Origin of the sequence: Bifidobacterium psychraerophilum (assembly GCF_000741705.1) — a bacterium.
Taxonomy (GTDB): domain Bacteria; phylum Actinomycetota; class Actinomycetes; order Actinomycetales; family Bifidobacteriaceae; genus Bombiscardovia; species Bombiscardovia psychraerophila.
Genome location: NZ_JGZI01000009.1, coordinates 115,343 through 346,028 on the forward strand (window position 1 = coordinate 115,343; position 230,686 = coordinate 346,028).

Annotated in this window: 198 protein-coding genes, 9 tRNA genes and 2 pseudogenes (2 of these 209 cut by a window edge); 172 read left to right on the forward strand and 37 right to left on the reverse strand. The window is 59.3% G+C overall.

Features of this window, described 5'->3' with window-relative positions; translation table 11 throughout:
* Together nth and BPSY_RS04370 are read right to left on the reverse strand one after the other, a co-directional pair.
* A protein-coding gene (nth, locus tag BPSY_RS04365; protein WP_033494600.1) for an endonuclease III crosses the window boundary here: on the reverse strand, positions 1 to 332 show its 5' portion. The gene continues 307 nt to the left of window position 1, outside the view; 332 of the gene's 639 nt are visible here — the first part of the coding sequence; its start codon is at positions 330 to 332; its stop codon lies off the left edge, out of view.
* Positions 333 to 380: 48 nt separating this feature from the next.
* Complete coding sequence (locus BPSY_RS04370; protein ID WP_081884250.1) at positions 381 to 1,154, reverse strand: winged helix-turn-helix transcriptional regulator; 774 nt, start codon at positions 1,152 to 1,154, stop codon at positions 381 to 383.
* A 182-nt stretch (positions 1,155 to 1,336) separates the two neighbouring features.
* On the opposite strand from BPSY_RS04370, the gene BPSY_RS10990 reads away from it, so the two are divergent.
* A complete protein-coding gene (locus BPSY_RS10990) occupies positions 1,337 to 2,077 on the forward strand; it encodes a hypothetical protein (protein ID WP_152596765.1) in 741 nt (246 codons plus the stop codon).
* 170 nt (positions 2,078 to 2,247) lie between these two features.
* Here BPSY_RS10990 and BPSY_RS04380 read toward each other — a convergent pair whose 3' ends face one another.
* Entirely contained in the window at positions 2,248 to 2,742 is a 495-nt protein-coding gene (locus tag BPSY_RS04380) for an inorganic diphosphatase (protein WP_033494602.1), read from the reverse strand.
* A gap of 118 nt (positions 2,743 to 2,860) precedes the next feature.
* Positions 2,861 to 5,035 carry a maltotransferase domain-containing protein gene (locus tag BPSY_RS04385; RefSeq protein WP_033494603.1) on the reverse strand — a complete coding sequence of 725 codons (2,175 nt, stop codon included), beginning with the start codon at positions 5,033 to 5,035 and terminating at the stop codon, positions 2,861 to 2,863.
* Between the two features lie 174 nt (positions 5,036 to 5,209).
* Between BPSY_RS04385 and BPSY_RS04390 the strand changes: the two genes are divergently transcribed.
* Complete coding sequence (locus BPSY_RS04390; RefSeq protein ID WP_033494604.1) at positions 5,210 to 7,486, forward strand: hypothetical protein; 2,277 nt, start codon at positions 5,210 to 5,212, stop codon at positions 7,484 to 7,486.
* A 199-nt stretch (positions 7,487 to 7,685) separates the two neighbouring features.
* Here the strand turns inward: BPSY_RS04390 and BPSY_RS04395 are convergent, their stop codons facing one another.
* Positions 7,686 to 10,904 (reverse strand): glucodextranase DOMON-like domain-containing protein, encoded by a 3,219-nt coding sequence (locus BPSY_RS04395; RefSeq protein ID WP_100841076.1) that lies wholly within the window; start codon positions 10,902 to 10,904, stop codon positions 7,686 to 7,688.
* An 87-nt stretch (positions 10,905 to 10,991) separates the two neighbouring features.
* On the opposite strand from BPSY_RS04395, the gene BPSY_RS11605 reads away from it, so the two are divergent.
* A complete protein-coding gene (locus BPSY_RS11605) occupies positions 10,992 to 11,180 on the forward strand; it encodes a hypothetical protein (protein ID WP_156099243.1) in 189 nt (62 codons plus the stop codon).
* A gap of 17 nt (positions 11,181 to 11,197) precedes the next feature.
* On the opposite strand, the gene BPSY_RS04400 is transcribed toward BPSY_RS11605, so the two are convergent.
* Complete coding sequence (locus tag BPSY_RS04400) at positions 11,198 to 12,211, reverse strand: LacI family DNA-binding transcriptional regulator (protein ID WP_033494605.1); 1,014 nt, start codon at positions 12,209 to 12,211, stop codon at positions 11,198 to 11,200.
* Positions 12,212 to 12,413: 202 nt separating this feature from the next.
* On the opposite strand from BPSY_RS04400, the gene BPSY_RS04405 reads away from it, so the two are divergent.
* The 8 genes from BPSY_RS04405 (at position 12,414) to BPSY_RS04440 (ending at position 23,333) form a co-directional block, all read left to right on the forward strand.
* Entirely contained in the window at positions 12,414 to 14,048 is a 1,635-nt protein-coding gene (locus BPSY_RS04405) for a type 2 periplasmic-binding domain-containing protein (RefSeq protein ID WP_033494606.1), read from the forward strand.
* A gap of 149 nt (positions 14,049 to 14,197) precedes the next feature.
* Complete coding sequence (locus BPSY_RS04410) at positions 14,198 to 16,018, forward strand: alpha-glucosidase (RefSeq protein WP_033494607.1); 1,821 nt, start codon at positions 14,198 to 14,200, stop codon at positions 16,016 to 16,018.
* Between the two features lie 13 nt (positions 16,019 to 16,031).
* Positions 16,032 to 16,991 (forward strand): ABC transporter permease, encoded by a 960-nt coding sequence (locus BPSY_RS04415; RefSeq protein WP_033494608.1) that lies wholly within the window; start codon positions 16,032 to 16,034, stop codon positions 16,989 to 16,991.
* Between the two features lie 12 nt (positions 16,992 to 17,003).
* Entirely contained in the window at positions 17,004 to 17,975 is a 972-nt protein-coding gene (locus BPSY_RS04420) for a carbohydrate ABC transporter permease (protein ID WP_081884251.1), read from the forward strand.
* Positions 17,976 to 18,213: 238 nt separating this feature from the next.
* Entirely contained in the window at positions 18,214 to 20,679 is a 2,466-nt protein-coding gene (locus BPSY_RS04425; RefSeq protein WP_033494938.1) for a glycoside hydrolase family 31 protein, read from the forward strand.
* Between the two features lie 181 nt (positions 20,680 to 20,860).
* Positions 20,861 to 21,547 (forward strand): YesL family protein, encoded by a 687-nt coding sequence (locus tag BPSY_RS04430; protein ID WP_033494609.1) that lies wholly within the window; start codon positions 20,861 to 20,863, stop codon positions 21,545 to 21,547.
* 202 nt (positions 21,548 to 21,749) lie between these two features.
* Positions 21,750 to 22,757 (forward strand): zinc-dependent alcohol dehydrogenase family protein, encoded by a 1,008-nt coding sequence (locus tag BPSY_RS04435; protein WP_033494610.1) that lies wholly within the window; start codon positions 21,750 to 21,752, stop codon positions 22,755 to 22,757.
* 189 nt (positions 22,758 to 22,946) lie between these two features.
* Positions 22,947 to 23,333, forward strand: a complete 387-nt coding sequence (locus tag BPSY_RS04440) for a VOC family protein (RefSeq protein WP_033494939.1) — start codon at positions 22,947 to 22,949, stop codon at positions 23,331 to 23,333.
* Here the strand turns inward: BPSY_RS04440 and BPSY_RS04445 are convergent.
* The 3 genes from BPSY_RS04445 to BPSY_RS04455 form a co-directional block, all read right to left on the reverse strand.
* The gene (locus BPSY_RS04445; RefSeq protein WP_033494611.1) at positions 23,330 to 24,547 is read right to left on the reverse strand and encodes an ROK family transcriptional regulator; all 1,218 of its coding nucleotides are present in this window, start codon (positions 24,545 to 24,547) and stop codon (positions 23,330 to 23,332) included. The genes BPSY_RS04440 and BPSY_RS04445 overlap by 4 nt on opposite strands.
* A 258-nt stretch (positions 24,548 to 24,805) precedes the next feature.
* A complete protein-coding gene (gene fucP, locus BPSY_RS04450) occupies positions 24,806 to 26,146 on the reverse strand; it encodes an L-fucose:H+ symporter permease (RefSeq protein WP_033494612.1) in 1,341 nt (446 codons plus the stop codon).
* 69 nt (positions 26,147 to 26,215) lie between these two features.
* Positions 26,216 to 26,605, reverse strand: coding sequence for a VOC family protein (locus BPSY_RS04455; protein ID WP_033494613.1), 390 nt, complete (start codon positions 26,603 to 26,605; stop codon positions 26,216 to 26,218).
* A 233-nt stretch (positions 26,606 to 26,838) separates the two neighbouring features.
* Between BPSY_RS04455 and BPSY_RS04460 the strand changes: the two genes are divergently transcribed.
* The 3 genes from BPSY_RS04460 to BPSY_RS04470 all read left to right on the forward strand — a co-directional run bounded on the left by BPSY_RS04460 (position 26,839) and on the right by BPSY_RS04470 (position 29,185).
* On the forward strand, positions 26,839 to 27,648 hold the full coding sequence (locus tag BPSY_RS04460) for an alpha/beta fold hydrolase (RefSeq protein WP_033494614.1): 810 nt from the start codon (positions 26,839 to 26,841) through the stop codon (positions 27,646 to 27,648).
* Positions 27,629 to 28,192 (forward strand): TetR/AcrR family transcriptional regulator, encoded by a 564-nt coding sequence (locus tag BPSY_RS04465; protein ID WP_033494615.1) that lies wholly within the window; start codon positions 27,629 to 27,631, stop codon positions 28,190 to 28,192. Before BPSY_RS04460 ends, BPSY_RS04465 begins: the two co-directional genes overlap by 20 nt.
* A 177-nt stretch (positions 28,193 to 28,369) precedes the next feature.
* Positions 28,370 to 29,185 carry a YaaA family protein gene (locus BPSY_RS04470; RefSeq protein WP_238556805.1) on the forward strand — a complete coding sequence of 272 codons (816 nt, stop codon included), beginning with the start codon at positions 28,370 to 28,372 and terminating at the stop codon, positions 29,183 to 29,185.
* Positions 29,186 to 29,390: 205 nt separating this feature from the next.
* Here BPSY_RS04470 and BPSY_RS04480 read toward each other — a convergent pair.
* A tRNA-Met gene (locus BPSY_RS04480) sits at positions 29,391 to 29,464 on the reverse strand.
* Positions 29,465 to 30,059: 595 nt separating this feature from the next.
* Here BPSY_RS04480 and BPSY_RS04490 point away from each other — a divergent pair.
* The 11 genes from BPSY_RS04490 to nrdH all read left to right on the forward strand — a co-directional run bounded on the left by BPSY_RS04490 (position 30,060) and on the right by nrdH (position 39,822).
* Positions 30,060 to 31,118 carry a homoserine O-succinyltransferase gene (locus BPSY_RS04490; protein ID WP_033494618.1) on the forward strand — a complete coding sequence of 353 codons (1,059 nt, stop codon included), beginning with the start codon at positions 30,060 to 30,062 and terminating at the stop codon, positions 31,116 to 31,118.
* A 254-nt stretch (positions 31,119 to 31,372) separates the two neighbouring features.
* Positions 31,373 to 32,185, forward strand: coding sequence for a F0F1 ATP synthase subunit A (gene atpB / locus BPSY_RS04495; RefSeq protein WP_033494619.1), 813 nt, complete (start codon positions 31,373 to 31,375; stop codon positions 32,183 to 32,185).
* Between the two features lie 64 nt (positions 32,186 to 32,249).
* Positions 32,250 to 32,480 (forward strand): F0F1 ATP synthase subunit C, encoded by a 231-nt coding sequence (atpE, locus tag BPSY_RS04500; protein WP_033494620.1) that lies wholly within the window; start codon positions 32,250 to 32,252, stop codon positions 32,478 to 32,480.
* A gap of 50 nt (positions 32,481 to 32,530) precedes the next feature.
* Complete coding sequence (locus BPSY_RS04505; RefSeq protein ID WP_033494621.1) at positions 32,531 to 33,061, forward strand: F0F1 ATP synthase subunit B; 531 nt, start codon at positions 32,531 to 32,533, stop codon at positions 33,059 to 33,061.
* A gap of 42 nt (positions 33,062 to 33,103) precedes the next feature.
* Positions 33,104 to 33,934, forward strand: coding sequence for a F0F1 ATP synthase subunit delta (locus BPSY_RS04510; protein ID WP_033494622.1), 831 nt, complete (start codon positions 33,104 to 33,106; stop codon positions 33,932 to 33,934).
* A 46-nt stretch (positions 33,935 to 33,980) separates the two neighbouring features.
* Complete coding sequence (gene atpA / locus BPSY_RS04515) at positions 33,981 to 35,612, forward strand: F0F1 ATP synthase subunit alpha (protein WP_033494623.1); 1,632 nt, start codon at positions 33,981 to 33,983, stop codon at positions 35,610 to 35,612.
* 3 nt (positions 35,613 to 35,615) lie between these two features.
* A complete protein-coding gene (locus tag BPSY_RS04520; protein ID WP_033494624.1) occupies positions 35,616 to 36,545 on the forward strand; it encodes a F0F1 ATP synthase subunit gamma in 930 nt (309 codons plus the stop codon).
* A gap of 8 nt (positions 36,546 to 36,553) precedes the next feature.
* Positions 36,554 to 38,044 (forward strand): F0F1 ATP synthase subunit beta, encoded by a 1,491-nt coding sequence (atpD, locus tag BPSY_RS04525; RefSeq protein ID WP_033494625.1) that lies wholly within the window; start codon positions 36,554 to 36,556, stop codon positions 38,042 to 38,044.
* Complete coding sequence (locus tag BPSY_RS04530; protein ID WP_033494626.1) at positions 38,044 to 38,337, forward strand: F0F1 ATP synthase subunit epsilon; 294 nt, start codon at positions 38,044 to 38,046, stop codon at positions 38,335 to 38,337. Before atpD ends, BPSY_RS04530 begins: the two co-directional genes overlap by 1 nt.
* A gap of 168 nt (positions 38,338 to 38,505) precedes the next feature.
* A complete protein-coding gene (gene nucS / locus BPSY_RS04535; RefSeq protein ID WP_033494942.1) occupies positions 38,506 to 39,255 on the forward strand; it encodes an endonuclease NucS in 750 nt (249 codons plus the stop codon).
* A 330-nt stretch (positions 39,256 to 39,585) separates the two neighbouring features.
* Entirely contained in the window at positions 39,586 to 39,822 is a 237-nt protein-coding gene (gene nrdH, locus BPSY_RS04540; protein WP_033494627.1) for a glutaredoxin-like protein NrdH, read from the forward strand.
* 205 nt (positions 39,823 to 40,027) lie between these two features.
* Here the strand turns inward: nrdH and BPSY_RS04545 are convergent, their stop codons facing one another.
* On the reverse strand, positions 40,028 to 40,996 hold the full coding sequence (locus BPSY_RS04545) for an FKBP-type peptidyl-prolyl cis-trans isomerase (RefSeq protein WP_238556806.1): 969 nt from the start codon (positions 40,994 to 40,996) through the stop codon (positions 40,028 to 40,030).
* Positions 40,997 to 41,099: 103 nt separating this feature from the next.
* On the opposite strand from BPSY_RS04545, the gene BPSY_RS04550 reads away from it, so the two are divergent.
* From BPSY_RS04550 to BPSY_RS04560, 3 genes are all read left to right on the forward strand, one after another.
* Entirely contained in the window at positions 41,100 to 42,365 is a 1,266-nt protein-coding gene (locus tag BPSY_RS04550) for a hypothetical protein (protein WP_052118867.1), read from the forward strand.
* Complete coding sequence (locus tag BPSY_RS04555; protein ID WP_415455184.1) at positions 42,365 to 43,369, forward strand: DUF8094 domain-containing protein; 1,005 nt, start codon at positions 42,365 to 42,367, stop codon at positions 43,367 to 43,369. Before BPSY_RS04550 ends, BPSY_RS04555 begins: the two co-directional genes overlap by 1 nt.
* Before the next feature lie 105 nt (positions 43,370 to 43,474).
* The gene (locus BPSY_RS04560; RefSeq protein ID WP_033494947.1) at positions 43,475 to 44,449 is read left to right on the forward strand and encodes a tetratricopeptide repeat protein; all 975 of its coding nucleotides are present in this window, start codon (positions 43,475 to 43,477) and stop codon (positions 44,447 to 44,449) included.
* A gap of 15 nt (positions 44,450 to 44,464) precedes the next feature.
* Here the strand turns inward: BPSY_RS04560 and BPSY_RS04565 are convergent, their stop codons facing one another.
* Positions 44,465 to 45,097 (reverse strand): CYTH domain-containing protein, encoded by a 633-nt coding sequence (locus BPSY_RS04565; protein WP_033494949.1) that lies wholly within the window; start codon positions 45,095 to 45,097, stop codon positions 44,465 to 44,467.
* A 163-nt stretch (positions 45,098 to 45,260) separates the two neighbouring features.
* Between BPSY_RS04565 and BPSY_RS04570 the strand changes: the two genes are divergently transcribed.
* A tRNA-Arg gene (locus BPSY_RS04570) sits at positions 45,261 to 45,333 on the forward strand.
* Positions 45,334 to 45,365: 32 nt separating this feature from the next.
* On the forward strand, positions 45,366 to 45,761 hold the full coding sequence (locus BPSY_RS04575; RefSeq protein WP_033494629.1) for a Rid family detoxifying hydrolase: 396 nt from the start codon (positions 45,366 to 45,368) through the stop codon (positions 45,759 to 45,761).
* A gap of 84 nt (positions 45,762 to 45,845) precedes the next feature.
* Here BPSY_RS04575 and BPSY_RS04580 read toward each other — a convergent pair whose 3' ends face one another.
* Positions 45,846 to 48,167, reverse strand: coding sequence for a glycoside hydrolase family 3 N-terminal domain-containing protein (locus BPSY_RS04580; protein WP_033494630.1), 2,322 nt, complete (start codon positions 48,165 to 48,167; stop codon positions 45,846 to 45,848).
* 654 nt (positions 48,168 to 48,821) lie between these two features.
* Here BPSY_RS04580 and BPSY_RS04585 point away from each other — a divergent pair.
* The 13 genes from BPSY_RS04585 to BPSY_RS04645 all read left to right on the forward strand — a co-directional run bounded on the left by BPSY_RS04585 (position 48,822) and on the right by BPSY_RS04645 (position 65,157).
* On the forward strand, positions 48,822 to 49,793 hold the full coding sequence (locus BPSY_RS04585; protein WP_081884253.1) for an ABC transporter permease: 972 nt from the start codon (positions 48,822 to 48,824) through the stop codon (positions 49,791 to 49,793).
* A 9-nt stretch (positions 49,794 to 49,802) separates the two neighbouring features.
* On the forward strand, positions 49,803 to 50,729 hold the full coding sequence (locus BPSY_RS04590; RefSeq protein WP_033494631.1) for a carbohydrate ABC transporter permease: 927 nt from the start codon (positions 49,803 to 49,805) through the stop codon (positions 50,727 to 50,729).
* A gap of 210 nt (positions 50,730 to 50,939) precedes the next feature.
* On the forward strand, positions 50,940 to 52,565 hold the full coding sequence (locus tag BPSY_RS04595; protein WP_051921709.1) for a type 2 periplasmic-binding domain-containing protein: 1,626 nt from the start codon (positions 50,940 to 50,942) through the stop codon (positions 52,563 to 52,565).
* Positions 52,566 to 52,617: 52 nt separating this feature from the next.
* Complete coding sequence (locus BPSY_RS04600; protein WP_052118868.1) at positions 52,618 to 53,988, forward strand: glycoside hydrolase family 30 protein; 1,371 nt, start codon at positions 52,618 to 52,620, stop codon at positions 53,986 to 53,988.
* Complete coding sequence (locus BPSY_RS04605) at positions 53,985 to 54,602, forward strand: DUF624 domain-containing protein (RefSeq protein ID WP_033494632.1); 618 nt, start codon at positions 53,985 to 53,987, stop codon at positions 54,600 to 54,602. The genes BPSY_RS04600 and BPSY_RS04605 overlap by 4 nt, the downstream gene beginning before the upstream one ends.
* 114 nt (positions 54,603 to 54,716) lie before the next feature.
* The gene (locus BPSY_RS04610) at positions 54,717 to 55,361 is read left to right on the forward strand and encodes a TetR/AcrR family transcriptional regulator (protein WP_033494957.1); all 645 of its coding nucleotides are present in this window, start codon (positions 54,717 to 54,719) and stop codon (positions 55,359 to 55,361) included.
* Positions 55,362 to 55,466: 105 nt separating this feature from the next.
* A complete protein-coding gene (argS, locus tag BPSY_RS04615; RefSeq protein ID WP_033494633.1) occupies positions 55,467 to 57,245 on the forward strand; it encodes an arginine--tRNA ligase in 1,779 nt (592 codons plus the stop codon).
* A gap of 3 nt (positions 57,246 to 57,248) precedes the next feature.
* Entirely contained in the window at positions 57,249 to 58,814 is a 1,566-nt protein-coding gene (locus tag BPSY_RS04620; RefSeq protein WP_051921710.1) for a diaminopimelate decarboxylase family protein, read from the forward strand.
* 133 nt (positions 58,815 to 58,947) lie between these two features.
* Complete coding sequence (locus BPSY_RS04625) at positions 58,948 to 60,261, forward strand: homoserine dehydrogenase (protein WP_033494635.1); 1,314 nt, start codon at positions 58,948 to 58,950, stop codon at positions 60,259 to 60,261.
* A gap of 11 nt (positions 60,262 to 60,272) precedes the next feature.
* Positions 60,273 to 61,382: a homoserine kinase gene (locus BPSY_RS04630; RefSeq protein ID WP_033494959.1), complete on the forward strand. Its 1,110-nt coding sequence runs from the start codon at positions 60,273 to 60,275 to the stop codon at positions 61,380 to 61,382.
* Positions 61,383 to 61,483: 101 nt separating this feature from the next.
* Entirely contained in the window at positions 61,484 to 62,812 is a 1,329-nt protein-coding gene (locus BPSY_RS04635; protein ID WP_033494961.1) for a Maf family nucleotide pyrophosphatase, read from the forward strand.
* 132 nt (positions 62,813 to 62,944) lie between these two features.
* Complete coding sequence (locus tag BPSY_RS04640; RefSeq protein ID WP_100841078.1) at positions 62,945 to 63,778, forward strand: ABC transporter ATP-binding protein; 834 nt, start codon at positions 62,945 to 62,947, stop codon at positions 63,776 to 63,778.
* Positions 63,775 to 65,157 (forward strand): FtsX-like permease family protein, encoded by a 1,383-nt coding sequence (locus BPSY_RS04645; protein ID WP_033494636.1) that lies wholly within the window; start codon positions 63,775 to 63,777, stop codon positions 65,155 to 65,157. The genes BPSY_RS04640 and BPSY_RS04645 overlap by 4 nt, the downstream gene beginning before the upstream one ends.
* 35 nt (positions 65,158 to 65,192) lie before the next feature.
* Here BPSY_RS04645 and BPSY_RS04650 read toward each other — a convergent pair whose 3' ends face one another.
* Positions 65,193 to 66,137: an AEC family transporter gene (locus tag BPSY_RS04650; RefSeq protein ID WP_033494637.1), complete on the reverse strand. Its 945-nt coding sequence runs from the start codon at positions 66,135 to 66,137 to the stop codon at positions 65,193 to 65,195.
* A 184-nt stretch (positions 66,138 to 66,321) separates the two neighbouring features.
* On the opposite strand from BPSY_RS04650, the gene dapE reads away from it, so the two are divergent.
* The 12 genes from dapE (at position 66,322) to rplA (ending at position 78,798) form a co-directional block, all read left to right on the forward strand.
* A complete protein-coding gene (gene dapE, locus BPSY_RS04655; protein WP_033494965.1) occupies positions 66,322 to 67,524 on the forward strand; it encodes a succinyl-diaminopimelate desuccinylase in 1,203 nt (400 codons plus the stop codon).
* 226 nt (positions 67,525 to 67,750) lie between these two features.
* Positions 67,751 to 70,702 (forward strand): Rne/Rng family ribonuclease, encoded by a 2,952-nt coding sequence (locus tag BPSY_RS04660; RefSeq protein ID WP_033494638.1) that lies wholly within the window; start codon positions 67,751 to 67,753, stop codon positions 70,700 to 70,702.
* Between the two features lie 165 nt (positions 70,703 to 70,867).
* Positions 70,868 to 71,176: a 50S ribosomal protein L21 gene (gene rplU, locus BPSY_RS04665; protein WP_033494639.1), complete on the forward strand. Its 309-nt coding sequence runs from the start codon at positions 70,868 to 70,870 to the stop codon at positions 71,174 to 71,176.
* Between the two features lie 27 nt (positions 71,177 to 71,203).
* The gene (gene rpmA, locus BPSY_RS04670) at positions 71,204 to 71,455 is read left to right on the forward strand and encodes a 50S ribosomal protein L27 (protein ID WP_033494640.1); all 252 of its coding nucleotides are present in this window, start codon (positions 71,204 to 71,206) and stop codon (positions 71,453 to 71,455) included.
* 193 nt (positions 71,456 to 71,648) lie between these two features.
* Complete coding sequence (gene obgE, locus BPSY_RS04675) at positions 71,649 to 73,418, forward strand: GTPase ObgE (protein WP_081884254.1); 1,770 nt, start codon at positions 71,649 to 71,651, stop codon at positions 73,416 to 73,418.
* Between the two features lie 69 nt (positions 73,419 to 73,487).
* Positions 73,488 to 74,621 carry a glutamate 5-kinase gene (gene proB / locus BPSY_RS04680; protein ID WP_033494970.1) on the forward strand — a complete coding sequence of 378 codons (1,134 nt, stop codon included), beginning with the start codon at positions 73,488 to 73,490 and terminating at the stop codon, positions 74,619 to 74,621.
* A gap of 73 nt (positions 74,622 to 74,694) precedes the next feature.
* Positions 74,695 to 75,909: a pyridoxal phosphate-dependent aminotransferase gene (locus tag BPSY_RS04685; RefSeq protein ID WP_033494641.1), complete on the forward strand. Its 1,215-nt coding sequence runs from the start codon at positions 74,695 to 74,697 to the stop codon at positions 75,907 to 75,909.
* A gap of 170 nt (positions 75,910 to 76,079) precedes the next feature.
* A tRNA-Trp gene (locus tag BPSY_RS04690) sits at positions 76,080 to 76,155 on the forward strand.
* Between the two features lie 32 nt (positions 76,156 to 76,187).
* Positions 76,188 to 76,418, forward strand: a complete 231-nt coding sequence (gene secE / locus BPSY_RS04695; protein WP_033494642.1) for a preprotein translocase subunit SecE — start codon at positions 76,188 to 76,190, stop codon at positions 76,416 to 76,418.
* A 29-nt stretch (positions 76,419 to 76,447) separates the two neighbouring features.
* Positions 76,448 to 77,383 carry a transcription termination/antitermination protein NusG gene (gene nusG, locus BPSY_RS04700; RefSeq protein ID WP_033494643.1) on the forward strand — a complete coding sequence of 312 codons (936 nt, stop codon included), beginning with the start codon at positions 76,448 to 76,450 and terminating at the stop codon, positions 77,381 to 77,383.
* A gap of 224 nt (positions 77,384 to 77,607) precedes the next feature.
* Positions 77,608 to 78,039: a 50S ribosomal protein L11 gene (gene rplK / locus BPSY_RS04705; protein ID WP_033494972.1), complete on the forward strand. Its 432-nt coding sequence runs from the start codon at positions 77,608 to 77,610 to the stop codon at positions 78,037 to 78,039.
* A 66-nt stretch (positions 78,040 to 78,105) separates the two neighbouring features.
* Complete coding sequence (rplA, locus tag BPSY_RS04710; protein WP_033494644.1) at positions 78,106 to 78,798, forward strand: 50S ribosomal protein L1; 693 nt, start codon at positions 78,106 to 78,108, stop codon at positions 78,796 to 78,798.
* Positions 78,799 to 78,984: 186 nt separating this feature from the next.
* Here rplA and BPSY_RS04715 read toward each other — a convergent pair whose 3' ends face one another.
* The 5 genes from BPSY_RS04715 to BPSY_RS04735 all read right to left on the reverse strand — a co-directional run bounded on the left by BPSY_RS04715 (position 78,985) and on the right by BPSY_RS04735 (position 84,642).
* On the reverse strand, positions 78,985 to 80,559 hold the full coding sequence (locus BPSY_RS04715) for a PucR family transcriptional regulator (RefSeq protein ID WP_051921711.1): 1,575 nt from the start codon (positions 80,557 to 80,559) through the stop codon (positions 78,985 to 78,987).
* On the reverse strand, positions 80,556 to 82,580 hold the full coding sequence (locus tag BPSY_RS04720) for a DUF6020 family protein (protein WP_051921712.1): 2,025 nt from the start codon (positions 82,578 to 82,580) through the stop codon (positions 80,556 to 80,558). Before BPSY_RS04720 ends, BPSY_RS04715 begins: the two co-directional genes overlap by 4 nt.
* Positions 82,581 to 82,682: 102 nt before the next feature.
* Positions 82,683 to 83,279 carry an energy-coupling factor transporter transmembrane component T family protein gene (locus BPSY_RS04725; RefSeq protein ID WP_238556808.1) on the reverse strand — a complete coding sequence of 199 codons (597 nt, stop codon included), beginning with the start codon at positions 83,277 to 83,279 and terminating at the stop codon, positions 82,683 to 82,685.
* The gene (locus BPSY_RS04730; RefSeq protein WP_051921713.1) at positions 83,276 to 84,010 is read right to left on the reverse strand and encodes an energy-coupling factor ABC transporter ATP-binding protein; all 735 of its coding nucleotides are present in this window, start codon (positions 84,008 to 84,010) and stop codon (positions 83,276 to 83,278) included. The genes BPSY_RS04725 and BPSY_RS04730 overlap by 4 nt, the downstream gene beginning before the upstream one ends.
* A 44-nt stretch (positions 84,011 to 84,054) precedes the next feature.
* Positions 84,055 to 84,642, reverse strand: coding sequence for a biotin transporter BioY (locus BPSY_RS04735; protein ID WP_033494645.1), 588 nt, complete (start codon positions 84,640 to 84,642; stop codon positions 84,055 to 84,057).
* Between the two features lie 222 nt (positions 84,643 to 84,864).
* On the opposite strand from BPSY_RS04735, the gene BPSY_RS04740 reads away from it, so the two are divergent.
* From BPSY_RS04740 to BPSY_RS04760, 5 genes are all read left to right on the forward strand, one after another.
* Positions 84,865 to 85,773, forward strand: a complete 909-nt coding sequence (locus BPSY_RS04740) for a biotin--[acetyl-CoA-carboxylase] ligase (RefSeq protein ID WP_157809778.1) — start codon at positions 84,865 to 84,867, stop codon at positions 85,771 to 85,773.
* Between the two features lie 123 nt (positions 85,774 to 85,896).
* Positions 85,897 to 87,828: an ATP-binding protein gene (locus BPSY_RS04745; protein WP_033494646.1), complete on the forward strand. Its 1,932-nt coding sequence runs from the start codon at positions 85,897 to 85,899 to the stop codon at positions 87,826 to 87,828.
* Positions 87,825 to 89,474 carry an acyl-CoA carboxylase subunit beta gene (locus BPSY_RS04750; protein WP_033494647.1) on the forward strand — a complete coding sequence of 550 codons (1,650 nt, stop codon included), beginning with the start codon at positions 87,825 to 87,827 and terminating at the stop codon, positions 89,472 to 89,474. Before BPSY_RS04745 ends, BPSY_RS04750 begins: the two co-directional genes overlap by 4 nt.
* 92 nt (positions 89,475 to 89,566) lie before the next feature.
* The gene (locus BPSY_RS04755; RefSeq protein ID WP_033494648.1) at positions 89,567 to 98,902 is read left to right on the forward strand and encodes a type I polyketide synthase; all 9,336 of its coding nucleotides are present in this window, start codon (positions 89,567 to 89,569) and stop codon (positions 98,900 to 98,902) included.
* 116 nt (positions 98,903 to 99,018) lie between these two features.
* The gene (locus tag BPSY_RS04760; protein ID WP_193346426.1) at positions 99,019 to 99,492 is read left to right on the forward strand and encodes a holo-ACP synthase; all 474 of its coding nucleotides are present in this window, start codon (positions 99,019 to 99,021) and stop codon (positions 99,490 to 99,492) included.
* Positions 99,493 to 99,582: 90 nt separating this feature from the next.
* Here the strand turns inward: BPSY_RS04760 and BPSY_RS04765 are convergent, their stop codons facing one another.
* A complete protein-coding gene (locus BPSY_RS04765; RefSeq protein WP_051921715.1) occupies positions 99,583 to 100,710 on the reverse strand; it encodes a LysR family transcriptional regulator ArgP in 1,128 nt (375 codons plus the stop codon).
* A 70-nt stretch (positions 100,711 to 100,780) separates the two neighbouring features.
* Between BPSY_RS04765 and BPSY_RS04770 the strand changes: the two genes are divergently transcribed.
* Together BPSY_RS04770 and BPSY_RS04775 are read left to right on the forward strand one after the other, a co-directional pair.
* The gene (locus tag BPSY_RS04770) at positions 100,781 to 101,455 is read left to right on the forward strand and encodes a LysE/ArgO family amino acid transporter (RefSeq protein ID WP_051921716.1); all 675 of its coding nucleotides are present in this window, start codon (positions 100,781 to 100,783) and stop codon (positions 101,453 to 101,455) included.
* Positions 101,456 to 101,593: 138 nt separating this feature from the next.
* Positions 101,594 to 101,667: transfer RNA gene (locus tag BPSY_RS04775), tRNA-Gly, on the forward strand.
* 82 nt (positions 101,668 to 101,749) lie between these two features.
* Here BPSY_RS04775 and BPSY_RS04780 read toward each other — a convergent pair.
* Positions 101,750 to 102,178 carry an ImmA/IrrE family metallo-endopeptidase gene (locus tag BPSY_RS04780; RefSeq protein WP_033494650.1) on the reverse strand — a complete coding sequence of 143 codons (429 nt, stop codon included), beginning with the start codon at positions 102,176 to 102,178 and terminating at the stop codon, positions 101,750 to 101,752.
* Complete coding sequence (locus tag BPSY_RS04785) at positions 102,165 to 102,542, reverse strand: helix-turn-helix domain-containing protein (RefSeq protein WP_033494651.1); 378 nt, start codon at positions 102,540 to 102,542, stop codon at positions 102,165 to 102,167. Before BPSY_RS04785 ends, BPSY_RS04780 begins: the two co-directional genes overlap by 14 nt.
* 430 nt (positions 102,543 to 102,972) lie before the next feature.
* On the opposite strand from BPSY_RS04785, the gene BPSY_RS04795 reads away from it, so the two are divergent.
* The 7 genes from BPSY_RS04795 (at position 102,973) to BPSY_RS04820 (ending at position 107,551) form a co-directional block, all read left to right on the forward strand.
* On the forward strand, positions 102,973 to 103,770 hold the full coding sequence (locus BPSY_RS04795) for a hypothetical protein (protein WP_152596767.1): 798 nt from the start codon (positions 102,973 to 102,975) through the stop codon (positions 103,768 to 103,770).
* A gap of 322 nt (positions 103,771 to 104,092) precedes the next feature.
* Entirely contained in the window at positions 104,093 to 104,410 is a 318-nt protein-coding gene (locus tag BPSY_RS04800; protein ID WP_033494988.1) for a hypothetical protein, read from the forward strand.
* A gap of 71 nt (positions 104,411 to 104,481) precedes the next feature.
* Positions 104,482 to 104,910 (forward strand): holin, encoded by a 429-nt coding sequence (locus BPSY_RS11380; RefSeq protein ID WP_202961775.1) that lies wholly within the window; start codon positions 104,482 to 104,484, stop codon positions 104,908 to 104,910.
* Between the two features lies 1 nt (position 104,911).
* Positions 104,912 to 105,640, forward strand: coding sequence for an endolysin-like domain-containing protein (locus BPSY_RS11385; protein WP_238556809.1), 729 nt, complete (start codon positions 104,912 to 104,914; stop codon positions 105,638 to 105,640).
* A gap of 139 nt (positions 105,641 to 105,779) precedes the next feature.
* Positions 105,780 to 106,514, forward strand: coding sequence for an endolysin-like domain-containing protein (locus BPSY_RS10995; RefSeq protein WP_051921719.1), 735 nt, complete (start codon positions 105,780 to 105,782; stop codon positions 106,512 to 106,514).
* Positions 106,511 to 106,681 carry a hypothetical protein gene (locus tag BPSY_RS11610; RefSeq protein ID WP_156099244.1) on the forward strand — a complete coding sequence of 57 codons (171 nt, stop codon included), beginning with the start codon at positions 106,511 to 106,513 and terminating at the stop codon, positions 106,679 to 106,681. The genes BPSY_RS10995 and BPSY_RS11610 overlap by 4 nt, the downstream gene beginning before the upstream one ends.
* A gap of 135 nt (positions 106,682 to 106,816) precedes the next feature.
* A complete protein-coding gene (locus tag BPSY_RS04820; protein WP_202961776.1) occupies positions 106,817 to 107,551 on the forward strand; it encodes an SDR family oxidoreductase in 735 nt (244 codons plus the stop codon).
* A 26-nt stretch (positions 107,552 to 107,577) separates the two neighbouring features.
* Here the strand turns inward: BPSY_RS04820 and BPSY_RS04825 are convergent, their stop codons facing one another.
* Positions 107,578 to 108,822, reverse strand: a complete 1,245-nt coding sequence (locus tag BPSY_RS04825; RefSeq protein WP_033494654.1) for an MFS transporter — start codon at positions 108,820 to 108,822, stop codon at positions 107,578 to 107,580.
* A gap of 113 nt (positions 108,823 to 108,935) precedes the next feature.
* Positions 108,936 to 109,541, reverse strand: a complete 606-nt coding sequence (locus BPSY_RS04830) for a TetR/AcrR family transcriptional regulator (protein ID WP_051921720.1) — start codon at positions 109,539 to 109,541, stop codon at positions 108,936 to 108,938.
* Positions 109,542 to 109,722: 181 nt separating this feature from the next.
* Between BPSY_RS04830 and BPSY_RS04835 the strand changes: the two genes are divergently transcribed.
* Complete coding sequence (locus BPSY_RS04835) at positions 109,723 to 110,631, forward strand: dimethylarginine dimethylaminohydrolase family protein (protein WP_157809780.1); 909 nt, start codon at positions 109,723 to 109,725, stop codon at positions 110,629 to 110,631.
* Here BPSY_RS04835 and BPSY_RS04840 read toward each other — a convergent pair.
* On the reverse strand, positions 110,608 to 111,429 hold the full coding sequence (locus tag BPSY_RS04840) for a M50 family metallopeptidase (RefSeq protein ID WP_202961777.1): 822 nt from the start codon (positions 111,427 to 111,429) through the stop codon (positions 110,608 to 110,610). The two genes, BPSY_RS04835 and BPSY_RS04840, sit on opposite strands and share 24 nt — an antisense overlap.
* Before the next feature lie 191 nt (positions 111,430 to 111,620).
* Positions 111,621 to 111,863, reverse strand: a complete 243-nt coding sequence (locus BPSY_RS04845) for a hypothetical protein (RefSeq protein ID WP_033494655.1) — start codon at positions 111,861 to 111,863, stop codon at positions 111,621 to 111,623.
* Between the two features lie 210 nt (positions 111,864 to 112,073).
* On the opposite strand from BPSY_RS04845, the gene BPSY_RS04850 reads away from it, so the two are divergent.
* The gene (locus BPSY_RS04850; RefSeq protein WP_033494656.1) at positions 112,074 to 112,583 is read left to right on the forward strand and encodes a hypothetical protein; all 510 of its coding nucleotides are present in this window, start codon (positions 112,074 to 112,076) and stop codon (positions 112,581 to 112,583) included.
* Between the two features lie 198 nt (positions 112,584 to 112,781).
* On the opposite strand, the gene BPSY_RS11000 is transcribed toward BPSY_RS04850, so the two are convergent.
* A complete protein-coding gene (locus BPSY_RS11000) occupies positions 112,782 to 113,705 on the reverse strand; it encodes a siderophore-interacting protein (protein WP_081884257.1) in 924 nt (307 codons plus the stop codon).
* A gap of 487 nt (positions 113,706 to 114,192) precedes the next feature.
* Here BPSY_RS11000 and BPSY_RS04860 point away from each other — a divergent pair, with 487 nt between their 5' ends.
* From BPSY_RS04860 to BPSY_RS04960, 21 genes and pseudogenes are all read left to right on the forward strand, one after another.
* Positions 114,193 to 114,909, forward strand: a complete 717-nt coding sequence (locus tag BPSY_RS04860) for a hypothetical protein (protein WP_051921723.1) — start codon at positions 114,193 to 114,195, stop codon at positions 114,907 to 114,909.
* Positions 114,910 to 115,081: 172 nt separating this feature from the next.
* Entirely contained in the window at positions 115,082 to 115,351 is a 270-nt protein-coding gene (gene rpsO / locus BPSY_RS04865; RefSeq protein WP_033494657.1) for a 30S ribosomal protein S15, read from the forward strand.
* 309 nt (positions 115,352 to 115,660) lie between these two features.
* Complete coding sequence (locus BPSY_RS04870) at positions 115,661 to 118,327, forward strand: polyribonucleotide nucleotidyltransferase (RefSeq protein WP_033494658.1); 2,667 nt, start codon at positions 115,661 to 115,663, stop codon at positions 118,325 to 118,327.
* A 173-nt stretch (positions 118,328 to 118,500) separates the two neighbouring features.
* Positions 118,501 to 119,079, forward strand: coding sequence for a LemA family protein (locus tag BPSY_RS04875; protein WP_033494659.1), 579 nt, complete (start codon positions 118,501 to 118,503; stop codon positions 119,077 to 119,079).
* A gap of 240 nt (positions 119,080 to 119,319) precedes the next feature.
* Positions 119,320 to 121,620 carry a DUF2207 domain-containing protein gene (locus BPSY_RS04880; protein ID WP_051921724.1) on the forward strand — a complete coding sequence of 767 codons (2,301 nt, stop codon included), beginning with the start codon at positions 119,320 to 119,322 and terminating at the stop codon, positions 121,618 to 121,620.
* Positions 121,621 to 121,839: 219 nt separating this feature from the next.
* The gene (locus BPSY_RS04885) at positions 121,840 to 122,706 is read left to right on the forward strand and encodes an aldo/keto reductase (RefSeq protein ID WP_033494660.1); all 867 of its coding nucleotides are present in this window, start codon (positions 121,840 to 121,842) and stop codon (positions 122,704 to 122,706) included.
* Between the two features lie 114 nt (positions 122,707 to 122,820).
* Positions 122,821 to 123,435 (forward strand): annotated as a pseudogene (locus BPSY_RS11390) (isochorismatase family protein); the annotation flags it as partial.
* A 57-nt stretch (positions 123,436 to 123,492) separates the two neighbouring features.
* Positions 123,493 to 124,548 carry a purine nucleoside phosphorylase YfiH/LACC1 family protein gene (locus BPSY_RS04890; RefSeq protein ID WP_081884321.1) on the forward strand — a complete coding sequence of 352 codons (1,056 nt, stop codon included), beginning with the start codon at positions 123,493 to 123,495 and terminating at the stop codon, positions 124,546 to 124,548.
* 119 nt (positions 124,549 to 124,667) lie between these two features.
* Positions 124,668 to 125,498: a 2-C-methyl-D-erythritol 4-phosphate cytidylyltransferase gene (gene ispD / locus BPSY_RS04895; protein WP_033494661.1), complete on the forward strand. Its 831-nt coding sequence runs from the start codon at positions 124,668 to 124,670 to the stop codon at positions 125,496 to 125,498.
* An 87-nt stretch (positions 125,499 to 125,585) separates the two neighbouring features.
* Positions 125,586 to 126,263, forward strand: a complete 678-nt coding sequence (locus tag BPSY_RS04900; protein WP_033494662.1) for a pyroglutamyl-peptidase I — start codon at positions 125,586 to 125,588, stop codon at positions 126,261 to 126,263.
* Positions 126,264 to 126,431: 168 nt separating this feature from the next.
* Positions 126,432 to 127,835 (forward strand): coiled-coil domain-containing protein, encoded by a 1,404-nt coding sequence (locus BPSY_RS04905; protein ID WP_051921725.1) that lies wholly within the window; start codon positions 126,432 to 126,434, stop codon positions 127,833 to 127,835.
* Positions 127,836 to 127,958: 123 nt separating this feature from the next.
* Positions 127,959 to 129,296: a C1 family peptidase gene (locus BPSY_RS04910; RefSeq protein WP_033495013.1), complete on the forward strand. Its 1,338-nt coding sequence runs from the start codon at positions 127,959 to 127,961 to the stop codon at positions 129,294 to 129,296.
* Between the two features lie 216 nt (positions 129,297 to 129,512).
* Complete coding sequence (locus BPSY_RS04915) at positions 129,513 to 130,649, forward strand: 3-deoxy-7-phosphoheptulonate synthase (RefSeq protein ID WP_033494663.1); 1,137 nt, start codon at positions 129,513 to 129,515, stop codon at positions 130,647 to 130,649.
* 182 nt (positions 130,650 to 130,831) lie between these two features.
* Positions 130,832 to 132,025, forward strand: a complete 1,194-nt coding sequence (locus BPSY_RS04920) for a 3-deoxy-7-phosphoheptulonate synthase (RefSeq protein ID WP_415455251.1) — start codon at positions 130,832 to 130,834, stop codon at positions 132,023 to 132,025.
* 96 nt (positions 132,026 to 132,121) lie between these two features.
* Positions 132,122 to 132,853, forward strand: coding sequence for a 5'-methylthioadenosine/S-adenosylhomocysteine nucleosidase (mtnN, locus tag BPSY_RS04925; protein ID WP_051921726.1), 732 nt, complete (start codon positions 132,122 to 132,124; stop codon positions 132,851 to 132,853).
* A 373-nt stretch (positions 132,854 to 133,226) separates the two neighbouring features.
* Complete coding sequence (gene rplJ / locus BPSY_RS04930; RefSeq protein ID WP_033494667.1) at positions 133,227 to 133,748, forward strand: 50S ribosomal protein L10; 522 nt, start codon at positions 133,227 to 133,229, stop codon at positions 133,746 to 133,748.
* Between the two features lie 110 nt (positions 133,749 to 133,858).
* Positions 133,859 to 134,239 (forward strand): 50S ribosomal protein L7/L12, encoded by a 381-nt coding sequence (gene rplL / locus BPSY_RS04935; RefSeq protein ID WP_033494669.1) that lies wholly within the window; start codon positions 133,859 to 133,861, stop codon positions 134,237 to 134,239.
* 332 nt (positions 134,240 to 134,571) lie between these two features.
* A complete protein-coding gene (locus BPSY_RS04945; RefSeq protein ID WP_033495017.1) occupies positions 134,572 to 135,933 on the forward strand; it encodes an MATE family efflux transporter in 1,362 nt (453 codons plus the stop codon).
* Between the two features lie 111 nt (positions 135,934 to 136,044).
* Positions 136,045 to 137,523 carry a variant leucine-rich repeat-containing protein gene (locus BPSY_RS04950; protein WP_033494673.1) on the forward strand — a complete coding sequence of 493 codons (1,479 nt, stop codon included), beginning with the start codon at positions 136,045 to 136,047 and terminating at the stop codon, positions 137,521 to 137,523.
* A gap of 7 nt (positions 137,524 to 137,530) precedes the next feature.
* Complete coding sequence (locus BPSY_RS04955; protein ID WP_033494675.1) at positions 137,531 to 141,187, forward strand: helicase; 3,657 nt, start codon at positions 137,531 to 137,533, stop codon at positions 141,185 to 141,187.
* Positions 141,188 to 141,240: 53 nt separating this feature from the next.
* Positions 141,241 to 141,462, forward strand: a complete 222-nt coding sequence (locus tag BPSY_RS04960) for a hypothetical protein (RefSeq protein WP_033495019.1) — start codon at positions 141,241 to 141,243, stop codon at positions 141,460 to 141,462.
* Here BPSY_RS04960 and mscL read toward each other — a convergent pair.
* From mscL to BPSY_RS04980, 4 genes are all read right to left on the reverse strand, one after another.
* On the reverse strand, positions 141,443 to 141,946 hold the full coding sequence (gene mscL, locus BPSY_RS04965; protein WP_033494677.1) for a large conductance mechanosensitive channel protein MscL: 504 nt from the start codon (positions 141,944 to 141,946) through the stop codon (positions 141,443 to 141,445). The genes BPSY_RS04960 and mscL overlap by 20 nt on opposite strands.
* A gap of 103 nt (positions 141,947 to 142,049) precedes the next feature.
* Positions 142,050 to 142,652 (reverse strand): SAF domain-containing protein, encoded by a 603-nt coding sequence (locus BPSY_RS04970; RefSeq protein WP_033494679.1) that lies wholly within the window; start codon positions 142,650 to 142,652, stop codon positions 142,050 to 142,052.
* 240 nt (positions 142,653 to 142,892) lie between these two features.
* Positions 142,893 to 143,096: an FmdB family zinc ribbon protein gene (locus BPSY_RS04975; protein ID WP_033494681.1), complete on the reverse strand. Its 204-nt coding sequence runs from the start codon at positions 143,094 to 143,096 to the stop codon at positions 142,893 to 142,895.
* A 104-nt stretch (positions 143,097 to 143,200) separates the two neighbouring features.
* Positions 143,201 to 143,800 carry a 5-formyltetrahydrofolate cyclo-ligase gene (locus tag BPSY_RS04980; protein WP_033494683.1) on the reverse strand — a complete coding sequence of 200 codons (600 nt, stop codon included), beginning with the start codon at positions 143,798 to 143,800 and terminating at the stop codon, positions 143,201 to 143,203.
* Between the two features lie 85 nt (positions 143,801 to 143,885).
* Here BPSY_RS04980 and BPSY_RS04985 point away from each other — a divergent pair, with 85 nt between their 5' ends.
* The 5 genes from BPSY_RS04985 to BPSY_RS05005 all read left to right on the forward strand — a co-directional run bounded on the left by BPSY_RS04985 (position 143,886) and on the right by BPSY_RS05005 (position 151,558).
* Positions 143,886 to 144,539: a GNAT family N-acetyltransferase gene (locus tag BPSY_RS04985; protein ID WP_033494685.1), complete on the forward strand. Its 654-nt coding sequence runs from the start codon at positions 143,886 to 143,888 to the stop codon at positions 144,537 to 144,539.
* A 54-nt stretch (positions 144,540 to 144,593) separates the two neighbouring features.
* On the forward strand, positions 144,594 to 145,997 hold the full coding sequence (locus tag BPSY_RS04990) for a hypothetical protein (protein WP_162178438.1): 1,404 nt from the start codon (positions 144,594 to 144,596) through the stop codon (positions 145,995 to 145,997).
* A 240-nt stretch (positions 145,998 to 146,237) separates the two neighbouring features.
* A complete protein-coding gene (groES, locus tag BPSY_RS04995; protein ID WP_033494689.1) occupies positions 146,238 to 146,531 on the forward strand; it encodes a co-chaperone GroES in 294 nt (97 codons plus the stop codon).
* 114 nt (positions 146,532 to 146,645) lie between these two features.
* Positions 146,646 to 147,638, forward strand: coding sequence for an AAA family ATPase (locus tag BPSY_RS05000; protein ID WP_051921728.1), 993 nt, complete (start codon positions 146,646 to 146,648; stop codon positions 147,636 to 147,638).
* Between the two features lie 35 nt (positions 147,639 to 147,673).
* Positions 147,674 to 151,558 (forward strand): transglutaminaseTgpA domain-containing protein, encoded by a 3,885-nt coding sequence (locus BPSY_RS05005; protein ID WP_034886662.1) that lies wholly within the window; start codon positions 147,674 to 147,676, stop codon positions 151,556 to 151,558.
* Between the two features lie 67 nt (positions 151,559 to 151,625).
* Here the strand turns inward: BPSY_RS05005 and BPSY_RS05010 are convergent, their stop codons facing one another.
* The gene (locus tag BPSY_RS05010) at positions 151,626 to 152,852 is read right to left on the reverse strand and encodes a trans-sulfuration enzyme family protein (RefSeq protein WP_033494693.1); all 1,227 of its coding nucleotides are present in this window, start codon (positions 152,850 to 152,852) and stop codon (positions 151,626 to 151,628) included.
* Between the two features lie 249 nt (positions 152,853 to 153,101).
* Here BPSY_RS05010 and BPSY_RS05015 point away from each other — a divergent pair, with 249 nt between their 5' ends.
* From BPSY_RS05015 to dapC, 13 genes are all read left to right on the forward strand, one after another.
* A complete protein-coding gene (locus BPSY_RS05015; RefSeq protein WP_033494694.1) occupies positions 153,102 to 154,199 on the forward strand; it encodes a histidinol-phosphate transaminase in 1,098 nt (365 codons plus the stop codon).
* A 280-nt stretch (positions 154,200 to 154,479) separates the two neighbouring features.
* Positions 154,480 to 154,998: a class Ib ribonucleoside-diphosphate reductase assembly flavoprotein NrdI gene (gene nrdI / locus BPSY_RS05020; protein WP_033494697.1), complete on the forward strand. Its 519-nt coding sequence runs from the start codon at positions 154,480 to 154,482 to the stop codon at positions 154,996 to 154,998.
* 143 nt (positions 154,999 to 155,141) lie between these two features.
* Positions 155,142 to 157,328 (forward strand): class 1b ribonucleoside-diphosphate reductase subunit alpha, encoded by a 2,187-nt coding sequence (gene nrdE / locus BPSY_RS05025; protein WP_033494699.1) that lies wholly within the window; start codon positions 155,142 to 155,144, stop codon positions 157,326 to 157,328.
* 523 nt (positions 157,329 to 157,851) lie between these two features.
* A complete protein-coding gene (gene nrdF, locus BPSY_RS05030) occupies positions 157,852 to 158,844 on the forward strand; it encodes a class 1b ribonucleoside-diphosphate reductase subunit beta (RefSeq protein WP_033494701.1) in 993 nt (330 codons plus the stop codon).
* Between the two features lie 233 nt (positions 158,845 to 159,077).
* Positions 159,078 to 159,159: transfer RNA gene (locus BPSY_RS05035), tRNA-Tyr, on the forward strand.
* Position 159,160: 1 nt separating this feature from the next.
* Positions 159,161 to 159,232 (forward strand) — tRNA-Thr (locus BPSY_RS05040).
* Positions 159,233 to 159,236: 4 nt separating this feature from the next.
* Positions 159,237 to 159,310, forward strand: a tRNA-Met gene (locus tag BPSY_RS05045).
* 46 nt (positions 159,311 to 159,356) lie between these two features.
* A complete protein-coding gene (rpmG, locus tag BPSY_RS11395; RefSeq protein WP_081884259.1) occupies positions 159,357 to 159,524 on the forward strand; it encodes a 50S ribosomal protein L33 in 168 nt (55 codons plus the stop codon).
* 244 nt (positions 159,525 to 159,768) lie between these two features.
* Complete coding sequence (locus tag BPSY_RS05050) at positions 159,769 to 160,974, forward strand: FAD-binding protein (protein WP_033494703.1); 1,206 nt, start codon at positions 159,769 to 159,771, stop codon at positions 160,972 to 160,974.
* Positions 160,975 to 161,119: 145 nt separating this feature from the next.
* Entirely contained in the window at positions 161,120 to 161,962 is an 843-nt protein-coding gene (locus tag BPSY_RS11005) for a hypothetical protein (protein WP_051921729.1), read from the forward strand.
* Positions 161,963 to 162,250: 288 nt separating this feature from the next.
* Positions 162,251 to 163,774 (forward strand): amino acid permease, encoded by a 1,524-nt coding sequence (locus BPSY_RS05060; protein ID WP_033495027.1) that lies wholly within the window; start codon positions 162,251 to 162,253, stop codon positions 163,772 to 163,774.
* A 66-nt stretch (positions 163,775 to 163,840) separates the two neighbouring features.
* Positions 163,841 to 164,167 (forward strand): ferredoxin, encoded by a 327-nt coding sequence (gene fdxA, locus BPSY_RS05065; protein ID WP_033494705.1) that lies wholly within the window; start codon positions 163,841 to 163,843, stop codon positions 164,165 to 164,167.
* A 62-nt stretch (positions 164,168 to 164,229) separates the two neighbouring features.
* Positions 164,230 to 165,375, forward strand: coding sequence for a succinyldiaminopimelate transaminase (gene dapC, locus BPSY_RS05070; protein ID WP_033494707.1), 1,146 nt, complete (start codon positions 164,230 to 164,232; stop codon positions 165,373 to 165,375).
* Between the two features lie 50 nt (positions 165,376 to 165,425).
* Here dapC and dinB read toward each other — a convergent pair whose 3' ends face one another.
* Positions 165,426 to 166,730, reverse strand: a complete 1,305-nt coding sequence (gene dinB, locus BPSY_RS05075; RefSeq protein WP_033494709.1) for a DNA polymerase IV — start codon at positions 166,728 to 166,730, stop codon at positions 165,426 to 165,428.
* Between the two features lie 235 nt (positions 166,731 to 166,965).
* Here dinB and BPSY_RS05080 point away from each other — a divergent pair.
* From BPSY_RS05080 to xylA, 50 genes and pseudogenes are all read left to right on the forward strand, one after another.
* A tRNA-Ser gene (locus BPSY_RS05080) sits at positions 166,966 to 167,052 on the forward strand.
* A 173-nt stretch (positions 167,053 to 167,225) separates the two neighbouring features.
* Positions 167,226 to 167,930: a DUF4391 domain-containing protein gene (locus tag BPSY_RS05085; protein ID WP_033494711.1), complete on the forward strand. Its 705-nt coding sequence runs from the start codon at positions 167,226 to 167,228 to the stop codon at positions 167,928 to 167,930.
* A 302-nt stretch (positions 167,931 to 168,232) separates the two neighbouring features.
* Positions 168,233 to 169,582, forward strand: coding sequence for a CapA family protein (locus BPSY_RS05090; RefSeq protein WP_033494713.1), 1,350 nt, complete (start codon positions 168,233 to 168,235; stop codon positions 169,580 to 169,582).
* A gap of 213 nt (positions 169,583 to 169,795) precedes the next feature.
* The gene (locus BPSY_RS05095; RefSeq protein WP_033495029.1) at positions 169,796 to 170,788 is read left to right on the forward strand and encodes an NAD(P)-dependent oxidoreductase; all 993 of its coding nucleotides are present in this window, start codon (positions 169,796 to 169,798) and stop codon (positions 170,786 to 170,788) included.
* Positions 170,789 to 170,799: 11 nt separating this feature from the next.
* Positions 170,800 to 171,453, forward strand: a complete 654-nt coding sequence (locus BPSY_RS05100; RefSeq protein WP_033495031.1) for a YigZ family protein — start codon at positions 170,800 to 170,802, stop codon at positions 171,451 to 171,453.
* Between the two features lie 78 nt (positions 171,454 to 171,531).
* Entirely contained in the window at positions 171,532 to 172,260 is a 729-nt protein-coding gene (locus BPSY_RS05105) for an AbrB family transcriptional regulator (protein WP_100841132.1), read from the forward strand.
* Positions 172,261 to 172,329: 69 nt separating this feature from the next.
* Positions 172,330 to 174,498 (forward strand): 4-alpha-glucanotransferase, encoded by a 2,169-nt coding sequence (gene malQ / locus BPSY_RS05110; protein ID WP_033495034.1) that lies wholly within the window; start codon positions 172,330 to 172,332, stop codon positions 174,496 to 174,498.
* A 357-nt stretch (positions 174,499 to 174,855) separates the two neighbouring features.
* Positions 174,856 to 175,305: a 50S ribosomal protein L13 gene (gene rplM / locus BPSY_RS05115; protein WP_033494718.1), complete on the forward strand. Its 450-nt coding sequence runs from the start codon at positions 174,856 to 174,858 to the stop codon at positions 175,303 to 175,305.
* Positions 175,306 to 175,325: 20 nt separating this feature from the next.
* Positions 175,326 to 175,817 (forward strand): 30S ribosomal protein S9, encoded by a 492-nt coding sequence (gene rpsI / locus BPSY_RS05120; RefSeq protein WP_033494720.1) that lies wholly within the window; start codon positions 175,326 to 175,328, stop codon positions 175,815 to 175,817.
* A gap of 537 nt (positions 175,818 to 176,354) precedes the next feature.
* Positions 176,355 to 179,102: a bifunctional acetaldehyde-CoA/alcohol dehydrogenase gene (adhE, locus tag BPSY_RS05125; RefSeq protein ID WP_415926594.1), complete on the forward strand. Its 2,748-nt coding sequence runs from the start codon at positions 176,355 to 176,357 to the stop codon at positions 179,100 to 179,102.
* Between the two features lie 443 nt (positions 179,103 to 179,545).
* Complete coding sequence (gene rpsJ, locus BPSY_RS05130; protein WP_003827292.1) at positions 179,546 to 179,854, forward strand: 30S ribosomal protein S10; 309 nt, start codon at positions 179,546 to 179,548, stop codon at positions 179,852 to 179,854.
* Positions 179,855 to 179,870: 16 nt separating this feature from the next.
* Complete coding sequence (gene rplC / locus BPSY_RS05135) at positions 179,871 to 180,524, forward strand: 50S ribosomal protein L3 (RefSeq protein ID WP_033494724.1); 654 nt, start codon at positions 179,871 to 179,873, stop codon at positions 180,522 to 180,524.
* 5 nt (positions 180,525 to 180,529) lie between these two features.
* On the forward strand, positions 180,530 to 181,219 hold the full coding sequence (gene rplD, locus BPSY_RS05140) for a 50S ribosomal protein L4 (protein WP_033494726.1): 690 nt from the start codon (positions 180,530 to 180,532) through the stop codon (positions 181,217 to 181,219).
* A gap of 5 nt (positions 181,220 to 181,224) precedes the next feature.
* Entirely contained in the window at positions 181,225 to 181,521 is a 297-nt protein-coding gene (gene rplW / locus BPSY_RS05145) for a 50S ribosomal protein L23 (protein WP_033494728.1), read from the forward strand.
* A gap of 33 nt (positions 181,522 to 181,554) precedes the next feature.
* Positions 181,555 to 182,385, forward strand: coding sequence for a 50S ribosomal protein L2 (gene rplB / locus BPSY_RS05150; protein WP_033494730.1), 831 nt, complete (start codon positions 181,555 to 181,557; stop codon positions 182,383 to 182,385).
* Between the two features lie 15 nt (positions 182,386 to 182,400).
* Positions 182,401 to 182,679: a 30S ribosomal protein S19 gene (gene rpsS, locus BPSY_RS05155; protein WP_033494732.1), complete on the forward strand. Its 279-nt coding sequence runs from the start codon at positions 182,401 to 182,403 to the stop codon at positions 182,677 to 182,679.
* A gap of 21 nt (positions 182,680 to 182,700) precedes the next feature.
* Positions 182,701 to 183,060, forward strand: coding sequence for a 50S ribosomal protein L22 (rplV, locus tag BPSY_RS05160; RefSeq protein ID WP_033494734.1), 360 nt, complete (start codon positions 182,701 to 182,703; stop codon positions 183,058 to 183,060).
* On the forward strand, positions 183,060 to 183,887 hold the full coding sequence (gene rpsC, locus BPSY_RS05165) for a 30S ribosomal protein S3 (RefSeq protein ID WP_033494736.1): 828 nt from the start codon (positions 183,060 to 183,062) through the stop codon (positions 183,885 to 183,887). The genes rplV and rpsC overlap by 1 nt, the downstream gene beginning before the upstream one ends.
* Positions 183,888 to 183,891: 4 nt before the next feature.
* Positions 183,892 to 184,311: a 50S ribosomal protein L16 gene (rplP, locus tag BPSY_RS05170; protein ID WP_033494738.1), complete on the forward strand. Its 420-nt coding sequence runs from the start codon at positions 183,892 to 183,894 to the stop codon at positions 184,309 to 184,311.
* Positions 184,311 to 184,580 carry a 50S ribosomal protein L29 gene (rpmC, locus tag BPSY_RS05175; RefSeq protein WP_033494740.1) on the forward strand — a complete coding sequence of 90 codons (270 nt, stop codon included), beginning with the start codon at positions 184,311 to 184,313 and terminating at the stop codon, positions 184,578 to 184,580. The genes rplP and rpmC overlap by 1 nt, the downstream gene beginning before the upstream one ends.
* Positions 184,581 to 184,582: 2 nt before the next feature.
* Positions 184,583 to 184,849 carry a 30S ribosomal protein S17 gene (rpsQ, locus tag BPSY_RS05180; protein WP_033494742.1) on the forward strand — a complete coding sequence of 89 codons (267 nt, stop codon included), beginning with the start codon at positions 184,583 to 184,585 and terminating at the stop codon, positions 184,847 to 184,849.
* Between the two features lie 112 nt (positions 184,850 to 184,961).
* Positions 184,962 to 185,330, forward strand: coding sequence for a 50S ribosomal protein L14 (gene rplN / locus BPSY_RS05185; protein ID WP_033494745.1), 369 nt, complete (start codon positions 184,962 to 184,964; stop codon positions 185,328 to 185,330).
* Position 185,331: 1 nt separating this feature from the next.
* Positions 185,332 to 185,673 (forward strand): 50S ribosomal protein L24, encoded by a 342-nt coding sequence (rplX, locus tag BPSY_RS05190; protein WP_033494746.1) that lies wholly within the window; start codon positions 185,332 to 185,334, stop codon positions 185,671 to 185,673.
* The gene (gene rplE / locus BPSY_RS05195) at positions 185,666 to 186,253 is read left to right on the forward strand and encodes a 50S ribosomal protein L5 (protein ID WP_034886673.1); all 588 of its coding nucleotides are present in this window, start codon (positions 185,666 to 185,668) and stop codon (positions 186,251 to 186,253) included. The genes rplX and rplE overlap by 8 nt, the downstream gene beginning before the upstream one ends.
* Position 186,254: 1 nt before the next feature.
* Complete coding sequence (locus BPSY_RS05200; RefSeq protein WP_033494748.1) at positions 186,255 to 186,440, forward strand: type Z 30S ribosomal protein S14; 186 nt, start codon at positions 186,255 to 186,257, stop codon at positions 186,438 to 186,440.
* 85 nt (positions 186,441 to 186,525) lie between these two features.
* Positions 186,526 to 186,924 (forward strand): 30S ribosomal protein S8, encoded by a 399-nt coding sequence (gene rpsH / locus BPSY_RS05205; RefSeq protein WP_033494750.1) that lies wholly within the window; start codon positions 186,526 to 186,528, stop codon positions 186,922 to 186,924.
* Between the two features lie 17 nt (positions 186,925 to 186,941).
* Positions 186,942 to 187,481, forward strand: coding sequence for a 50S ribosomal protein L6 (gene rplF / locus BPSY_RS05210; protein ID WP_033494752.1), 540 nt, complete (start codon positions 186,942 to 186,944; stop codon positions 187,479 to 187,481).
* A gap of 2 nt (positions 187,482 to 187,483) precedes the next feature.
* The gene (rplR, locus tag BPSY_RS05215) at positions 187,484 to 187,855 is read left to right on the forward strand and encodes a 50S ribosomal protein L18 (protein WP_033494754.1); all 372 of its coding nucleotides are present in this window, start codon (positions 187,484 to 187,486) and stop codon (positions 187,853 to 187,855) included.
* The gene (gene rpsE, locus BPSY_RS05220; protein ID WP_034886675.1) at positions 187,852 to 188,595 is read left to right on the forward strand and encodes a 30S ribosomal protein S5; all 744 of its coding nucleotides are present in this window, start codon (positions 187,852 to 187,854) and stop codon (positions 188,593 to 188,595) included. Before rplR ends, rpsE begins: the two co-directional genes overlap by 4 nt.
* Positions 188,595 to 188,780 carry a 50S ribosomal protein L30 gene (gene rpmD / locus BPSY_RS05225; RefSeq protein WP_033494756.1) on the forward strand — a complete coding sequence of 62 codons (186 nt, stop codon included), beginning with the start codon at positions 188,595 to 188,597 and terminating at the stop codon, positions 188,778 to 188,780. Before rpsE ends, rpmD begins: the two co-directional genes overlap by 1 nt.
* Positions 188,781 to 188,782: 2 nt before the next feature.
* Positions 188,783 to 189,253, forward strand: coding sequence for a 50S ribosomal protein L15 (gene rplO, locus BPSY_RS05230; RefSeq protein WP_034886678.1), 471 nt, complete (start codon positions 188,783 to 188,785; stop codon positions 189,251 to 189,253).
* 204 nt (positions 189,254 to 189,457) lie between these two features.
* The gene (gene secY / locus BPSY_RS05235) at positions 189,458 to 190,786 is read left to right on the forward strand and encodes a preprotein translocase subunit SecY (RefSeq protein WP_033495039.1); all 1,329 of its coding nucleotides are present in this window, start codon (positions 189,458 to 189,460) and stop codon (positions 190,784 to 190,786) included.
* 191 nt (positions 190,787 to 190,977) lie between these two features.
* The gene (locus BPSY_RS05240; protein ID WP_033494758.1) at positions 190,978 to 191,535 is read left to right on the forward strand and encodes an adenylate kinase; all 558 of its coding nucleotides are present in this window, start codon (positions 190,978 to 190,980) and stop codon (positions 191,533 to 191,535) included.
* Positions 191,536 to 192,202: 667 nt separating this feature from the next.
* On the forward strand, positions 192,203 to 193,990 hold the full coding sequence (locus BPSY_RS05245; RefSeq protein WP_033494759.1) for a SpaA isopeptide-forming pilin-related protein: 1,788 nt from the start codon (positions 192,203 to 192,205) through the stop codon (positions 193,988 to 193,990).
* 26 nt (positions 193,991 to 194,016) lie between these two features.
* On the forward strand, positions 194,017 to 194,247 hold the full coding sequence (locus BPSY_RS11615) for a hypothetical protein (protein WP_152596769.1): 231 nt from the start codon (positions 194,017 to 194,019) through the stop codon (positions 194,245 to 194,247).
* A gap of 24 nt (positions 194,248 to 194,271) precedes the next feature.
* Positions 194,272 to 196,797: a SpaA isopeptide-forming pilin-related protein gene (locus BPSY_RS05250; RefSeq protein WP_152596770.1), complete on the forward strand. Its 2,526-nt coding sequence runs from the start codon at positions 194,272 to 194,274 to the stop codon at positions 196,795 to 196,797.
* Between the two features lie 80 nt (positions 196,798 to 196,877).
* Positions 196,878 to 198,116, forward strand: coding sequence for a class C sortase (locus tag BPSY_RS05255; protein ID WP_152596771.1), 1,239 nt, complete (start codon positions 196,878 to 196,880; stop codon positions 198,114 to 198,116).
* Positions 198,117 to 198,371: 255 nt separating this feature from the next.
* Positions 198,372 to 198,926, forward strand: coding sequence for an Hsp20/alpha crystallin family protein (locus BPSY_RS05260; RefSeq protein WP_033494762.1), 555 nt, complete (start codon positions 198,372 to 198,374; stop codon positions 198,924 to 198,926).
* Positions 198,927 to 199,191: 265 nt separating this feature from the next.
* On the forward strand, positions 199,192 to 200,550 hold the full coding sequence (locus tag BPSY_RS05265; RefSeq protein WP_033494766.1) for an MFS transporter: 1,359 nt from the start codon (positions 199,192 to 199,194) through the stop codon (positions 200,548 to 200,550).
* A gap of 101 nt (positions 200,551 to 200,651) precedes the next feature.
* Complete coding sequence (infA, locus tag BPSY_RS05270) at positions 200,652 to 200,870, forward strand: translation initiation factor IF-1 (protein ID WP_033494768.1); 219 nt, start codon at positions 200,652 to 200,654, stop codon at positions 200,868 to 200,870.
* 22 nt (positions 200,871 to 200,892) lie between these two features.
* On the forward strand, positions 200,893 to 201,006 hold the full coding sequence (gene rpmJ / locus BPSY_RS11405) for a 50S ribosomal protein L36 (protein WP_043164480.1): 114 nt from the start codon (positions 200,893 to 200,895) through the stop codon (positions 201,004 to 201,006).
* 131 nt (positions 201,007 to 201,137) lie between these two features.
* Complete coding sequence (rpsM, locus tag BPSY_RS05275) at positions 201,138 to 201,515, forward strand: 30S ribosomal protein S13 (protein WP_033494770.1); 378 nt, start codon at positions 201,138 to 201,140, stop codon at positions 201,513 to 201,515.
* 78 nt (positions 201,516 to 201,593) lie between these two features.
* Positions 201,594 to 201,992, forward strand: a complete 399-nt coding sequence (gene rpsK, locus BPSY_RS05280; RefSeq protein WP_015022328.1) for a 30S ribosomal protein S11 — start codon at positions 201,594 to 201,596, stop codon at positions 201,990 to 201,992.
* A gap of 76 nt (positions 201,993 to 202,068) precedes the next feature.
* On the forward strand, positions 202,069 to 203,064 hold the full coding sequence (locus BPSY_RS05285) for a DNA-directed RNA polymerase subunit alpha (RefSeq protein WP_033494772.1): 996 nt from the start codon (positions 202,069 to 202,071) through the stop codon (positions 203,062 to 203,064).
* Positions 203,065 to 203,210: 146 nt separating this feature from the next.
* The gene (gene rplQ, locus BPSY_RS05290; protein WP_033494774.1) at positions 203,211 to 203,852 is read left to right on the forward strand and encodes a 50S ribosomal protein L17; all 642 of its coding nucleotides are present in this window, start codon (positions 203,211 to 203,213) and stop codon (positions 203,850 to 203,852) included.
* Positions 203,853 to 204,044: 192 nt separating this feature from the next.
* On the forward strand, positions 204,045 to 204,959 hold the full coding sequence (gene truA / locus BPSY_RS05295; RefSeq protein WP_193346428.1) for a tRNA pseudouridine(38-40) synthase TruA: 915 nt from the start codon (positions 204,045 to 204,047) through the stop codon (positions 204,957 to 204,959).
* 162 nt (positions 204,960 to 205,121) lie between these two features.
* A pseudogene (locus BPSY_RS05300) lies at positions 205,122 to 207,192 on the forward strand (circularly permuted type 2 ATP-grasp protein); the annotation flags it as partial.
* 264 nt (positions 207,193 to 207,456) lie between these two features.
* Positions 207,457 to 208,257, forward strand: coding sequence for a transglutaminase-like domain-containing protein (locus BPSY_RS05305; RefSeq protein WP_033494780.1), 801 nt, complete (start codon positions 207,457 to 207,459; stop codon positions 208,255 to 208,257).
* A gap of 244 nt (positions 208,258 to 208,501) precedes the next feature.
* Positions 208,502 to 208,590: transfer RNA gene (locus BPSY_RS05310), tRNA-Ser, on the forward strand.
* 278 nt (positions 208,591 to 208,868) lie between these two features.
* Positions 208,869 to 210,215 (forward strand): xylose isomerase, encoded by a 1,347-nt coding sequence (gene xylA / locus BPSY_RS05315; protein WP_033494782.1) that lies wholly within the window; start codon positions 208,869 to 208,871, stop codon positions 210,213 to 210,215.
* A 121-nt stretch (positions 210,216 to 210,336) separates the two neighbouring features.
* On the opposite strand, the gene BPSY_RS05320 is transcribed toward xylA, so the two are convergent.
* Positions 210,337 to 211,374, reverse strand: a complete 1,038-nt coding sequence (locus BPSY_RS05320; RefSeq protein WP_033494784.1) for a LacI family DNA-binding transcriptional regulator — start codon at positions 211,372 to 211,374, stop codon at positions 210,337 to 210,339.
* A gap of 424 nt (positions 211,375 to 211,798) precedes the next feature.
* Here BPSY_RS05320 and BPSY_RS05325 point away from each other — a divergent pair, with 424 nt between their 5' ends.
* From BPSY_RS05325 to BPSY_RS05340, 4 genes are all read left to right on the forward strand, one after another.
* Positions 211,799 to 213,088: an extracellular solute-binding protein gene (locus tag BPSY_RS05325; RefSeq protein WP_033494786.1), complete on the forward strand. Its 1,290-nt coding sequence runs from the start codon at positions 211,799 to 211,801 to the stop codon at positions 213,086 to 213,088.
* Between the two features lie 147 nt (positions 213,089 to 213,235).
* Positions 213,236 to 214,243, forward strand: coding sequence for a carbohydrate ABC transporter permease (locus tag BPSY_RS05330; protein ID WP_051921805.1), 1,008 nt, complete (start codon positions 213,236 to 213,238; stop codon positions 214,241 to 214,243).
* Positions 214,240 to 215,136, forward strand: coding sequence for a carbohydrate ABC transporter permease (locus BPSY_RS05335; protein WP_033494789.1), 897 nt, complete (start codon positions 214,240 to 214,242; stop codon positions 215,134 to 215,136). The genes BPSY_RS05330 and BPSY_RS05335 overlap by 4 nt, the downstream gene beginning before the upstream one ends.
* Before the next feature lie 43 nt (positions 215,137 to 215,179).
* On the forward strand, positions 215,180 to 216,811 hold the full coding sequence (locus BPSY_RS05340; RefSeq protein WP_033495041.1) for a glycoside hydrolase family 43 protein: 1,632 nt from the start codon (positions 215,180 to 215,182) through the stop codon (positions 216,809 to 216,811).
* Positions 216,812 to 216,937: 126 nt separating this feature from the next.
* Here BPSY_RS05340 and BPSY_RS05345 read toward each other — a convergent pair whose 3' ends face one another.
* Positions 216,938 to 218,428: a xylulokinase gene (locus BPSY_RS05345; protein ID WP_033494791.1), complete on the reverse strand. Its 1,491-nt coding sequence runs from the start codon at positions 218,426 to 218,428 to the stop codon at positions 216,938 to 216,940.
* A 358-nt stretch (positions 218,429 to 218,786) separates the two neighbouring features.
* Here BPSY_RS05345 and BPSY_RS05350 point away from each other — a divergent pair, with 358 nt between their 5' ends.
* On the forward strand, positions 218,787 to 220,019 hold the full coding sequence (locus BPSY_RS05350; RefSeq protein WP_033495043.1) for an ROK family protein: 1,233 nt from the start codon (positions 218,787 to 218,789) through the stop codon (positions 220,017 to 220,019).
* A gap of 54 nt (positions 220,020 to 220,073) precedes the next feature.
* Here the strand turns inward: BPSY_RS05350 and BPSY_RS05355 are convergent, their stop codons facing one another.
* On the reverse strand, positions 220,074 to 220,970 hold the full coding sequence (locus BPSY_RS05355) for a hypothetical protein (protein WP_156099245.1): 897 nt from the start codon (positions 220,968 to 220,970) through the stop codon (positions 220,074 to 220,076).
* Positions 220,971 to 221,048: 78 nt separating this feature from the next.
* Between BPSY_RS05355 and nusA the strand changes: the two genes are divergently transcribed.
* The 5 genes from nusA to BPSY_RS05380 all read left to right on the forward strand — a co-directional run bounded on the left by nusA (position 221,049) and on the right by BPSY_RS05380 (position 228,373).
* On the forward strand, positions 221,049 to 222,173 hold the full coding sequence (gene nusA, locus BPSY_RS05360) for a transcription termination factor NusA (protein WP_081884325.1): 1,125 nt from the start codon (positions 221,049 to 221,051) through the stop codon (positions 222,171 to 222,173).
* A 207-nt stretch (positions 222,174 to 222,380) separates the two neighbouring features.
* Complete coding sequence (gene infB, locus BPSY_RS05365) at positions 222,381 to 225,224, forward strand: translation initiation factor IF-2 (protein ID WP_033494796.1); 2,844 nt, start codon at positions 222,381 to 222,383, stop codon at positions 225,222 to 225,224.
* Positions 225,225 to 225,413: 189 nt separating this feature from the next.
* On the forward strand, positions 225,414 to 225,929 hold the full coding sequence (gene rbfA / locus BPSY_RS05370) for a 30S ribosome-binding factor RbfA (RefSeq protein WP_051921732.1): 516 nt from the start codon (positions 225,414 to 225,416) through the stop codon (positions 225,927 to 225,929).
* Complete coding sequence (truB, locus tag BPSY_RS05375) at positions 225,916 to 227,001, forward strand: tRNA pseudouridine(55) synthase TruB (RefSeq protein WP_051921733.1); 1,086 nt, start codon at positions 225,916 to 225,918, stop codon at positions 226,999 to 227,001. The genes rbfA and truB overlap by 14 nt, the downstream gene beginning before the upstream one ends.
* Positions 227,002 to 227,158: 157 nt before the next feature.
* Positions 227,159 to 228,373 carry a riboflavin kinase gene (locus BPSY_RS05380; protein ID WP_033494798.1) on the forward strand — a complete coding sequence of 405 codons (1,215 nt, stop codon included), beginning with the start codon at positions 227,159 to 227,161 and terminating at the stop codon, positions 228,371 to 228,373.
* A 56-nt stretch (positions 228,374 to 228,429) separates the two neighbouring features.
* Here BPSY_RS05380 and radA read toward each other — a convergent pair whose 3' ends face one another.
* On the reverse strand, positions 228,430 to 229,833 hold the full coding sequence (radA, locus tag BPSY_RS05385) for a DNA repair protein RadA (protein ID WP_033494800.1): 1,404 nt from the start codon (positions 229,831 to 229,833) through the stop codon (positions 228,430 to 228,432).
* Between the two features lie 99 nt (positions 229,834 to 229,932).
* Between radA and BPSY_RS05390 the strand changes: the two genes are divergently transcribed.
* Both BPSY_RS05390 and BPSY_RS11410 read left to right on the forward strand, forming a co-directional pair.
* Positions 229,933 to 230,544, forward strand: coding sequence for a hypothetical protein (locus tag BPSY_RS05390; RefSeq protein ID WP_033494802.1), 612 nt, complete (start codon positions 229,933 to 229,935; stop codon positions 230,542 to 230,544).
* A 64-nt stretch (positions 230,545 to 230,608) separates the two neighbouring features.
* Positions 230,609 to 230,686 carry the 5' portion of a 30S ribosomal protein bS22 gene (locus tag BPSY_RS11410; protein WP_003817716.1) on the forward strand. 12 nt of this gene lie beyond the right edge of the window, so only the first 78 of its 90 coding nucleotides appear in the window; the start codon lies at positions 230,609 to 230,611; its stop codon lies beyond the right edge, outside the window.

Sequence of the window (230,686 nt, forward strand, 5' to 3'; positions counted from 1 at the left end):
CCCGGCAGACTGGTGAGCTCCTGCATCGTGCGCGGGACCTCGCCGCCGAAACGTTGTTCGAGTGCGGATCCCAGTCCGATCAGATGCCGTGCCTTGGCATGGTAGAAGCCGGTCGAATGGATGATGTCCTCCAATTCGGTGGGATTCGCCCGGGCCAGGTCGGCGGCGGTGGGATAGGTGTCGAAGAGTTCGGGCGTGACCATATTGACGCGCACATCGGTCGTCTGGGCGCTGAGCACAGTGGCGACGAGCAGCTGCAATGGGGTCGAGAAATTCAATGCCGATCGGGGAGCCGGATACATCAGGCACAGTTTGGCATACTCCTCATGCATGCGTGCCAGCCGATGGGATTTCGATTCTCTGACCAAAACCAGCCCCGCTTATTCCCCGTCGACCGGGATGTCGTCAGGCAGCGATGCAATCGCCTGCGCCCGGGCGACATCGTCCTGAAGTTCACCTTCCGGAGGGTCGAAACGGTAGCCGACATTGCGCACGGTGCCGATGAGGTGTTCGTATTCCCCACCGAGTTTGGCGCGCAGGCGCCTGATGTGCACATCCACCGTGCGGGTGCCGCCGTAGTAGTCGTATCCCCAAACCTCCTGCAGCAGCTGAGCCCGGGTGAACACCCGCCCCGGGTGCTGGACGAGGTACTTCAGCAGCTCGAATTCCTTATAGGCCAGATCGATCGGACGCCCATGCAGGCTTGCGGTGTAGCCGTTGGTATCCACCAGCAGGTCGCCGGACCTGATCTGTCCGTCTATCCCCTCGATCTTCGCCCCGGTGGGGGCTGAAGTGTCCGCAACGGAATTGCCCCGTTCGGATACCAGTCGCAAGCGGGCCTCGACCTCCGCGGGGGAGGCCGAGGACACGACCACATCGCTGATGCCCCATTGGGAATTCACCACGGTGAATCCGCCTTCGGTCAGTACCAGCACGATCGGAGTGGAGAGTCCTGAAGCATGGATCAGACGGCACAATGTTTTGGCGGTAGCCAAATCATCTCTGGCATCCAGGAACAGAATCGTGTTCTCCGGCATCTTCACCAGTGAGGCGGCATCCATCGGCAATACCCGAACACGGTGGGAAAGCAGCGCAAGCGAAGGCAACACGGTTGCAGGATCACCCGCAAACGTCATCAACGTCAAGTCGGTCACGCCGGTTCCCCTTTGATCTTAAGGATGGATTGCTGTTGAACGATTGTGTTTCATTGTACAGTCGCAGCAACAATTGCTTTATTTTGTAATAGGTGTGGTGGACACTTCGCGCTAGATTGGAGTCCTACGCAACTCGTGTGACCATCGCGGGGGAAGCAATCGAGGAATCGAAGGGTGCGGTTATGAGTGGAGAAGAGGTACGCGAGAGGGATGTTCGTACTCCTCGCAGCGCAAAAGGAGTGGTCATCACCCAACTCGTCGCGTATGCGGCGCTCCTGATCGTTGCGGCGTTGGTCTCCATATGGCCATCCGATCCGGTCCTTATCGTATGGACGATCCTGGTCGCCGTCACGGGGCTGGGAGCCTTGCTGCGCTGGTGGCCTTTCGATGACACCTTCAGGACGAGTGTCGTCGAGCGCATGGTTTCGGGCCTTGCGGGCATATGCGCGTTCGTGGCAGCGGGAATGGTCGTTCCCCATCTCGTCCGGGATCCGGGAGCCGCCACCTCAAGGGCCTCCATCACTTCGTGGGCGGTTGTCTTCGGCATACTCGTGACCGTTCTGGTGATCGTCGGATTCATAACGCAGATGTTGCGCACGGTGCGCTCCCATCTCATCAGATCGTTGTCGCATGCCGTTTTCGGCGGCATCGCATGCGTATCGGCCGCAGGATGGTGCTTCCTTCCGGTCTTCATCGCGATAGCCCTGACGTCGGGCGGCGGGAAGCATGTCGCAGGTGTGGTCATCGTGATGGCGGTTGTGCTGCTGATTCTGCTGTCCTTGGGGGCTGCTGCCGCATCCTGGTGGCGTGAGGGAGCCGAGGACGGTTCACACGACTATATAGGGGTGGCTCTCCTGCCGGTGATGATCGGTGGCATCGCCATGTATATGGCAACCCTGGCCATGTATTTCCTCATCTTCTGACGATCGGTCCTTCTCTTCGCTGGGATGGTCCGGGATCCTCGGCTCAGGCGGCAACGCACACCAGGGCAAGGCATGGGGAGGTATGCGGCCGAGCATACAGGAGCGGCGGGGAGGTTGCACGGTAATCACCGTCGTGCAACCTCGCCGCCGCTCCTGTATGTCCTGTGTCTCTACCGTTCGGACTCGGCCAGACGCTCCACGGCCTTCACGATTTCCTTCTTCGCGGCTTCGGCATCGGTCCAGAAATCACCTGGCTGCACTTCCTTGCCCGGTTCAAGAGCCTTGTACTGCTCGAAGAAGTGCTTGATTTCAGCCTTGTGGAAATCAGAGACATCGGAGACGTCCTTGATGTCGTCAAAACGGACATCAGCCGGGACGCAGAGCACCTTGTCGTCCCCACCCGCCTCATCGACCATATGGTACAGGCCGACGGCGCGGCATTCGATGATGCAGCCCGGGAACACCGAATTCGGAATCATGACGAGAGCATCCAAGGGATCCCCGTCCTCGCCGAGCGTGCCCTCGATGTATCCGTAATCATCGGGGTAGCCCATTGAGGTGAACAGGGTGCGGTCGAGTTTGATGCGGCCTGATTCATGATCCACCTCGTACTTGTTGCGTGAACCGCGTGGGATCTCAACGACCACATCGAATGTTTCTGCCATGTCGTCTCCTTGCTAATAGTCAATGAGTGCCTTACGGCAACCACAATACCCGTTGCGGGCGAAAGCCTCAGGTGCGTGCCTTCACCCCGTCGTCCTCCCGGATCGCATGACGCGGCGACTATGAAGGCCGGACGGTGAGGACGTGGGCCACATCCGCCCAAGGGGCCAAAGACACGTAGTCATCCCCCGTCCAGCTGAAATCGCGTCCGCTCAATTCGTCATGCACATCGAGGCTCTGTCCGGGGTCGAATCCGAAATCGGCGGGATCGAAATGCACACCGGAGGAGTGGGCGTTATGGCCGTCGAGATTGACCACGACGAAGAGGGTGTCGTCGCGGCCGTTCTCGGTGAAGTCGGCAGGGGTGTGCCTGGCGAAGGCGATGATGGAGGGGTCATCGGTACGCAGCACCGTGAGGTTGTGGTAGCCCTGGCAGCTGGGGTGTCTGCGACGGATATCGTTGAGGGTTGTGAGCAAAACCGATATGCCCAGCCGATCGGCGCTGGACCAATCGCGCAGCTTGATCTCGTACTTCTCATTGTCGATCTGTTCCTCGAATCCGGGTCGCTGCCGGTTCTCGATGAGTTCGTATCCGCTGTATATGCCCCAACTCGGTGAGCCCAGTGCCGCGAGGACCGCGCGTACCGCATGGCCGGCTATGCCGTTGTCGCGAAGATAATCGGTGAGGATATCCGGGGTGGTCGGCCAGAAGGAGTTGTGCTGGTAATACCCCATATCGCTATTGGTGAGTTCCAGATACTCCTGCAGCTCCTCCTTGGTGTTGCGCCAAGGGAAATAGCAGTGTGACTGGGTGAAGCCCACGTAGCTCAGCGCGAGCATCATGCCGGGACGTGTGAAGGCCTCCGCGAGGAAGAGGATCTCCGGGTGCCTTGCGGTTATGGTGGATATCACATCCTGCCAGAAGCGTACGGGTTTGGTATGCGGATTGTCGATGCGGAAGATCGTGACACCCGCGTCGATCCACAGCTCCAGAATCCGTATGACCTCGCGTTCGATGCCGGCCATATCCTTATCGAAATCGATCGGGTAGATGTCCTGGTATTTCTTCGGAGGGTTTTCGGCGAAGGCGATGCTGCCGTCCGCCTTGTGTCGGAACCAGTCGGGATGCTGCTTCACCCAGGGATGATCCGGGGAGCATTGCAGGGCGAAGTCCAAGGCGATTTCAAGGCCGAGGGCGTGGGCTGATCCGACAAAGGAACGGAAATCATCCATGGTGCCGAGCTTCGGGTCCACAGTATCGTGGCCGCCGAGGGCCGAGCCGATGCCGAAGGGTGAACCGGGGTCGGTCGGCCCAGCGATCAGGGCATTGTTGCGCCCTTTGCGGTTACTCCGACCGATGGGGAAGATCGGGGGAAGATAGACGATGTCGAAGCCTTCCTTCCTGGCCCGTTCAAGACCTGCCGCGGCGGAGAGGAAATTGCCCTGCACGATCTGATGGCTGCGCGGATCCAGATAGGCTCCTTCGGAGCGTGGGAAGAACTGATACCAGGATGCGAAGCTCGACTTCGGACGTTGAACCCGGAACACCTTGGCTTGGCTTTCACTGATATGGTCCCTCAGGGGGTTGCTGTCATGCAGCCGGTGTATTTCCGGTGAATCGGCGGCCGCGAATCGTTTCGCGATATCCACCGAAGGATCCGCGATATCTCGGGCAGCCTTCAACAACACCTTCTTCGCACGCGCACCGAGTCCTGCATCAGCGTCCTCAGCCCAACGCGTGAGTATCGAAGCCCCCTCGTCGAGGGCGTTTGCGACGTCGTCATTGACCTGGACCTTGATCGCGGCGTCATGGAGCCATAAGGCATAGCGGTCCTCCCATCCTTCGATGGTGACGGACCACAGGCCGAGTTGCCGTTTGACGGCGGCAAAAGCCTTATCCCAGGGCAATGCATCGCTGTGCTTGCCCGCCTGCAACCGCACGGACCATCTGTCGAGCCCGGCATTGACGCAGCTCATCGCACGACGTTGGACGACGCGGCCCTGCGGGTTGCGGAGCACCGCGGTCGCACCCACCTTCATGCGACCTTCAATGAAAAGCTGAGCGCTGACGGTGATCGTCTCGCCTATCTCAACGCGGGCGGGGAAGGCATCGCCCTCCTGTGAGGGTGTGATGTCCAGAATCACGACACGTCCGAAGCGGACATCCACGGTGCTGTGTGCCGAGGCTTTCGGAGCATGGGCCTTCGTCTTCTTCGCGCGCGAAGAGCTCCTTGTTGATGTGCCGGATGAGTCGGGCTCGGCTGCGTGCGCCCCGCTGCGATGTGGTGCTGTCATACAACCATTGTATGAAGCAAACGAGCGTTTGTCGCCAACTCTTTGACTGCTTGTCCACTTTTTATATGATCCCCGAAGTTCGACCACACCGGAAAGCCTTGTTGGGCGTAGGAATTCGAACATGGAAATCTCTTAGCACCGCGGGCTGCGCGGACTGTCGCAAAGGAGAGAGTTATGGGTATTCATGTCCATCGCCGAAGGGCGTTAAGCATCATATCGATGATCTGCGTGTTCGCAGTGGCATTCGTGTTCGCGGCGTCATCGGCCGCCGATGTGGGTCTGTATCCGGTGGATCCAGCCAATACCGTGAGCTTCATGCATCAGGGTGTGACGTATCGGATCGGCCCCATGGCGGTTGACGGGCAGGGGAGGAAGGCATACTGCATGGAAACCGGCACACCCGACGAGCTGTGGTATGCGCAGGAGCTGCCGATTGAGGATTCGGAGCCGGCACGCTCCGTCGCCCATCTCGCCGGGGCTCTGCAGGATGATGACGATCCACTGAACCAGGCCGCGCTCGCGGTGCTGGTCCACGATCATCTGGACCTTCAGGCGGATGCCTGGAAGAGCCGGCGCAGCAGCCTGGGATCCGATCGCCCCGACGTGCTGGCGAGGGCCGAGCGTCTATGGGAGCAGGCGCGCGAGGAGACTCCGGTCGATGGGCGGCTTGGCGTGAGCTTCACCGAAGGCACGAGGAAGGGGGTCGTGAATGTCCGTGTCACCAACGCGGGAGGAGGGGCCGCTGTTGGTGTCCCCTTCACCCTGACCTTGAAAGGGCCGGCGGTGTTCACCGCCAATGGGAAGTCGACCATCCAAGGCACATCCATCTCCGGCGGTATTGATCTGGAGTGGTCGGCAACGGGGGATGGGACGGTTGAGGCCAAACTGCACTATGAGATCACGGGAGCGCAGCATCTGATCAGTAGCCAGGACTATTTCAGGATTTCAGGGCCCCGTCAGGCCGAGGCCGTGGCGGAGGTCTTCCAAGTGCGGAAATCCTTCTCCCCGACCTTGTCCTCCGTGGTGCCCGACAAAGTCGTGAATCACGGCGCAGCCGTGCAGGACACCGTGATCTCGGGAACCAAGGCCGGGGATGTGTGGGCATCCGGGGTTGATGTGGAGGCGCAAGGTTATTACTTCGACGCGCTCACGCCACAGACCCTGGGCGAGGACTTCAGTGAGACCGGTGCATCCGGCACGGCTTATCTCGATGAGCTCAAGCGGGCCGGGCATACTCCCAACGCCTATGCTTCGGCTGTGTTCGGCCGCTCCGGCGAGTCGGTCACGGTCTCCGCCACCACAGATCGGGAAGGGACGCAGAACTATGTGGCGCCGCTTTCGGGTGGCTTCGGGACCTGGGTATGGATCATAGCGGTGGACGGGCAGCCGAAGCAGACGAGGGAGTTTCTTCAGGAGGATGTCGTCACGCGTTTTCCGGAGCCCTCGGAAACGCTCTCCGCCAGGGCGATGGTGGCTGTCGATTCCACGGTGACGGAGCACTCCGCATCCGAGGGCAGCGTGATCAGCGATACCATCAGCGTCTCGGGGTTCCCTGATGACCATGGCGTTTTCGCGGGGAATGCCGGTTTCGGCTTCGTTGCGGATGTGCCGATAGCCACGGTGAGCGTGGTGTGGTCCGGTGACGTGAATGATCAGGATAAGGATGCGTTGTACGAACCGCGGACCGTTGAGGTCCCCACAGAGGACGCCCATCATCGCGTCATCGGGACCTGGGAGTATCCGGCACGTAACGGTGCGATCAAGGTCGGTGGAGGGGCTCCCGACGCGCATGGCGATCCGGTGAGTATCGTCGCCCAATCGCACGGCTATTACGTGTTTGTGTACAGCTTCCCCGGTGACGATCGTGCCATGGCCGTCACCAGTGCCTATGACGATGCCTGGGAGAGGGTCAGGGTGGATCAAAGGCCACATGGTGCACAACCTTCACTGACCACGATGGTGAGCCCGATGCAGGTGGGCGTAGCGGATGCCTTCCACGACACGGCGTTGGTGAGAGGCAGCGTCGAAGAGGGATCCTATGTGACATTCAGCGCCTATGAAGCCCTTGAAGGCAGCGGGCTGCCATCACCGGCCGGTAGAAGGATCATGAATGAGGAGCGTGTGCCGCTCGATTACTCCCTGACGACGCAGACGGTCCGCAGTCCTGCCGCGAAGGCGCGGAAGGAGGGATCGGTGTTCTGGAAAGCCACGCTCTGGAACAAGGACGGCGACATCCTTGATGCGCATTACCTCGGCATTGATGGCGAGACGACGACGATAAGCTCCGATGAGCGTGCCGAAGGGGAGAGGGCCTCCTCGTCCGTCACGCAACCGGTGAAATCACTGGCGCGAACAGGGGTTGGTCTGCTGATCGCGCTCGCCATCGTGGTCTTGGTCGCTTCAGGAGTGGGGGCGCTTATGGTGGCGGCCATCAGGAGGAGGTCGGGTTGATCGTCTGCGCCTGGCTCGTGCGCTACAGGGCAGGACTCAGGCAGAGGGAGGGGCTGCGGCGATTATCCGCATGAATGCCTGCTCCATACGCGAAAGCCCCGGGACGATGACCGACATCCGGCATCGTCCCGGGGCTTCCATGGGTAACCCGGGCTCTATGACCGCTGAGCTAGCGGTGTTTCACCCTGCAGTGTTCCATCTAGCGGTGCTTCAACTGGCGGATTCGATACGATATGCCCGCCGCGATGACAAGCAGCAGGACGACCGCCAGAATCGATCCGACGCTCACGCCGCTTCGTGCCAGCACTCCTGTCTTCACCTGCGACTGTGCGGTGTCGGACTGTCCGCTGCCGGACTGCGCATTCGCATGTGAACCGCCGCCTGATCCCGTCCCCTTCGAGGACGGATCGTCACTCGGCTGCGGTGTATCCGAGTCCTGCAGATACAGGAAGGGGAGCACGACCTGTGACTTGTCGAGGCTCATCAGCTTGGCCTGGCTTTGCTTCCCGGAGAACACGTCGATGGCATTGCTGTCCGTGGTGATGCTGTCATGTGCCGCATTGTCCGCCACGACGCCGAGGCCCCCGCCAAAGCGGTATTGCTGGACGAAGCTTCCGCATGATTCTTGCCCGTCCCAGCACGCCTTGCTGTAGACAGGCCTTACATTGCCGATGCCTTCCGAATCTTCAGCGCTGCTGAACATCGCAATCTGGTATCCCGCCTTGCTCAGATCGATGCCCGCCAAGGAACTGGCCGGAAGGGAAGCGACGATCGCATTGCCTTGCACGACGCTCACACTCACGTCCGCGGACTTTTCGGGGGCCGATCCGGGATTGTACACGCCGCTCTCATAGCGGGAGCCGTTGTTGCGTCCATCCACCACGATCGCTTTCTGCCAGGCACCCTGGGTGAAGGTGTTCGTGCCGGGAAGCTCGGCTGTGGCGGTCGAAGCGGAACGGGCATTCGCCTTGGCGGCAGCGCGCAGATAGATGTTCAGCCTTTGGGTGCTCATGCCGTTGCCTCCCCATGCGTTGGAGATGGCACCGTCAACTGTGGTCACGAAACGCACCGTATCCCCGTCGCGATAGATGGAGAAGGAACGCAGATCGAAACTTCCTTTGCTGAAGGCCCCGTTGCTTGGATACACATAGCTGCCCGGGCCGTTGTCGTCACCCTTGGGGTCGCTGAGACTTCCGGTCAGACTGCCGAAGGCATAGACGGTGTAACGCTTGACCGTCATCACCCCGTTGCTGCCGACCGCTGTGATGCGCACGGTGTTGGAGACTTCCGGGAGTGTGATCGCAGTGCTGAATTTCCCTTCTCCAAGGGTTACGGGCACATCCTCGCCGTTGTTCACCGAAATGCGCACGCTGGCGGCATCGCTCTCACCGGATACGGGAAGTTTGCGTTGCTCCGCCGTCTCCCCGTCGGTGACGCCGGTGACGGAGAGCTCCGGTGCCTGCCCCTGGGGTTCATCATCGGCGGTGGCGTCCCAGTTGTCCCAGAGCGCGGCGTCGAAGTTCAGGCGTCCGAGTTCCTGGGAGGCCCAATTGTCTCCGGATTTGGTGATCGAAGTGTTGCCGACCGTGTAGTTGTGGAGCAGCAGACCGCTGTTCTCCGTGGTCTGGTTTCCGATGGTGACGGATTTGCCGGTGCTGTCGGTGAAGGCCTTGAAGAAGTTCTGTTGAGCGTCGACGCTGAGCTTGTTCCAGGCATCCACATGCAGCCCATCGATGCGGATGTTCTTCGTGTTCTGCATCGAATATATTCGTGCCACGCAGTTGACCATGCCTTCAACATTGGTATTGGTGAAGGTCATGTTCTGGAAGGTTTTCGAGGTGTCGGCCAGATTCGTCGCCCCCATGTCCAGATATGAGGAGGAGGAGTTGAAGACGCAGGTGTTGTACTTCTGATCGTTCCAATACATGCGGTTGTGGATGATGTCGGTGTCTGCGACGGATACCTTGTCGACATCGCGGGAAGCCCATCCCCATTGGAATACCGGTCCGTTCTCGTTCTTCCAGATCACGTTGTTATTCACCGTGACGTTGGAATGGTAGAGCTTGATCACATCATCATTGGAATGGAAGAAGGAGTTGCTCAGTGTGCTGCCCTTGTACATCTCCAGGCCGTCGGTCTGCCAGTACCAGCCACCGATCTGCTGGTAGTTGTTGACCGTCATGGCGAAGGGGCCATCCTCGTCACCGTACATGACGAAGGTGTGATAGGGAGGGTTGGCCACGGTGACGCCTTGCAGATCCAGGGTCTGAGGAGTTCCTGAGGACTCGAATTGGAGCATTTTCACACATGAGCTGTGGCAGTCGGATTTGTTCGGGTCAAGGTGCTTGTAGCCGTTTTCGGTATCCGCCTCATACACGTACTGTTCCCCGGAGAGGACACCATACCCGGTGACCTTGAAACTCGCGGTATCCGAGAGGAATTCGAATGCACCCTTGACGTAGGCCCCGGGAGCGAGATAGACCCACTTGATGTTCGCCGGCAGTTGAGCACGGTATTGTGAGCCCATCCAATAGGTTCCCGGACCGAAATAGAGTGTGTCGATGTTTTCGTCGATGCTATCGAGGTCGTTGACCGCGCCGGTGCTGATTTGCTTGACGTTCGAAGCGTCCTTGTCCGGAATATGCTCGCTGGCCTTGCTGCCGGTGAGCATCGGCTGTGCGAATACGAGCATCGCGTTGCGTGGTTCGGTGCTGACCGCCATGCCGCTGGACGGGTCGGTGGTCAGGGCGCCTGAGCCTCCGGAATTATCGTTGTATGAGGTGAAGAGCTGCGGTTCGAATTCCACCGAGAAGCGGTATCCCGCATCGCTGTACGGAACGCTGATACGAACGGTGTGATCGTTGATCAGGGTCTTCTTGAAGTTGTCGCTGGTCGGGCGGATGGTCACCTGATCGGGTGACGTGATGCTCTGCCCAGTATCTAGGCTGACATCGACCTGGGCATCGGCCGAGTACTCGAATGTCGACCATGACATCGACAGATTGCTGTCCGCGGCGAATTCGGCGCCGTCCTGCTCCGTGTACCCGACTTTACCGTTGCCACTGCGCGGGAGACTGATGTAGGTGAATGATTTGTATGACGTCTGCTCATCTCCCGACTGGGAGACCGAGGTCGAGTAGTACGGTGATTCGCGGACCGTACCGTCCGCAATGGCGCTGCTGCCGTTCTTCTCGGCATTGTCATGCCACCAGGTGCGCAGGGTGGCGGTATCCGCGGTTTGCGACGGCGACCCGCTTTGAATCGCGTTTGAAACGGCTTTCGTATCGTTTTCCGCTGCCGATGCCGGTGCAGCCAGACCAGCCATCATGACGGCTGCGGCGCATAATGCGGTCAAGGTCACGGCCGGGCGCCGCAATGCATGGATATGACTGGAAATATTCCCAAAGTGGGCGTGCATTAAAGCTCCTTGTTTTCTCTTCTATTTCATCCCCATTGATTACTGTATCCGTATCGCTGCATCGCGAGTCGAATAGCATTAAGTGTAATGAATAGAAAACTTTGCGCAAGTTTTCCTAGTGTTATTCAATACCATTTATGGCAGGATGCAGAATTTCCGGTGGTATGGAAGAGTCGCACCTTGCTGAAGCACCCGATCCGTGGTCGCCCAAACATGGCGATCCTCGATGAATACCTGGCATATGATGCTGGTGCCCGGTACGTCGTGACGGTTTGAATATATGCCGGCTCAGGTCAGAGTTTGCTGCAACGGCCGGTTGATTCGCGAACGATGAGTTCAGGTTCAAAAAGTAACACATCTCGGTGTGTTGCCAGAGTGCGGCTCTCCATCATGGCCATCAATCCGTTTATCGTCGACTGGCATATTTTGTCGACCGGCTGGCGAACGGTGGTCAATGATGGTGACATATAGCGCATGGCTGGCGAATCGTCATATCCGGTAACGGAAACATCCTTGGGAATGCTCAGCCCAAGGGATGCCGCCGCCTTGATCGCTCCAAGAGCAAGCTGATCGCTCGCGCAGGCAATCGCCGAAGCTCCTCGTTCGAACAGCGCTCGCGCCGCCATTTGCCCGGATTCCACACCGTAGGTGGTCCAGGCGGTCAGGTCGTCCGCGTGCTTGATGTGTTCCTCTTTGAAGAATGCCAGTGCCGCCTCATGCTTAAGGATCGAAGGGTAGTGATTCCTGTCCCCGAGCAGTAGTCCTATGTGTCTGTGGCCCAAGTCTCTCAAGTGGCGCAGCGCCATCGTCATCGCGGTCTGGTCATCGGTCCCGGCGTAGAGGCCATCCATGTCCCGTGGCGCTCCGTTGAGGAAAGCTGTGGGGATATTGCGTTCGCTCAGCGAACGATAGATCGTCAGACCGGTGTCCTTGGTGTCGTACTTTCCTCCTAGGAATATGGCCGCAGCCAATTGCTGGCTCTGCAGCATTGTGAGATACCCGTCCTCGGATGTGCCGGACTGGGTGTATGCACATACGATCACCAGGAAGCCTCTCTGGGCGAGAAGGGTGATCAGCGATGTCACGTATTCAGGAAAGATCGGGTTGGACAGGTCGGGAGTGATGATGGCAACAAGTCGTGTGCCATTGCGCTGTAACCTGTCGAGTGGCATGCCCAAGGATGTTATCGCGTCTTTGACGGTGTCGCGCAAATCATCGGAAACACCTGGTTTGGCATTGATGACGCGAGAGACCGTCGCCTGGCTCACGCCTGCTTTTGCCGCTATGTCTGCGAGTGTTGTTGCCACGATCTGATGCTCCGTTCACGATGACGTATCTCCTCTATTGTGCCCCCAGCAGGGTATAAAGCCAGATGAAATGAAAGAAATTGGAAAACTTGCGAAAATGTTTCTTCTGATTTACACTTTTGTTTGCCTGAGGAGCTGAGGGCTCGATAAGGCGGCAACTAAGGCGTTGCACACAGATCGAAGATCAAGGAGGAGACTTCGCATGGTGAAGAAGAGCGCGGTTTGGAAGGTCGGTGCCATGGCTTGCGTCACGGTTCTGGCATTGTCCGCATGCGGTGGTGGCAATGATTCCGCAACCACTGAAGATGGCAAACCCATTGTTACTGTTCAGGTCGTCAAGGATGCGCGAGCAGAGAAAATGGCGAAGATGGGCTGGACGAAGGATCTTGAGACTGCTTGCGATTGCTCGATCAAATGGCAGGAAGTCGCCAGTTCATCCTGGGATCAGCAGAAGCAGGCATCGCTGGCGGCGGGAGAGGTCGCTGATGTGACAATCAGTGGTTTCGGCTCAGGTGATATGGGTGAGTATGGCAGCCTGTTCCTCGATCTCAAACCGGAACTCAAGAGCATGCCGAACCTCTCCAAGGTGTTCAAGACCGAACCGTATTCCCAGGTCATATCCACGACCACCGATGGAAAGATACTCGGTGCGCCGACCGTGGCACGTCAAGTGACCGCACGTACCAGCAACCACATGTTCATCAACAAGCAGTGGCTCGACAAGCTCGGACTCAAGGTCCCAACCACGTGGTCTGAGCTTGAGACGGTTCTGAAAGCCTTCAAAACCCAGGACCCGAACGGCAATGGCAAGGCGGACGAAGTCCCCATGGACTTCAACTCGCCGGGAACGGGAGGGTTCGGTCTGTTCCAGCCCAACGTCCTGCTGGCCAGCGCAGGCATTACAGTGCCCAATGGCGCACTGGGTATGTATGTCAAGGACGGCAAGGTAAAGAATTACCTCACCGATCCAAGCTACAAAGAGTTGATCACCTATTTGCACAAGCTTTGGTCTGATGGCGTCATCTCGTCTGAGGCTTTCACTCACGACTGGTCCAAGTACACCGGTACCGCTAAGGGCAGCGGCAATACCGCAACTGTTGGTTTCACCTGGATGTGGACGCCCTCCGATATCTTCGGCCCGCAGCTGGCCAGCCAGTATGTCACCATTCCGTCGTTGAAGATGGATGCCAATCAGACCGAGACGCCTGTCTGGGCTTACAACGGTGATGATCTTGCCTACCAGGCCGATCGAGCCGTCATCTCTGCCAAGGTCAAGAACAAGGAGGCCGCGCTCAAGTTGGTCGATGCCTTCTACAGCCCCGACATCTCCGTTCAGGCCCGTTACGGTTCATTCGGCACTGCGGTAAAGCGTAATGCTGAAAACAATTACAAGATTCTCGATGCCCCTGCTGATCATGACAGTGCTTCCGATTGGCAGTTCTACCAGTCTCTTGCCGACGGGGCCCCGGGTTGGATCAGCGATGACATGAAGCTCGATCTGCCATCCGCGCACACTGAGGTCAAAGGCGTGGACGCGGTGTATGACAACGACTACAAGAATGTCGACTTCAACAAGGATGTGCTCTATGCCAATATGCCGATGACACCTGAGCAGACAACCACGTTGAATGCCAACAATACCGGCATCACCCAAGGGGCGATGAGCAAATTCGCCCAGTGGGTCACCAAGGGCGGTGTGGACAGCGAATGGGATTCCTACGTAGCGAATCTGAAGAAGAACAAGCTTGAAGAGAACATCAAGCTTGAACAACAGATCTACGATGCGTTCCAGAAGAACATGGACACCATAGGCGTCAATCTCAATAGCACGAACTAGTTTTCGTCGCTTCACATCATCAGGCGAGGCGGTAAACAACCGCCTCGCCTGATGATGTGCAAATCCCCTGCGCAATCCCGATGCATGCAAGACGGCGATGTCCGGTCCGCATGTCTGGTTCGCATCAAAGAAAGTGAAGAAGAGCAGTCATGACCACCAAGCAACGTCATCTCATCCCCGACGCAATTCACACCAATGGAGCGACCCCGAATCCGTGGTGGGCCAATGCCGTTGTGTACCAGATATATCCGCGTTCATTCCAGGACAGCAATAACGACGGATTCGGCGATCTGAAGGGTATCGCATCGCGTCTGGGATATCTGGCGGACCTGGGCATTGATGCCATTTGGTTGAGTCCCGTATACCGCTCACCTCAGGATGATAACGGATATGACATCTCTGATTACCGCGACATCGATCCGATGTTCGGCACTCTTGATGATATGGATGCCCTGCTCGCTGAGGCGCATTCCTATGGCATCAAGATCGTGATGGATCTGGTGGTCAACCACACCTCTGATGAGCATGCCTGGTTCCAGTCCTCGAGGAATCCTGACAGCGATCATGCCGACTGGTACTGGTGGCGCCCTGCGCGCACAGGATGCGTTCCAGGCACTCCGGGTGCGGAACCAAACCAATGGGGCGGATCGTTCGGGGGGTCGGCATGGCAATATGACGACAGGCGCGGTGAATACTACCTACATACCTTTTCGAAAAAACAGCCGGATCTCAACTGGGAAAACCCGGAAGTGCGCAAAGCCGTGTACGAGATGATGAACTGGTGGCTCGATCGTGGTGTCGATGGATTCCGTATGGATGTCATCACGCTGATTTCCAAACAAATCGATGCGAATGGAAGACTGCCCGGGGAAGAGCACGGCTTGATAGCTGACGAGCCTGCAGGCGAGGAAGGATATTCCAGCCCGTGGCCTTTCAGCATGGATGGTCCTCGTCTTGACGAATTCCTGCAGGAGATGAGACACGAAGTCTTCGAAGGCAGACAAGGCTATCTGACCGTCGGGGAAGGGCAGGGTATTTCGCCGAAACGCAATGAGCACATCACGAATCCCGCCAATGGGGAACTCGATATGCTGTTCCTCTTTGACCATGTTGGAGTGGATCAGAACGGCGCCAAATGGAATATGGAAAACTTGCAGCTTCCAAAGCTCAAAAGAGCGATGATCGAGCAGCAGCAGGCAGTCGCGACAAGCGGCTGGGCAAGTCTCTATTTCAACAACCATGATCAGCCTCGTGCGCTGTCTCGATGGGGGGACACCTCCACTCCCGAACTGCGTGTGAAATCCGCGAAAGCACTTGCCCTGCTCCTTCATATGCACAAGGGAACGCCGTACATCTACCAGGGCGAAGAAATCGGGATGACCAACGCGGGATTCACGAAGTTGAAGCAGTACCGCGATCTTGAATCGATCAACGCCTATCATCAACGTGTTGATTCCGCACATGTGCAGAGCAGTGAATCGATGATGCGCTCGCTTGCAGCGGTGAGCAGGGACAACTCTCGCACTCCGATGCAATGGGACAGCACAACCTACGCAGGTTTCATGTCCGCGGATGCGGAATCGACGCCTTGGTTGCAGGTGAACGCCAATAAGAATGAGATCAACGCCGCGGCACAGACGCATGATCCCGCTTCGGTCTTCGATTTCTACCGCAGACTCATCGAGTTGCGACATACCGATGATGTTGTCGCTGCCGGCGATTTCAGGGCGGTCGACGTATCGGATCCTCATGTCTTCGCGTTTTTGCGCAGTGTGGGAGAACGCCGCCTTCTGGTGGTTGGCAATGTGTCTTCCAGTGTTGCCCCTATTGGTGATGAAACCCATGATTTGCTCAAAGGGTTCACGGCTGCCTCGCAGGTGCTGATAGCCAATGAGGATATCGAATCAATCGCACAACACGTTCAGGCGAACGAGCTGGCCCCATGGTCGGCTTTCGTTTGCGAAATTTAGGATGGAGGAAGCTATGAGTGGAGAGAACGACGGAAATTCCGCTGTGATCGACAACATCGAGGCGCGCAGGCACGCGCCCTTATTCAAACGTCTTGCGACGCATTTTCATCAGTATTGGCAACTGTGGGTGTTGGCGCTTCCCTCAATCCTATTCGTGGTGATATTCGCCTATGTCCCGATGTATGGGGTTCAACTTGCATTTCGCAAGTACGACATCACCAAAGGCATGACAGGCGGTGATTGGGTTGGGTTCCAGTATTTCCGTCAGTTCTTCAACGATCCGATGTTCGTCGAGATCATCACGAACACCTTCCGTATCAGCCTGTGGACCCTGGTCATGGGATTCATAGCGCCCATCATTCTGGCTCTGCTCATCAATCAGATAGGCAGCTCCAAAGTCAAGGGTTTTGTACAGACGATCACCTACATGCCGCATTTCATCTCCACGGTCGTCATGGTGTCCATGCTGCAGATCTTCCTTTCTCCCGGTACCGGACTCCTTGGTCGTTTCTTCGGTCGTGAAAGCCTGATGGGGGATCCCAACTCCTTTACTTCGATCTATTGGATCTCAGAAATCTGGCAGCATATGGGATGGAACTGCATCATTTATCTCGCAGCTCTGTCCTCAGTGGATCTGGCCTTGTACGAAGCGGCGAAGATAGATGGAGCCGGACGTCTGCAATTGATTCGTTATGTTGATTTCCCGACTATCCTGCCCACGGTCGGTGTGATGCTCATCCTCAACATGGGATCAGTGCTCGGCGTCGGATTCGAGAAGGTGTGGCTGATGCAGAATACCTTGAATATCACCGCTTCGGAAGTCATATCGACCTATACCTACAGGATCGGAATTCTGGATAACCAGTTCTCGTATTCCACGGCCATAGGACTATTCAATTCGGTGGTGAACTTCGTGTTCCTTGTTATCGCGAACACGATAGCCAAGCGTGCCAGCAATACGAGCATCTTCTAGGGAGCGGGAATTATGTCATTTTTACAGCGTGGAGCTTCAACGATACCGACGGTCATACCGCCGAAGAAGAAAATACGTAGAAACAATTCGCTTCAACATCCTGCGCATCAGCAGAAGACGTTGGGCGACCGGGTGATTGATGGTGTAATCGCCGTGATCGTTGCGTTGATCGTGATCGCGATCCTTTACCCGCTTTGGTTCATCATCATCGCATCCCTCTCCGATCCGACGGCTGTGGCGACAGGTCAGGTGAATCTCCTGCCCAAAGGTTTCAGTATCTCCGGGTACTCGAAGATCCTGACAGATGAGCGCATATGGATCGGTTATAGGAACACCATTGTCTATACGGTTCTCGGTACGGCGGTCAACCTGATTGTGACGATCCCCTCGGCCTTCGCCATGTCACGCAGGGAATTCAAGCCAAGACGCGTCATCATGTTCCTCTTCGCATTCACCATGTTCTTCAGCGGTGGCCTGATTCCAAGCTATCTGCTGATGAAGCAACTCGGGCTGCTCAACAGCATGTGGGTCTTTATCCTCCCGGGGGCGTTCGGCGTCTATAACATGATTATCGCGCGATCCTTCTTTGAAGGGTCGATACCTGAAGAACTCCGCGATTCGGCGAGAGTGGACGGTGTCTCCTATTTCGGATTCTTCTTCAAGATCGTGTTGCCGCTTTCGAGCGCGATCATTGCCGTTATCGGTTTATATTGCTTTGTGGGACACTGGAATGATTACTTCACGGGCCTGATATATATCCGTGACCAGGATCAGCAACCCTTGCAGAACGTGCTTCAGATGATCCTGCTGGCCAACCAGACCGACCAAGGCTCTGCGGGTATGACCGCGGCACAATCGCAGAATTTCGCCGACCAGATCAAGTTCGGGATCATCATCGTCTCGACCTTGCCTCTGCTGGTGATATACCCCTTCCTGCAGAAATACTTCAACAAGGGCGTCATGATTGGTGCGATTAAGGGCTGATGAAATCGGGCATGGCCGGACGACTGTGGGTGGATAACGCCACGCGCATATGACCGGCCATGTCTTCGCATCATCTGGATAGTCTGGTAGCCGTGGATTACAGGAACACAAGAGGCTCGGTCCCTGGCAAAGCGGCAACCACAATTTCCGAGAACGATCTACAGAAAGCAATGTTGATATGACCATCTCATCGTATAGCAATCCTCGTTTTACGTATCCTTCAGGTGCACACCCTCTGATGGACGATGCCTATGTAATCGCAGGGAACCACTGGCGAATCGGGGTGCTTACGGAATCGCTCGTCCGATTGGAATGGTCCGAGGATGGAGCCTTTGAAGATCACTGCAGCCAGACGGTGATCAACCGTGATGTGATGGCGGGCAAGAGCATAGACATGCATGTGTATGAGCAGGATGATCTGCTGGTCATCGAGACGCCTGCGCTCCACCTGAGCTACGATCGTCGGCCATTCAGCAAAGAGGGTCTGCAGATCAGGGTAAAAGGCATGGATGGGTACAGCGGTACCTGGCATTATGGCTTCGACCAGCATGCGAATCTCAAGGGTACCGCGCGTACTCTTGACGGAGCCGATGGAGCTATAGAGCTGGGTGAAGGGCTTATCTCGCGCGATGGGTGGTCGGTGATCGACGATTCCAAGACGAACATCCTTACTGCTGAAGCCTCATGTGTGCAAGATGGCATCGATGGCAACACAGGTCATGCACCTTCGATGGGTGAGATCGTACGAATCATGCCTCGACCTGAGGGCAGAAGCGACTTGTATTTCTTTGGCTATGGCCATCGATTCAGCCAGGCCATCAAGGATTTTTACAAACTGACGGGGCCCACCCCGCTGCTTCCTCGTTTCGCGCTTGGGAATTGGTGGAGCCGGTACTATCGCTACAGTGCCGATGAATATCTCGGTTTGATGGACCGCTTCGAGAAGGAAGGGTTGCCTTTTACCACTTCGGTAATAGATATGGATTGGCACCTCACTGATATCCCTGAGGAATACGGCTCGGGTTGGACCGGTTATACATGGGATCCTGAATTATTCCCCGACCCTCAGGGTTTTCTGGCGAAGCTCCATGAGAAAGGCATGCATGTCACTTTGAACGTTCATCCGCGCGACGGCGTGCGTGCGTTCGAGCGGGCCTATCGCAAGATGGCCTTGAGCATGGGTGTGGATCCCGATGGCGGTGAAGCCATCGAATTTGATTTGACCAATCCGAAATTCGTTGATGCATATTTCGATATGCATCACGATTTGGAGGAGGAGGGTGTCGACTTTTGGTGGATCGACTGGCAGCAAGGTGGTCTGACCAAACAGGTGGGTCTTGACCCACTCTGGATGCTCAACCATCTCCACTACCTTGATTCCGCAAGAGATGGCCGTTGGCCACTGACCTTCTCAAGGTATGCGGGACCTGGCTCTCACCGCTATCCCGTTGGATTCTCAGGCGATACCGTGGTGAGTTGGAGATCGCTGCGCTTCCAACCGTATTTCACCGCAACCGCGTCCAACATCGGCTACGGCTGGTGGAGCCACGACATCGGTGGGCACATGGAGGGCGTGAGGGATGAAGAGCTCGAAGCGCGCTGGTATCAATTGGGGACGTTCAGCCCCATCAATCGTCTGCATTCGAGCGCATCGCCATTCAACGGCAAGGAGCCGTGGAATTTCCATGAACCCGTTCGCTCGGCCATGGTCAAGATGTTGAGGACGAGACAGACTCTGCTGCCATATTTGTACACCATGAACTGGCGTAATGCCGCTGAGGGAGAGGAACTCATCGAGCCGATGTACTGGCAGTATCCGGAGCAGGGCGAGGCCTATGCGGTGCCGAATGAGTACTTCTTCGGATCTGAGCTGATTGCCGCGCCAATAACCGAGGCCGTGTCCAGGGATGTGATGCGGGCGAAGGCCAAGGTTTGGCTTCCTCAAGGGCAATGGTTCGATTTCTTCACGGGAAGGCGTTACGATGCCGATGCCGAATCGGGATTGAGTCTTTATGTGTGGAGGGGTATTGACTCCATGCCGGTATTTGCGAAAGCAGGGGGTATCGTGCCGCTGCAGAGTGACGCCGGTGATAATGAGGTCGGCAATCCGGAGGCGTTGGATGTGTTGGTGTTCCCAGGTGCGGACGGATCCTTCACCATGCGTGAAGATGACGGGATATATGCACCCGGTGGCGATTTGGATGCCATGCATGCAGCGGATACGACAATCCGCTTTGATGTTGCCAGCAGCACGCTGACGATAGGCAAAGCTACCGGTGTTCGGGGAATCGTACCTGAGCAACGTCATTGGACACTGGTGTTCCGTGGAGCAGCTCCGGTGACGAAGGTCCTCGTCAATGGTGCGCCGTACGAAGGGGTCACATATGATGACGAAACCCTAAGTGTCAGAGTGCCTCTGGATTCCTTGCCCACGGGACAGGAGATCGAAGTGGCTTTCCCTGATGGCCTTGCACTGGCGAACGACCCTGTTGAGCAGGATATTTTCTCCATCTGCATGGACGCGCAAATCGCATACCCTCTGAAAGAAAGAGCCCATGATGCATTGCGGCGTAATGGCGTCAGGGCGCTTCCGGGGTTGCGGACGATGACATACCGGAGCAGGGACGAGCAGGGACTGATCCATGAGGAGCGATTGGAGGAAAGCGTGATATCGGCTCTCGAAGAGGTCCTGGTACGCAATTGATGATCGACAGTGTGGGTGGTGAGGGGGTCGGTGTTATGCCCCCTTGCGCGCACATCGTAATGCACCGGGTTCGACCTTAGAGGTGGTACAGGCGGTTTCCGGTGCATGCGCTTGGTGAATACGGGGTGACCGTGTGTGCCGGGAGCGGATATGACGAATATGCACTATGAAAGGTGGACTTATGAAGCGCTTCGCACTTGGTTATGAGTACTTGGCCCGTATTGTCATGATGATTCTGGTGGTGAATATCGCGGTCATCGTCCACACGATTATGGGATTGATCCTCGGGGGGCTCTTCCCGTCGATCGCCGCATCTTATGCGACATACAGGGCTTGGATTTTGAATCCGCAAGACCGCTCATGGACGGTTCGTCAGAGCTGGACGATTTTCCATCGAACATGGAAGAAGGAATTGCTGGCGGCCAATCTCTTCGGATGGCCGCAATCCCTTATTTGGCTGGTGCTCATCTGGGAATACTGGTTCGTCCAGCACAATAATCTGGGCACCATGGGATTCGCCGTATCCGGGATATTGTTGGTGCTGAATCTCCTGTATGCGCTGTTCGTACTGGTGAGCTGGGCGATCAGAGCCAACTTCGACGAAGGTCCGCTATGGATTGTCCGGACTTCGTTCTCCATGGTGGTCGTAAGGCCACTGAGTTCGCTGGTCATGCTGATTCTGCTGGTCGTTACCGTGATGGCATACTACAAGTGGTCAGGATTGATGGTTGCATTTGGGGTGTCCCTCCCGATATTCGTCGTCATGATGGTGCTGTACTCGTGGGCCAAGATCCCGGGGATGGATGTGCATGACATCGAACCGATCGAGAAGGATCAGCGTAAACGCCAGGCGGATACGCGTCACTGACCGTATGCGGTGCCTGCTTGCGGCCCTGTTCCCCTTCGTGGCCGTGGCTGTCATCGCACTTATATAAAACCTATTTGTAAAACTTCTTTCAGTAAGATATCCTTTCAATCAGGTCTGTCGCGCAATGCAGCCGGCAGCCGGCCTCCTTCCAGCCAAGGCAACGCTGTCTTGATCGAGGCCACACCACCGAAAGGATTTTGGCATGAAAGCTCTAGTGCTCACGGGAACCAAGACATTCGAGATGCGGGACATCCCCACGCCCACGATAGCTTCTGACGAGGTACTCATCGATACGGCCTACGCGGGTGTATGCGGAACCGATCATGACCTGTATGCCGGGCGGCCGGGCTCAGCCGCGGCCGTTCCGCCGATCGTGCTGGGGCATGAGAACTCGGGCATCGTAGCAGCGGTGGGGGAGGACGTCACGAATGTGAAGCCCGGAGACAGGGTGGCCGTTGATCCGAACATCTACTGCGGGCAATGCGAATTCTGTCTGACGCAGCGTCCGGAGCTGTGCGATCATCTCAGTGCTGTCGGCGTCACGCGGGACGGCGGCCTTGCCGAACAGTTCAGCGCACCGGCGAGTGTGGTCTATCCCTTACCTGACAATGTATCCCTCAAGGCCGCCGCTGCGGTCGAACCGATATCCTGCGCCGTTCATGGCGTCGATCTGCTCAAGCTGCGGCCTTATCAGAAAGCCCTGGTGATCGGCGATGGTTTCATGGGGCAGCTCTTCGTCCAGGTGCTTCAGGCATACGGTGTGCATCAGGTCGATCTTGCGGGCATCGTCGATGAGAAACTCAGACTCAACGCCGAGCGCTTCGGAGTGGTGAACACCTACAACACCTTGCATCAGAGCGTTCCCGAGGAAAGCTACGACGTGATCGTGGAGGCGGTGGGCTTGCCCGCCACGCAATCGCAGGCGATATCGGCCGCCAAAAAGGGCGCCCAGGTGCTGATGTTCGGGGTAGGACCTCAGGAGGCCTCCTTTGAGATGAACACCTATGACATCTACAAAAAGCAGCTGACCATACAGGGATCCTTCATCAACCCTCTGACCTTCTGCGATGCCATCGCGCTGCTGTCCAGCGGCAAGGTCGATGTGGACGCGCTGATCAGTCATGTGTTTGTATTGGAACAGGTCCAGGATTTTCTCGATGGTCGGATCGCAGGGGTGTCGAAGGCCGTCGTCAGACTTGCCGATCGTTAGGCCGGCGAAAAGCCGTGCCGATGTGGGTCTGTGCGGGTCGGATCACAGGCAACCATGCCCGGCGATGGAGAATATACAGAGACGCCGCCTGCCTCCTCCCGCACCTCAGACATATGGCCCGTTGCGGTTTTTGCCCGCAAGGGTGCCCGGTGGATATCACAGCCCAGGAAAGGAAAGATCATGAATACCATGACCGCATATACGAAGGATGTTCAACACGTGGGCCTGCCCACGACGGATCTCGACAAGACGATCGATTTCTACACCACGATCATCGGTTTCGAACTGGCCGGGGTGTTCAGGAACGGCGATGCCCGATGCGCCTTCCTGCGCTACGGACACATCACCATTGAAAGCTGGGAGGTCGAGGAATCCGTGATGGGGGATGGGGCCTGGAACCACATGGCTCTGGATTGCACCGACATCGATGCGGCCTTCGATAACGCCAAAGCGCTCGGCTTGGATTTCAAGGACACCGAGGTGCAGTCGATTCCATCGTTCTGGGATAAGGGTATCCGGTACTTCAATGTCTACGGCCCGAACCGCGAGATCATCGAATTCTGCCAGATACTCTAGATTGTGCGGATGTTCTGATTCCCGCAGACATGATCGATGAATGGTGACACAAAGCGGAGCGCGGCCCCGACGATGCTTTGATCGGCGACGCACAGGCTGCGCCGGAGGATGAAGTCGTCGTGGAACGCGCTTCTGGCGATGACGAGCCGTCTGATCTCCGCCAGATCCTCGTCGTCCAGGAACGTCGAGGCCTCGCCGCCGATGATCACATCACTGCCGAACACCATGCGCACATTATTCACGGTCTGGGCGATGTATGTCAGCCATTCCCTGAAGTCCTCGGTATGGTCGGCGTCCTCGCCGTGGATTCTGGCGAAGCACTGTGCCAGACTCTCGCCTTCCCTGAGCAGGGCCTCCGGCGAGCAGTAGGGATCGACGCAGCCATGTTGCCCGCAGTAGCATAGTCGGCCATCCGGGACCAGGGTCATATGCTCTATGGTCCCGCTGTTCGAACCCTCGTTTGGGCCGGTACCGGATCCTCCGCCCCTGTGCAGGGCGCCGTCGATGATGACGGCGCCTCCTATCCTGCGCTCCAGATACAGGCACGCTGCGTCAACGATGCCGTCATCGAACCACAGTTCAGCCATCGCCGAGGCGTCCGAATCATGAATCAGCAGTGCCGGATAGTCGATCGAGCGGGAGAAGTCCTCCAAGGTCGCACCCGTATTCCCCATGATGGTGCCGAAGGTTATACGTTGGTCGTCGCCGGATACCAGACCCTGGATGGTGAAGGCGACACCAAGAATCCTGTCGGGCGCCGTTCCCAGACTTGTTGCGAAGGCATTGATGAGATGCCCGACCTCTGCGTAATAGGCAGCGTCCCTGTTGCCGGCGCCGCGCTGGTCGCCTGCGCCCTCATGCCCACCACCCACATAGGGGAGACGGAAGCTGCTGCGCGAAGTCACATGTCCCCGCAGATCCACGGCGCAGAGCGTCACCTCGTCACGTCCCAAGGATGCGCCGATCGCCATGTGGGAGCCGCTGTCGAAAGCATAGCTCTGGGCTCGCCGTCCCCCGGTGGAGCCGAGAAGTTCATGCTTGACGATCAGACCGGACTCCTCAAGTGCACGCAGATTCTGCGTGACGGTGGGAAGACTCAGACCCAGTTCCGTGGCCAGATCCTGTTTGGTGGCCGAATCATGTCCGTAGATGAATGCGGCGATGCGCTGTCGATTGTGTGTTTTCAGCGCCGACGTGGCTGTGGGATCTGTCAATCAAGGCCTCCTTGCACCTTTCATTGTATAAGCAGTCCGACGTATCGAGACATGTCAAAACAGGGAGGCTTTGGGGTGGAGATGGGACGCTGCACGGCATGCTCACCGGCGGTGGTCTGAATATGGCTGTCCGGAATCAGATACGACCATGCCGCATGTCTCAATACATGATGAGAGACATGCGGCATGGTCTGTGGATGGCATCCTTATGGGGTGTCTGCCAGAATCGCAGAGCGCTTCAGGTTATATCTTGGTGCTTCACTGCTTGGACAGCGCAATCTCCTTCTTCTGCTGCGGGGTGAGCGTGTCGTGCTTCATTTCCGTCCAGAAGTACCAGGCGACCGCCAACAACTCAATCGCCGGGAGGATGAAGGAGAATTGCATCGATGTTGCGTCGGACAACGCTCCCTGTAGGGCCGGAAGGACCGCGCCGCCGACGATGGCCATGACGATGATGGCTCCGGCGGTCTCGGTGTAACGCCTGTCCGTCACCGTTTCCAGAGTCCGCGAGTAGATTGTCGGCCAACCGGGCCCGAGGAAGAAACTGACTCCAACGGCGAGCCAGACCGCAATGATGTTGTGGATGAACACCGTGCCGATCAGCATCAGCGTGCCGAGAACCAGGTAGGTGGCGAGTACCCGCGTCTCCCTGAACTTGGAGAGCAGGTAGCTGCCGAAGAAACGGCCGACGAAGAAGAATGCATAGCTCCAGAGCATGAAATTGGAGGCGTCGCGATCACTGAAGGAGGGGAACATATTGAGTGCAAGCCGCATCGTAAATGACCAGATACCGGTCTGGGCGCCGATGTAGATGAACTGCGAGAGGATACCCCTCTTGTACCTATTGTTCTTCATCAGGTATGAGAGCGTCTCCTTCAGGCTGGCGGAAGCCACCTTGCCCTCCGTGGTCTTGGGACGTCCGGACGGGAACTTCGTTATCACGAACAGAACAATGAGCACCCCAAGTGCGATAAGCACGTATTTGTATGGGGACAGGGTTCTGCTGAGCTGCTCGGTGCCATAGGCTTGTGCGGCGGCCTTCGAGAGGCCGGCCATCTCGGTCTTCAGATTCGTGTCCTGGAAGACCAGGTACTTCCCCAGAAGAATGCCGATGATCAGGCCGAGTGCGTTCATCGTCTGGGAGATGTTGAGTCGCAAGGTGCCCAAACGCTTCGGGCCAAGCAGTGTGGCATAGGTGTCGCCTGATGTCTCCAGGAAGCTCAGACCGATCGCTTCGATGAATATGGCGAAGAGGAATATGCCGTATGTCGCGAATTGAGAGGCCGGGAAGAACATCAGGCAGCCCAGGGCGAAGAGCGAGAGGCCCGCGATGATGCCCGCCTTGTAGCTGGTCTTCTTGATGAACAGCGAGGCCGGAATAGCGATGATGAAATACCCGCCATAGAAAGCGCTTTGGACGAATGCGGTGGCGAAGTCACTCAGGTCGAAGACCGCTTTGAACTGGGTGATGAGTATGTCGTTCAAGCTTGATGAGACTGCCCAGATGGCGAACAGGATTGATACGAGAATGAATTGCAGAACTGGTGTGCGGTTGAGATAGCCGTCAGGCTGCTCTACCCAGCGTTGTTTTGTTGACACTACTGCCCCCAAGATTGATGTGTGTCGTGATGATGCCGTGTTGGCGGTGAATTGAAGAATGGTGGTGAATCAGAGAATCTGGCAGAACTCGATGGTCTCCCCGTTCGGCCCGAGCACGTTGAAGTATGCGATGCCCTTATCCCAGAAGGAAGGGATGTGCTGGATCGAACCCTCGACGAAGTTCAGACCCAACTCGGTTGCGGCCTCGAAAGCCTTCTCGATGTCGGTGGTGTTGAGCGCGAAATGATTGATTGCGCCTGCGGTATTGGGGGTGGACTCCACGGTCCAGACCTCAAGGGTGAGATTGGCGAATCTCAGGAATGCGCAGGTGCTGTCACCATTAGGAAAAGTTCCGGCGACGGTAAAACCGAGCTTTTCGTAATATGCGATTGTCTCATCCAGCTTCGTTGTCGGAATGCCCACGTGTTGGATACCTGTGATATATGCGGTCAGATTCATGACGTCTCCATTGTCCGTTCTGTATTAACCTGGTTAATATAATATCACCGTTAAGGAAGATGGATTTATTTTCTGATTTTTGTTGTGCCAGTAGGCGTCAACGGCGATTCTTTTGACGCTTTTTTGCCATGATCCGAAGTCAAGATGTTGTACTGTACAACGGCGGTCGTGGCCGCAGCGCATTACGGTGAATGGCATTGACGACAAAAGCTAATTTGTGTAGCTTATAGGCTATGACTATTAGCTTTTTGCCAATCGACAATGGACGTATCGCCGTGGATATCCACGGGGATGGACCGCTTGTCGTCTGTTCGCCGGCGATGGGGGATACACGTGATGCCTTCGATCCGCTCGCCCGGTATCTCATCGAACACGGATTCCGGGTTGCGCAGCTTGACTTGCGTGGTCACGGCGACAGCGATACCACTTTCCAGGATTATGGGGACGAGGCAACGGCCTCCGATCTCCTTGCGGTCATAGAACGATACGGTGATGGACGGGCGTATGTGATAGGTGCGTCGATGAGCGCAGCGGCCACGGTAATCGCAGCGGGAATGCGTCCCGATGCCATTGCGGGGATAGTGCTTGTGGCCCCGTTCCTGAGAGGTGGAGGGGCCGTCTCAACAGCGGTACTGAGTTGTGTGCTCGCGCGTCCATGGGGTCCGATTGTCTGGAAGGCGTATTCGCGCAGGCTCTGGCCCGGACTCGGAGCTGGTGCCAAGGCGCGGGCGGCTCATGCGACCCAACTGCTTACCAGGCCGGGACGGTGGCGGGCATTCGCCCGCACGGCACGAACCGATCACTCCGTTGTCGAGCCGTGGCTGTCGCAAGTGAGCACACCATCACTCATCGTTATGGGTGCTGCGGACCCCGACTGGAAAAGTCCCGATGATGAAGCACGATGGGCTGCGGAAAAGCTCGATAGCCAGATGATGTCGGTTCCAGGGGTAGGGCATGCACCGATGCTGGAATCGCCTGAATTGGTGTCAGCACGCATCACCGAATTTCTGGAGGGATTGCAACATGCCGCGCGCCGGTCTTAATGCAACGGTCATTGTTGAGAAAGCCATCGAAATCATCGACAGCGAAGGGTTGGAACACCTCACGCTCGCGCGTTTGGCATCGGATTTCAATGTGGCGGCGCCGAGCCTGTACAAGCATGTTCGTGGAACGCAGGCCTTAATGGATCAAGTCGCGACGCAGGCGACCCTTGATCTGGCCGAAGCGATCAACAAAGCCACCCGTGCCGAATACGGGAAACAAGCGCTTGTGGCACTCTGCACTTCGTATCGGGAGTTCGCCCATCGTCGCCCGGGCTCATACCGGCTCACCCAGCGCGCGCGTGATTACCGGCCCTGGGACGAGGCGGCCAAGGAAGTGATCGCGGTCGTGGTCGCGGCTCTTCACGGCTACGGCATCGATGGCAACGACATCAGCCATATTCGATTCGCCAGGTCGGTACTGCATGGTTTCGTCACTCTCGAACTTGATGGTGGCTTCGCCTTGTCGTATCCGATAGATCAGAGTTTCGAACTGCTGATCGAGCAACTCGATTCCTCATTCCAGGCGCTTCACATGAAAGCGTGAACGGCATCGGATGAACATCGGCATTCGGGCGGCAGGCAGCCCCACGCTCTGCCATGCCATATCCATGCATCAGAGTCCCGGGGTCATCCACACCGGCGCATTCCGCATGGCTCGTCTGGGAATCCAAGGAGAACAAGGAGTGCCATCGCGATTCCGGCGATCTGGGTTGTCGATAGAATGAGCGGCGTGCGTATTCTACTTCCACCTTCTGAAGGCAAAACCTTCCCAAGCGCTGGGCCGGCGCTGGAGCTTGGGCGTTTGTCATATCCCGAACTCACCGAGGCACGACGTCAGGTGCTCGAAACGCTGATTGAAGTGTCCGGGAGGGATGACGCCGCGACGATCCTCAAGGTGGGCAAGCGTATCATGCCCGAGGTCACGGCGCAGCGTGGAATCCTCGGCATGCCCTGTGCCCCTGCCCGGACGGTGTACAGCGGTGTGCTGTATCAGGCCGCGCGATTGCATGGCGGTGATGATGTGATGATCTTCTCCGGTCTTTTCGGCGTGACCACGTCCGAAGACTTCATTCCTGCGTATCGTCTGTCGATGAATACCACATTGCCGGGGATCGGCAGCCTCAAGGCATTCTGGCGACGTGAATTGGCGAAGGTGGAACTCTACCGAAGGAATTCCGGTCAAATGGGGCGAACCCCGGAGGGGGCACGTACGGACGACTGCGGAGAGACCACGGTCGATATGCGCTCGGGAGCGTATCAGGTCACGACTCCGCATGGGCCATGGTGGGATCTGCGCGTCGTCGATTCGCGAGGCAAGGTCATCACTCATGCGGCCAAGCACTATCGGGGACTGCTGACACGGGCTCTACTCGATGCCCGGCGGTCGGAGCGGCAAGCGTGCGGCAGCACATCTGCCAGTGCTGACGAGCATAAAGCCTGTATCGATGTGGCGCGGATCGCACGCTCACTCGGTGATATCGAGGTCGCCGACGACGGGTCCCGTCATCACATCACGTTAAGGCTCCAGGAGGGTTGAGGTACGGGCCTTACCCCGTCACGCGGCATTGTTCCGGCATCGCTGGCGCGGATCCGTTAGGGGCGTATCAAGCTTGACTCGCCTATGGGCGGCTGCCTTGTTGCAGTGAAGGAGATTCGCATGCCCGGCAGGATCGTGGAGCTCTTCCTCGACACCGAGGAAACAAAAAAGGTTGAGATTCATAAAGAACCTCAACCCCAAACGGTAGCGGGGTCAGGATTTGAACCTGAGACCTCTGGGTTATGAGCCCAGCGAGCTACCGAACTGCTCCACCCCGCGTCGGCTGCCCTGCGGCAGCTCTATCTACTTTAGGGGCGAAGCTCAGAATGTCAAACCGGTGTGGCGCACTTTGCTGGCAGAGGAAGAACGGACGGCTCAGCAACAGTTACGGGGATGAATTCCATACGACATCTGGGTATGAAGAGGTCACAATGGATACCTGCGTGCGGCCGGGTGGTGTACACCACTGGACGACATTCCCGGATAAGCCCGCCGTATCGACGAAACGCAGTCGTGGTGCGCAGTGTCACGGAAATGCGCTGAGGCATGGCCGCGGTCCCGAAAGTATTGCGAAATGTTTTCCGATATTGATGTGATTGCCATGTTTGCGACCTTGCAGCGTGCAGGAATATTCAGGAATAAGGGAATCCACGATCCCCGGATCCGACATTTCGCAGGCCACCGTCAGGCAACAGAGGCGGAACCAGGATCCGACACTCCCGGCCATCGCATTCCTGTCCCGGCACATGAAGCAGGCCTGGGTGAGGCCGCGTGAACCTTCGTTATGGCTATCACCCCTATCTGCAACCCCTCATAAGCACTGCTGATAGCGAGAGGCCTGTACAGTGCGGCGAAGCTTGCAATAATGGAGGGCATGCCTATCAATATTCCCAGTGGTTTGCCAGCACGTGCGATTCTCGATTCGGAGCGGATCTTCGCTCTGGAGCGTCCCGAAGCTGAACAGCAGGACCTGCGTCCGCTGAGACTGTTGATTCTGAATCTGATGCCCAAGAAAATCGAAACCGAAACCGAGCTGCTCCGCCTGATCTCCAAATCGCCGCTCCAGGTCGAGGTCGATTTCATGAAGATCACCAGCCATGAGGCCACGCATACCAGTCGTGACCACCTCCTGAAGTTCTACGAGCCTCTGAGCGAGGTCAAGGACAATTACTATGACGGCTTCGTGGTCACCGGCGCGCCCGTTGAGCATCTGCCTTTCGAGGATGTCGATTACTGGGATGAATTCAAGGAGATACTCGATTGGGCGTCCTCACACGCTTTCTCGACCTTGTATCTGTGCTGGGGCGCAATGGGTGCCCTCAACTATCGCTATGGCGTGCGCAAGCATGTGCTCGACCAGAAGATATTCGGTGTGTTCCCCCAGTACCTTCAGGATGAATACTGCTTCATCACCAACGGCTTCGATGAGATCATCCTGCAACCGCATTCTCGCCTCGCCTCGATGGATGAGGACGATATCGCCGCGAATCCGGAGCTTCAGGTCCTCACCTGGGGGGAGGAATCCGGACCCGGTCTGATCGCGACCCGGGACTTCTCCGAGATATTCGCCCTTGGGCACTGGGAATACGGGAAGTACACCCTTGCCAACGAATATGCGAGGGATATCAGCAAAGGCATGACCAACGTGCCCTTCCCGAAGAACTATTACCCGCATGACGATCCGAAGCAGGAGCCCCTGTTCGCATGGCGGGCCCATGCCAACCTGCTCTGGCGCAACTGGCTGAATTGGGTCTATCAAACCACGCCCTACGATTTGCGCCTGGTGCCGGAGCTCAGGGCCAATAAGCGCCTGGGCACCGACCGGTCGATTCGTCACGCCCCGGGTAGCCCGCGGCAAGATGGATACACCATATTCAACAAAGACGGGTATGGTGTGATTCAGAACGTGCGGGGTACGAACGAAACAGCATGATTCCGGGCCAGAGGGCGACAGATGGTGCAAAACGCCGTCGAAGCCTTGCAGCACAGGGGTTTAGGGGTCATGTCCAGTTTCGCAAGTAGACCATTCACTAGCCATTCGGAGCAGAGTGTCGGCGTTAGCGGGATTCGCTTCCCAACGGTGCTGACGGGCTGTCCCGTGGGTGATGTGAAGAAACCTTCGCGTCACAATGTCATCGATTACCGGCGTTATATTTAATGCTGGTCGGGAAAAGCAGGAGGCGTTAGATGGCGGGTTTCTACAGTGCGCAAACGCTGGTAGCCGCTTCGAATAAGCCGGATTATCCGACTATCCAAGACTTCCTTCCTCCGGAGATCCTGTTCCAAGGAACTCCTTTCGCGATTAATCGCATCATTCTGGTACGCATCATCGCAACCGTGGTGCTGCTGCTCGTCCTCGGCATCACCGCTTCGCGTGCGAAGCTCGTTCCGGGAAGATGGCAGTCCGCAGTCGAGTGGGTGCTTGATTTCGTCAAGAACAGCATCGTCTACGAGGTCATGGGGGAGTTGCGCGGCAAGCGTTACGTGCCGATGATCACCACGGTGTTCATGACGATCGCAGTATTCAATCTTTGCGGTGAGATTTCCGGATTGAATATCGCGGCCACGGCGACCATAACGATGCCTCTGGTATTCGCAATATGGACCTTCGGCCAATATTGGGGTGCTGCTATTCGTGAGAAGGGTCTCGGGACCTATCTCAAAGAGGAATTAATCCCTGAAGGCGTGCCGGCTCCTGTGCTGATTCTTGTAGCACCGATGAATCTTCTTGAGATTCTCATCATTCGACCGCTCTCACTCACCATCCGACTCTTCGCCAACATGATGGCAGGGCACATCGTGCTCGCCTTGTGCCTGGCCACCACGCAGTTCTTCCTCTTTGAGGTTGCGAACAAAGCGATGGTGCCCCTTGGCGGTCTGATGTTTGTAGCCGGTTTCGCGATGACGCTGTTCGAAATGTTCATCGCATGCCTGCAGGCATTCATCTTCGCAATTCTTTCCACTGTATATATCAACCTCAGTTACCCGGAGAATGACTAGACTTCGGATAGCCACCGGTTTTTCGACGTATCGAGTTCGATAAACCACCCAGAAAGGAATCAACATGGATATGGTTACTCTCGCACAGGTCGCTGGCAACCTGAGTGCCGTCGGATACGGTCTCGCGGCAATCGGACCAGGCATCGGTCTGGGCATTGTCATCGGCAAGACCATCGAGGGAACGGCTCGTCAGCCTGAGCTCGGTGGGCGTCTGCAGACCCTGATGTGGATCGGCGTTGGTCTTATCGAGTTCCTCGCACTGCTCGGCATCGTCTGCGGCTTCCTCTTCAGCTAAGCGACAGAACGAATGGTCAGCAACTGGATATGTGAAAGGAGGGTGACGAAGTGACTATTGCAGCAGCAAGTGGGATTTCCCTGTTCATACCGCAGACTTACGATATCGTGTGGTCGCTGATAATCCTGGTGATTATCGCGGTATTTTTCTACAAGTTCTTCTTACCCAAGTTCCAGGCGATTTTTGATGAGCGCGCCGCCAAGATCGAGGGCGGTATGGCCAAGGCCGAAAAGGCTCAGCAAGAGGCGGAGACCGCGAAGAAGAAGTATGAGGACCAGCTCAGTGAGGCCCGCGTCGCAGCTTCCAAGATTCGTGATGATGCCAGGGCCGAGGCCTCGCACATCATCTCGGATGCACGCAGTCGGGCCGAAACCGATGCCACGCAGATCACCGCCAATGCCCAGCGTTCAATCGAATCGCAACAGCAGCAGGCTTTGGTGAGCCTTCGTGGTGAGGTCGGGGCTTTGGCGACCGCGCTTGCCGGCAAGATCCTCGGATCGAAGCTGGAAAGCAGCGATGTGCAGAAATCCATGATCGACACGATGATCGAGCAACTCAATGATGGTAAGAAAGAGCGTTAACGGACCTGTCAGGGTTCGCTGCATTCTGCTAGAGGAGGTGACATGCGAGGAGAAACATCGCTGAACTCCGACCGGTGTGCCCGGGAGAAGTTCGCGCCCGCATTGCGTGAGGCGAATGTGCAGGCAGGTGTCGTTTCGAGCGAATTGTTCGACTTCGCCAACCTGCTCGACTCCAATCCGCGTTTGGAGCGGGCGCTCACTGATCCTTCGCGTCCGGCAGAGGATAAGAAAAAGCTCGTCGACCAACTCCTGGAGCAGTCGGGGGCTTTGCCCCTGACCAGGCAGATCCTTGAGGACATTGCACAGAGGGCGTGGAGCAAGGTCGATCACATCGCGAATGCCGTTGAGGATATCGCCGTGGACGCGACCCTGTATTACGCAGACGTCAAGTCGGTAACGGCGACGGTGGCGATCGAGCTTGCAATGATTCACTCGGCCTTCCTCAATATGCCCCAGGTCCGTTCCAGACTTTCGGATACCCAGGTCGATGCCGAGACGAGAATCGCCTTCCTCAAGCAACTGCTTGAGGGGCAGCGTCTCAACCCCCTGACGGTGATTCTTGCCGAGCACGCGACCAGGGATCTGCGCAACAGGCGTTTCCTCTCCACCCTGTCATGGCTGATCAATCAGATCTCAAGCCATATGGGTGAACAGGTGGTGACCGTCGTGTCCGCGGTTCCTCTGACCCGTGAGCAGTTCAGCGGGATCATTGCCGCGTATTCGGCAAAGCTCGGGAAACCGGTGCATATCAACTCGGTGGTGGATCCGAAGGTCCTTGGAGGCCTGAGAATCCAGTTCGGAGCTGAGGTGCATGACAATACGGTTGTGGCACAGCTGCAGCAGTTGCGTCGCAAAGTCGGAGTGGGCGAGTGACGCTCGTGCGAAAGACTTACAAACAGTACAAGAAAAAGGAGTGATCATGGCGGAACTTACCATTGATCCTGCCACGATACGCAAGGCGCTCGATAACTTCGTCGAGTCGTACGAGCCATCCGAGACACCGACCCAGGAGGTTGGCTATGTCAGGACGGCGGGTGACGGCATTGCGCATGTGGAGGGGTTGCCTGGCTGCATGGCCAATGAGTTGCTGACCTTTGAGAACGGCACCCTGGGCTTGGCCTTCAATCTTGATGCCCGCGAAATCGGTGTGGTTATCCTCGGCAATTTCGCAGGAATCGAAGAAGGGCAAGAGGTACGACGTACCGGCGAGGTGCTTTCGGTCCCCGTGGGAGACGGATACCTGGGACGCACGGTGAACCCCCTGGGCGCGCCGATCGACGGACTTGGTGACATCAAAAGCGAAGGCCGCCGCATACTTGAGGCTCAGGCTCCCGATGTGATGCATCGTCACCCGGTCGACGAGCCGATGTCAACCGGTATCAAGGCCATCGACGCCATGACGCCTATCGGCCGTGGCCAGCGTCAGCTCATCATCGGTGATCGCCAGACCGGAAAAACCGCCCTGGCCATCGATACGATCATCAACCAGAAGCAGAACTGGGCATCAGGCGATCCCAAGAAGCAGGTTCGCTGCATCTACGTCGCCATCGGGCAGAAGGGATCGACCATCGCTTCGGTGCGTTCCTCACTCGAGGATGCCGGAGCCATGGAATACACCACGATCGTGGCTTCACCGGCTTCCGATTCCGCCGGTTTCAAGTACATCGCACCGTATACCGGTTCGGCGATCGGCCAGCACTGGATGTACAACGGCAAGCACGTTCTGATCGTGTTCGATGATTTGAGCAAACAGGCCGAGGCCTACCGCTCGATTTCCCTGCTGCTGCGTCGTCCGCCGGGGCGTGAGGCGTACCCAGGTGACGTCTTCTACTTGCACTCCCGTTTGCTGGAACGCTGCGCCAAGCTTTCCGACGGTCTGGGCGGTGGATCGATGACCGGACTGCCGATCATCGAGACGAAGGCCAATGATGTTTCGGCCTACATCCCAACCAACGTCATCTCGATCACCGATGGTCAGATCTTCCTGCAGTCGGATCTGTTCAACGCGAATCAGCGTCCCGCCGTGGACGTCGGCATCTCGGTCTCCCGAGTCGGTGGCGCCGCGCAGACCAAGGCCCTGAAGAAGGTTTCGGGTACGTTGAAGATCTCCCTGGCCCAATACCGCTCATTGGAGTCCTTCGCCATGTTCGCGTCCGATCTGGATGCCGCTTCGAAGGCCCAGCTGACACGTGGAGCAAGGTTGACCGAGCTGCTCAAGCAGGCCCAGTTCACGCCCTACCCGATGGAACAGGAAGTGGTTTCGGTCTGGATCGGCACGCACGGCAAAATCGATGACCTCGATCTCAAGGATGTGCTGCCCTTCGAGAGGGGTCTGATGGACTATCTCGATCACAACACCGACATCCTCAAGACGATCCGCGACACCGAGGACTTCACCGCTGACACGGAGAAGGCCCTTGAAGCAGCGGTCGAGGAGTTCCGCGGTACCTTCGTCACCCACTCCGGTTCTCCTTTGGAGGGTGCGAAGAAGAACAACGAGGCTGGTCCCGCTCCTATCGAGCAGGAGCGGATCGTGGCGGGGGCGAAATAACTTATGGGCTCCCAACTCGCATTCAAGTCAAGGATCGCCTCAACAGCGTCATTGGAGAAGATCTTCAACGCGCAGGAGATGATCGCGTCCTCGCATATATCCAGGGCCCGCAAGGTGGCCTTGGATGCGAAGCCGTATACTGATGCGATTTTCGATGCAGTCCAGTCCTTGGTGGCGCATACGCATATCACCCACCCGATCGTCGAGAAGAAGGAGGACAACGACCGCGTCGCTGTCCTCGCCCTTACGGCGGATCGAGGGATGGCCGGCGCATACACATCATCGATTATCCGTGAGACGGAAAGCCTGCTCGCAGGTCTTGACAAGTCGGGCAAGCAGCCTGAGCTGTATGTATACGGTCGCAGGGGCGTTTCATATTACAAATACCGTAATCGTGATATCGCCGGCACCTGGGAAGGCAACAGTGACCAGCCGGGCGTCGAGGTGGCCGAAGAGATATCGAAGGCTCTTCTGGATGCCTATATGAAGCCTGCGGCCAAGGGCGGTGTTGCGGAGCTGTACATCGTGTTCACCGAATTCGAGAACATGGTCGTACAGAAGGTCCGTGTGCTGCGGATGCTGCCGGTTGAACTCGTCCATGCACCCAAGACGATTCACATCGACAGCAAGCCGATCACTCCGGAGGAGCATGACAAGACCGCCCCGCTCTATGCTTTCGAGCCTGGTGTGGACGAGGTCCTCGATACGATCCTGCCGAAGTACATACAGTCCCGTATACACGAGTGCCTGCTGACCTCAGCGGCCTCGGAGACGGCCAGCCGCCAGAACGCCATGCATACGGCAACGGATAATGCACGAAATCTCATCGACGATTTGACACGCAAGCTCAACGCTTCGCGTCAGGCTTCGATAACTCAGGAACTTACCGAAATCATCGGCAGCGCTGATGCGTTGAACAAAGAGGAAGAGTAGGAACGCCAATGGTTGAAGAGCAAAGCACTCAGACCACAGCGGCACCTGACGAGGTCACCGAACCGACTCAGGGTCGTATCACACGCGTCCAGGGCTCGGTCATCGACATTGAGTTCCCGGTGGGTCATCTGCCGGATATCTACAACGCCTTGACCGTGAAGATCAATTCGGTAGGCAATACCGAAGGCGAGACGCTGCATGAGATCACCCTTGAGGTGGAGCAGCATCTCGGTGATTCCATCGTCCGCGCCGTGGCTCTCAAGCCTACGGACGGCCTGGTTCGAGGTGCGCTGGTGACGAACACCGGCGGCCCGATCGAGGTTCCTGTGGGTGATGTGACCAAGGGGCACGTCTTCGACGTCGCCGGGCACATCCTCAACGCCAAGGATGATGAGAACATCACCATCTCCGAGCGTTGGCCGATCCATAGGAATCCACCGGCATTCGACCAGTTGGAATCCAAGACCCAGATGTTCGAAACGGGCATCAAGGTCATCGATTTGTTGACCCCGTATGTTCAGGGCGGCAAGATCGGCCTCTTCGGCGGCGCCGGCGTCGGCAAGACGGTGCTGATCCAGGAGATGATCCAGCGCGTCGCACAGAACCACGGCGGTGTTTCGGTGTTCGCAGGGGTCGGTGAGCGTACCCGTGAGGGTAACGATCTGATCGGCGAAATGGCCGAGGCCGGCGTTTTGGAGAAGACCGCGCTGGTCTTCGGACAGATGGATGAGCCCCCGGGGACGCGTCTTCGCGTTCCGCTGACCGCACTGACGATGGCGGAGTATTTCCGTGACGTGCAGAACCAGGATGTGTTGCTCTTCATCGACAACATCTTCCGGTTCACGCAGGCGGGTTCCGAGGTTTCCACACTGCTCGGGCGCATGCCTTCCGCAGTGGGCTACCAGCCGAACCTCGCCGATGAGATGGGCGCTCTGCAGGAGCGCATCACCTCTACGCGTGGGCATTCGATCACCTCTCTGCAGGCGATCTACGTGCCTGCGGATGATTACACCGACCCGGCCCCAGCGACGACATTCGCCCACTTGGACGCGACCACGGAGCTTTCCCGTGACATCGCCTCCAAGGGCATCTATCCGGCTGTGGATCCACTGTCCTCGACATCGCGAATCCTCGATCCGCGTTACGTGGGACAGGCCCATTACGACTGCGCCAATCGTGTCAAGGCGATTCTGCAGCGTAACAAGGAGCTGCAGGACATCATCGCGCTGATCGGCATCGATGAGCTCTCGGAAGAGGACAAGACCACGGTCAACCGTGCACGTCGCATCGAGCAGTTCCTCGGACAGAACTTCTATGTCGCCGAGAAGTTCACGGGCAGGCAGGGATCCTATGTGCCCGCTGATGAGACCATCGAGGCCTTCACGCGCATTTGTGACGGCGTCTATGACGATGTTCCCGAGCAGGCCTTCACGGGCATCGGCGGCATCGAGGACCTTGAACAGAAGTGGCATGCGATGCAGAAGGAATACAACGCATAATGGCCGGCCAAGAACAGTCCACGATGCAGGTCAACATCGTCGCCTCCGATCGTCCGGTGTGGTCAGGAACCGCCAGGTCCGTGACCATACCGGCCTCTGAAGGCGGCATGGGGATACTGCCGGATCACGAGCCTGTGTTGACTGTCATCCGCGAAGGCACCGTCACGGTCACCGAAGCGGAGGGCACGCAGCACGCCTTCCAGGTCAATGACGGCTTCATCGCATTCGACTCGAATAAGCTGACCGTCGCCGTCGAGCGCGGCTCACAGGTGGATGAAGGTCAGCATGAGTGATTGATATCCGGATCCCGGCACTCAGGTGACGGGATCCGAAGTCAATACGCGCATACGGGGTGCCGGAGCGCGGGTATCAGCCGATTTCGGCGTGTTGCCCGGGCCCCGGCACTTTTCTCTTTCATCACGGCTGTGTCATGAGCCATGCTTCGCGCTATGGTGTCTCTCATGCGCATAATTGTTGCCGACTGCTCCGCCGTCTATTCCGGACGGCTCAACGCCTCATTGCCGCTTGCACGCCGGGTGCTGCTGATCAAGGCCGATTCCAGCTGTCTGATTTTTTCCGAACTGGGCTCCTATAAACCCTTGAACTGGATGGCCGCACCCTGCACCCTGCGCGAGCTGACACCGTCACAGGACGATTCACCGGACGCTGCGGCCGCCGGGGCCGTGGAGGATGCCCGAATGGAGGCATCGGCGGAGCCCCGCCCCGAGAGAATCATCCGGGTCAATGCGGCGAAATCCGATGATGTGCTCACCGTCTCGCTGATGAGGATCGTGAGTGATGAGCAGTATGAGCTCGGTGCCGACCCCGGACTGGTCAAGGACGGTGTTGAGGATCATCTCCAGCGTTATCTCGCCCAGCAGATCGAGCGCCTTGGAGAGGGCAGCACCTTGGTCAGGCGTGAATATCCCACGCCCATCGGTCCCGTTGACATCATGGCGGTCGATGCGGAGGGCACGCATGTGGCGGTGGAGATCAAGCGGCATGGTGGCATCGACGGGGTCGAGCAGCTGACCAGATATTGCGAGTTGCTGAACCGTGATCCCCTGTTGGCGCCGGTCCGCGGCGTATTCGCCGCACAGACCATCACACCGCAGGCGAGAACACTGGCTCAGGATCGTGGCTTCTCATGCCTGATCCTCGATTATGAGGAGATGAAGGGCACCGAGAGCGATGCCCTGACCTTGTTCTGAAGTGGTGATGCGAGGCCTGTGGGCAATTCATACAGGCGCTGCGTGGCGGCCCTTCCGGGTGTGCCGTGATCCGGCACGCGGCTTGCGGTGTGTATCCGGTCATCATGAAAATGTCGTCTTCATCACATATGGCCTTGCACCCTCAGCTCCCGCAGATGGGCGTGCATGCCCAATTGCCTGCAATATCAAGGAAATGTGCCTTCATGCACTAGATGTAGTGGTCGGTCTCCCAACACGCCACCATAAACAGTGGTTTGGTTTTTGGATTACATACGTGTAATCTCCAAGAACACGAGTGAATTACAAGAATGTCTTTTGGGAGTGATTACGATGTCGATTACCGTTTTTGCGAAGCCTCATTGCGCGCAGTGCGATGCCACCAAGCGTCAGTTCAACAAGCTTGGCGTGGAGTATGACGTCGTTGATCTCACTCAGGACGCCCAGGCTCTTGAGAGCTTCCGCGCAGCCGGATATCGCCAAGCCCCGGTCGTCGTGGCCGGTGAGGATACCTGGACCGGTTTCCGTCCCGACATGATCAAGAAGGTCGCTGAGCTCATCAACGCCTGATACCGGGCGGTCCTGAGGCCTCAGCTGCCCCGGGTCCATATGGTGCCGGCGAGGCATACAAGCCCTGGTCCTCGGCCCATCAATCAAGAATCAGTCCTTATAACGACAGTGTGCATATCCCCGCACCGGACGCCTGATGTTCAGCGTCCCGTACGGGAATATGCACACTGTTCGTATGTGGGGAAGGTCCGTGCCTTCGGTGGGCTCAGTAAGCCGCCAGGATATCCACGACGAAGACCAATGTGGAGTTCGCGGGGATGCTGGATTGCGCTTCGGAGCCGTATCCCAGACTTGGCGGGATGATGAGCAGGACCTGGGAGCCGACGGTCTGTCCGGCCAGCCCCTGCTTCCAACCGGAGATCACCTGGCTCAGGCTGAAGTCCGTGGCGGTCCCGTTGTCCCATGAGGAATCGAACTGTTTGCCGGTACTCGCGAGCCATCCCGTGTAATTGGCGCTGACGGTCTGCGTATCGGTCACCTTGGCTCCTGTGCCCTTGATCAAGGTCTGCACCACCAGCTTGCTGCCGGGCTTGTAGCCGTTCATATCAAGGGAGGGTTTGCCGGTTTTGTCCAGCGTGACCTTCGGGAGATCGGCGGGGATATCCTTCACCGTGGTGCCTTCGGCCCTGGTCAGTGCCTTGGTTTTGGAAACCAGGGTCATCACCATCAGATAGGTGGTTGCGTCCGAGGACGTCGTGGCGGTGCTCGTGGAGGTGTCTTTGATGCCGAAAGCGATCGTGGTATTGATCTTCTGGCCCTTGAGCAGGTTGTAGTAGGCGGAATTCATCGATGATGTGCTGATGACCATCGAGCAGTCAGGAGTGTTCTTCGTCCATGTGGAATCAAGCTCGGATCCGTTGATCGCGCTGATCGCGATGCTTTGCGCGCAGACGCGGTCGCCGTCCTGGAGGGTTTCGCCGTCACCCTTCTGCAGAATCGAATAGGTGTTGTTTTGGACGTCAAAGGGTTTCGAGAAGGTCACGGTGGGCTTCTTGCCGAGCTCACCTTTGGCGCTGACGCCCGACATCTCCTTGAGGGTGATGGAGCTGCTGGAGGAGGCGGTTGAGGAAGTGCTTGCTGAGGAGCTGCTGGAGGCATCGCTGGAACTGCTGCCACATGCCGCCAAACCAAGGCACATCGTAAGGGCGCAGCACACCGAAAGTGCTCTGCTCATGCTGTGTTTGCTGAGTATATGTCGCATAATGGCTAACTCTAACGCCCTGTCCTGATTTTGCCATTCCGGCATGAGAATGGGGAACCTGTAGAATAGCGGTGTTATGGATGGAAATACACACGAAAAAGACGAAGACTCGGGGACCGCAGTGTCTTCGCGCCGCAGCAAGGTGATGAGGGGCGTGGTCACTCCCATCCTCGCTGTGCTGGCCGTCGCATGCATCGTGTTGGGGGTTATGAACGCGACCATTTGGAAGCCGAGCAGTGATGTCTCGGCTGGTGCGCAGCTGAATTCGCGTTATATCACCACGGATCCGGGTGTGCTGAATCTGGTTGATGACAAGGTCGATGTGACGTTGAAAGCCTCCAACGCCGATGCCACGGTCTGCATGGCCCTTGGCTACGCCCAGGATGTTTCGGGCTGGCTGGCGGGTCATAGCTACCAGCGAATCACCGGTTTGCAGGACTGGACGGTTTTGGAGAAGCAGCGGAGTACCGCCGCGACTTCAACGGATGCGGGGGATGCCGTCGCCTTCCAGGATTCCGACATGTGGACCAGCGTCAAATGCGCCACAGCTTCCGTTTCGATGCAGGTGAATAACAGCAACGACCGCATCGTGCTGCTTGCGGATACGGATGCCAATGCCGCGGATGATACGCAGAGCAGCGGCACACAGCAGCTCACGATGAGTTGGGTGCGCACCGAGCTACCTGATTTCGCGATGCCTCTTTACTTTGCCGGCGGTCTGCTGGCTGTTTTGGCAGTGATGACGGCTTCGGTGTTTGCTATGGAACCGGAACGCAGGCGTAAGCGCATCGACGAGAACGCCGAGGAGGTGCAGGAGCCGGAAATCACCGTGATGCAGGCCGTCACCGGCACGCTGTCCCCGATCGGCCGCAGCATTCGATCCGCAGTGAAGCCAAAGCCCAAGAACAGACGGCACAGCAGGCATTCAGGCGGAGAGCACGATGCCGAGGAAGCGATTGAGACGGTCGAAACGACGGAGGCAGAGACTCTGGGAACACCCAAGATCATCGACACCGGCGCCAGGAATATGCTTGCCGCCCAGCAGCGCACCCATGAGCATAAGGCTCTGTCTGTTGAGGAGCCTGAAGAGGTCGAAGAGGTCGAGCATGAGAGCGGCAGCAGACGCAGGGAGCGTTCGGAGCATAGTGAACGCCGTTCCGACAGGGCGGGCCGCACGCGGTCGCAGCGCGCGACGCATACGGAAGAGACCGCAGTGATCAGCACCGACGATCTGGCTTCATACTTCGCCAGGCTCTCCTCCGAAGACACGCCTGCAGACGAGAAGAACGATGCCGGAGACGACAACGCCAGGAAGCAGGAGCAGGCGGGAGAGGCAGACTGATGAGAATGAGAAAAACCACCACGGTGCTTTGCGCGGTTCTGGCCTCGTCCATGGCTGTGACACTGGCAGCATGCGAAGGGCAGGTCCCGCAGGTCTCTACGGCCACATCAACCTCGCAGGCGCCGGATCTGACCCAAAGCCAGGAGAAAACCATCCGAGGGAAGATCCTCGACGTGCTTAACCAGGCCAATGCCGCCAAAGACCCTTCCAAACTCTCCACAAGAGTGACCGGGCCCCAGTTGCAAATCCGGACCAGCGAGCTGAATGTCGCGAAAGCGACCGGCACCCTGGATGCGAAGACGACGATTCCCAGCGAGATCATGCAGACGGTCATTCCGACCGACAGTGGTTGGCCGCGTTCTGTGTTCACCATCACCACCACGACCGAGGATCAGCAGTCCAAGCGCCTTCTGGTCCTTGATCAGGATTCCGCCCGTGACAACTACAAGCTCTGGGGTGTGGCGAGATTGTTCCCGGGCGCGCAACTCCCCAAATTCCAGGTGCCGAGCATAGGCTCGCAGATGGGGCAGGCGGATGACAGCGGATTGGAGACCACGCCTGCGCAGGCGGTGGAACACTACGCCGACGTGTTGCAGAACGGCAGTTCCAGCAAATACGCCGGCGACTTCGCGGCTGATTATTTCCGCCAGGATCTGGCGAAGCTCACGGAGAATGTGCAGGCCGGCATGGCGGCCAACAACGGTACCCAGCAGCAGACTTTCAGCGCCGAAGCCGACGACATCAAGGTGATGCGTTCCTCCGACGGGGGAGACCTCGTCGTGGTGCAGATCAATTCCGTCTGGACGAGAGCTGCCGGAGAGGGCCGTGAATCACTGCCGGCCTCGGATGCCGAGAAGGCTCTGTTCGGTAGCACCAAGGCCACCAGCACCATCAAGGCCACCTATGTGAATGTCGTGGCGATGTATATTCCCGCGGCGGGTTCGGATGCCAAAATCCAGGCCGTCGGTGCGGAACGTCAGCCGATCAAGGTCGAAGCCGTCTGACGGCTTTGCTCAAGGCAATGACCCACCCGATGAGGGTAGGGTGAGCATGTGAGGCATCGTGCACGTGCCGGCATCGACAGGCATGCGGACAAGCAGGAGGATGATATGGCAACAGGCAATCAGCAATTCCAACCGGGGGTCTCCCTGGCGGGTGCGGTCGATCTCGGGGCGATCAAACATCAGGTCGACGCGGAACCAGGGCAGCAGGGCGGTGCACCTGCGGCGGGCGGCTATGTAATCGATACCAGCTCGGCAGGATTCCAGGCCGTGATGCAGACATCGGCGACCTTCCCGATTCTGTTGTTGCTGTGGACTCCGGGCGATGATCGTTTGTTCCCGCTCGCCAAAGCCCTCGGGGATGCCGTGAATGCCCAGGAAGGCAAGGTCCAGCTAGCCCGCATCGATATCGCTGCCGAGCCGGAGATCGCGCAGGCGTTCCGTGTGCAGGGGGCACCTGCCTTATTCGCCTTGATCGGTGGGAGGCCCATGCCTGTCCTCCAGGGGCTTCCTTCGGCGGAGGAGCTGACGCAGCTGACCGATGAGCTGATACCTCAGGTGATCACCCTGGCGCAGCAGTCGGGAATCACCGGCACCGCCCCGTACCAGGAGGGCACGCCCTCCGCCTCCGATCAGGAGGGTGACGCGGATGCGCCGGCCTCGGAGCCGGCCGTTCCTCCGGCCCATGAACAGGCCAATCGTCTGGCACAGGAGGGTGATTTCGAGGGAGCGGTTGCCGCATACGACCAGGTGCTCCAGGCGGATCCGTCGGATGCTCTCGCCGCCCGTGAGCGTGCCAAGGCTTTGCTGCTGGCACGTTCGGCGCAGCTTGATGTGCGTGTGGTGCGCCAACAGGCGGCCGACAAACCTGATGACGTCGAGTCCCAATTGGCCGTCGCCGATATCGATATGATCGGCGGGCAGATCGCGGATGCCTTCGGACGTCTTCTTGATTATCTGGCTGGTCACCGCGATCAGATGGAGCCAGTGCGCAAACGTCTTCTGGAGTTCTTCCTGATCCCCGAAGCGAATGACCCTCGTCTCAAAAATGCAAGGCAGCGTTTGGCGACCTTGATGTACTGACGTTCGGGAGCGGCGTTACTGCTGCTCCCTGCGGTTGGTGCCGAAGCCCTCAAGGAAATGGGGGCCCTTGGTCAGCAGTTCGTATTCAAAGCGGTCATTCCACTCGGCATAAGGATGTTCCGCAAGTCCATCGTTGGAGAATCTGCTGTCGTCGGTGATCTCGGTGATGCAGAAATCAGGTATCACCAGATCGGTCACGGGACCGCGTCGCTCCGCCTCGGCGACGATCAACGGGGCATTGCCTCCGCCGAACACGTCGATATCCCAACCATCTTCACCCAGCCATGCGCCGTAACGGTTCTTCACGATCACGGAGCCGCCACGTAGCACCAGTTCGACGGCGACATCAGGATCGATGTCCCGCTCGGCCTCGTATCGGGTGCCGCCTATCGACGGGCCCTTGACTGTGACGAATGCATCGGTGAAGGCATCGCGATAGCGCCCGAGCGTGGCGAGGGCGTTCGTCTCCGCATTCATCGGAACACGCACATTGTGGGCCTGCAGCCGCACACGGAGTGCGAAATTATCCTGATGGACGTAATAGCTTTGGATGATGAGAATCGGCGCGTCGCCATCGTTCAGGTCGTCGGGGAATGTGTGGCAGAAGAATCTGCGTTCGTATTCGAAGTCGCTCAAATCGTCTCTCATGCCACCATTGTAGGGTCTGACGGCGCTGATGGCAGTCTTCTGCGGACTTTTTCGACAGGCGGTCGAAGGCATCGCCAAGGGGGCGGGATGGCGCCGTTACGATCCGATATGTGCATTTGACCCGGCAATGGCATAGTATGGTCGGGTTGCCTGACTGGCATACGGGCTTGTAGCTCAGTGGATAGAGCGTCTGCCTCCGGAGCAGAAGGTCGTGGGTTCGAATCCCATTAAGCCCACATCTGATGTCATCTTCGATTGAGGAGTCTCAATGAGCACAGCAATCCAGGAAGTCGCGACGGCATTCGCACCGGCGGCATTGGGCGCATACAGCCAAGCTGTGAAGGCCAACGGTTTCGTATTCGTTTCGGGGCAGCTCGGCATCGATCCCGAGACCGGCGAGCTTGCCGGGGAAAGTGCGGCGGAGCAGGCCACGCAGGCTTTGAAGAACATCAAGAACATCCTTGACGCGGCCGGATGCGGCATGGACAGCATCGTACGCGCGACCATTTACCTCAAGGATGTCGAGGACTTCGCGGCCGTCAACGAGGAGTACGCCAAGGTCTTCCTCGCCTCGGTCAAACCAGCGCGCGTGGCCTTCGGCAACAACATGATCCCCAAGGGCGCACTCGTCGAAATCGACGCCATCGCGGCCGTCGCCGAGTAGACGGCATAGGTATGGCGGCACCTCTGTGGATGTCACCGCCATACCTTCCTGCACATGCATCCGCAAACACGGGGCATAGGGGCGCTAACGTACGGTGAAGCTCAGGCTCTGGCAGTCAGCGTTCTTTGATGACGAGCCGATCAGCACTTCGAAATCACCGTCTTCGACCACACGTTCCTCACGCTCATTGACGAGCGTGCAATCCGATACCTTGAGATCAACCGTTGCGAGCGCCTGCTCGCCCGCAGGCACGGTGAGCTGCGTGAAGCCTTTGAGCTCCTTGTTCGCCCAGCTGACCGAGGTCACCACATCGTGGACGTAGAGCTGCACGGTTTCGGTTGCCGGCCTTGTTCCCTTATTGCTCAGCAGCACCTGGGCGCGAAGCGTGTCGCCGATGTGCACGTTATCGAGTGAGCGTTCCGCATCCAAGGTGCCCGCGTCGTCGAGCACATGAAGTGAGGCTTCGCTGTACTCAACGGTGGAGTAGGACAGCCCTTCCCCGAAGCAGTATTCCGGTTCCTGGGTGAGATCGGCGTAGCGCAGGCCATGCTGCCCGCGGATCTGGTTGTAGTAGGTCGGCTGCTGCCCGCTGTGGCGTGCGAAGGAGATCGGGAGCCTGCCTTTGGGCTCAATCTTTCCAAGGAGCAGCTCCGCCAAAGCCCTGCCGCCCTGCATCCCGGGGTTTCCGGCCCAGATGATGGCCGAGGCATCCTTGCAGCATGGGGGCAGAATCAGCGGTTTTGAGGCCATCAGCACGATGATCAGTGCTTTGCCCTGTTCCCTGGTTGATGTGCTGAGCGCTTCGAGCAATGCATTCTGCGCGCCGAAGAGCTCAAGCGTGGCTGTGGACCTTCCCTCACCAATCAGCTCGATGACGTCCCCGACCACGGCGATGGTGACGTCGGAGGAACGGCTGGCCTCCAGCGCCTCCTCGATCAGGTGCGGATCCGGCTCGCAGGCCCGTTGGATCGGTGGCCGTGGCTGTCCGTCAGGGAATCGGGCACCGTCCGGATCCGTTTCCAAGGTCAGCACATCGGCTCCTTTGGCGTAGCGAACCTGCCAGTCGGACGGAACCGTCGCCCGCAAGCCGTCCAGAGCGGTGACGACGGTTTCGCGAGGTTCCTCGCTGATCCATCCGACCTGACCTGATCCTCCGGCCCAATCCCCGAGCTGGTTGTTCGGGTCATCGGCCAGCGGGCCCACGAGTGCGATGCTCCTGGTCTGCGCAGGCTGCTGCTTGTGTTCAGACTGCAATGGCAGGGTGCCGTCATTGCGCAGCAGCACCAGTGAGGCGCGTGCCATGTCGAGGTTCTCCCGGGTATGCTCCGCTGTGCCGATATCACTGCTGATTCTCGCGGAATCGGGGATTCTGGGATTCTCGAACAGGCCGAGTTCGAATTTGAGCCGCAGGATGCGCCCGACGGGGGCGTCCAGATCGGATTCGGCGATCATGCCTTGGGAGAGGGCCTGCAGTGCGCCTTCGTAGAATCGCGGGGTGCTCATGATCATGTCGTTGCCGGCTTTGATCGCGGCCGCCGCGGCATGTGTGTAATCGGGTTGGATATTCTGTTCCCAGACCATGCGACCGACATTGTCCCAATCGGTGACGAGCATGCCCTGATATCCCCATTCCCCTCTGAGCACATCGTTGAGCAGCCATCGGTTCAGCGTGATCGGCACGCCGTCGGTGCTCTGGTAACCAAGCATGAAGGTGCTGCATCCTTCCTTCGCCACCCGCTCGAAGGGGGGCAGGAACCATGAACGCATCTTGCGATGCGAGATATCCGCCTCCGAGGCATCGCGTCCACCCTGTGTTTCGGAGTATGCGGCGAAATGCTTCGCGGTGGCCAGAATGCTGCTCGGGTCGTCCAGTCCCTTGCCTTGGTATCCACGCACCATAGCGGATGCCAATTCGCCGATCAGTGTGGGGTCTTCGCCGAAGGTCTCGCCGACACGTCCCCATCTCAGATCGCGTGCGATGCACAGCACCGGTGAAAACGTCCAGTGAACGCCTGTGGCGGAGGCTTCGATGGCTGTCACTCTGGCGGCTCGTTCGAGCAGTTCGGGGTTCCATGAGGCTGCCATCGTGAGCTGGGTGGGGAAAATAGTGGCACCTGGCCAGAAGGAATAGCCGTGGATGCAGTCCTCTCCGACGATCAGCGGGATCTGCAGACGTGTGCGACGCACCAGCTTGGCCGCTTCGATGAGGTTTTCGGGAGATGCGTGCAGGATGGAACCCACATGGGTCTCCAGGATGCGGCTCTCCAGATCCTGCTGGGCGTCCAGCTGCATGAGCTGCCCGACCTTCTCCTCCACGCTCATGCGGGAGATCAGGTCCTTGATTCTTGTTGCTACGGTGTTCTCCGGATTCTGATAATCAGGTATCCGCGCGCTGCGATCGGTCATATGTCCGTCCCTTCGATGTCTGGTGTTTTGCTGCCCAGGCGCTTTGCCGGCTGTCCGAAGGAGAGAAGGAAGCAATCGCATCGGTGCCGCATAACGAGATTCTTTCACATCCTGCACCTGTATCGGCTGCGGTCGGCGTCTTCGCCGCTCCGCCCTCAACGACGGCCGAAGCAGTGGGCATTGAAAATTAGATTACTTATAAGTAAGTAAAAACTCAACTTGGAAAACGGGGGAAACGCCGTACTTGAGATTGTATTCCCTTTATTTGCAACAGTTTCAGCATCGGCAAGTGATGGATTTGACACATAACTGACCAGTCAGTATATTCGAGGCTGTACAAGGCAGGACGAGGACGTTCCGATCAATTGCACACGCATGAAGTCAACGTAGAACAGCCATATAGCGAATGCCGCATTGTTGTGGCGCCATGTCGACAGGTATAGGCATCGGCGACAACGCACTGTGGCTGCAGGATGTGGCGCGCTGTGCGGGAGCGACCACCATGCATCGCCTATTCGTTCCGGCGACGCGGTACTCGCCACGAGCTCCGTGGCCTTCGTCGAAATCCTGTACATGCAACGCGGCGCAGCGGAGCGTCGCACCCGGCATCAGGCGTCGGGAAGGTTGCGAAGAGCTTTACGGAAAGGGGTCTGGATGCAAACCTCGGCAAAATCCATGCCGCGTGCCACACACCCGGAATCGGGAAGAGTCGCCCGCATCCGCCAATGGTGGAGTCAGTTCGTGTATCAGTGGCAACTCCAGGCAATGGTCGTTCCCGGCATCGTGTTCATGATCGTGTTCAATTTCATTCCGATCTATGGCCTGGTGCTGGCGTTCAAAAGCTACACGGTGGTCGACACCATCTCCAGCGCGCCTTGGGTGGGGTGGGAGAATTTCCGCATCATCCTGAGCGACAAGTATTTCTGGAGCTCGGTCTGGAACACGATGGGTATCAGTGCCATCAAACTCTCCCTCGGATTCGTGCTGCCGATCATACTGGCCGTGATGATCTATGAGGTACCTTGGGGGCCCTTCAAACGCATCGTGCAGACCCTGACCTACCTGCCTCACTTCTTCTCCTGGATCATTCTCGGAGGCATGCTCATCAACTGGCTTTCCACCAATGGCCTGCTGAACGAAGTACTCAACTTCGTAGGTATCAATGCCTCGTCGAATTACCTGCTCGATGCCGATAAGTACTGGGGGATCGCGGCCCTCTCCGATGTCTGGAAGGAAGCGGGCTGGGGGACGATTCTTTACCTGGCGGTCATGGCGGGAATCGATCCCTCCCTCTACGAAGCGGCTGAGATGGATGGCGCTTCGAAGATCAGGCGCATCTGGCATATCACGATCCCCGAGCTTGGAACCATGATCACCCTGAACCTGGTGCTGTCGGTCTCTGCGCTCTTCGGATCGAATCTTGACCAGACGCTGATCCTGATGAACACCCAGAACCAACCGAAATCCGAGGTCATCAACTCGTATGTCTATCGGATCGGTCTGACGCAGGGGGACTTCTCCTATGCGACCGCCGTCGGGCTGGGTGTCTCCATAGTCTCGGTCATCCTTCTGGTCATCACCAATGTGGTGAGCAAAAAGGTCAATGACAATCAGTCGGTGTTGTAGGAGGATGAGATGAGCAGGAAAACAGCCGTCAAATTGGGCAACCCTCAGGCAATCGGCGCAGGGCGGGCCGTACGGCACGGATCCATGACCTTCAATGTGGTGAACACGATGGTGCTGGTCGCGTTCACGTTGATCATCGTGATACCGGTCTGGAATGTGGTCATCTCCTCATTCGCCTCCAACCAGTCCCTGAGCGAAGGCAATTTCATATTCTGGCCCAAGGCACTGTCCTTGGATAATTACCGCTCCGTCTTCCAGGACGATCAGCTATGGCACGCGCTGCTGATTTCGGTGCTCAAAACCGCGATCGGCGTGGTTGCCCACACCCTGTTCTGTGCGGTATTCGCCTACCCGCTGAGCAAGGCGTATCTGAAGGGGCGCAAGCTGTACTCCGCAATGGGAATCATCACGATGTTCTTCAGTGGCGGCATGATCCCCACCTACCTGCTGATCAAATCGCTCGGTCTGCTGGATTCATTCTGGGTATACATCATTCCCGCTTTGTTCAGCTACTACGATGTGATCATCCTGATGAATTTCTTCAGGCAGGTGCCCTCATCGCTTGAGGAATCGGCGAAGATCGACGGCGCCAGTGAATGGCGTATATTCCGTTCGGTCATCCTGCCCCTGTCGAAGCCGGCCCTCGCCACCATCGCGTTGTTCCATGGTGTGGCTCAGTGGAATGACTTCATGACCACGAAACTCTACATCACGAATGAGAACCTCTATCCCTTGCAGATGCGCCTGTATGACATCATCGTGCGTTCACAGGCCGCATCGGATATGGGCAACGTCGGGCAGGTCATATTGGACACCACCTCGCGCGGTGTCAGGCTGGCGACCATCATGATCACCATCGCGCCGATCCTCGTGCTGTATCCATTCGTCCAACGCTACTTCGTAGGCGGCACGATGCTCGGAGCGGTGAAGGGCTGATGCACGCGAAACGCGGATGACGCATGAATGATGGTCCATGCCATCGCGGTATGGCGAATCGGGAAGGGGGTTGCGGACGCACTTTGGCAATACGTGATGATCGCGCGACGGCGCATCCCGGGCCTGATGCCCGGGTGACCGTAGCGGCCGGATTGCACGAAGGGAAATGGCTTAGGGGAAGTGAACAACGGAGCAAAGGAGCTACGTGCTATGAAGAGTGTCAATAAGGCCGGGAAGATTGTGGCTGCAGCGGTTTCGGCGGTGCTGTCGCTGACTGCGCTCGCAGCCTGTGGATCGGGGGACGCGCAGGATGCGACCGCCACATTGCCCGATCCGTCATACAAGGTGTCGGAAAGCACGCCTGCATGGAAAGCGGATACGCGCAAGGACAACAAACTCACCTGGTATGTCAATGCGGATTGGTGGAATAAATCCTTTGGCAAGGATATGATCACCGCCCAGATCAAAAAGGACCTGAACCTGGACATCACCTTCGTCACCGGTGATGACACCAAGCTCAACACATATTTCGCCAGCGGCAAGCTGCCGGACATCATCACGACCTTCGATTCGACCTCGAAGGTCGCCCAGACGGCCAATCAGTGGGCTTTGCCGCTCGAAGAGCTGGCGAAGAAGTACGATCCGTACTTCTCCAAGGTGGCCAAGAAGGAGACCCTGGACTGGTACAGGCTGAAAGACGGCAAAAGCTATGGTTACCCCTCCTACTCGAACACCACCGCCGATTACAAGTCGGGCATGATCCACCCGACCAGTGCATTCATCGTCAGAAAGGATGTGCTCAAAGCCATCGGCACACAGGACTTCACCACCCCTGAGGGTTTTGTCAAAGGCATGCAGGCCATCAAGGAGAAATTCCCGAATCTGACGCCTTTCGGCTTCAATGATTTCACCGACAACAACAGCTCCCTGGAATCGACGGTGCAAGACATGCTTGGCGTGCCGATCACCACGAAATCCAACGCCTTCTACGACCGTGATCTGGACGCGGACTATATCAGCTGGCTGGATGCATTCAGACAGGTGCATGCGGCAGGCAACATCTCGGACGACAGCTTCGCCGACGACGCGGATACCTTCAAGGAAAAGGTGTCCTCCGGCCAGTATGGCGCCATCATGATGCAGAATTTCGTCTCCACGGGCACCCAGTTGCAGACCTTTGCCTCGAAAAGCCCTGATTCCGCCTATGAGGCGGTGGACGGCATCCAGAGCACCGAAGGCAGGAAGCCGACCCTAAGCCAGTCCGGTCTGAGCGGCTGGTCCATCAACTACATCACGAAGCAGACCAAGAACCCGTCAAAGGCCATACAGGTCTTCGAGTACCTGCTGAGCGACTATGGACAGATGCTCACCAACTTCGGTGTTGAGGGCAAGACCTACACCAAAAACTCCGATGGCACGGTCTCGTGGACCGAGCAGGCCAACCAGATCCGTCTGAACGAAACCGAGAAGTGGCAGAAGGAATACCGTATGGGTGAGTTCGTGCTCTTCGGGCATGATCGCTACAAGGCGCTGAACAAGGCCTCCTATGTGGACGCCGTCTGGCAGATGCAGGACTGGGGGCAGCAGTATCTGACGCCGCAGTTCAAAATCGAGAACATCGCACCGGATACCGGCAGCGCCGAAGCCCGTTCGCTGTCGGCCATCCAGACGAACTGGTCGACCACCATGGTCAGCATGATCCGCGCGGGCAGCAAATCCGATTTCGATGGCATCCTGAAGCAGTACAAGCAATTCCAGAAGGACAACAACATCGATCAGGTCAACTCGATACGCAGCGAGAAGATCAAGGCTAATGTCAAGAAATTGGCGGAGTAGATGATTCCCGTTCCCGGAGTGGCACAGATGCCTCCTCCGGGAACGGAAACACATGAGCAGACAGGAGATGCCGATGGGAACGACCACAGCGTGGATGACCACCGATGCGGCTCATATGATGCGACCGCTGGCCTTGGCCGCCCCCGGTCACGCGCCCATCGACGATGAACTGACCTTCGATCATGGTGTGCGTCATCAACGGATCGCGGGTTTCGGCGCCTCCTTCACCGACTCCTCGGCCTTTCTGGTCAACGGTCTTGATGGGGGTGAGAAGCGGACGGTGATGCAACGTCTCTTCAGTTCGGATAAGGGCATCGGCCTGTCACTTCTGCGCAATCCCATCGGGGCTTCGGATTATGCGCGTTGGGTCTACAGCTATGACGATATGGCGGGCGGGGTCTCCGACGAGCATCTCGATCACTTCTCCATCGAGCATGATCGCGCGGACATCCTGCCGTTGACGGCATGGGCGATGCGCATCAACCCCGATCTTCGGCTGATCGCCTCCCCGTGGAGCGCCCCCGGCTGGATGAAGGACAGCGGCACGATGATCAGCGGATCCCTGCTGAAACGCTGGTATGGCGTGTACGCGGATTATCTCGTCGCATTCATCAAGGCCTATGCGGATGAAGGTGTGGATGTGCATGCGATCACCATCCAGAACGAGCCACTGTTCGAGCCCTCCCATTATCCCGGGATGCCGTTATCCGCAAGGGAGGCCGTGGATTTCGTCCTCCGGCATCTGCGTCCGGCGCTGCACGCTGCAGGATTGCGGACGAGGATTTTCGGGTATGACCACAACTGGGATCATCCGGAATACCCCGAGTACCTGCTTGCTCATGCGGCCGAGGCCTTTGACGGCATCGCCTGGCATTGGTACGGGGGAGAGCCATCGGTGCAGAGTCTGCTCTCCAGACGCTTCGGGGATAAGCCCGTGTACTTCACTGAGGGGTCCGGAGGTGATTGGATTCCGGCTTTCGAAGCGGCCTTCAGCAACGTGATGCGTTCCGGAATCGATATCCTGCGGCACCGTTCACGCTCATTCATGCTGTGGAACATCGCCTTGGACGAGCGCAACGGTCCTGTGGTGCCGGGCTTCGGGCGAAGTACCTGCAGGGGGCTGCTGCGTATCGGCAAGGGCAAGCGGGTCGAATACACACTCGACTATTACGGTCTGGGCCATTTCAGCTCGGTGATCAGACCGGGCGCCACACGCATCGAAAGCAGCCAGACGCCATCGATACGGACGCTTGCCTGCGATAATCCCGATGGCAGCACGGGCTATGTATTCTTCAACGACACCCAGCGCTCCAGATATGTGCATGCTGGCGACGGTGCCCTGGATGTGGCTGTGAGCATGCCTCCCAAATCCGCGCTCAGCATCATCGCGCGTGGAGGAGATAGCGGCGAGGTGGGCGCATGAAGACATTGCTTTCGATCGACGGCAAGGTATACGCGGTGCTGAACGTCATGGTTGAGCTCCTGGAACTGAATCTGCTCTTCATCATCGGGTGCCTGCCGATCGTCACCATAGGAAGCAGCGCTGTCTCGTTGTACGAGGTGGTGTTCCAGATCCGCAAGGAGGGGACCGTGCGGGTCCTGCCCCGATTCTGGAAGGCCTTTCGGGGCAATCTGCTTAAGGGGATCGTGTTATGGGCGATTGTTGCGGCCACCTTCGCCGCGATGGTGCTGTCATACTGGATGCTTTCGAATATCTCGCACGGGAACATCCTCGTTCTGCTGCCGATGTGCGTCATCATCGCCGTACTGCTGCTCGCATCAGGGTATGTCTTCGCGCTGGCGGGGCGTTACGATATGGGCGTCGCCGCGATTGTGCGTGCCTCGCTGTCCCTCGCCCTTCAGCATGCCTTCATCTCCGCGCTGGCCGTCATCCTGTTTCTTGCGGTGGTGTGTCTCATCCCGGTCTTGCTGCCAAGGCTGCTGTTCCTCTGGGTCTTCTTCGCCTTCGGGCTGACGGCGTACCTGCACAGCTGGCTCCTCATCAGGGTGTTCGAACAGCACGGCGATGCTGGATGAGCGCGCCCAGACCCTCTGTGGCGTGCCGTTCTGCCGCACCTGGGGTGGAAGATGATTTATGATGACAGATAATGCCGATCAGTCATGGTGATCGCATCGGAGCATGGAGCGACAATGGCAGATGAACACAGCACCAGGAAATCAACGAAACACAGGCCTGAAACATCGCAAAAACGTCGCGAGATACTGAAAGCGGCTTCGGAGGTGTTCGGGCTCAAAGGCACTTCGAATGCTACGTTGGAGGAGATAGCCGATCGCGTCGGCATGACCCGGGCGGGAATACTGCACCATTTCGGATCGAAGCGTGCCTTGCTGCTTGCGGTGTTGCAATACAGGGATTCCAGTGAGGTTGAGAATCTCGAGGAGCACCACATACCCGGTGGAGCCGAACTGTTCCGACACCTCATCGAGACGGCACGACGCAATGCTCTGAGACCCGGTATCGTACGGACTTTCGTCACATTGTCCTCCGAGTCGATAACCGATCACAACGTCGGGCACGACTATTTCCTTGAACGCTACAGCAACCTGCGCGAGGAGATCACCCAGGCTCTGATCGATATGGCCAAGGAACGCAAATCGACGATCGATATGGCCAAGGCCGATATGGCCAGTTCCGCGATACTCGCGGTGATGGATGGTCTGCAATTGCAATGGCTGCTGGACCAGGATCATGTGGAATTGCCGGAGGTCACGGAATATGCGGTGAACGCCATCGTGTGGTCCGTGATGAGCAACAGTGACGAGCGCGCATACTGATCCCGAAGCCCCGCTGTCCCGGATCGACGGTCCCGACGGCGCCCGTCGACGCCGGGCATGCCTTGGCCTCGGAGCGCTGTCGGGCCAAACATTAGACTGGGGAGAATGAGCCCTGAAGCACTTGCCGATCTAATCGCACACATCATCATCCATCTGGCCGAGTCCGGCAACGCCGGAACGCTGAGTCCGGAGCAGGCACCCCCGGCCTCGTCCATCGTTGTCGCCCGACCCAAGGACCGCTCGCACGGTGACTGGGCGAGCAATGTGGCGATGCAGCTCGCGAAGAAGGCGGGCCTGAAACCACGCGATTTCGCCCAGCTGCTGGCATCCGAATTGGAATCCTCGGAGGGCATAGCCTCGGTGGAGGTCGCGGGTCCCGGATTCATCAACATCGTGCTCGATTCGGCATCAGCTGCCGCAGTCGTGGATACCGTACTCGCGCAGGGTGCCGAATACGGCCATAACGACCACATGAGCGGGCATACGCTCAACCTTGAATTCGTTTCGGCGAATCCGACGGGTCCCATCCATATCGGCGGCACCCGTTGGGCCGCCGTCGGTGATTCGATGGCACGTGTCATGCAGGCGAACGGCGCCGAGGTGGTTCGTGAATACTACTTCAACGATCACGGTGAGCAGATCGACCGCTTCGCCAAGTCACTGGTTGCCGCGGCCCACCACGAGGATGTACCGCAGGATGGCTACAAAGGCGCCTATATTGACGAGATCGCGGCGCGGGTCGTCAACGAGGCGAAGGCCGACGGTGTGGATGCGCTTGACCTGCCGAGGCTTCGTGACGAGAACGGTGACGAGGGGGCCAGCGAGCAGCGCGAAGAGTTCCGCAAGCGTGCGGTGCCGATGATGTTCGCCGAAATCCAGGAATCCATGAAGGAGTTCCGGGTCCACTTCGACGTGTGGTTCCACGAGAACAGCCTGTATGAATCCGGTGAGGTCGAAACCGCCATCAATGAATTGCGCGCCCAGGGCGATATCTATGAGAAGGATGGGGCGACCTGGTTCTCATCCACGAAATACGGCGATGACAAGGATCGTGTGATCATCAAATCCGATGGCCATGCGGCGTACATCGCCGGGGACATCGCATACTATCTGAACAAGCGCCGCCGGGCCGACCATCCTTGCGATGAGGCCATCTACATGCTCGGAGCCGACCATCACGGCTACATCGGCAGGATGATGGCCGTTTGCGCCGCCTTCGGGGATACCCCTGAAGTCAATATGCAGATCCTGATCGGGCAGATGGTCAACGTGATGAAGGACGGCAAAGCCGTGCGCATGAGCAAGCGTGCAGGCAATGTGGTCACCATCGACGACCTTCTGGAGGCGATCGGGGTGGATGCCTCCAGGTATTCGCTGGCACGTACCGACTACCACCAGAGCGTGGACATCGACCTTAACCTGCTGGCCTCGCACACCAATGAAAACCCGGTGTACTACGTCCAGTACGCGCATGCGCGCTCGTGCAATGTGGACCGCAATGCGGCGCAGGCCGGAATCGACGCCTCGCAGGCCGACCTCTCCCTGCTGGACACCCCGGCCGACGGTGAGGTGCTTGCCGCGCTCGCGCTCTACCCCAACGTGCTGCAACTGGCGGGCGATCATCGTGCGCCGCATCGTATCGCGCATTATCTCGAAGATCTCGCTTCCGCCTATCACAAATGGTATAACGCCGAGCGCGTGGTGCCGATGTCTCTGACGGAGCCGGAGAACCGGATCGCGGACGATAAGCGTGAAGCGCTGGCAATCGCGAAAAGCCCCGACAAGGCACGTGCGGCCGCACGACTGAAACTCAACGACGCCGTCCAATGCGTGATCGCCGGCGGCTTGGATCTGCTGGGCGTAAGCGCGCCGGATAAGATGTGAAATATGAATGAAGCCACTGCCACACGAACGGACGCAAACGGCGCGGGAATGTCCGCGATCTGGCCCGATTCGGCGCAACGCGACCATGCGGGCGCCGTACGCTTGCACGGCAGAAGCGTCGAGGAGCTGAGTGCGAGCTTCGGGACGCCGCTGTTCGTCATGGACACCGAAGAACTCTCCCGCAGGGCCCTGCGCTTCAGCAGAACCGTATCGAATGCCTTCCACGACACCAACACCCATGTGAGTTTCGCGGGTAAGGCTTTTCTCAGCAAAGAGGTCGTCCGCATCATGCTGGCGCAGGGCCTGCTGGTCGATACATGCAGTATGGGCGAGATGCGCATCGCGCTCGCCGCAGGAGCTCCCGGCCGCCGTCTGGTGCTGCATGGCAATAACAAATCCGATGAGGAGATACGGCTTGCGGTGGAACAGGGCTTCGCGAAGATCGTCGTGGACTCGCCCGACGAACCGGCGCGAATCGCGGAGATAGCCAGATCCCTGGGTGCCACGGCCAAGGTGATGTTGAGGGTGACGGTTGGCGTGCATGCCGGAGGGCACGAATTCATCTCCACCGCGCACGAGGACCAGAAATTCGGCGTGCCGCTTCTGCCGGCGGGGGCGGATGGCCACCTCCTGGATCTCGACACCCGGCCCGATCATGCGGGTTCATCCGACGGGCATGAAGACCTGCAGTCGCCGGCGCAGGCCGTATCCTCGCTATACGTCCCCACCGGGAAACGCCCTGATGACGATGCCGCCGTGACCGAGGCGATGTCCGTCGTCGCGGACGGCCCTGCGATCGGGGTGCTCAAAGACATCCTTTCCCGTCAACCGGATCTTGAACTTGTCGGCGTCCACGCCCACATCGGTTCGCAGATCCATGACGCCAACGCCTTCATCGAGTCGGCACGACGGCTGATGATCCTGCGCAAGACCTTCTGGGCGACGGACGGATTTCTGCTGCCGGAAACCGATCTTGGAGGCGGGTATTCGGTGGCGTACACCGATGACGACGCGTCGATGGACATCGAGGACGCCTTCGCCACCATGTCGCAAGCGGTCGAGGGGATCAACCGTCGTCTGGGCCTGCCGATGCCGGTGCTTTCCTTCGAACCGGGACGGTGGATCGTCGCGCCTTGCGGCATAACCCTGTATCGGGTCGGAACCGTCAAGCCGGTGCATCTGGCGAACGGAATCACCCGTACCTATGTCTCGGTCGATGGCGGGATGAGCGACAACATCCGTCCGGCCTTGTACGGCGCGCAGTACACCGCGACGCTGGCGAACAGAAAGGGTTCCGAGGCGCTGATGGATTCGAGGGTTGTCGGCCTTCACTGCGAGTCCGGGGATATCCTGGTGCAGGATGTGCGCCTGCCCGCGGACGTGAGACGTGGCGACATACTGGCGATACCGGTCACCGGGGCCTACGGGCGCACGATGGCGAGCAACTACAATCAGATCCCGATTCCGGCGGTCGCCGCCGTGACCTCCGATGACGCCCATCTGATGCTCCGTCGCCAGACGATTGAAGACCTGCTGGAACTCGACCAGTACACGGCAACGCAATCCTAAGCCGGTGTACATCTCATGGTCAGCTTCCTGCCGAAGAATTGATCCACTCGCTCGTGACGGTCGATTCGTCAAGCTGACGTAGGATGATGGATTTATCGAAGTACCGGGATCGCTTATCAGGAAGGACATCCGAGTGTCTGAAAACAACAATGCCCCCATCCGAGTCGCTTTGCTCGGAGCAGGAACGGTCGGTTCGCAGACGGCCCGTCTGCTCGTTGAGCAGCAGGAGGAGTTGGCGAACAGGATCGGCCGCCCGATGGAGCTGGTCGGTATTGCGGTGCTCGACCCTTCGGCGGTCAGCGACCCCTGGATCGACACATCACTGCTGACCACCGATGCCTCGGAACTGGTCACCAGAGCCGATATCGTCATCGAACTGATCGGTGGCATCGAACCGGCCCGTTCATTCCTGATGAAGGCCATCGAATCCGGTGCCTCGGTCGTGACCGCGAACAAGGCGCTGCTGGCCAAGCACGGACCTGAACTCTACTCCGCGGCCTCGGAGCACGGCGTCGACATCTATTTCGAGGCAGCCGTCGGAGGCGCGATCCCGATCGTGCGTCCTCTGCGCGAGTCCTTGGTGGGGGACAAGGTGCTCAACGTCATGGGCATCGTGAACGGTACCACCAATTACATCCTTGACGAGATGACCACCAAAGGCCTCGACTTCGACGAGGCATTGCGCGACGCCCAGAAGAAGGGCTTTGCAGAAGCGGACCCCACGGCTGATATCGAGGGCCTTGACGCGGCCGCGAAGGCCGCGATCATCGCGCTGCTCGCATTCCATACCGACGTGCGCATGGACGACGTCCCCGTGGAGGGCATCACCAAGATCACCGCCGACGACATCGCCGCGGCGAGTGCGGAAAACAAGGTCATCAAGCTTCTGGCCGTCGTCGACCAATCCGACGCGGGCATTTCCGCGAGGGTATACCCCGCTCTGATGTCCTTGGAACACCCGCTGGCATCCGTGCACGGGAGTTTCAACGCCGTATTCGTGAAATCCGAGGCCGCCGATGATCTGATGTTCTATGGTCGCGGCGCGGGTGGCGCACCGACCGCATCAGCAGTGGTCGGTGATGTGGTGACCGAGGCGCGACACATCGCGCAAGGCTCGGTCGGACCCGTCATCCCGATCTACGCGTCATTGCCGAAGGCGCCCCTGGACGCTTCCAAGGCCGCCTTCGCGGTGCGTTTCCTGATCCACGACAAGCCGGGCGTTCTCGCGGCCATAGCAGAAGCGTTCTCCAAGCACAGCATTTCGATCAATGGCGTCAATCAGGACATCAAGCCGACGCTGCATGACCCGGGGTACAGCGGCGAGATCCAGCAGCTGCGTCTGGTCACCCACCTGTGTGATGAAGTGACGCTGCGCAAGGTCGTCGACGAGGTCTCGAAGCTCGACGCCGTGACCGGTGACGCCTCGATTCTGCGCGTACTCGACTGATCGGCGCGATGATGAGCATGATGCAGGACACCGTCGAAGTCCGTGTGCCCGCCACAACGGCCAACCTCGGTTCAGGCTTCGACACCGTCGGATTGGCTCTGGACTTCCACGATTCCCTGAGCTTCACCTTGGGCGAATCCGATGATGACGCGGTCAGCGTCGACATCGAAGGCGAAGGTGCGGAGACCCTGCCAAGGGACGCCTCGCATCTGGTCATCACATCCTTCCGCAGGGCGGCAGCCGATCTGGGATTGCCATTGCGCAAGCTCCATCTGTCCGCCCACAACCGCATTCCACAGGCCAGGGGAATGGGGTCAAGCGCCGAGGCCATCGTCGCCGGCATCGCGGCGGCACATGCCTTTGCCAACGACGGGGTCATCGATAGGGATGATGTCTTTGCCGCCGCCGCCGCGATTGAAGGTCATCCGGACAATGTGGCTCCCGCTGTTTACGGGGGGCTCACCTTCTCTTGGAAGCTGGGCGATGATGCCGGGGACGGCGATGCCCGGGTCATAACGGCCCAGCAGGTGCACCGGGAAAGCGCTTCCGAGCCGCAGACGGTGCCCGCCCATGCCCTGCCCGCCGGGTATCACACAGTGCGGTATCCCGTGTCCGCGGATATCCACGCCTACGTGTTCGTACCCGATTTCGCGTTGTCCACCAGTGAGGCCCGCAACGCTTTGCCCCAGCAGATTCCGTATCAGGATGCGATATATAACGTGTCACGGGTGGGCCTGCTCCCGGCGGCCATGTGCCCGGCTTCATTCGGCGGTCAGGCGGGCGGCACGGGCGATCGCGCATCCGCTTCGAATCCCGCGGCGGGCATTCAGGGCAGTGGACTGAACGGTAACGAGCTCCTCTTCTGCGCGACCCAGGATGCGCTGCATCAGGGGTACCGTGCACCACTGATGCGGCAATCCTCGCAGTTGCTCGGCACCTTGCGTGCGGAGGGCTTCGCCGCCACGATTTCGGGTGCCGGGCCTTGCGTGCTCGTGCTGCGCTATGGGGACATCGAGCAGCGGCTCAGGGCATTGGCCGGGCCGCAGCTCGATTCCGGGCACTGGCGACTTCTGCCTCTGGCAATAGACCTTGCCGGAGTTCAAGTGGAGAGACGACAATAGCAAGGTGTGCTTCGGCTCGAATGTGATCATACCGTCATGGCGAGGTGGATTCATGCCGTTGCAAACAGACATACTTCGAAAGCATCCGGGAAGGGAAATGCATGTCGATTCCGTTGATTCTGGCTTCCAAGTCAAGGCCGCGCAGGGATCTCCTGTATGGTGCGGGCATCTGCCCGACCATCCGTGAATCGCATGTCGATGAAGAGGCGGCACTCGCATCAACCGCGAAGGAACGTGGCATTGACGCGCAGATGATGCCTGCAGAGGAGCGTGTGGCCACCTTGGCCCGCGAGAAGGCGCTCGCGGTCGCACAGAGCTTCGGTGCGGTCGCCCGGACCGCCAGCGAGGCGCAGGGGGATCTGCAGATCTCATATCCCCTCAAGGACGGGTATGGCAGCATCAGCAAAGTCACCCCCATCCAGGATGCCATCAACGCCCATAACGGGCTGACTTCCGCATCGGTCGGTCCTTTGGTGATCGGTTGCGATTCGATGTTCTCGCTTGACGGCGTCGTGTATGGGAAACCCCATAGCGAGGAGAACGCCCGCGAGCGACTGAGGCAGATGAGGGGGAAGACGGGAACCCTGTGGACCGGGCATTGCCTCATCGATGTCGCCTCGGGCCGTGAACTTCATGCCGTCAGCCATTCGCAGGTCAGCTTCGGTGATTTCACGGACCAGGATATCGAAGATTACATTGCGACCAAAGAACCTCTTGAAGTGGCGGGGTCATTCACCCTTGAAGGTTTCGGTTCCGCATTCATATCCGGTATTCAGGGCGATCCAAGTGGCGTGATCGGCCTGAGCCTACCGACCTTGCGCACCCTGGTGGAATCGTTGGGGATACGGTGGACGCAGCTGTGGAATCTGTCCAGGGAACAGAAGCAGGGTACGAATCCCGACAATCCCGATGCACCCAGCAGCAATGTCCATCAGCCCGGTGACGGATGGATCGACTGCGCCTGTGGGCACCGTCATTGGGGATTGAACGGGGCCTCCGGTGTGCTCCTGGCAAGACGTGACCAGGAATCAGGTCGGATAACGGATGTGTTGCTGCAGCACCGCGCGCTGTGGAGCGCCGAAGGTGGAACCTGGGGTGCGCCGGGCGGTGCGACCGCCGATGGTGAAAGCCCGCTCGAGGGCGCCTTGCGTGAAAGCTTCGAGGAGGCGAACATCCAACCCGAAGACATCCGGGTCGTCGGATCATATCGCGAGGATCATGGCCCGTGGGGGTATGCGACGGTATTCGCCTTCGAGAAGCCGGGTCATCAGGTGCAGCCCCAGGCTAATGACGATGAGAGCATGTCGGTCGAATGGGTTCCTTTCGACAAAGTCGCCCAATACAAGCTGATCTCCCCGCTCCAGCGGGATTGGCCGGAATTCGAGGAACGCTTGAAAAGCCTCGCCGCGCAGGACAGACCACAGCGGTAATCGCTATGCGGGTATGAGCCGGGCCTGTGTATCCCCGGCTCATACCCAGGGATGACCTATCGCGGCGTGCGACGTCCCAAATCGTTCTCACTCCTGATGTTCCCGAGCGCCGTCGCCTTTTAGCATGGCGGTATGAACATACCAGAAAGTCAACAATATCCGAGGAAACAGCCTGCGGCACCGGCCCTTCCTGCGGCGGTCCAGGCGCCGGCCGGAAACGGCCAACAGGCGGTGTTGTACGCGGATGATGTGGTTATGGATTACCAGCGTGCCGCCGCTGCCAAAACCGTCCCCGGTGATGCGATGCAGCCGGTCGCGCTGAGCCAGCTGGCGCTGAGCCACGTGTCATTGGCGCTGGCGGCGGGGGAATCCCTTGCCGTCATGGGGCCCAGCGGTTCGGGTAAATCCACACTCCTGCATGTGCTGGCTGGCATATTGCGTCCCACCGCGGGCTCGGTCTATCTGAGGGGTAATGACCTGGCTCGGCTCGGTGATGCGGAGCGCACCAGGCTTCGTCGTTCGGAATTCGGCTTTGTGTTTCAGTCGGGTCAGTTGCTTCCGGAACTCCCTGCGATAGAAAACATCGCACTGCCTGTGATGCTCGGCGGGACCCCGTACAAGCAGGCCATCAGCATGGCCTTCTCCTGGTTGGACGCCCTGAGGATGACACCCCTGGCCCAGCGCAGACCCGGTGAGATGAGCGGCGGGCAGATGCAGCGCATCGCCATCGCGCGCGCATTGTGCATACGACCGAGCGTCGTGTTCGCCGATGAACCGACCGGGGCCCTCGATCGGAAGACCGGGGCCGATGTGATGAGGATTCTGACCGAGGCATGCACGCAGAACGGATCCTCTCTGGTAGTGGTGACCCATGATCCGAGTGTGGCGGCATTCTGCAGCCGCACCGTTCGGATGAGCGACGGTCTTCTGGTCGATCAGGGCGCATCGGAACGGAGCGCGAGATGAGCAGCTTCGCGTTGTGGCGTTTGTTCCATCGGGGAGGTAACCGCGGCTTCTCAAGCACCTCCCTTCTGGCCGTCATCGCCTTCGCGGCGGCGAGCGCCATATTCCTGACGGTCTTGGGGGGCGTGCATGCCTTCGTGTGGAGGTCGTCACCCTCACATGGGCTGGTGGAGGCCTTCTCCGGGCAGTCGGCACAGAGCGGCGAGAACGCCATCTACGTCATCCTGTCACTGTTCGCATGCATGTTGTTGCTGGTACCTTTCGCATCGCTTTCGGCATCGGCCGCACGACTGGCCGCAGCTCGACGGGATGCCCGTCTTGCCGCGCTGCGACTGGCCGGCGCGACCTCCGGGCAGGTTTCAAGGCTTACCGCTCTCGAAGCCGCAGGGCAGGCCTTGATCGGCTCTCTGATCGGCATGGTGCTGTATGTGGCGATGATTCCCCTGATCATGCCCCTGCATTTTCAAGGGCGTGGCTTTGCCGTTGAGGAATTGTGGGTCGGTCCTGTCGCGTTGCTCGTCGTGGCCGTGCTGATGACCGTTCTCGCCCTGATCTCGGCGCTTTCCGCACTGATGAGGGTTGTGGTCACCCCTCTCGGGGTCAGCGCCCGCGTCGCACCTGCGGCATTGCGCAAGTGGCGTTTGATCGTGTTTCTGGTGGCCATCATCGCCGCGGTCGGCATCATGAAAAGCCCCTTGTCCCGGTATTTCGGCCAGGCGGTGGCCATAGCCATCGTGTTCGGTGTGATCGCGGCATGCTTCGCCCTGGTCAATCTGATCGGGCCCTGGGTGATCGCCGCGCGAGCCAGGATGAGGATCCGGCGTCCGCGAAACGCGGCCACACTGGTGGCGATGCGTCGTGTGCTCGACAACCCCAAGCGTGCATGGCGCAATGTCTCCGGAATCGCACTCGCCGTGTTCGTGGCCGGCATCACGTCGGTCTGCGCCTATGTCGGCAGTGCCGCACAGGGCTCATCCGAGGACATGACCCTGCTGAGGGACATAGGGACAGGCGGCATGCTGACCTTGGCCTTCGCCGCGGTTCTGGCGGCAGTGTCGTGCGGGGTGATGCAGGCGGGCAACGTCTATGACCAGGCCGATCAGTATCGCATGCTGGTGCTTGAAGGTGCCGATCGCGCGACGCTGTCGAAGGCGCGCTTCATCGAGGTGTTCACTCCGCTCAAGGTCGTAGTGCTGGTTTCGGCCGCGTGCAGCATGGTGCTGATGCTTCCCCTGCTGGGTTCCGCCATGACACAGCCCCTCACGCTGCTGGGCTTCGTCGCCGGCGTGGCGTTGTGCTTTCTGCTCGTCGGGATCGGAGTGGCCGCAGCCAATCATGTGGCCAAAGGCATCGGCATCGTCGGCGAGCGCAGCGATGATTGAGTGCGGCCATACCGTCGCGAGGGCGGCGTGCCGACTCAGGTCAGCACTGCGGCGATCACGGCGATGATGACCGGTGAGGTGATGGTGCTGAGCAGTATGCCGTCGCGGGCGAAGGTCAGTCCGACGTTGTAACGGGCGGCGTAGTTGTAGACGTTCTGGCCCGTAGGCAATGCGGCAAGCACCACGCACCCGTAGAGTTCGGTGCCTCTGAAGCCGAGCAGGAAATACGCGACCAGGAATGCGATGATCGGCATGATCAGATTCTTGAGCAGCACCACGGTGGCGGTGGCACGACGGTTCGAACCTTTGCGCATCGGCCTGCTGCCACGCAGGGACATCCCGAAAGCCATCAGAATCATCGGTACGGCCGAGTCGCCTATCATGCTGATCGGTTTGAAAATCACGTCAGGGATGACGTAGTGGCCGGTTTTGGCGGCTATCGCGGAAACGATGATGCCACCGATGGAACCGAGCAGAAGAGGCTGGTGCAGCGGCTGCCTCAGCACCTCCTTGGCGGAGAATCGACCCGTCGTGCTCACATCGAGCGCGGTCAGGCCCACCGGTGTGAACAGGGCCTGCTGCATCACCAGAATCGGTGCGACCAAAGCGGGATTGCCCAGAATATACGTCGCTACCGGCAGGCCGATGTTATTCGAATTCAGATACAGCGAGTTCAGCGAGCCGATGATCGCATCGGCGGCCTTCATATGGAAGAAGAGCGAGTTCAACACCAGGAACAGCGCCCCGACCGCGAGAGCGGAAGCGAAGGCGACGATGATGCTGGGGTGGAAGATGTCCTGTATCGGCTGCTTCGACAGGATCGCAAACATCAGGCAGGGACTGGATATGAAGAAACTGAATCTGTTGAGCACCATTTGGGCCGTTGGTCCGCCGATACGGAATCGCGCGGCGATATAGCCCGCCAGGATCACGATTCCGATGACACCAAAGCCCTCCATGGCACTGATCAAACGTGGCATTATGACTCTTCCGGTGGTGTATCGCTGCATTCCATAGTGCCACACAGGCACAACAGATGGATAGGCATCTCAGCAGGTGGTCTCCAGTCGGCACCCACCAAGAGGAGGGTTGGCCACATGTAGTTAAGATAGGTGCATGGAGCCCATGACAAGCGAAGCCGAAGCCACTGAAGCCACTGAGAAGATGAAGGTCACGCTTGATGTTGACCGAGGAGCCGGGAAGGCCGAGGCGCTGTCCTCACTGTTCACCCAGATCATGCAGGTGTATTCGGTCAGTGGACGGGAAGGCGCGCTCGCCGATGCCGTGGAGGATTTCCTCTCCCGTCAATCGCATCTGCTGGTCAGACGTCTCGGAGACACCGTCGTCGCCTCCACGCGGTTCCAACGCGATTCCCGCGTGATCCTGGCGGGGCATATCGACACCGTCCCCGTCATCGACAACTTCCCTCCGAAATGGCTTGAGGCCGGAGACCCCCTGATACGTCCCGACATCGCTCGCGAGCATCCTGGCGAGCGGGTCATGTGGGGACGCGGTGCCACGGATATGAAGGCATCGGACGCGGTACTGCTGTATCTCGCCGCAACAGCCACCGACGCGGCGTGCGACCTTAGCTTCGTGTTGTACGACCACGAGGAGGTTTCGGCGGAGTTCAATGGTTTGCGTAAGGTCACGCAGGAGCGTCCCGAATGGATCCAAGGTGATTTCGCGATCATCGGTGAGCCGACCTCCTGCGGAATCGAGGGCGGGTGCAACGGCACAATCCGTTTTGACGTCATCACGCATGGCGTCGCCGCCCATTCCGCGCGTGCCTGGATGGGGGAGAACGCCATTCACAAGGCGGCGGACATCCTCAACCGTCTCAACGCCTACACGCCGGCGACGGTGAGCGTGGGTGGTCTGGAATACAAGGAGGGGCTGAACGCGACCTTGGTTTCAGGAGGCAAAGGGACGAACGTCATACCCGATGAGTGCCGCGTGCATGTCAATTATCGTTTCGCGCCGAACAAAAGCCTTGAGGAGGCGAAAAGCCTGATGATGGGCGAAGGGTCGGGCATCGTGCTGGGCGAAGGTGAGGGCACGGCTGTCGGCGGGGTGTTCGAGGGTTTCGGAATCGAGATGAAGGACGAATCCCCGGCGGCTCGCCCGGGCATGGACTCCGAACTCACCGCGTCCCTGGCCGATCTGGTCTTCGAACGCACCGGTCAGCAGGCGAAGGCGAAACTGGGCTGGACGGATGTGGCGCGATTCTCCCAGTTGGGCATCCCCGCCGTCAACTTCGGTGCAGGGGATCCCCTGCTGGCACACAAGCATGATGAGCAGATTCCCGAGTCCGACCTGCTGCTGATGGCCGATATCCTGGAGCATTGGCTTTCGTCCAGGCGCTGACGTTACACGTTGCGACGCTGAGTGTGCCATACTAGGAGACGGTGGAACTGCAAAACCACCAGTAGCGATGGCGTCGATCCCCTTGCATGAACCGCATTGCGCGTTTGCAAACGATGGTGTCCGCCTTCGCCATAGATGACTTTTTTGTAGCCTCGATGCAGCGTTCGCGCGCGGCCACGGTGAAAGCGTGGTGTGAGAATACGTCGCAGGCCAGGATGACGACGCGTTGCAGCGCGCCGCAAGGAGCATTGTGCCCATAGAACAGAACAGCGGTTCCAGCAAGGCTGGATCCCAACAACAATCGTCAACGTCGAACGATTCATTGAACTCGAGCGACGTGAATGAGTCCTCTTCGCTCGGTCAGACCGGCGAAACCCCGAGACGCCGTCGCTCAGGCAGGCGGGTGGTCCGAGTGGCCGGTGCCGCCGGAGCCGATCTGCCGGTCAAGATCGAAGTGAAGGCCGCGTCGGCAAAGGACCCCGGGCATGGCGACGTGACGCGGGATGCCCCGGGTCGCGGCGGGAGCCCGGCCCAACACGAGGAAGCGCCGGCGCGCAGCAGACGCCGCCGTGCGCCGCGCGCCACGGATGACTTGGAATTCGAAGAACCCAAGGCCACGGACGAGACGGAGCGGCAGGGGCGAAGGTCTTCGAGATCCCGTTCGGCAGGCTCTCGATCGGCACTCTCCGACACCGCCGGGTCCGATTCCCCAAGATCGGCCCGTACCGGGTCCGATCATGATGCGGCTGAGCATACCGGGTCGAATCGCACGAACTCGCATGCCGCCGATTCGAAGCGTGAACGCGACGAACGGGCCGCACGCGCCGTTGACTCAATACGCTTCCTGCAGGTGGACACCAATCATTCGAATGCCACATCGTCGGCCAAATCGGATACCGGGAAGCCGGTCCGTGGCAGGGCGATGACATCACTGCTCTTCCAGGAACCGGTCCTGCCTCTGGGCGATGCATCACGGGAGGATGCCGACGACGTCAAGTCGGATGAGGGCGATGAGCCACGTCACACCTCCAACAGGCGTGGCAAAGGTCAGCAACGACGTCAGGATTCCGGTCTTCAGCGTGAGAAGCGTGGTTCTCGGGATACGGGCGCCGCATCCGAATTCAGGGATTACGACAGCGGCGACAATGGCGAAGAGGAGCATTCCGAGCGTTCCCGACGATCGCGTCGCCTGAACGCCCAGGAGCGTCGTGCCGCGGCCGAGGTCGGACAGATCGAGGAAGACCTCGAATACGATGAGATCCCATACACGCCGATAGACGAGGAGGCGCATGCGGCGAAAGGCTCCCGTCGTAATCGCTCACGGTCTTCGGACAGCGAGGATTCCCCGCGTCGCCGGGATCGCGGCGGCGAAACGCAGCACGATGCCGAGCACGAGCATGGCGTCGAATCGGATCGTGGCGAGGGTCAGCCTGAAACGAGAAGAAGGCGGACGGTCAGCCGTGACCATGACGAGGACGAAGGCGAGTCAACGGTCACGCGCCGTCGCCGTCGTCGCCGGGGTAGTGCGAAGGCTTTGGATGAGGAATCATCAGAACTGAACGGCGGCTCCAAGCGTTCCCGTAAACAGCAGTACATCGACGAAATCACGAATATCGAAGGCTCCACCCGCCTTGAGGCGAAGAAGCAGCGTCGGCGTGACAACCGCCGTGACCGCTCACGCCAGACGCAGCTCATCGAGCAGGACTTCCTGGCTCGCAGAGAGGACGTCGACCGTGTGATGGTGGTACGCGAGAAGGAGCGTCATACCCAGATCTCAGTGCTCGAGGATGACATCCTCGTCGAGCACTATGTCTCCGATATCCAGGAAGTCGCCACCGTGGGCAACATCTACCTTGGACGTGTGCAGAACGTCCTCCCGAGCATGGAGGCCGCCTTCGTCGATATAGGTCAGGCGCGTAACGGCGTGTTGTATGCGGGTGAGGTCAATTGGGACGCCGCGCGTCTGGAAGGCCAGCCACGACGGATAGAACTGGCTTTCAGATCCGGAGACCCGGTGCTGGTGCAGGTGACCAAGGATCCCATCGGCCATAAGGGTGCACGCCTGACATCACAGGTCACTCTGGCAGGTCGCTTCCTCGTCCTGGTGCCTTCCGGCGGCATGACCGGCGTCAGCCGCAAGCTATCGGAGCATGAGCGTTCACGCCTGAAGGGCATCGTGACCAAGATCGCGCCGAAGGATATGGGTGTCATCATCCGTACCGCGGCCGACCATGCGAGCGAGGAAGCGATCACCAAGGATCTGCAGACACTGATCAAGCAGTGGGAGAGCGTGGAGAAGAAACGCGATTCCGCGAAGCACCATAAGAAGCCAAAACTGCTGAAGGGCGAGCCTGATGTGGCGATCCGCGTGGTCCGCGACATCTTCAACGATGATTTCAATGAACTCATCGTCGAGGGAGACAAGGTCTATGAGCGTATCAGCGAGTATCTCGATTCGATGGCTCCCGACCTGCGCGAGAAGCTGAGCAAATGGGATCCCGCCGATCACGAGGGCAACGACGTGTTCGACCGCTGGCAGATCGACGGGCAGCTCCGAAAGGGTATGGAGCGCCAGGTGTATCTTCCCAGCGGTGGTTCGCTGGTCATCGACCGCACGGAGGCCATGACCACGATCGACGTCAACACCGGCCGCTTCATCGGTAAGGGCAAGTCCCTTGAGGAAACCGTCACTCGGTGCAACCTTGAGGCTTCCGAAGAGATCGCCCGACAGCTCAGGCTCAGGGACATCGGCGGCATGCTGATGATCGATTACGTCGATATGGTGATGCAGGCCAATCGGGACCTGGTGCTCCGCCGACTGGTTGAGTGCCTTGCCCGCGATCGCACCAAGCATCAGGTCGCCGAGGTCACCTCACTCGGTCTGGTTCAGATGACCCGTAAGCGTGTGGGTCAGGGGCTTGTGGAGGCTTTCTCGGAGGAATGCCCGACCTGCAAGGGTCGAGGATTCATTCTGCACGATGAACCCACCGTCTCGGCATCCTACGACGATCCATACGCCGTCAAGGGAGGCGACCCCTTCGTCAAATCCACCGTGAAGCATCACACCCCGGCCAAGGAGAGCGCTCCGTCCTCGTCAAAGGGTTCCTCGCCTGACGTCAAGGCGAAGCTGGCGAAGATAGCCGCCGCCGCTCAGTCCGCATCGGAAGAGGCCGACTGAGCGGCCCAGCCGGAAGGCATGGCAGGGGGCACCGGTGTGTCGGGCGCATGACTTGACGAATTTCCATGCATGCGTGTATGTTGGATAGTCGGTGTCTAGCCATGCCTTTCATCATGTCAGGATGCTAGACCAAGAAGCAGCTTTAATAACAGGCAAGGTAGGGCTATGTACGCGATTGTGAAGGCCGGTGGCCATCAGGAAAAGGTCGAGGTCGGTGACGTTATCAGCGTCAATCGTCTTGACAACAAGAACGGTGAGACCGTCGAATTCCCGGTCGCGCTGGTCGTCGACGGTGCCAAGGTGACGGTTGCCGCCAAGGATCTCGCCAAGATCTCGGTCAAGGCCGAGGTTGTGGATGATGAGGCCAAGGGCCCCAAGATCCGTATTCAGAAATTCAAGAACAAGACGGGTGTTGCCCGCAAGCAGGGACACCGCCAGAAGCTGACGGTCGTCAAGATCACCGCGATCGCCTGATATCAGACTTCCCGGAAAGGAACAGACATGGCACATAAGAAGGGCGCTTCCGCTTCCCGTAACGGTCGCGATTCAAATGCTCAGTACCTCGGTGTGAAGAAGTTCGGCGGCGAGTCTGTTGTGGCCGGCAACATCATCGTTCGTCAGCGTGGAACCAATTTCCATCCTGGTCAGAATGTCGGCATCGGCAAGGATCACACACTTTTCGCACTCGCTGATGGCAGTGTGAAGTTCGGCGTCCGCCGTGACCGCAAGGTCGTGGATGTCGTTTCTGCCTGATTCGCACATCTTTCGTTTTTACAAGCCGCGCCCGTAATGGACGCGGCTTGCTTGTTTTATCGTGGTGGTCGGCAATTGATGGCCGTCCGGAGAGACGCATCGGTCCAGGCGACATGCCCAGAACGGATGCGTTGCGCGCAACAGGCGCGTTTGTGGGTGACTGCCGCGCATCGTTTCAGTAAGGTACATACATATGAGTGCATTCGTTGACCGCGTGACGGTCCATGTTCGTGGTGGTGACGGCGGTAACGGCGCATCCTCCATCAAGCGTGAAAAATACAAGCCGCTCGCCGGCCCTGATGGCGGCAATGGCGGAGATGGCGGATCGGTGATCTTCGTCGCCGATTCCAATGCCACCAGTCTGCTCGATTACCGTTTTCTCCCACACCGTTCCGCGGATTCGGGGACGATGGGCCTCGGCGGGGACAAGGATGGGAGCAAAGGCGAGGATGTGCTGCTTCCTGTGCCTGTTGGGACGGTGATCTTCGACGCCAAGGACGCCGCTTCGCAATCGAAGAAGAAGACAGGCGGGCAGCAGGCGAAACCACTGGCCGATCTGCGCCATCCGGGCGAACGTTTCATCGCCGCACATGGCGGCAACGGGGGGCTCGGCAACAGGGCGCTGGCGAACCGTACCAGAAGAGCTCCTGGCTTCGCCCTGTTGGGGGAGCCGGGTGAGGAGCGTGACATCCTGCTTGAGCTCAAGTCGATCGCCGATGTGGCATTGGTCGGCTTCCCGAGCGCAGGGAAATCAAGTCTGATCGCAGCCATGAGTTCCGCCAAGCCCAAGATCGCCGATTACCCATTCACCACCCTGGTCCCCAATCTCGGAGTCGTGGAAGCCGGGGATATGCGCTTCACCATTGCCGATGTACCGGGGCTGATACCGGGAGCCTCCCAAGGCAAGGGTCTCGGACTCGAATTCCTCAGACATATCGAGCGTACGGAGATCATCGCTCATGTGATCGATTGCGCGACCCTCGAAGCCGATCGTGACCCGATGGCCGATTACCGGGCATTGGAGCAGGAACTGGCGGCCTACGCCGATGCCTTGGATCTTCCTTTGGGCGTCATACCGATCGCCGAGCGGCCACGCATCGTGGTGCTGAACAAATGCGATGTGCCCGAGGCGAAGGAATTGGCCGAGTTCGTCAAACCGGAGTTCGAGTCGCTGGGGCTGCGTGTCTTCATCGTCTCGACCGCTTCCCATGAGGGTCTCAAGGAACTGCGCTTCGCCATCAGCGAGATGGTTGCGGAGTTGCGCGACAAGCTGGCCGAGCAGGAAAGCGCCCAGGAGCAGGAGCGCGTCGTCATCCGTCCTCTGGAGACGGGACGTCCTCGCCGCAGGAATGACGAGAGCGGGTTCGCCAGTGAATTCTCGATCGAACGCGAGCAGGACAGGAACGGCAATCACTGGTTCACCGTGACCGGAACGAAGCCGGAACGCTGGGTCATGCAGACCAACTTCGATAATGACGAAGCCGTGGGCTACCTCGGCGACCGCCTGGCCAAACTGGGAGTCGAGGACTCCTTGCGTCGCGCCGGGGCGCATCCCGGCGATGAGGTGCATATCGGCAGAGGCAAGAACTCCGTTGCCTTCGATTGGGATCCGACGATCAGCGCAGGCGCCGAAATGCTTGACGGCGAACCGATGGTGTCAAGAGGCAAGGATCTGCGCCTGCAGGATCAGGACGGTTATGCACGCAGAAGAAGTAATGCCGAACGCCGTGAGCAGTATCACGAGATGATGGATGCGCGGCAGGCGGTGCGCGATGCGATGATGGCTGAACGCAAGGCCGGGCATTGGGCCGATCCATCCGTGGCGGACGATCCGGAGGGCAAGGCATATGCGCTGAACCGTGATGGGGCGCAGCCCGTGGATACCCAGAGGGACGACGACGCAGTCGAGACGGCGGATGACGCCGGCACCGACGCCGATGCCGGGAAGAACACCGAGCAGTAGAGATCCGGCGCGGGAAGCGTGCAAAGCCCACTGCCCATCGAGGATACGAGGAAAGGAACGGAGTCGACCATGTCAACACCGTCGCAGGCGCAGGTGCGTTCGCGAATAGCCCAGGCGCGCACTGTTGTGGTCAAGGTCGGGTCGAGTTCGCTGACTTCCCCCACCGGACATCTGGATGCGAGCCGCCTGTTCGCGCTGACCGGCGCCCTTGCACAGATGTCGGCGATGGGAGCCCGCGTGGTTCTGGTGTCCTCCGGTGCCATCGCAGCGGGTTTCGGCCCCCTGGGATTCCCCGCGAGACCGAGTGATGTCGCCACCCAGCAGGCTGCGGCCTCCGTGGGACAGGGCCTGCTGATGGCCCATTACGAATCCGCCTTCGGTCGTTTCGGCATCAGGGTGGGCCAGATACTGATTACGGCGCAGGACACGATACGAGCCACGCAGTACCGCAATGCGCAACGCACCCTGGAGCGTCTGCTGGATCTGGGCGTGGTCCCGATCGTCAACGAGAACGATGCGCTTGCCAGTAACGAGATACGCTTCGGAGACAATGACCGGCTTTCGGCATTGGTCGCCAACCTCGTGCGTGCCGACGCCCTGGTGCTGCTCACCGACGTGGACGGTCTGTACACGGCGCCGCCCTCCCGTCCCGGGGCGAGGAGAATCGCCTACGTTCCGGATGTGCTGAGCGTTCTTGACGATATCGAAGTCGGCGGTTCAGGTTCACACGTCGGTACCGGTGGCATGATCACCAAACTGGAGGCCGTGCATGTGGCGACCGCCTCCGGGATTCCGGCCATACTGACCAGCGCCCTGAACGCGGGGCCGGCCCTGCTCGGCGATCCGGTCGGAACGGCATTCGCACCATTGAAGAGACGTGGTTCCTCACGAAGGCTGTGGATTGGTTTCGCGGCGTCCCCGCGAGGCGATCTGATCGTCGATGACGGCGCTGCCAAGGCGATACGAGGCGGACGAGCAAGTCTGCTGGCTGCGGGCGTCGTCAGCGTCGATGGTGAGTTCTCCGCGGGCGACCCCGTGTGGATCAGCACCGAGGAGGGCGAACATCTGGCGAAGGGCCTGGCGGGTTTCGATTCGGAGGAAATCCCACAGATGCTCGGGTCGAACAGCGCGCAGCTGCGCCGCGAATTGGGTGATGAATACGCGCACCCCCTGGTGCATCGCGACGATCTCGTTCTGGTCTGAGACGACACCACTGCCGCTCGGGGACACGCACCCTTCGTTTTCGCATGCTGGCGTTACAGTGTAAGCCATGAGCATGGCAGCATGGCAGAACCTCAGTGACCGGATCAACATCGTTTCACCAAGCGCGACCCTCGCAGTGGATTCCAAGGCGAAGGCGATGAAGGCATCGGGAGTCGATGTGATCGGCTTTGGTGCCGGTGAGCCCAACTTCCCCACGCCTCAGGCCATAGTCGATGCGGCCGCGGAGGCGTGCCGCGATCCGAGGAACCACCGGTACACGCCGACCGCAGGACTTCCCGAGCTGCGTGAGGCGATCGCGGCGAAAACGCTGAGGGACTCCGGATATGAGGTCGACCCTTCACAGATCGTGGTCAGCAACGGCGGCAAGCAGGCCGTGTATGAAAGCTTTCAGATTCTGCTCGATCCAGGTGATGAGGTCATCATTCCCGCACCCTTCTGGACGAGCTATCCCGAAGTGGTGAAACTGGCGGGTGGCAAGCCTGTCGAGGTGCTGTCCGGTCACGACCAGCAATTCATCCCGACCATCGAGCAGCTTGAACATGCCAGAACGCCGCGTACCAAGGCCATCATCCTCAACTCCCCCTCGAACCCCACGGGTGCGGTGTGGGACGAAGAACTCGTCCGCGCGGTGGGGCAATGGGCCCTCGACCACCATCTGTGGGTCATATCCGATGAAATATACGAGCACCTCACCTATGACGGTGCGCATACGTCGTATGTCGGTGCCTTGGTGCCCGAGGTGCGCGGGCAGCTGCTCGTTCTCAACGGTGTCGCGAAGACCTATGCGATGACCGGTTGGCGTGTGGGATGGCTCATAGCGCCGCCGGAGGTCGCGAAAGCAGCAGGCAAGCTGCAAGGGCATATGACGTCGAATGTCTCGAATGTCTCTCAGCGCGCCGCGCTCTGCGCCGTTTCGGGTGGCCTCGAAGAGGTTTCCCACATGCGCGCCGCCTTCGATATCCGCCGTAAGGCAATCTCCTCAGCTCTGAACGCGATTCCTGGTGTCTCATGCACGGTTCCGCAGGGGGCGTTCTATGCCTTCCCGAACGTCGAGGCACTGCTCAACACCCCGCTGGGGCCCAATGCCTCCCGTGCCGCGTCGTCCTCGGAGTTGGCGGCGTTGCTGCTGGAGGAGGCGCATGTGGCCGCAGTGCCGGGGGAGGCCTTCGGGGCCCCGGGTTACCTCCGTTTCTCCTATGCCCTCTCCGATGAGGATCTGATCGAAGGTATGCGCCGCATGCAAGGATGGGTGACCACGCGGATCTGAGAGGTATGGGCCGCATGCGTGTTCTTTCGCGCGTCAAGGGACTTCCGGAAGGCCGTCACCGCCCGAGTGGACGAATTCCCTCAGCCACGCTAGACTGTTCACTTGGCGGTTTTGCCCGATATCGTGAGGCCGTTTTCGTGCGATGCGAGTAACATGGGCAAAGTTCTCCTAGGGAAGTGGCGCAATTGGTAGCGCAACGGTCTCCAAAACCGTAGGTTGTGGGTTCGAGTCCCGCCTTCCCTGCCAGTGGATTGGCAACCAGCAAACAAAGGACAGATATGGCGAAGGCAACTGAGTCCGATGAGAAGTCACTCAAGCCGAACTTCTTCATGCGTATCGGTCTGTTCATCAAGCAGATCATTGATGAGTTGCGCAAGGTCGTCACGCCGACACGTAAGGAGCTGCTGCTCTGGTCCATCGCTGTGTTTGTCTTCGTGCTGTTGCTGATGCTGTTCGTTACGGCAATGGACTTTGGATTGGGCAAGCTCGTACTGTGGTTGTTCGGGTGATATGCGATTTGTGCAGAGGGATTTAGATAATGACTGATGATCAGAATGTTGTAGACAACGAGGCTGTGGACGACAATGTTGTCGACAACGAGGCGCCGATCGCTGATGAAGAGCTGACCGAGGCCGCGCAGGTCGAGTCAGGACTCGGCAGCGACGCGGAACCGACACCCGATCAGGATGCGCTCGGACAGAGCGATGCGCAAGCCCCGGCCGATGACGAGCAGGATGTCGTCGCGGACGATGATTCCATTGCCGAGACACAGGCCGAATCCGCCGCACCGGAAGCATCGGCTTCGTCGGAAGACGACGACGCCCAGGATGCCGATGAGGAGGGCGAAGCGGTTGACGATGCCGGTCAGCTCGCGGTGAAGGCCTTCTCAAAGCAGCTGCGCACCCTCGAAGGCAAATGGTATGTCCTGCATACCTACTCAGGCTATGAGAAGCGCGTCAAGGCAAACGTCGATTCCCGTGTCGCATCATTCGGTCTCGAGGACAAGATCTTCCAGGTCGAGATTCCGATGGAGGAAGTCGAAAAGCACACCGACAAAGGCAAGAAGATCGTCACTCGTGTGCGTGTCCCCGGATATGTGCTGATCCGTATGTGGCCGGATGAGGATGCCCGCCGCATCGTCCGTGAAACCGAAGGCGTGACCGGCTTCGTCGGTCCGTCCAAGGAGCCTGCGCCCCTCAGCCGCAAGGAAGTCGTGCAGATGATGGCACCGATGATCGCTTCCGAAGCGTTGAAGGAGGCGGGTGACAAGCCCGCAGCCGCCAAGAAGCGTCAGGTCGAGGTCTCCTACGCCGTCGGCGATCAGGTCACCGTCATCGACGGACCATTCGCCACCATGCCCGCGGTCGTCTCCGACGTTGAGGCGCAAACCCAGAAGCTCACCGTTCTGGTGTCGATTTTCGGCAGGGACACGCCTGTGGAGCTCGGCTTCGAACAGGTCGAAAAACTCTCCTGACACGCTTCCGGGCGCGTCACAGACCATACATCAAGGGTCCAGCTGTGCATTCGATGCAGCTGGACCCTTCGTGTATGATTCTCCAGGTGTGCCATTGTCCTGAGTGCTTGGCACAATAGGAAAGCTTGTGACAGGCGGAGGTTTCGCCGTCGCAGAAGAACTATCAGTTGCGGGAGGAAGCAATGCTTCCGTTCGCACCGCTTCACAGAAAGAAGAACCAGAACATGGCTCCTAAGAAGAAAGTCTCAGCGCTGATCAAGCTCGAGATTCAGGCAGGCAAGGCCAATCCGGCCCCCCCGCTGGGTCCGGCCCTGGGTTCGCATGGCGTGAACATCATGGACTTCTGCAAGGCATATAACGATGCCACGAAGGACAAGATGGGCCAGGTCGTCCCTGTCGAGATCACCGTATTTGAGGATCGTACTTTCACCTTCATTCTGAAGACTCCTCCGGCTGCGGATCTGCTTCGCAAGGCTGCTGGTGTTGCCAAGGGTGCCGCGAATCCGCTGACCACCAAGGTCGGCTCCGTCACCAAGGCGCAGGTCAAGGAAATCGCAGAGATCAAGATGGCTGATCTGTCGGCTCGCGACGTCGAGGCCGGCATGAAGATCATCGAGGGCTCCGCCCGTTCCATGGGCATCACCGTAACCGACTGAATTTATCCGTTGTGAGCGGAAGGGCAAACGCTTGCCCGCACCGCGACTGCTGAATAGGAGAAGCAGATGACCAAGCGTTCCAAGCAATACCGCGAGGCGGCCGAAAAGGTCGATCGCAACAACCTGTACACGGCCAATGAGGCCATCGCACTGCTCAAGGGCCTACCGAAGCGCGGCTTCGACGAGACCGTTGAGGCCGTATACCGCCTCAATGTGGATCCACGCAAGGCCGACCAGCTCGTGCGCGGCACCGTGAATCTTCCTCACGGCACCGGCAAGACCGCACGCGTGGTGGTCTTCGCCCGTGGCCCGCAGGCGACGGCGGCTCTCGAAGCCGGAGCCGACGAAGTCGGTGATGACGAGCTCATCGCCAAGGTCGCAGCCGGATACACCGATTTCGATGCCGTTGTGGCAACGCCTGACATGATGGGCAAGGTCGGCCGTCTGGGTCGTGTGCTCGGGCCTCGTGGCCTGATGCCAAACCCGAAGACCGGCACCGTGACCATGGATGTCACCAAGGCCGTTGCGGACATCAAGGGCGGCAAGATCGAGTTCCGTGTCGACAAGCACGGCAACCTGAGCTTCCTCATCGGCAAGCTTTCCTTCGAGGAGAGCGCTTTGGACGAGAACTTCAAGGCCGTCGCCGACGAAGTCAAGCGTCTCAAGCCAAGCACCGTCAAGGGCCGTTACATCACCAAGGCGACCATCACCTCAACGATGGGTCCGGGCGTTCCGCTCGATCCTTCCATCCTGGGCTGATATCACCTAAGGAACTTGATCAACGGGGTCTGAACCGATGGGTTCAGACCCCGTTTCATATGCAGGCGGCTCTCGGCATCATGGCATCAGCGGATGTCGCGCCGAAGGGAGTGCACGGCACGGGAACGCGTGGGCAGCAGGACGGGCGACCGCCTGATGGATCAGGAAGCCGCACGGCGATGGGAGTCACCGGGTCGAATCCTCGATCAGACCGATTTTGACCGCGGTCAGCAACACATAGGCTTCGCGCGGATTCATCGGATCCCATCCGGTTATTTCGATCGAGCGTTTAAGCCTGTACCGAACGGTGTTCGGATGGACGTTGAGTTCGCGGGCCGTGGTCTCCAAAGAGCTGCCCGATAGCAGGAAGGTGCTCAGCGTCTTGATCAGGGGGTTGTCCTGATCGTCACCGCGCAGGCTGGCGTACACGTCATCGTAGAGTTCCTGGCGGGCCGATGTATCTCCGAACAAGGCGCGCTCAGGCAATACGTCGTCGGCTCGCAAGGGCCGCGGAATGCCGGAGGAGGAGTGGTAGCCGCTCATCGCCGGTGCCGTCTGGTAGGTGATCAGCGCGGCGCGGATGCTCTGTGCGGCACCTGTGACCTGATGGCGCAGAGGGCCGAGGCAAAGCGGACCCTGGTCGAAGTACCGGATCAGCGGTTCAAGGAACTCTTCGGGAGAGCCTTTGCCGCGCGGATCGATGAGCATGACCAGCAGACCATCATGGTTGGAAAGCAGACATTCCCCGCCCTGGGCCCGGATGGTGCCACGGATCCTGCGTTGGACCAGACCGGATTCCAATTCCCGCGCATCGGCCAGTTTGCCGACGACCGCGAAGCAATGGTAGTCATTGGACCAGCCCAGCATGCTCATGCGGGATGTCACATGATGATCGGTGACGTCATCGATCAGATCCTCGATGGTGAGTGTTTCGATGCGGGTATCCCAGTCGCCACGGGCTTCCGCCGAAGTGGCATACACGGATGCTGCCGAGAAGGCCACCTCGCGGGCGTAGTACAGCATGCCGTTGCGTATTTCCTGCTCGTTGTCCGGGTCGCTGAATCCGGAGAGATTACGTTCCAGGATATCGACGATCAAGCGCGTCACTTCCAGCGCCTGCTTGAGGCTGATCGCTTTGGTGAACTCCAAAGGTGCCACGAAGAATATATGGTCGGTGGAGGGTCTCGGTCCCTGCGATGAGTCGGCGGCCTTCCCGAACTCCTTCATCCAGGCGAGGAAGTCAGAAACCGCGGTTTCGATGATGAGGTTGAGCAGCTCCTTGTCCTGAGCGCTCAGATTCTTATGCCAGGCAAGGTCATGGTCAAGATGCTCCAGTGCCTTGTCCACGGCGCGCTGGACGCCTTCAGGGAGTCTGGGTTTGGAACTGGGCTGGCTCTGCAGACTCATGCTGTCTGCGGCTGCCTGGGCATCGTCCAGAACACCATTGCTGTCCACATCGCTGCTGTCCACGTCGTTGGCATCGGCACCCGTGTGACGAATGCCGGCATCCCCGGTGCCACGTGGTGATGGCGTCGCTCCGGAACTCTTCGGAGCATGCGTATCCCTTGATGTGGGACGCTTGCCCCTGCGGCGTTTGGAGTTGCCCTTCTCGGTCTGCTCGTTGGCCGCTCCGGCACCGCCCTCGGACTCCTGCGTACGTCTCAGCTCAGGGTTGAACAGGGCGACCGCGTCATGAGCGACCTTCGCCAGCGCTCCCGAGTTGGAACGCTCTTTTGCTTTGGTGGGTTTTGATCGGCTCATGCCATCAGCTTATCGCCATGCGGCTTCTCGGGCACCTGGTTTCCCTGCACACGGGATTCATGCCAGAAAGCCAGGGCGATGAAGGCGAAGGAGAATGCGACGGGCAGCATATGCCGTTCGAAGTTGTTCGCCGGTGCGATGATCATGACGCCCATCAACAGCAGCAGGGGGAATTGGTAGGCCAAACTGCGCCAGCGTTTCAGCACGAGTTGAGCGCCGAGCAGCAGCAGGGTCAGCACCACCCAGAAGTTCCCGTGCGTCACCACGCCGATCACGGGGGTGTTGCCCCAGTTCCGGGCGCTTTGGGCCACTGTGTTGCGCCACCCGTGCGCCCAGTTCTTGATCCAGGTGCTGGATACCTGTACATAGTCATTGTTGACGTAGTAGCCCATGGATACGTAGGGGGGATCCGTCACGTCGAAGTAGCCGTAAGTTTTGGCGAGGAAGGCGTCGAGGTACAGCACGGGGTTGCGCAGCCCTATCTGCAGCCAGGCGCCGTTGAAGCGCGTCATGTCCTCGGCTGTGACCGTGCGCCACCGATATGTGGTCACCTTGCCCGCCGTTCCGGAGGATTTCACGCGATCCGCGTCATTGGGGAAATATTCCCGACCCATCGCGTCCAGATCCACAATGGGGTCCAAGGCCTTGCGCGCCTCCTCAGGAATCCCTTGCGGATTGCGTTGCGCGACCCTGGCGATCTGCTGCAGCTGGATCCCTTTGCTCTCTATCGGATCGCCATTGATGATCGTGCCGGTGCCGACCAGCACCGTGATCATCGCCTCGAATGCGATCAGCGGGATGAGCAGCGAGATCACATACACCCTCCAACGACGGCGATCGGTGATCAGGGCCAGCACGATCTGCACGGCCACGATGTACAGCGCATATTTCACTGAGAGCAGCATGATCACTGTGGCGACGGTCATCGCGATGACGAGTGAGGCGGGGGTCCCGCCCTTGTCCCTTTCACGTCTGCCCTGCAACAGCTGATACCAGATGCCCAGCCACCAGACGAAGGCGAAGGCGAAAAGCGGTGATTTGGTCAGCGAGATGGTGCTGAATACGGCGAGCGGACTCAACAGGAAGCAAGCCAGAACGGCCAGACGAGCAAAGGCACCGGCCCGGGAACCCGTCTGGAATGATCCATCGTCCCTTGCCGATATGCGTTGCGGGTTGCCGAAGGTGAAGAAGCGATCGGCAGTGACCGAGCAGCAGAACGCCGCGAAAACGAGTTGCACGCCTGCGAGCGCGACAAGACCCGCGTCATCGGATCCCGTGAGTGCGCGGAACACGGCGACGACACCGCCATACAGCATGGTGAGCACGATATTGTGCTGATTCGTCAGATAGGTTGGGGAGTCAGGCCATAGATAGTGGGCGGTCGGATACACGTCCATCTGGGTGAATCCGTCCTTGTAGGGGAGTGATATCCCTTGCAGATTCGCCCACCATAGGTTGAATTCGTTGATCTGGGAGTGTATGTCGGCACCGAAGGCCACGAGTAATGAAACGTAGGCCCACAGCCAACCCACAAGAAGGATGATGGCGATTTTCCACCATCTGTCCGTGCAGCGAATCACCGTATGCCGGAAGCCTTCGAGTTTGCCTCCGGGGCGATCGCCTCTGCGGAGCCACTTGCGTACAGCGCTGCACGCACCGGCTGGTGCCGTCAGAGAACCGTCAGCCCGCATCCGTGCCTGGCCTGCATGCTGAGACCAGAGGTACAGGACGATGATGCAGGTGAAGCATACCGCGAAACTCACGATGAGAATCAGTGCGTTACCCCAGGAATAGTCGGCGATGGATCCGTCGGCGCGATAGATCGGGCCGACGGAGGTGCACAAGGCTATCCAAAGGCACGCCAGGACGGCGATGGACCACAGGATGAAGTCGGGGAATGAGCGCTTCGCATGGTGATGTCCGCTCGCTTTTCCGGTGTCGTCAGGCCCGTTGCCATGTTGGCTGGTGCTGTGCGGGCCGGTGGTGATGGTGCCGGATGGGTGCTGTGCTGTCTTGGTCATCGCATCCGATTCTACCGCCCAGACCCCGGCCTTCCGGGAATGCCCGGCTGACGGGAGCCGGGGCTGTTATCGGATGCTGCGTCACCATCGATGCAACGTGGTTCAGAGACCGCGTGCGTCCATCGCGGCGGCCAGTTCATTCGCCTGTTTCAGACTGATGACCAGCAGAGGCACCGCCCAGGCCATGATGCCGCCGCGCCCACCCCGGGCCGCATGGGCTTCCCTTACGGCCCGCATATTGGCGTTCACCAGGGGGATCGCATTCATCGTGATGGCCGCCACCAATGCGATGCTGTCGCTTCTGATGCCCAAGGCATCCAGCGGCCGTAACGCTTGCAGCATGCCATCGAGCAGTTCGGATACGGGTGTGCTCAAGGTGATCAGCGCAGCCAACAGCACCAGGTCGAGCACCCGTACGGTGTTGGCGACGGTGCGCGGCCACGGTTGGAAGAAGACCTGGGCCAGAACAGTGAAGGCGATGACCCAGCGTGCCATCCATATCTGTCTGAGATACTCCTTGAATCCGAAGCCTGCGCTGACGAAAGCGATGGCGCAAGCCGGTGTCAGCACCCCGATGAACCACCAGCGACCGAAGGGCAGCGCCATGCAGATTCCGGTGATGACAAGCGTCAGCAGTTTCCAGATGGCGGGGCAGCGATGAAGCCAGCTATCGCCCGGTCTATACAGTGATGCGATCATCGTGTGGCCTGCGTCTTTTTGGGCGTGATCCTCGCATAACTCTCCGCGCAATGCTGACGATAGTGCTCGATCACGGATTCCGGGGTGCCTGTCTCCGCGATACGACCCCCTTCGAATCTGATGGCGTGATCGCATCTGGATGCGAGCTCCAGATCATGGGTGGCGATGATCACAGGGCGTTCCAGACGCTCAATCAGATAGTCGCTGACGAGATGGGCATTCGGCAGATCCAGCATGGTGGTCGGTTCGTCGGCCACGACGAGTCTGGGATCGCGTACCAGCACCGAGGCCAAAGCGAGCATCTGCTTCTGACCGCCCGATAGGCTGTGCGCGGGAGTGTCGGCATGCTCCAGCAGGCCGTAGGCTTCAAGCTGTTCGGTGACTCTGCGTTCCACGGTCTCTCTGTCGAGTTTCATACCCCGCAGGGAGAATGCGACATCCTCCCTGACGGTCGGCATGATGATCTGCGTATCGGGATTGGTGAAGATGAAACCGACCTGGGCATGAAGCCGTTTGGGCTGCTTGGCCGGGTCGATGCCCATCACCGACACCGTGCCCGAGGACGCCTGTTCGAGACCGTCGAGAAGTCTGAGAAACGTGGATTTGCCTGAACCGTTGGTACCCAGAACCGCAAGACGTCTGACGTGTAATCGGCACGAGAGATCATGGATGATCCCGACCCCGTCGATGGCGAAGTTGACGGATGTGAAAGCGATGTCGATTGGATCCATGATTCCTTCCTCGGATCAGATGGTGCGGTTTCCGGTGCGGATCCTCACTGCAGCGAGGATGACGCCGACTGCGTCTGACGGCGCAACGATGAAGGGAACGCAGCAGGATAGGCTCTCCACAAGGCTGCGGTGATGAGTGTGGCGAGCACCGCTTTCACGATGTCGCCGGGCAGGAAGGCGACTGCGCTGAAGGCGGTGGTGCCAAGAGGCTGCCCGAGGATGAGTGCCGTCACCGGGATGCCGCAGAGATATGGGACGACCATGCCGCCGCAGACACAGGCGATCGCGGTCTTCCACCAGATGAGACGATGTCCCTGATGCGCGATCAGGCCTATGACCACAGCGCCGAGTACGAACCCGAGCAGATAACCGGCAGTCGGTCCGACGAATACGGCGAAACCGCCGTTGCCACCAAGCAGCGGGAGCCCTACAAGCGTCAACGCGAGCAGCAGCAGGACCGAAAGGGCTCCAAGCCACGGACCCAGAATCGTACCTGCCAGCATCACAGCGAGGGTCTGCATGGTCACGGGAACCGGGCCCACCGGTATGCGAATGAAGCTGAAGGCCGTAAGCAGGGCGGTGAAAACCGCTATGCGTGCCAAATCTCGGTTCTCGAAACGACGGGTATCCATACTCTTCTCTTCCTGTTGTCAGTTCTGATGCAGCCGGATATGCATCGGGAGGATGCCCACGATCACGATTTCGGCTGCCTGATTTCCACAATCCTAGAAGTGCACCGTCCTGCTCTTTTTGTGAATTCGTACAAAATGCCCGTGCCCGATTTGTAGACTTGGCGCTTTCTCCTTGAAAATTCGATTGATAGGTTTGAATCTATGTCTTATCAGGATCGAGTTTTGCCTTCTCAAGCTCCTCGCACCGCGGCTGTGGTGTCGTCGATCAAGGTGATGGACAGCGTCGATTCCACCAATTCCCTGCTCTCCCGGGCTCTGATGCTGGGGGATCACAGTGATGCCCAGGCTCTGATCGGCGGACTGTTCAGCGAGGGACATGACGTCGCCGCATATTCCCCCAGCTCGGACGGACTGGCAATGAGTCTGGCGACATCCGATGTGCAGACCCAGTGCCGTGGCCGCCTCGGACGGTCCTGGTCGAATAGGCCGGGGGAATCCTTCATGGCATCCTGGGCCGTGCCCGTTCCTCGTCCGATACTGCTGGGCAGGCATGTCGGTTGGCTGACGATGACCGCAGGTCTCGCCCTGCTCGAGGCATTGCGTGACGTGCTCGCCGAATGCGGTGCCCGGCTCTTGCATGAGGACTCCGCTATCTCACTGAAATGGCCGAATGATCTCTTCATCAACGGACGCAAGTTGGGTGGCATACTCAGCGAGATGGTCGAGGTCAACGAGCAATGGTCGGCGGTGCTCTTCGGTGTCGGCATCAATATGTTCATGTCCCGCGCGGATCTGCCGATCGACCTGGCGACATCCCTGCAATTGGAATACGCGCCGTTGCCGGGATATGAGGAGCTGCGTGATCGGATCGCCGCGGCGGCCAGTGTGAAGCTCCGTGATCGCCTTGAACACCTGTATGCGGATCCCGATGGGGTCTGCCATGCCTTGCTCATCGAGCTCAGCAGGGAAAGCTGGACGATCGGGCGCTCGGTGAAGGCCAACCTCGCCTCGGGTGAGGTGGTGCTGGGAAGGGCGTTGCGTATTGATGACGATGCCTCTCTGGTCGTTCTCTGCCATGACGGCGTGGAGCGAACCGTCACCACAGGTGATGTGGGGGTGCTGCCCGAGTGAATAGCAGATGAGCGTCGCCGCCTACGGATCTTCCCCGGAAGCATGGATGGGATAGGGAACGAGGCGGCTGTGTACGAGGCAACAGGACGTACCAGGACAAGTGGATGTCAGGGAAAGGACTTTATGAAGAAGCTGCTGATCGCCAATCGAGGTGAAATCGCGCTGCGCGTGGTGCGCACCGCCCAGGAAATGGGTATCGCAACGGTCGCCGTCTACGCCGAGCAGGATCGCAACGCCCCATACACGCAGATGGCCGATGAGGCGTATCTGCTGCCGGGAGACACCAATATCCAGACCTATCTCAATGAGGATCTGATCGTTGACGTCGCCAAGCGCGCCGGTGCCGATGCCCTGCATCCCGGGTACGGTTTTCTTTCGGAGTTTTCATCATTCGCCGCGAAGGTGATTGAGGCCGGGATATCCTGGGTTGGTCCCGCACCCGGTGTTCTGGACGAATTGGGCGATAAGATCACGGCCTGCAAGGTTGCGGGGAGGGCGAAGGTGCCCGTCGTCCCCGGAATCGCCGAGCCGGTGAGTGATATGAGGACGCTGCTTGATTTCGCCAATGCCAATGGCTATCCGGTCATGATGAAGAAGGCCGACGGCGGCGGTGGACGTGGCATCACTCTGATCCGCAACGATGACGAGCTGCGTGCCTTCTATATGAATCATGATGCCCTGCAGGGCGGCGATCTCGGTGATTACTTCATCGAGAAGTTCGTCGATCGCGCACGTCATGTCGAAACACAGTCCGGTCGGGATTCCCACGGCAATTTCACGGTGTATTCGACGCGTGACTGCTCGGTGCAGCGCCGCAACCAGAAGCTTGTGGAGGAGGCCCCCGCGCCTTTCCTGCCCAAGGACGCCATCGCTCAGCTCGAAGGCTTCTCGCACCGGCTGTTCGATACGGTCGGCTACGAGGGACTGGGAACCTGCGAATTCCTCGTCACGCCGGGCAACAAGGTCTACTTCATGGAGGTCAACCCTCGCCTTCAGGTGGAGCATACGGTCAGCGAAGAGGTATGCGGACTTGATCTGGTCAGGGAGCAGTTGAATATCGCCGATGGTGGCGAGCTCACCCATGCGCCTGCCCCGCGCGGGCACAGCTTCGAGCTGCGCATCACCAGCGAGGACCCCGCCACCAATCTGACGCCGAGCGCAGGAACGCTGGAGGCCATCCAGTGGCCCACAGGACCGGGAATACGCGTGGATTCAGGCGTCGAGGTCGGGGACACCGTTTCCCCCAAGGATGATTCGATGATGGGCAAAGTCATCATCACCGCCCAGAACCGTCTGGCGGCTGTAGCCAGGGTGCGACGCGCACTGCGTGAGATGAGCATCGAGGGCGTGCCCACGCCGGCAAGCCTGTTCCAGAAGATCTTCACCAATCCGGAGTTCACAGCCGAAGACCACTCCTTTGACGTCTCCACGAAATGGTTGGAGCGCAACTACCTCAATGTCGAGCCGAAGACCACGACGACCGGCCAGCCGGCTTCGGTGAGCGGTGAGGGGGAGAACGGTGGAAAGGGAGACCAACACGGTGTGAAGAAACACAGTGTGGAGACCTTCACCATCGAGATCGATGACAAGCGCGTCAAACTCGCGGTTCCAGAATCCATGTTCGCTGGTCTGGGCTCCGCCGCGGGTTCCTCCCGTGGAGCGCGCAGACCTGCCCAACCGTTGCGCGGGCACGGCCTGCATGATGTATCCAAACAGGTGCAGCATGCGGATGCCGGACGCTCGGGCATCATCGTCGCCACGATGCAGGCTGTGGTCACGAGAATCAACGTCGCCGAAGGGCAGCAGGTGGAGAAGGGCGATCTGCTGGTCGTCCTCGAATCCATGAAGATGGAGAACTACGTGTATGCCCCGTGCGGGGGAACGGTCCGCGAGGTCCTGATCTCCGTCGCGGATGGCGTCGATCCGGGGGAGACGCTGGTCAAACTGTCCGTGGAAGGATCCACGCAGGACGCCGCTCAGGACGATACGGTTCCGGACGGCACCGAATCCGGCGACGCGGCGCAACGGCATCACGAGCAGGAGGCGACATCATGACCGACATCATCGATATGGCGAATACGAAACCCGCCGATCTTTCGGTGCCCGTCGCGCAGCAGGGATCCGAAGCGCAGGATCCGAACACGGGGACGGGCAGAAAACAGCCGGTGCGAGAAGCGATCATCCGTGCCGCCGAGCTTGCTCGCGGTGCCGAGGAACATGCCCGCGACCGTCAGCACGCAAAAGGCAAGCACACGGCGCGCGAACGCCTCGACCTGCTCTTCGATACCGATACCTTCCAGGAACTGGGGCGCTTTGCCGGAGGCGACATCGCCAAGGGCAAGGCCGGGTCGGCGGTGATCACCGGATTCGGTGAGATATACGGACGCAAGGTGGGCGTGTACGCGCAGGACTTCTCGGTGCGTGGCGGCACATTGGGAGCCGCTGAAGGAACGAAGATCTGTCGTTTGATGGATATGGCCCTGGAGATGAAGATTCCCGTGGTCGCTCTCATCGATTCGGGTGGTGCCCGGATCCAGGAGGGTGTGGCCGCCCTGACGCAATACGGCCGTATTTTCCGCAAGACCTGCGAAGCCAGCGGTTTCATCCCGCAGATCTCCGTGATCCTCGGCCCTTGCGCCGGAGGTGCCGTGTACTGCCCGGCCCTGACCGACCTGATAGTGATGACCAAGGAGAACTCCAATATGTTCGTCACCGGTCCGGATGTGGTCAAGGCCGCGACCGGCGAGACGATCAGCATGGATGAACTCGGCGGCGGATACGTCCACAATTCCAAATCAGGTGTGGCGCATTACCTGGGTGAGGATGAGGCGGATGCCATCGATTACGCCCGCACCGTGCTGGCATATCTGCCTTCCAACAGCGAGCAGCAGGCTCCGAGCTACGCATACGCCTCAGGCCATGCGGAGCAGGAAGCCGCCAAACGGCTGAAAACCATCATTCCCGAAAACGATCGTCAGCCATACGATGTGATGGATGTGATTCGTGCCATCGTCGATTACGGGGAGTTCGTCCAGGTCCAGGAGCTCTTCGCCCAGTCGGCAGTGGTGGGATTCGCGTGCATCGCCGGCAGCCCTGTCGGTATCGTCGCCAATCAACCGGCCGTGAGCGCAGGAATCCTGGATGTGGATGCCTCCGAGAAGGTGGCACGTTTCGTCAGAATGTGCGATGCCTTCAACCTTCCCGTGATCACACTGGTGGATGTCCCCGGTTACAAGCCGGGCAGCGACCAGGAGCATGCGGGGATCATCCGTCGTGGCGCGAAGGTCATATACGCATATGCCAACGCGCAGGTGCCTATGGTGACGGTGATTCTGCGCAAGGCCTTCGGCGGCGCATACATCGTGATGGGATCCAAGGCCATCGGTGCCGATATGAATTTCGCCTGGCCCACCTCGCAGATAGCGGTGCTTGGAGCCACCGGTGCGGTCAATATCATCCATCGCAAGGACCTCCAGAAAGCCAAGGAAGCGGGTCAGGACGTCGACGAGCTGCGCGACAGACTCGCGGCCGAGTATGAGGCGAGCACGGTCAATGCGAATCTTTCACTGGAGATGGGTGAGATAGACGCGATGATCGATCCCGAACAGACCCGCGAGGTGATCGAGGAGTCCTTGGCCACGCTGGCCACCAAGAGGCGAGTGAAGCATACATCGAAGCATCACGGAAACCAGCCGCTGTGATGCAGGAACAATCATCGACCCCACCACTTCAATCCGAAACCATAAGGAACACACACTTCTTGCAAGAGCAAACGAATAGCAAAAGGAATACAATGAGCAGCACCTTCTTCCTGAACCGTCTGGCTTCCGAGCCACATGCCCTGGTCTTTTCCGGGCAGTCGACACCATGGACAGTGGCTTTGTCGGAATTGTCCGGCGACCCCACGATTGATGAGTCGCTCAGGCAGCATGCCCGGTCGGCACAGCGTCTGCTGGCACCGGTCGGTGCCGATCTGCTGGCCACCACCGGCAAACCCACCGATCTCTTCGCTTTCGACGCGAATCCGGCGAAGCTCGGGCAGGCAGCCGATGCCACGGCGAGTGTCCCGGGCATCGCGCTTGCACAGTTGGGTGCACTGCTCGACGCCGCCAATCTGGGGTACGACATCGCATCGGTCAAACCGCTCGCGGTGCTCGGTCATTCGCAGGGCATTCTCGCGGCGCACATGGTGCAGGAGATAGCCTCGGCCGGATCCTTCGCCGCGGCGGCAAAGGGCGTGGACGAGATTCTGGCGGTCGCGATGCTCATCGGAGCAGCAGGTACCCGTCAAAGCAGGCAACTGGGTCTGACGGCCCGGGGCGATGCCACTCCGATGCTGTCCATCAAGGGAGCGACCCGTGCACAGGTCGAACAGCTGATTTCGCGGGTGAACGACCCGCACGGTCCGATCGCCATCGCCGTCACCAATGCACCAAGCCACCATGTGCTGTCCGGCTACCCCGAGGACCTCGCGGCCTTCGCTGTCGAAGTGGACAAGGAACACAAGCGTCAGGCGAAGCTGCGTGAGGAGAAGATCCGGGGAGGCGCGGTATTCGCCCCCGTGCTCGAATATCTTGAGGTCACACTGCCTTTCCATTCACCACTGATGCGTGAGGCGGTAGATCTCACGGTATCCTGGGCGACCGCCTGTGGTCTGGATTCCAAGCGTGCCCACACCCTGGCGCAGGAGGTGCTGCTCAATGAGGTCGATTGGGTCAGGCAGATCCATGACGTGCTTGCGCAAAGCGACCCGACGAAACTGTGGATCGTCGATATGGGTCCCGGAGTCACACTCGGCAAACTGGTGGGTGCCCTGGTCCAGGGCACAGGCGTCGGCATCGTCGAAGCCGCGTCGAGCGCGGACCGTGCAACACTCTCCACGCTGGAAGGCGAACCAGGACGCACACAGGACTGGAAGCGCTTCGCACCGGCTGTGATCAACACTCCCGCCGGCGATAAGATCCGCACACGCTTCAGCGAGCTGACAGGTAAGGCACCTGTGCTCCTCGCCGGTATGACACCCACGACCGTGGAACCCGAGATCGTGGCCGCCGCCGCGAATGCAGGCTACTGGGCCGAGTTGGCCGGTGGCGGTCAGGTGACCGCAGAGGTCTTCGACCAGCACGTCGAGCGTCTTGAGCAGGAACTCGACGAAGGCCGCACGGTCGAATTCAATGCGATGTTCATGGACCGGTACCTGTGGAACCTCCAGTTCGGGACGCAACGGATCGTTCCGAAGAAGCGCTCATCGGGCACCCCGATAGATGGTGTGGTGATCTCCGCCGGCATCCCTGAGCTGGATGAGGCCAAGGATCTCATCGCCTCCCTGCAGGCCGATGGCTTCCCATACGTCTCCTTCAAACCCGGAACCGTCGACCAGATTCGTCAGGTGGTGCGTATCGCCAAAGCCGTCGCACCCACCGATGTGCTGATCGAAGTCGAAGGAGGGGCCGCCGGCGGTCACCATTCATGGGAATCTCTTGATGACCTGCTGGTCAGCACCTACGCGGAGATGCGTTCCTGCGAGAACCTCGTACTGGTCGTAGGTGGAGGCATCGGCACGCCTGAGCGCGCGGCCGACTACATCTCGGGCGAGTGGTCGAGGACATACGGACTGCCGGACATGCCGGTTGATGGCGTGCTCGTGGGCACCGCCGCGATGACCGCGAAGGAGGCGCACACCAGCGCCCAGGTCAAGCAGATGCTGGTGGATACGCCGGGAATCACCGACAACGGCCCCGATGCGGACCCCTTCGCCCCACTCGGCGAGAAATGGGTTCCCAGCGGACAGTCCGTCGGTGGTGTGACCTCGGGGCTGAGCCATCTGCATGCCGACATCTATGAATTGGAGAACTCCTCGGCTCAATGCGGCCGTCTCCTGGTGCGTATGATGAAGCACCCCGAGGAGATAGAGACACGTCGTGACGAGGTCATCGAGGCGCTGAGCAAAACAGCGAAGCCCTATTTCGGTGATCTTGAAAGCATGACCTACATGCAGTGGGCGCAACGCTTCGCGGAACTCACCTATCCCTGGGCGGACGGCACCTACGTCGACCGCTTCCTTCATCTGCTGCATCGCATCGAGGCTCGCGTCTGCGATCAGGAAAGCGGCGAATTCACCTCGCTCTTCGCCGACCGGGCTGATGTGAACGATCCGGCGCAGGCCCTCGCGAAGTTGGAGAAGGCCTATCCGCAGACCACGCAGCTGCTGATAACCCCAACCGATGTCGCGTGGTTCCCCACACTGGTTCGTGAGTATCCGAAACCGATGCCTTTCGTTCCGGTCATCGACAACGATCTGCTGCGGTGGTGGGGACAGGATCAACTCTGGCAGTCCGAGGATCCACGGTATTCAGCAGATTCGGTGCGTATCATTCCCGGCCCCATCTCGGTCGGTGGCATCACCACCGTGGATGAGCCCGTCGCGAGCATTCTCGCCCGATTCGAACAGGCCGCCCTCGAACGCGTGCGTGGCAATGAGGACGCCCAGGGACAGGAGGCATTCGCCGAACTGTCCTGCGCGGCATCCGCCGAGGAGTTCATCCGACGCAGCCCGAACATCTCTTGGGTGGGCCACCTGATGGCCAACCCGGCATTCGGCACCGAAGTCGGCGATCCGCTCTACCAGATCACCAAAATCGGCGAGAACGCCTCCGGAGAGCTCTTCGATCTGGATCTGCATCTCGACACCTTCTGGGATAACGATCCTGATGGCGGCACCAGCAAGCACGCCGTGCGCCACATCGTGATCCCGCTGATCGTTGACGGCTCCCGCACGGGTCTGTTCCCCGTGGTGGACCGCGACCGTCTGCCGGAACACGTCTACGCGATGCTCGCGGCGACCGCAGGCATCGGCAACACGGCCATCACCGGGGACAAGCTCACCGAAATGCCGAAGATCGAGCTGGTCGACGACAAGGAGACCTACCCCTTCGGCAAGGCGCACACCTCATACACCTTCTCGGCGAATCTTGGATTCGACCACGAGGCCGCCACGGGTGGCGCTCTCACCGCCGGTCTGGTGCCATCCCGTCTGGCCCCCGATGCCTTGGTGGGTCCCGCCTGGCCTGCGATCTACGCGGCATTGGGCTCCGTGTACGTGCATGGCTTCCCCGTGATCGAGGGACTGCTCAACGCGGTGCACCTCGACCATCTGATCAAGCTTGAGGTCACCGAAAGCGAACTGCTCGAGCATGTCGGCGAGAGCATCATGCTGACCAGCTGGGCCGAGGACTATCTCGAATCGGCTTCGGGGCGCGTGGTGACGATTCACGTCACGCACAGCACCCAGGACGGGACCCTGCTGGCACAGGAGACAGAGCGATTCGCCATTCGCGGCCGTGCCTACAGCGACGCATTGCCGCCGGAAGCACCGGACTGCGGCGGTATCGAGGAGGAGACCCTGGGAACGCCACGTCGCCTGCTGCGCCGTGTCAAGGTCACCGCCCCCCTCAATATGACGGCCTTCGCGAGGACCTCCGGTGACTTCAATCCGATTCACACCTCCACGCGTGGCGCCGCGGTCTCCGGACTCAGCGCCCCTCTGGTGCATGGCATGTGGCTGTCCGCCACGGCCCAGCACATCGCGCAGGCCTTCGACGATAGTGGCACCCATTACGAGATCGCCGGATGGACCTACAACATGTACGGCATGGTTCAGCTCGGCGACCAGGTCGAGGTCTCGGTCGAACGCATCGGCAAGGTCGATCACGGTGGTCTGGTGCTCGAAGTCACCAGCCGCATCGACGGGCAACTGGTCTCCCGCGGCACCGCGATCGCTTTGGCCCCGAAGTCGGCCTTCGTGTACCCGGGCCAGGGCATCCAGAAGCAGGGGATGGTGCTCGACGAGCGTGCGAAGTCCGCAGCGGCCCGCGAGACCTGGGAACGCGCGGATGCGCTGACCCGCGAGAAGCTCGGATTCTCGATCCTCGCTGTGGTGCGTGACAATCCCAAGGAGCTCACCGCGAATGGGGTCACCTATCGTCATCCTGAAGGGCTGCTCAATCTGACGCAGTTCACGCAGGTGGCGCTGTCCACCGTGGCCTTCGCCCAGACCGCGCGTCTGCGTGAGGCGGGTTCGGATATCTGGCCCGCATACTTCGCCGGCCATTCCCTGGGGGAGTACAACGCCCTCAGTTCCTTCGCGGGAATCATCCCGCTGGAAACCGTGCTGGAGCTCGTCTTCCACCGTGGATCCACGATGCATCATCTGATCGACCGCGATGAGCGCGGGCGCTCGAACTATCGCATGGGGGCATTGCGCCCGAACCAGTTCGGTCTGGGCGATGATGAGATCAAGGACTACATCAAGAGCGTCTCCGATGCCTCGGGTGAGTTCCTGGAGATCGTGAACTATAACCTCGCAGGCCAGCAGTACGCGATAGCCGGCACAATAGCCGGGTTGAAGTATCTGCAGGCCGATGCCTCGCACCGTGCCAAGGAGTATGGCGGCAAACCGCCGTTCATGATGGTTCCGGGCATAGATGTGCCCTTCCACTCCACACTGCTGCGCAAGGGTGTCCCCGAATTCAGGGACAAGCTCCATGCGCTGCTGCCGCAGTACATCGACTACTCACGCCTTGAGGGCCGGTACATCCCGAACCTCGTGGCCGTGCCCTTCGAGATGACGAAGGACTTCGCCCGTTCGATTCTTGAAGTGGTGCCTTCCCAGCGGATCAAGGATGCGCTGGACGACGAGGCCGTATGGGATGAGTATGCCGCTGACGACCAGAAGCTCGGACGTCTGCTGCTCACCGAACTGCTCTCCTGGCAGTTCGCCTCACCGGTGCGCTGGATCGAGACCCAGGCCCTGCTCTTCGGATCCACCGCACAGGGGGGTCTCGGTGTTGAGGAATACGTCGAGGTCGGCCTCGGCAATGCGCCTACGTTGGCGAATCTCGGGGCCAAGACACTCGCCCTGCCCGAGTTCTCGGGCCGTCATGTGACGGTATACAACGTGGGACGCGACGAGGGCCGGGTCTACATGACCGATTCCGATTCCCTCGCCCAGGACTCCGAGGACGATTCGACGGAGGAGCATGTTCAGGCCCCCTCCGCACCAGCATCGGCCCCCTCGGCAAGTCCGGCGGCGGAATCCGCTCCAAGCCCTGCTCCTGCAGCCGCTTCGGCTCCCGTCGCCGTCGGCGGCGAGCGTCCCGCGGATATCGCGTACAAGGCCTCCGATGCCATCGCCACGCTGCTTGCCTATTCCGCCAAGGTGCGTGTGGATCAGATCGGTGCGAACGACACCACGGACACGCTGACCAACGGTGTTTCATCGCGCCGTAACCAGCTGCTGATGGATATCAGTTCCGAACTCGGAGTGGCGAGCGTCGATGGTGCGGCGGATGCCGACATCGCTTCGCTGAATGCTCTGGTGAATAAAGTCGCTCCGAATTACAAGGCCTTCGGACCGGTGCTCGGCGATATCGTGCGCGAACGTCTGCGTGCGCTCTTCGGAGCCGCCGGCGTGAAGTTGCAGCAGATCGAGAAGCGGGTGACCGATGTGTGGCAGCTGGGTTCCGGCTGGGCATACGCCACGGTGTCCGCGCTGCTGCTGAACACCCGCGAGGGGGCCTCCTCGCGTGGCGGGGATCTGGCCACATTGTCCAGCGCACCCGTTTCCAGCGTCGCCGCCGCCAATGATCTGATCGATCAGGCCGTGCAGCAGGTCGCTCAGGCGCAGGGGCTGACGGTCGGTCTGCCGAGCAGCGGCGGTTCGGCTGGTGGTGCCGTGGTGGATTCGGCGGCACTCGACGCCTTCGCCCAAGAGGTCACAGGCTCGCAGGGTGTGCTTGCCTCGACCGCGCGATTCGTGCTGAATCAGCTCGGTGTGAGTGATCCGGTTGCGGAAATGGAAGACGATGGTAATGCCGCCGTGGTGGCCACGGTCGAAGCCGAACTGGGAGCCGACTGGCCCCAGCAGGTCGCGCCGCGTTTCGACGATCGCAAGGCGATTCTCCTCGATGATCGTTGGGCTTCCGCACGAGAGGATCTTGCCCGTATCTTCTACACGAGGGATACCAGCCTGGGTGCTTTGAGCTTCCTGGGTGCCGGTGAAGAGGTTCAGGAACAGGCCGCGTGGTATGCCGGCAAGTCCCGTAAATCCGGGGACGATGAACTCGCCCAGACCTTCATGCGCATCGCGCAGGAGGCCGCGCGGTCCATCGTGAATGATCCTTCGGCCTCACGTTTCGCCTCGGATGTCGCCGTGGTGACCGGCGTGGCCCCGAACTCCATCGCCGCTCAGGTCGTCGCCGGTCTGCTGGCGGGAGGAGCGACGGTTGTCGCCACTTCGCACAGCTTCAAACCCTCCACCATCGCCTGGGCCAAGCGCACCTACCGTGAGCATGCCGTGGGTGACGCCAAGCTCTGGGTGGTTCCGGCGAATCTGTCCAGTTACCGTGATGTGGATGCTCTGGTGTCCTGGGTCGGCAACGAGCAGAAGAAGACCACCGGGGCGACCACAACGGTGCTGAAGCCAGCATACGAGCCAAGCCTCTTCTTCCCCTTCGCGGCACCTCCTGTGCATGGGACGATGGCTGATTCGGGTCAACTGTTCGAATCGCAGGCAAGGTTGATGCTCTGGGGAGTCGAGCGGGCGATCAGCGGTTTCGCGGCCCTGGGCTCCAGCGTCGATGTGCAGCACAGGATGCATGTGGTGCTGCCGGGATCTCCGAACAGAGGGATTTTCGGAGGGGACGGCGCCTACGGCGAAGTCAAGTCGGCATTCGACGCGATCGTCAACCGTGCCCGAGCCGAGAGGAACTGGTCGCAGCGTGTGACCTTCGCCCATCCGCGGATCGGTTGGGTGCGGGGCACTGGTCTGATGGGCGGCAACGATCCCCTGGTGGAGGTCGTCGAACGCCATGGTCTGAAGACCTATTCCACCGAGCAGATAGCGGTTGAGCTCCTCGATCTGTGCGTCGCCGATGCCCGCGTCAAGGCCATCAGCGCACCTTTGGACGTCGATCTCACCGGTGGTTTGGGGGATTCCCCGATCGACATCAAGGCCCTGCGCGCCGAGGCGGTGGCGGATGCGGAAGGTACCGCCTCCGAACAGGCATCGTCCGAGGACGCGCTGAGTGATGCGAAGGGCAAGGGCGGCGTCGACGCGACGATCAAAGCCCTCCCGACGCCTCATGTGCCGCGTCAGCCACAGGTGAATCTTTCCGAGTGGAAGCGTGTGAGCGCCAAGCCGGAGGACGAAATCGTGATCGTCTCGGTCGGCGAGCTCGGCCCCTGGGGTTCGGGTCGTACCCGCTTCGAAGCCGAGCTTGGTATCCATTCGGATGGTCAGGTTGATCTGACGGCTGCCGGCGTGCTGGAACTGGCCTGGAACATGGGTCTGCTCGTGTGGCAGGACAGCCCGCAGGCCGGTTGGTATGACGCCGACGGCAATGTGGTCCCGGAGGAGGATATCGCGGAGCGGTACCATGACGAGGTTGTGGCACGCTCGGGTATCCGTCCCTTCGACGAAGGCATGGGCAACGATTACAAGGATTCCTCGGATGAAGAGGAGACCGCCGTCTTCCTCGACCATGACGTTGAATTCTCCGTTCCTACCGAGGCCGTGGCACGCGAGTATCTGAAACTCGATGACGCCCATACTTCGGTGCATCCCGACGCCGAGTCCGGGGAGTGGATCGTGACCAGGCACAAGGGTTCGATGATTCGCGTCCCGAGGCGCGCCACGATGAGCAGGACGGTCGGCGGGCAGTTCCCGAAGGGCTTCGACCCAATCAAGTGGGGTATCCCCGCCTCGATGGTGGGTGCGGTCGACCAGATCGCACTATGGAACATCGTCACCGCGGTCGACGCCTACATCTCCGCCGGATTCTCCCCGGTCGAGATCCTGCAGGCCGTGCACCCCTCGATGGTGGCCAGCACGCAGGGCACCGGTTTCGGCGGCATGTCCTCGATGCGCAAACTCTATCTCGATCGCTTCCTCAACAAGGAAGTGCCGACCGACATACTGCAGGAGGCATTGCCGAATGTGGTTGCCGCGCATGTGATGCAGGCCTATATCGGTGGTTACGGCAGCATGATCCAGCCGGTGTCGGCCTGCGCCACGGCGGCGGTCTCCCTCGAGGAGGGCGTTGACAAGATCGCCCTGGGCAAGGCGGACTTCGTGGTCACGGGTGCCATTGACGATATCGGTGTGGAATCGGTGATCGGCTTCGGCAACATGAACGCCACAGCGGATTCCGCCGAGATGGAGGCTAAGGGCATCAAGCCGCGCTTCTTCTCCCGTGCGAACGATCGTCGCCGTGGAGGGTTCCTGGAGTCCCAGGGCGGTGGAACGATTCTGGTCACGCGAGGGGATATAGCCTTGCGGATGGGATTGCCTGTGGCCGGTGTCGTCGGCTACATCCACTCCTTCGCCGATGGTGGTCACACCTCGATTCCGGCTCCGGGTCTTGGTGCCCTTGCTGCAGGTCTTGGCGGTAAGGATGCCAAGTTGGTGCATGATCTCGATGCCTTGGGGGTCTCTCCCGATGAGATCGCCGTGGTCTCCAAGCACGACACCTCCACGAACGCCAACGACCCGAATGAGTCCGAGCTGCACAACACCCTGGCGCATGCCATCGGACGTGCCGACGGTAATCCCCTCTTCGTGATCTCGCAGAAGAGCCTGACCGGGCATGCCAAGGGCGGTGCGTGCATCTTCCAGATCAACGGTCTCACCCAGCTCTTCAAATCAGGTGTGATCCCGGCGAATGCCTCGCTGGATTGCGTCGATCCGAAGCTGCGTCGTGACGATCATATGGTCTGGCTGACCAAACCGCTTCCCGTCGGAACCGTCAAGGCGGGTCTGGTCACATCCCTTGGATTCGGCCACGTCTCGGGCTTCGGCGCGATTGTGAATCCCGGTGCCTTCGAAGCTGCAGTGGCGAACACCGCCGGCAAGAAGGCCTTGGAGGAATGGCGTGAGAAGGCCGATGCCCGTCTTGCAGCCGGACAACGGCACTTCATCGAAGGCATGATGGGTCGCGCGGAGCTCTATACCCCGATCGACAATCGTCGCTTCCATGAGGACGGCCATGGCTATGACGGCCATGAGGTCGAGAAGGCCATGCTGCTCAACCCAGAAGCCCGTCTTGGTGAAAGCGGTTACTTCGAGCGCTGATCGGCTCCGCTGTCTGCTGAAACCGCGCATGCGGGGCGCCATATCGCTAACAACGGTATGCCGCCCCGCATGCGCGGTTTTGCTTCCAGGAGAGGACGAGAGGGAGAATGGGATATATGACAGCTAGTGTGCTTGGCCTTGGACATGATGTGGTGGATGTCCCCACCTTCCTGGAGCAGCTCGATATGCCGGGATCGACATTCGGCGCCCTGTTCTCTTCGCGCGAGCGCAGACAAAGTGCGATGCGTGCGCAGATGAAGGGGGACGGGGAAGGGGTCCATCTCGCCGCGCGCTGGGCGGGTAAGGAAGCCGTGATCAAGGCATGGGAGGAGGCCCTGGGCGCCAGGGTCTCTCCGTATACGCTGGAAACCGTACCTTGGGCTCGCATCGAGATACTCGATGATTCACGCGGCAGACCCCATGTGGTGCTCGCCGAGGAGGTGGGAAGGAAACTGAGGGACTCCCTGCGATCGGATCCCGGTGCCGACCCGGATGCGCCAGCGTGTGATCACGCATGGCATCTATCGCTCAGCCACGACGGGAGTATCGCCTCTGCCGTGGCCATACTCTGCCCGGTCGATGAGGACTGAGCGGATAATGTTTCCGGTCGATGCGGCCGTGTTGCTGTAACCCTTCCCGGCGATCGCTGCGGCAGCTGGATTCAGCCGAACACCCCGGCTTCAGGTAGACGGGGATGCGTATCCTCTTCCTGCCTCTGCATCATGATCCTGTACCAGAGCGGTCCTGCTCGCCTTGATGATCGCTGCTGCGACGGCGTCCAGGGAGGGGGAAGACAGCTTCCATTGCTGCCAGAACAACGGGAGCAGCAGGGGCTCCTGTGGTGAGAGCCGCACCAGCGTTCCCTCAGGGTACGAGGAAAAACTCGTGGATGGAATCAGGCCCCACCCGTATCCGAGGGCGACGGCGTCGTTGTATCCGATGGATGTGGGGACGAAATGCATGGGCGGATGCACCTTGGCATGGGTGATCCTGCGTACGAAGTGGTATTGGAGCTGATCGTCGCGGTCGTATTGCACCAGGGGAGCGAGTTCCAGCGTCTCCCTGGTCATGCCTTCGGGAAACCAGCGTGAGGCGAATTCGGGGGTTGCTGCGGCAAAGTACGCCATATATCCCAATTTCGTCATCGTGCAGCCCTGCACCGGTGTCTCTTCGGCTGTGATGGCCGCCATCGCTTCACCCGAACGCAGCATCCGTGAGGAGATGTGTTCATCCTGCCGTTTGATGTCAAGCGCGATGGATTGCTGGGCGATTGGCGCCAATGCCGGCAGAACCCAGCCCTCCAGGGAATCCGCATTGACGACGATGCGAATGTTGACGGTGCTGTTGCGCTGCTCATTGTCTATGCGCTGCGCAGCCTCCTCCTGGGCGAGGGTGATCTGTCTGGCCAGACGCAGCAGCAGCTGCCCCATAGCGGTTGCCTGCACCGGCTTGCTGCGCTGGATGACGATGTGACCGACCTGGGATTCCAGGGCTTTGATCCGTTGGCTGATCGCCGACTGCGAGATGTGCAGCTCGTCGGCGGCCGCATCGAAGCTTCCCTCTTCGATGATGCTTTGCAGCGCCAGCAGCTGTTCGAGCGGGATGGCGCGGATGTTCGCTGACAGGTCCTCGGATTTCAGCTGCGAGATATGTTCCGATGATGCGTCGGGTATGGACGCTGCCGCGGTCGCCGACGAATTCACGGGGTTGTGGCCGAGTGTGCCGCCCGCTCTATCGCCCGGATTGGCCCCCGGCTTATCGCCGAGTCTGTCACGGAGTCTGTTGTGATATCCTGAATACTCTCTCATATAAGAGATACTAATGTATTATAAAATAAATTACTTGGACTTACTTGAATGGCGAAGCTATTCTCCAAGTATGAATTCCATTGCCCTCCCCATCCTCATGTCTGGCTTCCTGAGCCAGGCGGGTCTGATCATCGCCGTCGGTGCACAGAACACCTTCATCATCCGTCAAGGCATTGCGCGCTCGCATGTGCCGCAGATTCTGATGATCTGCATCGCCGCGGATGTGTTGATGATCGCCTTGGGGACCCAAGGTATGGGCCAGGCAGTGCAAAGCCACCCGATGGTGTTGAAAAGCCTGACGTGGTGCGGTGCCGGAGTGCTGCTGATGTATGGGATCTTCGGCTTCAGGCGAGCGTGGATACAGTGCCGTGCGATGTGGCTCCAACGGCAGGCCCCGGAAGGGGAGCAGACCCTTGCCGCGTCCTCCGACAATGCCATGGTGAAGCCGGCGCAGACCTCGTTGAAGAAGAGCATCCTCTCCTGCCTGGGCTTCACCTTCCTGAACCCAAGTGTGTATCTTGATTCCATCGTGCTGCTCGGCAGCATTGCGGCGACCTATGGCACCGATATGAAATGGTCATTCGCAACAGGTGCGATGCTCTGCAGCGTGGTGTGGTTCCTGCTCCTGGGCTTCATCTCCAGCAAGATGGCGAAGCTCTTCAACAGTCGCATTGCCTGGGTGGCTTTGGATGTGACCATCGGCGTGGTCATGGTGCTGTTGTCGGTGCATCTGGTGATGCAGTAGAGACGCCCGGGCACCGAGTCCGGACCGGCGCGGCTGTCGCCCGTCATATCGGCTGGTGATGCGCCCGGATCCGGAATAATCGGCGCTTGGTCCCGGTATTGTGTATAATTGCTCAGGTTGTTCGTAAACAACACGCTTGCGGGCGTAGCTCAATGGTAGAGCCTCAGTCTTCCAAACTGATTACGCGGGTTCGATTCCCGTCGCCCGCTCCACTCACGAAGTTCAGAAACGCCGGAGTTCCGATGGTGCGGCTCCAGGAGTCCACACGATTCAGTGAAACACAACAAGCGATAATCAGGCGTATTGCCTGCGGTCGAGTATCAGTTCGCGATAATCCTTGAGCACCTGTTCGGTGACGTTGAGTTCCACGGCCATCGGGTAGGCCTCGCCCTCATAGATGTTCTCCAGTGTGGCGTATTCGATCCGGGGGATAAGCAGTGCGGCCGTCTCACGTCTGGTCCTCTGCTCCATGCGTGCTCCCATGATGCCATTGCAGGCATCATCGCCGTGCGCCCAATGCACCAGTTCGTGTGTGAGCGCGCAGCGTTTCATCGTATAGGTCATGGCGCGGTCAACGATGATCGTGCTCAGCATGCCGTTGAATACCCCTTGAACGTTCTCCGGCAGTTGCGCGCTGCATACGGTCACAGGCAGTGACTCGGCGTATCGCCGTATCTGTCCGTAGGTCATATGCGGGGTGATGGCGAGGCTATATGGTTCCATCGCTCTCCATTTCGCGTTCCTTATCGGGGTTGGTGTTTGCTGCGAAACCGTACTCCTGCATGTGGTCGAGAGTCCACTGCTTCTTTTCCTCCTCGGTCATCGATTCGGGGTTCAAGGTGATGCCGGTCCTATCGATGGCTGCGGTGGCCTTGCGAAGGATCAGAAAGGGGTCGACTCCCAGGGCCCTGGACAGGGCATCGATGTCACTGGTGGTGAAGTCGGTCTCTCCTCGCATCTTTCTGAAGTATGTTGACCGTCTGATGCCTGATCGCCGTATCAGCTCTTGCGTTGTCAAACGCGCTTCCTGGCGGGCCTTTTCCATCTCGGTTATCACCGAGTCGCTGAAACTGTCGATCTGTGTCATAGCATCATCTAATCCTATTTATGGGACTTTATCAATAGCATCCCACTATAAGTTGACAAAAAGTACCATAAATGGGACTATTACTTTGTGCCAAAAATGGGACTGCTGAACGTTGTCATCGCTTTCTGAAGGAGGGGACATCACGTAACGGCGTCTCGGAGGTACCCGGTTACCGCAGCAACACGGAATCGGATGACTGCGGCCGTTGCAGAGCATGGTCCGAGCGGTCCGCCCCTGGCTTCGGAGTTTCGGGATCAGGGCGGGGATGAGGCACGGGCCACGGCGAGAATTGCCGCAAGTGAGGCAGTGGGGAGATACATGGAGAGGGTGATCATTTCGATACTTCAACGACGATGCACGATCGGCGCTTGCGCATTGAAGCCGATGGGTGCACGGAACTGCGATGTGAAGATGCCGATTGGATGGAGGGATGATGAGTAATAGCCGGACAGCGTCGTTCGATTGTCCGATCTGCAGTGTCGGAATCGCGGAGGCGGGTGTGTGTGGAGGCTGCGTCACCGATCTGGGACGTATATTGCGTCATCTGGCTGTTCGCCTGCCTGACCTACGTCTCCTGGCCGCGAAGAAGGCTTCGGTTATGGCGCGTGAAGCAGGGCACGGCACGCGTACGGTGGCTCCGATCCCATTGAATGCGAATGCCTGGCAGTTGCAGCAAAGCATCGAGAAGTTCGCCGTCATGCTGGCCGCAGCACTCGGCTTGCCCCATCGGCGACTGCCGGCCGAAAGCCTGCTCAAAGGCGCGGCGCAGCGAGCTGACATCCTCATGCAACGCAAGGATGCGCGATACATCCATCGTCTGGCGTCCACTGCGGCCAGACGTCTCGATCGGCAGCTGGAGCCACCGGAATCACGCATCCTCATCGGGCAATGCCCCGACTGCGGTGACGATATCTGGTCAAGCGAGGCTGACCTCACAGCGGGATACCAGCCTTGCGCCTGTGGGCAGACCCTTGATCTTACGGCGGTCCAGGAACAACGCGTTCTTAAACTCGCCATATCCAACGCACGCGGTACCGCGGCTGCGCTCAGCAAAGTATTCAAAGGATGCGGGATCGCCATCAACCGTCTGACGATCACCCAATGGAAGCGGCGCGGCATCATCGCTGCAGTGGGGATCAGGATGGACGGCCTGTCTTTCTGCTGTGGGATGTGTGGCGGGCGTATAAGCGCTAGCGCCACAGGGCGGCCGGCATGTCAGACAGCATGATATTCGAATGCCGGTCGGCGCTCTGCCTCCACTGATCGCTAAGGGGCCCTCCGGCAACTGTCATCATTATTTGCACCCAGGTGCTGTCATCGTAAGAATGTCTATTGTTGGTTCATATTCACATGAGGGGTTCGGGAGAAATCCTGAGCCCCTTTCTGATACCCGTCTTGGATGGGAGGGGAACCGTGATTCCCGATACGGTGTCATTCCGTGCCCGTCGCTGATGGATCGTCGCAGGACGGTGGATGGACCTTGGAACATCTGCATGATACGGGCCGCCGTATTCAATGTCCGGCCATTCGCGAGCGGTAAGGAGCATGATATGGATTCTCTTGTTGCGCATGTGCTCGCTTGGGTGGCGACGACGGCGCTCGGGGCTCTCGCGGGTTTTCTCGTTTCTTTGCTGCGTCGCCAGTTCGGACGTGAGAAGGCTCTTGCCAAAGGGATGAGTGTGCTGCTGCGCGGACGTCTCGTCGATATCCACCGCAGATATGTGGTGGAGGGGAAGCCCTGCACCGTGGATGTGAAAGAGGAAGCGGATGAGGTATATGCCGCCTACCACGGTTTGGGTGGGAACGGCACAGGTACGCATCTGCATGACGAGATCATGGAGGCCCACATCTCCCGGAAACGTCAATAAGTCGATCTCAACGAATCAAAGCCCTCGGCAACCCCGGGGGCTTTCGCATATCTGCACAAAGGAGTAACACGATGATTTTCACACTCGCATTTTGGAAGGATGCGATCATCCGGGCCGTCAAGACCTTCGCACAGTCCGCGGTCGCCGTGCTTGCGGCAGGAGCGACAGGGCTTCTGGGCACGGATTGGATGCAGCTGCTCAGCGTGGCAGGCCTGGCCGCTGTGGTGTCCCTGCTGACCAGCATCGCCTCAGGTGATTCGATCGGCACCGCATATGCGCTCGCCCCCGGCGTTGCAGTTGCGCCAGTGGAATCAAACCCTCCTACGCGGGCTGCCGTCACCCAAGCCGATGTCGTGGTCCCGGGAACCGAGGGTGCCGGCGCGGCGGAGATATCCGATGCCGCCATCGCCGGTCTCGCGGCAAGCATGCCGACCATGGCAACTGGCGCCACATCCGCAGCAATTGGCGGTATGGCGGCTGCGGCACCTACGGCGGCCTGACATGGCCGGCAATCCTGGGGTGCTCGTGAAGCGCATGGTCTACTGGTGCCGTGATGTGAGCCTGGGATACTCGCAGTCCGATCGTTGGGACATTCGCCCGGGTGGCAATGCCGACTGCTCGAGTCTGGTGATCCATTGTCTCAGGGAGGCCGGGTTCGATACGGGGTCTGCCTCGTATACGGGCAATATGAGCGCGCAGCTCACCGCCCGCGGCTGGCGGCGCATCCCAGCCGACGGCAAGCCACGGGCGGGCGACATCCTCCTGAACGACGTGCACCACGTCGCCATTTACATCGGTAACGGGCAGCTGGCACAGGCGTCGATCAGCGAGCATGGCACCGCATACGGGTCCGGGGGCGACCAGACCGGCCAGGAGACCAATATCCGCAATTACTACAACTACCCGTGGAACTGCTACCTGCGATACACGGGCATCCCCAATACCGCACCCGCCGACAATAGGGCGGTTTCGTCCCAATCTCTCAACAACGACGTGGAAAGCGTGATATCAGCCATGAATGCTACGCATGTCATCTTCGAATACCAAGGCGGCCTGTACATCGCCAATATGCTTGCGGGCACCTATACCCACATTCCCAATCCCCAGGCTTTCACGGACCGCGTGCAGGCGTTGAAACGCGTCGGCGCGAAAGTCGCGGAGTGGAAGCACTACACCGTCACCGGATCGAACAGAATCGGGGATATCCATGCCTTCGGCGTGCCCGCCTGAGGTCCGGTGCTCGATAATCAAGATTTGCACGGCCAACGTCGGTCGCGCGCAAACTGTGCCTCGTCCTTCCCAGGACGGGGCATTTGCAATAACCACAACACAAGAAGGAGAAATCCATTGACAAAGACAGGAGGCAAGCATGGCGAATATCCAGAAGCTGATTGAGCGCATGCGCTACTGGTGCCTTGACGTGAGTCTGGGATATGACCAGACGAATCGTTGGGACATCAGGCCGGGCGGTGAGGCGGACTGTTCCAGTCTCGTGATCCACTGCCTGCAGGAGGCCGGCTTCGATACGGGGGCTGCCTCGTATACGGGCGATATGAGCGCTGCGCTGACCGCAAGAGGTTGGGTCAGGCTGCCCAACAACGGCAGTCCGCAGGCGGGAGACATCCTGCTGAACGATGCGGACCACGTCGCCGTCTACCTTGGCGGCGGGCAGCTTGCGCAGGCATCGTACGACGAGAACCACCGGGCATCAGGAGGTGCTTCCGGTGACCAGACGGGGCATGAGACCAACGTCAGCCCCTATTACAACTTCCCGTGGAACTGCTACCTGCGGTACACGGGGTCACAAGATAACAACGATACAAACACAGATACAGAAGGAGAAATCACAATGGCAATAGCATACGGTTCAGATCAGTTCAAGGGACTCAAGTTCTGGGATGGCGTGCATAAGCCCGTCGGCATCGGGCATCCCGATGAGCTCAACGCGGTCAGCAAGGCTTTCAAGGCAGCAACGGGCAAGGATCTGCCGCTGATTACCTTTGATGGCGCATGGATCGTGCGTTTCGAGTCTCTCGCGGGACGTAGCGAGGACAATCAGAACACCACGATCATCAACGCGGTCAAGACCGCGCTGGGCAAGTGAGTGATCATATCCGCATTGGCACGATCGGCACTGTCGACTATGACGGCCATGGTATTGTGACCGCGTCGATCGAGCATCCGATGACCGTTGATTCGCTTCCGGACGTTCTCCGTTTGGCAGGGCATTACAATCTTGCCAGGCAGGCCGAGGAAGACGGCCAGGAGTGAACTCTTCGGTACCGCAATGAGCAGGCCCCCGTTTTCGGCTCACGCCGGAAACGGGGGCCTTATTGTGTTTCCGGCGCGACGCGAATGTACATTTGGTGGTGGTGCTGATCATTCCTTGAGGATCGTGGGTGGAACATGCTTGATATGACAGAGGGTCTCGCGGGGACCAGGGTCCTCGTGATCGGCGGGACCTCCGGATTCGGCCAGCGCGTAGCACTCGAAAGCGCCGAACGGGGCGCGTCTGTAACCGTGATCGGCAGGAAGCGCTCCCGTGCCGAAGCGATGAAGGTTCTTATGGACGAGCGTCACGGTGGCGAAGTCGTGGTCTTGGATGCGACGCATGAGAACGACCTGGAAGCATTCCTGAAGCAACGGGATGCCTACGAGCATGTGATATCGATGATCGGTGGTGCCATGGGCGGAGGTTTCATGGATAACAGCATCGAAGACGTCAGGCTGGCCGCAGAGACGAAGTTCATCGGATCCCTGACGGTCGCCAAAACCGTCGCGTCCCACATCGCGCATGCCGGGAGTCTGACCCTGACCTCCGGATCGGGCGGACACCCTTACGATGCCTCGGGAGCAATTATCGGGAATCAATCAGTCGACCTGCTGGTCAAAGGCCTGGCCGTTGAGCTCGCTCCGGATATCAGGGTCAATGCCATAGCGCCCGCATGGACCCCAACAGGGTTATGGAGACACATGGCCACGCAGGAGATCGAAAGGACGGAGGAACAGATGAGCGCCGCCATTCCACTTGGCAGGGTCGCCACTGTGGGTGAAGTGGCATCGGCATACCTCTTCGCCATGCAGTGTGGCTTCCTCACCGGCCAGACCATACATGTCGATGGGGGAGTGTCGGCACTCTGACGCCGTCCCTGCCGCGATATGCGGATCTAGTGAGCACCCCGGATTCGTGTGATCGCGATGCCGCTGATAATGACCAATATCCCGGAAGCGATGAATACCGCGGAATATCCGGAAACGGCGATGCCCATGGCGGCGATGATGGGACCGAGGGCGATGGCGCTCAGATCGGCGACGTTGATGAGGCTGAGGTCTCTGGCACGCCGATTGTCGTCAGGCAGCAGGTGCACCGCCATGGCCATACTCGTCGATGCGTAGGCACCGTATCCGATGCCGGTCAGCACCGCAAGCGCCATCACTCCGATCCAACTGCCCGTGACGGCACCGAGTACGGCGCCTGCCGCGAATATGACCGTGGCCGCCACAAGACACCACTTGAAGCGGTGCGTTCGATCTGTCAGAGAACCTGAGACCACCGCGGCGATAATGACGCAGGGGGCGTATACGGCGGTGAGCGCAAGAACCCCATCGTCGGTGGATTGCCCCGGATGGTACTCCGCGTAATGGATGACGTCCTGTAGGTAGAAGAAGAGATAGGCAAGCGCCATATTCTGTCCAAGGCCGAAGAGGATCCTATGTGCGCATACGAGCCAGAAGTCCTTGCTGTGGGGCAGGAGATCGTGATGGGGTCCTCCTTCCTTCCTTGTCTGTTGGAGCGGCGGATGGGCGCGGTCGCCTCGTATCGTCAGGATGAAGAACAATTGGGCTATGACGATGAGCGCGCCCAGAGTCAGATATACCGATCGGGGTGACGCAAGCAGTGTCTGCACGCCTGTGCCGAGCACCGGTGCGACCGCGGCCGCAATGCCCAGGCAGGCCGATGCCATGCCTCTGCGGTGTTCCGGAACCAGATCGGGTATGGTGGCTGAAGTCGGAGCCATCAGCATATTGGCGCCGATCTGAAGCAGTGTCCACCATAGGGCGAGTTCCCCGAGTGTGCGTGCGTCGCCTATCACCACGGAAACCGGAAGGATGACCGCAAGACCTGCCAGCAGCCAGGGGATACGTCTTCCGAGTCGGGTGCTGGTGATGTCGCTGAGATGTCCGATCAGCGGATTCGTGATGATGCCGACCACTCCTGCGATTCCGGTTACCAGAGCCAGTCCGTAGACCTTGTTCCCTGGCGCTATGGCGTTCACCTGGCTGGGAATCGTGCTGAGTACCGGGCCTAGGATAATCGACCACATGGTGGTGCTGGCCGCTATGAGAGCGGGGTAATAGCCACGTCCTATCCTTGGTCGGGAGAGCGCATTGCCCTCGATGGCCGCGCTCAATGACGCCTCATTCGGTGTGGTGTCGAGGAAAAGAATTTCTGTTTTATATTGAACATATGGCCAATATAAAGCATGAAGCTGTTGTCGGCCTGTGCCTCCAACGAGAATTTACTTCAGATGTCCGTGGCCGTAACGAAGCCGAAACCGGCCAGGGTCGCATCCATGATGGCGAACATGCGTTCGGGGGTTATCCGGTCCGGATAGAGTGCGACCTGTGCACCCAGACCGTCGAGTGTGCAGATGATGGTCTCGGCCACAAGCGTGGGGTCCGGACCTTCGAGGTGTTCTTGCGCCTGCGCGCCCCGGATCAGTATCTCCAATGCACGGCGCCATTCCGTGTATGAGCGCCATCGTTCTTCCGCCAGTTCGGCATTGCCCAGTCCGTAGGCCCAGAAGGCAAGTTCTATCTGTTCGCCTATCCTCCCCTCCTCGTCGATGGGAAGGGCGTCGTGAATGGCCTGCTGCAATGCCGCGGTTCCCGACAAACCGTTCAGGTTCGCGTCGATGCGTTCGGCCAGCTGTTGGTATGAGCGCTGCAGGGCGGCCCTCAGGATGTCGTTCTTGCTGTTGAAGTAATGGGCTATGATGCCGTGCGAAACCCCGGCCTCCTTGGCGATTTCCCGCGTCGTCGCACCCGACAGACCCGCTCTCGACACCACTGCCAGGCATGCATCGGCGATTTCGAGACGGCGTGCGGAGTGGTTCACGATCTTGCTCATGCTTGTAAGCATAGCGAGTGCTCACAACCCTCTCCATGGTGCGACGCTTGACGGATAACGGGGAGTCATTTATATTGGACAAATGGCCAATATTGTTCGATGAACCGGCATCGGCCACATCTATGCGCATCCGTCGGCAGATCAAGGAGTGCGCCAACAGCAATGAAGGATGGTAACCATCATGATTCAGATCGGAAATCCCAGTGATATAGCCGAACTCCGCGAAGTGATAGTCGGCCCTTACAAGACCTTCAACTGGTGGAACCTGATCTGGGGATCGTTGCGGTATCCGGATTTGGCAAGCCTGCGATATGTGGAGAACAATACGGTGCGCGTTCCCGATCACAGCATCGCCAGACGGCAGCATGAGCAGCTGGTGCAGACTCTCGTCGATTCGGGTGTCAAGGTGCACACGCTCCCATCGGTACCCGATGTTGACATACAGCTCTACCCACGGGACATCGCCTTCGCCGTGGATGACACCCTGATCCTCTCTCGTTCGCGCGATCCCATCAGGCAGAAGGAGCAGCGCGCCCTTGAACGGTACCTACCGCAGTTCTCAAAGGTCGAAGGGATCGAATCGGGGCATATCGAGGGTGGTGACGTCATGGTCACCGATGACGTTGTTTTCGTCGGTCTGAGTGAAGCTACCAATCTGCAGGGCATCAGTGCCCTCAGATCATGCTTCGCCCGTGCGGGCATCGATCGTGAGATAGTGCCCATCGAATTTTCAGGCAGAGGCGTCGTCCATCTGGACACGAAGTTCACGATGGTGGGTCCCAAGCTGGGCTATATTCATTCCTCGTCACTGACACCGTATTCACGCAGTCTGATCGCCGAGCGTTTTGAACTCATCGAGGCCGATGACGCCGAGGCGCGTGCGCTGATGGTCAACACCGTTGCTCTCGCACCTGATCGAATCATCATCGATTCACGGGCGCGTCGCCTGGCGGAAGGTCTGCGTGCCCATCACGTCGAGCCGGTGCCCCTGGATTTCTCCGAGGTCACCAAGTTCCCGGGCGGGTTCCGCTGTGCCACCTTGCCATTACGTCGTGGTGCCGGGCGCTCAGCGCCAGGAGAGCAGCAGTGACTGCAAGGTCTGCAAGGAGAATACCGCAGACATCCCTCCTGCCTGAGCGGTGATCCATTGAAGGGAATACCACAGTGCGATGAGCGCGATCAGCAGCCATAGGAGAATCCACAGCAATGCTGAGATATGGGTGAGTCGGGCCAATTGATCCGCATCCGATTGTCCGGCCCGCCCCTGGGTGCGTTGGATCTGCAGTTCGACAAGAGGACGTATCGAACCCAGCAGCAGGAATCCCGCAAGCACTGTGGCGGCGAGCAGACGCATATCCGGCGAGCCCCACCACGATAGCGCGACCACGGCTATGAGACAGATGATCACACTGGCTGCTCCGTATCCGTTCCTGATGCGTGTGAGCATCAAAGCGAGCAGTATCACCAGAAGCCACAGCGCGCCGGTGGCATAGCCCGCTGCGACCAGGGCCGCACAGCCCAATCCCCAGAGCGCGGGGGCAAGGTACCCCGCGAAGCAAGTGAGCCAGTAGCCGAAGCCTTGTGTCTTGCCGTAGCTGACGGTCACGCCGGAGGTGTCGGAATGCAGCTGTATCCCCGAGAGTTTTCTGCCGGTAAGCAAGGCCGCGACCGCGTGCCCTCCCTCGTGGGCGATGGTGATGGCATTGCGGGCGATGCGCCATACGGGGCGTACTGCAACGAGCAGGAGGCACAGTACGGCAGCCAGCATGATTGCATTGGCGTCCAGATCGTGGACCGGCGTGACCGAGGAGACCCATATGCTCTGCAGTACCGTTGATATGCCCTGTGATATGCCTTCGGACGTCGTGATGATAAACGATGAAGACACGTTGGACTCCTCTGTGGTCTGCTGGCACGTGGTGCGGCGATGGCCTTCATGTCACATGATGCCCATCGATATCACCAACAGTCGCATACCAGCCTGAACCTGCGCTGAGTCCACTTCGTGCCCTGCGTATCCCGGGAGGGGCGGAATCCGGTCATAAAGCCGGATAGCTGAGCGTAGAAGGAATCAGGGAATCAGACGCTGAAGCCTTTCAGCATCCTTCCCCAATCGGCGAGATCGTTGTCCGCATCATTGATGGCCGATTCGCCTTCGATTTTGGCGAATCCCCGTACAAGGGCTTTCCCCTCCTGGCGCGCGTCTTGCTGCGCGGCATCCACCGGTGTGGTCACGGCCTCGTCGCTTGGGCTCGCCTCAGTGACGAATTGTTGTGGAATCCCATGGCAGAAAGCCCATGTTGGATTGATGCGTGCATTCATATCTACGCCTCCTTGCGTTGGTGAAGACTCTAAACACCGAATATGACCGTAAGCTGAGGATTCGCTGTGGGCTTGAAGGTTTGATGAAGCCCAAGGGTATCCAAAGGACATTCAGGTAGCATGGAGAATGCTAAAACCCGTAGGTTTTGGAGATTCGGCGGTTTGATGACCGGGCCACGGGTTCTCGGGTCAAGAGAGAAGAGGTGCAATATGACGGACGAACAAACGAATGCTCCACGCAATGTGCAAGGGGATCCCAACGGAGGCACTCCATTGGGTGCGCCACAGTCATACCGGCAGGAAGGTCCGCAGCTCAACGCTAATGCCCAGAACCGGCAGGCAGGTCCACAACCGGTATATGGATACGCTCCGCGTCCCTTGCCATCCGCGCAACCCGGCATCCCTCAGTCGCCGAACCCGATGCAGCAGATTCAGGTTGACAGGACGAAGGGCAGTGCGGCGAAGGGTTTCGCGATCGCCGGTTTCATCCTGGCTCTGATCGGACTCTTCGTAGTGGTCTGGCAATACAACAAGTATCTGAGCCCCTTCGGCACCGTCGGTCTGGTGATGTCGGCGGTTGGTCTGCTTATCCCCGAGAAAGGTGAGGAACGCAGCCGCATCACCTACATTTTCTCGGTGGTCGGTATCATCATTTCGATTCTGGCCCTGATCGCAACCCTGATCATCGGAATCTTCAATCTGCAGCCCTTCACCTACTGATAGAGGATGTGCCTGTTGATACGGGAACGGGCTTGCCGATCTCAGAACCGGTGTCTGTGACCGTCATGGTCCCAGGGTCCCTCCCTATATACTGACCGGACTCCGTGCGTGATGTGGTGCATGGAGTCCGGTCACTTGTATGCCAAGGTGTCTTCTACTTCAAGGTGGCTTCGCTCGAATATCGGGCTTCGTCCCGCTTCATTTGCCTGCCGTGGCTTTTCCGGTGCTTCTCCATTGGACGGGCGCCCGGTCGCCGCTGTCCGTGGAGGCATCACGGGCCTGTGCCCCATGGCCCTCATGATATCCGAGCTGGCCTTCTTTCCAATAGCCGTGGAGTGAGACCTCAAGGCCATCGTCAGTCCCGGACGCTGCTGTCAGCGAGCGGATCGCGGCGATCTGTTTGGCTTCGCCGGCAGCCCAGAGGAGGGAACGTCCCTTCCCGGGCAGTGAATCAATCGCATGCTTGATGTGTCGCACGAAATCCTCGCTGTCTGAGGTGACGATCCGTACGGAGACATAAGGGCGATCATCGTTGGTATTGCCCAGATGAAGTTCGGCGTCGACCGTCGCCTCGGCCTGGGGACCCGTGAGCAATACGATTATCTCCATATGGCATTCGGGCGGGGTCTCTTCGAGCCATCGTGCGGCAGCGGGCAGACCGGTGGCATCGACGGCGACCACATAGGCATCGTAACCGTCGTCATACACCGTGTTGCCTCTGGGGCCCATGACGAGCAGATGATCGCCCGCCGATGCGTGCTGGGCCCAATTGCCGACGCCTCCTTGCGGGTGACAGACGAAATCGAGCAGCAACTCATGCCGTTCCGCATCCATGCCTCGCACGGTATATGTCCGCAAGGCGAGTTTGGCGCCGCGTATGGAATCCGGGGAGATCGCACCTGCTCCGGAGTCATTGGACGATTCGAATGCGGCATCGGGGACGGCCACTTTCACATGATCGGCAACACCCATGCGTATGAAGGGGAATTCGGGTTCAAGTTCGGGACCTCCCAGATGGATGCGATGAATCGTGTCGGAGAGGTCGTCGACTTGCGTGACCACCAGTCTCCGCGCTCGCGGCTGATAGGGTATGCGTTCTTTCACGCCAGGTCGATTATGCATGGGTCACCTCGCAGATGTTGTGCCGTTCATATTCGAATCCTCTGCCACTGCACCGGATGGTCGTGACGAAACCGTCACGGTCGTCGATCTTCCTGTGCGCAGAGCCTTCATGTCTGCCGAGTGTTAACGAAGATCCCCGCTTCTCCAATACCCTTATGCGAAGGGCGCAAGGTGGCTTTGCCCAGCCGGGTCGCGCCGAGCGTCCCGGACCTTATGGAAGCTCCGCATGGCAGGCTTCCGTGATAACCTAACTGCGAGATACGGGTAACGGCGAATGCTGTGGGAACATGGTCGCGGGAACGAACGTCGCGCAGCCGCCTGGCCCGATGGCCGTGCGGTGGTGGATCGGCCCGGGGCCGTTGTGCGGGCTTCGGCGCGGCGGCTCCACAGCCCGTAGGCGGTACCTGCTTAGACGGTACAGCTTTGGTGAGTGGTACACGGTTGTGACGAGTGCAGGATTTTGCGATAAGCGGGTTGGTGATACGGAATGACACAGCAGACGGGATCCACAGTGGGGGCGTCCGGCGGTTCGGCTGATGGGCTTCAACATACGGGGTATGGCCCCGAGACCACCGAATCCCAGAGTCCGAACTCGGAGACGGCGCCTGCGGAGGCGATGACGGATCGGAAGCTTTCGCTTGCGGATATCGAGCGCAAACGCTCCAGACCGGTGAGCTGGGTCATATTCATCGTCGCCCTGTTGGTGGCGATTATCGCTCCCTATGGTATCGGCCGCTCACTGGCGGTGAGGCATACACAGACCTTGATCGCTTATCTGGATGTATTCGAGCCGCGGGGCATTGCATTCCTTTCATGGACCGCGGCCTTCATCGCGATCGTCAGCATCGCGATGTGCGTCATCGAGGCGCGCTCCTGGACGTGGCGGGTCATTCTGCTGCTCAGCGTCGCCGCCGAACAGTTCATCGCAGGTTTATGCCTGTTGAAGATGTCCTTCTGGTACAGCACCTACGTGGTGTTCGGCGATAAGGCATACCTGGCGAATGCGGCCAACCTCGGCATCATCGCCGCCGGATTCGGTGCGGTGGTGTTCGCGGTGCTTTTCGTGGCGATTCTGGTTCTGGTCAAGAAGGACTCACCGCTGAACATGCTCACACGCAGTTGGGCCGCGCTGTCGGTCTTCGCGGTTATCGAGGTTCTTGCTCTGGTCATCGTGCTCTTCGGTGGCCTGCTGACGATGGTGTGATTCACGGTGTGATTGCACCTGACATCAGGAGGCGCTTCGTCACGTCGCCGTACAGGCCCGGCGGATGGTGAGGGGTTGTGTGTATACTGGCGGGTGGCGTGTTTCCGCCCGCGGATTGAGAGCGTTTCGACATTGGGTCGTGGCACCGCGCAGCAGATAATAAGGAGGAGTCGTGGCACTTACGACTGAAGAAAAGCAAGAGATCGTCACCAAGTATGCGACGCATGAAGGCGACACGGGTTCTCCCGAGGTTCAGGTTGCGCTGCTGAGCAAACGCATCACGGATCTCACCGAGCATCTCAAGGAGCACAAGCACGATCACCACTCACGTCGTGGTCTGCTGCTCATGGTTGGCGATCGTCGTCGTCTGCTTGATTACCTCAAGCGCGTTGACATCGAACGCTACCGTTCGCTGATTGAGCGTCTCGGCTTGCGCCGATAATTGAATTCTTCCGCCCGGGCCTTGCGCTCGGGCGCTTTTGCATGCTGATGTTCAGACAGGTGAGCAGTATTGCTTAGATAACGGCGGGCCGGGAAGAACACGGCCGGTCGAAACAGATTCACGGGGAATCTCCGGCGAGGATCACGCGGCCAGGTATGCCGCGCACAGTATGTCGAGGGCATTCGGTGAATGCACTCGTTGGGTGGGGCGTCAATCGACCCGCCCGTTGCAAGAGCAGCTTATGGGCACGGGGTTCATAGGCGATGGAACAGATGACTGATTAGTAGAAGTCAACAGAAGGAGGAACCCTTGGAGGGTCCCGAAATCAAGGCCGTAGAGGCCGTTATAGACAATGGTTCATTTGGTACGCGCACATTGCGCCTAGAGACGGGTCGTCTCGCCCAGCAGGCGGATGGGGCCGTAGCAGCTTATCTTGATGATGATTCGATGGTGTTGTCCACCACCACAGCAGGTTCCAGCCCGAAGGCGAATTACGATTTCTTCCCGCTGACCGTGGACGTTGAAGAGAAGATGTATGCCGCGGGAAAGATCCCGGGCTCATTCTTCCGTCGTGAAGGCCGTCCATCAACCGAGGCCATCCTGGCGTGCCGTATCATCGACCGCCCGCTCCGTCCGCTGTTTCCCCACACCCTGCGCAATGAGGTACAGGTCGTAGAGACCATCCTCGCGCTGGATCCTGAGGATTCCTATGACATGGTCGCACTCAACGCGGCCTCGGCTTCAACGCTGATCTCCGGCCTGCCCTTCAGCGGTCCGGTCTCCGGTGTGAGACTTGCTCTTATCGACGGCCAGTGGGTCGCCTTCCCGCGTTGGAGCGAGCGTGAGCGCGCGGTATTCGAAATCGTCGTAGCCGGTCGTGTGGTCGAAGGCGGGGATGTCGCCATCGCCATGATCGAGGCGGGCGCAGGCAAGAATGCCTGGACGCTGATTTATGACGAAGGCCAGATCAAGCCTGACGAAGATGTGGTCGCCCAAGGCCTTGAGGCCGCCAAGCCCTTCATCAAGGTCATCTGCGAAGCCCAGGATGAACTCAAGTCCAAGGCCGCGAAGGAGACCAAGGACTTCCAGCTCTTCCCCGAGTTCACCGATGATCTGTACAACCGCATCGACCAGATCGCCCATGGGGATCTCGACGAGGCCCTCTCCATCGCGGAGAAGCTGCCACGTCAGGAGCGCATCAGCGAGATCAAGAAGAGCGTCAAGGAAAGCCTTGCCTCGGAGTTCACCGATATGGATGACGCTGAGAAGGAAAAGGAGATCGGCAACGCCTTCAAGGAATTGCAGCGCCAGATCGTACGTCGCCGTATCCTGACCCAGGATTACCGGATCGACGGTCGCGGTCTTCGCGACATCCGCACCCTCTCCGCAGAGGTGGATATCGTTCCTCGCGTTCACGGCTCGGCGCTCTTCCAGCGCGGCGAAACGCAGATTCTGGGCGTTACCACGCTCAACATGCTGAAGATGGAACAGCAAATCGACGCGCTTTCAGGCCCGACTTCCAAGCGTTACATGCACAATTACGAGATGCCGCCATATTCGACCGGTGAGACCGGCCGCGTGGGCTCGCCCAAGCGTCGTGAAATCGGTCACGGTGCTTTGGCTGAGCGTGCGTTGCTCCCTGTGCTGCCAAGCCGTGAAGAGTTCCCATATGCGATCCGCCAGGTCTCCGAGGCCATCGGTTCCAACGGTTCGACCTCAATGGGCTCCGTCTGCGCATCCACACTGGCTCTGCTCGCTTCCGGTGTGCCGCTGAAGGCGCCTGTCGCCGGTATCGCCATGGGTCTGGTCTCAGGTGACGTCGACGGCCAGCATATCTTCAAGACCCTCACCGATATTCTCGGTGCTGAAGATGCCTTTGGAGATATGGACTTCAAGGTTGCGGGTACTTCGGAATTCATCACCGCATTGCAGTTGGACACCAAGCTCGACGGCATTCCTGCCGATATCCTCGCTGCGGCACTGCAGCAGGCGAAGGAAGCCCGTACGACGATTCTTGAGGTCATCAACGAATGCATCGACGGACCTGCCGAAATGAGCCCGACCGCTCCTCGCATCATCACCACCAGCGTTCCGGTGGACAAGATCGGTGAGGTCATCGGGCCCAAGGGCAAGATGATCAACCAGATCCAGGAAGACACCGGTGCCGACGTGAGCATCGAAGATGACGGTACCGTCTTCATCTCCTCCGAGGGTGGCGAGGCCGCCGCGAAGGCGAAGGAGATCATCGATCAGATCGCCAATCCGCATGTTCCTGCAGCAGGTGAGACCTACAACGGCAAGGTTGTGAAGACGACGAGCTTCGGCGCCTTCGTGAACCTGACACCGGGGACCGATGGTCTGCTGCACATCTCGCAGATCAGGAACCTCACCAACGGTGAGCGTGTGGATGCGGTCGAGGACGTCCTCAAGGAGGGTGATGCCGTTGAGGTGATCGTCCAGGGCGTGGATGACCGTGGCAAGATCTCTCTGGCGATCCCAGGATTCGAAGATCAGGAAAGCGCGCACGCTTCTTCCAACCGTGGTGGACGCGATCGTGACGATCGTCGTGGCGGCCGCGGCCGCGATGACCATCGCTCAGGCCGTGGTGATCGTGGTGGACGGTATGACGATCGTGGTCGTGATGAGCGTCCTCGCCGTCGTGACGACCGCGATTACGATCATAATGACCGTGCAGAGCGTGGCGGTCGCGATGAGCGTTCGGACCGTGGTGACAGCTACGAGCGCCGTGACCATAGCGATCGTTCCGATCGTGACGATCGTCGTGGCGGTCGTGGCCGTGATGATCGCCGTGCTTCGGATCGTGGTTCGGATCGCGGAGGCTACCGTGGTCGTCGTGAGAACGTCCATTACGCCGCCGATGAGCATTACGACGAGTACCGTGCGGATCGCGAAGAGCGCTCCGAGCGTCCTCGCCGCCGTGTGCGTCACGACTTCGATCCTTTCGACAAGGAGTAGGTGATTCGGGCTGATTCGATTTCAGCTCATATCGCCGATTTGTTCTGATTGCCTACAGTGTGCAAACCAGTACCCGACACGCCCGATGAAGGTGCGCGCATGGTGCCGGTTTGCACGCTGTCGCATTTCCGGGGCACACCCGGGTAAAAGCGCACTATGAGAGAATGGTGTGTATGAACGGTTTAACCATTACACTCATTGTCATCGTCGTGCTGATCGTCCTGCTGGTTCTTTGGGGCGTCGGCGCATACAACTCTCTCGTCGACCTGCGCAACCGGGTGGCGAACGGATGGGCGCAGATTGACGTTCAGCTCAAGCAGCGTGCCGATCTCGTGCCTAACCTTGTCGAAACCGTCAAAGGATATGCAGGGCACGAGTCAGAGGTGTTCCAGAAAGTGACCGAAGCCAGGGCGCGCGCCGTGCAGGCCGCACAGGACGGGACGCCGGCAGAGCGCGCGCAGGCGGAAGGTCAGCTCGGCAACGCGCTGGTCAACCTGCAGGCCACAGCGGAAGCCTATCCTCAGTTGCAGGCCAACCAGAACTTCATGGATCTGCAGAACCAGCTCAATCAGCTGGAGCAGAAGATCGCCTATGCGCGCCAGTTCTATAACGATGTGGTGCAGAAGTTCAACACCAAGATCCAGAGCGTTCCCAGCAACATCATCGCGGGCTTGTTCCACTTCAAGGAAGCACAGTTCTTCGAGGCCGTGGATCAGGATCGTATCGTTCCGCAGGTCAGCTTCTCCAAGTGAGCGCTACCGCCAAGCAGATCGACTGACTGACCGCCCCGGTGCATAGGACGGCCGCTTGACGCGACATGATCCTATGCAGAGCGGCGTGCCATCGTGTGATGCAAAGGGACTGCGGCGCATCGGTGCCTCGCAATTGCACTGCCGCGCCGTCAGGCATCACACCCGGCCACGGCATGAGCCGGGGATATCCGGCGTCGCAGCTCATACAGCCGGGAGCAGTGCAAGAAGAGGAGAAGTGCAATGCAAACAGAGGCGCAGTCCAAAGAGCCGCCAGTGCGCACGACAACGGAGGCATCTGACCAGGATCCCCATCAGCGGGGCAAACGTGGTTTGTCATGGAACACAGGAAGATTCCTCGTATGCGCGATAATCGCATTCGTGCTGGCATCCGTGCTCTCGCTCATCGCTCTGGGTGTGAGTGCCGACGGTGTCAGTTTGGCGGATCTCAGTTACACCGCCTTGCATTACGACACACAGGTGCTGAAGAACGGCGACCTGAGAATCAAGCAGCGCGTCACGATACGTCTTGGTGAGCGTGAGGACGACGATGGGAACACCAAACCCTGGCGCCAGCTGTATCAGCAATACACGATCAATCCGGACAACCTGACTTCCATCTCGGACGTTTCCGTACGCAATGTCACCGACGATCAGAATTACAGTGAGATCGCTCCGATACCTCCCAGCCAGGTGCAAAGCACATCGGATTGGGACGGTCAGCAGGCAGGCCATTGGTATATAGCCGATGTGAGTGATTCGCAGAATCCAAGCCAATACACTCCCGGTGCATCCCAGGCTTCCGGCAAGTATCCGGTTGAGATCGGTTGGAACATCCCCCAGACCAACAGCGCCGAAAGCATGGTCTTCGAAATCACGATGACCTTCCACGGCATCAGTACCGCACATCCCGATGTGACCAGTTTCCAGTGGGAGCCTTTCGGCGACAGCAACCAGATCCCCATCGAAACGGTGACGGCGAATGTCAGTTTCCCCGAGGGTGTATCCACCAAGAACTCATGGGCGTGGTTGCACTACGCCGGCACTTCGGAAACCTCCCGTACCGCGGATGGTGGCTTGACATTCAAGGCCCATAATGTGAATCCGGGCCAGCATCTTAATCTGGTGGCGATGTTCGATTCATCGGCCAGCGATCAGGTGGCACGAAGCAGCGCCTCGAACGTCAAGCAGAAAATCATCGATGCCGAGACCCAGCAGGAGAAGAAAGCCCGGGACGACGCCCGTCTCAAGGCGCGACTGACCATCCTTGGCTGGATTGCAGCCGCCATCGTGGCGGTGTTCATCAGTTACAAAGCCATACGCGCCGCCTTCCGCAATTATGGGAGATCGCGGTACAGCGGTGATATCGAATATTGGCGTGAACCGCCGGATATGAGTCCCGCCTCGGCCGCACAGCTCAACGACATCCTGGAAGGAGGAAGCGCGAACCAGTCCTCCAGGGAGATGGCCTCAAGCGTCTTGTCGCTTTCGTCCAAACACGCGATTTCGATCTACCCGGGTCCGATTTCCTCGTATTACGGCGTCGATCTGCTGCATACCAACCCGGTGGGCATTTCCGGCATGCTGGCGAATCAGGACAAACGCTCGCAGAAGGCCTTCGCATCGACCTCGACGATTGTGATCAACCCGGTGTGCTCCGAAAACCGCAAATCCTTGCACCTCAGCATTTCGGAGGATGCTGCGCTGCATTTGCTGGAGGTTGCCGCCAAACGTCTGCAGACACCTGTTTTCGACCTCAAGCAGATGCAGGAGAACTTCAAGAAATGGCAGTCCGGATACAAGGAGCAGGAACGCTTCACCAACGCGGTTGGTGGGGAGTTCGCCAAACTCGGGGCCACCGATTCGGTCGCCAGCTCCATAGGGTGGGGTTCCTTGGGTCTTGTTCTCGGCGTCGTGGCATTGGTCTTCGCCTTGTTCAGTGGGGGTGGTGCAGGCCTGGCCATCGGTCTTATGGTCGGCTTCCTCCTGCTGGTCTGCTCGGTGTTCGCTCTGGGATACGGCAAACTCACGGTACTCACCAAGAAGGGACAGCAGTATGCCGGTCAGGTGCATGGACTGAGACGGTATCTCCTCGATTTCAGTGCTTTCGAGGATCGAGGAGTGAACGATCTGGCTCTGTGGGACCGTTATCTCGTTTATGCGGCCGCATTCGGGATCAGCAACCAGGCTCTCAGACAGCTTGCGCTCGCATACCCCCAGCTGAGTGATCCCCAATGGCTTGATGACAATGCCTCGGGCTCACTCCTGTATTGGACATACAGACCCTGGGCCTTCGCAGGTGCCGCATACGGCTACGGCATGGGTGGCAACGGCCTGACGGGCGGAGGGCCTGGATCCATGCCTCCGGGCAACTTCACCGCAGGTTTCGGGGATATCGGTGGCCAGCTGACATCCAGCTTCGCATCGATCCATTCGACCATCCAGGCGGCGGCTCCTTCGTCCTCGTCAGGGGGCTCCTTTGGAGGTGGCGGATTCGCCGGAGGCGGTGGCGGATCAGGCGGCGGCTCCTTTGGCGGTCGGTGAAGCGGACAGCTTCGGAGTGTAGTGTGGAATAACCGATGCCCGTAGCCGCCGCTGAGGTCTCCACTATGGTGAATCGCCGTTGTGGAGCGTTGTATAACCGTTGTCGTAAACCGTTGTCGTAAACCGTTGTCGTAAACCGTTGTCGAAAACCATTGTTGTGAAGGACAGCGTTGCAGAACGCAGTGTTGTGTAGCGCTGTCGAATCGAAAGGGAACTCTGATGACCTTGCTCGCCAGGAACCTGGGACAGTACAGCACCACCGCGGTCGGTCTGGGGGAGATGCCGCTGACCATCGAGGGCAAACCGGATCATGACCAGGCGGTTGAAACTATTCATGCCGCGCTTGATGCCGGATGCCGTCATATCGATACCGCATGGGCATATTATGAGTCCGGTGGCCCCGAGCAAAGCGGTGAGGAGCTGGTGCGTCAGGCCCTGCAATCCTGGAGTGGTCCGCGCGATGAGGTTCTGGTGGCCACAAAGGTCGGTCATTTCAGGAATTTCACCGACGGCAAACCGACCTGGGATGTCGATGGCAGCCCGGAGAACCTGATCCGCAGAGGCAGGGAATCTGCCAGGGCCCTCGGCGTGCAGAGCATCGACCTGCTGTATTTCCATCGTCCCGATCCGAAAGTCCCCTATGAGGACTCGATCGGCGCGATGAAGCAGCTTGCCGATGAGGGGGTGGCCAAATCAATCGGTATCTCCAATGCGAGCATCGATCAGATCGACATAGCGCTGAGCATCCTCGGAGACGATCTCGTTGCGGTCCAGAACCAGTATTCACCGGTGTTCCGCGATACCGAAGACACCTTGGAATACACTGCGGAGAAAGGTCTGGCCTTCGTGTGCTGGAGTCCTCTCGGTGGATTCCGCAAGAGCAAGGATGAAACCCGATTCGAAGCCTTCAAAGGCATAGCGGCGAAGCGCGGTGTGAGCTACCAACAGGTCGTGCTGGCCTGGGAGCTCAGCAAGGGCACCCATGTCTTCGTCATTCCCGGTGCACACCGCCCGGCGACGATCCTTGACTCCCTGCAGTCGGGTGAGTTGGGACTGACGGTTGACGAGTTGGCTCAGCTTGGCTGACCGACTGTCGGTGATGTTCGATGCCGGGCCGCTCCGTCGCATGAGCGGGGGCGGATCGGCATCGTCATAGACGGCTCGGTGGCGCACGCATATGCAGGAAAATGAGGGGGAGTAATGACGGCACAGGCTTCAAGGGCCCTGATCATCGTGGATGTGCAACCGACCTTCTGCGAGGGCGGTGAACTCGCCGTCGCAGGCGGGAATGCCACGGCCCAACGCATCGCTGACTTCGTCCACGCACGCTATGACGCGTACGATTACATCGCCACAACCCAGGATTGGCATATCGAGCCCGGTTCCCACTTCTCACAGAGCCCTGATTTCGTGGACACCTGGCCTGCCCACGGTGTCGCAGGCACACCGAATGCGCGGCTTCATCCACTGATCGAAGCCCTCGATATCCCACACCACTTCACCAAGGGGCAGTATGCGGCTGCATACTCGGGTTTCGAAGGTGTCGAGCTCGGCGCGAACGCGGAGCATCCGAGCCGTGATGAGGTGCAGGAGGCGCTGGACAGGCACCAGACACTGGCCGCGGCATTGCAGGAACACGGCATCAGCGACGTGGATGTGGTGGGTATCGCCGAGTCCCACTGTGTTAAGGAGACGGCGCTCGATGCAAGCAGGCTCGGGTATCACGTCCGGGTCTTCAGCAATCTGACCGTCCCCGTCAGCGAGGAGCAGGGTATCCGCGCACGTGAGGAGATGCTCGCCGAGGGGATCGATATAGTGCCATGGCTTGTAGCCCTGGAGGGCGCCGCTGCCGAGGACACCGTGGCGGATGGCATGTCAGTGAAGGATGCTGCTGCCGGAGACGCTGCCGTGGCAGGCACCGAGGGCGAAGAGACGGGCATACTTGATGAGAGCGCCATCGCCACGCATGATGAGCATGGTGTGCCGATTCCCGTAACCATACCGATCGATCTGGCTCCCGGCGTTCGCGTCGTATTCACCACACGCCTCGGCGGGAGCTCAAGCGGGGACTATGCGACCTTCAACCTTGGTGGCAAAGGTGGTGACGAACTGCTCAATGTGGTGACCAACCGTATGGCCCTGTCCCAGGAACTGGGCCATGAGCTGTCCTTGATCAGCCAGGTGCATTCTGGCCGCGCCGTCGATGCCGATGAGCTGTGGACGCGTAACGCACCCTATGGTTTCGACGCGAGCGGATCGACGGCGGTTGCCCCGGTCGCCGAGGGCTTGAGCGATGCGGCGGAAAGCGCCGAAGCACACACGGTGTCTGCGGACGGGCAGGTCTCCACTTCGCAAGCTTTCGCACTCGGTATGTTCGCAGCCGACTGCCTGCCGGTTCTGCTGGCGGACCCCGAACATGGCGTCATCGCCGCGGCTCACTGCGGGCGGATGGGTTTGGTGCGCGGCATCATCGGTGAAACGGTCGATCTGATGGTCTCCCGCGGTGCCGACCGTGAAGGGATAGTGGCGACCCTGGGTCCCTGCATCTGTGGCGATTGCTACGAGGTCGGCGAGGACATCGCGCAGGAATTCGAAGCGCATTTCCCCGGCACCAGAACGGTGACCCGCTTCGGCGGCCCTGGTGTCGATATCGCTCAGGCCGCACGTGATGAGCTGTCCAAAGCAGGTGTGCACCGGATCGTCTCGGCCCGCTCGCGCGTCGAGGCGGCGACCCAGTATCTCCGCGAGGATGATGAGCTGGAGCGCATCTGCGAGAGCGACGGCGGGGAGACCCTGCCTATTCGGCTTTCACATATGCGGCATGGTCTCTGCACCTTGGAAAACCCGCTCTGGTATTCGCACCGTGCCTCGGTTCTGGCCGGTAAACGGCAGGAAGGGCGCATGCTCGCCTTGATTATGCGCGTCTGAGCCTTCCCCTGTGCACGGGCGTCGCGTAGGCGCCGTGCACAGGATGCGCTATTGCATGTTCCGTGCAGAATGAGGCAATGTGCAGGTGCGTCTGCTCACGGCTTTTTACTGTGGTGTGTATGACAGAACAAGCCAATCAGAAGCATGCCGCGGCGCGCGGGCCCCGACCCCAGATGCCGGTGGTCGCCGTCGTCCTGGCCGCGGGATTCGGGACGCGTCTGGATCCCGGGCATCCCAAACAGCTCTTGGAGGTCGGTGGCAAGGCCGTCATCTCGTGGTCGGTCGAGGCCTTCGAACGGCATCCGGCGGTGACGGATATCGTCGTTGTGGTCAACCCTCAGGTACGCGCCCAGATCGAGGGACTGCTTGGCTCCTGCACCAAACTTCGCATGGTGATATCAGGAGGCAGTAATCGTGCGGACAGCACGGTTGAGGCTTTGCAGGCACTCGCCTCGGCGGGAATCCCCGAAGAAGCGAAAATACTCATTCACGATGCGGTAAGACCTTTCGTGAACGCCCGTACGATCGATGCCTGCATCGAGGCTCTCGACGAGTTCAACGCGGCCACGGCCGCCGTGAAATCCACTGATACGGTGCTGCTCGGCCGTGATCTCGGCGAAGGTACGGTCGTCGGCAGCGTCCCTGACCGCGGCAGGACCTTCCGCGCCCAGACACCGCAGGCATTCAGATTCCATACCATCCGAAGCGCATACGACAGGGCGGCGCATGACCCTGATTTCCAAGCGACCGATGACACACGTGCGGTTCTGGAATTCATGCCCGACGAGATGGTGACCATCGTCGCGGGTGATGAGACGAATATCAAGATCACCAGACCTGAGGATCTGCTGTATGCCGAGCGCATCGCGGCGTCGTTGGATGGTCAGGATGTCAAGCGGCAGGCCATGGAGGAGATGCACCAGATGCTTGCATCGGCACTCGGTCAGTAGCCTGTGGCCGTGTGCGTGAGCTGTATACGGGTGTTGTTTGCCGGCTTTCCCGATGATCGGGGTTCACGGGCGATATAGACTTGGGTCATGGAGAAGTTCAGCGTTGTTGTTTCCGGGTTCGACCGTTATGAGGACGTCAAGGTCAACCCTTCGTACGAGGTGCCCAAAGCGCTTGAAGAGCAGGGTCTGCAATCGCTGCCCGATGACGACGGTGTCCTGGATGGCATCCAGATCGATATCACCACCGCGATGTTGCCGGTGAGTTTTTCGGATGCCTGGCCGAGACTTCGCGAGGTCCTGGATCGCATACAACCGGATATCGTGGTCGCCACAGGTTTGAAGCATGCCGCAAGGGGAGTGGCGCTTGAACGTTGTGCCACGAACCAGCGCGATGCCTCGAGCCGAGGCGACGACGAGCAGGATCAGGAACTGATCCCCATCCGACCCGACGGTCCTGCAGCGTATTGGACCAGGCTCCCGCTGCGATCCATTCTCACCGATTTCAGTTCCCATGGCATACCCGCCACGTTGAGTTCGGATGCCGGAACCTACGTCTGCAACAGTCTCTTCTACAATCTGCTCAATTGGACCGCCAAGCAGGAGCATGTGCTGTCGGGCTTCGTCAGTTTCCCGCTGGTCAATGAGTCGGCAAGCCATGAATACGGTCTTCCGATCAGACAGCAGATAGCGGCCGGGCAGGCCGTGATCAGGCGTAGCGTACGATATTTCCAAGAGCCGACCTCGCCGGATGTCATGCTTGTATGAGCCCTCGGGCTGGCATGGAAATACTGCCTCCGGCGTGTTGCGCTGAGAATGTGTCGGATGGAAATCTTTGTATGAATCTTCGGCCGCTTTGAGTTAGAGTTCATTCATGCATGCACGTTGATTAATGGGCGATTGACGGCGGCACATTGATGGTGAACAGGAGTGGATATGGCGGACAATTTTCCGATTGCGTTGCGCGGCTATGACAAGGAACGTGTGGATGCTGCACTTGCAGGGACTCGCGAGAACATAGCACGGCTCAGGGAGCAGATACGCGCTTATGACGAACGCGTGCTCAAATTGGAAGCTGAACTGCAGGAAGAGAAGGCACGCAAAAGCAAAGGGTCAAAGGATTCCTTCGCCTCCTTAGGTGCCAATGCGCAGCAGCTCCTGGCATCCGCCGAACAGACGAGTACGGAACTGCTCAACAGGGCGAAGCAGGATGCGGCTACCACCCGCCGTTCAGCCCAGGAAGAGGCCGACACCCTCGTCAATAACGCGAAGATCGATTCAAGACGACTGCTGGACGAGACCGAGGCGAAATCCAAGTCCTTGCTCAGCAACGCACAGGATCAGGCGAAAACGATCACGACGGCGGCGAAGCAGCAGGCCGACCAGCAGAAGGCAACGGCAGCCAAGACGGTCGCCGAGCAACGACAGGCCCTTGATCTGGAGCTACAGAACTCACGTGAGGAGCATGCCAAGCGTCTGGCGGCCGAGCGCGCTTCCCAGGAGCATGAGATTTCAGTGGCTCAGGCCGAATCGGCGAGGAAAATCGCCGAGCAGCGCCAGCAGGCGGATGCTGAGATCACGAGGCTCAAGTCAGAGGCCAACGATCAGATACAGCAGGCGCTCGCCGAGGCGAACAAGCGTCTGGGTGATGTGCGTGAACAGGTGTCCAAGACGCTGACCGACGCCAAGCGCAAGGCGAGTGAGATCACGGACAATGCCAGGACGAAGGCCCAGCAGATCGTCGACGAAGCCGTGGTCTCCCGAGCCGATACATTGTCGAAGGTCTCCGCGGAAGTGCAGCAGATCAGGGCGGATATCTCCGCCCAACAGGATGAGGCAACGGCCAAGGTCAACGAATTGCTGCAGCATCTTGAGGAGCGCAGGGTGCAGACCGCCAAGGAAACGGAGGAGCTGCTCGGACAGGCCAAAGCCGCCCGTCAGGAGGCGGACGCCTATGCCGCGGATAAGCGCTCCCAGGCTGAACATGAATCGGCCGTGCTGCTTCATGAGGCCGAAGAGCAGGCGCAGGCCCAGGTCGAGGAACGCAGGAACGCGGCCCAGGAGGAGCTGGATGGCCTCAATGGCCGTATCGCGAAGCTGCAGCAGCGCGAAGCGACGATCACTGCCAGGGTTGATGAGTTGCGTTCGATCTTCACGAAGTCTTTCGGGGCTTTCGCGGTTGATGACGATTCGGACGATGCCGCCGCATCCCAGGGTGACGCTACGGACGGCGGCCAGGATGGTGGCCCCGATGTGCCTGTAGTGAACACTGTTCCCGATCAAGCTGAGGCCGGGGAAGAGGATGACGAACGCTCCGAAGACCAGCGGGAGCAAGGCTGAGTCCTGATCCCTTCGGAAGGGCACCCGTGAATCGCCGCATTCCCTGTCTGGGGTGCGGCGATTCTTTGTTATAGGATGGCAGTCGGATTATCTCCAAATATGTAGATGAAGGATTATCACAATATGACAGATACCCTCAAGGCTCTGGATCATCAGACACTGACCGCTTTGAACGAGGAATTTGAATCGAAGGCGTCGAATCGCGTGGCCATGAATGCGGTGACTGCCGCAGGCATAGACGAGGTCTCGCGCAACTACGATCGCTCGCGTCTGCTGCAGCGTCGTTTCTCCGTGACCGTTGACAACGGCGAGGTGACCTCCCAGGAGCGTTCCGGCCGTTGCTGGCTGTTCAGCTCGCTGAATGTCGCGCGTTTCATCGCGAAGCGCTCCCTGAATCTGAAGGAGTTCGAATTCTCGCAGAACTATGCGATGTATTTCGATAAGTTGGAGCGCATCAATTATTTTGTGCAGGATGTGGCGAGCCTGATCGCCAAAGGAGAGCCCAGTGATTCGCGTCTGATCCAGCATCTGTTGCAGGACGTGATGGGTGATGGCGGACAGTGGACGATGGCGTTGAACGTCTATGAGAAGTACGGGGCGGTGCCCAAGGATCTGTTCCCGGAAACCGCATCGTCACGGAACACCACCGAGATGAATCACCGGCTGCGTTCGCTGCTGCATCAGGCGGTCGCGCATATGTATGCCGAAGGTGCGGATATCGAGCGCATCATCAAGGATACCGTCGAGGCCGGTCACCGCATGCTCACGATCCATCTGGGCACGCCTCCGACCAGCTTTGATTGGGAGTGGACCGATGCCGACGGCGAATTCCATCGAGACGGTGAAATCACCCCGCAGGAGTTCTGGAAGAAGTATGTGGATGCAGGGCTCGAGGATTATGTCTGCCTCGTGGACGATCCCCGTTCCGAGCATCCGAAGGGTCGCAAGATCGGTATCGAGCATCTGGGCAATGTGGTCGGTGGAACACCGACCGAATATCTGAATGTCCCAGGACAGTTCATGAAGGACTGTGTGCGCAGGATTCTTGCCGAGCAGGGTATCCCGGCGTGGTTCGGTGCGGACTGCCATCCGATGATGGACCGTAAGAACGGTGCATGGGCGACCGATCTCTTCGAGTATGACCGCGTCTACGATGTGGACTTCGATCTGGACAAGGAGCAGCGTGTCCGTTTCGCTGATTCCGCGATGAATCATGCGATGGCGTTTGTCGGTGTCGATGTTGCCGATGACGGCACCACGACGAGGCGTTGGCGTGTGGAGAACTCATGGGGCTGCAAGATAGCCGACAAGGGGTACTTCACCATGGACGATCCCTGGTTCAGCGAGTACGTCTACGAGGTGGCCGTCCCCAAGTCGATGCTGCCTGATGAATATCTCAAAGCGCTTGAGGAGCCTGCCATCATGCTTCCGGCCTGGGATCCGATGGGAGCCCTCGCCTGATGATGGTGTGAATCCCGCGTCCTTCAAGCAGGACGTGAGATTGAAACGGTATCCAAACGCCAGCGTGTATGGGGAATGCACGCTGGCGTTTGGATACCGCGTACGATGAACATCGCGCATCCGCTATTGTGGTGTCGCAGTGTCCCAGCATCGAGGACGGCGTCCAGTGACGCTCCGGACGGTGACGGCAATCATTCGGTCATATGAGGAGAAGCAATGGCAGACCTGCGTGGTCCCGACAGTTCCGAAGACGTGAAGCGTCGGCGGCTTGGCGAGCAGGCGGTGCTTCCCGAGACCGTCGATGTGAATATCCGGCAGCTGGATCCGATCCCGGCCCCCCGATCCTTCATCAAAGAACTTCCTTTATTGTCCGAGCAGGCCGATCTGGTGTTGAAATCGCGTCGCGCCGTGCGTGATGTGCTGCATGGCCGCGATGACCGCCTCCTGGTCGTCGTCGGTCCCTGCTCGATACACGATCCCAAGGCTGCGAAGGATTATGCCCATCGCCTGGCGGCGGTGAATGCCGAGCTGTCGGATCGCCTGGTGATCGTGATGCGTGTTTACTTCGAGAAACCGCGCACCACCGTCGGGTGGAAAGGGCTGATCAACGATCCCGATCTTGACGGCAGCTATGACATCCGTAAGGGTATGTGGCTCGCCCGTCGCGTTCTGCTCGATGTGCTTGCCGCGGGTGTGCCGGCAGCCACCGAGTGGCTTGATCCGATTACCCCGCAGTATCTTTCCGACGCGGTGAGCTGGGGTGCCATCGGAGCCCGCAACACCGAAAGCCAGGTTCATCGTGAACTCGCGAGCGGCCTGTCGATGCCGGTCGGATTCAAGAACTCGACCGACGGCAATGTCAAAGCGGCCGCCGATTCCTGCTTCGCCGCCGGATCGGAGCATCATTTTCTGTCAATCAATCTTGACGGTCACGTTATCGCCGCCGAAACCAGGGGCAATGCCGACTGCCATCTGATTCTGCGTGGTTCCTCGCATGGACCCAATTATGATAGCGATTCGGTGCGGGAGGCGATGGATGCCCTACGGCATTCACAGGCAGGCGGTCCGAGTCTGCATGGACTGGTCATCGACGCGGCGCATGGCAATTCAGGCAAAAACGAGCATATCGAGTCCGAGGTCGTTGAAGAGATCGCAGCCCGCCTCGCACACGGTGAGCAGGGGATTTCCGGCATCATGATGGAGAGTTTCATCGAGGCGGGCAATCAGCATCCTGCTCCTTTGCCGCAATTGACATACGGCAAGTCGGTGACCGATCCCTGCATTTCGTGGAGCCGCACGGAGCAACTGCTCCATACACTCGCGGAGGCAGTGAGCACACGCCGCGCTGCGTAGGGCATCTGGCGCGGCTCCGTGCCCGATGCTCTACGCATGCAAGACAAGCTGGGGGTTTTCGCACCGTGCAGCTCCTCCGGATGGGGCTGATGATGTCCGGAGTCTTGCAACTCGCTTATATTCGTGACATGACCGACCGGCCCATGTTGAGCATGGTTACTATTGGACGAGAAATGGAGGAGATGATGACTGCCTTTCCTGCTGATCGTGATGCCATCCAACGCGACGCCGTCCGCAAGGCCATAGCGGATGGGAAGAATCCGCTGTCTCTTGATGGGGTGCCACGCTGGGAGGATGAGGTTGGCATCGACCCGATCGTGAATCGACGGGTGCTGGAACTCGACCCTCTGCCGACTCCGGCCCAGGTGCTGACCGATCTGCCGTTGACCCCCCAATCACGTGATGTGGTCGCATACTCCCGTGATGAAGTGAGGGCTTGCCTCTATGGGCAGGACGACCGTCTGCTGGTGATCGTCGGACCGTGCTCGGTGCACGATCCGCGCGCGGCGCTCGATTACGCCCAGCGTCTGGCACGGCTGAAGCAGGAGTTGGAAGGCGAGCTGCTGCTGGTGATGCGTGTCTACTTCGAGAAACCGCGCACCACCGTCGGGTGGAAAGGGCTGATCAACGATCCCGATCTGGATGGCAGCCATCATATCCGCAAAGGTCTGTTGCTGGCACGCAGGATTCTGCTCGACGTATTGGGCACCGGACTGCCCGCCGCAACCGAGTTCCTGGAACCCACCTCACCGCAGTTCATAGCCGATGCCGTGACGTGGGGCGCCATAGGGGCGCGTAATACGGAAAGCCAGATTCACCGCCAGCTTGCCAGCGGCCTGTCGATGCCGGTCGGATTCAAGAACGCCACGGACGGCAGCGTCAAAGCGGCGGTTGACGGATGCTTCACCGCTGCACAGCGCCATACCTTCTTCGGCATAGACCATGAGGGTCGGGCCGCGGCCGTGGAGACACTGGGCAATCCGGATTGCCACGTCGTGTTGAGAGGATCCTCCCACGGACCGAATTACGACCGGAATTCGGTGGCTGCGGCGATGTCCGCCGTCCGTCAGGAACTGCCTGAGCGCTCGGCTGCTTCCCATGGATTGCTCATCGATGCCTCTCATGGCAACTCGGGTAAGGATGAGCATCGGCAGCTCGGTGTCGTCAGAGAGATCGCATCGCGCATCGCTGCCGGTGAGCAGGGAATAACCGGCATCATGATGGAGAGCTTCATCGAAGGCGGCAATCAGCCCGCGGCACCGCTCAATCAACTGGTGTACGGGAAATCCATCACGGACAAATGCATTTCATGGTCGGATACGCAAACGGTGCTGCGCGAGCTTGCGGATGCCGTCAGCACACGCCGGTGGAATTAGGCGCAAGCGGGAAGCGTGCGTGCGGCATCGTCCCTTTCTCGTCACCCCTCGACTAGGCTCGTGATGACGGCATAACTGTATGGCAGGAGAATTCATATGACGGAAAAGCGGCGTTCTGACGATGTGGAGCAGACGGTTGCGATCATCGGTGCCTTGGACGAGGAGGTCGAGCTCATCGCGCGTTCACTTGATGACGCGCGGCACCTGGAGCGTTCGAAACAGGCAAGCCTGGATGTGGTCGCCGGGAATCTGCTCAAGGCCGACGGCACCCGTTTGAGGGTGGTGGCGACGGTCGGAGGCATGGGAACGGTCAACGCGGCGGCGACCACACAGCATCTGATAGACACATACCAGCCGGAGGCGGTGATCTTCTCTGGCATCGCCGGGAATCTCAATCCCAGCCTGCACATCAATGACGTGGTGCTGGGAGGCACCCTGCGCTATCTGGATTCCGATATGCGTCTTATCGGGCAATTCGCGCCTCACAGCGAGGAATTCCACTCCGATCAGCACCTGATCGATGTCGCTGATCATGCTTTGACCCAGATGGACATCACACATATCGTCGGGATCATCGCCTCGGGCGACTATTTCGTCGATACGCAGGAGAAGACGCAGCAGGTTGTCAGGCTCACCGGTGCGGATGCTGTGGAGATGGAAGGCGCTGCGGTATGTCATGTGGCGGCAAGGAACTCGGTGCCGGCACTGGTGATCCGGGCCCTGAGCGATAACGCCGATACCGATTACGAAGTGTTCAAGGAATTCGACATCAGCGAATACGCGGATACCGCCGCACGGCTGGTCATTCGTATCCTGGCTGAACTCTGAAGCACATCCGCGTGGTCGCGTGGCTGCATGGTGAAAAGCCTGTGCAGCGATGTATGGCATCGATCGCTTCGGCGTGTCATATTGCCTTCCGCGCACCCCGATAGGTCCCGATGACGGCAGCGTACTTGCGCTGGTCCACAACAACGTGTATTGTCACACGATGTAAACCACAGACCGTTGGTCGGGACCATTTGGTTCACGAAGTTAGGCTTGCCAAGCCAGCGTAGGTTGAGATTGATTGCCCTTTGGGCGTTGGTGATGCGGGTATCCGCATGACGAACACAGATTGATGCTCCGCCTGCGTGCGGGGCTTTTTTATTGCCCCGACAGGTGCAAGTCGGACTGATTGACGGTCGATTTAGGAAGGAACGCCATGAAAAGGCCCGAAAAGGAAGAGGTGGTTGCAGAGCTTACGGGTAAATTCCGCGAAGCTGATGCAATCCTGCTCACCGAGTACCGCGGGCTCAGTGTCCCGCAGATCGCAGACCTGCGTGACAAACTAGGCCGCGATACTTCCTATGCCGTGGCGAAGAACACGCTCGCTCGCATTGCAGCCAAAGAGGCTGGTGTAGATGGACTCGACGAATTGCTCGCCGGCCCCACCGCCATCACCTTCGTCAAGGGCGATTACGTCCAGGCCGCAAAGACACTGCGTGACTTCAACAAGGCAAACAAGCAGCTCATCGTCAAGGGTGGTTTCGCAGATGGAACCATCTACAACGCTGAGGGCGTGACCAAGCTCGCTGATCTTGAATCCCGCGAGGTTCTGCTCTCCAAGATGGCCGGTGCTCTCAAGGGCACGATGGCCAAGGCTGCATTCGCATTCGTCGCACTGCCCACCAAGGCGGTTCGTACGATCGATGCGCTGCGCGAGAAGCAGGAACAGGCCGCCTGATAACCATTGCGGAGTATTTCGCAATAAGGGCTGTCTCACTGGTAACAACAATAAGATGTGGCGTTTTCAGGTCGTGAGGCCGGGAAACGTATTAATGAAAGGAAGCCATTATGGCTAAGCTCTCTGCTGATGAGCTCCTTGAAGCATTCAAGGAAATGACCCTGGTTGAGCTCTCTGACTTCGTCAAGAAGTTCGAGGACGAGTTCGACGTCGAAGCTGCCGCTCCTGTGGCCGCCGTCGCCGCTGCTCCTGGCGCTGCCGCTGCCGTCGAAGAAGAGAAGGATGAGTTCGATGTCATCCTTTCCTCCGTCGGTGACAAGAAGATCCAGGTCATCAAGGCCGTTCGCGCCCTGACCAACCTCGGTCTGGCCGAAGCCAAGGGTCTCGTCGATTCAGCTCCTAAGGCTGTTCTTGAGAAGGCCAAGAAGGAAGATGCCGACAAGGCCAAGGCCGCTCTCGAAGAGGCCGGCGCAACCGTCGAACTCAAGTAGTCTTCTGACTCTTACAGAACCCCGCCGTGCTTTCAGCTCCAAGGAGCTGCATGCACGACGGGGTTTTCTGTATGGATGGACCCCGCAGGATCACAGACCTTGCAGGGAAACACCCGCATGCAGCGTCGCACGCGGGTATCTACCCGTATGCCGTGTATCGCTGCCAGCAAGCAGAAGGTGACGTGGGCAATTCGTGGTCGTACAGTGGAAAGGCGAAGTCGATACCGATACCGATGCACGATCAGGATGGGGCAAGCGCGGTCAGATCAGAGGAGAATCCATAGATGACAGAAGATTCTGTCGTCCTCAAAGGGCATGATGCACGTCTGCCGATGTTGCGAAAAGCCCAGGCGGATGCCAAATACCGAGAGATGACACAGGGCTCCGTACAACGGTTGATCCTTCGCCTCTGCATTCCGGCGATCATCTCCAATCTGGTGACGATGGCCTACAATCTGGCGGATACCTTCTTCATCGGGCATCTCGGCACGGCCCAATCAGGCGCAATCGGCATAGCCTTTTCAGTGATGACGATTCTGCAGGCGATCGGATTCTTCTTTGGCAACGGTTCCGGCAACACCATCGCACGGGAGCTGGGAAAGCATAATGTCGATCGGGCGGGCAAACTGCTGTCAATCGGATTCTTCGGTTCATTGCTGTGTGGAGCCGTGGTCGCGGTGCTCTCATTGCTGACCTTGCGATGGCTTGTTGTCGTTCTGGGCTCCACATCCACCATCGCGCCATATGCGGTCGAATACCTCACACCGATTCTGAGCGTGTCCCCGCTGGTCTGCGCCTCCTTCACGATGAACGGCCAACTGCGGTACCAGGGCCAATCCGCACTCGGGATGTATGGCTTGGTATCCGGTGCTTTGCTCAATTTCATCATCGCCCCCGTCTTCATCTTCGTGCTTGGCATGGGAATATTCGGGGCAGGACTTGCCACGGCGGTCTGTCAGAGTGTCGCCTTCATGATCCTGCTCAGGATGAGCCTCAAACACGCCGTCATCCGGCTGAGCTGGCGCCAATGCCAACCCACGGTGCTGCTGGTGCGGGAGATCATGGGAGGCGGTCTGCCCTCGCTCGTTCGTCAAGGCGCAGGCTCGGTGGCGGTCACCTGCGTGAACATCGCCGCGAACCCCTTCGGCGATGCCGCGATCGCCGGAATGGCGATTGTCATGCGCATCATGATGTTCGCCAATTCGATGATCATCGGTCTGGGACAGGGTTTCCAGCCCGTCTGCGGATACAACTTCGGCGCCGGCCTCTTCGCCAGGGTCAAGGCTGGATACTGGTTCTGCGTACGGCTCTCCACGGCCGCACTGGTGGTGATGGCCGTGCTGATGTGGTTTTCCGCACCGCATCTGATCGCCTTGTTCCGATCGGATCCCGAGGTCATCGCTGTGGGCTCCCTGGCGCTTCGCATCCAATGCACAACCGTGATGCTCGGCGGATACAACATGATGTCGAATATGATGCAGCAGACCATGGGGAAAACCGGGATCGCCTCCCTGCTGGCCTTGTGCAGACTCGGTCTTTTCCTCGCCCCGGCGGTGTTGCTGCTGCCCCATCTGATGGGTTTCCTCGGCGTCCAGGCGGCCCAATCGTTTTCGGATGTGCTGACTTTCATCGTCACGATTCCGCTGCAGGGCCGAGTGCTGCGGAGCCTGCGCATACGCAAAGAGAAAGGCTGAATTCAAGGATTATGGGAGAATCACGTTCATATGCCTCAAAATCCAGCGCTTTCATGACACAATGGCAGGTAGTGTGGAGTCTTGGACATTTTTTCAGGGAGGACGACAGCAGTGAGTGGTGAGCAGCGACCGTCGCAGCAGTGGATCGTCAAAGTAAGCGGTGTTGAGGAAGTCCGTGTGTCCCCGGGCGAAAGCATCGAGATCGGCCGAAAGCCGATGCGCCCTATTGCCAATGACGAAGGCAAACGTCTGGATGTGCCGGATCAGAGTAAATCAATGTCGAAACGTCACGCGCGTTTCCAAGTGACGACGTCAGGGTCGGCGACCCTGCGTGATCTGGCCTCCACCAATGGCTCGTACATCGTCCGCAACGACGGGGGACTGATCCGAGTGCCCTTGGATACGGATTTCCTGCTGCCTCGCTCGCCGATGCGCTTTCAATTCGGCGATGTGCCCGTTGACTTTGTGAAAGTGGAAGTTTCCGGTGAGGACAAGCCAGTGGCGAACGACGTCTCGGATCTCTTCACCTATGCGACTTCCGAGGGCGCGCAGGAACCGGATGCAGCCGATATGTCCGTTGACGACATCCTTGATCTGCGCGCGGGTGAGCCGACGAGTGCATTCGATGCCAGCAGCGTGCGCAGCCGAATCAACGCCTTGCACGACCAAGCCCTCCGTGACCAACAGGATTTCACCGCGGCGGACGATGGCGGACAGACGCCGAACAGTGTGCAGGCCGGTCTTGATGCCAAGGCGACACACAACGCGGAGGAAGCCAATGCTGACGGCTCCGACACGTCAAACACAGCCGGGGATGCCGGGCACGACGATGATGCGGAAAGCACCCGTGTCCTCGAAACCCTGGCTGCAGGGAAAGCCGAGGCATCGGAAGGCGTTGATACGGATGACGCCTCATCTGCCCGGAAGGAAGAATCCGGTGAGGACACCGGCCAGGGAGATGCAGCGCACAGTTCCTCCGAGGAACCAGATGCGTCAGCCGCACCAGCCGCCGACGACGCAGGTGAATCAGCGCAGTCGGCAGAAGAGACGAATACCGCCGATGCAGCGGCATCGGCGCATGGGAACGTCGGTGAGCCACAGCAGCGTGATCTCTTCGCCGATGCGCTTGATGGCGTGTTCGCAGGTGATGCCTCTTCAGCCCAGGTGCCGAATGCATCCACCGGCTTCCAGCCTTTGGCAGCCGCCCAGCTGGCTTCCGAGGAGGAGGAGCGGCAGCGCAGTGTGTACGAGAGACCGTCCGAGCAGCAGACGAATGAGGAAAGCGGCATGTCCGCTGCCGTCTATGAGCCGGGATCGGTGTTCGAACGTGTGTCCAAAGGGGATTTCGAACAGAGACAGCCACTGGTCGAGGTCGATGGTCTGAGTTCCGACGACGCCCGCAATTCAAGGGATTTCGCACAGCAGTTCGAGATGGCCAAGCACCCGGAGCTGCTTCCGTTCCTTGCCATGAATGTGGCTTTGTACGATGATCTGTACGCGTGGCTTGCGGCACAAGGCAATCAGGATGTGGATACCGCCCTCTCCAAGAACCAGGGATACCAGGAGTATGTGGCGGCGACACGGAAGTGAGTAATGAATGAGTGAATCACAGCGCAGCACCAATGCCGAGGCAGATGACAAGCCCCAGGAAACGCCGTTGTCCTTGGACCGTATTCGCCAATGGCGACGTTCATATCAGGCTGGGGTCGGGCCTACCCCTTTGGAGGACATCTCCCAGTTGTCGGCCAGCCTCGATCTGACCCATGCCCATCCTTCGGGAATCGCACAGCTTTTCGCCAGTGGACAGGTGCACCTCGATGCCCTGTTCCGGGACAACGGCATGCTCAGAGCGGCCAACCGCAGGTTGGAACGTGTGCTTGACGACAGGGCGACCAAGGAACGGATCAGCGGCTGCGCCGAGCTTTCGCTGATCATCGGGGTGGCGACATGGCAGGGCAGTTCGATGCCTGTGCTCTTGTACCCGGTGAACATCGAGAGGAACGCCTCATCCTTCTCCAAATCCATGATTCGCTTCACCGGGAAGGTGGATGTCAATTCGGCTCTGGTTTCGGCCCTGCGTGAGCGTGGTGTGAATCTGGACGTCAAGGAGCTCTTCGATGCCTCCCGTTATGAAGGCGGGACGCCCGAAAGCTCGGCGCTGTTCAGTGTGATTTCAGGAAAGGCCAATGGCCTTATCCCAGGTTTCGCCATCGAGCGCAAGGTGATACTCGGCTGTTTCGTCGAGCCATCGGCTCTGCTGATGGGGGAGAGCCTTGACATCATTGACCGGCTTGCCGAAGGGCCCGTCGGCAATGCGGTGTTGGATGCCCTGGCGGGCGATACGAAGTCCATAGCAGAGCTTTCCGGCCAGGAAGTCCCTGAATTCAGTCCTTTCGACGCTGATCCCCATGCCGAGTTCGAAATCGGCGATGTGAGGAACTCCGTGCGCTACGCCGCCCAGTTGGCGTCGGCCGGCAGATCGGTGTTCGTCGATGAACCGGCCGGCAAGGCGGGCGCGCTCCATGCCGCTGCGATAGCCTCGCGCTGTGTGATGAACGGCCGAAGCGTACTGTATGTCCCAGGTGTGGCAGACCAGAAGAAGCGCTTTGCACAGGAGCTCCGCGCAAGCGAGATGAACGCGCTGATGCTCGATGTCACCGAGAGCAACACCAATGCACAGATCGACCGTCAGCTGATCAACGCGGTCGGATTCCAACCCGGAAGCGCCGTGACGCATTTCGACCAGCTCGCCGATGAGCTTGTGGGTGTCCGCTCCCGACTCACCAGATATCTGGGGGATCTCCACGGCATCAGTGAGCAGTGGGGTGTCAGTGCCTACCAGACCATACAGAATCTGGCGAATATCGCCGCGCTGCCGACCCATCCCGCAACCCATGTGCGCCTGAGTCCACAGACCACGCGCTCATTGGTCTCGACGATGCAGGAGTGGTGCGCCAAGTTGGAGCGAGCCGCCGAACTCGGAGAATTCACCATAGGTCCGGATGACACGGCATGGTACAAGGCCTCCTTGTATACGGAGGATGATGCCGTCACCGCTTACGAGCGTGTGGTCCGTATGCTGGAGAAGCTGCTGCCCGCCACGCGTACGCAGGTGGCATCCACGGTCAACACCTGTGGTTTCCCTGTTCCTGCGACGGCCCAGGATTGGAGCCGTCAGGTCGTGGTGCTGAGGAATCTACGTCGTGTGCTGGATGTGTTCCAGCCCGAGATCTTCGAGCGCGATATCGCCGCCATGATCGAGGCTTCGAAATCCAAGGCCAAGCGCAAGACCGAAGGCACATCGATGGGCTTCTGGGAGCGCCGTCGGCACATCAAAGAGGCGAAGAGCCTGCTGCGTGCCGGCGCGCAGGTGGAGAACCTGCATGATGCCCTGGTGGTCGTGGCCAAGCAATCGGAACAGTGGCGCAGCCTGGTGCCTCACGGTGGCTGGCCGGTTCTGCCCGCCCGTCTTGATGACATCATGGAGACGGAAGAGGCGATGTCCCGCGATATGACCGCGCTCAACGTCGTGCTTGCCTCAACCCCCGAAGGTGGGGCCTTGGAGACGATAGGCCTCAACGATGTCGAAGACAGGCTCAAGCGTCTCTTCGAGGATCATCTTGCATTGGAGTCCCTTCCTGAGCGCAGTTCCCTGGAGCGTGAATTCGATGCCAAGGGCCTGACCGAACTCGTAGATGATCTGCACGCCAGACATGTTGCGCGTGAGGGTGTCGGAGCCGAGCTCCAGCTGGCTTGGTGGACCACCGTATTCGAGGACATCGTCCGTTCATCGGCCATCATCTCGAATCAGGATGGTTCCGCACTGTCCAATGCGGCCGAACGCTTCAATCAGGTCGATACGGAACACGTGCGCAGCATCGGTGCCATGGTCGCGCAGGAATCGACCAGAAGATTGTCTGAACAGCTGTTCGCCAGGACCCAGGAGGCCAACCAACTCCACACGCTTCTGGCCGGGAGCCATAAGGTCTCCCTGAGCAGGCTGCGCAAAAGCCATCAGACGCTGTTCTCGGCAGCCAAACCCATTCTGGTCGCCACCCCGGCAACACTTGCCGCCCTGACGGATCCTGAGCCTTTGGCCGATCTCGCGATTATCGACGCCGCCTCGCATCTGCCTTCGATCGAACTGCTCAGTGTGCTCAGCAGAGTGAAACAGGTGGTGATCATCGCCCATGGTCCCACGGTCACATCCGAGGGGCTGCGTGACCTGATGGGGATGCTGGTCAGGATTCCCGTGGACACACGTCCGGACAGAAGGCCACCGGAACTCTGCGACTTCCTGGAAAGGAACGGCTACGGTGACATCAAGGCCGAACCGACCTCCGAGAGCGTCCGCGGCACCGTGAACTACACCTTCGTCAATGGCAGTGGCGTTCCCGTGATGTCTTCCGGCTTGGTCGAATCCAGCCAACAGGAGATCAATACGGTTGTGGATATGCTCAAGGCCCGGGCCGCCAGCTTCACGATCGTCCCGGCGTCATATGTGCTCAGCATCATCACTTTGTCTCCGACCCACCGCACCAGGTTGGGTGCCGAGTTGAAGGCCTGCGCGTCGAAGGACAAAACCTTCGCCGCCTTCCTCAGACACGTCCGTATCATCGGCGTGGATGAGGTCGCCGGTGCCCAGGCCAGCGACGTGATCCTATCCCTGGGCTTCGCCAAAACGATGCACGGGCGTCTGCTGCAGCAGTTCGGTGAGTTGGAGGGTGAGGGTGGTCGCGGCATGTTGCTTGATGCGCTTGCATTGGCGAACCGCAACCTTGACATCGTCAGCGCCTTCGGCTCAGAGGACCTCGAGGATGAGCGCATACACCAGTCCGGTCCGCAGCTGCTCAAAACCATGCTTGCCTGGGCCGAGGATCTGGACAGCCATCGGACTGTGGATCTGCCTATGGCCCATGAATCGGCTTCGGATATACTGCTTAACGATCTGGCTGAACGCATCAAGGCACGGGGTCTGAATGTGGCGGTTGACTATGGGACGAGAAGCGGTTCTCGCATCCCCCTGGTCGTCGGCATCAAAGGAAAGCCATTCGGTCTGGCGGTGCTGACGGACAACGCAGATTTCATGCGTGTGCAGTCGACCCGGGAGCGGCATCGCTTCATCACGGAGGACCTGCAGATGCTCGGGTGGTCGGTTATCACCGTATGGAGCGTGGCGGCCTTCGTGAACCCGGATAAGGAAGTCGACAGGATAGTCGCCCAGCTTGCGCAGATGTATGGTGAAATACAGTGAGCGAAGGACTGCCCATCGATGCGGATCAGCCCGCCGGACATCATGACGGGGATGTGGGGGCTTCCTCGGTATCCGCCGATGCGGATGGGAAAACCGCGCCCCGACGCAGGCATCGTCGCGTGGTCAGGAAAGGCACCGAGTATTTCGATGCCGATGGTGTGAAGGAAGAGCCTTCGGATATGCGCCCCAAAGGGGCCAAGGATGCGGATGATGACAACCGCATCCTCGGGGAACTACCTCCGCACTGGGGTGTGTTCAGTGCTGAGAAGGAGTGATGCGCGAACCGTTGTTGAGCTGGTCGCGAATCTCCTGGAGCAGAATGACGGTCTGCTCTTCAGGGCTTGGCTCTGCCGGTGATTCTTCCTCCTCGACGCCGCTGGCGGCACGGGTCATATCACGCAGCTTGTTGATCGGCAGGATGATGCAGAAGTAGACGGCAGCGGCGATGATCAGGAAGTTGATGATCTCGCCAAGAATGGCCCCGAAGGAAATGGTCGCGTTGTTGTATTCGATGGTCAGCAGTTTCGACAGATCGGCTTTTCCGAAGATCATGGCGATCAGCGGGCTGATGAATGATTTCACGATTGAGTTGACGACTGCAGTGACGGCGGAGCCCATGACCACGCCGACTGCCATATCGACCATCGAACCACGTGAGATGAATTTCTTGAATCCTCCCAACGGTCCCTTATCGGTGAGTGCCGCGAGTTGATGTGAGGCGTTCATTGCCTTTGCGCTCATATCGTGTGATGATGCCATGATTGCTCCTTCTACGGCGCATGCGCCGTGTTCAAAAAATGAATCTCCCAATCTTATTATTGCCGACCTTCGTGTATTCGCGTGTTGATGTGCTCAAACTCTCTCAGCGCGTAGTCACGGCCAGAATGGGGCCGCGGCTCTGTTGCGCGATCACGGCGATGGCATCTTCAGGTGTCAATGCGAAGACGGCCGTCTGATCTGACCGCTCAAGGCTCTCGGTGGGGGAGAACAGTCCGCCCGCATGCTGAGCCAGCGGAATGTCAACTACGAGGGCCTTCTCGCTGAGAACGCACAGGCCCTCGAATCGATCACGGTCGGGTGGGCCCTCATCGGATGCCTTATCGCCCGGATTCCTGCCTTCGGAGACTTCACAGCCGTCGGATGACACCAGACGCACCTCCTCGCCGGGCATCAGGCCGCCGGGGAGGCTGGCCAAGGTGACGCGCACATCGGTCAGGCCTGCGGACGGCTCCGCAAGGAGTGCGACGGAGTTGCGGTATATCGGCTGCCCTTTGGCGATGGCCGTGCGTGAGACGCGCTTCAGTGCCTGGGCGGGGGTGGTGAAGGCCTGACGGAACACGTCACTCCGCGGCACCTCCACGACGCGCATCGATGGCGCATCCAGGCTTTCACCGCGTTCGATGCCGCGCGCGGCGACCACGATCCGTGTGGTGTCCGTGGCCAGAGAGCCGATGAATCTCATCATCGTAAAGACGCATACCGCAACCAGCATCGCGCAGGCAAGGCGTCTGGCTCTGGCGCGTAGGCGTCGGTGACGCAGGCTTCCGGATATGGGGAGACTCGCGTGTGATAGTTGAATGCTGGTCATCCTGGCATGGTGCCAGGAGGCTCCGGGTCTTTCAATCCCTTCCGGAGATGTGGTCGAATGTATCCCTGAGATGCTCGGGATCCATGCCGCCACCGTTCTCAGTGCTGAGGGTTGGTGCTACTTCTTGGACGAGGAACCGTGTGAACCGCTGTCGGTGCGATAAAAACCGTGTCCTTTGAATTCGATGGGCACTGCTGAGAACACCTTGCGTACCTGGGCCTCGCCGCATCGAGGGCATACCGTGATGGGCTCATCGTCGAACGACTGGTGTTCGGTGAAATCATACTGGCAGTTCTTGCAACGGTAATGGTAGGTAGGCACCGCTTCTGTCCTTCGTTCATGGTTCAAATCTCATAATCGGCAGCCGTCCTGGGGGCGCTTGCTTCCAAGAAGGTATTATTGCACCCCGTCCGGTCTTATGCCGCTTAACTGGCTAGGAGCGTGAAAGCCTCCGGTGTGAGCACAGCATCCATATGCACATCATGGGGCTGTGTCGGCACCGCGGTCTCGCTGAATTCCCACGGCCAGCAGATGGCGACGGTCAGTGCGTGCTCGGAACGGAAAGCCAGGGCCTCGTCATACCACGCCGCCCCCCGCCCCAAACGGTTGCCGTCATGGTCCACGGCCAAGGCCGGCACGAAAACAACCCCTGCCGCATGAAGGCTCTCAGGAGACAGGGCCTGATTCGAAGGTTCTTTGGGACGTTTGGCACCCATATCGTGAATCGAATCCAAATCCGGCAATGTGCTCCAGAGCACTTCCCGTCCCTTGCCGAGTCTCGGCACGAGTATCTTGCGCTGTGCTTCCAGCAATGCTGCGAGCAGGGGCAGCGTTGATATCTCCGTCCCCATGGAGATGAATGCCGAAACCGTGGGGGATGAGGTCAGCAATCCCGCCTGATGCGCATGGGCGACAAGCCTTTTGCCGGCCTCCTCGCATAAGACGGGGCTCATCTCGGCACGCGCCAGGAATGCCGAGGACCGGGCCTGCTGTTTTTTCCGCTGGACATCCTCCGTGTTGTTCACACCCCCGTTCTATCAGCACATGGGGTCCGACGGTGTCTGCATCCTGTGCGGCGCGTGGTTCGGATGCAGTGGGACAATGAAAGGCATGTCCGTTTTCCAGTCCTTGAAGGCCGCTTTGCAGCCCCATCCAAGTGAGTCAAGCCTTCGTGTGCCCGGTGCCATCGAGGCTCCTGCCGGTTTCGCTCCGATTCGGCTCAGGCAGATCGAGCTAGAGGATCAGGAAGAGTGGAACGAGGTTCGTTGGCGCAATAAGACATGGTTGCAACCCTGGGAATCAGGGGATCCGATGCATGCCTCCGCGATCAGTTTCGCACAGTGGGTCCGCCGGGAGAGGCAGGGCGAATCCGATGGGACGGGGGTGGTGTTCCTCATTGAATACCAGGGGCATATCGTCGGTCAGCTTTCCCTGGGCGCGATCAGTTACGGTGCGATGCGTACCGCAACGATGGGATATTGGATGGATGAGCGTTGGATCGGGCATGGTTTCGCGCCCCTTGCCGTGGCCATGGCCTCGGATTGGGCTTTGACGGACCCCTCCGGCCCGCGTCTGCACCGTATAGAGATCGCGATATTGCCGGAGAACCGCCGCTCGAAGCGTGTGGTGGAAAAGCTGCGCGCCAGGTACGAGGGCGTGCGTTTGCGATACATGTATATCAACGGTGTCTGGAGGGATCATGAGGTCTTCGTGCTGATGACCGAGGATATCCAGGAATCCGTATTGGCGCGCCTGCAACATTGAGATTTTGCCGACACACCATGTAAATCTTTTCATTCCGCGCGACTCTCAACTATCGTGGGGCGTATGGATTACGACTCACTGAGCAGCATTGTGCTGGCAGTGATGGCCGCGGTCCTCATTCTGGGATGGTTGCCGCGGCGCACCATCAGGGGTATGAAACGGGCATCGGAGCACCGGGAGGACCGGTATTCCTCATCGCTTCATATTGTTGGTGCGAATGATGCGACCCGTTTCAGCGATGGGGGTTCGCAACAAACGAAAGGTTTGTCCATGGGGTCACAGCAGCACCGGAACGATTCCGCACACACGCAGGAGCGCATTGCCCGAATCAGGACGATGAGGCGTGAAGCGGTGCGTAGACGCCAGATAGTGGTGTCGGTGTTGGTGGTGGTGACCGCAGTGGTTGTGGTGCTCGCATTCTCGATGCAATTCAGCCCTTTGTTCATCATGATTCCGGCGTTGCTGCTCGTGGTGGTGCTCGCCCTCGGCGCCAAAGCCTCCGCGGATGCCCGTCGATGGGAACAGGACCTGGCCGACAGTCGCAGGAACAAGCCCACGCAACAGCAGGAACGCCCCCGCACAGGTGTGGGTGATGATGTGGCTGTGGGTGGGGATTCCGCCGCCGGCAAGGGAGGATATGACCAGGCTCAGCCTGTCTACACCACGCTTTCCCGGACTGATGCGCTTTCCGCCGAGCATGCGGACCGGATCGATCATGCGAGTGGGTCTTCAAAGGATGAGGGCCTGACGAATGTACTCGCGGCGAGTGAGATTCATGATGTGTTGCGCAAGGCGCAACAGGATAAGCAACGTGCCCTCACGCAAAGGCAGGAGCGCAGGGATCGCCAGGAGGCCCTGCACGATGCGCAGGCCGATCAGAAGCAGCCCACGCCGAACGAGTCTGAGCGGGGCAATGCTGTGAAGGCTCCGGTTGAGCAGTCTCCGAGCCCTGCCGACGCGGCTTCTGCTATGGATGACGCGCAGCGGGCCGATCAGCCTTCGGCCCATGAGAAGGCCGAAGTTGCGGATGCGACGAAGGAGTTGCACGTGATCTCTCCCTCACCGGCGCTTGATGCTTTCGAAATGGCTGCTTCCCAGGATCTTATTTCCTTCTCTCTGGGCGGATCCAGGGATGCCTCCGAGGGCGATGTGCAAGAGGCGCAGAGCCTTGAGATCAAATCGCAGCGTCAGGTATCCAAGGCGGTGCCGAAGCAGCGTAAGCCTCTGGGTGGCGGATCGGTGAATCAGCGGATCGCTGCGGACGCCGATGCCAAGGCAGCGGATGCCCAAGCCGTAGAGGCCAAGGAAGTCGCACAGGACCCGGACCGTGACGAGACGCTCGCCACAGGTCGTTTCCATGACGCAGAGACCACCGCGGATGTGGATGCGCCGGAGCAGACCTCTGATTCCCTCGGGGTGAGTCTCGAATCCATTCTGGCTCGTCGTGTCAGATCCTGACCCTGCAGCAGTCTGACGGAGCTGCCGGTTGCGGGATCGCGGCTGCCGTCTCAGGGAACTCCCTTGCAGACATGGTTGGTATGTTCACCAATAGCATTAGCACTCAAGTTGGCAGAGTGCTAATTTCGCGCTACCATAACCTGTAGCGCAAGAGAACAGCCGTGGAGTGTCCCGTCAGCCTCTCGACGACGTTTTCGCGCGGAAATAATCGATTCTCTTATAAGAAAGAGGAGGTCCACAGTGTCGATCTCACTCACACCGTTGGAAGACAAGATTGTCATCAAGCAGGCAGCTGCCGAAACCACGACCGCTTCAGGTCTGGTCATCCCGGACACCGCCAAGGAAAAGCCACAGCAGGGCGAAATCCTCGCTGTAGGCCCAGGGCGTCGCGATGACAAGGGCGAGCGCGTCCCGGTCGATGTCAAGGTTGGGGACAAGGTGCTGTACTCGAAGTACGGCGGCACCGAGGTCCATTACCAGGGCGAGGATTATCTGATCGTCTCCGCACGCGACGTGCTTGCAGTGCTCAACTAGTCACCGTTGGGCTAGCATACATATTGCCCGATAGCCCCGCTGATCGCCATAAGGTGTTCAGCGGGGCTATTGCGTACAATGATGGCATCATGTGCCTGCGGTGGGGGAGCCTCAATGGAAACAAGCGATTTGGCGAATCATCTGATCGATGCGCTTGATGATGTGCTGTCGAGCCCAAGGGATGTGATCGCCCTTGCCATCACCACGATATGCGCCGGAGGGCATCTCCTCCTCGAGGATGTTCCGGGTGTGGGGAAGACCACGATGGCGAAAGGGCTTGCCAAGGCCATTTCGGGTAAGGTCAGCCGCATCCAGTTCACACCGGATATGCTTCCCAGCGATCTGACCGGCGTGAGCGTCTATGACCAGCGGTCACAGGAATTCGCTTTCCGTCAAGGCCCCTTATTCGCCAATATCGTCATCGCCGACGAGGTCAATCGTGCGAATCCCAAGACCCAATCCGCGATGCTGGAGGCCATGGGTGAAGGGCATGTCAGCGTCGATGGCAACACCTACTCCCTTCCCGACCCCTTCTTCGTCGTAGCCACACAGAATCCCATCGAACTGGAGGGAACATACCCTCTGCCCGAAGCGCAGCTCGACCGCTTCACCGCATGCACCAGTCTGGGATATCCACCTGCCGATGTGGAGACCCGTGCGATCGCGCAGGCCGCGGGCACGGACCCTCTCGGAGGGTTTGAAGCGCTATGCACCCTGCAGGACGTACTGCATCTGAAAGCGTCCGCTGGCCGGGTCTTCATCAGCGAGGCCGTTGCGGCGTACATCGTCGCCATACTCCACGCGACGCGAACTGACGAATCGGTTACTTTCGGGGCATCGCCACGAGCCGGCTTCGCGCTCGCGGCCATGGCCAAGGCCTGGGCGATGTTGCAAGGACGTGACTTCGTCATCGCCGATGACGTGATCGCTCTTGCCAAGCCGGTGCTGGCGCATCGTCTGGTGCTGAGGGAATCGAGATTCAATACCTCGATGGGCAGCAGATACGACGTGCTGGATCGGGTTCTTGAGGGGATCGCGGTCCCACGTGCATCACAGGAGTCGGCTTCGCGCAGTTCATCGCCGGGATGGCTGAACCGGGCACGATGATGATCGGACGCGGGCACAGGAGACGGCGGTCGGTTATGAAGGCGCGGCACCAGATGCTTCGCCCGACGATTGCGGCCGGTATGCTGCTGCTGATAGCCGCCGTGACGACCGTACTCGGACTTTCGCTCGATGATCGCACCCTGATGGCCGTTTCCTTGGCTCTGCTTGCCTTGCCGGTGTTTTCGCTGCTGATGGTGCTTGTGCAGTGGGCGTTGTGCTCGCGAAAACTGATCAGTGCCACCGAGACGATCAATCCACGCTTCCTCGTTGACGCCAAACGCGGCACATGGGTCCAAGGTGTGCTGCTTCCGCATGATCTTCGATTGGAGGAGCAGTGGATACAACTTGATCAGCGAAGTATCGCGGTCGAAAGGCATATGGGCGGATTGCCGCGGAAAAGAGGACTGTTTCGGCTGGAGTCGCTGATGGTCTCCTGGAAGGATCCCTTTGCACTCTGGAAGGTGCGCAAGGGGATGGGCATCCAAGGTGACGAAGTCCTGCTGTTGCCCGATGTCCCACAGGAGAGCTCGGTGTCGGATAAGGCCCCGGATGCGCTATTGGCCGGGCAATCACAGGGTTTCAGTGGCGTCCGCCAGTACGAGGCAGGCGATTCCCCCCGTCTGATCGCTTGGAAATACACCGCTCACCGTGGTGAACTGATGACGAGGGAGATGGATCGGGATAAAACGGCTGAGTTGCTGCTGCTGTTGGATCCAGGGGATTCCGATCTCGAATCATGCGTTCAGGAATTGATGCGTCGCTTTGAATCCTTGGAATCCGGGCACAATGGCATCAGCTATTCGGATGGTACGGGCATCTATAACGATCATCTGTCGATTATGCGTCAGCTTGCAGCGGTGCGGACCACCGATGACCCCTGGTCGCAACTGCCGCACATGGTTGAGGGATTCCAGGGGAGCAAACGGACTCCGACCACGATACTGGTGGTCAGCAGCAGATCGGATGAGGCCATAGCCGCAGTTATGGCCAGTGCCCCGCATCCAATCCCATATCGGGTGCTTCACCCTGCGGGCGCACAGGAAACGGGGCTTCGCAGCCGCGCAGCGGGCCCCGATGGTGGGATGCCGTCGGATGCCGCACCCTCGCCATGTCCGGTACCTGCTGGCCGGCCAAGAAAATCCGATCACCCCTCCCGGCAGCGGGGCATGGCCGCCGTGCTGGCGACGGTTGCGGCTTTGTGGATGCTTATTTCGCTGTCCTTGCTGGCGATGAGCCAGCTATTGAAGCCACAGGATGCATGGTGGCCGTGGTTCATAGGTATCGGTTTTGCTGTGCTCGCCGTTGATGTCGGTCTGTCCATGCGCAAAACGAGCCAGTCCCTCGCCCGTGCCTTGCTGTCATCGGTGTGCATGGCCATTGTGGCGGTGCTCCTCGTGGTGTTCCGCATCCACGGCAGTACCGGCGAGTGGCTGTTCATACCGTATGCCCACGAGTCCACGATGACTTCGGGTGGGGTCGCCGAAGAATGGGTGACGAATACCACGACGCTCTGGGATGTACTGGTTGATGGCTTCGATCATCTCTATGCCCAGTACCCACCCGTCCAGCTCAGCGCCCAGGCTGATGCCCTGATCATCGTCGCTGCCGCAGCGGTGATGGCGCTGATCCGCATCATGCTCGCACAGCTGCGCCTATCTCCGGTTGTTGCTCTGCTCCCCGGTCTGATGATGGTGATGTCGTACCAGATGACCGGCGAGATCCAGGGTGCCTGGCCGATCGCCGCTCTGGTGATGGCATTCGTGATATTGCTGTGGAGCACATCCTCCGGTCATACCGGGGCTGTAGCCCCTGCTGTTGTCTCTGCGATTGTGACGCTTGTAAGCCTGGCCCTGCTTGCGCCGGCGATGACGGTGGCCCGTGCGGTCAACATTCCGTTGGCTCCCACTGCGGGACTGTTCTCAAGCGGCACTATCAACCCGATGGTCGATCTGAAACGCGGTCTGCAGGAGGGATCCGATTCCACCGTGCTGACCTACACCGCGCCTGAGGCGATGTATCTGCGGCTGTCCACACTGAACACCTTCAATGGGGATACCTGGTCTTTTTCCTCCCCATCCACATCAAGGAGTGACGGGGGCTTCGAAAGCGCCGGTGGTCGCATCTACACCAGTGTGGGGGACGGGTATCTGCTGCGAGATGCGGACGGCAGCGACACGGTTTGGGTGACGCCTCTGATCAAATATCTGCTTGCCGGCAGTCAGGATTCGGCCTCCACGCCGTTCTCCACCTCGACCGGCAGCGTCAACCATTACCTCATCGATTCGGCGATCACCATCAAGACCTTGGACACCCAGTATCTTCCGATTCCTGGTGAAGCCGTGGAATATTCTGCCGCAATCCGCAACGGTGACTGGCATCGCAATGTCGACGCGGTCGTCCGTAGTGATGACGATGGCACCCAGGCGGATATGCGCTACCGGGTCGAGAGCGTCTACCTGAAACCGGTCACGAATGTGCAGGGTTTCTCGTCCCTGAGCGACCTGCAGTCCTTGCTCGGCGATCAGAAGAAGCTGTTTGCACAAAGCTCTGACGCCCTGAGCGGTCGGAGCAGCAGCTACGGTATGATCTCCACATTCTCGGGCGACACATCCGACGACACCGGAACAGGTAAAGCGCTCAGAAGGATGTATGGGACCTTGCCCGCCGCCCTACCAGCCAGTGTGCGGGCGGTGATCGATCAGGGCCGACGCCAGGGGGTGTCGATCGATGGCGCCAATGCGAGCGAGCAGCTGGCAGCCATGCGATATCTGGTGAGCTACTTCAATCAGAAGGATTTCGTGTATTCCCTGGATGAGCCAGATGGCAACGGGCGTGACAACATGGAGGTGATCGGCGATTTCCTGAACAGCAAATCCGGTTATTGTGTGCATTACGCTTCGGCTCTGGCCGTGCTGGGCAGAGGTATGGGCTTATCGACGCGCATGGTTCTGGGCTATATAGCAGGGCAGAGCTCGGGGCAGGGGAGCTACACCGTTGCCGCGAAACAGCTGCATGCATGGGTGGAGGTCTACATCGACGGTATAGGCTGGGTGCCTTTCGATGTGACACCGGCGTCCTCCGATACACAAGAGGACACCGCATCAGCCGCATCAACGGTCTCGTCGACGGCCAGCGAAAGCACCCGGTCGCCAAGTCCGTCCATCTCATCGACAACACCGTCACCGTCCGCGAGCAGCAGCGATGCCACCGATAGGAGCGAGGACGATGAAACGGCCGGTACGGATACCTCGGCGTCGCGGCAGTCGCGTGCCGGTGCCATCATCGCCTCCGTGATGCCGGCGGCCTTGATGGTGCTGGGAATCATGCTGCTTATCGCTCTGGCGGCGATGCCGTATGGTCTGCGACGCAGACGCAGAATCCGTAGATACGGCCTCTTGGAGCGTTCGATACGGCGGACGGACAAGCGGGTGGACACAGTGGCGGAGTCCGATGGCGCACATGACGATGCGGGAGAAGTGTGGCTGGCCCTGTGGTCCGAGATTGTGGACACATCGCTTGATGTGGGTGTGCGCATCCCCTCCAATGCCAGCGATACCGAACTTGCCGCGGTTCTGAGAGGATTGCTGCTCGGCGGGCAGGGGAATCGGGAGAGACCGCAGGGCTTGGGCCACGGTGCTGATGGAGATGGCGTGCGCAGTGCCAAGCTGCTCGCATCATTGCTGCGGGAGGCGACCCGTGCCGCCTTCGGAGCCCCCGCCTCATCCGCTGATGCCTCCGGGGCTCCATCCTCCTCCCGAGGTCGGCAGACGCCGTTGCCGACCGTCGATGAGGTCGAGCGGCTCAGGAGCTTGCTGCTGATGCGCTCGCTGGACACTTCACCTCAGGCGCTGCGGGTCTTGCGCCGCATGCGCGTCATCCTGCTGCCTCGATCCTTGTTCCGGCGGCGGCCCATCGTGTGATGGTCCAGACGTCACTATCGCATCGTGATAACGGATGTACGGGCCGAGATCCGGGGTTCCGGAACGCTCATATGCCTGCCGCCTCGATGGCGTGATCGATGTCGCGGATCAGGTCGTCGGTGTCTTCAAGACCGACGGCGAAACGAAGAAAACCCTGATGAAAGACTTCGGGATACAGATACTGCCGCTCGTCGTCCTCGCCCAGGAAGACGATCAGACTCTCATCGTGACCCAGGGATACGGCTGAGGTGATCACATTGAGTTCGCTGACAAAACGGTTGTGACCGTCGTGGTCACTGTTGAGCCCGAAGCTCAGCACCCCTCCGAATCCCGAGTCCTTGCGTGCGAGTTGCGAGGCGGCCACGTCGTGGTGAGGGTGTGATTCCAGGCCCGGGTAGGCGACGAATCGAACGGCGGGGTTTTCCTCAAGGTGTTTGGCGATCGCAAGTGCAGAGGCGTTGTGTTGTCTCATGCGCAGGGGCAAGGTCACCGAGCCGCGGTTGATCAGCCATGCGTTGAAGGGGCTGATGATGCCGCCGTAGTTGACCTGCGCGGTGAAACGCACCTGATCGGTGAGCGCCTTGGTGGTGGCCAATGCTCCCCCGAGCGCGTCACCATGGCCGTTGATGTACTTCGTCAGGCTTTCGATGACGATATCCGCACCCAAATCGAGCGGACGCACATTGAACGGCGTATTGAAGGTGTTGTCCACGCTGAGCAGGATCTCGTGATCGCTCTGGTGTGTCAGGCGGGCGATGGCCGCTATGTCGGATACCTTCAATGTCGGATTGGCGGGTGTCTCGATATGCACCAGCCGGGTGTTCGGCCGAATCGCGGCCGCGACATTCGCCGGATCGGAGCTGTCCACGATGCTGGTCGATATACCGTATTTCTCAGGCAGTATCTGATGCAGCAGACGATATGCGGCAATGTAGGTCGTATCCGAGAAGATCGCGTGATCGCCACGATTCAGCACGGTGGTGAAGGTCGCGGCCAGAGCGGCCACACCTGAAGCAAGCACCACCGCGTCCTCCGCTCCTTCGAGATTGGCGATTTTCGCCTCAAGATAGCGCTGGTTCGGATGCCCGTTTCTGGTGTAGAGATTGGTGTCTGAACTGGACCAGTTGATGTCGGAAGGGTCTTCTGGCAGTTCGTATGCGTTGGCGAGCGTGATCGGTCTGCGGATCGCTCCCGTCTCGGCATCCGTGCCATTGCCCAGATGAATGGCGCGGGTGGAGAAGCCGAGTTCCTGATCGTCGAATGAGATGCCCTGATGTGTTAAGGAAGATGCCATGAGCCATACTTATCACAGCGCAGAGGCCGCCGCATCCTGCTCCTTGCTCGCCTTTTCCCGGTTTGCCAAGCTTCTTGAATTCGCCATAGGAAAAAACTAATACCGTATCCGTCTGCATGCCTGGATCACGACCGCGGCGGACGTCATCCTTGATTGGCGCGTCCATGATGCGCGCGTGCATGGCCGCTTGCGTGATGCCGTCGTCACCGGAGGATATGACACGGCGTGCCCGCGGATTAGGATAGAGGCATGGCATTCAGACACCGTCAGGAAATCGACACCCTTCCCTCATACAAACAAGGCAAACCCGCACCCAGGGTCGAGGGGCGCCGTAGCTTCAAGATATCCAGCAACGAAAATCCTTTCAACCCCCTGCCCAGCGTCAAAGCCGCCATTGCCGACCAGGCGCTCGGTGTCATCAATCGTTACCCCGATATGCGCGGATGGTCCGTTGTGGAGCGCCTCGCTGATGAGACCGGTGTGAAGGTCGAGAACATCCAGCTCGGTTGCGGATCGACCGAGGTCATCACCCAGCTGGTCAACCTGGTTGCGGGCAAAGGCGACGAGGTCGTGTATCCCTGGCGGAGTTTCGAGGCCTACCCCATCATCGTCACCACCGCCGGTGCCACAAGCATCCAGGTGCCGCTGACAGCCGGGGGTTCTCACGATATCGATGCCATGATCGCGGCGGTGAATGAGCACACGCGTCTGGTGATCGTGAACAATCCGAATAACCCCACCTCCACTTCGGTCAGCGATGGCGAGGTGCGCCGTCTTCTTGACTCCGTGCCCAAGGATGTGCTCGTCCTGATCGACGAGGCCTATGTGCAGTTCAACACCGATGCCTGCACCTGCGTCGGCATGGATATGTTCCGTGAATACCCGAATGTGGTTGTGGCGCAGACCTTCTCCAAGGCCTACGGGCTGGCCGGTCTGAGAATCGGCTATGCGATCGGACCGGAGGATGTGATCGACGGCATGCGCAAGGTCGCCTTGCCCTTCGGTGTTTCGGCCGCGGCCCAGGCGGCGGCCGTTGCCAGCCTCGATGCCTACGATGAACTCGCGGATCGTGTCAACACCCTGATCGCGGAGCGCAATCGTGTGGTGTCCCGTCTGCGGGAGCAGGGGTGGGTCATCCCGGAGCCGAATGCGAACTTCTTCTGGCTTCCTTTGGATGGACGCACCGACCGTATCGCGCGCTACTTCGAGGATGCCGGGCTTGCCGTCCGTGTGTTTTCCGGCGAAGGCATACGCATCACCATCGGTGAGCGTGAAGCCAACGACCTGGTCATTGATGTGTGCGCCAGAATCCATTCGATTGCATACCCGGAAGCCCTTTCGGTCTGATCGCCCGCGCCGTGCGATGATTGTCTGGAAGCGCGTTCGACGGTGCGTCAGAGGCCGACTGCGCATGAGGCGTGGCACCCTGTTGTCACGCCTGTGAAGGCAAGTGTTTCCAGGGGCGGGCGCGATTCGGAGGATTGCCACGGTGCCGAATTGCCGATATTCATGCCGGATGCGCTAATGTGATATTGACCACATAAAACACTAGATATAGTTCGTATATTCACATCGCAAACTAGATATAGTGGTTTCTGCATTCACATGAAGGGTTGAGGTGGGAATTATGAGTGAGGTCGCGACAGCGCAGCTTCAGCGGAGTGTTCCAGAGCACGCGGCAGTAGGCGAGAAGATCGGTGCAATCGTCTACTTCTCATCGGCATCGGAGAACACGGCCAGGTTCGTTGCGAATTGCCGACTGCAGGATGAGGGTATCGATGTGTATCGCATACCGCTCAGACGCTCGCAGGAAGAGCTGCATGTGGATGAACCGTATGTACTGATGGTGCCCACATATGGCGGGGGCAACGCCAAGAAGGCCGTTCCGGTTCAGGTCAGGACCTTCCTGAACAATCCTGACAATCGTGCCGGCATTCGCGGTGTCATAGCCTCGGGTAACACGAACTTCGGTGAGGCCTTCTGCATGGCGGGCGATATCGTCGCACGCAAATGTAAGGTGCCGTTCCTGTATTACTTCGAATTGATGGGAACGAAGGAGGATGAGACCAAAGTCAGAAACGGTGTGCGTGATTTCTTCCGGAACAATCCGGAGGCGCGCGATGCCGAGACGACAGGCCTCGCATAGGGGAGACGGTACCGAATACCGAACCGGCAATGCAGGGGGTGGGTCCCGAGGCCTCTCCGGTGTCTCAGACCGCACCGCCCAATACCTGTGAAGTACAAGCGCTTAGCCAACGATTCAGTGAGGCAAGCAAGAAGGGAACGCAGATGACTGCAATTGACAACACGGCGTTAAGCCTGGATAACACGGGGGAAGAGACCTACGATCCCTCCCATGATTATCACTCGCTGAACGCGATGCTCAACCTCTACGACGAGGATGGCCGAATCCAGTTCGATAAGGATCAGGCCGCCGAGCGTGAGTATGTGCACGGCCATGTGAAGCAGCATACGAAGACATTCGCTTCAACCGCCGAGCGGATCGCCTACCTGGTGGATAACCAGTATTACAACCCCGACGTCTTCGGACAATATTCCGCCGAGTTCCTCGATGGCATCTACGCGCATGCCGAGTCATTGAACTTCGAGTTCGACACCTTCCTCGGTGCCTTCAAATTCTATTCCTCCTATGCCTTGAAGTCCTTCGATGGCAAGGAGTATCTTGAGGACTTCCCGCAGCGCAGCGTCGCTGTGGCCCTTGAGCTTGCCGCCGGCGATGAGGATATGGCGGTCAAGTATGCGGATGAGATCATCTCGGGAAGCTTCCAACCCGCGACCCCGACATTCCTGAACCTGGGCAAGGCGCAGCGCGGTGAGCCCGTCAGCTGCTTCCTGGTGCGACTCGAAGACAATATGGAGTCCATCTCCCGAAGCATCAACGCGGCACTCCAACTCTCCAAGCGCGGAGGCGGTGTTGCCCTGCTGCTGAGCAACCTGCGTGAGCTGGGTGCTCCGATCAAGCATATAGAGAACCAGTCCTCCGGCGTGATTCCCGTGATGAAGCTGCTTGAGGATTCGTTCTCCTACGCGAATCAGCTCGGGGCGCGCCAGGGTGCAGGCGCCGTCTATATTTCCGCCCATCATCCCGATGTGATGCGATTCCTCGACACCAAGCGTGAGAACGCCGACGAGAAGATCCGCATCAAGTCGCTCTCGCTGGGTGTGGTGATCCCGGACATCACCTTCGAACTGGCGAAGCAGCGTAAGCCCATGGCTCTCTTCAGCCCGTATGATGTGGAGCGCGTGTACGGCAAGCCCTTCTCCGATATTCCGATTTCCGAGAACTACGACCGCATGGTCGCGGACGATCGCATCCGCAAGACCTATATCGATGCCCGCGAGTTCTTCATGACCATCGCTGAGATCCAGTTCGAGTCCGGCTATCCATACATCCTCTTTGAGGACACCGTGAACAAGGCCAATCCTATAGACGGACGCATCACGATGAGCAACCTGTGCTCCGAGATCCTGCAGGTCCAGGAGCCGAGCACCTATAACGCTGATCTGAGCTACGACCATGTCGGGCGTGATATCTCCTGCAATCTTGGCTCTCTGAACATCGCCAAGGCCGTTGACGGAGGGCTCGGGGATACGGTCGAGACCGCCATCCGCGCACTCACCTCGGTGGCCGAACACACGAGCATCGATGCGGTGCCTTCTATCCGCCGAGGCAATGAGGAAGGCCACGCGATCGGCCTGGGGCAGATGAATCTGCATGGTTTCCTGGCCAGGGAAAGCATCCATTACGGTTCGCCCGAGGGTCTTGACTTCACCGATATGTACTTCATGACGGTGGCCTATCACGCATACAAGGCTTCCCATAGCCTGGCCGTCGAGCGCGGCAAGGCTTTCGGCAGCTTCCCGACATCCGATTATGCGAAGCCGGCGGGGCAGGGCAACTACTTCGACAAATACACTGATGGAAGCAGGTCGCTGGAACCGAAAACCGAGCGCGTACGCGAGCTGTTCGCGGCCAAGGGCATCCATATTCCAACCGTCCAGGATTGGGAGGAGCTGCGTGACGAGATTCTGAAGGACGGCATCTACAACCAGAACCTGCAGGCTGTTCCTCCGACCGGCTCGATCAGCTACATCAACCATTCCACGAGCTCGATCCATCCGATCGCATCCAAGATCGAAATCCGCAAGGAAGGCAAGCTGGGACGTGTGTACTACCCGGCGCCGTATATGACGAACGAGAATCTCGAATACTTCGAGGATGCCTACGAAATCGGCTGGCAGAAGATCGTGGACACTTACGCCGAAGCCACCCAGCATGTGGATCAGGGCCTGTCCCTGACCTTGTTCTTCCCCTCGACGGCGACCACCCGCGACCTGAACAAGGCCCAGATCTACGCATGGCGCAAGGGCATCAAAACCCTCTACTACATCCGCATCCGCCAGCAGGCATTGGAAGGCACCGAAGTGGAAGGCTGCGTAAGCTGCATGCTGTAGCGTCAAACGCACAGCCCAGTGGGCTGTGCGTAGCTACAGTGAGCGGCTGCCAAAGCCGCGAAGGATCGCAAAGCGATCGCCACACGAGGCTCCCACAAAACGCAACTTTCTGTGTTTTCCCAAGTGGTCCAAGGTGCTGTGCGTAGCTACAGTGAGCGGCTGCCAAAGCCACGAAGGTGACCGCTTGTCGATGGCAAAGGATGCTCGCCACACGGGGATCCCACGGATCCCCGCTTCGCATCCCCCCTTCAGCACTGTCGATCATCCCCACGCATCTTCGGGAAATCGACGAGGCAACTCCCGGGGGCTTGCCTTGGCATCGTATGTGATGCCCGGAAATACCGGATGTCGCTGACCGGTAGACATAAGAGTTGGCTGCTTCACAAAGACGATTTGGGAACGGATTCTTCGTGTTTCTGTTGTACGTTTGAAGCAGTTATGTATCCGTATGGACGTATGGAAGAGGCATTCCGAGCGCATCGTTGGGTGATGCGCCGGATGCACAGAGTATGAAAGGAAGACCATGGTACCTGTTTCTGTGCCAAGACAACCATTGAAGCTGATCGATCGTGTTTCGGCGATCAATTGGAATCGTTTGGAGGACGAGAAGGACCTTGAGGTCTGGGATCGGCTTACGGGCAATTTCTGGCTTCCTGAGAAGGTGCCCGTAAGCAATGACATTCCCAGCTGGCAGAAGCTGAGCGATGAGGAGCACACCCTGACCATGCGCGTCTTCACGGGTCTGACGCTGCTCGACACGATTCAGGGCACCGTAGGGGCGGTCTCCCTGATTCCTGATGCCTTGACGCCGCATGAAGAGGCCGTATACACGAATATCTCCTTCATGGAGTCGGTGCATGCGAAGTCGTATTCCTCGATCTTCTCCACGCTGGCATCGACCAAGGAGATCGACGGTGCTTTCGCTTGGAGCGAGGAGAATGAGTTCCTCCAGAAGAAGGCGCAGATCGTGCTCGACTACTACGAGGGCGACAACCCCCTGAAACGCAAGGTCGCCTCCACGCTGCTGGAGTCGTTCCTGTTCTATTCGGGCTTCTATCTGCCGATGTATTTCTCCAGCCATGCGAAGCTGACGAACACCGCCGATGTGATCCGCCTGATCATTCGTGATGAGGCTGTTCACGGCTATTACATCGGGTACAAGTATCAGAAGGGTCTGGAGAAGGTTTCCGATTCTGAGCGCCAGGTGATGAGCGATTACACATACGAGCTGCTCAACGACCTCTACGACAATGAGGTGGACTACACGCGCAGCCTGTATGAAGGCGTCGGTCTGGTCGAGGATGTCGAGAAGTTCCTGCGTTACAACGGCAACAAGGCCCTGATGAACCTCGGTTATCCCGCGCTGTTCCCGTCCGACACCACGGATGTGAATCCTGCGATCATCGCCTCGCTCAGCCCGAACGCCGATGAGAACCATGACTTCTTCTCCGGTTCGGGTTCCAGCTATGTGATGGGCAAAGCCGTCGAAACCGACGACGACGACTGGGACTTCTGATCCGGGCAGTGCCAGCCGCGCCGTATGAGCGAGACGGCTCTGCGCCTCGCTCATACGGCAGTTGATTCCCCGCCGCATGGCTTCCGGATGCGTCGTGTTCGCGCGGGCATATGTCCGTTTGGGGATCGGTCCACGCGAATTGCCGCGACACGGCGAGTCCACGACTTGCGGAATATATGAAAGCGTGGCAATATAACGAAGTTGCCGTTTTTGGCTTAGGTCGGATGCGGCATGGCGGATTTCCCAAGCGGTCAAAGGGAGCTGACTGTAAATCAGCCGCGTAATGCTTCAGTGGTTCGAATCCACTATCCGCCACGCCTCGATAGCTCAGTGGTAGAGCACTTCCTTGGTAAGGAAGAGGTCGTGAGTCCGATTCTCACTCGAGGCTCTATGGCGGGGTAGCTCAGCTGGCTAGAGCGTACGACTCATAATCGTAAGGTCGAGAGTTCGAGTCTCTCCCTCGCTACAATCATCGGCAAAGAGTCGGTGAGTAATGACTACAGAGGTGAACCATGGCAAAGGCCGCAGATATTCGTCCAGGCGTAACGCTGGCGTGCACCGAGTGCAAAGAACGCAATTACATCACGACGAAGAACCGTCGTAACACTCCGGACCGTCTTGAGCTCAACAAGTTCTGCCCACGTTGTGGCAAGCAGACCGTTCACCGCGAAACTCGCTGAAACGCCTACACGCAAACACGAACAACCCGGCCTAGGCCGGGTTGTTGCGTATCTGCCCGTACTTCGAGCCGTCGGCACCAGGGGAGTTGCCGCAGTCTTGGAACTGATCGGACGGGCATCCGAAGGATCGGTGCGCCGATGCCTTGCATACCGTATGACTTGCGGCGTCGTGCGTCGCGTCGCCCGCTGTTGAGCCTGCCTTCCCGACTGTGTCGCCGAGGATATTCGCGTTAAGCTGTAGCGCATGACTATCTCACCTTCATTCGCACAGCTGACGACGATTGGCGTGGGAGGCCGGATCGCACGTTTTGAACAACCCGATAGTCGCGTCGGCGTGATCGAGTCGGTTGAGGATGCCGATAGCAAGGGCTTGCCGTTGTGTGTGATCGGCGGCGGGTCGAATATGCTGGTCGCCGATGAGGATTTCATGGGCGTGGTCGTGCGCGATGCCAGACGCGACATCATGGTGCTCGATGAGGCTGCTCCCGTCGAAGGCGGGGACACCACCGTGCATATCGCAGCCAGTGCAGGTGCCAACTGGGATGATCTGGTTGAGTTCAGCGTCACCATCGGTCTGGAGGGGATCGAGGGGCTTTCCGGTATTCCCGGCACCGTAGGAGCGTCGGTGGTGCAGAACATCGGCGCGTATGGGCAGGAGGTCTCATCAACCGTGTCCAGCGTCGAGGTATGGGACCGTGAGAAGAAGGTGGTTCTGGAGCTCGGTCCGGATGAGCTCGGCTTCGGCTACCGCACTTCGGCTTTGAAACGCAGTATGTACGATGCGTCGGGTCCTGTCTCGCGCTACTTTCCCACGCCACGCTACGTGGTGCTATCGGTGAGTTTCGCATTACGGCATAGTGATGTCGGCACCGTTTCCTTCAGCCAACTGGCACATGCGCTCCAGGTGGAGGTCGGGGCACGCGTGCCGACCCATCTGATCAGACAGCAGGTCCTTGAGGTCAGGGCATCCAAGGGGATGCTCGAAGATCCGCACCGATATGACGGTGATTGGATGAAGGGCATGCGCCGCGAGGAGAATATCGAAGCCTCCTTGCATGCGCTTCGCCGGACTCTCGATGCGGACGGCTGGGACAGGAATCGTTTCAGCTGCGGCAGTTTCTTCATGAATCCCATCATCGACCCGATAAGCGCTTCATCGTTGCCGGAGAACGCCCCCCGATTCGAAGCGCGTCTTGCCGACGGAGGCAAAGGCGTCAAAACCTCGGCGGCGTGGCTGATCGACCAGGCGGGCTTCCATAAGGGCTATGCGTTGAGTGACAGGGCCGCGGCCTCGCTTTCCACCGTGCATACCCTGGCCTTGACCAATCGCGGGGACGCCCGCGCGGCTGAGATACTTGAGCTGGCACGCACAATCCGCGACGGGGTGCGGAGCAGATTCGGTATCGTACTCGTGCCCGAGCCTGTTCTGATCGGCGATTACACCTTCTGATCGCGCTCGCCGACGCCGTCTCAGGGATTATTCAGCATTCACCATCAATATGCCATGCAAGATTCATGCCCCCGCGCAGACAGGTTGCAGGCTATGGCATGGTGGGGGCACTTCAATAGGTTCTATTCCGATGAAAGGACCTAGAATGAGCGACTCGCAACACACCAACCCATTCAACGCAACGTCCGAATCCGACGAGCGACGAAACACGGCATACCGAACACAGCAGACGACGCCCGCACGTGAGGCTTCAGCGCAGGATCAACAGGCCACCATGGCACACGATGCCCAGACCTCGGTGCAGTCACCTGTACAGGCCTCCGCACGCACCTCGGCCTCCTCACAGCAGGCAGCTCAGAGCTCCAACCGCCCGAGCCCACAGCCTGTGGGGGCCAACGGACAGGCTTCACCATACGGCCGGAACCAGGCAACCGCTCCAGCCGCCGGGGCCGGCCAACAGCAGCGCAACTCCTCGCAGCCTTTCGCCCAGCGCGGTTATGATAAGCCGTCGGGCCCCAGAGTCACGGTCGCCCAGCCGCAAGGCGATTATGCCGATGCCAACCGTGAAGCCCAGTATGCGCAGACTGCTCCCGGCGCATATCCGAACCAGCAACAGCAGAAGCAGGGGCAGTGGGGACAGCCTGCGAATTGGAATGCGCAGGAGCAGCGTCCGGCACATCCCGCCAGTGCCTCGCGCCCGGCTCGCACGTGGCAGGGCATCAAACTTTCGATCATCGGTGCGATTGCAGTGATGGCACTGCTCTGTGGACTGGTTGGAGGGCTCGCGGGCGGCCTGATCGCAGGCGCTGTCTCCGGCAATGACACGTCGGTATCGACCCAGAACGGCATGCCGCAGATGGGTGGAGGAAACGGCTACGGGCAGTCGAACGGTCAGAGTGGCAGCGGAACGGGCAGTGACAGCGGCAGCGGCACCTCGGGCAGTGATTCGTCGAGTTCATCGCAGTCGGATCTCAATGGAACGGTCTGATCAGGGCGGCAGTGATTGGAACAGGCGTCTGTGGTGCGCAAGGTGGAGTGTCAGCGCACCACAGACGCTTTCGTATGTCTGCGATTGCTGCGCCACGCTACCGTAAGCATGCGTATTAGACTGGAGTGCTGTTAATACATTCGTGGTGATCAGCGTGGCACCGACCTGGCTGGAATTCACGATTGCGCAGCTCGGTTTCATGAGGTGGCCAAGGGTTCCAAGACGCTGTTCCCTCGCACCTCCCAGGCACCCCCGCGCACAGGATGTGAGCTCGGTGCAGGGGGAAACATGCAAATATTCAGGACCAAATCTGTGGAGCAGACTCTGGCTGAAACCGGGGAATCCGGCAGGAAACTGAAGCGTACGCTGAACGCTTGGGATATGGCGGTCATGGGGGTCGCGGTCGCGGTGGGGGCGGGGATCTTCTCGGTAGGTGCTCAGGCCGCGGCTTTCCACGCCGGCCCCGCCGTCATCCTCAGCTTCGTCATCGCCGGTGTGGTCTGTGGCGCTGCGGTGATGTGCTATGCGGAATTCGCTTCGATGATTCCCGTGGCCGGTTCCGCGTACACCTTCACCTACACCACGGTCGGCGAGATCATCGCCTGGATCATCGGCTGGGATCTGATCCTTGAAATGCTGATGGCCAGTTCGGTGATCTCCAAATATTGGGGGGTGTATCTGAATGATCTGATGCACCTGGTGGGGATAGAGTTCAACACGAATATGGTTATCGGCTCCTTCCACATCGACATCGCGCCGGTCATCATCGTGACCTTCTTCACCGTGTTGCTGGTGCTGGGCACCAAACTCTCCGCAAGGGTGGATGGGGCCTTGACGATTCTGAAGATCGGCATTGTCTTCTTCGTGATCATCGTCGGTTTCTTCTATGTCAAGGCATCGAATTATCAGCCTTTCATACCGCCTTCCCAGCCTGCGGCGGCTTCGTCCAACGGCGACGTCTCCGGTGTCTTCGGTGAGCCCCTATGGCAGTGGGTCACGGGTATGGCGCCGAGCATCTACGGCATTCCGGGCATCCTGTCCGGCGCGGCCCTGGTGTTCTTCGCCTTCATCGGATTTGACGTGGTCGCTACAGCCTCCGAAGAGGCCAAGGATCCGCATCGCACCGTTCCTCGCGGCATCTTCATCGGCATGTGTCTGGTCACGGTGATGTACATTCTCGTCGCCGTTGTGACCACGGGCATGGTTTCCTACAAGGATCTGGCCAAAGCGGACAGCCCCTCCCTCGCGACGGGTTTCGAGCTTGTCGGAGCCACATGGGCCGCAAAGATCATTTCCTTCGGCATCGTCGTCGGTCTGACCACCGTGGTGATGGTACTGCTGCTCGGCCTGACCCGCATCATCTTCGCGATGAGCCGTGATGGTCTGCTCCCCAGAAGCCTGTCGACGACGGGATCGCACGGAACCCCCGCGAGAATACAGATCATGGGTGGCATCGTCGTGGCCATCGTCGCGGCATGCTTCAACGTCGACGTGCTCTCCGACATGGTCAATATCGGTACACTCTCGGCGTTCACGCTGGTGGCGATTTCAATCCCGATCATGCGACGCAAGCGCCCTGATCTGCACCGTTCATTCAAAATGCCGGGCAATCCTTGGATTCCGATTTTCATTGCGATTGCCTGCCTGTGGCTGATGTTGAATCTGACGGTGCTGACCTGGGTGCGTTTCGTGGTTTGGCTCGCCATCGGTTTCGTCCTGTATTTCGGGTATTCATACCGGCATTCCCGCCTGGGTCGTGATGAGCTTCTGGAAGGTGGCGGCAGCCTGCCTCCCTCACAGGGACGTGCCTGAGCGTCTCAAGTAGGCTGTACGCTGAATTCGATTGGATTTGCAAGCAACGACTCAAGGGAGGTTGTTATGCCATACGTCATCGCACAACCCTGCGTGGATGTCAAGGACAGGGCATGCGTGGATGAGTGCCCGGTGGATTGCATCTATGAAGGCCCCCGCTCCCTCTACATCAATCCGACGGAATGCGTTGACTGCGGCGCATGCGAACCGGTATGCCCCACTGAAGCCATCTTCTATGAGGATGATGTGCCGCAGGATTGGGCTTGGTACACGGATGCGGCCGTTGAATACTTCAATGAGGTGGGTGATTTGGGCGGAGCGGCGGCGGCCGGTCCCATCGATCACGATCCAGCCCGGGTGGCCGCACTGCCTCCTCAGAATGTGGCATCCTGAATCAGGGTTATTGGTCTGCGTGCGCGAGACGACACGTCATGTGATGAGAACAGGACGACACCGTGGGTTTTTCGAGTTTCAATACCGGCTATGACTGGTCACGAGTCCAGCGTTACAGGGATATCGCCACGCAGCATGGGGGTGTGTTGGACTTTTCCGTCGGCTCCCCGATAGATCCGGTGCCGGATTCGGTACGGCTTGCCCTCAGCGAGGCATCCACGGAAAGCAACGCACACGGATACCCCGCAACGGCTGGTAGCAGAGATCTTCGTGAGGCGATACTTCACTGGTTCCAGAACGAACGGGGTGTCGATTTCACCAGCATCGCTGCCGATGTGGTCCCGACGGTCGGATCCAAGGAAGCGGTTGCTTTGATGGCGAGCCTGCTGCACTGCGGCGATGGCGATGTGATCGTCCAGCCACGGGTATCGTATCCCACCTATGAAATCGGGACGCAGCTTGCGGGAGCCAAGGTGCTTAAGGTGGATGAGGTCTCGGATGTCGAGAGCTGGGTCCATGAGCCGAATGTGAAGGCGGTTTGGGTCAATTCCCCGAGCAATCCCACCGGGGAGGTGCTGGAAAGCGCGCAATTGCGTTCCATCGTCCGAGCGGCCCGCTCGATTGGTGCCATCGTGCTTGCCGACGAGTGCTATGCCCGAATGGACTGGCGCGGTGCCGCCAAGGGTTCGCAACTCGGAGCAACGCCATGCATACTCGACGATGAGGTCTGCGAGGGTGGCGCCGAGGGGCTGCTGTGTCTGTATTCCTTGAGCAAACAGTCCAATATGGCTGGATATCGCACTGCCCTGATTGCAGGGGATGCACAGTTGGTCGCAGCGATGCTTCGCTACCGCAAGCAGATAGGTCTGATCATTCCAGGACCCGTTCAGGCGGCGATGGCGGCCGGTCTGAAGGATGTGGAAGGCGTGCGTGCGCAGGTGGAGCGTTATCGCAAGCGTCTGCACATTCTGGCACAGGCTTTGTCCGATTACGGATACGATGCCCGTATGCCACAGGGCGGGCTCTATATCTGGGTTCGGGCCTTGTCCGATGACTGCTGGCAGGATATGCAGCATCTCGCGGAGCTGGGTATCGTGCCCAGTCCCGGTGAATTCTACGGTGACTCCCGGTATCTGCGCTTCTCCACAACCGCATCGGATGAATCGATTGCGACGGCGGCCGGACGGTTGTCTTCCAACAGGGCCTGACACGATGACACCGCACGTGACGGATTACGGATCACGGGTCGAGGGAAGTTCTACAGTCCCAGATGCACGGAATTCTTGCCGTAACGACTGCGGATGATGTCGAGGGTGCGTTCGGCTTCGGACAGGCGCTTGGAGCCCAGTGCGCCATTCACGTCATCGGGCATCAGATCATCTATCGTCAGTTGGATCGGTGTCTCCTCAGGGCGGCTCAGCCCTGAGGCGCTGACACCTGCGAGTCGTACTGCACGTGGGAGCGCATTCGCGTTACCACCGGTGGAGTCCTCCGCTCCGGGGCTGTCGGAATCAGAATGCTTTGATGATGAGAATATCTGCCTGCACAGCGCCATCGCCTGAGGATAGATGAGACTGGCCGTATCGATCGGCCGTTCAAGCGTATGCGCCTTCGTGACGTAGCTGAGATCGGCGAAGCGCAGCTTTACGGTGATGGTACGTGCGAGCAGTGCGTGTTTGCGCAGTGATGAGGCGACCTCGTCACTGCATTGCCTCAGCAATGCGTTAACCCTTGCCGGGTCGGTGGTGTCCTGTGCGAATGTGCGTTCGGCGCCGATGGATTTCTCCTGCGTGTGTGTGCTGAGTTTGCGTTCATCCATCCCTTTGGCGGCGAGGAAGAGGGTATGACCGAGGGTGCTCGACCCGACGACGCGGTTGACATCCTCCTCGCCGAGTCTGGCGAGATCGGCAACGCTGGTGATGCCCCATTGCGACAGCTTCCTCTCCAATGAAGGGCCGATGCCGGGAATTCCCCTCAATGGCATGATCTGTACGAATGAGGCGTGCATGGATTTCGGGATCAGCAGCATGCCGTCAGGCTTGGCGTTCGTGGAAGCCATCTTCGCCACCAGTTTGTTGGCGGCGATGCCTACCGAGCATGTCACGTGGAAACGCTCCCAGACCTGTCGGCGTATCCATGCGCCGATCTCACTTGGGCCTGACCACTGTTGCATCGCCGAAGAGACATCCATATATCCCTCGTCGACCGAGACCTGCTCGATCCGGTCCGTCACCGAAGCGAATACCTCGTTGAATATCCTTCTCGACACCGAACGGTAATAGTGCATGTCCACAGGAAGGAAGACACCTTGCGGGCATAGACGGCGGGCTCGGGAGACCGGCATGGCCGAGTTGATCCCATACGGACGGGCCTCATAGCTGGCAGCACTCACCACCGAGCGTGTACCTGTGCCTATGATGACCGCTTTGCCGCGGAGCTCGGGATGCCTTGCGACCTCACACGACGCGTAGAAAGCGTCCATATCGATGTGCAACACGTGGCATCCGCTCTCATCATGTCCCCAGTCGCGTTTCGCGGCCGCCAGCCTTGGTGTGTTGCTCATACCCCTATCCTATGCGCCGGAGCCATACGGCGACGGCGCGATGAGCGTATCTGCTTCCGGGGCCGCGCATACGCCTCGGCGATGCCCGGTTTCGGACCGCATCCGATGCCGTACGACACGCTGAAAAGAAGCCGCAAACGCTCAGCCGGGCACCGTTTCGCGTCGATGGGTGATTCCATCCATGCATGCTGGTAATGTATTATGCTGTTGCGCTCATCGAAAAGGTTCGCGTAATGGAGACGTGCCTGAGTGGCCGAAAGGGGCACCCTGCTAAGGTGTTGATCACGCAAGTGGTCCAGGAGTTCGAATCTCCTCGTCTCCGCGGTTCAGTAACGATCCCGGCAGTGCGTATGACGCCTGCCGGGATCGCCGTATCCGATCATATCCACCGGCATCCCGCCTGCGGCATGCCGTCAGACTTCACCCAGCCGCAACGGTTAGGATGGTGTCACCTCTTGCGGATGTCTCGCAATCATCGAACAAGGTAGGTGGACTATGGCAGTTGCAGCATGTGCTTCGGTATCCGCATTGAGTCTGGGGCTTCCTGTGCAAGCCGCGATGCCCGAAGGCAAAGGTGCCCTTCCCAAACAGATGTTCTATGCGAAAGCACCGCTTTCATCCGGGCTCAAGCAACGTTTTGCCAATGACATCACGGAGATCACGGTCCTGGGCGTCCTGAATGCCTCGAGCACGGGCATTCCATCAGAGGGAAGGCTTAAGGAGGTGCTGATAATCGGGGTGCTTCTCAATGGCCTGACCATACCGCTTGAAGCCCTCGAACACATCGCCAAGCTGCGTCCCTCGGGCATCCTGTTCGTCTGCGTCAGAGCCAAGGAGGGCGTTGAGGAATGCGCTCTCGCCGTGCGCAGGGCACGACCCGGCAGGGCCGGACACGTACAGCACAACACCGTTTTCGTGGGGGAGTGGCAGCCGGCGAAGACCACCACGCTGACACTCGGCGGCGGCAGCATCGAGCAGTTGTGGGAAGGTCTGAATGCACAGGCCATTCTGAATTCCACGAACCCCGAGAACCTGGATCTGCGCATAGCCAGACGTGAGAACATAGCCGAGTTGAAGGCGGCAGATGCGAAACTCACGAAAGACCATGCCCGTGCGAAGCATCCAAGCCAGCGCAACGAGATCTACGCCAAACTCCATAAAGTCCGCACTCAGCTCGCCCAGCTTGAGCAGGATGACTGAGCGGCAGCACGATTCGACGGCATCCGGCAATATTCGGGTACCGATGATGAGGACGGCGTGTGCATGGTGGCACAGCGGTGCAGATGCGCGAATTCGGCCGATAACTGAGGCGGAAACGGGAACAGAAGTGTGGAGTTCGGAAGGTACGTCATTGTCCATCCGGCTCCGGTGCAATTCTATCCGATGACAAGCGATGCTGTAGCCTGTTTTTCAGGGAGATTGTCAGGCAATGCACAGTTTGTTGCGCCCGGGGACGAATCTGGGCGCCGTGCAGGCTAGGGGATAAGAGAGCAAGAGCAGATATGACCAGGCGAAGGCATGCCGGCAAACACGCAGTCCGCAAGCGGGAGGGGACGGCCCGCACCCACGGCCGATGGCCTGCCGTCCTCGGATCCTTGGTCTTTGGGATTCTGGTGCTTGCCCTAGTCCTTGTCGCTTTCCTGCCTCATCATGACGGTGTCTCGCGGCAGGAGCGCACGCTTTCGGCTCCGAGCACTCAGGCTCTGAACCGCAGTTCACCCGTTCCTGAGCCGGTTCCAGAGCACCACGGCAACTCACCGGATTGTCCGGATACCGATTGCATATCCTTGATGGTCAACGGCGATCTGCTGTTCCATCCAAATCTGTGGAATCATTTCGCCGGGACGAATACCGCGGCCAAGGACGGCAGCGCGTTCGATTTCAATCCTCTGTTCGCGGGGATGAGGCCTTACATCAAAGCATCCGACATCGTGGTATGCGAATTCGAAACGCCGATCGCGCAACGAGGCGGACCGTACTCCGGCTATCCCGTATTCGCTATACCTCCTGAAGTGGTGGATGCCGCTTCGGCGGTCGGTTACCAGGCATGCACGCATGCCACCAACCATTCCTGGGATCAGGGGGTTGCGGGCATCCAGCGTCTGCATGACGAGCTGGCCGCGCATGGTATCGCCCAGACGGGCTCCTACCTCAATGAGGAGGATTCCCGGAAGCCTTTGGTCATCGATTCCCCTACTGGTGGTGGAACACTCGGATTGGTCACGGGAACCGTCTCGCTCAACGGCATGGTAGCCGATCAAGACTGGAGGGTGGATCGTCTGCGTGCATCCGGTGAGCCGGAGCATCAGATGGATATCCAGCGTGCTGTGGCCAAGGCAAAGGCGGCACGTGAACAGGGCGCCGATGTGGTTGCGATGGTCATGCACTCCCTGCAGGAGTATCTGGATTATGCCGATTCCTGGCAGATATCAGAGGCTCATGAATTGGCTGACACCGGTGCGTTTGACGTGATCTACGGTGCCGGATGCCACTGTGTGCAGCCGATCGAGTATTACAACGGTACGTGGATCGTGTATGGCTTGGGCAATGCAGTGACCGTTAGCGCACCCGAAAGCCGTGTCGTCAATAATCAGGGGATCACCGCGAGAATCCAGTTCGCAGGGCGCAAAGGACAACCGGATTCCTGGCGAGTCAACAGAATCGACTGGGTTCCGGTGGCGAACGAGCGCCAGGGATCATACCGATGGTGCCCGATAGCCTCCGATCATCCAGATGGTGTGTGCTGGTCGCAAACGCAGGATGAAGCCGTACGGGAACGTATCGCCAAAGTCATCTATTCAATGAAAGCGGATCCCGGAGTGGTTCGGGAATGGACGATCACCACACCCTGACGCTGGTAGCGGAGCGATCCCTCAATGTGCCCGTTCGCACGGTGTTCGTTCCCACAGTGTCCATTCGTACAGTGCACAGTTTCGTGCCCGGCTGAACAAGGCAAAGCGAAGAGGGGGCAGGAACAGGTGAAACCGCGCGGCTTCCGAGGGTGACAGGGGAAGGGGCGCGATCCGTTCACCATGATGTTGCGCAGACGTATTACCCTGATGGGCATGAGCGTAATTGAAACTGCATCAACCCGTGAAGATCTGCCCTTGATGGTGATTCCATCATGCGTGCCCTCGATGGTGGAACCACTGCGTAAGGAATTCCGTAAATTCGATGATGTCTGCCGTGTGCGGATGTACACCGACACCGTACATGATGACGAGGTGTTCGCGTCACGCTGCAAGGACGCTGATTCGGTTATCGTCATCGGCTTCCGCGTGAGCGATGATCTGCTGGACAGACTCGCCACGCATGTGCGCTGCATGGTCTTCGGCGGCACCGGGGTGGCGAACTACATCAATCTGGCCAAGTCTCAGGATTACGGCATGCGTATCTGCAACATCGAGCATTACGGAGACAATGCCGTGGCCGAGCACACTGTTGCCCTGATGTTCGAGCTTGCCAGACATGCCGGGCATCTCGATCAGGAACTGCATGATGGTAACTGGGTTGTGATGGAAGGTCTCGAGCTCAGCGGCAAGACCTTGGGGTTGGTCGGTTTTGGCGGCATCGGCAAAGCGGTGGCCCGCATCGCGCAAGGTCTGGGCATGCACACTCTGGTGTACTCGCGTCATGAGGACCATGACGCGCTGCAGGCCGTCGGCGCCTCATGGACGTCTTCGCTTGATGAGGTATTCGAGCACAGCGATGTCCTCAGCCTGCACTTGGGACTCAACGAACACACCCAGGGCATGATCACCGGCGAGCATCTCGCAAAGCTCCACTCCGGTGCCCTGTTCGTCAATACGGCCAGAGCCGAGCTCATCGAGGAGGGTGCCCTCGTGAAACGGCTTAATGAAGGGGATGTGCTCGCGGGCTTGGATGTCTTCGATGAAGAGCCGATACGTACGGATGATCCCCTGCTGAGTATTCCGAACGCGGTGCTCACACCTCATGTCGCATGGTTCACCCAGGAGGCGGTCGTCAACGTGGTCGCCCAATGCGCCGAGGCGATCGGTGCATTCTACCGTGGCGAGCGCTATAACGTGGTCGTGTGAGTTCCTCCGCGATGTTCACGATTCTCGACCCGATGGATGCACCCGCAGAATCCGAACTGGAAGAGAAGCGCTCGCGATTCATCGGCAACTGTTGCCATATCCGTTCCGCAGAGGAGGTGGCTGCTTTCGTCGCCGCCATGCGTGAGCGCCACCCCAAGGCGAGACACATCGCCTACGCCGCGATGTGGGGGGAGCGGGAGGCAATCCAGTCCGAGAGGATGAGCGATGACGGAGAGCCTTCCGGCACGGCGGGAAAGCCGATTCTGGACTGCATCCGCCAGCAGGATCTGATTGATTGCGTGATTACGGTGACCAGGTATTTCGGCGGGATACTCCTCGGCTCCGGTGGGTTGATACGTGCGTATTCCTCGGCGGCATCCTCAGCAGTGCAACACTCCTCGATCGCTGAACTGACACCATGCAGGGAGTACCGCTTCGCTCTCACATACCCCCAGCTTGATATCTGCAAACGTCTGGTCGCCGACCATCAGGGCGATTTCAAGGTGCTGGAGTATTCGGATCATGTCGAGGTCCAGGCCACCATCCCTTTCTCCCGGGATACATCCTTTCAGGAAAGGATGATTCAGAGTTTCAATGCGCAGGTGGTGCTGAGGGAAAGCGGACAGGTCAATATGCCTGTGACCGTGTCGACCCGGGTGGCGTAGCGAAGGCCTGGGGTGGCCGGCGGCGGTGGAGACATCAATGAGTGGGCTTCTTCGCCGGTGCCAATTATGCTGGCTGATATGACGGATAGCGAGCATCAGACAGGAACCGAGCAGGCGCCTACGGTCGATTCGGAACAGGACATCATAGACGCCAAGCGGCAGGAGATGGAAGATAAGGCCGCGCCTGCACCGCAGGAGAAGGCCACCAGCGTGGTTCAGGAGACCTTGAGCGTCTCATACGAGCGGCTCCGGCATTCCATAGACAGTGCCGAACTCAGCGATGCGGCTCGTGCGCAGTTGCCGGATAGTTCCGATCAATCAGCATTTTCAAGGGCCACGGCATTGCTGGAGGCCGTCGCCGGCAATCAGCACACGCCTATCGAGGATCGTGTGTATCTGGCCGAACACATGCCCTTCCCGAATGTGCTGGTGAAGCTTTCACACGATCCGGAGGTGGAGGTCAGGCGTGCCGTGGCGGCCAATGTGTCCGATAAAAACTGGTTGGTGGGCAACCTCACCAAGGATGATGACGCCCGGGTGCGGGCTGCGGCACTGATCAACCCGCAGACCTCTTGGAAAATGCGTCTGGAAGGTGCCCAAAGCAATCAGACCGACAGTGACACCCTCGATGTACTGGGACGTCTGGGTGTGGATACAGAGGCCGATGCCCCCGTTGTCCTGGCCGCCATGGTGCGTAGAGCCGTGGCACTCAACCCTAATACCAGTCAGACCATGCTCAGGACGCTTGCTCAGGACGTGCATGGCGATGTGGCGAAAGCCGCGCAGGAAGCCCTCGCGCGGACCTGAACCCGTATGATGCGGAGCGCCCGCATCCCCGTCCGCGCGGAGCTTCCGGAATTGGCATACACTGGGGGCATGGAGCGCGCAGAAAGCAATCAGCGGCGTCAACGCCCTCTGATTGGACTAGCAAAAGCCGTGGGATTATCGACGTGTTATGTCGGTCAGAATGACGACTACCACGAAACCGAGGATGCGGTGCTGATTGCGGTGCTTCGCAGTCTGGGCATCGATGCGTCGAGCACCGAGGCCGCGGCTAAGTCCCTGCACGGTATCGAGGAACGCAGGCATGATCGCCTGATCGCTCCGACGGTGTTCCATACCGCAGGCAAGACGGGAAAGGTCCTGGTCAATACCAGGATGTTGGAGATTCCATACGGGCGCATCATCCTTGAAAGCGGCGAGGAATATCCGCATCGGCTTGGGCCTGATGAGGGAGACGGTTCCGCAGCGTATCCGCTGAATGGCGAGTTCGTGGTCAATGCGGCTCTGATCCTGCCGAAGGATATACCCGTTGGATACCATCAGATCGAGGTCCGGTCCGGCGGTAGGACACAGACGGCGACGTTGATCTGCGCACCGGCGGAGGTTCCGTGGTCTATCAGCGAACCCGAGATACGTCCCTGGGGCTGGATGGCGCAACTGTATTCCATAAGATCCCGGGCTTCCTGGGGCGTGGGCGATTTCTCCGATCTTGCCAGAATGCTGGTGGAGGCCAAGGGGCGTACGGGTGCCGATTTCATCCTGATCAATCCCATGCACGCCGCCGAACCCGTCTCCCCGCTCACTCCTTCGCCATATCTCCCGGTTTCCAGGCGTCTGGTCAATTTCACCTACATCCGCCCCCAGGATATAGAAGAGTACTCACTGCTCGGAGAAGAGTCCTTGGCCGAGGTGCAGTCGGCATATGAGTCCTGTCTGCCGCTGAACGAGGATGCCGATCGCATCACCCGGGATGCGATGTGGAAATATAAGATGCGCGCTTTGTGGATCATATACAAGCTGGGCCGTCCGATCGGTCGCCAGCATCAGTATGAGGAGTACATCGCAGCATGCGGCGACGACCTCGAGTCTTATGCGACATGGTGCCTTGTCTATGACAAGTGGGGTGCGCCGAGCGCCGATCCGGAATCATGGGTGAATCGCTTCGATAAGGACAGCGAGGAGATCAAGGCTCTGCGCAGACAGTATCCGGATACGCTCGATTTCTATCGCTGGCTTGAATGGGTGGCGACACAGCAGCTCGACGCAGCGCAGGATAAAGCCAGACAAGCGGGTATGCGCATCGGTGTGATGTCGGATATGGCAGTCGGTGTGCATCCTCAGGGGGCCGAGGTGTGGTGGAACCCAAGTCGCTATGTCAGGGGGGTGACGGTCGGTGCCCCACCTGACTACTTCAACCAGCAGGGTCAGAATTGGAGTCAGCCCCCGCTTAATCCCGTTGAGTTGGAACGCACAGGGTATCTGAGCTATCGCAATATGGTTCACGGGATGTTCGCCCATGCCGGGGCGTTGCGCATCGACCATATTCTTGGCCTGTTCAGGCTGTGGTGGATACCGGCCGGCATGAGCGCGATGCAGGGTGTCTACGTCAATTACGATGCCGAAATCATGCTTGGCATCCTGGCGATCGAAGCAAGCAGGGTCGGCGGAGTCGTGGTCGGTGAGGATCTCGGCGTGGTCCCGGAATATGTTGCGGATTCTCTGATCGAACACCAGGTGCTGGGATGCGTGGTCGAATGGTTCGAACAACGCAATGGTCGTTTCCGCGAGCCGGGCAAGTGGCGTGAGTGCGCGCTGGCATCGGTGAACACACATGACATGCCTCCGGATGCCGGATATCTGAACTACGAGCATGTGACTCTGCACGAGGAGCTGGGTCTGCTCACCGGATCGGTGGAGGAGTTCAAATCCTCAGCCGTGGCGGAACATGACGCCATGATGACGATGCTGGTTGACGGTGGTTTTCTGGACCCGAAGTGCTTGCAGGATGAACACGCCAATGAGCAGCACATCGTCGAGGCGCAGTACAAGGCGTTGAAGGCATCGCCATGCAGATTGCTCGCCGCGGCTCTGACAGACGGCGTAGGTGAGAGACGCGCTCAGAACCAGCCTGGCACGAACAATGAATACCCGAATTGGCGAATTCCACTCGCGGACTCCGATGGGGCACCTGTGTATTTGGAAGATCTCTTTGCCAATGCACGTCTCCAATCCCTCTCGCATGTCATGCAGTCCGTAGACTGACACCCAGCGTCATCTCAGTCGCATGGCACCATCCAGGACGCGGAAGGATGATCCGCGTGAGGTCCGGACGAGCGCTTCCGGATCTTCATCGTCATTCAGGGTGCTGCGGGCCCTCTGCGTGCCGGTCGAAGGATCGGGGTTTCGTCCCTGCGGACCGGTATGACACGGTCGGGCTTTGACAGCAGACGACTAAGCGTTATAGTAGAGGATTGTTGTGTTTCCCTCAGGGGTCCTCGAAGCGTTTCCCACTCGCCCATAGGACTTTCAGGGAGCCCACGGATAATGTGGTTTCTCATGACGGTTGTGATCATCCGTCTGTGTGAAGCCCGAAACACAATGCAAGGAAAAGGTTGAACTGTGAAGACTTTCACGCCTAAACCAGCCGATTTGACACATGACTGGTATATCGTCGACGCCACCGATGTGGTGCTTGGCCGTCTGGCCACCCATGTAGCAACTCTGCTGCGCGGCAAGAACAAACCGACATTCGCGCCACATGCCGATTCCGGTAATCACGTTATCGTCATCAACGCAGGTAAAATCGCGCTGACCGGTGACAAACTCGGCAAGGAGCTGTACACGCATTCCGGCCGTCCCGGTGGACTCCGCGCCGATAGCTATGGTGATCTGCTGCAGAGGAACCCCGACCGTATCGTTCGCGAAGCCGTCAAGGGTATGCTGCCGAAGAACCGCCTGGCCAAGGTCCAGATGGATCGCCTCCGTATTTTCGCGGGTGACGAGCATCCTCACACACCCCAGAAGCCAGTCCAATTTGAGATCACCCAGATCTCACAGCAGGCCAAGTAGGACCGAAGGAGAATACCAACATGGCAGATCAAAGCAATGACTCCGCAGTCCTCGAGGGCGAAGAGGAGCTGACTTCCTACACTTCAGAAACCAACGCGGGAGCCGGAACCGGCACCTCCGCCATAGCACCAGGCTATGGTACCGGTCGCCGCAAGGAAGCTATCGCACGCGTTCGTCTGACCCCAGGTGAAGGCAAGTGGACCGTAAACGGCCGCACACTGGAAGAATACTTCCCCAGCCGCCTGCAGCAGCGTGAGGTGAACTCACCAATCGTTCTGCTCAAGCTCGAAGGCAAATTCGACGTGCAGGTGCTCGTCGATGGTGGTGGCACGACCGGACAGGCCGGCGCAATTCGTCTTGGCGTTGCCCGTGCGCTGAACGCGATCGATCGTGACGCGAACCGCGCGGCACTCAAGAAGTCAGGTTTCCTGACTCGTGATGCCCGTGCAGTCGAGCGCAAGAAGGCCGGTTTGCATAAGGCCCGCCGCGCACCTCAGTTCTCAAAGCGCTAAAGCTGTTTTTCGGCACCGTTGTTCAGTGCCGGTGCTCAAAGCCCGAAACTTCGGTTTCGGGCTTTTTTGTTGCCACCTGTTGCCTTGGTGTCGTGCCCGCTCGGCTCTCTTGCATACCCCCCTGTATACCGGATGTACAGATGAGGGCTTTCGTTTATGGAGTGATTGTTGTGTGGTGCCGGTCCGTATGTTGCATCACCTTCCGGTCCACATACCGGTCGGATGTCCGACGGTCCGCACATCGATGCAAGCCTTCCGTGAGTGTTTGAAGCAGTGTTCGGATACGAGCAAAAATGTCAAATTGCCAAACAGTAAACCCACAAAAAAGCAAGCAAGAGTACATGACACGCTCAGAACATGGATCACGTGAACAGAAATTGTTCTCGTACGCCCTCTACGCTAAATTGTGATGCAGGTCACAATCTTCAGGCCTCAGCCTGAAGATTGGTGACGCTGAATCCACAGCGAATGCAGGCAACATAGCCATGCCGCGAAATGGATTCACGCCTTTGCTCTCTGCACGTCCAAGGAGGACCCGTGGTTACAGCCAAGAAAAGCGCAATTGTCAATAAGCCGGCCGCAGCTGATGCGACTGCCGCGGCTCCGGCCCTGTCTGATGCCGAGCGTGAGGTTGATACGCTGGTTTCTCGTGGACTGGTTGCTCTCAACAAGTTTGAGCGTTTGAATCAGGAACAGGTCGATCGCATAGTCGCGAAGGCTTCGATTGCGGCCTTGAATCAGCATCTGGTGCTGGCGAGGTTGGCGGTCGAGGAGACGGGTCGTGGTTTGGTGGAGGATAAGGCCACGAAGAACATCTTCGCGTGCGAGCATGTGACGAATCATCTGGCCAGGCAGCGCACGGTGGGTGTGATCGGTGAGGATGACATCAATGGGATCGTGGAGATCGCGGAGCCTGTGGGTGTGGTCGCGGGTGTGACGCCGGTGACGAATCCGACCTCGACCGCGATTTTCAAGTCCTTGATCGCGTTGAAGACGCGTTGCCCGATCGTGTTCGGTTTCCATCCCTTCGCGCAGCGCTGTTCGGTCGAGGCGGCACGTGTGGTGCGTGACGCGGCGATCGCGGCGGGGGCGCCGGAGGATTGCATCCAGTGGGTCGAGCATCCCTCGATCGAGGCGACGGGCGCGCTGATGAAGCATCCGGGAATCGCCACGATCCTGGCGACGGGTGGTCCGGGCATGGTCAAGGCCGCGTATTCCTCGGGCAAGCCCGCCCTGGGTGTGGGCGCGGGCAACGCGCCGGCGTATGTGGACCGGAACGTGAACGTGAGGCGTGCGGTGAACGATCTGATCCTGTCGAAGCATTTCGACTACGGGATGATCTGCGCCACCGAGCAGGCCATCATCGCGCATACGGAGGTGTACGCGCGGGTGGTCTCCGAGATGAAGCGACGCAAGGCGTATTTCGTGTCCGGGGAGGAGAAGGCGAAGCTCGAGGAGTACATGTTCGGCTGCACCGCGTATTCGGGCGGCAGACCGAAGCTGAACTCGGTGGTACCGGGCAAGTCCCCGCAGTACATCGCCAAGCAGGCGGGCTTCTCGATTCCCGAGGACGCCACGATCCTGGCGGCCGAATGCAGGGAGGTCGGCGAGATGGAGCCCCTGACGATGGAGAAGCTCGCACCGGTGCAGGCCGTGCTCGAGGCCAGGGACAAGGACGACGCCTTCGTGATGTGCGAGCGGATGCTCGTGCACGGGGCGGGGCACACCGCCGCGATCCATACCGACGACGAGGCCCTGGTGCGTGAGTACGGGCTGCGGATGCACGCGTGCCGCATCATCTGGAACCAGCCCAGCTCGCTGGGTGGCATCGGCGACATCTACAACGCGATCGCCCCGTCCCTGACCCTGGGCTGCGGCTCGTACGGCGGCAACTCGGTGTCGGGCAACGTGCAGGCCGTGAACCTGATCAACGTCAAGCGCATCGCCCGGAGGAACAACAACATGCAGTGGTTCAAGATCCCCTCGAAGACCTATTTCGAAGCGAACGCGGTGCGCTACCTGCGTGACATGTACGGGATACGCAAGGCCGTGATCGTGTGCGACAAGGTCATGGAGCAGCTCGGCATCGTCGACAAGGTCATCGACCAGCTGCGGGCCCGCCCCGAGCTGGTGACCTTCCGCATCATCGACTACGTCGAGCCCGAGCCCAGCGTGGAGACCGTCGAGCGCGGCGCGAAGATGATGCGCGAGGAGTTCGAACCGGACACCATCATCGCGGTCGGCGGCGGCAGCCCGATGGACGCCGCGAAGATCATGTGGCTGCTGTACGAGCACCCCGAGATCTCCTTCGCCGACGTGCGCGAGAAATTCTTCGACATCCGCAAGCGCGCCTTCAAGATCCCCCCGTTGGGCACCAAGGCCAAGCTGGTGTGCATCCCGACCTCGTCGGGCACCGGCTCCGAGGTCACGCCCTTCGCGGTGATCACCGACCACAAGACCGGGTACAAGTACCCCATCACCGACTACGCGCTCACCCCCTCGGTCGCGATCGTGGACCCGGTCCTGGCGCGCACGCAGCCGCGCCGCCTGGCCTCGGACGCGGGCTTCGACGCGCTGACGCACACCTTCGAGGCCTACGCCTCGGTGTACGCCAACGACTTCACCGACGCGATGGCCCTGCACGGCGCGAAGCTCGTGTGGGACAACCTCGACAACGCCGTGAACAGCGAGGACCCCGAGACCCGCAAGGCCGCGCAGGAGCGGATGCACAACGCCGCCACCATGGCCGGCATGGCCTTCGGCTCCGCGTTCCTGGGCATGTGCCACGCGATGGCCCACACCATCGGCGCCCTGTGCCACATCGCGCACGGACGCACCAACTCGATCCTGCTGCCCTACGTGATCCGGTACAACGCCGAGGTCCCCGAGGAACCCACCAGCTGGCCCAAGTACAGCGAGTACATCGCCGCCGAACGCTACCAGGACATCGCCCGCAACCTCGGCCTGGCATGCGACAGCCCCGAACACGCCGTCGAGGCACTGGCCGGCGCGGTCGAGGACTACCGCGACAACAGGCTCGGCATGGACCCCACCTTCCAGGCCGCCGGTGTGGACGAGGACTACTACTGGAGCGTCCTGGACCAGATCGGCATGCGCGCCTACGAGGACCAGTGCGCGCCCGCCAACCCCCGCATCCCCCAGATCGAGGACATGAAGGACATCGCCATCGCCGCATACTACGGCATCACCCCCCAGCAAGCCCACACCAAACGCGTCCAACGCCAAGGCACCAACGCCACAGAAGAAGCCTCACAACGCGACTGAATGAACGGATCTGAGTAACAGATAGAGCTGGGCCACGCGCGATTTTCACGTCGCGCGTGGCCCACGTATATGTACCGCGTATGCACATGGCGGTATCTGTGTTCGATGGGTGCGGTCTCGTCTTGATGATGGGCACTGCGGGGTGGCCCATAGGAGTGGACACACACGAAGGAAAGGCCGGGATAAGAAGGGAATCGAGGCGACACGCCCGGATTCCTCCAGGCCCCGGGTGTGCTTTAATAGAGAAGTTGCCTGTTTTGGGCTCGCACTTTGTAATTAAAAAAGCGAGCGTGGCACAAGGAACGCCCACCGGTGCTCCTTGTTTGGCTGCGCATTGATGTGGTCGGTTTAAGGGATATGTCCCGGATAACCGCCTTGCGTCGGTGCCCTCTAGGAACAGGCTGGTAAACAGTATCTAAATCGCTAGGAAAGGGCGGACGGCAATGGCGGGACAGAAAATCCGCATCAGGCTTAAGTCCTATGACCATGAGGTCATCGACCAGTCGGCGAAGAAAATCGTCGAAACGGTGACGAACGCGGGAGCAACTGTTGTTGGCCCGGTTCCTCTGCCGACGGAGAAGAACGTGTTCTGTGTTATCCGTTCTCCCCATAAATACAAGGATTCCCGCGAGCATTTTGAGATGCGCACACATAAGCGTCTCATTGATATCGTCGATCCCACACCTAAGGCTGTGGATTCATTGATGCATATCGATTTGCCTGCGGACGTCAACATCGAAATCAAGCTGTAGGGGGGAGGGAACCATCATGACTTCACAGAAGACGGAACGCACCGCGCTGCTCGGCAAGAAGCTGGGCATGTCGCAGGTCTGGGACGAGAATGGTTTCTTTGTCCCCGTGACGCTGGTGGATGTGTCCACCAACGTTGTCACCGCGGTGAAAACCGAGGAGACTGACGGATACCAGGCGGTGCAGATCGGCTATGGCCAGATCGACCCCACCAAGGTGACCAAGCCTCTTGCAGGTCATTTCGCCAAGGCCGGTGTCACACCTCGTCGTCATCTTGTCGAGGTTCGCACCACCGCAACGGATTCCTTCCAGCCAGGTCAGGAACTGACCGTCGAGCTGCTCCCCGAGGGAACAGAAGTTGACGTCACAGGCACCACCAAGGGCAAGGGCTTCGCAGGAACCATCAAGCGCTGGGGCTTCAAGTCCTATCGCCGCACACACGGTTCGCACAAAAACGAGCGTCGTCCCGGTTCAGTCGGGGCATGCGCAACGCCAGGTCGCATTCTTAAGGGAAAGCGTATGGCAGGTCGTATGGGTAATGACACCGCGACAGTGCAGAACCTCGTCATCGTTTCGGCTGATGCCGAGAACGGCGTGCTCGCTATCAAGGGCGCTGTCCCAGGGCCACAAGGTAGCATCGTGATCGTCCGTTCAGCAGTGAAGGGAGCCTGATCATCATGGCAAACAAGACTGAGAACGTCACAGTTCTGAACGTCACGGATGCGAAGGGCGCTTCCGCCGGCTCGGTGGATGTACCTGGAGAGATCTTCGGTATCGCTGCTGAGGATATTCAGGCTCATGTGCCGCTGGTGCATCAGGTAGTCGTGGCTCAGCTGGCCGCTGCCCGACAGGGCACCCACGCTGTGCGCACCCGCTCCACCATTTCAGGTGGCGGCAGGAAGCCATGGAAGCAGAAGGGCACCGGTCGTGCTCGTCAGGGTTCCATTCGCTCTCCTCAGTGGGCAGGCGGTGCAGTCGTGCACGGACCGCAGCCTCGTGACTACAGCCAGAGGACCCCGAAGAAGATGAAGGCCGCGGCTCTGCGTTATGTGATCTCGGATCGCGCCAACGCCGGTCGTGTGCATGTCGTCGATTTCGGAATCACCGATAAGCCTTCAACCAAGACAGCCAACGCCGTCCTGCTGCAGGCTGCCGAGAACCGTTTCGCAACCGTTGTCCTTTCACGCGAGAACGTGAACGAGTGGCTTTCCGTAAGGAACATCCCCACCGTGCACGTCATTTTCGCCGATCAGCTCAACACGTATGACGTGGTGACAGCCGAGGATCTCGTTTTCACCAAGGAAGGCCTTGAGGCTTTCGTTGAGGCGAAGACCGGTTCCAAGACCGAATCCGCTAAGGAGGCCTGATTTCAATGTCAGCTATCCACAAGCCATCGCACGATGTCATCATCAAGCCAGTCGTTTCTGAGAAGAGCTACGCAAATTCCGACCGCGGTCAATACACCTTCCTGGTGGTCCCAACTGCGAACAAGGTTCAGATCAAGCAGGCGATTGAGCAGATCTTCAATGTCAAGGTGACGAATGTCAACACCCTCAACCGCGCAGGCAAACGCCAGCGCACCCGCACCGGTTTCGGCCAGCGTGTTTCCCAGAAGCGCGCCATCGTCACCGTTGCCAAGGGTCAGACCATCGACATCTTCGGCAACTGAAGGCTAGCCGAGAAAGTTAGGAAGAACTAGATTATGGCTATCCGCACATACAAGCCGACGACCGCCGGTCGTCGCAACGCCTCGGTCTCGGATTTCGCTGAGATCACGCGTTCAACGCCTGAGAAGTCCTTGTTGAGGAAGCTCAGCAAGACCGGTGGGCGCAATTCATACGGACGCATCACCAGCCGCCATCGCGGTGGTGGTCATAAGCGCCAGTACCGTCTCATCGATTTCAAGCGTTGGGACAAGGACGGCGTGCCAGCAACGGTCGCGCATATCGAGTATGACCCGAACCGTTCCGCACGTATCGCACTGCTGCACTTCGCCGATGGCGAGAAGCGTTACATCGTCGCACCTGAAGGAATTCATCAGGGCGATCGCATCGAGACCGGTGCCGAGGCTGATATCAAGCCAGGCAACAATCTCCCGCTTCGCAACATCCCTACAGGTACCGTCATCCATGCGATTGAGCTTCGTCCACTTGGTGGCGCGAAGATCGCCCGCTCTGCCGGCGCTGCCGTGCAGCTGGTGGCAAAGGATGGTGCGTTCGCGCAGCTCCGTATGCCTTCAGGCGAGATCAGGAACGTCGATGCCCGTTGCCGCGCAACGGTGGGTGAGGTCGGCAACTCCGATCACGCCAACCTGCAGCTTGGTAAGGCAGGACGCGCTCGTTGGGTTGGCAAGCGTCCGATCACCCGTGGTGAGTCCATGAACCCTGTTGACCATCCACATGGTGGCCGTACCCGCGGTGGCAAGCCGCCGGTGTCTCCTTGGGGCAAGGGCGAGGTTCGTACTCGTCATCCAAAGAAGGCTTCGAACAAGATGATTGTTCGTCGTCGTCCCAATGGCAAGAACCGCAAGTAAGGGAGTTTCGAAAAGATGACTCGTAGCATCAAGAAGGGCCCATTCGTTGACGCCCACTTGCAGAAGAAAGTCGACGATCAGAACGAGAAGGGCACGAAGAATGTCATCAAGACATGGTCGCGCCGTTCGATGATCACACCTGACTTCATTGGGCACACCTTCGCTGTCCATGATGGCCGTAAGCACGTCCCGGTGTTCGTCACCGAGTCGATGGTTGGCCACAAGCTCGGGGAGTTCGCTCCAACACGTACCTTCAAGGGGCACGTGAAGGATGACAAGAAAGCACGCCGCTGAGGCGAGGAAGAGTAGAGACACATGGAAGCTAAAGCTATCGCTCGTCACGTACGCGTGACGCCGCGCAAGGCTCGCCGCGTCGTCAACCTCATCCGAGGCAAGCAGGCGACCGAGGCGGTAACCGTTCTCAAGTTCGCTCCTCAGGATGCGGCGGTTCCGGTTCGCAAGGTTCTGGAAAGTGCAATCGCAAATGCCCGCGTCAAAGCGGACAAGGCGAATGAGCCTTTCCGCGAGAACGACCTTGTGATCAAGGAAACGTATGTGGATGAGGGCGTGACTCTCAAGCGTTTCAGGGCTCGCGCCCAGGGACGTGCGGCGCGTATCAACAAGCGCACCAGCCACATCACAGTCATTGTCGCCGATAAGGAAGGAGCCCGATAATGGGACAGAAGATTAACCCCTTAGGGTACCGCCTCGGCATCACCGAGGATCACCGCAGCAAGTGGTTCTCAGATTCCAACAAGTCAGGTGAGCGTTACCGCGACTTCGTGCTTGAAGATGACAAGATCCGCAAGATCATGAACAAGGATCTTGAGCGTGCAGGCGTGTCCCGCATCGTCATCGAGCGCACGAGGGATCGCGTGCGTGTGGACATCCACACGGCGCGTCCAGGTATTGTGATCGGTCGTCGTGGTGCTGAAGCAGAGCGTGTGCGTGCCAAGCTGGAGAAGCTGACGGGCAAGCAGGTTCAGCTCAACATCTTCGAAGTGAAGAACGCCACCATCGACGCCCAGTTGGTTGCCCAGGGAATCGCCGAGCAGCTGACCAATCGTGTGACCTTCCGTCGCGCGATGCGTAAGGCTCAGCAGGATGCCATGCGCGCAGGCGCCAAGGGTATTCGTATCAAGCTCGCAGGCCGTCTTGGTGGAGCGGAAATGAGCCGTTCGGAGTTCTACCGTGAGGGACGCGTTCCTCTGCAGACTCTCCGTGCACTCATTGATTACGGCTTCTTCGAAGCACGTACCACTTACGGACGCATCGGTGTCAAGGTCTGGATCTACAAGGGCGACATGACCGAGCGCGAGTTCGAAGAGCAGCAGGCCCAGCAGGGCAGCCGTCAGGGCCGTCGTGGCTCCGATCGCAGGCCACGCAGAGGCTCCCGCCCAGAGGGTCAGTCTCAGCAGACCGCACCTGCCCAGGGTTCACCAAGCAAGAGCGCACCGGTCGCTGCCGAGTCGGCACCTGCCGCAACGGAAGTAAAGGAGTGAGCGGATGCTTATCCCAAAGAGGACTAAATACCGCAAGCAGCATCGTCCTACACGTAGGGGCATGTCAAAGGGCGGAACCGAAATCGCTTTCGGCGATTACGGCATCCAGGCTCTCGCACCTGCATATGTGACGAACCGTCAGATCGAGGCAGCTCGTATCGCCATGACCCGCTACATCAAGCGTGGCGGTCGTGTGTGGATCACGATCTTCCCTGATCGTCCGTTGACCAAGCACGCACTCGGCGCCCGAATGGGTTCCGGTAAGGGTGCTCCTGAGTTTTGGGTGGCCAACATTCACCCGGGACGCGTAATGTTCGAGATCGGTGGCGTCACCGATGATGTAGCTCGTGAGGCTCTGCGTCGTGCAATCGACAAGCTCCCCATGAAGTGCAGGATTATCGCTCGTGAAGGCGGTGACATCTGATGTCAGTCGGAACAGCAGAATACACAATCAAGAATCTTGGCGAGAAGACCAACGTGGAGATTGAGGACTTCCTGAAGAAGTCCAAGGAGGAGCTGTTCAACCTCCGTTTCCAGTCGGCCACCAGTCAGCTCGACAACTCTGCACGCCTCAAGGCAGTGAAGCGCGATATCGCCAGGATGTACACCATCCTGCGCGAGCGCGAGCTGGGCATCAGCCCGGAGCCGGAAGCAGCCGCAGAGTCCAAAACCAGCGAAGCTGAGGAGAAGTAAGCATGGCTGAGAAGCAAGAGCGCAACTTCCGCAAGGTTCGTCGCGGATACGTCGTGTCCGAAAAAGCGGACAAGACGGTCACGGTAGAACTCGAGCAGCGTTCGACCCACCCCCTGTACGGCAAGGTGGTTCGTTCGAATCGCACGGTCAAGGTCCATGACGAGCAGAACGCGGCGCATGTTGGCGACCTCGTGAGTATCATGGAGACTCGGCCCCTGAGCAAGACCAAGCGTTGGCGCCTCGAATCCATTGTGGAGCGCGCCAAGTAAACAAGTTCGGCAAGGCTCCGCACACACCCGGATGGTGCGCGTTTGAATCCCGTTGGGAGGATTGCGCACCATCCGAGTGTGTGGGGAGAACCAGCTCGGCTAAGGAGAATCAATGATTCAGCAGGAATCGCGGCTTCATGTCGCCGACAACACGGGTGCCAAGGAGATCTTGGCTATCCGAGTGCTCGGCGGATCGAAGCGTCGCTATGCCGGCATTGGCGATGTCATCGTCGCCTCCGTCAAGGATGCCATCCCCGGCGGGTCGGTCAAGAAGGGCGAGGTCGTCAAGGCCGTCATCGTCCGTACAGTAAAGGAACACCGTCGCACTGACGGCTCCTACATCAAGTTCGACGAGAATGCGGCTGTCATCCTGGGCTCCGGTCGTGAGCCAAAGGGCACTCGTATTTTCGGACCGGTCGGTCGTGAACTGCGCGACAAGCGCTTCATGAAGATCGTGTCTCTCGCACCGGAGGTGATCTGAGATGGTAGCCAAGATCAAGACAGGCGATCAGGTCAAGGTCATTCGCGGCAAGGATCGCGGCAAGGAAGGCAAGGTTTCCCGTGTGCTTTCCAATGACCGTCTGATCGTCGAGGGCGTCCAGATCGTCAAGAAGCACGTGCGTGCAACCCAGCAGGGTGAGCAGGCGGGAATCGTCTCTGTGGAGGCTCCGATTCACCGCTCGAACGTGATGGTCGTCGATCCCGAGACGAAGGCACCTACCCGCGTGGGTGTTGTCGTGAAGGAAGAAGCGCGTGACGGCAAGGTCAAGACCGTGCGTGTGCGCGTCGCAAAGAAATCAGGCAAGGAGCTGGCAGATGAGTGATACCACTGTTGAAACAAGCACAGTAGAAACACCTGCTCTCCCACGCTTGAAGCAGCAATACAACGAGCAGATCGTGGCCGAGCTGGAGAAGGAATTCTCCTACTCGAACCCGATGCAGGTTGCCCGCATCCAGAAGGTTGTTGTCTCAATGGGCGTCGGTGCCGCAGCGCGCGACTCCAAGCTCATCGAGGGAGCCATCAAGGATCTCACCAAGATCACCGGCCAGAAGCCGAAGGTCACGAAGGCCAAGAAGTCCGTCGCACAGTTCCATCTGCGCGAAGGCCAGGCCATCGGTGCCTATGTGACGCTTCGCGGCGATCGCATGTGGGAGTTCCTCGATCGTCTGCTGTCCCTGGCTCTGCCTCGTATCCGTGATTTCCGCGGTATCGACGCGAAGCAGTTCGACGGCAATGGCAACTACAACTTCGGTCTTACGGAACAGTCGATGTTCCACGAGATCGACCCTGATGAGATTGATCACCAGCGCGGTATGGATATTACCGTGGTGACCAGCACCAAGGATGACCAGGAAGCTCGCGTGCTGTTGAAGCACCTCGGCTTCCCTTTCAAGGAGAACTGATATGGCGAAAACCGCTCTGAAGAACAAAGCGGCCGCAAAGCCGAAGTTCAAGGTACGTGGCTACACGCGCTGCGAGGTCTGCGGTCGTCCTCATTCCGTATACCGCAAGTTCGGTTTGTGCCGCGTCTGCCTTCGTGAGAAGGCCCACCGTGGCGAACTGCCCGGAGTTACGAAGTCCAGTTGGTAAAGATCGACGCTGAAGGTCCGCGGTTCAAGCACTGATTCCAGTGTGAGAGCGGCGGAAACCACCGCGAGGAAGGGCACAAGCCCACATGACAATGACAGATCCTATCGCAGACATGCTGACGCGTCTGCGTAATGCGAGTGCGGCAAAACACGAGACCGTGGATATGCCGTATTCCAAATTCAAAGCGAATATCGCTCAGATTCTGAAGCGTGAAGGCTTTATCGCTGACTTCTCCTCGAAAGAGGCGAAGGTCGGTCAGACTCTTGAGGTAGCACTCAAGTACGGAGCACACGGAGAACAGAGCATTCAGGGCATCAAGCGTGTCTCGAAGCCTGGCCTGCGCCGCTACGCCAAGTCTGATTCGCTCCCCATGCCACTTGGGGGCCTCGGTATCGCCATAATCTCGACCAGCTCGGGATTGCTAACCCAAAAAGAGTGCCTCGACCGGGGCATTGGCGGCGAAATCGTCGCCTACGTGTGGTGAGAAAGGAGAGCTGAAACATGGCATCGCATATTGGTAAGCTCCCTGTCGCCATTCCAGCGGGTGTGGACGTCGCAATCGACGAAGGCACCTTCTCGGCCAAGGGACCAAAGGGTACAGATTCATATGTTCTCCCTGAGGGCATCACCGGAAAGATCGAGGATGGGCACATCATCCTGACACCGGTCGATGATCTCAGGCCAACCCGTGCACGTCACGGTCTGAGCCGTTCGATCATCGCATCGATGGTTCAGGGTGTGCATGAGGGCTTCTCGAAGCACCTGATGATCGTCGGCACCGGTTACCGCGTGGTTGCGAAGGGAAAGGGCCTCGAGTTCTTCCTCGGTTACTCGCACACCATCACCGTGAACCCTCCAGAGGGCATCAGCTTCGAACTCCCGAACGCGAACGAAGTGATCGTCCGTGGAACGGACAAGCAGGCTGTTGGCCAGGTGGCCGCGAACATCCGCAAGCTTCGCGCTCCTGAACCTTATAAGGGCAAGGGCATCAAGTACGCGGACGAACGCATCGTGCGCAAGGCCGGAAAGGCTGGTAAGTAAGCATGACAGTCCGAATTTTGGGCAAGGGAAAGAACGTAGCTCGTCTGCGTCGTCACGCTCGCCTACGCAAGCACGTCATCGGCACCGCCGAGCGTCCACGTCTGGTCGTCACCCGCACGAACCGCAATGTCATCGCGCAGATCGTCGATGACAGCAGGGGAGTGACCCTGGTGAGCGAATCAACATTGACTGCATCGTTCTCCGATTTCAAGGGGACTAAGGCAGAGGCAGCCAAGAAGGTTGGCGAGCTGGTAGCTAAGAAGGCTCAGGATGCAGGCATCTCTGCCGTCGTGTTTGATCGCGGTGGCAACAAGTATCACGGTCGTGTCGCAGCGGTTGCTGACGGCGCACGTGAGGGAGGTTTGGCACTGTGAGCGAGAACCAGAACAATAAGGAAACTCAGGTGGCTGCAGAATCACAGAACACCCAGAGCGCAACGGACAACCGCAACGACGACCGCAAGGGCGGACGTCGCGGTGGCCGTGGTGAGGGTCGTCGTGGCGAGCGTCGTGGCCGCAATGGTCGTGACGAGAACCGTGACGAGCTTCTTGACCGCGTCGTAACCATCAACCGCGTGGCCAAGGTCCACAAGGGTGGTCGTACCTTCAGCTTCGCAGCCCTTGTGGTTGTGGGCGACGGCAACGGCACCGTGGGTGTTGGCTATGGCAAGTCACGCGAGGTTCCTGCGGCTATCGCCAAGGGCCAGCTTGACGCCAAGAAGAACATGTTCACCGTTCCGCGCATCCGTGGCACCGTCACCCACCCGGTGATCGGCCATGATGCAGCGGGTACCGTGCTGCTTCGTCCTGCCGCACCGGGAACCGGTGTTATCGCCGGTGGCCCTGTGCGCGCAGTACTCGAGTGCGCAGGTATCAGCGACATCCTGAGCAAGTCCATGGGATCGGCAACCGCCATCAACATGGTGCGAGCCACCGTGGCGGCACTCAAGCAGCTCGAAGAGCCGGAAGAGATCGCGGCACGCCGTGGTCTGTCCTTGGAAGAGGTCGCTCCGGACTCCATGCTCCGTGCACGCGCCGAAGGTATCGCCGAAGCCCGCAAGGCTCGTGAAGAAGCCAAGGCCAAGGCAGCCACCGACCAGAAGGAAGGTGAGTGATGGCGAAGCAGATCAAGATCACACTGACCAAGGGATTGGTGAATTCCAACATCAAGCAGCGGGAGAACGTTCGTTCCCTCGGACTGCACAAGATCGGCCAGAGCGTGACTCGTGAGGACACCGCTGTTTACCGCGGTATGGTGAACAAGGTTCGTCATCTGGTCACAGTCGAGGAGGTTGACTGATCATGGCTACCAACACTGAAGAGAACAAGGTCGAGATCCTGCAGATGCACGATCTTCGTCCGGCGCCGGGTGCCAAGAAGGATCGCATCCGAGTCGGCCGTGGTGAAGGTTCGAAGGGTAAGACCTCAGGACGTGGAACCAAGGGCACCAAGGCCCGTTACCAGGTTCGTCCAGGCTTCGAAGGTGGACAGCTGCCGCTGTACATGCGCCTTCCGAAGCTGCGTGGTTTCAAGAACCCGTTCAAGAAGCAGTTCCAGGTCGTGAACCTGGCTGCGCTGAGCGAGCTGTTCCCCAAGGGTGGCGATGTCGATGTTGAGGCATTGGTCTCCAAGGGCGCGGTTCGTGGTGGTTACGCCGTCAAGGTGCTCGGTCAGGGCGAAGTCTCTGCACCCTTCACCCTCAAGGGCGTAAAGGCCTCGGCTTCGGCCAAGGCCAAGATCGAAGCCGCAGGAGGCTCGATCTCCGAGGACTGAAGTTGATGTCCCAAGGGGATGAGCACCGTAATGCCACAATGACCTTCCCCATATTCGGGGAGGGTCATTGTCGTATATGTGTGTCATTCGGTACCGATTCGGCTAGACTCATATTCTAGTGTGTCGGCATAACCACTGCATCGATCGAAGTAGTGCTGATCAGAACAGTGTCATGCTTTGGATGTTTACAGGGAGGAAACCCAGGTGCGGACCTTAATCCAGGCCTTCAAGACCAAAGAGCTCAGAAACAAGATTCTGTTTGCCTTTGGCATCATCATCATCTATCGCATAGGCTCGTTCATTCCTACTCCGGGAGTGGATTACAAAGTGGTGCAGGACTGCATCACCTCGGCGAGCAGCGAAGACTTCATCGGACTGGTGAACCTCTTCTCTGGCGGCGCTCTGCTGCAGCTTTCGATCTTCGCATTGGGCATCATGCCCTATATCACCGCGTCAATCGTGGTGCAGCTGCTGCGTGTGGTCATTCCTCGTTTCGAGGCCCTCCACAAAGAGGGGCAGTCGGGCGAGGCGAAGCTTACGCAGTACACGCGTTACCTCACCATAGGCCTGGCTGTGCTGCAGTCCACGACCATTCTGGTGACGGCCCGTTCCGGTGCGCTCTTCAACTACGCATGCAGCGGCCAGGTGATTCCCGACAGCTCGGTGTGGAACCTTATCGTCATGGTCCTCATCATGACCGGCGGCACCGGCCTGATCATGTGGATGGCGGAGCTCGTAACCGATAAAGGCATCGGTAACGGCATGTCAGTCCTCATCTTCATGTCCATCTGCTCGGGCTTCCTGCCTCAGTTGTGGGAGATCGGCTGGGGAACGAACGGCACCAACGGCAATTGGCAGAAGTTCGGCATCGTCACCGCCGTCCTCATCGTCATTCTGGTCTTCGTGGTCTTCGTCGAGCTTTCTCAGCGTCGTATCCCGGTGCAGTACACACGCCGCATGATCGGCCGCAAAATGTATGGCGGCTCTTCAACCTATCTGCCGCTCAAAATCAACATGTCCGGCGTGATTCCCCCCATCTTCGCCTCTTCGATTCTGGCGATCCCGACGCTTATCGCACAGTTCGGCAATACCGATCAGAGCTGGGTGACCTGGATCAACAACAACCTGGCCAGCACCACTTCAGTCTGGTACATCGGTCTCTATTCTCTGATGATCGTGTTCTTCTGCTTCTTCTACACCTCGATCACCTTCAACCCTGATGAGACCGCGGATAACATGAAGCAGTACGGCGGCTTCATCCCGGGGATCAGGGCCGGCCGTGCGACAAGCCAGTATCTCACCTATGTGATGAACCGTCTGAATACGGTCGGAGCCGTGTACCTGCTCTTCGTGGCGCTGATCCCCACCGTGCTGATCATGGTGATGAGCATCAGCAGCAAGCTGCCTTTCGGTGGCACCACGATCCTCATCATCGCGGGCGTCGGCTTGGATACCTTGCGTCAGGCGCGGGCCCAGACCGAACAGTTCCAATATGCCGGCTTCCTTTTCGAGGACAACGATCACAAGAACTAGGTAGCATCCCATTTCACCGTGTGCACATTCCTGATTTCAACATCCGGAGTGTGCACATTCCAATATCAAGAAGCAAGAGCGTGCATCTCAGCACCTATGGAGAGCGCAATCCGGCATGCCGCGTATGAATGCGCATGCGTTCTGGATATCGCACGGTGCACGCAGCCACAACCGCAGCAAAGGATCACACAATGAGACTGTTAATCATGGGACCGCAAGGAGTCGGCAAGGGCACACAGGCGGAGCTGTTGGCCAAGCATTACGGTATCCCGGCCATTTCCACCGGTGACATCTTCCGTTACAACCTGAAGAACAACACCCCGCTCGGCCAGGAGGCGAAGGGCTTCATGAATCAGGGACTGCTCGTCCCCGATGAACTGACGAACAAGATCGTGAAGGATCGTCTGGCGATGGATGACGTCGCCAAGGGTTGGATCCTTGATGGATACCCGCGTAATGCGGCCCAGGTTGAAGCTCTCGATACCATGCTCGAAGAGCTCGGCACCCCTCTGGATGCCGCGGTCGCTTTGACCGCCGACCGAAGCGTGCTGATGGAGCGTATGACGAAGCGCGCGGAAATCGAAGGCCGTGCCGACGACACCCCTGAGGCCATCGAGAAACGCCTCGATGTATACGAGCATGAGACCGCACCGATCCTGGACATCTACCGCGATCGGAGCAAGCTCGTCGAGGTCGACGGTGTGGGCGAAATATCGGATATTTCAGCTGCCATCATCGCTCGACTCTAAGGATCCCGCGCCGCTCGGCCTGTGAGTCATCCCGGCATGACCACAGCGAGGGCAGGGAGTCGAAAGACGAAGCCAGGAAATCCTGGCACCACATGATCACTGCTTCAACAGGACGGATAATCACGCTTTGGCGTCGAGAGTTCCGGTTCCGTTGAAGCAGTTGTCATATCTGCAACGACGGGCCACCCAAAGATGCGGACCCGTCGCGCCTGAACACAGCCTCTGGCAGCATCATCGGTATGCAATGCGGCATGCCATCCAGAGAGCACGGTTGATACCGTCGTGGCCGATGTGCCGCGGCATTCCCGGAGCGCCATGTCTGCGTCTCCATACGGGCGCCATCGACTCCAGGCCACAATCACATGAACGATACGTTTCGTCCGAGAATTGACACTATGTATAACTACGGATATTCTGTAAAAAGTGTTGACGTGTCAATAATTGCGATACGTGCCTCACGGGGTGTGATGGGCATCCGGCTCTTTGCTTAGGGGGTTCGGTTTGCGCTTCACCGGATCCGCGGCATCGGTACCTCAATGCGAGGAGCGGAAGCTGCTCATCCAGTGGAGGACGGCACAAGAAAAGGATGACGTGCGTGCGGCTTCTAGATGCATGGGACTAATCCGTTTCGTGAATAGTTACGTTCAACAGAGCAGGAGAAGTAATCATGAACACGAAATTACGTGTGAAGAGACTGGCGGGCTTGGTGGCCGCAGCCTCTGTCACGCTGGCGGGATTCGGTCTCGTCAGTACTGCGCAAGCAGCTACTAACGATGCCACCATCACCGTCAACGTTACGCAGGCAGGCGAAACAGGCGCCACCTACACCGCATATCTCATCGGTGAGTATGAGAACAAGGTGTTCACTGCGGCAGGGAAGATCGATTCCATCGGTATCGCCGCCAATACCGGTTCAGGTGTGAATGACGATATCAAGGACGCGGCAATAGCCGCTGGCGCGCCAGCCGCCACCATCGACGCTGCGAAACCTGCTGGCTGGGTTGCGGCCAACTGGTTGGGATACACCACCACTCCGATTTCGGACGATACGATTTCCGCGGTTTCACCGTATGCGGGCAAGCTCCAGGTCTTCGCACAGCAGCTGGCCGGGACGGCTAACTTCACGACCAACACCACGGCCATCGTGCCCGGTGTCAAATCAGGCGATCCTGTCCCAGCCGGCGGTACGATCACCTTCTCGAATCTGGACGAAGGTCTGTACCTGATCGTCGATTCCTCCCCATCAAGCTCAGCGGCGCACTCCCTGCCGATCATCGTAGGCACGAAGGCATGGAACCCCGCAGGCAGCGGCAGCTTCGTGGACTTCGCCGACGGTGGAACAGGTGTGAAGCCGGAACTGGGTGTGGCCCAGCTGAAGAACGACGCGACCTATGTGGGTAAGACCATCGTCGGCAACGGCACCGGTTTCAACATCGGTGACGAGGTCGAATATGAGGTGACCTTCACCGTTCCCACGATTCCTGCAGGAAAGATCAACTGGTCGACCACGATCACGGATACCTTCCCGACGGCCTTGGATCTTCCGGCCGTGACCGACGTGGAGATCTACGCCGGTGCGGATACCACCAACATCGCGAGCAAGCTGCCGGCGGGCTCAATCTCCAAGGCAGGACAGATCCTCACAATCACCAATCTTGAGAATCTCTTTGCCGCTCAGACCGCAGCCGGAGGCACCGAGTGGGAGAACGTGGCAACCGTTCCCACCACCACGATCCCCGTGCCGGCAGGCACCATCATCCGCATCCGTTACAAGGCGGTCATCAATGACCAGGCCGAAGCGGTGTACGCGGTTGATACCCTGACCAATCTTCCTGCCAACACCAACTCGGTGAAGTACACGAACCCGGATCACACCGAAGCGCACGACAGCGAAGATGACGCAACCGCATACACCTTCGGCATCGACTTGGAGAAGGTCGATAAGGCTGACCCCGCGACGAAGCTCCCCAATGCAAGCTTCACCGTGGCCAGGGCCAGCGCCCCGTCCGTGCCCCTGACGTTCACCGAGACCAGTGCGAACAGCGGTGTGTATCGATATGATCCCGCAGGTTCGACGGTTATCGTCTCGAGGACCGCCGGTTCCTTCAAGATCTACGGTATCGCATCCGGAGAGTATATCTTCACCGAGACCTCGGCGCCGACCGATTTCTATGCGGTCTCGCCGTTCAAGGTCACCATCTCGGCGACATTCGCGTTGAACACCCAGACCGTGTCTTCGGTGGACTACGTGCTTGATAGTTCAACGGATACCTGGCTGACCAACGGTGATAAGACCGTCACCGTCGGTGATACGAAGAAGACCCTGGCCAACTTGCCTTACACGGGTGGCATTGGCATCGCGCTCTTCCTGATCATCGGTGCAGCCGTCACCATCATCGGTGTCCGCGCACACCGCCAGAGCGCCAAGGCTGAAACCGCAGCCTCGGCAGTCTGATAGCGAGAGCTGTTGGATCTCCGGCAATGACAAGAAAGAAGCCCTCTCTCTCGCGTCCTTCGAGGCGTGGGGGAGGGCTTCCCCAATACCGTGATGCGGCATTCCCCCGCCATCGCATCATCCGGCATGTGCTTGTCGTCCATCCCCTCGGTGCGGGCGCGGTCGAGGGTCTCAGAACCATTCTCGGTTTTCATGGCTTCGTGCCCAGGATGACGAAGAACTCCCCGATCCCCATACCCAAGCCCATAGCTGCGTAACCCGTCCAGAGAAGGTGTCTGAATATGTCAGTCAATACACGCATGAATGACGGTTCTGCCATGGACCATCATGTTTTCGGCAGCATCGTCGCTGCACTGCTGGCGGTGCTGATGTGCGCAGGCGTCACATTCACAGCTGATGCCGCACCGACGCCTCCGGACATCAGTGATACCGAGCCACGGATCATCGTTACCGGGGATGTCACTCGTGGTCATACCTTCCGGGCATACAAAATCGCCAATTATGTGGACATCACCCAAGTGGGCGGCAAGCCGGTCAGCCTGAAGCTGGAAACGGTGAATAGCGGCGTCAACATATCCAGCAACACCCTTTCGGACGGCACCGTGGTCGGTGGCGGCGCCACACCCCTCAACTTCAAACAAACCCTGGCGCTGGAAATCGTCGCCATTGAGCGCATGCTGAGCGGTAGCGCCCCAACACCCGATGCGGCCGGACTGATCATGGGCACGGACCCCTTGCAATGGGCCGCCGAGCAATGGCAGTATCCGGTCACCGAAAGCGATACCGATCCCTGGTTGAATACGAACACGCAGACAACGGGTCCCTTCAGGATTCTGGCCGACTGGCTCGAAGATGAGCTGGGTGCCTCGGAGAGCAATGATTGCGTGCCGGGAATGGACCCGTCCTGCTTCGGTCTCTTTTATGATCAGGAGACAGGCATCGAGTATGCCGATGGCAAGTCGAGAGCCGTCTTCGACCTTGACGATGCCACCGATGACGAAATAGGATTTGTGCTCCCCACCAATCCTGATGCCTTTGGCGCCGGGCTGTATATTCTGATGCATCCGCATCCGCAAAGCCAGTTCGGCACGCCTCTGGATGGGACGCATCCTCCTGCGATGGTTCTTGGCACAAGGATCCCGATATCTACCGGGAGCATCTCATATTATGACTTGTACAATCCCTCCGGAACCGAAGTGCTCCATCGGCTCGGTGTACTCAACGTCAAAGGGGATGCCGTAACCGTCACCCTGGATATCAACGATGCGTGGAAGCGGAATCATCCCTCCTACGCCATGAACAACGAAGTGCCCTATATCATCAGAACCAATATTCCGCATTTCGACAATTTCCTACGTGACTCAGGACACGGCGCGTACGAAGGAGGGCGAGCCTCCGGCGCCGCGCTCGCGGATGGCACGCCCATCCAGAACGGATTCGGCCACCAGGCTGCGGGTGCGCAGCATTGGACTTCCGCCAGCAGTACGAAGCCCGCCAATCCCGCCGCAGCGCGTCGGGCAGCCGCCCTTGCCGAGCAAGGAGTGGTCGATTCGGCTCTGATGCGTGGTGCCGCTTCTTCGTCGGTGCGAGGGGTGGCGGATACGACAAGGAATCCGGTCCGCTTCGATATCTCCCTGGACTATTCCGGCAGGGGTCTATCGGATGTCGACGCCCGGACGATGAAGGTGACGGTGGGCTCAACGGTGCTGAACTACCAGAACAGCTGCGTCCTCGATACAGCGAACACGTCAACGCCCTGCTTCGGCTTCGTGCAGTCCGCATCGAATGCCCAAGGTGAGCGGTACTTCGTCGTCCAGATACCCAACTGGGTGCTGCGCGGGAATGGCGGCAAAGCCGTGACCGTCGAATACACGCAGCGCATTCTTTTCGACGCCGCTTCGGATAATGCCAGCATCGCCACCAAGGAGCAGACCGTGGCTACGGTGGAATTCTCCAACAACTCGTATATGCACGATTACACGGAGTTCCTCGATGCGGATATGTTTACAAGAATCATTTCTTTGCGGACAGCGGTCTTTACCTTTCCACTGATCATCACGAAAATCGATTCGCGGAGCAACACGAGCTTGCGGGGCGCACAATTCAGCATTCTCACTGGCGGGGTTGCCCAGTGTTTCGCACTGCGTGCCGGTGTCTATCATCGCAGCGGTAATGCGCCCTGCGCGCAGGGTGAAGGACAGTTGCTCACCAGCGATGCTTCCGGCAGGGTGCGGGTGAAGGGCTTGGAGGCGCAGATCGAGTATCGGGTCAAGGAGATCAGACAGCCGAATGGCTATGATTCGGGAAACATCGGGATGATCAACTTCCCCATGCGTATCGTCCCCCGGTACAGCAGCGACACGAGGCCGACGGAAGTATTGGCGACGGAATACCTCTATGCCAACGCCAGTTACCTGCAACCCGCTTCGCTCCCCGCCTATCTGCGCCCGGCCACCAACGAATGGGTGAATGACGTGGATCATGTGAGGCACACCTTCTACGCCCACGAGATCGACGTATTGAATGGCAAAACATCGCAGGATGTCGACGCCATCGCTCCTTTCCCATGGGGCGTGCTGGCCAGAACAGGTGCGGGCATGCTGCTTCTCGCGTTGCTGGCTGCTTTGGCCTTGCTGATCGGTGTGCTCCTGAAACGCCGCAGGTCGCGTGAAGAGGGAGATCGGCAGGGTGGCCAGGCGGACGACCTGATGGGCACGGCGATGGGCGCGTGCCGCTTGCTCAAGCATGACGGCGATCCCGGGGCGACCGCGCCGGCGGATCCAATGCCGTCGAATGACGGCAAGTGAATATATCGGCTGCGGTGGCGTCCGGGGAAGCCGCCGCAGCCGGTCGTGAACGAGGATGGCAAGGCGCTGAGGGGGGAGACATGTCGATATCGATCAGCACAGCGGGAAGCGGTAATGCCGAACTCGGCGCAAGCGACATCGAGGCGGGAAGCGGTGTCGGCGATGCCGACAGAGTGACTACGCCCGATGATGGCCAAGACTCTCAGAGGTCCGCCGCAGTGGTGGAAGGGGTCAGTGAGGAGACGGCCGTAGAGGATCCCCATCGGCGTGGTTCGGGGGATGCTGAATCCCTGGCATTCGATGCCTTGATGGCCGATTCCTTGGCTCAGGCCTCCCGTGTGGCACAATTGCAATTCAAACTGCGGCGGAAGGCCTCCATATACCGTTTCGTGGCCTTTTTCGCGGTGATGTGCGGCTTGGCCATCGTGCTGTACCCGATGCTGTTCCAAACCTACAGCGCATACAAATTCGCGACGATCGCGGAGGAATCCAACCGAAAGGTCGCACAGTGGCCGTATCCCGAAGGGGAGGAGGCGCTGCAGCGGGCACGCGAATACAATATGAGGCTTGCCCAATCCGGTTCCCGCAATATTGGCGAATTGAATGATCCCTTTTCGGGCGCCGAGCACAGCAATGATGTCAGGCAGGCCCTGGGGCAGCTTGTCGGAGTCGCCGAAGCTCAGCATTCAAACGAAGGGAGCACATCCGAACAGGATGAGGAATACATGAAAACCCTGGATCAGGGCGGGGGCATCATCGGTTCCATCGAAGTACCCCAGATTTCCGTGAAACTTCCCGTGTATCACGGCACATCATCACAGACGCTGAACTCCGGTGCCGGTCATTTGTATGGCACGAGCTTCCCTGTTGACCAGCCGGGCTCACATACGGTTATCACCGCGCACCGAGGGCTGCCGACCGCCATGTTCTTCACCCGCCTTGGCGAGTTGAAGAAAGGCGACGAGATGTACGTGACCACCATGGGCAGAACCTTCGGATATATCGTGGATCGCATCCAGGTGATCGAGCCGACCGATTTCTCCGCAATGGACATCGTCGAGGGCGAGGAACGGTTGACGCTGATGACGTGCACACCATACGGCATCAATACGCATCGTCTGTTGGTATCTGGTCTGCGCGGAGACATTCCCCAGCCTGTTTCGCCCATTCCTGATGCCCGTCGCGACCTGCTGTGGATCCCTGTGTGCGGTGTCATCCTGCTGCTGGCCTCATTGCTGTGTGCCTTCATAGCACGTCGCCGGCGGCGGGCCATGCGCTTCATGCGTGCCCGCCATGCCTACTGGCTTCCCTGGTGGTAAAGGCTTTCGATCACGCTTCAAACTTGAGTCCAATGCACTCAAGTTTTCGCCACTGGTAAAAGTGGGGAAGCTGTGGCGACCATTGCTTATTGTGAGAAGTGAAAGGTACGGCAGGGACCCGAAAGAAGGGTCCCGGAAGCAGTCACGAAGCGGATCGGCGCGCCGAAAGGTGCAAGGTCCGGGACAGGATCCTGGATCTGGATTCGACCTGCAGCCAAGCTGCTTCTCCTCCTTGACGATGAAGGAGTATCGATTATGGCAATGTTTCCGGCTTTGATGAACGATTCTATTTTCAGTGATCTCTTTGATGATCCCTTCTTTGCGGGATGGCGTGGGTCACGCGGCAACAATGCCGCGAAAGCCGAAGGCTCGTCGTTGATGCCGATCATGGGATCGGAACTGATGAGCACCGATGTCAAGGATAACGGTGATTCCTACGATGTGGATATTGATATGCCCGGCTTCGACAAGGACAACATCAAGATCCAACTCGACAATGGCTATCTGACCGTTTCCGCGCATCGCGAGGAGAATCACAGTGAGGGCGATCAGAGCACGACGGATCGGAGCGGCGACGGGGCGTCGGCAGGCAACACCGAGAATGCCCGGACGGACACGGGTGACGACTCAGGCAGGTGGCTGCGTCGCGAGCGTTATATCGGCAGCTGCTCGCGCAGCTTCTACGTGGGCTCAGATGTCAAGGAGTCCGATATCCACGCGAAGTACCAGAATGGCACACTCTGCCTGCAGATTCCGAAGAACACTGCTCCGCAGGTCGAGCAGGCCCACACGATAGCCATCGAAAGCTGAGTGGCACAGCGTTCCAAGGCACTGAAGCTGGATAACTGCTCCAGCGGGACGGTTCTGCTTGCATGGTGCATACCGCCGTCCCGCCGGGGCAGTTTTCATGTCCGCAAGGCCTCCAACAGCGCGTGGACGAAAGCCTTGCTTGACATGCCGGTACCTATGGCCGTGCCACCCCCGCCTCTGACCTTTTCCGCGTCGGTGACGATATTCACGTAAGAGGAATACACTGTCTGAGAAGCGCGGATGGGCTTCGGGGGAGAGGTATAGCGTGAGCGGAACGAGCGAACTGTGGCGTTCTCAGGGGTATCTGGCTTGGTTCACAGCCGACACCGCTGTCGCGGTAGGCACGGCATTACGGGGTTTCGCCATTCCGCTGATCGCATTCTCCGTCTCCCATTCGCTCGCCACAGCCGGGTGGCTGGCCACACTGTCCGCGGCCTTGCAACAGGGATGCACGCTGCTGGGAGGTGCAATCGTCGACCGGCATGAGCGAAAACCACTGATCATCGCCAATGCGATCATCCAGACACTGCTGTGGACGGTGGTTTCGGTACTGATGATCGGTGGACGTCTGAACATCGTCATGTTGTTCGCAGTCGTCGGCATAGCCGCATGCACCACGGGTCTTATCGGAGAGGCGACGGACGCCGCCCTCCGTTCGATAATCAGCATGCGGGAGTACTCCAAGGCACGCAGCATCAATGAAGGTCGCGATGCGACCATCAATATGGCAGGCAGCCCGATAGGCGGCATCCTCTACGGCATCCAGCCCTGGCTGCCCTTCGTCTGCTCGGCTGTGGTGTATGCGATCGCAGGAGGCAGCGCGACTCGGCTTCATCTGCACAGGCATGGTGATTCCGGGGAACATGACGCCGGCACCGATGCCCCTGTTGATACCTCCGTCGATACCGCGGTCGACGCTGGTCCGACCCGAACGGCGGGCGCCGGAGGCGATGCGACGGAGCACATGCCAGCTGATGGTCATACCGCGCAACGGCCCTCGTTCATCAGTGATGTCGTGCTGGGGTGGAAATGGACATTCCACACCTACCGCTTACCGATCATCATCGTTGTGGCCAGTCTGATCAACTTCGGCCTCAATGGCATCCAGTACACGATCCAGCTGCATCTGATCAATGTCGGCACCCAGCCTTTCCGCATCGGCCTGATGGATACCGGGGTTTGCGTCGGTATGCTGATCGGTTCGATACTGGCGAACCGCCTCAGTGAGAAGGCGCATGTCGGCAACGCGATGCGGGGAGCCTTCATCATGGCTTTCGTATGCGCCATACCGATGCTCTTCGATAGCAACTATTGGCTTATCCTCATCTGCTACGCCTTCGTGGCGGTACCCTTCCCCCTGGTCAATTCTATGCTGTTCGGTTTTGTGTTCTCCAAAACCGATGAGCAGCTTCAAGGCAGGGTGGCGACGGTTATCTCCGTCCCTGCACAGGCCTTGTCGATGTTCTGCGGAGGCATTGCGGGAAGCATGCTTCCCCTGTTGGGTTTCACGGTGTCGATCGGCGTATTCCTGGTGGTGATAGGAATCAGTATGCTGATCGCGAATCTGAGCCGGGCCATCACGACCATCCCGGAACCCTCGGCATGGGCGCTCGCGAAACTCTGACGACACACCCATAGCACATATCCGAGATTGCTGCTATATTTGCAATTTGGTGTGTCTTCGGACATAACAGTGTAATACGTCCAAAGAACGGAATGAGGCTCATGGCAAAAGACGGTGTGATTGAAGTTGAAGGTCGAGTAGCCGAGGCATTGCCGAACGCAATGTTTCGCGTCGAACTGGAAAACAAACACATTGTGCTCGCTACGATTTCTGGCAAGATGCGGAAGAACTACATCCGTATCCTCCCCCAGGACCGTGTCGTGCTCGAAATGAGTCCATACGATCTGAACCGTGGTCGTATTACGTACCGTTACAAGTAAAAGGTACAAGTAAAGGAAAACCATGAAGGTCAGCCCAAGTGTGAAGAGGATCTGCGAGAACTGCCGTGTGATCCGTCGTCACGGCCGCGTCATGGTGATCTGCAGCAACCCGCGCCATAAACAGCGTCAGGGCTGAGCAGACCAGCCAGCGGCAATAGAAAAAAGGCGCTAAGTCACAGCTATACGCTGAACCCCGGGCACGCAGGCCTGGGCCGGGAAACCGGACGACTTGGTGCATAACCTGCGTAGGAACAAGAAGGAATCGCAATGGCACGTCTTGCCGGAGTCGACATCCCTAATGAGAAGCGCATTGAAATCGCCCTCACCTACATTTTTGGTGTTGGACGTACTCGCGCCGAGAAAACTCTTGCCGAGACCGGAATCAATCCGGACACCCGCGTCAAGGATCTCACGGATGAGCAGCTTATCACGCTGCGAGATTACCTCGAAGGCAACTACAAGATCGAGGGTGATCTGCGTCGCGAGATCGATGCGGATATTCGCCGTAAGATCCAAATTAACTCCTATCAGGGCCAGCGCCACCGTAGGGGTCTTCCTGTGCACGGACAGCGTACAAAGACCAATGCCCGTACCCGCAAGGGCCCGAAGCGCACGGTTGCAGGAAAGAAGAAGGCCACCAAGTAAGGCCTTGCTCCAGACCACGGAATGAACGCTCCATCGTCTGGACACCAGAAATAGTTCGTTATTAGGAAACGAGGGTCAATGGCAGCTGCGAAGCAAGCCGCGCGCAAGCCCCGTCGTCGGGATCGTAAGTCGGTTCCGGTCGGGCAGGCGCACATCAAGTCAACATTTAATAACACGATCATCTCGATCACCGATCCGTCCGGCGCTGTTGTGGCATGGGCTTCAGGTGGCGATGTCGGTTTCAAGGGTTCACGTAAGTCGACACCATACGCAGCGGGTATGGCTGCGGAGTCGGCCGCGCGCAAGGCTATGGAGCATGGCGTCAAGAAAGTCGACGTCTTCGTCAAGGGGCCGGGTTCAGGCCGCGAGACCGCTATTCGTTCCCTGCAGTCAGCAGGACTCGAAGTCGGTTCAATCTCCGATGTCACTCCACAAGCGCATAACGGCGTTCGTCCACCCAAGCGCCGTCGCGTCTGAGCACTAAAGAAACCCATCCATCCACCCGCGAAGGCCGATGAGTGCACCATCGACCAGAGCTGAAAGGATAACAACAGTGCTTATCGCACAGCGTCCAACACTTACTGAGGAAGTCGTTAATTCTCAACGTTCTCGTTTCACCATCGAGCCACTTGAGCCCGGTTTCGGCTATACGCTCGGTAATTCGCTGCGTCGCACGCTCCTGAGCTCCATTCCCGGGGCTGCTGTGACTTCGGTTCGCATCTCCGGCGCATTGCATGAGTTCACCACGCTGCCAGGTGTTGAAGAGGATGTCACTGAGATCCTGCTCAATGTCAAGGGCATCGTGCTGACCAGCGAATATGATGAGCCGGTCGTCATGTATCTGCGCAAGAGCGGAAACGGCGAAGCAACCGCAGGGGACATCACGCCTCCCGCCGGTGTGGTAATCGCCAATCCTGATTTGCATATCGCGAATCTCGCGGAGGATGGGGAGCTTGAAATCGAGTTCACCGTTGAGCGTGGCAGGGGCTATGTCTCTGCGCAGCTCAACAAGCTCGACACCGATGAAATCGGTCGCATCCCTGTGGATTCGATCTACTCTCCTGTACTCAAGGTGAGCTACAAAGTCGAGGCCACGCGCGTTGAACAGCGCACGGATTTCGATAAGCTCATCCTCGATGTGGAGACCAAGGCAGCGATTTCGCCTCGTGACGCGGTTGCATCCGCGGGCTCAACGCTCGTTGAACTCTTCGGACTGTGCCGCGAACTCAACACGCAGGCCGAAGGCGTGGAAGTCGGACCGGCTCCGGTCGTCGAAGAGACGAATCCGGAGATGGCGGTGCCGATCGAGGATCTCAACCTGACGCAGCGTTCGTATAACTGCCTCAAGCGTGAGGGTATCCACACCATCGGTGAGCTCGTCGCCCATACCGAGCAGGACCTGCTCGATATCCGCAATTTCGGTATGAAGTCAATCGATGAAGTGAAGGAAAAGCTGCAGACCATGGGTCTGTCGCTCAAGGCCTCACCTCTGGGATTTGATACCACCAACCTCGAAGGCGGTACCTTCTTCTCGCCTGAAGACGAGTAAGCAGCTGCGGCATTGACGCTGTGAAAGCCGTCGATGCCGCACGTTTGCCGTCTCTTGGGTGGGGAGACCCGCCATCGTTTAACAGTCTGCCTTCGGATGATCGGGCATATGCCCACCTGGAGAGCGCAGACATATAAGGAGAAACAATGCCAAGACCAAAGAAGGGCCCACGTCTGGCCTCAAGCCCAGCCCATGAGAGGCTGATGCTCGCCAACATGGCAACAAGCCTGTTCCAGCATGGTCAGATCACGACCACGCTGCCGAAGGCGAAGCGCCTGCGCCCTCTGGCTGAGCGCCTGATCACCTTCGCGAAGCGTGGGGATCTGCATTCACGTCGTCGCGTGATGCGCGTCATCCGCAACAAAACCGTTGTGCACATCCTGTTCACCCAGATTGCCGAGCAGATGGAGCAGCGTGAGGGCGGTTACACCCGTATCACCCGTATCCCCGCACGTCACGGAGACAATGCGCCACAGGCAGTTATCGAGCTCGTCACCGAGCCGCTTTCGGCCAAGCAGTCAACCGTCAAGGAAGCCGAAGCAGCGGCCAAGGTCGCAGCACAGGACAACGCCACCGAGATGGATACCGCTGTTGATGCGGCAATCGTCGAGGGTGCAGGCGCGGATGCCGTCGATCAGGCGGTTGAAGCCAACGAGAACGGTGTGGATGTAGAAAGCGCCAACGAAACGGCTATCGATCTGGAGAAGGATGCCGAGGCAGCCGATGCCAAGGAAGCCGACGCCGAGGAGAACGCCGATGTCGCCGAGGATGCCGAAAAGGCAGAGTAGTAGCCCTCTCTGACGTGTGCATAGCGCTCACCTTGAGCGCTGCACATGGTCGGGGATCGATGCACGGTATTGTTGAGGCCGGACAGTCACAAGATTGTCCGGCCTCAACTGTGTCGTGACACCATGGCGTTGCCGTCGCCTCTTCGCGCCGGGCGCGCGTCCGTGTGGAAACGGTATGAAAGAATGGTCGCTGTGACTCGTTTACGAATAGATTGCGCCTACGACGGCTCCGATTTCCACGGGTGGGCCCGTCAGCCAGGGTTGCGTACGGTGCAGGGCGTGATGGAGGATTGCCTCAACAGGATCCTGCATGTGATTCAGTCTCCAGGGCTCCATCTGGTTGTGGCTGGGCGTACCGATACCGGAGTGCATGCCAGTAATCAGACCTGCCATCTGGACATCGATGACGATGTGCTGGCCCGAGCGATAGGGCATCTGGACATGCAGGCCATACCCGCCCTGGAACTGAGGATGCGCCATGCCCTTCCTGACGATATAGCGATACGCCGCATCAGCCTGGCACCAGATGGCTTCGATGCCAGATTCTCCGCATTGGAACGACTGTATGTGTACCGGGTGAGTGACGGCTCGACCACCCCAGATCCGAGGCTGCGGCATTGCGTGACCGCGGTGAGAGGAACGCTCGACATCGATGCGATGAACGAGATGATGGCGATGTGCGTAGGCCTGCACGATTTCGGCTCCTTCGCGACGCCAAGCCCCGGTGGGACGACCATACGTGAGGTCAAATTCGCCCGGTGGTCCAGAACCCCCGCTTCCCCGAGCCCTTACGACGGCAGCGGCAGCATCTCGCTCGAGGATGGCGGGTTGATATCGCTGACCATCATCGCGGATGCATTCGCGCGCAGTATGGTGCGTTCATTGGTGAATGTGGCGATACAAATCGGTCTGGGGAAACGCGAACTGTCCTGGTTCGTTGAAAAACTGAGGCATCCGCGACGCGAAGGCCTCACCGGGCCAGCCGCAGCCGCAGGCCTGACTTTGGAACATATCGAGTATCCCTCCGACGACCAGCTCGCTGAACGGGCCGAACTCATTCGAGCCAAGCGTCAGCTGCCTGAGAAGGGTGCTCAGCCGCGGACGTAACACATCCAGGTGGCACTGGAAACGAAACACGCCTACCCTTGGGGCTAGTCGAGCCATTCGGTTCGGTGCGGCGGCGCGTTGCTCCGCTTCGTATCCGGCTGCAGCCCAGTCGGATACGCGGGGGTGCCATGCTTCGCCTTCGGCGAGGGAATGGGGCAGGTCATGCTGGAATCCAGTGCACGTGAACTTGCAGGCGAATTGGTCGGACGACGGCGGTCCATCAACCGTGAACTCAGTCGTAACGGCGTTCGTTTCGGCATATATGCCGATGGCCATTACGAGGATCGGCTTTTCCCCTATGATCCGATTCCACGCATCATCGAATCAGCAGAGTTCACCGATCTGGAACATGGATTGAAGCAGCGCGTCGATGCGCTGAACGCATGCCTGAGGGATATCTACTCCGATAAGAACATCATCAAGGATGGTGTGATTCCCGAGGAATACGTGTACACCTCGGTGGGGTATTTTCCCCAGGTCAACGGTGTGACGCCCCCGGGCGGGGTGTTCGCGCATATCGCGGGAGAGGACCTCGTCCAGGGTGAGGACGGGCAGTGGTGGGTGCTCGAAGACAACCTGCGCATCCCTTCCGGCGCCAGCTATCCGCTGTTCGTCCGGGACATCGAACGTCGCATCTATCCGACCTTGTTCCGGGACATCCATATACGCGACAATCGCGCCTATCCTCGTTTGCTGCGCAAATCCATGGATTTTGTTTCGACCGAGGGCATCGCGGTGATCCTCACCCCGGGTCGTCAGAACTCGGCTTTCTTCGAGCATTCCTACCTGGCGGAGAAAACCGGTGCGGCGCTCGCCTTTCCCGAGGATCTCGAAGTCGTCCAGAACCGTGTGTACTTCGTGGATTATGCGGGTAACAGACACAGGGTCGGCGTGATCTATCGAAGGCTCGCGGATGAGTACCTGGATCCCTTCAGCTTCAATCCGGATTCGGTGATCGGCATACCCGGACTGCTTGCGGCGTACAGATCAGGCAATGTGGCGATTATGAATGCACCGGGCAACGGTGTGGTCGATGACAAGGCCATGTATTACTTCGTGCCTGCCATGATCGAGTATTACCTCGGAGAGAAGCCGATTCTGCAGAATGCCCCGACATACATGCCGATGTTCGATCGGGATCGCAAAACCGTGCTGGATCGTCTGGGCGAACTGGTCATCAAGGATGTCGCCGAGGCCGGAGGATACGGTGTGGTGTTCGGATCGAGCCTCAGTGCGGCTGAGCGGGGGGAGATGGCCGATCGCATCCGCCGTGAGCCCCGCCGCTTCATCGCCCAGGAGGTCATCCCCTTCAGGGACATCGATATCGTCGATCCGAAAAGCGGTGAGCAGACCCCGCGCAAAGCGGATTTGCGAGCCTTTGTGGTCACGGGTCAGAAAACCCATGTGTGGTATTCGGGTTTGACCCGATATTCGGCGGTACAAGGCGAGATGATCGTGAATTCCTCACAAGGGGGAGGATTCAAGGACACCTGGGTGCTGTCGCCCGCGCAATCCGAGGAGCTGTCCAAACAGACCCAACGTGATGTGGTCAATCTGCTCGGCAATCGCGCAAGGCGCACGCCCGCCCTCGTGACGGCGGCCAAGGCGGATAACCTGTATTGGCTCGGCAGATACTCCGAGCGGACCTTCACCACGATCGGACAGTTCTTCCCCTTCTACGACCTGGTGATGGACACCCAGGTCGAGGCGTTCCGTCCCTTCGCCCACGCCCTTGATCTGCCGGAGGACTTCCACGACTTCGATACCTTCATCCATTCCTTCCTGTATGACGCCGATAACCCCGATTCGGTGCGCAGCGCTGTGCTCGGAGCCTTCAACAACGCCGTGGTGCTCCGTCCTGAACTGGGCTCGAACCTGCTGCAGTACGTTGAGCTGGCGGTGAAGACGATCGGTGACGCGGCGCATGGCGATCTCGCTTCCGAGAACATCTACCGTCAGCGTGACATCACCGATTACATGCTGTCCTTGTGGGGAGGCATCGAGGACTCCGCGCTGGATCCGGTACTCAAGGCCTTCCTCTTCATCGGCAAATACCTGGAGCGCGTGGATCTGTACACTCGTTTCAAGCTGCCTGAGGATGATCTGATCGCTCCGCTCAACAAACTTTCGGCCTATGCGGCGATGCTTGACGAGATGCCACTGCCACAGTGCTTCGCCTCCGGTGCCAGGTGGTTGATGGAGCAGCTGCCGCTGAGGGGCTACGAGGATCTCACCGTTCGCATCAATGAGTTCCTGAACGACTTCCAGGGCCGGGTGCTTGATCTGGACAGCGGCAAGCGCAGCGTGCTCAACGCGATGAATATGGATGCCCGCAGGCCGTGAAAGGTACCCGATCGGGGCCGACTTGCCGCGTGCGGGAGCGGGGGATAGGCTAATCGGGTGTGGATAAGCTCCGATGCGCATGAAGGGCAGTCGGGCTTCGTGCCATGTGCTGCGTATTGCGGATGCCGAGTGGTGATCGGGAAACAGAGGAACATTGAAGAAACTGGTTTTTGACTATGCGATGAAGCTGAGCTTCAGCTCCCCGGTGACGGATCATCGTTTCCAGCTGCGTTGCGTGCCCGCCTCGGGTCCTCGCCAGCAGGTCGTCGATGTGAAGGTGAAGGTCACGCCAGACACTGCTTTGGAGACACAGAACGATGCCTTCGATTCCGTGGTGATGACAGGATACGTGCCACAGCCGCATGACTCCTTCGAATATTCGGTTACCGGCATCGCCTTCGTCGACAACGATCATACGAAGCCGGAAGACTACAAACCCCTGTATCGCTTCGATTCCGGGCTGACGATCCCGGGAGCGGCGATCACCGCCCTGATCGAACGGTGCACGGCGATGATGGATGACGGCGGGCGTTCATTGGATAGGCGCGAACAGGCGGCTTTGGTGATGCAGGAGGTGTACGAGGCCTTCACCTACACCCCGGGTGCCACCACCATCCGCACCACTGCGGAGGAGGCGCTGGAACAAGGCGCCGGCGTATGCCAGGACTATGCGCATGTGATGCTTGCCGTCTGCAGGCATATCGGTTTGCCCTCACGTTATATCGCCGGTCTGCTCGGCGGCGAAGGGGCCACGCACGCCTGGGTTGAAATCTACGACCAGGATCGTTGGGTGGGTTTTGATCCCACCCATAATCGTCCGGTCAATGACGAATACATCACCATCGCCCACGGTCGTGATTATCGCGATTGCATGCTCGACATCGGTATCTTCTCCGGTGCGAATGTGACGCAGCAGCAGTGGGTGAACGCTTCGGTGCATGAACAGCGCTCCTGATCGCCGCACACCCGTTTCGACGCGCCGTCATCCTGGACGAACGGGGGTGGTTCTCTGTGCCTGCCCGGCCTCTGCGTGTCGTGCGCCGCTTCGCGGGCTTTCACTGGAGGAACCCGGGTTGTGGATGCGGTGTCTGAGTTCTGTGGCATAATAGACAAGTTGCTTTGCTGAAGGTGTTGCTTTCGCACGCGGGGATGGTTTTGCCGTTGTGGTCAGGAAGGGATGCCTGAGGTCGGGTGATGTTGGTTGAGTGTCCGAGCGGTCTAAGGAGCACGCCTCGAAAGCGTGTGAGGGCAACCCCCTCCGAGAGTTCGAATCTCTCCTCAACCGCCACCAAGGGTTCCGGATTTGTGTCCGGAGCCCTTTTTCTTTTCGCACCTTCGTGTGCTTCCCCTTCACCCGTGCCACCCGTTGCCGGCCGCTCCCGGTCCTGTCGCCCTCCTGCTCCGCTTCGCGGATTGTCCTGCATGCTGGCAGGCCATGAGGAGGATACCTGACGCTCCATAAGTTAAACCATTTGACATAAATGCCGCAGTTGTCTTATGATGTGTGCAATGGCAGGCGAGGACGCGTGCCAAAACCAATCGTTTGCATGCAACAAGGAGCAACACATGAGTCTGTGGGATGTCGACAAGATCGAATACGTAGGTCGTGAACAGGGTCCGCAGGAATCGCTTGCGTTCCATTACTATGACGCCGAGCGGGTCGTGGCAGGAAAGAAGATGAAGGACTGGCTGCGTTTCGGCGTCGCATGGTGGCACACCTTCAACCAGGAACTCGTCGATCCCTTCGGGGTCGGCACGGCTCAGCGGGGCTATTACCGATACTCGGATCCGATGGATCAGGCGCTCGCCAAGGTCGATTACGCATTCGAGCTCTTCACCAAGCTGGGGGTCGAATACTTCTGCTTCCACGATCGTGACATCGCACCCGAGGGGGATACCCTGCGCGAGACGAATGCGAATCTTGACAAGGTCGTGGACCGGATCGAGGGGCATATGAAATCCACGGGCGTCAAACTGCTGTGGAACACCTCCTCGCTGTTCACCAACCCACGTTTCGTATCAGGAGCCGCGACCTCGCCCTTCGCCGATATCTTCGCCTATGCCGGTGGCCAGCTCAAGAAGAGCCTGGAGATCGGCAAGCGTCTGGGTGCCGAGAATTATGTGTTCTGGGGAGGGCGTGAAGGCTACGAGAACCTGTGGAACACCCAGATGAAGCGAGAGACGGATCATATCGCCCGTTTCTTCCACCTGTGCGCGGATTACGCTGATGAGATCGGTTTCGATGCCCAGTTCCTGATCGAGCCGAAGCCGAAGGAGCCCACGCTGCACCAATATGATTTCGATGCGGCCACGGCGATCGAGTTCCTCCGTGCCAACGACCTCACCGATGTGTTCAAGCTCAATCTCGAAGGCAACCATGCCAATCTGGCCGGTCACACCTACCAGCATGAGATTCGTGTGGCCCGTGAATCCGGTTTCCTCGGTTCCCTGGACGCCAATCAGGGCGACAAGCTCATCGGATGGGATATGGATGAATTCCCGACCGATCTGTACGAAACCGTTGCGGTGATGTGGGAGGTGCTGGCGGCTGGCGGCATCGGTCCCCACGGCGGTCTGAACTTCGATGCCAAGCCACGACGTACGTCCTTCTATGCCGAGGATCTGTTCCGCACCCACGTTGCGGGTATGGACGCCTACGCCGCCGGTCTGCTGGTCGCGGCGAAGATGCATGAGGACAAGTACATCGAGAATCTGCAGGATGAACGCTACAGCTCCTACGATTCCGGCATCGGCAAGCAGATCGAGGACGGTACGGTGACATCCCTTGCACAGCTCGAAGACTATGCGATCGACAAGCCCCAGTCCGAGCTGATCGAAGCCACCAAATCCGATCATCTTGAGTCCGTCAAGGCCACGGTGAACAACTACATGGTGGATGCCCTCTCCGAGTGACTTTGTTCCGGTGACCCCGGCCGGGGTCTTATACAGGCCTGCGTGCACCGCACCTTGAGATGGAGGCGACTTCTGTCGCGCATGATCTCAAGGTGCGGTGCACGCAGGTTATCTGACGCCTTTATTCGCCGCGTAGGGCACAGGTGCTGTCGCGCACCATCAAGGTCGTAGGCATGATGATGTGTTTATCCACCGTGTCTCCATGTTCGGCACCCATGATCATCCGCGTCGCGGCTGCGGCCATATCCTGGAGGGGTTGGCGCACCGTCGTCAGTGAAGGCCCCAGGTACGAAGCGGTCTGCACATCATCGAAACCCACGACGGAGAGATCCTCAGGGATGCGAATACCCAATTGTCTCGCCGCTTCATACACTCCCATGGACTGAAGATCGCTGCCTGCGAAGATCGCGCTGGGTCTGATCTCCGGATTCTCCAGAAGCGCCATGGCCTGGGCGTATCCGCCCGCAGTGGTGAAATCGCCTTCCGTGATGAGGCTTGGATCGCTGTTCAGGCCTTTCTCCGATAGCGCCGCCGCATAGCCGTCGAGGCGCGCCCGTGAGCACATCATGTCGTCGGGCCCCGTGATGATGCCGATGCGTGTATGCCCCAGGGAGAGCAGATGCCTGGTGGCGCTCAGCCCGCCGGTCCAGTTGTCCGCCTGGACGGACATGTCGTCAGGTGCGGGATCGCCGGAAGGATCGAATACGACATAGGCGATGTGGCGTGACTGTAATCTCTCGCGTTCCTGGGCGGTGAGGTTGGAGAAGATCAGGATGGCCCCGAGTGGCTGTCGCTGAACGATGTCATCCGCCCATGAGCTGTCCGGGTGGATTCTGTCCCCGCTTTCCGTGACCGTGATGGTGACATCGTATGATTTAGCCGCTCTGAGCGCACCTCTCAGCACTTCAAGTGACCAGAGGTTCTCGAATGTCTGGAATACGACTTCGATGTTTCGGTTCACGGGCCTTCGTCTTGTCGGCTGGGAGTACCCGCTGCGTTGCAGAGCCTCCGCTATGACCTTTTTGGTGAGCGGGGAGACATCGGATCTGCCGTTGAGCGCCTTGGAGACCGTTGCCAGCGAGTATCCGGTCTGCTCGGCGATATCGATCAGGCGCACGGTATGGTGCGCTGGGGGTGTGGTCTGCGGCAAAGATCCCATATGTCATCTCCAACTATCGTTTTTCTCATCGTATTTCGAAACTTTCGAGCTGTCAAAAAAGTAGTATGTTGAGTCAGGCTGCTGTCGTAGATATGCCAAAACCATTGGAATAAAGCCATTTCATGAGGAAACTGCATCAGAATTATATAATTTGACGAATTTACTTAACGGGAATTATACTGAGATATGTCGAAACAACTACAGGTTTTCGAAAAAGTTTCGAAAATCAGTTCAAAGGAGAGCTGGTTCCGACTGCAAGGCAATCCGCATCACACCCAAGGCGAATTGGGAATGACGGCGTAATCAACGGGGTTCACGTCGGATTCGCCCCACCAAGGTTCCTCGACAAACAACAGGTTCCTGACACATAAGCAGATGATCCGGTGAAGGCGCATATCGAGCGCATGTTGGAAAAGGAAAGAGCATGAAGGTGAAGAAGGCACAGACGATTGCGGCGGCCGCACTCGCGGTCATGAGCTGCGTAGGGCTGTCGGCCTGCGGCGGCAGCGATAGCAATGCCGATGGCAAGGTCGAGGTGACCGTATGGCACAACTCGACGGCGGGCGATGGCAAGAAGTATTGGGAGGATGCGGCCGCCGCCTATGAGAAACAGAATCCCAATGTCGACATCAAAATCGAGGCGATCCAGAACGAGGACATGGATGGCAAGCTCCAGACGGCTTTGCAGGATCCGAACTCGGCACCTGACATCTTCCTCGCCCGTGGTGGCCAGAAACTCGCTGATGTGGTCGAAGCCGGGCAGGCGATGGATCTGAGCGACAAGGTTTCGGACACGGTGAAGACGCAGATGGCGAGCTCGCTCTCGGCCTACACCATCGATGGGAAACTCTACGCCGTGCCCCAGGCGGTGCAGCCAGGAGGTATGTGGTATTCCAAGGATCTCTTCGCCAAGGCGGGCATTACGCAGACGCCCAAAACCTGGGATGAGTTCAAGGCGGCCATTGCCAAACTCAAGGCCGCGGGCATCACGCCGATAGCGGTCGGTGGCAAGGACGCGTGGCCCGCCGCCCACTGGTGGTACTGGTTCGCCTTGAGGGAATGCTCGGCGGACGTATTCGCCAAAGCGCAGAAGAGCAAGGACTTCAGCGATGACTGCTGGAGCAGAACCGGGAAGGATGTGGAGGATCTGCTGGGTCTGGACGCTTTCAATGAAGGTTTCCTCACCACCCCCGCCCAACAGGGTGCGAATTCTTCCGCCGGTCTGCTGGCCAATCACATGGCTGCCATGGAGCTTATGGGGGGTTGGGAGGCCGGTGTGGTCCGCGACCTGACACCGGATAAGAAGGATCTGCCGGATCTGGGCTTCTTCGCGTTCCCCACCGTCGAAGGCGGCGAAGGTGATCCGAGCGCGGTCATGGGTGGCGTCGATGCGATGGCGGTTGGCAGCTGGGCGCCGAGCGAAGCGGTCGACTTCCTCAACTTCATCGCCGAGAAAGGGCAGCAGGAACAGTACGCCAACGCATTCTCGACCATACCCGCATCCAAGGAGGCCCAATCGGTCGTCACCAATGATGCGCTGAAGCAGGAACTTGCGGTCTACGACCAGGCATCCTCGGTCTCATTGTGGCTTGACACCGTCTTCGGTCAGAACATCGGCAACGCACTGAACGAAGGCGTCGTGAATCTGATGGCCGGCAAAGGAAGCTCCGCGGACATCATCAAAGGCGTCGAAAGCGCCGCCGCCAAAGGCTGAATCCCCGGATCGGATTGAAGGCTTCGTCCGTGCCCGCCACCTTCCGGACGGGCACGGTCTTTTCAGAAGAAAGGCATACTGATGTCGATACAAGAACGCAGCCCTGGGCGAGGTCTCGACAGGGTCGTATCCGTGCACAGGGGCGTCATGAACGACCGCATGCGTAAGCGCCTCGAAATAACGGCCCTCTCGCTTCCGGCCCTGATCATGTTCGTGGGTTTCGTCATCGTGCCGGTGATCATGGCGGCGTATTACGGCTTCTACCGCTGGAAAGGTTTCGGACAGCCAAGTGTGAACGGTCAGTTCATCGGCTTGCAGAACTACGGAATGATACTCACCGACCCGAATTTTCATGACGCGTTGAAGCACACCCTGCTGGTGATGATCGCGTCCTTGATCATCCAGGGGCCTCTCGCCATTCTGTTCGCTCTGCTGCTGAACCAGAAGTTCAAGGGGCGGGCCATCATTCGAACGCTGATCTTCGTTCCCTATGTGGTGTCCGAAGTCATCGTGGGCACCGCGTGGAGTTTGATGCTGCAATCCACAGGTGCGGTCAACGCGCTGCTGAACAGTATCGGCCTGCCGGGTGCGGATTGGATCGCCGACCCGAATATCGCCTTCTGGACCCTGATGTTCATCATCTCCTGGAAATACATCGGATTCGCGGTGATCCTGATGATCGCGGGCATGCAGTCGATACCGGAGGAGCTGTATGAGGCCGCCATGGTGGACGGAGCCGGCTTCTGGAGACGGCAGTGGAGCATCACACTGCCGCTGCTGGGGCCGACCATTCGCATCTGGGCATTCATGTCGATCATCGGATCCTTGCAGCTCTTCGACCTGGTCTACATCGTTTGGGGCCAGTATGTGGCAGGCACGGCAGGCACCTCGACGATGGCGACATACATGGTGCGCGAAGGCAGGCTGGCCAATAACTACGGTTACGGTTCGGCCGTGGCCGTGGTGATATTCATCATCTCCCTGGCCATAGCACTGACCTATCAACGTCTGGTGCTCAACCGGGATCTCGACGGTGCCATCACCACCGCACGCGGCGAGAAGGAACGCAGACGCAAAGAACGCGATCGGGCGTTGAAACACGGTGGCGGGGACGGCGGCGATGCCGAGATCGCAAGCGAGGTGGCAGGACTATGAGAAGCGCAGATCACAACAGGGCGGACGCTCGCGGCAACGCCAGGGAGCAGACATACGGACTGAGGAAGTCCGCGAAGACCCCCTGGGGGAATCCGATCGTATACTTCTTCTCGCTGGTGCTTGTGGCGATCTGCATCGTGCCGGTGCTGTACATCATCATCGGCGCTTTCAGAAGCAACTCACAGATCACCAGATCGCCGGCCGGGATGCCGAATCCCTGGGTATTCGACAATTACATCACGGTGTTCACCTCAACGGTGTTCTGGTCCGAGCTGCTCAACTCACTGGTCGTTTCGTTGGGCACGATGATCGGCGTGGTGGCTCTGGCCTTGATGGTGAGCTTCGTCATCGCCCGATATCGCTTCAAGTTCAGCGGTGTGCTGTATTCGCTCTTCGCGGCGGGCATGATGTTTCCGATCACAGTGGCGATCACGCCGCTGTACCTGCTGCTACGCAACCTGTCGCTGGTCAATACCCATCTGGGCATCATACTGCCTCAGATAGCATTCGGGCTGCCTCAGGCGATCATCATTCTCGTCCCCTTCCTCAAATCCATCCCGGTGGAACTGGAGGAGGCCGCGGAACTTGACGGTTGTTCACGTCTGGGCTTCTTCGCGCGGATGGTGCTTCCTTTGAGCTGGCCGGGCGTCGCGACCGTGGGCATCCTCTCCTTCGTGGCCAGCTGGAACGCCTATATGCTTCCTCTTTTCCTGCTCAACGATTCGAGCAAGTTCACCCTGCCGCTTGGCGTGCAGATGTTCAGTTCGCAGCATTCCGTAGACACCGCACAGGTGCTTGCGTTCACGTCCTTGTCGATGATCCCGGCACTGATATGCTTCACCATTTTCCAGAAGAAGATCGTCGGCGGACTCGCCGGGGCGGTCAAAGGCTAGTACCGAAGCCGTGGCTGCGGCCGTGGATGAAAGGCAGGAATCCATGCGGATATCCAATCCGGTCCTCAGAGGTTTCAACGCGGATCCCTCGATGATTCGCGTAGGGGACACCTACTACATCGCCAACTCCACCTTCGAATGGTGGCCTGGTGTCAGACTCCATGAATCGCAGGACCTGGTCCATTGGAGGCCGCTGCCGGCCCCGTTGAATAGGGTCTCCCAGCTCGATATGCGGGGGGTCCCCTCGTCAGGAGGTGTGTGGGCTCCGGATCTTTCCTATGCGGATGGCAGGTTCTGGCTCGTGTATGGGGATGTGAAGGTGGTCAACGGCGCGTTCAAGGACTGTACCAATTACCTGGTCACTGCGGATGATATCCACGGCCCCTGGTCGGAGCCGATCCGTGTGAACGGTGTGGGCTTCGATGCGAGCCTGTTCCATGATGATGACGGCAGGAAGTATCTGATTCAGCAGACCTGGGACTTTCGCGAGTATCATCATCCCTTCGATGGCATCACCCTCACCGAGTTCGATACGCAGGGGATGCGTCTGATGCCCGAGACCGCACGGACCATTTGGCGCGGCACGGATGTCAAAACCGTCGAGGGGCCGCATCTGTACAAACTCAATGGCTACTACTACCTCTTCGCGGCCGAGGGCGGCACGATGTTCGAGCACCAGGAGTCGGTGGCCCGTTCCAGGACCCTTGACGCACTGTCCTTCGAGGTCATGCCGGGTAATCCATTGCTCGGCAACTATGACACCCCTGACTCCTATCTGCAGAAACAGGGACATGGTGCGCTGGTGGACACCCCCTCCGGGGAATGGTATTACGCCTCCCTTTGCGCGCGGCCGTGGCGGCATGACACCGAGCCATCGCGTGGTGTGCGAGGCTGGTGCCCTCTGGGTCGGGAGACCTCGATCCAGAAGATCGAATGGGATGATGCACTGTGGCCCCGCGTTGTGGGTGGCCGGGGTGGGAGCCGGTATGTTCAGGCCCCGCGGGATGCCATCGAGACGATCGTACCGGCCGACGCCTCCCAACATGATGAGTTCGATGACCATGAACTGGGAAGGGACTGGAACACCCTGCGAGTGCCCTTCGGTGATGCGATGGGCACGGTTGGGGAGGGAAGCCTGGAGCTCCGGGGCCAGGGATCACTCGGCAATCTTTTCGATCTGTCGCTGGTGGCCCGGCGCTGGCAGACTTACACATTCGATGCCACGGTGGAACTTTCGTTCAAGCCTGATTGCTATATGCAGATGGCGGGCTTGACGAATTACTACAACGATCTGTGCTGGTCATGGATCTTCGTGACCTGGGATGAGCGCAGGTCGAAACGGGTCATCGAAGTGGCGCAGAATGATTTCAATGCATACACCTCCTTCCTTCGGGATCGGGCCATCGAGATTCCCGACGAGGTCGGATCCGTATGGTTCAGGACCAGCATTCGAAAGCGCAGCTATGCTTACGCATATTCCTTTGATGGCACATCCTGGAAGGACATACCGCTTGTGTTCGATGCGAAGAAGCTTTCGGACGATTACGTCTCGCAGCGGTATGGAGGTTTTTTCACGGGCGCCTTCGTCGGGCTTGCCGCAGTGGATCTGGCGGGCTTCGGCAAAACCGCCAGCTTCCGTCACTTCGATTACAGGGAGATACCCGATCCGGCATGAGGCCGCGGCGCGTCGGTATTCGCTCCGGCGCGCCCTTGGAGGCCGGGTGCACCGGAGCCCGGGATCGATGCGATGCTCGTCGCGCACATCCCGGGATATGGTGCACCCGGCCGATTGCCGTCCTGCCTAGCCGCGGTAGCGGGCGTACTGCTCGTACACCTGCTCGGTGGCCGGTGCTGAAAGCGTCTCTTCGATGTCCAGCGGCCAGATCGGGGCTTCGGGGCTTTGGGCAAGCGCCCATGCCGCCTGTCGCGCCGCTCCGATGGCAACGTACTCGTCCGCCGCGGGCAGACTGACATCCGAACCCAGGATAGCCGGAGCCAGTGCGCGCACGGCCCTGGATCTGGCCCCTCCGCCTATAAGCAGCATGCGGTTGACGCTCACACCCAGTCCCTTGATCAGTTCCAGACAGTCACGCTGGGAGCAGAGCAGGCCTTCGACGAAGGATCGGGCGATATTCTCACGGCTGACATTGCGCAGCGTCATCCCATGCAGATCGGCGGTGGCGTCGGGACGGTTCGGTGTACGTTCGCCGTCGAAATAAGGGATGAGCGTCAGCCCTCCGGCTCCCGCTTCGGCGTTGAGGGCCAGATCGGTCAATTCCTCGTAATCGGCACCGAGGGCGGCCCGCCCTGCGTCGATGATGCGTGAACCGTTGATCGTGCAGGCCAATGGCAGCCAGTGGCCGGTGCTATCGGCGAAGCCCGTCACCGCTGCGGTCATGTCGTATGCGGGAACCGGCGAAATCGCGGCGGCGACACCCGATGTGCCCAATGAGATGGATACATCACCGACGGTCATGTTCAGACCGAGCGATGCCATCGCATTGTCCCCGCCGCCCGCGGCTATGATGCAGCCTCCCGGAACATTCCGTCCCGCTATGGAGGGGTCGGCCGTTGCTGCGGCTTCGGCGGGGGCGGCGACACGTGGCAATATCACGTCATCACGGTTGAAGGCCATCCTGAACAGATCCATGCGGTAGTCGTTGCCCGCCGAATCGAAGTAGCCCGTTCCCGAGGCATCCGATCTATCGGTGAAGAGCTCGTCAAGATGCGCATCGCCCTCGCCGTTGGGTCCGAATCCGGCGATGCGCCAGCTCAACCAGTCGTGGGGGAGGCATACGGCGGCCACCTTCGCCGCGTTTTCGGGTTCATTGGCGGCGACCCACGCGATCTTCGTTATGGTCAGCGAAGCCACCGGCGAGGATCCTACCGCCTTGACCCAGCGTTGCCGTCCGCGCATCTGCGGGTCATCGTCGAGTTCCTCCTCGTCCGCGTTGCGGTCCGCCGCACCCAGTCGTGCGATGAGATCCTCCGCATTGGAGGCCGAGCGGGTGTCGTTCCATAGGAGCGCATCCCGTACGACCTCGCCATGGGCATCCAACAGCACCATGCCATGCTGTTGCCCGCCAACGGACAACGCGCTGACATCATCCAATCCGCCTGCCTGCTCCGATGCCTCCAGAAATGCCTTCCACCAGCATTCCGGATCCACGCTGGTCCCATCGGGGTGCTTCGCCTGGCCGAAACGCACCATTGTTCCCGTAGCCGCGTCGGTGACGCGGACTTTGGTCGATTGTGTGGATGTGTCTATGCCGGCTACCAATACCTGAGCCATTGCTTCCTCCTTGTGCGGTCATTGAACAAGAATCCTGCGCCGTGAAGCGCCCTGCCCCCCGACATCTGACGCGCCTGACATGCCATGTGCCGCATGCCGTCGGCGATGTCGTATCCATGACTCCGGCATGGACCCGTCATGCAGGGATGCGATGCCGATTCACGTGTGGCCTCTCGGACCGGGTGCGCGTTCGGTGGTCGGAGCCTTCATCATCCCATTCTACCGGGTAGGCTTTTAATGGTAAAACCATTGTACTATATAATTGCCTTGCCGCCCTTGCACCCGATCCCGGCGGGTGGACTCGTCTGCCCAGGCATATGAATGGTTAGAGTTGAGGGAAACGGATGAAAGGTGTCGCCTGATGTCATTGAAAAGCATCAATCAGGATGATCTGCGCAATCACAACCTCTCGGTGGTTCTGGACACCATGCTGCGCTCGGTGGAACCATTGAGCCGCGCCGAACTGGCCAAGGCCACCGGATTGACCAAAGCAACCATGTCCCTGCTCATACCGATGCTCATAGCGGGCAAGGCGGTCCGTGAGGGTTCGCCGGCATCGCTGCCAGCGCAGGGCAGACCGAGCACGCCGTTGAGCATCAGCGGAGGCCGCTTCTGCGGCATCGGGCTGCAGATCAACACGGACGGCTTCGGTTTCACGGCTGTGGACATCAGCGGCGAGATCGTTGCCGAAGAGTGGATCAGCGAAACGATGACGCAACGCGATCCGGAAGATATATTCGGCAGACTCGATGAGCTGGTCAGACAGGGGGAGGCGGTGATCGCCGAACGTGGGATGGCCATCGTCGGCAGCGGTCTGGCTCTTCCCGGACTGGTCACCGAGGATCTGCGTCTGCTGACGGCCCACAATCTCGGTTGGCAGCAGCTGGATCTTCGCCGATTCGATGTGATCTCACGACTCGATCCCCATCCGGACAACGAGGCGAATATGGCCGCGCTCGCGCAGATACCGGGCTACGCCACCCAACGCAGGCAGCAGGGCATCGTCGGTCCGGCTGATTCCTTCATCTATATATCGACCGATATCGGCATCGGCGGGGCTGTGGTCCACGAAGGGCGCGTCGAGCATGGCGATCACGGTTTCGCGGGGGAGTTGGGCCATATTTCGGTGGCGCTCGACGGTCCGGTGTGCCGGTGCGGACGCCGTGGATGCCTTGAATCGTATGCCGGTCGTCGTGCGCTTGTGGAGTCGGCGGGTGTGTCCGACGAAGGTGCCTCAAAGCAGGGCGGGGATATTGAGGAGCTGCTCGATCGCTGGAATGCCGGTGAGGAGCAAGCCCTTCGTGCGGTGGATACCGCTGTGGAGGCGATGTCCTCGGGCATGGCATCGGTGATCAATATCCTGGATGTGAGCACCGTCATACTGGGTGGCATCTGGGGGCGTTTCGGGCAGGCTCTGGCGCAGCGGATCGAGAAGCGCATCAATCCGCAGATACTCGGCTATCCCGAGGTCAGCGCCCATGTGCAGATCTCGGACATCAACACGCGCCCGGCGTTGTTGGGTGCGGCAGAGGTGGGATTGAGACGCTTCCACGATGATCCGTTGAGTTTCCTGGCTGAGGTTGACGCCTAGCAGGGATCACCGCCGATATGCCTCAGCCAAGAGGTGCGGAACCGGACTGGTCCTTCATGATTCCGTGCGCAGCACGGCGGCGTTGAACGCCGGATAGCCCAACGCGAAAGCGGAGAAGGCCCTGGAAGCCGCAAGTTGCGAAGCGATCTGCAGCGCCTGTCGTTGCTGCGCGGCGCTGCGGGCATTATCCGTCACCTGCTGCGTCGAGGAGACGGCTTCGATGATCGCCCGTGCATTATCCATCTCCAGCTGTGCCGAGCTCGTCATTTCCAGTCCGGTGCTGGGGTCGGTGATCGTTTGCGGGTGCGACAGGAGATTCTGTACCGAATAGACCCTCTCGCGCGGATCGCTCGCCTTGGGATGCAGGGCGACCAGGGATTGGGCCAGACTCTTGTGGTTGTCGCTGAGAGCGAGCAGATTCGCGGATCCGCCATTCCGTGCAGCCAGGACCTCCATGCCGAAGGCGGTGCGGTCCTCGGAAAGTGCGATCGCCGCGGCCTCGCTCTCGGTGAATCCGGAGGATGCTATGGCATCACTCGGCAATGCGGCGAGTGAGACCTGGAAGGCCGAGCTCGACTCGATCTGGTTGAGTCTGAAGGACGCCAGAGCGCTGTTCATGCTTCCCTCGGCAAAGCGTCCTGTGCAGTTTGCGGCCACATCCAGCCAATGCTGTCGGGCCGAGCGGTTCGACATGGCGCGCTGCGCGCTGCTGATGGCCGTGCGCAGCGTGGCGTCATCGAGCTGCGCACCTTGGTAGGCGGTCTCGCAGTCGCTGAGTTCGGTTTCCTGCTCGGCGCGTCCCTCAACCCGGGTTGCGAAGAAATCCGTAGGGCTGCATGACGAAGCGAAGAGCACCAATACCCCGACAGCCCCTGCCACGCAACTCCTCGCGACACCAAGGCCACGACGGTGGACAGCCACGAGCTGAATACGGTCTGGTACTGTCTGCATGAATCGTTAGAGTAGTATGCGACGCAGACCATGCCGGCACGGTATTCGGCAATCAATAACTTCATAGGAGGTCTTGAAATGGAACTAGACCTGGCGGGTATGCACCAGCTGGTGGCAGAGCAAGGAATCGACGCGGAGACCTTGGATGGCGCGCTGGCCGAGGCGCTGCGTATGGCTTATCTGAAAACCCCGCATGCGGCAAAGCACGCACGAGTCGTGATCGACAACAGGGCCGGAAGCTTCACGGTGTGGGCGCGTGATGAAATCAAGCAGGAACCCACGGAAGACGATCCACATCCAGCTCCTCAGCTCGGTGAGGAATATGACGACACCCCCAAGGACTTCGGTCGTCTGGCTGCGGCAACGGCCAGGCAGGTCATCGCGCAGCTCTTCCGCAGTGCCGAGGACGAGAAGATCTTCGGTGCTTTTTCAGGTCAGAAGGGACGTCTGATCACCGGTGTCGTACAGCAGGATGCCAACGACACCAGCAACGTGCACATCGCCGTTGGGGATGTGGAGGCCTTGCTGCCAAGGCGTGAGCAGGTGCCTTCGGAGCGCTACAGGCACGGTGAGCGTCTGCGGGTGTATGTGGTCAATGTGGCACGAGGGCTGAAAGGCCCGGAGATCATCGTGTCCAGATCGCATCCGGAACTGGTGCGGCGCCTGTTCGAGCGAGAGGTTCCCGAACTGGTTTCCGGCGCGGTGTCCATCATGGCCATCGCCCGTGAGGCGGGGGCCCGGAGCAAGATCGCGGTACGTGCCAATGCTGAGGGCGTGAACCCCAAAGGCGCGCTGATAGGACCGGGAGGTGCCCGGGTTCGGGCCGTCATGGAAAACCTGGGGCCTGAGAAGATCGACATCGTCGACTGGTCGGCGGATCCCGCGAAATTCGTCGCGGCGGCACTTTCACCCGCTGTGGCCACCGGTGTGCAGGTGGTTAGCGAGAAGAACAGGACGGCCATCGCGTTCATCCATGATGACCAGCTTTCGCTCGCCATCGGCAAGGAAGGGCAGAATGCCCGCCTCTCCGCCAAGCTGACCGGTTGGAAGATCGGGATTGAATCTTCGGAGGCGAGGGCGAAGGCTCAGGCCGCCAAGGAACAAAGCGGCGAGCATGTCTCAGCGGCGCAGGACGAGACCCGGGCAGCGGGGAATGACGCCCCCGCGAAGGACCCTTCATCTGAGAACGAAGCACGCAGCTAACACACATCCATACGAACGAGTATGCTTGAAACTCGGAATCCAAGCTTTGGTGCACTATGCCTGGAGTAACCCAACAGAGCAGTATGCCCAAAGCAAGGCAAAGAGACGAGGTAACACGACCATGGTCGCACGATGAGACAGGATATGTTCGCCGTCACCGAAGAATGACCACGCCAATCATGCGCGTGGTCTGGATAGGAGAAATTGGTGCCCAAAGCACGCGTATACGAATTGGCCAAGGAACTTGGCATAGACAGTAAGACCGTCCTTGAAAAGCTCAAGGACATGGGTGAGTTCGTGAAGTCGGCCTCATCCACAGTTGAAGCTCCTGTGGTTCGCAAATTGAAGAACGCCTTCCCACAGTCGAAGCAGGCCGGGCAGGATGCACCCAAGCAGGATGCTCCCCGAGGCCCACGCCCATCCGCTCACCGTCCTCAGAGCGGGAGCAGGCCCATGCCTTCCGAGGCAAAGGGCCAATCACCACGTCCGGCCGCAAAGCCGCAAAGCCAAGCCCAGCCGGCAAGACCCGCGCAGTCTTCCACCGCAGAGACGTCGCAAGCGTCCCCGGCGACGCCGCATGCGCCGAGGCCTCAGCAGCAACGCCGCGATCAGGGCAATTCGGGCGATCAGCAGCGACACAACACGCATAACCAGCAGTCACGTGGCCCACGTCCGGGAGGTTCGTCCAAACCCGCGCCACACAACCCACGTCAGCAGCAGGGCGGTAGCGGCAGCGGTACGCCATCACCACGTTCGCATGCAGCAGGCGCTCCGCGTCCCGGCAACAATCCTTTCAGCCGACGTCAGGGCATGAGCACACCGACACCAGGCGACATCCCAAGACCACATCCGATGGCACGTCCGACGGTCAACGATGGTCGCGGCGGCCGTGGAGGCAGGCCGGGAGCAAACGGTCGTCCAGGTCAGCGCGGCGGACGTCCGGGTCAGGGCACCGGGTCCAAGCCAGGGCAGTGGGGGCACTCACGTCCGGGTCAGGGCACCGGCAATCAGGGACATTCGGGCAATCGCTTTGGAGCGGGTGCCGGTTCGGGGGCTGCAGGCGCACCTTCGGGCAATGGACCGACTTCAGGGCGTCCGGGCCGCGGTCGTGGCGGTGCGGCAGGCGCCTTCGGCCGTCAGGGTGGCAAGTCTTCAAAGGCGCGTAAGAACCGTCTGGCGAAGCGTCATGATTTCGAGGAGATCAAAGCACCGGTCATCGGCGGAGTGCGTATTCCCGCAGGTAACGGGCAGACGGTCAAACTCCGTCAGGGTGCGACGCTGTCCGATTTGGCCGAGAAGATCAATGTCAATCCGGCAGCCCTGGTGACCGTGCTCTTCCATCTGGGGGAGATGGCAACGGCCACACAGTCCCTGGACGAGGCCACCTTCCAGATCCTCGGCGAGGAGATCAACTGGAACATCAAGATCGTATCGGCCGAGGAAGAGGATAAGGAGCTCCTGCAGGAGTTCGACATCAATCTTCAGGACGAGGAGGACGGTCAGGAGGACGAGAACCTCAAGCCACGTCCACCCGTCGTCACGGTTATGGGACATGTCGACCACGGCAAGACCCGACTCCTGGACACGATCCGCAAGACGAACACTTCGGCGCATGAGGCCGGTGGCATCACCCAGCGTATCGGTGCATACCAGGTGAGCGTGGAGCATGAGGGTTCCGAACGCAGGCTCACATTCCTCGATACCCCTGGTCACGAGGCATTCACGGCCATGCGTGCCCGCGGTGCCGAGCTTACCGATATCGCGATTCTGGTGGTTGCGGCGGATGACGGCGTGATGCCGCAGACCGTTGAGGCCATCAACCACTCGCAGGCTGCGGGTGTGCCGATCGTGGTCGCGGTCAACAAGATCGATGTTCCCGGCGCCAACCCGGAGAAGGTACGTGGACAGCTCACGGAGTTCGGTCTGGTCCCCGAGGAGTACGGCGGGGACACGATGTTCGTGGATATCTCCGCGAAACAGGGAACGAATGTGGACAAGCTCCTCGAAGCGGTGCTCCTGACCGCCGATGCCGCGCTTGATCTGCGCGCCAACCCGGATATGGATGCCCGTGGGGCCACCGTCGAGGCGAGACTGGACAAGGGACGCGGTGCCGTGGCTACCGTGCTTGTGCAACAGGGAACCCTGCACGTCGGCGATGCGATTGTGGCTGGAACGTCATACGGTCGCGTTCGAGCGATGCTCGACGAGAACAGCAAAGCGATGAGCGAGGCAACACCCTCCACACCGGTTGCCGTGCTGGGCCTGACTTCGGTGCCGACCGCGGGAGATCTCTTCCTGGTGGCGCCGGACGACCGCACCGCACGTCAGATCGCCGAGAAGCGTCAGGCGACCGAGCGCGCCGCATTGCTGGCCAAGCGCCGCAAGGTGGTCTCCTTGGAGAGCCTGAAGGAGCAGTTCGCGAAGTCCGAGATCGACATGCTCAACATCGTCATCAAGGGCGAGTCCTCGGGTTCAGTGGAGGCGTTGGAAGATTCCCTGATGAAGATCGAGGTTTCCGACGAGGTCGGCATCCAGGTCATTCATCGCGGTGTCGGTGCCATCACCCAGAACGACGTCAACCTCGCGACGGTCGACAAGGCCGTCATCATCGGCTTCAATGTGCGACCGAACCGTCAGGTTCAGGAGCTTGCGGACCGTGAGGGCGTGGAGATCAAGTACTACTCGGTCATCTACAATGCCATCGAGGACGTCGAGGCCGCGCTCAAGGGCATGCTCAAGCCGGAATTCGAAGAGGTCACCACCTCGCACTCCGAGATCCGCGAGATATTCCGTTCCTCCAAGTTCGGCAACATCGCAGGTGTCAAGGTGCAGGACGGCACGGTCAAGCGCGGTACCAAGGCACGCATCATGCGTGATGGCGTGGTCACCGTCAACGACCTTGAGATCTCCTCGCTGCGTCGCTTCAAGGACGACGTCAACGAAATCAAGGAAGGCTACGAGGCCGGTATCAATCTGGGGTCCTTCAACGACATCCAGATCGGCGATATCATCGAGACCTTCGCCATGCAGGAAGTCGAACGCAAGCAGTAACCCGAAACGGTGAACCGCTTTCCAATGCCCTCCGTGAACGCTTAGCGGAGGGCATTTTCACGTCCGATGTCCACGGAGCCCGAGCCCACGGCGAGGATCATCACCCACAGGCGATGCCGATGGCGTGGAACGCGGCGATGACGGTCATCTATGGATACAATGGCGGACAGCTACAGAAGGATGGAACCTATGGCAGGAACAAACCCCCGCGCGGTACGCATTGCCGCGCTTGTGCAACGTGTGATCGCATCGGCGGTGGAGACGCAGCTGCACGACACGCGACTGAACAATGTGACGATAACGGAGGTCCGTGTCACCAATGACATGCAGATCGCCAATGTGTATTGGACGCAGCTCGGGCGTGAAGGCCACGAGGAGGGCGAACGCAAACGTGCCCAGCAGGCCCTCAACCAGGCCAAAGGGCGTCTGAGAAGCCTGGTGGGGTCCAAGGCCGGACTGCGACTGACCCCGCAACTGCGCTTCATCTATGACGAGGTTCCCGGTGAGGCGACCGAGATCGAGGATGTGCTCACCGTCTCCCGCAGACGCGACGAAGAGCTGGCGAAGCTGCGTGAGCATGCGACATACGCAGGCGATGCCGATCCGTATAAGCATGACGATGAGGTCGATGAGACTGACGAGACCCAGGAGGACGTGCGGCAGGACGATGCGCCGCAGCAGACGTCGGCGGATGATGGTGAGTAAGGACTCCCGGGACGGTGCACCCGATTCGGGCGTGCTGCTTGTCGATAAACCCCAGGGCGTCACCAGCCATGACGTGGTTGCGGCTGTGCGTGGCGCGTTGCACATGCGTCGTGTCGGTCATGCCGGAACCCTCGATCCGATGGCGACGGGTGTGCTGATCATCGCCTTCGGGCATGCCACGAGGCTGCTCAACTATGTCAGCGGCCACGATAAAAGCTATTCGGCCACGATCCGTCTTGGATTGGGTACCGATACCGATGACGCCGAAGGGCGGTACCTCGATCCCGACGCCTGCACGTACTCGGATCCGCTGCCTCCTGTGGAGCCCCTGCCCGATCTTGACACCCTGACGTTGGAGGAGCTTGATGGAATCGTCCAAAGAGACTTCACGGGGGAGATCCGTCAGATCCCGAGTTCGTATTCCGCCGTCAAGGTGCACGGCGTCAAAGCCTATGATCTGGCCCGCGCGGGCAAGGATGTGGAGCTGAAGGCCAGAACGGTCACCATCGCGTCATGCACACTGAGCAGGCTCAGAAGGAGCATCGTCACCCTGCCGGACGGCACATCCAGGAAGGTCGTGGATGTGGATGCGGATATCAGCTGCTCGAGTGGCACGTACATCCGCGCCTTGGCCAGGGACATCGGCTTTCGCCTGCGGGTGGGAGGGCACCTGACGAGACTGCGACGCAGCAGAATCGGCACCTTCGATCTTGCGGATGCACGGATGGCGGAGCATCTGGTGCTGGCCGAACGCGGCGAACGTGAATTCACCAATAGGGAGGGTGAACGGGTCACCAGGGCGCGGGCCGTGTTGCGCAACCCCGATCGGGTGCCGGAACTGGCCTTCGATGAGGTGCAGGCCGCGCGTCTCGCCATGCCCTATATATCGGTCAGTGCCGATCAGGCGAGGGAACTGCGTTTCGGACGCACCCTTCCCATCGCGCTGAAGGGCACGGCCGCGGCGATTGAAAGCACCGATCAGGGCAGGGAGCGCCTATGCGCGATACTCGCACCAGCGAAGGACGGCAATGCGCATCCCGAGGCGGTATTCCCCCTCGATACCCGGTCCTAGAAGAGGCTGATGGAAAACGCATGGTGCGCGTTCGGCAATGTCTTTGCCCAGACGCATGAAATGCGATTACAGTAGTCGGGGTGGCAACGCCCAGAGCGTTCACACAGTCCGCTGGGGAGGGCCCGAGCGGTGAACTTATGGTTACGGATGGTAATGGATGAAGATCAGCAGACTTGTTCCTGACGAGAGCGGCATCATTGCATGGCCCACCTTAAGCGTCTCCAAGAAATCGGTGGTCACCGTGGGGGTGTTCGACGGCATGCACCGGGGGCATCAGGCCTTGTTGCGGAGAGTCAAGGATCTCGCCACACAGCACGAATCATTCTCCGTGGTCGTGATGTTCGATCCGCGTCCCGGTGTGATACACCAATACGCGGCGGCACATGGCGGGGCGGAGGCGGGGGACGCCGATCAGCTTGATGATTCACTGGAATTGATGGGGATCGATGATCGTCTCCGCTTCATGCGGCAGATTGGTATCGATCAGGTGTTCATCATCCGCTACACACTCGCCTTCTCGGCGAAGTCATATCGCTTCTTCCTCGGTCAGCTGGTGGGGAAGCTGGGTATGCGCACACTCGTGTTAGGCAAGGACGCCGCCATGGGTGCCGGCCGTGCAGGTGATGTGAAAGCCATCGACACCCTGGCACAGGCGACAGGGGTCTTCGAACTGGATGTGATGGATGATTTGGGCCCAGGATACACCCGCGTGCCATCCAGAATCATTCCTGATCCGCCGGCGCAGGCGGGTGAACCGGAGGATCCCACCGCCGGCATGACCAAGGCCGAGTACCGGGCCTGGAGCAAGAAACACGACGCCAAACAGGTCCGTGTGTGGAGCTCCACGAATGCCCGCTATCTGCTGTCACAGGGCAGGATCACCGCGGCCAATGAGGTTCTGGGCCATTGCCATTGCATCGACGGACTCGTCGTTCGGGGTGAACAGCGTGGACGTACACTTGGTTTCCCGACGGCCAACCTGGATGTGAACATCACCGGGTACGTCCCGGCGGATGGTGTGTATGCCGGCTGGCTGGTGGATCTGGGTGAATCATCCGGATCCGAGAGTGAGGATGCGACAAGGATCTCCGCGGCACCGAGCATGGACGCCCGGGTGGCGAAGGGGTCTCCTTGGCGCTGGGCCGCCGCCATCTCGATCGGCACCAAACAGACCTATGTGGAGCAGACCGGTCTGACCGAACGCGTGGTCGAATCATATGCGATCAGCGATGACTGGCTCGACCTGTACGGGCATACGGTCCGTGTGGAATTTGCGGCCTTCCTGCGGCCACAGGTGCGTTTCGACGGTTCGGAGGATCTCAGCGAGCAACTCAAACGCGATGTGGAGCAGACTCGATCCCTGACCGACTGAGCCGCACCTATCCGTCACGCCTTGGATGATCGCCGCGCCAGTGAGATGGATGCGGTTCAGACCTTGATATCGAGGGCCTGCAGGGCCTGACGCAGGGAATCCACCTGGATGATGTTCATATGGGGGATCCGTGGCGTTTGGGATCCCCGTCTGGGTGCGGGGACGATGGCGTTGGTGAAGCCGAGACGCGCAGCCTCACGCAAACGATGCTCGAGCCTCGGTGCAGGCCGCACCTGCCCGGTGAGGGATATCTCTCCGATGGCGCAGGTATCCCGAGGAATGGCACTGTTCCGCGCCGCGCTGGCCAAAGCCGCGGCTACGGCCAGATCGCAGGCCGGCTCCTTGGCAAGTCCCCCCGCGATGGTTGAGACATAGAGATCGTTGGCGAGCAAGGGAATGTGCCCATGACGGTAGAGCACGGCCACAAGCATCGCCAGACGGTTGGAATCTATGCCGTTCGCCGCACGCCTGGGTGCAGGAAGCACGGAATTGGTGACCAGGGCCTGAACCTCGATGGGCAGGCTCCTATGGCCGTCCAGGGTGAAGGTCACACAGGTGCCCTCAACCGGTGCATCGTCGGCGGAGAGGAACAATCCTGCGGGGTCGGTGACCTCTTCGATACCTTCTCCGCCCATATCGAAGCATCCGACCTCGTCGGTGGGACCGAAGCGGTTTTTCGCTGCGCGCAGCATCCTCAGCGCCGTCTGAGGATCGCCATCGAATTGGCATACGACATCCACCAGATGTTCGAGTGTACGCGGGCCCGCTATCGAGCCGTCCTTGGTCACATGCCCGACGAGCAGGATCGGGATGTCACGGGTCTTCGCCATATCGATCAGCGCCGAAGCGACTTCACGGACCTGCGTCGAGCCCCCCGGGATGCCATCCACATCCTGCGAGGAGATGGTCTGCGCCGAATCCACGATGACCAGTCTGGGGTGTTCCTGATCGATCAGCCCCAGCACCGTTCCCAGATCGGTTGTTGATGCCAGCAGCAGCTCGTCCTCGACGGCGTCGACCCGACTCGCGCGCATGCGGACCTGCGATTGGGACTCTTCGCCGGAGATGTACAGCACCGATCCCTGATGCTCCTTCGCCACCCGTCCGGCAGTCTCCAGCAGCAAGGTCGATTTGCCCACACCCGGTTCGCCGGCGATGAGCACCACCGATCCGGGAATGATGCCACCGCCCAATACGCGATCGAACTCTTCGAAGCCGGTGGATATGCGCGACACATGCTCCGAACCGACCTTGGTGATGGGAAGCGCTTTCCCACTGCCGGACGCCACGGTCCTCGTCCTGCCGCCTTTACCGCCCGAACTCGCGGCGTAGGCATTCGGACGCGCCTCATGGAATTCCTCTATGGTGCCCCACTCGCCGCATTGCGGGCAGCGTCCGAACCATTTCACACCGGTCCAGCCACATTCGGTGCATACATATTGTGTAGCGCTTTTTGCCATACCAGCACGCTATAGCCGTTAAGGGACAAAGACGGCATCGCATCGGCACCTACCCTGACGCCGGGAACAAGCGTCTGATGGATGTGAGACAATCGCAGCATGGCACAAACTCAATCCACAAGCTCTCATCGCAGGCTTGCCGTCGTAGTCGGGGCAATAGCCGCGGTGATCATTCTGGTGTTACTCAGTGCATTCGTATGGCCCCGGTGGGCGGTGAAATCCTCTGATGGGGCGAGTTCCTCCCCATCGCAGAGCCAGACCTCGGCAGCAGCGACGCCCACGATCTCGGCTACCGCCCTGCCGACCGATGCGACGACATTGCTGAAGACCATGCCTGATTCCGTGCTCAGCTTCGCGCGTGTGAAGGCGTCCGCCGCCACCGATTGGAGCAGCGCGACACCGATTGAGGAATACACGGTCGTTTACTCCACAGGCGACACAGCCAAGGACGTCACGCTCAAGGTCGCGCAGTGGTCCACCGCCGACAGCGCGAAGAAGCAGTATGATGCGCTCGCGGCCACACTCACCGGCCAGGAGCTCGGTTCGGGTAACGTCAAGGTATCCGGCAGCACCACGGGCACATACGTGGTCAAAAGCGATGCGGCGGATGCGAAAAAGGCCGTCGCGCTATGGCAGAACGGTACCGTGGTGCTTCAGGCTTCAGGCGAGAAGGCAGCCGTCCAGGAGTTCTATAAGCAGTTCCCTCTCTAGTCGTCGCCTCAGCGGTGTACTATTGGGCGAGTTGCAATCTTTCAAGTAAGGAACGGAGGCTCGGATGGGTTCGGTCATCAAGAAGCGCCGCAAGCGGATGAGTAAGAAGAAGCATCGCAAAATGCTGCGTAAGACTCGTCAC

Excerpts from the sequence above, each read along its gene's own strand:
- rplN (WP_033494745.1), top strand. The coding sequence starts at position 184,962 with ATGATTCAGCAGGAATCGCGGCTTCATGTCGCCGACAACACGGGTGCC.
- BPSY_RS04395 (WP_100841076.1), bottom strand. The coding sequence starts at position 10,904 with ATGCACGCCCACTTTGGGAATATTTCCAGTCATATCCATGCATTGCGG.
- BPSY_RS04795 (WP_152596767.1), top strand. The coding sequence starts at position 102,973 with ATGATGAGTAATAGCCGGACAGCGTCGTTCGATTGTCCGATCTGCAGT.
- BPSY_RS05340 (WP_033495041.1), top strand. The coding sequence starts at position 215,180 with ATGCGGATATCCAATCCGGTCCTCAGAGGTTTCAACGCGGATCCCTCG.
- BPSY_RS04410 (WP_033494607.1), top strand. The coding sequence starts at position 14,198 with ATGACCACCAAGCAACGTCATCTCATCCCCGACGCAATTCACACCAAT.
- rplL (WP_033494669.1), top strand. The coding sequence starts at position 133,859 with ATGGCTAAGCTCTCTGCTGATGAGCTCCTTGAAGCATTCAAGGAAATG.
- BPSY_RS04590 (WP_033494631.1), top strand. The coding sequence starts at position 49,803 with ATGAGCAGGAAAACAGCCGTCAAATTGGGCAACCCTCAGGCAATCGGC.
- BPSY_RS11385 (WP_238556809.1), top strand. The coding sequence starts at position 104,912 with ATGGCCGGCAATCCTGGGGTGCTCGTGAAGCGCATGGTCTACTGGTGC.
- BPSY_RS05240 (WP_033494758.1), top strand. The coding sequence starts at position 190,978 with ATGAGACTGTTAATCATGGGACCGCAAGGAGTCGGCAAGGGCACACAG.
- BPSY_RS04555 (WP_415455184.1), top strand. The coding sequence starts at position 42,365 with ATGAGAATGAGAAAAACCACCACGGTGCTTTGCGCGGTTCTGGCCTCG.
- BPSY_RS04730 (WP_051921713.1), bottom strand. The coding sequence starts at position 84,010 with ATGGATCCAATCGACATCGCTTTCACATCCGTCAACTTCGCCATCGAC.
- BPSY_RS05005 (WP_034886662.1), top strand. The coding sequence starts at position 147,674 with ATGAAGGCGCGGCACCAGATGCTTCGCCCGACGATTGCGGCCGGTATG.
- BPSY_RS04860 (WP_051921723.1), top strand. The coding sequence starts at position 114,193 with ATGACACAGCAGACGGGATCCACAGTGGGGGCGTCCGGCGGTTCGGCT.
- BPSY_RS11005 (WP_051921729.1), top strand. The coding sequence starts at position 161,120 with ATGAGCGACTCGCAACACACCAACCCATTCAACGCAACGTCCGAATCC.
- BPSY_RS04900 (WP_033494662.1), top strand. The coding sequence starts at position 125,586 with ATGGAGAAGTTCAGCGTTGTTGTTTCCGGGTTCGACCGTTATGAGGAC.
- BPSY_RS05245 (WP_033494759.1), top strand. The coding sequence starts at position 192,203 with ATGAACACGAAATTACGTGTGAAGAGACTGGCGGGCTTGGTGGCCGCA.
- rpsQ (WP_033494742.1), top strand. The coding sequence starts at position 184,583 with ATGGCTGAGAAGCAAGAGCGCAACTTCCGCAAGGTTCGTCGCGGATAC.
- nrdE (WP_033494699.1), top strand. The coding sequence starts at position 155,142 with ATGACTGCAATTGACAACACGGCGTTAAGCCTGGATAACACGGGGGAA.
- BPSY_RS04550 (WP_052118867.1), top strand. The coding sequence starts at position 41,100 with ATGGATGGAAATACACACGAAAAAGACGAAGACTCGGGGACCGCAGTG.
- BPSY_RS04885 (WP_033494660.1), top strand. The coding sequence starts at position 121,840 with ATGACCTTGCTCGCCAGGAACCTGGGACAGTACAGCACCACCGCGGTC.
- rplP (WP_033494738.1), top strand. The coding sequence starts at position 183,892 with ATGCTTATCCCAAAGAGGACTAAATACCGCAAGCAGCATCGTCCTACA.
- BPSY_RS05325 (WP_033494786.1), top strand. The coding sequence starts at position 211,799 with ATGAAGGTGAAGAAGGCACAGACGATTGCGGCGGCCGCACTCGCGGTC.
- xylA (WP_033494782.1), top strand. The coding sequence starts at position 208,869 with ATGAGTCTGTGGGATGTCGACAAGATCGAATACGTAGGTCGTGAACAG.
- rpsK (WP_015022328.1), top strand. The coding sequence starts at position 201,594 with ATGGCAGCTGCGAAGCAAGCCGCGCGCAAGCCCCGTCGTCGGGATCGT.
- BPSY_RS04745 (WP_033494646.1), top strand. The coding sequence starts at position 85,897 with ATGAAGAAGCTGCTGATCGCCAATCGAGGTGAAATCGCGCTGCGCGTG.
- BPSY_RS04910 (WP_033495013.1), top strand. The coding sequence starts at position 127,959 with ATGACAGATACCCTCAAGGCTCTGGATCATCAGACACTGACCGCTTTG.
- rpsM (WP_033494770.1), top strand. The coding sequence starts at position 201,138 with ATGGCACGTCTTGCCGGAGTCGACATCCCTAATGAGAAGCGCATTGAA.
- atpA (WP_033494623.1), top strand. The coding sequence starts at position 33,981 with ATGGCGGAACTTACCATTGATCCTGCCACGATACGCAAGGCGCTCGAT.
- BPSY_RS05250 (WP_152596770.1), top strand. The coding sequence starts at position 194,272 with ATGTCAGTCAATACACGCATGAATGACGGTTCTGCCATGGACCATCAT.
- rplV (WP_033494734.1), top strand. The coding sequence starts at position 182,701 with ATGGAAGCTAAAGCTATCGCTCGTCACGTACGCGTGACGCCGCGCAAG.
- BPSY_RS04510 (WP_033494622.1), top strand. The coding sequence starts at position 33,104 with ATGCGAGGAGAAACATCGCTGAACTCCGACCGGTGTGCCCGGGAGAAG.
- BPSY_RS04820 (WP_202961776.1), top strand. The coding sequence starts at position 106,817 with ATGCTTGATATGACAGAGGGTCTCGCGGGGACCAGGGTCCTCGTGATC.
- BPSY_RS10990 (WP_152596765.1), top strand. The coding sequence starts at position 1,337 with ATGAGTGGAGAAGAGGTACGCGAGAGGGATGTTCGTACTCCTCGCAGC.
- BPSY_RS04780 (WP_033494650.1), bottom strand. The coding sequence starts at position 102,178 with ATGGAACCATATAGCCTCGCCATCACCCCGCATATGACCTACGGACAG.
- BPSY_RS04415 (WP_033494608.1), top strand. The coding sequence starts at position 16,032 with ATGAGTGGAGAGAACGACGGAAATTCCGCTGTGATCGACAACATCGAG.
- infA (WP_033494768.1), top strand. The coding sequence starts at position 200,652 with ATGGCAAAAGACGGTGTGATTGAAGTTGAAGGTCGAGTAGCCGAGGCA.
- rpmJ (WP_043164480.1), top strand. The coding sequence starts at position 200,893 with ATGAAGGTCAGCCCAAGTGTGAAGAGGATCTGCGAGAACTGCCGTGTG.
- BPSY_RS04520 (WP_033494624.1), top strand. The coding sequence starts at position 35,616 with ATGGGCTCCCAACTCGCATTCAAGTCAAGGATCGCCTCAACAGCGTCA.
- rplR (WP_033494754.1), top strand. The coding sequence starts at position 187,484 with ATGACAGTCCGAATTTTGGGCAAGGGAAAGAACGTAGCTCGTCTGCGT.
- BPSY_RS10995 (WP_051921719.1), top strand. The coding sequence starts at position 105,780 with ATGGCGAATATCCAGAAGCTGATTGAGCGCATGCGCTACTGGTGCCTT.
- rpsJ (WP_003827292.1), top strand. The coding sequence starts at position 179,546 with ATGGCGGGACAGAAAATCCGCATCAGGCTTAAGTCCTATGACCATGAG.
- ispD (WP_033494661.1), top strand. The coding sequence starts at position 124,668 with ATGACAGAACAAGCCAATCAGAAGCATGCCGCGGCGCGCGGGCCCCGA.
- rplW (WP_033494728.1), top strand. The coding sequence starts at position 181,225 with ATGTCAGCTATCCACAAGCCATCGCACGATGTCATCATCAAGCCAGTC.
- BPSY_RS04530 (WP_033494626.1), top strand. The coding sequence starts at position 38,044 with ATGGCCGGCCAAGAACAGTCCACGATGCAGGTCAACATCGTCGCCTCC.
- BPSY_RS05335 (WP_033494789.1), top strand. The coding sequence starts at position 214,240 with ATGAGAAGCGCAGATCACAACAGGGCGGACGCTCGCGGCAACGCCAGG.
- BPSY_RS04650 (WP_033494637.1), bottom strand. The coding sequence starts at position 66,137 with ATGCCACGTTTGATCAGTGCCATGGAGGGCTTTGGTGTCATCGGAATC.
- nusG (WP_033494643.1), top strand. The coding sequence starts at position 76,448 with ATGACTGATGATCAGAATGTTGTAGACAACGAGGCTGTGGACGACAAT.
- BPSY_RS04490 (WP_033494618.1), top strand. The coding sequence starts at position 30,060 with ATGCCTATCAATATTCCCAGTGGTTTGCCAGCACGTGCGATTCTCGAT.
- BPSY_RS05260 (WP_033494762.1), top strand. The coding sequence starts at position 198,372 with ATGGCAATGTTTCCGGCTTTGATGAACGATTCTATTTTCAGTGATCTC.
- nrdH (WP_033494627.1), top strand. The coding sequence starts at position 39,586 with ATGTCGATTACCGTTTTTGCGAAGCCTCATTGCGCGCAGTGCGATGCC.
- BPSY_RS04800 (WP_033494988.1), top strand. The coding sequence starts at position 104,093 with ATGGATTCTCTTGTTGCGCATGTGCTCGCTTGGGTGGCGACGACGGCG.
- BPSY_RS05010 (WP_033494693.1), bottom strand. The coding sequence starts at position 152,852 with ATGGCATCTTCCTTAACACATCAGGGCATCTCATTCGACGATCAGGAA.
- BPSY_RS04920 (WP_415455251.1), top strand. The coding sequence starts at position 130,832 with ATGATGACTGCCTTTCCTGCTGATCGTGATGCCATCCAACGCGACGCC.
- BPSY_RS05380 (WP_033494798.1), top strand. The coding sequence starts at position 227,159 with ATGAAGATCAGCAGACTTGTTCCTGACGAGAGCGGCATCATTGCATGG.
- mtnN (WP_051921726.1), top strand. The coding sequence starts at position 132,122 with ATGACGGAAAAGCGGCGTTCTGACGATGTGGAGCAGACGGTTGCGATC.
- BPSY_RS04610 (WP_033494957.1), top strand. The coding sequence starts at position 54,717 with ATGGCAGATGAACACAGCACCAGGAAATCAACGAAACACAGGCCTGAA.
- BPSY_RS04750 (WP_033494647.1), top strand. The coding sequence starts at position 87,825 with ATGACCGACATCATCGATATGGCGAATACGAAACCCGCCGATCTTTCG.
- BPSY_RS05330 (WP_051921805.1), top strand. The coding sequence starts at position 213,236 with ATGAACGACCGCATGCGTAAGCGCCTCGAAATAACGGCCCTCTCGCTT.
- BPSY_RS04430 (WP_033494609.1), top strand. The coding sequence starts at position 20,861 with ATGAAGCGCTTCGCACTTGGTTATGAGTACTTGGCCCGTATTGTCATG.
- BPSY_RS04715 (WP_051921711.1), bottom strand. The coding sequence starts at position 80,559 with ATGAGCCGATCAAAACCCACCAAAGCAAAAGAGCGTTCCAACTCGGGA.
- BPSY_RS05000 (WP_051921728.1), top strand. The coding sequence starts at position 146,646 with ATGGAAACAAGCGATTTGGCGAATCATCTGATCGATGCGCTTGATGAT.
- BPSY_RS04725 (WP_238556808.1), bottom strand. The coding sequence starts at position 83,279 with ATGATCGCATCACTGTATAGACCGGGCGATAGCTGGCTTCATCGCTGC.
- rplO (WP_034886678.1), top strand. The coding sequence starts at position 188,783 with ATGGCTACCAACACTGAAGAGAACAAGGTCGAGATCCTGCAGATGCAC.
- argS (WP_033494633.1), top strand. The coding sequence starts at position 55,467 with ATGAGCCCTGAAGCACTTGCCGATCTAATCGCACACATCATCATCCAT.
- BPSY_RS04465 (WP_033494615.1), top strand. The coding sequence starts at position 27,629 with ATGCCGCGCGCCGGTCTTAATGCAACGGTCATTGTTGAGAAAGCCATC.
- rplQ (WP_033494774.1), top strand. The coding sequence starts at position 203,211 with ATGCCAAGACCAAAGAAGGGCCCACGTCTGGCCTCAAGCCCAGCCCAT.
- BPSY_RS04580 (WP_033494630.1), bottom strand. The coding sequence starts at position 48,167 with ATGACCGATCGCAGCGCGCGGATACCTGATTATCAGAATCCGGAGAAC.
- BPSY_RS04850 (WP_033494656.1), top strand. The coding sequence starts at position 112,074 with ATGACGGACGAACAAACGAATGCTCCACGCAATGTGCAAGGGGATCCC.
- secE (WP_033494642.1), top strand. The coding sequence starts at position 76,188 with ATGGCGAAGGCAACTGAGTCCGATGAGAAGTCACTCAAGCCGAACTTC.
- nrdI (WP_033494697.1), top strand. The coding sequence starts at position 154,480 with ATGAGTGAGGTCGCGACAGCGCAGCTTCAGCGGAGTGTTCCAGAGCAC.
- BPSY_RS11000 (WP_081884257.1), bottom strand. The coding sequence starts at position 113,705 with ATGCATAATCGACCTGGCGTGAAAGAACGCATACCCTATCAGCCGCGA.
- mscL (WP_033494677.1), bottom strand. The coding sequence starts at position 141,946 with ATGGCATCATCACACGATATGAGCGCAAAGGCAATGAACGCCTCACAT.
- BPSY_RS05015 (WP_033494694.1), top strand. The coding sequence starts at position 153,102 with ATGGCATTCAGACACCGTCAGGAAATCGACACCCTTCCCTCATACAAA.
- rplE (WP_034886673.1), top strand. The coding sequence starts at position 185,666 with ATGAGTGATACCACTGTTGAAACAAGCACAGTAGAAACACCTGCTCTC.
- rpsH (WP_033494750.1), top strand. The coding sequence starts at position 186,526 with ATGACAATGACAGATCCTATCGCAGACATGCTGACGCGTCTGCGTAAT.
- BPSY_RS04685 (WP_033494641.1), top strand. The coding sequence starts at position 74,695 with ATGGCAGCATGGCAGAACCTCAGTGACCGGATCAACATCGTTTCACCA.
- rplX (WP_033494746.1), top strand. The coding sequence starts at position 185,332 with ATGGTAGCCAAGATCAAGACAGGCGATCAGGTCAAGGTCATTCGCGGC.
- BPSY_RS04830 (WP_051921720.1), bottom strand. The coding sequence starts at position 109,541 with ATGAGCAAGATCGTGAACCACTCCGCACGCCGTCTCGAAATCGCCGAT.
- atpD (WP_033494625.1), top strand. The coding sequence starts at position 36,554 with ATGGTTGAAGAGCAAAGCACTCAGACCACAGCGGCACCTGACGAGGTC.
- BPSY_RS11615 (WP_152596769.1), top strand. The coding sequence starts at position 194,017 with ATGACAAGAAAGAAGCCCTCTCTCTCGCGTCCTTCGAGGCGTGGGGGA.
- rpmC (WP_033494740.1), top strand. The coding sequence starts at position 184,311 with ATGTCAGTCGGAACAGCAGAATACACAATCAAGAATCTTGGCGAGAAG.
- BPSY_RS04455 (WP_033494613.1), bottom strand. The coding sequence starts at position 26,605 with ATGAATCTGACCGCATATATCACAGGTATCCAACACGTGGGCATTCCG.
- BPSY_RS04955 (WP_033494675.1), top strand. The coding sequence starts at position 137,531 with ATGAGTGAATCACAGCGCAGCACCAATGCCGAGGCAGATGACAAGCCC.
- rplD (WP_033494726.1), top strand. The coding sequence starts at position 180,530 with ATGGCAAACAAGACTGAGAACGTCACAGTTCTGAACGTCACGGATGCG.
- BPSY_RS04765 (WP_051921715.1), bottom strand. The coding sequence starts at position 100,710 with ATGAGAGAGTATTCAGGATATCACAACAGACTCCGTGACAGACTCGGC.
- BPSY_RS05255 (WP_152596771.1), top strand. The coding sequence starts at position 196,878 with ATGTCGATATCGATCAGCACAGCGGGAAGCGGTAATGCCGAACTCGGC.
- BPSY_RS04440 (WP_033494939.1), top strand. The coding sequence starts at position 22,947 with ATGACCGCATATACGAAGGATGTTCAACACGTGGGCCTGCCCACGACG.
- BPSY_RS04575 (WP_033494629.1), top strand. The coding sequence starts at position 45,366 with ATGAGCACAGCAATCCAGGAAGTCGCGACGGCATTCGCACCGGCGGCA.
- BPSY_RS04425 (WP_033494938.1), top strand. The coding sequence starts at position 18,214 with ATGGACGATGCCTATGTAATCGCAGGGAACCACTGGCGAATCGGGGTG.
- radA (WP_033494800.1), bottom strand. The coding sequence starts at position 229,833 with ATGGCAAAAAGCGCTACACAATATGTATGCACCGAATGTGGCTGGACC.
- rplF (WP_033494752.1), top strand. The coding sequence starts at position 186,942 with ATGGCATCGCATATTGGTAAGCTCCCTGTCGCCATTCCAGCGGGTGTG.
- nrdF (WP_033494701.1), top strand. The coding sequence starts at position 157,852 with ATGGTACCTGTTTCTGTGCCAAGACAACCATTGAAGCTGATCGATCGT.
- BPSY_RS05100 (WP_033495031.1), top strand. The coding sequence starts at position 170,800 with ATGTTCACGATTCTCGACCCGATGGATGCACCCGCAGAATCCGAACTG.
- BPSY_RS04720 (WP_051921712.1), bottom strand. The coding sequence starts at position 82,580 with ATGACCAAGACAGCACAGCACCCATCCGGCACCATCACCACCGGCCCG.
- BPSY_RS11605 (WP_156099243.1), top strand. The coding sequence starts at position 10,992 with ATGAATAGAAAACTTTGCGCAAGTTTTCCTAGTGTTATTCAATACCAT.
- proB (WP_033494970.1), top strand. The coding sequence starts at position 73,488 with ATGTCAACACCGTCGCAGGCGCAGGTGCGTTCGCGAATAGCCCAGGCG.
- atpE (WP_033494620.1), top strand. The coding sequence starts at position 32,250 with ATGGATATGGTTACTCTCGCACAGGTCGCTGGCAACCTGAGTGCCGTC.
- BPSY_RS05095 (WP_033495029.1), top strand. The coding sequence starts at position 169,796 with ATGAGCGTAATTGAAACTGCATCAACCCGTGAAGATCTGCCCTTGATG.
- BPSY_RS04890 (WP_081884321.1), top strand. The coding sequence starts at position 123,493 with ATGTCAGTGAAGGATGCTGCTGCCGGAGACGCTGCCGTGGCAGGCACC.
- BPSY_RS04600 (WP_052118868.1), top strand. The coding sequence starts at position 52,618 with ATGAGCAGACAGGAGATGCCGATGGGAACGACCACAGCGTGGATGACC.
- dinB (WP_033494709.1), bottom strand. The coding sequence starts at position 166,730 with ATGAGCAACACACCAAGGCTGGCGGCCGCGAAACGCGACTGGGGACAT.
- BPSY_RS04545 (WP_238556806.1), bottom strand. The coding sequence starts at position 40,996 with ATGAGCAGAGCACTTTCGGTGTGCTGCGCCCTTACGATGTGCCTTGGT.
- BPSY_RS04985 (WP_033494685.1), top strand. The coding sequence starts at position 143,886 with ATGTCCGTTTTCCAGTCCTTGAAGGCCGCTTTGCAGCCCCATCCAAGT.
- rpsC (WP_033494736.1), top strand. The coding sequence starts at position 183,060 with ATGGGACAGAAGATTAACCCCTTAGGGTACCGCCTCGGCATCACCGAG.
- BPSY_RS05060 (WP_033495027.1), top strand. The coding sequence starts at position 162,251 with ATGCAAATATTCAGGACCAAATCTGTGGAGCAGACTCTGGCTGAAACC.
- BPSY_RS04380 (WP_033494602.1), bottom strand. The coding sequence starts at position 2,742 with ATGGCAGAAACATTCGATGTGGTCGTTGAGATCCCACGCGGTTCACGC.
- BPSY_RS05050 (WP_033494703.1), top strand. The coding sequence starts at position 159,769 with ATGACTATCTCACCTTCATTCGCACAGCTGACGACGATTGGCGTGGGA.
- rplA (WP_033494644.1), top strand. The coding sequence starts at position 78,106 with ATGACCAAGCGTTCCAAGCAATACCGCGAGGCGGCCGAAAAGGTCGAT.
- BPSY_RS04760 (WP_193346426.1), top strand. The coding sequence starts at position 99,019 with ATGACAGCTAGTGTGCTTGGCCTTGGACATGATGTGGTGGATGTCCCC.
- dapE (WP_033494965.1), top strand. The coding sequence starts at position 66,322 with ATGAAGGTCACGCTTGATGTTGACCGAGGAGCCGGGAAGGCCGAGGCG.
- BPSY_RS04735 (WP_033494645.1), bottom strand. The coding sequence starts at position 84,642 with ATGGATACCCGTCGTTTCGAGAACCGAGATTTGGCACGCATAGCGGTT.
- BPSY_RS04880 (WP_051921724.1), top strand. The coding sequence starts at position 119,320 with ATGCAAACAGAGGCGCAGTCCAAAGAGCCGCCAGTGCGCACGACAACG.
- BPSY_RS05345 (WP_033494791.1), bottom strand. The coding sequence starts at position 218,428 with ATGGCTCAGGTATTGGTAGCCGGCATAGACACATCCACACAATCGACC.
- nusA (WP_081884325.1), top strand. The coding sequence starts at position 221,049 with ATGGAACTAGACCTGGCGGGTATGCACCAGCTGGTGGCAGAGCAAGGA.
- BPSY_RS04605 (WP_033494632.1), top strand. The coding sequence starts at position 53,985 with ATGAAGACATTGCTTTCGATCGACGGCAAGGTATACGCGGTGCTGAAC.
- rpsS (WP_033494732.1), top strand. The coding sequence starts at position 182,401 with ATGACTCGTAGCATCAAGAAGGGCCCATTCGTTGACGCCCACTTGCAG.
- BPSY_RS04470 (WP_238556805.1), top strand. The coding sequence starts at position 28,370 with ATGAGCGGCGTGCGTATTCTACTTCCACCTTCTGAAGGCAAAACCTTC.
- BPSY_RS04620 (WP_051921710.1), top strand. The coding sequence starts at position 57,249 with ATGAATGAAGCCACTGCCACACGAACGGACGCAAACGGCGCGGGAATG.
- BPSY_RS04420 (WP_081884251.1), top strand. The coding sequence starts at position 17,004 with ATGTCATTTTTACAGCGTGGAGCTTCAACGATACCGACGGTCATACCG.
- BPSY_RS04585 (WP_081884253.1), top strand. The coding sequence starts at position 48,822 with ATGCAAACCTCGGCAAAATCCATGCCGCGTGCCACACACCCGGAATCG.
- truB (WP_051921733.1), top strand. The coding sequence starts at position 225,916 with ATGATGGTGAGTAAGGACTCCCGGGACGGTGCACCCGATTCGGGCGTG.
- BPSY_RS04630 (WP_033494959.1), top strand. The coding sequence starts at position 60,273 with ATGAGCATGATGCAGGACACCGTCGAAGTCCGTGTGCCCGCCACAACG.
- BPSY_RS04845 (WP_033494655.1), bottom strand. The coding sequence starts at position 111,863 with ATGAATGCACGCATCAATCCAACATGGGCTTTCTGCCATGGGATTCCA.
- BPSY_RS04565 (WP_033494949.1), bottom strand. The coding sequence starts at position 45,097 with ATGAGAGACGATTTGAGCGACTTCGAATACGAACGCAGATTCTTCTGC.
- BPSY_RS04385 (WP_033494603.1), bottom strand. The coding sequence starts at position 5,035 with ATGACAGCACCACATCGCAGCGGGGCGCACGCAGCCGAGCCCGACTCA.
- BPSY_RS04945 (WP_033495017.1), top strand. The coding sequence starts at position 134,572 with ATGTTGCGAAAAGCCCAGGCGGATGCCAAATACCGAGAGATGACACAG.
- rplC (WP_033494724.1), top strand. The coding sequence starts at position 179,871 with ATGACTTCACAGAAGACGGAACGCACCGCGCTGCTCGGCAAGAAGCTG.
- BPSY_RS05355 (WP_156099245.1), bottom strand. The coding sequence starts at position 220,970 with ATGCAGACAGTACCAGACCGTATTCAGCTCGTGGCTGTCCACCGTCGT.
- BPSY_RS04915 (WP_033494663.1), top strand. The coding sequence starts at position 129,513 with ATGGCAGACCTGCGTGGTCCCGACAGTTCCGAAGACGTGAAGCGTCGG.
- BPSY_RS05090 (WP_033494713.1), top strand. The coding sequence starts at position 168,233 with ATGACCAGGCGAAGGCATGCCGGCAAACACGCAGTCCGCAAGCGGGAG.
- BPSY_RS04595 (WP_051921709.1), top strand. The coding sequence starts at position 50,940 with ATGAAGAGTGTCAATAAGGCCGGGAAGATTGTGGCTGCAGCGGTTTCG.
- BPSY_RS05105 (WP_100841132.1), top strand. The coding sequence starts at position 171,532 with ATGACGGATAGCGAGCATCAGACAGGAACCGAGCAGGCGCCTACGGTC.
- BPSY_RS05200 (WP_033494748.1), top strand. The coding sequence starts at position 186,255 with ATGGCGAAAACCGCTCTGAAGAACAAAGCGGCCGCAAAGCCGAAGTTC.
- BPSY_RS04405 (WP_033494606.1), top strand. The coding sequence starts at position 12,414 with ATGGTGAAGAAGAGCGCGGTTTGGAAGGTCGGTGCCATGGCTTGCGTC.
- malQ (WP_033495034.1), top strand. The coding sequence starts at position 172,330 with ATGGAGCGCGCAGAAAGCAATCAGCGGCGTCAACGCCCTCTGATTGGA.
- BPSY_RS04390 (WP_033494604.1), top strand. The coding sequence starts at position 5,210 with ATGGGTATTCATGTCCATCGCCGAAGGGCGTTAAGCATCATATCGATG.
- obgE (WP_081884254.1), top strand. The coding sequence starts at position 71,649 with ATGAGTGCATTCGTTGACCGCGTGACGGTCCATGTTCGTGGTGGTGAC.
- BPSY_RS04640 (WP_100841078.1), top strand. The coding sequence starts at position 62,945 with ATGAACATACCAGAAAGTCAACAATATCCGAGGAAACAGCCTGCGGCA.
- rplJ (WP_033494667.1), top strand. The coding sequence starts at position 133,227 with ATGAAAAGGCCCGAAAAGGAAGAGGTGGTTGCAGAGCTTACGGGTAAA.
- BPSY_RS05390 (WP_033494802.1), top strand. The coding sequence starts at position 229,933 with ATGGCACAAACTCAATCCACAAGCTCTCATCGCAGGCTTGCCGTCGTA.
- fdxA (WP_033494705.1), top strand. The coding sequence starts at position 163,841 with ATGCCATACGTCATCGCACAACCCTGCGTGGATGTCAAGGACAGGGCA.
- BPSY_RS04645 (WP_033494636.1), top strand. The coding sequence starts at position 63,775 with ATGAGCAGCTTCGCGTTGTGGCGTTTGTTCCATCGGGGAGGTAACCGC.
- rpmG (WP_081884259.1), top strand. The coding sequence starts at position 159,357 with ATGGCAAAGGCCGCAGATATTCGTCCAGGCGTAACGCTGGCGTGCACC.
- BPSY_RS04460 (WP_033494614.1), top strand. The coding sequence starts at position 26,839 with ATGACTATTAGCTTTTTGCCAATCGACAATGGACGTATCGCCGTGGAT.
- rplU (WP_033494639.1), top strand. The coding sequence starts at position 70,868 with ATGTACGCGATTGTGAAGGCCGGTGGCCATCAGGAAAAGGTCGAGGTC.
- rbfA (WP_051921732.1), top strand. The coding sequence starts at position 225,414 with ATGGCAGGAACAAACCCCCGCGCGGTACGCATTGCCGCGCTTGTGCAA.
- rpsI (WP_033494720.1), top strand. The coding sequence starts at position 175,326 with ATGGCAGATCAAAGCAATGACTCCGCAGTCCTCGAGGGCGAAGAGGAG.
- BPSY_RS04875 (WP_033494659.1), top strand. The coding sequence starts at position 118,501 with ATGAACGGTTTAACCATTACACTCATTGTCATCGTCGTGCTGATCGTC.
- rplK (WP_033494972.1), top strand. The coding sequence starts at position 77,608 with ATGGCTCCTAAGAAGAAAGTCTCAGCGCTGATCAAGCTCGAGATTCAG.
- nucS (WP_033494942.1), top strand. The coding sequence starts at position 38,506 with ATGCGCATAATTGTTGCCGACTGCTCCGCCGTCTATTCCGGACGGCTC.
- BPSY_RS04560 (WP_033494947.1), top strand. The coding sequence starts at position 43,475 with ATGGCAACAGGCAATCAGCAATTCCAACCGGGGGTCTCCCTGGCGGGT.
- atpB (WP_033494619.1), top strand. The coding sequence starts at position 31,373 with ATGGCGGGTTTCTACAGTGCGCAAACGCTGGTAGCCGCTTCGAATAAG.
- rpmA (WP_033494640.1), top strand. The coding sequence starts at position 71,204 with ATGGCACATAAGAAGGGCGCTTCCGCTTCCCGTAACGGTCGCGATTCA.
- BPSY_RS04635 (WP_033494961.1), top strand. The coding sequence starts at position 61,484 with ATGTCGATTCCGTTGATTCTGGCTTCCAAGTCAAGGCCGCGCAGGGAT.
- BPSY_RS04770 (WP_051921716.1), top strand. The coding sequence starts at position 100,781 with ATGAATTCCATTGCCCTCCCCATCCTCATGTCTGGCTTCCTGAGCCAG.
- BPSY_RS05085 (WP_033494711.1), top strand. The coding sequence starts at position 167,226 with ATGGCAGTTGCAGCATGTGCTTCGGTATCCGCATTGAGTCTGGGGCTT.
- BPSY_RS04435 (WP_033494610.1), top strand. The coding sequence starts at position 21,750 with ATGAAAGCTCTAGTGCTCACGGGAACCAAGACATTCGAGATGCGGGAC.
- BPSY_RS04970 (WP_033494679.1), bottom strand. The coding sequence starts at position 142,652 with ATGATGAGATTCATCGGCTCTCTGGCCACGGACACCACACGGATCGTG.
- rplB (WP_033494730.1), top strand. The coding sequence starts at position 181,555 with ATGGCTATCCGCACATACAAGCCGACGACCGCCGGTCGTCGCAACGCC.
- BPSY_RS05320 (WP_033494784.1), bottom strand. The coding sequence starts at position 211,374 with ATGGGATCTTTGCCGCAGACCACACCCCCAGCGCACCATACCGTGCGC.
- BPSY_RS04905 (WP_051921725.1), top strand. The coding sequence starts at position 126,432 with ATGGCGGACAATTTTCCGATTGCGTTGCGCGGCTATGACAAGGAACGT.
- BPSY_RS04835 (WP_157809780.1), top strand. The coding sequence starts at position 109,723 with ATGATTCAGATCGGAAATCCCAGTGATATAGCCGAACTCCGCGAAGTG.
- rpmD (WP_033494756.1), top strand. The coding sequence starts at position 188,595 with ATGGCGAAGCAGATCAAGATCACACTGACCAAGGGATTGGTGAATTCC.
- BPSY_RS11380 (WP_202961775.1), top strand. The coding sequence starts at position 104,482 with ATGATTTTCACACTCGCATTTTGGAAGGATGCGATCATCCGGGCCGTC.
- BPSY_RS04755 (WP_033494648.1), top strand. The coding sequence starts at position 89,567 with ATGAGCAGCACCTTCTTCCTGAACCGTCTGGCTTCCGAGCCACATGCC.
- BPSY_RS04785 (WP_033494651.1), bottom strand. The coding sequence starts at position 102,542 with ATGACACAGATCGACAGTTTCAGCGACTCGGTGATAACCGAGATGGAA.